The organism is Mongoliitalea daihaiensis (assembly GCF_021596945.1).
GTDB lineage: Bacteria > Bacteroidota > Bacteroidia > Cytophagales > Cyclobacteriaceae > Mongoliitalea > Mongoliitalea daihaiensis.
Window position 1 is genome coordinate 1453588 of record NZ_CP063779.1, and the last position, 230686, is coordinate 1684273.

The following is a 230686-nucleotide window of genomic DNA, read 5'->3' on the forward strand; positions in this document are numbered from 1 at the left end:
ATATGTTCCATTTTCTCCATCCTACCGGCAATAGTGCTCAGTGCTCTCCCAAATTCTCCCAAATAGTAAGCATCCTGCGCCATGTAAAACTTAAACTTTTCAACTGGAAGAGTGCCATTCTTCAACTCTTGATTGAAAGGCATTTCCACTATTTTGGTGTAGATGGGTGTTATTCGCTCCCAAGCTTTTTCACTCCATTTCATGAATAATCTGTTTTTCAGGGTTATAAAAATGATTTAACGGTCCGTTTCCTTGCCCAGTTTTAACGTCTTTGCCAGCTTCCAAGGCTCCTTGAATATAAACTCTAGCTTTTTCAACTGCGTTTTGAAGAGAATTGTCTTTTGCTAGTTCAGCTGCTATTGCAGAAGAAAGTGTACATCCTGTACCATGTAGATTATTGGTTTGGATATAGGTGCTTGTATAAACTTGCTCGGATTTCTGTTGTTGGTAAAGGATATCTTGAATCCTAGGGGTATGGAGATGTCCACCTTTGATCAAAACTGCATTACATTGCATAGAAAGGATATCCTTGCCTGCCTGATGCATTTTTTCCACCGAGTCAACCTTGTATCCTGTCAGTACTGCTGCTTCATCTAGGTTTGGAGTAATTAGCGTTGCCAATGGGAATAGCAATTCTTTGATAAGTGCTACGGTACCCTCGGCGATTAGTCGATCTCCTGAAGTAGCGACCATGACTGGGTCAAATACAATGGGAATATGTGGGTATTTTTTCAATGTTTTGGCAAGGATCTCCACAACTTCCGGTTGGTTGACCATGCCTATTTTGATGGCTTTGGGAGGAATGTCCTCCAGCACTGCCATCAATTGTGCTTCAATATGTGAAGCTGGAATGGGAAAAATATCCCTCACTCCTTGCGTATTTTGTGCCGTGGTAGCTGTGATGACCGTCATGCCATAGCATCCCAAAGCCGCAAAAGTTTTGAGGTCCGCCTGAATACCTGCGCCACCACCACTGTCGGAACCTGCAATGCTGAGAACGGCTATGTAATTTTTTACCATAATTGCTCTTTTAATCCCTCTTCGATTTTTTTTCGATAAGCTTCCGCTGCATGTGCAGGACTTGAAGCACTGCATATTCCCGAGACTACAGCTAAGGCATCGGCACCATGGCTGATGATAGTGGAGGCGTTTTCCAGGGTTACTCTGCCTATCGCAACCAATGATTTTGCAGTAGCTTTTCGTACATGAGCCAATCCATGTAAACCCCACTCGGTTTTGGTGTCTAACTTGGTAGGTGTGGCATAGATGGGGCTGATGCCATAATACCAAGCCTCTTCACAGTGTGGGTTCGTTAGATCTTCCATACTTTCCAGAGAAAGTCCCAAGATTTTATTATGGCCTAAGATTGATTTTACTTGGGCTATAGTGGCATCTTCCTGACCTATATGAAGCCCTTGTGCATCTACTATCTTCGCTACTTCGACTGAGTCGTTCACGATTAAAGGGACTTGAAATTTATCGCAAATAACCTTTAATTTTTCAGCTTTTCTTGCGAAGGCCTCTGTTGAAAGTGACTTTTCTCGGATTTGGACTATATCAACCCCACCTTTCAACGCCTCTTCTATTACCCAAAAAAAATCCTTTCCAAGGCACAATGCTTCATCTGTCACCAAATAGAGTCTATATGGAAATATGGATGTGGTCATCGATATTCCACAATCATTCGTTCCTCAACCATCTCCGCAGTTAGATTATATAAGGCATCATAAAAATAGAGCTGAAGAGTGCCTGGTCCTTCTGCTTTTTCAGATGCTATATCACCAGCAATTCCCATAAGTACCATAGCAGCTGTACTTGCTAAAAAGTAATCCTTCTCAAGGGCAATCATTGCTCCAGTTAACGCTGATGCTGTACAGCCCATTCCAGTTACTTTGGCCATCATAGGGTTACCGTTTTTGACTTGGGCAATGCGTGTTCCATCGATTATGTAATCAACTTGTCCTGAAATTACCACGACTGCACCCGTTTGTTGGGATAGCTGTATACCCGCATCTAACGCTTCATCCGAAGAGTTTGTGCTATCAACACCTTTGCTTTGAATGTTTACACTGGCCAAAGACATGATTTCAGAGGCATTTCCTCTAATGACATTGGGCTTGTAAGCGAGCAACTCAGTCAATAGCTCATTTCTATAAGGAGTAGCACCCGCGCCAACGGGGTCTAGCACCCAAGGTTTTTGAGTAGCATGGGCATGTGCTGCAGCCATTAGCATGCTTTCATACCAATACTCATCCAAGGTTCCTATGTTGATTACCAATGCTCCGACAATAGAGAGCATATCCTTTACCTCGGAGTGGGCATGGGCCATAATTGGGGAAGCTCCCGCAGCTAAAAGCGCATTTGCCGTATTGTTCATTACTACATAATTGGTAATACTCTGAACAAGTGGAGATTGGGTTTTTAAGTTGGAGATTAAGGCACTAATTTGTTGCATGATTTTTTTCTTTTAAAAGTGTATTACTGGGCAGAAACAAAAGGAGCAGGCAAAAGTCTAGACAGCAACGTGCACTTGTCTTTGGAATTAACTTTTTCCTTCGTCGGTATGATCCGTATCAGGTTCAAAGGGTTTGATCTCAGCCATAGTGGCACCCCTAAAGTTTCTTTGTGTTTTGATAACACCAATTAAAATAAAAATGGTTCAATGGATTGGTATTGGATTGTCGGCTTTTTTAGATCCTTTTGTAAAGGAATCGAGAAAGTCTACTCTTTTTTGGAGGAAATCGAACTTTTTAAAAGTTTGTTAAGTTGATTGTGTGTAGCTTATATAGCTTTTTAATTCCGTTTTAACCTAAACTCTACTAATTTATGGCATTTGAACTTCCAAAATTACCGTATGACTTCAATGCGCTTGAGCCGCATATAGATGCAAAGACAATGGAAATCCACCATGGTAAGCACCACAATGCTTATGTTACCAACTTAAACAATGCAATTGCCGGCACAGATATGGAAGGCAAATCTTTGGAAGAGTTGATGACAGTAGCTGGATCTAATGCAGCTGTAAGAAACAATGGCGGTGGTCATTTCAACCACACACTTTTTTGGGAAATTCTTTCTCCAACTGGTGGTGGTAATCCTTCTGGAGACCTAGCAGCTGCTATCGATGCGAAGTTTGGTTCTTTTGATGCTTTCAAAGAAGAATTCAATAAAGCTGCTGCAACAAGGTTCGGTTCAGGCTGGGCTTGGTTGTCTGTTGCGAATGGAGAATTGGTTGTGAGTTCTACTCCTAATCAAGATAATCCTTTAATGGATGTGGCCGATGTAAAAGGTACGCCAATTCTTGGATTGGATGTATGGGAGCACGCGTATTATTTGAACTATCAAAACAGAAGACCGGATTACGTAGGTGCTTTCTGGAATCTTGTGAATTGGGAAGAAGTAAGCAAAAGATTTACTGCTGCTAAATAATCTTCCTTAGAAAGAATTTTAAAGCCTTGGTATTCGTATCGAGGCTTTTTTTGTATCCAAAGCGTACAATATTTTTGTTCGATTGTGTACAGTTTTTATTGGTACAAGTTTAAAAAAGCTTGTTTTTGGCTCATAAGAGGCGTTTTGGTAGTTTGGCATCCGATTTTCTAATCTGTTGGTACAAGACAACAATCTAAACCAACAATTATTATGAATGCCTTTCAATCGATTTTCGCCACGCTACTCCTCTTTTTTTTAGGTTTGAGTAACCTAGCTGCCAGCGAGCTTTCTACCATTACAGGCAAAGTTATAGATGATAAAGGTCAGGCTATTCCTTTTGCCAATGTAGCTTTGGTGGACCATGCCACGGGGTCTTTACTGACCGGAAACATCACGAAGGATGATGGTACTTTTGAAATAGAGTCGGTCAATGCGGGAAGGATGATTCTGGTGATATCTTCCATAGGTTATGAAACATACAGATCTGATGTTTTTGATTTGGATCCAGGTGTTGTCAAGTCCTTCGAGACCATCCAAATAAAGGAAGAGACTGGTACATTGCAGGAAGTAACAGTAAAAGCCTCGAGGCCTGAAATTCTTATTGAAGCGGACAAGACCACTGTTAATGTAGAAGGTACAGTACTTGCCGAAGGGAATACAGCACTCGATGTGATAGGCCGTTCCCCAGGTGTCTATATTGATGAAAATAATACCATCAACTTGAATGGAAGACCGGGTGTGACTGTTATGATCAATGATAGACCTACGTACATGTCTTCCACGGATCTAGCGAATTTTTTGCGCTCTATGCCTGCGGATAATATCAAAAGCATTGAAATCATCAACAACCCATCTGCTCGTTTTGATGCAGAAGGTACTGCGGGTGTCATCAATATCCGTCTGAAAAAAAATAACATTGACGGGATGTTTGGTAATGTCAATGTGGGTGGCATGTATAATGGATTATATAGCCCCAATGCTGGCGTATCTGTCAATGTAAAAAAGGGAAAATGGACCAATAATGCCAGCTTTAATCATTCTCAATTCAATTTCGTGAATGAACTCAATATTACCCGTAACTTTCAATTGGACCAAGGAGTCTCTCGATTTGATCAGGAAAGTTTGATTACCATGCGCAATAAAAGTTACTTTTTCACAGGTGGTTCGGATTATCAGATCAATGAAAACCATAGCATAGGAGCGAGTGTACAGGCTTCGCAAAACAATGGAAGTAATTTTGGAGACTCATTTACAGCCATTGACAATCCCGGTTCGGAAGATATGTTCTTTATCCGCTCAGAAAACAATGAAAACTCACAAAACAAACGTCTTTTTGGAAATCTGCACTATGTTGGCATTTTGGATTCTTTGGGAACCAAAATTACCTCAGACATTGACTTTACCCGTATGCGTTCCAATTCGGAAGGATTATTAAGTAACTTTAATTGGATCAATGAACCAATTAATCTTTCCAGAGACTTTATCAGTACTTTGAATGACATGGATTACAGAATTATCACTGCTAAAGTTGATTTCACCAAACCCTTTGGACAAGGCAGGATATTGGAGACCGGGATTAAAGGTAGCTGGGTACAGTCGGACAATAAGTTGGCCTTGGCAAAAGCGGTAGAGGAAGAACCATTTACGCCGGACCCTAATAGCAATCAGTTTATTTATGAAGAAAATGTATTGGCAGCTTATGCCAATTACAGGAGCAAATTCTCTGAAAAAGTTTCGTTCAATGCTGGCTTGAGAGCGGAGTATTCGGATATTACAGGTACCTCTTTAACATTGGATCGAGTGGATAAGCAAAATTACCTCAGCTTATTCCCAAGCGTATCGGTTCAGCAAGCCATCAGCAAAGACTATCAAATCATTTACAATGCTAACAGAAGAATAGCAAGACCAAATTATCGACTATTGAATCCTTTTGTGTTCTACATCGATCCATTGACAACAGAACAAGGAAATCCAAACCTTCGTCCTCAGTTTGCTCATAACTTGGAAATGAATCATGTAATTAAAAATGCATATCAGTTTACCTTGAGTTATTCTTTGACCAATGATGTGTTTCAGCAAATCTTTACCCAAGATGAAGAAACAAGAACGACCACTACATTTACGAGCAACTTAGATAAGGCCCAAAACTTCAATTTCCGAACAATGATTCCTGTGGAAATAGCCAAGTGGTGGAATTCCAACCACATGTTGCAGGTGACTAATTCCCGATGGAAGTCCATGATTGGAGATGCTTTGCTAGACGTAGCACAGACCTCCCTGACCTTCCGTACCCAACATAACCTCACATTACCAGCTGGTTTTAAAGCAGAGATAGTGGGGATGTATATCAGTCCTGCGCAGTATGGACAAGCAACTATCAAAGGTTTTGCTTGGGTGGATGCAGGTATTTCCAAGAATTTCATGAAAGAAAAACTCAGTTTGACTGTCAATGGTACAGACTTGTTTGCCTCACAAATAATCCGAGCCAATGTGCAATTTGACAACATTGACACTCAATTTAGACAATACAGACATACCCAAGGCGTGAGATTTACACTTCGATACAAGTTTGCGCAAGGTGAAAATTTCAGAATCGCCAATCGTTCTGGTAGTTCAGAAGAAAGAAGTAGATTAGATTAATGTATATTTATACTCCCAGTGGACCTGAATCCAGTGGGAGTATAAAACCTAATGACTATGAAATATTTTGGTTTACTTGTAATGTGTATGGTTTTGACTGTCACATCGTATGGACAGTCGCTAGACCAAGAGAAGCTCAATAACTATTTTGATGCGTTAGTCAATGCGGAGAAAATGATGGGAGCTGTTATGATGGTACAAGATGGAGATATTCTGTACCAATATGCATTTGGATACGCCGATATGGAATCAGAAATTAAAAATGTGATAGATACAGAGTTTAGAATAGGTTCTATCAGTAAAATGTTTACTGCTGTTCTGATTTTACGTGCAATGGAAAATGGATTGCTGGATTTGGACGCGACGATTGATGCCTATTTCCCCGAGGTCGAGAATGCAGCTCAAATCAGCATTCGGCACTTATTGCAGCATAGAAGTGGGATTCGGAGTTTCACAGAAGGTGGACAGTATCTTACCTGGTATACCACTCCAAAGACCAGATCGGAATTGTACGATATCTTGGTAAATCAAGGCTCCGAATTTACGCCCAATGCACGTGCAAATTATTCCAATTCCAATTATGTATTATTGACTTGGCTACTAGAGGATATTTATGGAAAAGACTATTCCGAACTCCTTCAGGAGCAAATTACAGGTCCTTTAGGATTAAAAAGTACCAGAATTGGAGGAAAGATCGATTCGAGTGCAAAGCAAGCAAAATCCTATGTCATGCATGTGGATTGGACTTTATCCGAAGAAACAGATATGTCAGTTCCTCTCGGTGCTGGAGCAATTATCAGTAACATGAAAGATCTTACTATCTTTATTCACGCACTTTTTGATGGTCAGTTAATTCAGTCAAGTTCATTAGAAAACATGATGACTACCCAAGATAATTTTGGATTAGGAATGCTGAGGATTCCATTCCAAGAGTATGTATCCTATGGACATACAGGTGGGATTGATGGCTTTCGTTCGGTTCTTTCCTATTTTCCAGAGGAAAAGTTAGCGGTTGCTTTTGCTAGTAATGGAGCAGATTATGATACCAATTTAGCTCCGGTTGCTATGCTATCTGCTTACTTCGGGCAGGATTTTAGCATTCCGGAATTTAATCAAGAAAACCTTCCTGAGTCTGAACTGGAGCGATTGTTAGGTGATTACGCATCTGAGATATTTCCTTTGGAAATCTCACTATGTTTGGAGGGGGGAAAATTAATTGGCAGAGCTACTGGTCAGCCTTCCTTTCCACTTACCTATGAGGGAGACTACCTTTTCAGCTTTAGTCCTGCGAGTTTAACCCTTCAATTCTCACCTGATTCAGATACGATGATCTTGAAGCAGGGAGGTATGACCTTTGAATTTAACAAGAAATAAAAACCTATTTGAGGATATAAGCTAATCCAACTGTGGCTACCCAATTGTTTCTATCCAGGCCGGGCACAAAATAGCTGTCCGGTTGATTTTCTAAAAACCAGGTATAGTTGAGGGTGTTGACATAGCGTACATGTGTATTGACCAATAAGTTACCAAACCTCCAATCAGCTACCAATGCCGGCACTAAGTCCACATATTTAATTCTCCAATCTTTGGAAGCTTCAAAGCGGAAGTAGTAGAAGTCATTGTTGTAGACAATCCGTTCAAACTGAAAAGCTACCCGGTTGAAGTTTTTCACCCAACCCAATTCAATCCAGTTGACATTGGCAGCAGGCCCATAACCCAATCCAAGCACTTGCCCTTGGTGCGTATATCCGTGTCTTACATGGTCGTGAATATACCAAGTGTCCAAGTTTCGTATGCTTTCGCGAATAGTCTGCCCAGTTTGTGTCATTTCAGCACTGATTTGAAGAAAGCTATCTCCTTTCTTCAATGGCATCAGATTGGTGAAGCCTAGTGTAAACCCTCTATTTCGCTCTGGAGTGACGATGAAGTCAGCCAATCGACGGCTATTCCCATTGGTACCATACTCTCCATAAAATTCAAAATGCCCCTCTTGACTCAACCAACGAAAAAATCCTGAGCTAAACTGCTGTCTTCTATCCCGTATAGGGTTTGGCATATTGCTCAAGCCTTTCTGACCATTGAAAAAAGGAACATGGTCCCCTAGGTTTTCCATATCCTCGGAGTATACATTGTTGGTCGCAGAGTATCCTAAAAATAATCCCGGAACCCATTTAGGTTGGTAGCTTAAAATGATCCCTGAAAGATTTCTGTTGCCATTTTCCCTTTTTGGACTAAAAACGTTGGTGTTTTGAATAAATAGGTCCGAATGGGGAGGTAAATGTCCAGATGCTCTCAACTGACCGGCCAAAATCAACTGCCCCTCAAAGCTTCCTATCGGCGTTTCTTGAGGTTTGGTCGTATTAAGGGTCAGATGTGTGAATCCTGGAGCATTGTTACTTAAAATGATGGAGTTTTTTCTAGCAGGTCCCCACCATACGTTTTCTGTAGACACTCCCACGGAGAAGCCATGAGTATTGAACCGAATACTGGATTGACCAGGTAATAAACGAGCGATTGGATCTGCTCCCATACGCTCTGGCATATCAATCCTGTTCAGGTACTCATAATAATACAAAATTGTCGCTTGATGCTCAATGGGAAAACCTAAAAAGTCACGGTTTTGGGCTTGATGAAATTCAGGTTGTAATTGCAAGCTGAATTTTCCGTACTGAAAATACATCCCTGCCGAAATCACATGCTGAAATCCTCGGTTGGGAATCATTGCCCCATTGTTTAATCCAAAAGCATACTCAGAATTAAATTGTGTTCGGGTGGTAATGGGCATGGCGACCAAAATTGCCTGATTTCCATGGTCCATAAATTTTCTATTGAAAATGGATGTGTCAAAGTCCTGAAATGTACTATCCAAATCAACTCCTGTATAGCGATCAAAAGCTGAAACAGGAAAGAGCGGGCGAATGGCCATGGATGACTTGCCATCAATCTTTCCCAAAAGCTGTGCTCTTCTCATGTATTCTTCTAATACAGGCGTATTCAAAGGGACTGTTTGAGCTAGCAATAAGGGGAACTGTGCAAATCCAATGAACAAAATCAACACCCACAAGATTAAATGACGAAGATTTTTCATAGCCTTAGATGACAACCATGGTGGTTACTTTGATTCTATTAATGGACCAGCTTTCGTCACAAATTGGATTTGGGTTTTCAAATTGAAATAGTTCATCTCCAAATGTGATGGAAATACTATTCCCTGTATGAGGCGCCATCTGTACGATTCTGTAACGCGTTGTATAGTTTGGAAATGCCCCAAACAAGCAAAGCCCAGGAAGATTCGTTTGTATAGCTCCGGTCTTTGGGAAATGCTGACGTAAAAAGTTATCAGGATAGGATTGCCTTACGCAAAATGTGGATTCGCAGGGGGTATTGGAAAATGTGGTCCGGAATACTTCCGTGTCATCTACTTTCATATACCAGAAATCTGGTCCATTCCACCCATCGTCAATATTACCATCCCAACTATCGTGCGCTAATACTTCGACCTCTATTTTTACTACATTGTGTCCAGGAAGGTCATTGAGGGTTAAAATGCTTTCTTCGTTATTAAAAAAGCCCAGCAAGGTATCTCCTTGGAATATAAATAATTTGGCATTCACAATTCCTGCAAGATCCAAGGTCGAAAAATCGTTGTCATAAACGAGCTCCTGACTTTCCAATCGATCTCCATGGCAAGAGTTCAATAAAACCCCCAAGAGTATCGTAAAAAAGCTGATTTTAAAAATACTGATAATTCTAAATTTCATTGGTTGGATGTTCATATCCCGCATAAATCCTTTCCGCTCGTGTCAAATGATCGAAATCACTCACAAAGAAACGAAAATTCTTTTAATTTTAGTGTAAACTAAGGAGATGCTTAATTCATGTTCGGTTGGGTATCGGTGATTTTTATCATTAATTTGCATTCATATTTCATTTTCAAGAAACATGATCCAATTAACTTTAGTAGCAGGAGCAAGGCCAAATTTTATGAAAATAGCCCCAATCGTGCATGCTATTCAAGCCAAACAGCAAGCGGGCTTTCATATATCTTTTCGACTAATTCATACTGGTCAACATTATGATAAAAAGATGTCGGGAGATTTTTTTGAGCAATTGAATATTCCTGAACCTCATGCTAACCTTGGTGGTGGTGGAGGTACGCAAGCCGAGCAAACGGCGGCAATTATGGTAGCTTTTGAAAAAGAATTGATTGCCCATAGACCCGATTTAGTGATCGTAGTAGGTGATGTAACTTCTACTTTGTCTTGCTCTATCGCAGCCAAAAAGTTGGTAATTGACGTGGCCCATGTGGAGGGAGGGATCCGCTCCGGTGACCTTAGTATGCCAGAGGAAATTAATAGAATGGTTACTGATTCCATCACAGATCATTTTTTTACCACATCAGAAATAGCCAACAACAACCTTCGCAGGTTGGGTTTCGATGATTCATCTATTCATTTTGTGGGGAATACCATGATCGATACCTTGATCGCTAACATGCCACGATTCAAAAAGCCTGATGGTGAATTGTTTGATCAGCTTGCAGCAGGTAAATATTTCGTGATGACTATGCATAGACCTGCCAATGTGGACCAAGAAGAAAAGTTGAAGCATATGATAGATGCTATCCTGGATGGAACGGGTGATTTACCGATTGTATTTCCAGTACATCCGCGTACGGCCAAAAACCTGGAGCAGTTGGGTATTAGTTCTCCTCGCCTACATATGACAGAACCCCTTTCGTATTTGGAGTTCAACTACTTGGTGAAAAATGCCAAAGGTGTCATTACCGATTCCGGAGGTATCACAGAGGAAGCTTCGGTCATGAATATCCCTTGCATTACGCTGCGGGATAATACAGAGAGAGCTGAAACTGTGGAGCTAGGAACCAATGAGTTGGTAGGTACAAATCCTGCAAATCTCGCTCCCTATTTGAAAAAATTGATGGCGGGTGAATGGAAAAGCTACCAAGGGATCCCGCTTTGGGATGGAAAGACCTCAGAGAGAATTGTATCAAAAATAATTGACCTATACTCATGAATGCTAAAGTGATGCGTTTGGTGACCCAATTAGGGCTAATTCCTCATCCTGAAGGAGGCTTCTACAAGGAAGTATATCGCTCCGAAACAGAGCTTAGCACTGCTCATGGTAAAAGGAGTTTAAGTACCAGCATCTACTTTCTCTTAACCTCAGACAACTGCTCCAAATTTCATCAAATCCAAAGTGATGAGCTTTGGTTTTGGCATGAAGGAGATCCTATTACCATTCATACTTTAGGGGATGATGGTTACCAAACACTATCCTTAGGACCTTCCAAATTCGAGGGGCATCAACCTTTTCAACTAGTCAAAGGAGGCTTGATTTTTGGGTCAACAGTGGATACTCCGGGAGGCTTTACCTTGGTTTCTTGTGTGGTTTCCCCAGGCTTTGATTTTGCAGAATTTAAGCTCTTTTCAAAAGAAGAGCTACTCAAAGCATGGCCTCTAGAAGAAAAAATCATTTCAAGACTAACGTAATTACCTATGCCGGCACAGCTACTTCTAATCGAAGACGACGAAAGACTTTCTTCCGTAATCAAAAAAAGTTTGGAGGAGGAAGGCTATGAGGTGTTGGCTGCATTTGATGCAGAAATGGGCTTTCGCCTGTACGAAAGTCAACCATTTGACTGCGTCATTACAGATTTAATCTTGCCAAGAGGTAGTGGATTTGATCTTTGTAAAAAAATTAGGGCAACAGGCAGTGCAGTTCCCATTATTATGCTTACCGCTTTGGGGAAGACTGATGAGAAACTGGAGGGATTTGATGCAGGTGCAGATGATTACTTAGTAAAGCCTTTTGATTTGCGGGAATTGGTGGCACGTATTAAATCGCTTTTGAAGCGTACTACTTATGAGAGAGTAACTCAATCCACCGAATTAGTCTACTCTGAACTTGCCCTTGATTTTCATAAAAAAAAGGCTTTTCGGAAAGGAGAAGAATTAGCCTTGACGCCAAAGGAGTACAATTTATTGGAGTATTTTTTGAAGCATCCGGAGCGAGTCATTTCCAGGGAAGAAATTGCCAAAGAAGTCTGGAATCTGAATTTCGATACCGGCACGAATATCATTGATGTGTATATCAACTATCTTCGAAAGAAAGTGGATAAGCCCTTTGATTTCCAGCTTATTCATACCCGCCCAGGTATGGGCTTTATTCTGCAACAACTATGAATTTAAAAACTAGGATAACTTTTTGGTTTACCGCACTGACAGTGCTTATTCTAGTGGTCTTTATGGCCATCATTTATTTTTCTGCCTACCAAAACCGCCTGTCGGAATTTTATGAAATACTTGAAAAGGAAGCGATCACGAAAGCCAATCTTTTGTTGGATACTTCCTTAGATGCGGAGACCTTACAGACCATTTACCGCAAAAACAGGGAAATTCTTTACGAAGTGGAGGTAGCTATATACGATTCGCAGGAAAATCTAATTTACCACGATGCAGTAGACATTGATTTTGTAAAAGAAACTCCTGAGATGTTTGAGGCTATCAGACAAAGTAGGCAGCTCAGATTTTTACAAGACAACTGGCAAGTATTAGGTTTTGAATATGAGTTGGATGGACAAAAATACCTCATCACTTCCGCTGCCTATGATTATTATGGATACAATAAGCTACAAAATGTACGGGATACGATGATCATTTCGCTTTTACTTGGCTTGGTATTGTTGGTATTACTAGGGTTTTATTTTTCCAAGCGGATATTAAGGCCTGTATCTGATATGATAGTAGAAGCGGAAATGATTTCTGCCTCTAACCTTCATCTGAGGTTGAAGGAATCCAATACCCAGGACGAATTGAATCAGTTGTCGCAGACTTTTAATAAACTACTGGAGCGGTTAGAGAAGTCTTTTGATTCACAGCGACAGTTTGTTTCGTATGTGGCACATGAGGTACGCACTCCATTGGCTGCGATGATTACAGAATTGGAGTGGGTATTGCAAAAAGAACGGGATGTATCCGAATATCAGACTACCATTGAAAACATCTTGCAGGATAGTCATAAGTTGAGTAAGCTGACGAGCGATTTGTTGGATTTTGCCAAAGCTAATTATGATCGCTCTGAAGTAAAGTTTAAAGAAACAAGAATTGATGAAGTATTGCTGGAAGCCAGTCAACAAGTACAGCAAGAAAATCCTGATTTTAAAATTGAGATAGAATTTGGGGAAAGCTTCGAAGAGCAAGAAGTCAGTGTAGAAGGGAATGAATACCTGCTTGTTCTAGCATTGAAAAATCTTATCCATAATGCCTGCAAATTTTCTAAAGAAAAATCCTGCCAAGTGGGCGTAGATGTCAGTGGTTCGCTCATTCAATTGAAAATAAGCGATCAAGGTATAGGCATTCCATCGAGAGAACTTAGTAAGATTTTTGATCCATTTTTTAGAGGGAGTAATAAGAGTTTTTCAAAAGGATCAGGAATAGGATTGACCCTAGTCAAAAAAATTGTAGACCTTCACGATGGCACTATAGATGTCCATTCAGAGCTTGGGAAAGGCACTCATTTCCTTCTCAATTTAAGGGGTAATTAGCATTCTAATGGAATTCTAATATTTCTTTAATACCTCTTTAACAGTCTTAGGAGAGGCTTTGCCGTACTTTTGTAAAAATAATAAACGGTATATCATGGACCTAATTCCACATATTACGAACATTTTATTTTGATTTTTATCTCTACATCCCTGCTGGAGGTATCAATCATTTGCTCCAGTATTCACCTAAGTAAAACTAACCAACATGAAAAAAATCATTACCTTTTTGCTTCTAGCAATTAGCTTCCGTGCGAACGCCCAAACAGAAATGACCACGCAGCAAATGCTCTTACATAAAAATTCCGACCGTTTGGCGATTTTGGATACCATTTCCCTTCCATTTGAGATTTCAAAAGAAAAAAGACTGTCTAAAGAAGACATTCTGAACAAAAAAGAGGGGTTTTTTGTCACAGGATTGCCAAGATTTGAGTTTGACCCTATTCGTGGCTTTGGAGTTGGTGGAAATGTTTTTTTCTTCCAAAACAAGACCAAAGATGATCCTTTCTTCTATTATACACCTTATCGTTATAGTTTAAACTCTGAGCTATTTGTTTTTGAAAATGGGCGAATAAAAGCGTCCTTAAATTTAGATGTCCCGTATGTATTCAACTCTAAGTGGAGGTTAAGAGTAGATGCAGTATTTTGGGAAGATCCAAATGCGCAGTATTGGGGAATTGGTAGAGAGTCTTTAAACAGGTTAACATTTGCGGATAAGTCTGGAGGTACTGACGGTTCACTTAGGAGGTTTAACCGAGTGAATGATTACGAAGATAATTTGAGAATTGCTGTTCCTGCCGCTAATGGAGGCTTTTTGACAGATACGCACTTCAATCAGTTTATTCAGCGTGAGAAATTATTCAATTTCTTGGGTGAGCGGGTAGAGATGGGTGGTAAACTCAGAATTATGTTTGGCTATGAGATGTTGTTTACAGCCTTTGAGGATTATACTGGAAAAATTGCTGAGGAGGCTTTTTTACCCAATGGGACCGCTGTGGAGGCAGTTCAAAGACCTACGCTGGCCAATATTCAAAAAAATGATGGGACATGGGATCGGTTTAATTTGGCCGGATTTTCAGATCGTATGCAATTCACGAGTATGCTAGCTGCTGCCTTGATTTATGATACCCGTGACTTGGAACCTGATCCAAGCAAAGGGGTTTTCTTACAATATTCTCATGAATACTCAGCGCCTTGGTTAGGCTCGGATTTCAACTTCAACAAGTTTATGATTCAAGGGCAGTTTATCCATACATTCCATCGTTGGAAGAATGATAGAAACCGATTAACCTTCGCTGGTTTAGCTGCCTTTGGCCACATCTTTGGTCCAAAGATCAACTTTATTGAAATGTGGGATTTATCTTCTCAGGCCGAAGCGGGAGGCATTCTTGTATTAGGTGGAGGTCGATCGCTAAGAGGGTTTAGAGAAGCACGTTTCTTAGCACCAACTGTGGGCTTGGTAAACCTAGAGATGAGAGCACGCTTACATGATTTCAATGCATTCAATCAACACTTTGCTTTAGGAATTACCCCATTCTATGATTTTGGTACCGTATGGGAAGGAATTCGGGATGTTTCTTTGACAGAGTTTAGAGGTGCCCCAGGAATCGGTGGGCGAATCGCTTGGAACCAATCCACCATTCTTCGGTTGGATTATGCCCAAAGTAGAGAAGGAGGTCAGTTCTTCTTTGGATTTGGTCATATCTTCTAAGATTTACACATTTAATGAGACAAGCATGCAGTTGATTTTTTCGGGTGGAGGCAATTACAGCCCTGATCAGCTCAAAAGCAGGTCTGAGATGTTGGATCAGTTGGAGTCTCAGTTGGCCTTGATCAGTAAAGATTTATTGTATTTTATGAATTTTCTGCAAGCTCGAAATTAGAAAATTCTAGACTTGCGAGATGGAGGATTCTTGTAAAATCCTGCTAAGTTTTGAACTGAAAAACTTAACACAGCTTTCTTTTCCCTTCGTTTTTTAATGGTTAACTTGGGTCTCAATAAACCCAGTTTTTATGGAGTCCAACGATTTGGATTTTATTCAAGCACAACTTAAACAAATTGAAGAGTTGATGCATCAGGCTACCGCCGAACGTGAATCTTTAATTCAGCAAATACACCCTTCTCAATTTTATGCCGGTAAGAACTTACTTCATTATCTTGTTTTGAGAAGTATTGATATCCGGGAGTTACAGATCTTGCTTCATATTTATGGGCTTTCTTCTATTGCTAGTTCGGAAAGTCACGTACTAAGACAGGTGCAATCCATTCAAGAGCGACTTGGTAGAGTGTATGATGATATTGATGCGGTCTCTTTTTCCTTGAGTAATGTACTGATCAAGCAAAAGAGCAATAAACTCTTTGGAAAAAAGAAGGAGTCGGACATTCCCGCATTAATGGTCACCTTTGACAGTCACTTTGCCGATGATTATGCTTTACTGAAAAATTTGTTGAAGGGAGGCATGGGGATCGCTCGCATCAATTGTGCACATGATGACAAACGGGTGTGGTCAAGTATGATTCAGCATATTAAAAAGGCGAGTGAAGAAACTGGCCTAGACTGCAAAATTTACATGGATTTAGCAGGACCTAAGATTCGCACAAGACTTTTGGGTAAAGGAAAGGATAAAGGCAAAGTGAAGGTGAAGGAAGGGCAACTGATTTGGATGGCGGAGTCTATGGAGGGTATTCCTAAGGGAGAGGTAGTCATCAGCCCCAATGAAGCAGGTATAGTAGAAAAAATTCGGGTAGGTGATCGGGTGTATTTAGACGATGGAGTCATTCGATGCTTGACCGAAAAAGTCAAGAAAGGAAAAGTTGGATTGCGCATTACCCGAGTATCCAATCCAAAATCGCAGATAAAAAATGAAAAAGGAATCAATTTCCCAGATACTATTTTGGATATAGATTCTTTGACAGATTTTGACCGCTCTTGTCTGCCTTTTATTGCTACCAACGCAGATTTGATCGGATATTCTTTTGTTCGTAAGCCCTCAGATATTCAAGAATTACGTGTAGAATTTTTGCGAATTGGAGTAACTATCCCAGGCTTGATTATAAAAATTGAGACCCCCGAAGCAGTGAGACATTTGCCTGATTTGCTATTTGAAGGGATGCGGGAACCTGAATTTGGAGTGATGATTGCTCGTGGGGACTTAGCGGTGGAAATCGGTTTTGAGCGTATGGCAGAGATTCAGGAAGAAATTCTTTGGATTTGCGAAGCAGCGCATGTGCCTGTCGTTTGGGCTACCCAAGTATTGGAGACACTCAATAAGTCAGGCATCGCTACTCGCTCCGAAATTTCGGATGCTGCATTGAGTGCAGGTGCAGAGTGTGTGATGCTCAACAAAGGGGCCCATACCATCAAGGTGCTGACTACCTTGAAAGATATTTTGAAAAGAACTTCCTCCCATCGTGCCAAAAAACGCTTTACCTTTAGATCATTAAAGATTGCTGAACGGTTTTTTGAGGCTAAATAAAAGATGCAACTACTGAAAGAACGCTATGCTCAACTTATCAAACAAAAGGCAAAGGACTTAGGGTTTGATTATTGCGGGATTGCAAAAGCAGAATTTCTAGAGGAAGAAGCTCCCAAACTAGAAACATGGTTAAACAAACAGTATCATGGTCAAATGACCTATATGGCTAATCATTTTGACAAAAGGCTAGATCCTCGTTTGCTTGTAGAAGGAGCTCAAACAGTGGTAAGCCTTGTATATAATTATTATCCGGAGGAACGACTTCCAGAGGGAGATGAGGATCTAAAGATTGCCAAGTATGCTTATGGAAAGGATTACCACTTTGTTATCAAGGAGAAGTTAAAGTCCCTCTTAGAAGAGCTCAGAGCTGAAATAGGGGAGTTTGGTGGACGTGCTTTTGTGGATTCAGCCCCTGTAATGGAGCGCCAATGGGCTCAAAAATCAGGGATTGGCTGGTTAGGGAAAAACAGCTTATTGCTTACAAGAAACATGGGTAGCTTCTTCTTTCTGGCGGAGCTCATTATTGACCTTGAAGTCAGTGCAGACCCACCTATGATTAAGGACTATTGCGGAACTTGTACTCGCTGCATCGATGCATGTCCCACAGATGCGATTGTAGGGGATGGAGTGATCGATGCATCTCGTTGTATTTCCTATTTTACAATTGAACTTAAAGATGCTCTCCCACAGGAATTTAAGGGAAAATTTTCTAATTGGGTCTTTGGCTGTGATATCTGCCAAGATGTATGTCCGTGGAACCGCTTCTCAAAACCCCATCAAGAGGAAAGTTTTTTGCCAACTGATGCGTTAAAATCTATGGATAAAAATGCCTGGCTTGAAATAACTGAGGAAACTTTCAAAAAAGTATTTCCAAAATCAGCTGTCAAAAGAACCAAGCTTTCTGGGTTGAAACGAAACATTGATTTCAATAAGGATTAAGGATTTTTTTGCTAAATGGCATAATCAGTATCAAACGGCGGTAAAAAAGCCTAAATTTGATTCAGATAAGCCAACTATGAAAATTAAAGAAGTCATCGACACGAAGGATGAAGCCTTATTTTTGAAGGTGCATGTTCTTCTCAATCAATCCAATCCAAAATGGATACAGCCGTTGGATAAAGATATTTTGGATGTTTTTAACAGGAATAAAAACAAACAACTTAAAGGAGGCGAAGCCAAGCGATGGATACTTTTTGACACAGAAGATCAATTGATTGGGAGAATTGCAGCTTTTGACAATCCAAAATACAAGAATAAAGGAGATACAATACCTGTTGGCGGGGTTGGTTTTTTTGATTGTATAGATAATCAGCAAGCAGCAAATGTTTTATTTGACACTGCCAAACGTTGGTTAGAAGAAAAGAATTATCAAGCGATGGATGGCCCCATCAATCTGGGAGACAGAGACAAGTGGTGGGGTTTATTGGTACAAGGGTTTGAGGCCCCAATCTATGCTATGAATTATAATCCTCCCTACTACCAAAAACTGTGGGAGTCTTATGGTTTTGATGTGTTTTACAATCAGATCTGTTGGGGTTTGAGTGTATCTTCTTCTGCCCACCAATTATCAGATAAATTTTACAAGGCACATCAGAAATTTTCCTCCAATCCTGATTTTGAGGTTAAGCATCTCAAAAAGAAAAGTTTGAGTGCTTTTGCTGAGGATTTAGCGACTGTTTACAATGCTGCTTGGGCACAGCATGAGGGGAACAAAGAGATTAAACCGGCGCATGCCTTAAAGCTGCTGCAATCCATGAAGCCTGTATTGGACGAAAAATTGATTTGGTTTGCTTACCACCAAGGCAAGCCAAAAGCCATGTGGATCAATCTTCCAGATGTGAATTATTTCATCAAGGATCTGAAGGGAAAGTTCGGGCTATTTGAAAAACTTCAGTTTGTTTTAAAAAAGTTGTTTGGTAAAAATGAAAAATTTGTGGGTCTTGTATTTGGTGTAGTGCCAGAATTTCAGGGTTCAGGGATTGATTATTATATGATTGTGGAGGCGGAGAATCAAATCAAGCCAAGTCGATCTTACAAGCATTTGGAATTGTACTGGCAGGGAGACTTTAATCCCAAAATGCTGAATATCTCCAAAAACCTAGGGGCGAAAGAAATTCGGAAGTTTATCACTTATCGAAATTTATTTGATAAAAATGCGATTTTTGAGCGGCATCCTATTCTTTAAAAATTGTTAAAAAAACAAAGGGCCGATTAGGCCCTTTGTCATGCATATGCTATGAAATATTTGTTGAGAACTGGCTCATATCTACCGGAAAAATTCCTATAGCACCAATCCCTAAATTCCTCCATTTCAGTCGCCATGAGTAAGTTTAAGGCTTTTTTTAGCTCTTTTTCAAAAAGCCTTTTATCAAAGCTTACTTTTGTCAAAATTGTTTTTACGTACTCTAGCATAGTTCAAAGAAGTTTGGATTTACTACTCGTATTAATCTTTCAAACGTTACATCAAATGGTTTGTTGCGTTTGAAATATAAACTTAATTTGCAAACTCATAGGAGTCCAAGTATATATGCCTCAGTTATTCATTCGTTGTTTACTAATTGTTTGTAGTTTAATTGTTTCACTGACTGTTCAGGCGCAGGAGGTAGTCATTGAATTGGGTGCTGATGAAATTGCCTTGAATGAGACATTTAGTATCAAGGTTACGATCGCCAATGATCGAATCCGATCCTATGATGAATTTCCCGATATCATGGGCTTTTCCAAACAAGGGCTTTCGCAGTCTTCTTCTATGAATGTAGTCAATGGACAAGTGAGTAGCACCAATAGTATTATCCAATATTATAAACCCACCCGAAAGGGAGAATTCACTCTTCCTAGATTTTCTGTAAAGATCAATGGAACGGACTATAGTGCCGATGGGAAAAAACTCAAAGTCATAGATCCACGTCCTGCGCAGAGACAATCCAATGTATTTGACTCTTTTGATAATTTATTTGGTGGAGGGACTCGTGAGGAACCAGAATTCATAGAGATTGAAGATGATGCCTTTTTTGCTTCCACAGTTGATAAAACGGAAGTATTTGTGGGAGAAGGAGTCAATATCAGTTTAGCATTTTATATGTCGGAGACCAATCAAGCACCTTTCCAATTTTATGAGCCGGGCAGACAATTGGATGAAATTTTAAAAAAATTAAAACCCACCAATGCATGGGAGGAAAATTTTAATATCACAAACATTCAACCCGAAAGAGTTACTTTCAATGGTAAAAACTGGACTAAGTATAAAGTATACGAGGCTACTTTTTTTCCTTTCTCTCCGGGTGAAGTATCCATTCCTTCCATAGCTTGGGAAATGATCAAATACAGAGTCGCAAAAAACCCGACTTTTTTTGGCAGTAATCGCTTAGAGGACTTTAAAACTTTCTATTCTTCAGCAAAAACTATTCAAGTGAAAGCACTTCCGCCACATCCTCTACGGGAAGAAGTAAGTGTAGGTGTGTTTCAGCTTCGGGAAAATATTTCCTCCTTGGAAGTGGGAACAGGGGAAGGATTTACTTATAATTTTTCTGTGACAGGGGAAGGTAATATTAATTCTGTATCTCCACCGAAGACCAAGCAAATTCATAAGTTAAATACCTATGACCCGAATGTACGTCAGCAGATTAATAGGGGTATGAGTAAGGTGACAGGAATCAAAGAGTTTGGCTACTATTTGACAATCAATGAACCAGGTGAAGTTGCATTGTCCAATCATTTCGAGTGGATTTATTTCAATCCTGTCTTAGCAAAGTATGATACGCTGCGACCAAAAGCAGTAATTCAGGTGACAGGAGAGTCAAAAATCAATCAAGCTATTTCCAATCAACGTTTGGGGGGAATTTATGATTTAATCTCAATTGAGAGTAATAATCTTTTTTACGATCGATATAAGTATTATTTTTCCATCTCGATCAATATTTTATTGCTCGCGTCGGTCATTTTGTTGGCCTTTTTGATAGTAAAGAAGAGATAATGGGGAATAGTTTCGGAAAAATATTTAAGATAAGCACTTTTGGTGAATCGCATGGATTAGGACTTGGTGTAGTAATCGAAGGATGTCCTGCGGGGGTGGAAATTGACGAGGAGTTTATTGTCCGTGAAATGCAGCGAAGAAAGCCTGGCCAATCAAAAATCACCACACAGCGCAAGGAGGAAGATGAGTTTAAAATCCTTTCGGGTGTATTTGAAGGGAAATCTACAGGAACACCTATCGGAATGGTCATCATGAATACTGACCAAAAGAGTAAAGATTATGGGCATATCGCTGATAAATTCAGACCTTCCCATGCGGATTTTACTTACTTTGAGAAATATGGTATTCGTGATTACAGGGGAGGCGGAAGAAGTAGTGCCCGTGAGACTGCTGCGCGTGTTGCAGCCGGTTCCATTGCGAAACTGCTATTGAAGCACTTTGGAATAGGTATTCATGCCTACGTCAGTCAGGTAGGTGAGTTAGTTCTTGAGAAGTCGTACCTTGAAATGGATCTTGCTCAGGCGGAAGAAAATATTGTCAGATGCCCTGACCCAATGATGGCAGAGCAGATGATATCTCTGATTGATGAAGTTAGAAAAAGTAGGGATACCATTGGAGGGGTTGTGAGTTGTGTTGCAAAGGGAGTGCCTGCAGGCTTGGGTGAACCTGTCTTTGACCGATTGCATGCTGAGCTAGGAAAAGCAATGTTGAGCATCAATGCAGTGAAGGGATTTGAATATGGGAGTGGATTTGATGGAGTGAAAATGAGGGGGTCTGAACATAACGATGCTTTTTATCAAGACGGTGATCGGGTTCGGACTCGAACGAATCACTCCGGAGGAATTCAAGGTGGGATTTCCAATGGTGAAGATATTTATTTCAATGTAGCCTTTAAACCCGTTGCTACCATCATGATGGATCAGGAGTCTGTCAACGAAGGGGGGGAATCTGTCATGGTTTCAGGGAAAGGGAGACATGATCCTTGTGTAGTGCCCCGTGCAGTCCCCATAGTGGAAGCTATGACAGCACTAGTATTAGCCGATTATCTGCTAATAAGCAGAACCAATAAACTCTAATTGAAAATCTGTTCGTATGTTTAAGAAAATACCTTTACACACTCAAATTATTTTAGGATTGGTCCTAGGCTTAATTTTTGGCCTTGTCATTATATATACGGGGATTTCACCACAATTTACGGTAGATTTTATCAAGCCTGTCGGGACAATTTTTATCAATTCCTTGAAAATGATTGCGGTACCATTGGTGCTTGCATCCTTGATTGTAGGGGTGGCAAATCTTGGGGATATTTCTAAATTATCCCGAATTGGAGGTAAAACTATTCTAGCGTATTTGATTACTACCGTGATAGCGATTACACTTGGGTTGTTATTGGTGAATATTTTTCAGCCAGGAGATCAATTACCCCAAGAAACGAGGGATAATTTAATGGCTCAATTTGATTCTCAGGCTGGGTCTAAAGCGGACAAAGCAGCGGAAATTAGAAATGCAGGTCCTTTGCAACCAATAGTAGATATTGTACCTGAAAATTTGATTGCAGCAGCAGCCGATAATGGAAGCATGTTACAAGTGGTATTTTTTGCGATCATTGCAGGAATCGCCTTGCTACAGATCCCTAAAGATAAAGCGAAGACCTTTACTGACTTCTTTGATGCCTTAAATGATGTGATCATTAAGATTGTGGAATATATCATGATGATCGCGCCTTATGGTGTATTTGCATTGATGGCTTCGCTCATTGTAGAAATAGCAGGAGATAATCCAGATTCGGCAGTAGAACTCTTACTCGCCCTATTAAAATACACAATCATTGTATTGAGTGGTCTGGCATTGATCATCTTTGTTGTCTACGGCACCTTGCTGAAGGCTTTCACAAGAATCAAATTCTTTGATTTTTTAAAAGCGATGAGACCTGCGATGTTGTTGGGTTTCTCTACTTCTTCAAGTTCTGCAACGCTTCCTGTGACCATGAAAATTGTGGAGGAAGAAGTGGGTGTTTCTGAGGAGGTGAGCAGCTTTGTCTTGCCATTGGGAGCGACGATTAATATGAATGGTACTAGTTTGTATCAAGCAGTTGCTGCTGTATTTATAGCCCAGGCCTTGGGAATGGACTTGACGATTTCCCAGCAGTTGACAATTGTCTTGACAGCAACCTTGGCAGCTATTGGTTCTGCAGGTGTACCGGGTGCAGGTTTGATTATGTTGATCATCGTGTTGGAAGCCATTGGTGTACCTGGTGCAGGGGTGGCGTTGATTATTGCTCCAGATAGAATATTGGATATGTTCCGTACGGTGGTGAATATCACGGGGGATGCTACGGTCTGTGTGGCAGTAGCTTCTACAGAAGGAGAATTACCGGATGGCCTGATCAGAGCTTCCAATCCGTTTACGCCGAGTGCGGAGGAACTGAATGTAAAGGATGAGTAGTGAACAGTGAGCAGTTGAGAGTGAATAGTTGAGAGTGAATAGTGAGCAGTTGACAGGGTGGAGCATTGAGAGATCAGACCTGGCAGGTTTTTGAAACCTGCCAGGTCTAGTATTTTTCGTGGATGGTCTTTATCACTACTGGCCCAATGGCCCCGATTCTCGGGATAGTGTCTTGGAAAAAGTAAACGGTGAGTTTGCACTCATCATGACAGTCTACAACCTCAAAAGAACCATTAACATCCTCGGAATACCTGAGCTCTTACAACTAATCCAAAACTGGAAACCCGACTACAAAAGGGTTTCTTTGGTCTTAAAATCAAGCCTTTTTGGTCTATTCAAGGCCCTATTGGCCTTTAAAACTTTAATCTATAAAACTAACGAATTAAACTTAAAATTGACTCAGGTTCAAGATTACCTCTCTACGAACCCCCTATACTCCTCAGAAATGCGGTTTTTTCAAAAAACTGAAAGTTTTTTCACAGCCTGACGTGATTCAGCTTGGAGACGGCGGGCCTGTCTGCCGCCAGGCCATAGCCGTCAGGTTAAGAGGTTAATTATATGTTCAAGAGCCAATTTTCCTTTCTTTTTTTCAAGATAAATTGCTTTTGGAGCATAATCGATCAATTTTTTAATCAAAAGTCGGAGCTGGTTTTGGTTTTTAACTGCTTTTATTAGAAAGTTTTGGATGTTTTGTATCAGTCTAAAGTATTTCCAAATACTGCATAGTATCTTATATTTACCATACATCTGCTCTTGTAAACAGTTGAATATCTTTAGATTAAGGATTACCCAAATTAGCTTTCCGTAAAGCTGACATTCAAACCTATGAATTTTTTTACTGTTAAACTCATTTATCGTAACCAAAGATTTCCAAGTCTTGAAAATGAGTTCTATTTGCCATCTCATAGCGTAAACTTTTCTTATTTCATTGGTTTTTAGTACCTCAGACGGAACATTGGTAACCATAATATTGAGTCTGGCCTTGATTTTAAACTTTTCAGAAACATTATGTCCTGTTGACCTTGCTTGTTTGGTTGTTTTTTTTAGTCTTTTTTGATAGGTTTCTTCATTGGCAAGTGAAAGAACCAAACGCGCAGGAACACGCTCCTTTTTACCTAAGTATACAGAGACTTCAATATAGTCAAGATGATTTTTTTTGAGTTTGTGAAGGTGATTTTTTAAGTCTACAGGTTCCTCTGAATCCAAATCAAGATAGCAATTCACCTGTGGCCCCAAACGGTTGATAAAATAGGCTCCCGCAGAATGGACCTTTGTCATAAACTTCAGGGTAGAATATCCCAGATCTCTTAAAAAAAGATCTTTTCACATATATCATGAGTAAATTCCGCTGAGTCTGACTGATCGTTCAATACCCCAGAGGTCAGTCTCAGATCCATACTTTGACCGCTAATGAAATCGTATTCATATTGGATACTTATCATTGATGATGATTGGCTAAGGGCTCCGCCATATCCCTTATATTTTTCCGAAAAAGGGTCAGGGAGAGAAAACTTGGTTGAATCCTTGATCCTGATTCTTTTAAAATGGGATGTAAGGAGTTCTCTATTGCCCTGATATCTAATCTTTTGAAACAAAAGTATGTCAAGACATCTTTTTAAAAATGATACTGCTTGAGCTGTAAATCGATCGTGTAAGGATTGCTTTGTAATATTGATACCGAACTGCTCAAACAGAAAGGAGGCCATATCCAATAAGCTGAAAAATTTTCCCCGTTGATACGAAAACATCAAACTAAGCAGGAACCCGAAACCGTCAAGTTTAGACTTCCTGATACAGAAACGAGTTTCAGAGGCGATTGAGTTAATGGTTTTTGGATTAAAGAAACTATGAAATTTTTCCCTTAAAATCTGATCTTTTTCAAGTAAATTTCCTTGATTTTCTTCCCTTTACTGTAAAAATATTGTTATATTTATAGAAGAAAAAGGCGGATAACGACCAAGTTGAGCCGCCTTTTTCAAAATAACTAAAAACTTATACAAATATGAGCAAAAGGACGAAAGATCCCAAGGGGGATCTACGTTTTGTTTGTAAATCAGCTCAGACTTCTGATTTCAGGCCCATTAGCCTGACGGCTATGGCCGCCAGGCAGGCATTCGGAGACGTTCCCTTCGAGTCTACTACTAGCTTATTAAAGATACTAAACTTTCTATTTACTCTGAACCGCCCGCCTGTCTGCCGACAAAGGCAGGCTGTATCCAAGGTGATGTTGTGGCATCGTTTTTTTCAAGTGGATAATGGATTTATTCTTAATTGACCACCAACAGCTTTTAATACTTTCATTATTGTTTCAAATTGGGGCTTCGATCCTGTTGATAGGGCTTTATACAAACTTGGCCTACTCATCCCTGTTTCTTCCGCTATTTTGGACATCCCAATTGCTTTTGCGATGTGCCCAAGCGCAACAACTACATCATCATTATCCCCTTCCTCCAAAACAGAATTTAAATACTCAGCAATCATTTCCTTACTGTCCAAATAGTCCGCTATATCAAATTTTGATGTTTCCATTTTTTACTTTTTTATCCTTTTCCAAATTTCCTTTGCTCTTTCGATGTCCTTTTGTTGAGTTGATTTTTCTCCACCTACTAGAAGAATAATGATTTTCCCTTCTCTTTCCTTTAAGTAGATTCTATATCCTTTAGCATAGTCTATCCTCAATTCATGAATCCCTTCACCTACGGGTTTACAGTCCCCGAAATGTTCATCAATTTCAAGTTTTTGGATCCTGAACAAAATTTTCGCTTTTGCTCTTAAATCCTTCAATTTTCTCAACTATTTGTCAAATTCAGCAGTCTTTTCAATAAAGTACATCTACCTATCTGTCTTCATTTGGATACGAAATTACATGTTTTTTCTAGATTTAAAAAGTTACTTCGAATATACTTGGGGTCTTTTAAAATGTGCCACAACGATTCTCTTCACGCCATTATGGCGCAAAGCATTCCAATTCGTAGTGATAGACGCCATAGTGGCGGCTATTTCCGAATTATCTAACTACCCACTCCCATTCTAATCATGTTCACAAGCTGCTTTAAACAAGTGAGGTGTAACAGCTTTGTTGGATAGCTTTTTAAATATATGGAATTCCTATCTGTTTTTTTCGTCTTTTCGATCTATTTTGGATTCCTGACAAGGGGAAAGCTTGATCTCGTGATTTTTGGCTCCTCTCTATTATCCATTTAACTTAAACGCCCCATTTATTTCTATATCAGCATTTCTTTTAAAGAATATTTGATACATCCACCTCTTGTAAATAAAGGCATTGTTGGACTTTGGAGTAGAGTTCATCTTTATCAACAGGCTTGGTCATATAGTCATCCATACCCACTGCTTTTACTTTTTCCTTTGCTTTGTCTGTGGCATCAGCTGTGACAGCAATAATGGGAATTTGTTGGTTTTTAGAACCTGCCTCTCCGTTTCTGATAGCAACTGTGGCTTCATATCCATCCATTTCAGGCATCTGAAGATCCATCAGAATCAAATCTACATGTGCAGCTTGTAATTTTTCAAGTGCCTCGATTCCGTTATTGGCAATATCAAACGTCGTGTTTTGCCATTTTCTTAAAATAGCCTTCATAACTACCTGATTCACGGGGTTATCCTCCACTATCAAAATATGCTTGCCCTGAAGGTCATAGGTTCCAGAAATGCTGCTTGTTGCTTGTGCAGCTTTCTTTTCAGGGAGTTTAAAGTTTAACTGCATCACCACTTTTGTACCTTTTCCTTTGGTGCTAGTGATATTGATAGTACCTTGATACAGCTCAATTAAAGCTTTTACGATACATAGCCCTAAGCCAAAGCCTCCAAATTTTCGTTTATCGTCGATTTGTTCCTGTATAAAGGACTCGTAGATTCTATCCAGTTTTTCCTGCTCGATTCCTACTCCTGTATCTGTAATGGTAATCGTTAAATCCACTGTATTCCTTGGACTAAGGTCAGATTGTATGCTTAACTTGACATCACCCTTTTGCGTGAATTTGATAGCATTGTTTAGAATGTTGAGTAAAATCTGTCGGATACGTGCTTTGTCTCCTAAAATGTAGGCTGGTAATTGGTTGATTTCCTCATAAATGAAATTGAGGTTTTTATCCTTGGCTTTGTTAGCGGTGATTGTGCGTAACTCTTGGATGATTTTTTCTACTTTGACAGGGCGTTCTTCCAGTTTGAGTTCCTTTTTCTCAATATTGGAATAGTCCAAGATATCATTTATGGCCGATAACAATTCCAAGGAAGAATATTGAATGATTTCCAAATCGGATTTGACTTTAGGATCTTGTGTTGTTTCTTGAATGGATTTGGAAAGCCCAATTACGGCATTTAATGGAGTTCTGAGTTCGTGGCTGATATTTGAAAGAAAAAAGGATTTGATTTCATTAGATTCTTGGGAACGTTGAAGAGCTATTTCCTGCATTTGTTCTTTTTCTGATTTCAGAATCCGGATTCTGTTAGCCATGGACAAAGAGAGAAAGATGATTTCAAGTCCAGTTCCAAATTTTGATGCATTTTCAGTAATAAATGAGTTTGGAATAAGACTGAAATTGTTGAGTATAAAAATGAAAAAGCCACTAAAAAAGAAAAACAAACCGATGCCAAAGAATAAATCAGGAGCTGCCCCTCTTCGTAGAGAAGTAACTAGCGTTCCTATGATGAGAAATAGTAGCAATACTCCAAGTAAATTGACAAGAGGGTAATAAAATTCAATTGCACTGTGAATAAAAAGAATTGCCCCAATAAGGGCCAAAATGCAGATGTGGAGGGAATTGTAAACCTTTTCCAATAAAGGGCTAAAGTTTTTTACTTTCATAAATACCTGTACATACCTTCCAAATGCTAAAGCCGAAAAAGCAGCTGCAAGCAGCACAGCATTTCTAGACAACCAACCGGCACTTGGTGTGAGGTATTGAAAAAAGTAACCATCCAAAGAAAGGTGTAACAATGCGATCGAAGACACATAAATGAAGTATAAGAGAAAGCTTTTTTCCTTGATTCCAAAGTAGAAAAACAAGTAAATCGCACCTGCAAGCACTAAAATTCCATAAAAAATCCCGAATGCTAATTGGTCTTTGTAAGAGGTCAAAATCATGGAGTTGGCACTGTGTAAATTTAGTGGTAAGTTGATTACCTCACCATCACTTTGGTATTGAACATAAAATTCATAGCTGCTATCAGCTTTAAGCTCGATGGGAAAAATCATTTTCCGGTGGGCAAGTGGCTTGGAATCAAAGGGGAGTAAGTCACCGGTGATTTGTGAAACGATTGTTCCTGAGGCATCGATTTGATAAAGTTCAATGATATCAGTAATTGGTCTTCCTGTTTCGAAAAATAAGCTCAAATCCCGATTACTGTTATTAGTTAGGCTAAATTTCAGCCAATAGTTATCCTTGGTGAATCCCAGATTGGTATTAGGACCGGCAATAGGTTCAAAAGTATAGGTTGCTTTTTTTTCCAAGAACTGTTGCAGGCTAAGTATTTCAGAACCTACATTGGTTATGGATGCTGCTTCATAGATTGAAATTGGTTTGTGGAAGTTGTCAGTTTCCACCAAAAATTGTGCTTGAAGATTTGAGGTAGCTACTATCAAACATACAAGAGTGACTAAATTATTCATGAACAGCTGATTTTTCATAATTAACGGCAGTGGTGATAAGTCCAACCAAATACGAGAGCTAGTTGTTTTTTGGATTTTATCGAGGGTAAAAAATGAATGTTGTACCTAAAACCTACAATAGAAAGGCACACGAATGGCACGAAGGCTTCTTTCTGCACGTACAAATCTAAAATCTAAAATCATAAATAAAAAAAGTCCACAGATGACACAGATTTGCACAGATTAAGGAGTTGGGAGAAATTTTGGGAATAATTTAGATTATCTGATAAGCTTGATTTTTAATTTCCTCGCGTGGCTCGGGGGATTTGGTTTCATCCTTTACAATAATTCATCATTCGGAGTTGGACGTTTATCCTTCGACATTTTTTTTCTCGCCACGGGCGCCACGGTTGCTCGCCACGTCCGCAAAGGGAAATTACCTCTTACAATCAAATCTAAAACCTGCCTTCTAATCCTGATAGCTATCGGGACCAAAATAAAAAAGTCCACGAATGACACGAATTACACGAAGGCTTCTTTCTGCACGTACAAATCTAAAATCTTAAATCTAAAATCATAAATAAAAAAAGTCCACAGATGACACAGATTTGCACAGATTAAGGAGTTGGGAGAAATTTTGGGAATAATTTAGATTATCTGATAAGCTTGATTTTTAATTTCCTCGCGTGGCTCGGGGGATTTGGTTTCATCCTTTACAATAATTCATCATTCGGAGTTGGACGTTTATCCTTCGACATTTTTTTTCTCGCCACGGGCGCCACGGTTGCTCGCCACGTCCGCAAAGGGAAATTACCTCTTACAATCAAATCTAAAACCTGCCTTCTAATCCTGATAGCTATCGGGACCAAAATAAAAAAGTCCACGAATGACACGAATTACACGAAGGCTTCTTTCTGCACGTACAAATCTAAAATCTTAAATCTAAAATCATAAATAAAAAAAAGTCCACAGATGGCACAGATTTGCACAGATTAAAATGTTAGGTGAAACTTGTGGGATAGTTTAGATTATCTGATAAGCTTGATTTTTAATTTCCTCGCGTGGCTCGGGGGATTTGGTTTCATCCTTTACAATAATTCATCATTCGGAGTTGGACGTTTATCCTTCGACATTTTTTTCTCGCCACGGGCGCCACGGTTGCTCGCCACGTCCGCAAAGGGAAATTACCTCTTACAATCAAATCTAAAACCTGCCTTCTAATCCTGATAGCTATCGGGACCAAAATAAAAAAGTCCACGAATGACACGAAGGCTTCTTTCTGCACGTACAAATCTAAAATCTTAAATCTAAAATCATAAATAAAAAAAAGTCCACAGATGGCACAGATTTGCACAGATTAAAATGTTAGGTGAAACTTGTGGGATAGTTTAGATTATCTGATAAGCTTGATTTTTAATTTCCTCGCGTGGCTCGGGGGATTTGGTTTCATCCTTTACAATACTTCATCATTCGGAGTTGGACGTTTATCAGTCGACATTTTTTCTCGCCACGGGCGCCACGGTTGCTCGCCACGTCCGCAAAGGGAAATTACCTCTTACAATCAAATCTAAAACCTTCCTGGCGGAAGGCAGGTCTGCCTTCTGAAATCTAAAATCTAAATCTCTTACCCAAACAAGGTTCCCGTCTGTCCGCCGAAATCAGGTTTGATTTTTAGATGTTTGTAGGCTTGTTCGGTGGCCATTCTTCCACGGGCTGTTCGCTTGAGGTAGCCTTCCTGGATCAGGAAGGGTTCGTAGACTTCCTCGATGGTTTCGGCTTCTTCTCCGCATGCAGTAGCGATGGTACTCAAGCCCACAGGTCCTCCCTTGAATTTTTCGATGATGGTCAAGAGTATGCGGTTGTCCATTTCGTCCAAGCCATTTTCATCCACATCTAAGGCATCCAAGGCCATTTTGGCGATGTCTATGCTGATTTTGCCGTTACCTTTGACTTCGGCAAAGTCACGAGTTCTTCTTAAAAGCATGTTAGCAATACGGGGTGTGCCTCGACTCCTTCGGGCAATTTCATAGGCAGCCACATCATCGATTGGTGTTCCCAAAATCCCCGCCGAACGGCCCACGATATCGGTCAGTAATTTGGCATCGTAGTATTCCAAGCGTGAATTGATCCCAAATCGCGCCCGTAAAGGCGAGGTCAATAGGCCTGAACGAGTAGTGGCACCAATCAATGTAAATGGGTTCAGGGAAATCTGAACCGAGCGGGCATTTGGCCCCGAATCCAACATGATGTCGATGCGATAGTCTTCCATAGCAGAATACAGATATTCTTCCACGATGGGATTGAGTCTGTGGATTTCATCGATAAATAGTACATCACCTGACTCTAAATTGGTGAGTAGGCCTGCTAAATCCGATGGCTTATCCAATACAGGCCCAGAGGTGATCTTGATGCCAGCATCCAATTCATTGGCAATGATGTTGCTCAGGGTTGTTTTACCCAAGCCAGGAGGGCCGTGCAAAAGTACATGGTCAAGAGGCTCATTCCGTTTCTTTGCCGCTGAGACAAATATTTTTAAGTTTTCTACGATCTTAAACTGTCCCGTAAAGTCATCAAAACTCAATGGCCTCAAGGCTTTTTCGTATTCTTTTTCCTGCGTATTCAGGTTGCTTTTATCTCCGCTTAGGTAATCTTCTCTCATATTGCGCTATTGAGTTAAACAAAGATACAAAATTAACGTGAGTGTAGATGGCTTTCATTTGAAGCAACTGGAAAGGAGTTTTGTTGCATTTGTAAGGCGGCTAAGAAATTAAATTGGAAAATAAGCTTTAACTTTCGGAAAAATCACCTCAGTTATGAATAACAACGCCCAAAAGAATATCATCTATTCGATTATTCTCTTGCTTTTAGTCGTTATCGTCTACTTATACAGGCAAAATAAAGAAGGTTCGGAAGATCTTGTTGCATCTACTACAGATGCTGTTGGCAGAATGGTCATTGTTGGACAGACTATGGGGACCAATTACCGGGTGGTTTATTTGGATCCTGAAGGCAGAAATCTGAAGTCGGCAGTGGATTCATTGTTAATCGTGTTTAATCAATCCTTATCTACCTATATTTCAGATTCAGAGATTAGCCGCTTTAATCAGTCGGATTCATTGGTTTTTGAGCTGCCATTTTTTTTACCTGTATTACAGTCCAGTAAGGAAGTCTTTGAAATGACCGAGGGTGCATTTGATCCAACTGTTGGCCCGGTGGTGAATTTATGGGGTTTTGGTCCAGGGGGACCGCAATTGAAGGATTCTGTGAATATTACCAGCATTCTTCCAAAGATAGGCTTCGAAAAAATCACCTTCGATCAACAGCAGGCGCGTAAACTTGTTTCCGGTATGTACTTGGACTTTTCGGCTATTGCCAAGGGCTACGGAGTAGATGTAGTGGCGGATTATCTGGAGTCCAAGGGAATCGATAACTTCTTGGTGGAGATTGGTGGGGAATTGGTTGCCCGTGGATTGAATGATAAGGGGGAGTTGTGGAAAGTGGGAATCAACAATCCCGAAGAAATGGGAAGTCCAAATGATCTATACTCTGTGGTGGCTTTGGAAAATAAAGGGATGGCCACATCCGGAAATTATAGGAACTATTATGAGGTAGATGGGCTAAAAATTTCCCATACCATTGATCCAAAAACAGGAAGACCTGTACGCCATGGATTATTAAGTGCAACTGTATTGGCAGATGATTGCATGACTGCTGATGCTATCGCAACAGCTATGATGGTTATGGGTACAGAAAAAGCAATTGCCTTACAAGAATCCTTGAAAAGTTTTGAAATCTTTCTGATTTTCAATGACGAGTCAGGGGAGTTAACTTCATTTGCAAGCGAGGGCCTCAAGCCATATTTGTCATTTATTCATGAGTAACTGTGTTTCGTTGGTAGCCACTTCGGGTGGATTGATGAAGGATTGGTTTTCTTCTCCCTATTTTCAGATTTTATACAAAAACAGAGATACTTCTGAAGCCCAATATTTTATTGATAGGCTTGATGATTACTTTCTATTTCAGGAAGGAAAAAAAGTAATGGACTTGGCTTGTGGAAGGGGGAGACATAGCGTTTCCCTTCATCAGAAAGGATTAGACGTTACCGGTGTAGATTTCTCTCCATTGAGTATTTCGCAAGCAAAGGAGTTTGAAAAACCAGGTCTTCGCTTTGTAGAAGCTGATATGCGGACTTATCTAGAGGAGGAAAGCTTTGATTATGTCTTCAATATGTTTACAAGCTTTGGTTTTTTTGGAGATAACCTGCAAAATCAACTGGTGATTGATTGTGTCTACAAAAACCTGAAAGCCGGAGGGTTATTTTTGTTAGACTACCTCAATTCGGACTTTATCTTGGATAATTTTGTTCCACAGGAGCTCAAAATTGTGGATGGTATCAGTTTTCACATCAACAGATCTGTGAAACAAGGACATATTATCAAGGATATTTACTTTGAAGATCAGGGAAGACGCTTCCATTATCAAGAGTCTGTACAATTGATTACTCGGGAGATGTTCGAATACTTCTTTGAAAAAGCAGGTTTTGTGTTGAAAGATGTATTCGGAGATTATTCATTAAGACCTTATGTCAAACACCTCAGTGAGCGTATTATATTTATTGTAGAAAAACCTGATCTTCATGCTAATTAATTTTCTTTTGCTTTTTCTCACGGCGATGGTAGCCGGTGGTTTGGCCTATTTTATTCCCAACTGGGAAGAACGCTACTTCAAATTGGTTTTAGTTTTTGCAGGCTCCTATCTCTTTGCTATTACGGTATTACATATTTTACCAGATCTATTTGTAGAAGCACCCAATCCCAGTTGGATGGGTTTTTATATTTTATTGGGTTTTTTGTTACAACAGGTTTTAGCCCTTTTTTCTACAGGTGTCGAGCATGGACACATTCATCATCCAAGTCAAGCCCACGGACATGGCATTGAGATGGGGGTTTGGACTTTAATGATTGGCCTATTTGTCCATGCCTTTCTCGAAGGTACACTTCTGTCGCATGAGGGTGTATTGACAGAGGCCCTGCATGACCACAGTCATCACGACCATGCGCATGACCATGGTCATCATCACCATCATGGGCATAACAACTTACTTCTGGGAATTTTGCTACATAAAGGTCCCGAAGCATTTGCACTAGTGGCAGTGTTGACCACGGCTATGAAAAAGCGCTGGGTATTTGTGTTATTGACGATTTTTGCCCTGGCGTCTCCCGCAGGGATGTTGCTGAGTAACTTTCTGTATGAAGCAGATATATTGGGTAGAAATGGGTTGAATATTTTCTATGGTGTAGTAGCTGGTGGCTTTTTGCATATTTCTACGACCATCTTCTTTGAAAGCAGTCCAGACCATAAGTTCTATTTAAATAAGGTTTTGGTGAGTATTTTAGCATTCACTTTGGCTGTAATTCTCGAATTGTTTTTGTAGATTTAAATTCCGATTTACGACAGGTTATCCATATTTTATTTTGATTTCTTTTTTTGAAATCTAGCGAAAATCTATATCTTGCTAATAAGTTATAGTTTCGCTAATTTAGTATATCAAACCCAAAATATTCCCATGGAAAAGCCTACATGTCCAAAGTGCGAACAAGAGAAAATTGTTAAAAGTGGCGTTGTTGGAGGAAGACAGCGTTTTAAATGTAAAAAATGTGGCTATCATTTTACTGTAAATAAGCTTGGTAAGGCTATTGACAAGTATTATGTTGTCAAGGCTTTGCAGCTATATATCGAAGGAATCTCTTATCGTGAAATCGAAAGAATATTAGGTGTCAGTCATGTCTCGGTCATGAACTGGGTCAAGCAATACAAAATCAAAGCCCCCGAAAGCTACGATTACAGGCCTACCTATCGTGTGCTCAATCATACCGAGTTGGTCAAATTTATGGCTCAGAAGGAGAATTTGACCGATACGGGTATGCTTATCACGGAATTAGGAGATAAGTTTATGATTATCAAGTGGGAGCGCTTCAAAAATCGCTAATCCGAATTATATTTTGTTCGCTATAGTAAATTTACAAATATCTATCATCATTTTTTATTTTGGGTAGCATCTTGTCAACTTAGACTTGTTGGTCGGGCCCGACTGCAATCAGTCAACATCAACAAAACCCAAAATACAATGCAAACCTCTATCAAATGGTTGATGAGTGCATTCATTGGGATCATCTTTTTCCAATCAGCTGTTGCGCAAGATTCACTTGCCAACTTCAGAGCCGCCAAAGATGACATCACTGATCACTCGTATAAGCCACTCACGCTTAATCTAACGAACGACGGTTCCAAGTACATCCGATTCATCGTATGGAATCAGATGTGGGCACGTGTCACAGAGAATAATCCAGGCACTTTAGGTGTGGACGGTACCCCACGCAGGACTACCGCGGATATTGGTATCCGAAGGGCTCGTTTCCTAGCTTATGCCCAAATTTCCCCCAGATTTATGGTCCTTACCCATTGGGGTATCAATAATCAAACATTTACAAATGGAGGCGTTCCCGGTGGAGGTGCCACAGGTAATCCAGGAAATATTCCTGTAACTGTTAATCCAGAAACAGGAGTAGGCGCTGCAGCAGGAATGTCTGCTAAAAAGCCTCAACTATTCTTCCATGATATATGGACAGAGTTCAAAGTTTCCAATGAACTCTATGTTGGGATGGGGCTTCATTACTGGAATGGGATTTCCAGAATGACAAGCCACAGTACCCTAAATTTCTTAGCAGTAGATGCGCCGATTTTCAACTGGCCTTTGATAGAGCTTACAGACCAATTTGCACGTCAATTTGGGTTTTATGCCAAAGGACAGGTAGGTAAATGGGATTACCGAGCGGCATTGAATAAGCCATTTTCTGTAGGTGGAGGTGGGAGATACGATGCAAACACTCAACGCCCCATTGCTGCCAATGTCATCAATGACAACTGGGCTACCCAAGGATACTTGGCCTATCAGTTTTTGGAAACGGAGAACAACAAACTTCCTTTTTTTGTAGGAACTTATCTAGGCACCAAGTCTGTCTTCAATGTTGGTGCTGGATGGCATCACCATAAAGGAGCTACTAATTCTAGGAATTCAAGTGGAGCCGTCGAAACACACGATATGTTGCTGTTGGGTTTTGATACCTTCTTGGATCTCCCCCTCAATAAAGCAAAAGGTATCGCATTGACTAACTACAATGTGTTTTACAATTATGACTTTGGGCCTAACTACATACGGAATGTAGGAATTATGAATGTAGGCTTTGGTGCTGGTACTACACAGAATGGGCCTGGCAATGCTCAACCTACTATTGGTACAGGACAAATATTTTATTCTCAGACAGGCTTATTGCTTCCGCAGAGTTTATTAAATGGTAAAGGGCGCTTGCAGCCTTTTGGAGCGCTTACCCATAAGAACTTTGAGTTTTTTGAAGAAAGCTCTTGGCAATATGACCTCGGTATTAATTACTTACTGAATGGTCATCACGCAAAAATCACTTTACAATACGGTCATCGTCCACTCTTTGAAAATTTCAGAAGAGCTGGAGGGGCTGGAGAATTTATCTTACAAACCCACATCTTTCTATAATACTCCATACTATGTCAGACAACAAACAAAAAATGCAGGCCTACTGGAAGAAGAATCTACGGACACTTCTTATCCTATTGGTCATTTGGTTCACCGTATCCTTTGGTTTCGGAATTCTCTTGGTTGATCAACTCAACACCATCAGGTTGGGAGGTTTTAAATTAGGCTTTTGGTTTGCTCAGCAGGGCTCCATCTATGCGTTCGTGGTATTGATTTTTGTCTATGTCTATAGAATGAATCAATTGGATAAAGAATTTGACGTAAACGAAGAATAACCCCAAAATCAACCAAACAAATGGATATTTTAACTTGGACATATATATTGGTAGGCGCATCATTTGCCCTCTATATAGGAATTGCTATCTACACGAGAGCAGGTTCCACAAAAGAATTTTACACGGCAGGTGGAGGCGTTTCTCCTCTGGCAAACGGGATGGCAACAGCCGCTGACTGGATGTCTGCCGCATCTTTTATTTCTATGGCAGGGATCATTGCATTCTCTGGCTATGATGGATCAGTTTATTTGATGGGATGGACAGGAGGCTATGTGTTATTGGCACTCTTACTCGCCCCCTATCTTCGGAAGTTTGGGAAATTTACCGTTCCTGATTTTGTAGGCGATCGCTATTATTCTAATAAAGCACGTGTAGTAGCCGTGATTTGTGCTCTTTTCATTTCTTTCACTTACGTAGCAGGACAAATGAGGGGTGTTGGGATTGTATTTTCTAGATACTTGGAAGTAGACATCAACACAGGTGTAATCATTGGGATGTGTATTGTATTCTTCTACGCTGTATTGGGCGGGATGAAAGGAATCACCTATACGCAGGTAGCACAATATTGTGTGTTGATTTTTGCCTATATGGTCCCTGCAATTTTTATATCCATGCAATTGACAGGTAATCCAATACCTCAGTTAGGTTTGGGTGGTGTTGTTGCTGACGGTACTCCATTGTTGGATAAATTGGATGGTGTATTGACTGACTTGGGATTTGCAGCCTATACTTCGGGTAGAAAAGGGATGATTGATATTTTCGCGATTACCCTAGCCTTGATGGTAGGTACAGCGGGGCTCCCACACGTAATTGTACGCTTCTTTACAGTACCTCGCGTAAAAGATGCGCGTTTATCAGCAGGTTATGCGTTGGTTTTTATTGCGATCCTTTACACAACGGCTCCCGCAGTAGCTGCTTTTGGTATCTACAATGCGATCGAAACAGTTGCAGATAAGCCAGTGGACCAATTACCAGCTTGGGTAGGGAATTGGCAAAAAACGAATCTGATTTCTGTAGATGACAAAAATGGAGACGGAATTGTACAGTATTCTGCTGATCCAGCAATTAATGAATTGAAAATTGATAAAGACATCATGGTGTTAGCAAGTTCTGAAATTGCTAATCTTCCAAACTGGGTGATCGGTCTGGTTGCCGCCGGTGGAATGGCAGCGGCTTTATCTACAGCTGCAGGGTTATTGTTGGTGATTTCTACATCTGTTTCAAGAGATTTGTTCAGGACATTCAAGCCTGATATGACTGAGAAAAGAGAATTGTTGATTGCGAGAATCTCTGCAGCTGGTGCAGTTGGTTTGGCAGGATACTTTGGTGTGAATCCTCCAGGCTTCGTAGCGGAGGTAGTTGCCTTTGCTTTTGGTTTGGCAGCAGCATCTTTCTTCCCAGTTATAATTATGGGGATTTTCTCGAGCCGTATGAATAAAGAAGGAGCCATTGCGGGGATGATTTCTGGCTTGGTATTTACGATAGTCTATATTAGTTACTTCAAGTTTATCAGCCCTGAATTGAATAATGTAGATAACTGGTGGTTTGGTATATCTCCAGAAGGGATAGGCTCTGTAGGGATGTTGGTCAATTTCGTAGTAACCTACACAGTCTCTAAAATGACCCCTGCCCCACCTCAAAAAGTTCAGGATATGATCCAAGAAATCAGAATTCCGAGAGGCGCTGGGGCTGCTCAAGAGCATTAATAACTTACTGAATTTTCCTGACTTTGTCGCTTTCATATGAGAGTTGTAAAGGCTGAGATAATTTAAACAATAACCTTTGTGCCTTCGCGTCTTTGTGGCCAATCAGCCATAAGGATGCCAAGGCACAAAGAATTTAAAAAAAACATGAACTATCGGATGAACAGTCAAGGTATCTTTTCTTTAATCTGATATCAAAAAATTGTATCTTAACGATTTGAGAAGAAGTCATGAAATCATCAAATAAAGTACAGTTGCTGTGGAGCGTGTTTGTCTTAGGGATTTTTTTGTTGAATTATCCCGTGATGAAGCTCTATAATATCCAATCCACTATTGGAGGGGTGCCGCTTTTGTACGCGATGGTTTTTGGGATTTGGTTGTTTTTGATTGTGTTGACCTACATCGTAATACGCAAGTCCAAAAAGGAAGAAAAGAGTGCTTAGTAATGGAATAATCATAGCGTTTACCTTTGGGTATTTGGCATTACTGTTTGCCATTGCCTGGTTTTCGGAACGATCTTCTGAAAAAGGGGAAAGTTATGCCTCCAATCCGTATGTGTATGCACTTTCTTTAGCGGTATATTGTACTGCATGGACCTATTATGGTTCTGTGGGATATGCAGCAACTAATGGATTGGAATTCTTGACCATTTATATTGGTCCTAGTTTGATAGCTCCTCTATGGTGGCTTGTGATGCGAAAGATGATTCGGGTCAGTAAGGTGCAGCGTATTTCCTCTATTGCAGATTTTATTTCTTCTCGCTATGGTAAAAGCGTCAGTTTAGGTGGAATTGTCACCGTTTTCTGTCTTTTAGGAATTTTACCCTATATCTCCATTCAGATCAAAGCTATCGCCTCCTCTTTCGAAATATTGACAACCGGTGATTTTCAGATGAGTGGCAATCTCCTTCCTTTTTATTCAGATGCCGCCTTTTACTTATCCTTAGGTTTGGCGTTGTTTACCATTCTTTTTGGCACACGAGATGTAGAAGCAACAGCTCGCCATGATGGTTTGGTGACAGCGATCGCTTTTGAATCTATTTTCAAGTTAGTAGCTTTTTTGGTTGTTGGGGTATTTGTTACCTTCATCGTGTACGATGGTTTTCAGGACATTTTTACCCAAGCTTCTATTAGAGGCTTTGATCACCTTTTTGTGTTTGGGGATGAAATTGCATCCACCGATTGGTTTTGGATGGGGATTTTGTCTATGATGGCTATCCTGTTTTTACCTAGACAGTTTCAAGTCTCTGTCGTAGAAAATCACGATGAAAACCATTTGGATAAAGCCATGTGGCTTTTTCCGTTGTATCTATTGATTATCAATGTTTTTGTTTTGCCAATAGCTCTTGGTGGTTTGGTCCATTTTGAAGGAGAGGCAGTCGATGCAGATACCTTTGTTCTCGCCCTGCCGATTACCTACAATCAAGATTGGTTGGCACTTGGGGTGTATTTGGGTGGCTTTTCTGCTGCTACAGGAATGATCATCGTCTCTACGATTGCATTAAGTAATATGGTCAGTAATAACCTAGTGCTACCAGTGATATTGTCCAATGACAAGCTTAAAAAGAAGTTTCAATTGCGTTTGGGGGAAACCGTCATTTGGATTCGTCGGGTGACCATAATTTTAATCATCATCCTGGCTTATGCATATTACAAAGAAGTTGCAGGAAAATTTTCTATTGTCTCTATCGGCCTCATATCTTTTGTGGCCATTGCCCAACTTACACCTGCCATAATTGGTGGTTTGTTCTGGAAAAAAGGATCAAAGATTGGCGCAACAGTTGGAATTATTGCAGGATTTGGAGTTTGGTTTTTTACGTTAGTGACACCAACTATCGTAACCGCAGGGTATTTACCAGAGACGTTTCTTTCCGAGGGGCTTATGGGCATCGCTGCATTGAAGCCGTCTTCCTTGTTTGGAATGGAAGGCATGTCCCCAATCAGTCATGGGTTATTCTTTAGTTTGACTATCAATACATTTGCTTATGTCTTTCTTTCTTTGTTGTTGACTCAGTCCTCCAAGGAACACAATCAGGCGGTAGTTTTTGTAGATATTTTTAAATACAGTACGACTCTTGATAGCTCCATTATCTGGAAAGGTCAGGCATATCTACCGGATTTAAAGGCCTTATTGGTGAATTTTCTAGGTCAAGTGAAAACCGATGAAGCGCTTCAAGAGTTTGAGGCGATGACAGGAAGCTCGCTTGAAGTTAAAGGAGCGGTTAATTCGGAGTTGGTGAATTATTCAGAACGTTTGTTATCCGGTGTGATAGGAACAGCATCTGCACGAATTATGGTAGCCTCTGTAGTGAAGGAAGAAGAGATTAGTATGGAAGAGGTGTTAGGGATTTTGAGAGAAACCCAGGAATTGAAATTTTTAAATTTAGAGTTGAAGCAAAAAAGTAAGGAGCTTACCAAGGCTTCCACTAAACTGCAGAAACTTAATGAAACATTACGCTTGAATGATATGCTAAAGGATGAGTTTATTTCCACAGTTACTCATGAGATGAAAACTCCCCTGACCTCTATCCGGGCTTTTTCTGAAATCTTGTTGGATGAAGATCTTCCAGAAGAAGATCGAAAAAAATTCCTCGATATTATCATTCAAGAAACGAGCCGAATGACACGTTTGATTGATCAGGTGTTGGATTTGGAGCGATTCGATTCTGGTAGACAAAAATTAAATCTAGAATCCACCGACATCAAGATTCTTTTGCTGCAGGCCTGCGAAAGTATGTTTCAAGTATTTAAGGAAAAAAAGATTGCATTTACAATGGATTTGCCATTTGATGCTTTGGAATTAGCTGTAGACGAAGACCGGGTTAAGCAAGTGGTGCTTAATTTACTTTCGAATGCCAGCAAGTTTGCCAATAGCCTCACTGAAATTCGTGCGGTTGTGACAGATAACTACTTACAAGTGGAAGTCTATGACGATGGAAAAGGAGTACCGGCTGAGGAAGTGCCCTATATCTTCGATAAATTTTTCCAAGCGAAAAATCAAACCTCAAAAAAGCCGATTGGAAGTGGGCTTGGATTAGCTATTTCTAAAAAAATAATAGAATATCATGGAGGAATAATCGGTGTTGAAAGAAAAGATGGACTTACCTGTTTTAGTTTTTCATTGCCATTATTCCAAGAAAAAAATGTTGAACCCGAAACCCAAAAAATGTATGAGTAATATACTGATTGTAGATGATGAGCCAAATATCCTGCTTTCCCTTGAATTTCTCTTCAAAAAAGAAGGCTACAGGGTATTTATTGCTCGGGATGGTGATGAGGCTTTGGGGATTATTGAAGATAGGATGCCAGCTTTACTCATCTTAGATATCATGATGCCTAAGGTAGATGGATACGAAGTCTGTAGACATGTGAAGTCTTTGTATCCAGAGATGAAAGTAATCTTTTTGACTGCTAAGAGTAAGCAACAAGATATACAAAAAGGTCTCAACCTTGGTGCAGATCTGTACCTGACTAAACCTTTCTCTACCAAGGATTTGGTATTGAAAGTCAAATCTTTACTGAATTAGAAATCAATTTCAATAACCAAAAATACAAACATTATGAGTGATAGAATCCACACGCTGAGCGGTTACTTTTATGAGTATCAAAAGTCAGTTACAGAGCCAGAAAACTTTTGGGCAAGGATTGCAGACTCCTTTCATTGGAAAAAAAGATGGGATAAAGTATTGAAGTGGAATTTTGATGAACCCAAAGTCCAGTGGTTTGTCAATGCAAAACTCAATATCACCGAGAATATTTTTGAGAAAAATCTGTTTGCCTTCGGTGACCGTACAGCGATTATCTGGGAACCAAGTGATCCGACAGAAGCAAGTAGAAATATCAGCTATCAAGAACTTTATGAGCTGGTTTGTCAATTTGCCAATGTTTTGCTTTCCAAAGGTGTTCAAAAAGGAGACCGTGTAATCATTTATATGCCGATGGTACCGGAAGCAGCGGTAGCCATGTTGGCTTGTGCGCGCATAGGAGCCATTCACTCCATTGTCTTTGCAGGTTTTTCTGCTTCCGCATTGGCTGACCGGATCAATGATTGTCAGGCAAAAGTAGTGTTAACTACAGATGGAAACTTCCGGGGTAATAAAAAAATCGCTGTAAAAGCCTTGGTGGATGAAGCTTTGGAGAAATCATCAGTGGAATCAGTCATTGTTTATAAGCGGACTGGGCAAGAGGTGGTGATGAAGGAAGGAAGGGATTTTTGGTGGCATGATGTGACTGAAGGGGTATCTTCTGCCAATAAAGCCGAAACCATGGACGCAGAAGATCCACTTTTTATCTTGTACACATCAGGTTCTACAGGTAAACCCAAAGGGGTTGTACATTCCACTGCAGGTTACATGGTGTATACTAAATACTCGTTTGAAAATGTATTTCAGTACTCCCCTGGAGATGTCTATTGGTGTACTGCAGATATTGGCTGGATTACAGGTCACTCCTACATTGTATATGGACCATTATTGGCGGGTGCTACTACACTGATGTTTGAGGGCGTACCGACGTATCCGGATGCAGGTAGGTTTTGGGCAGTTATTGATAAGCATCAAGTAAATCAGTTTTACACAGCACCGACGGCTATCAGAGCACTGCAAGCCTATGGTACAGAGCCATTGGAGCCTTACAAGTTGGATTCCTTGAAAGTTCTAGGTTCGGTAGGAGAGCCTATCAACGAGGAAGCTTGGAAATGGTATTACACACACGTGGGCAAGTCACGTTGTCCGATTGTAGATACTTGGTGGCAAACCGAAACCGGAGGTATCCTCGTGTCTCCGATCGCTGGAATAACACCGACCAAACCAGCTTTTGCTACATTACCACTTCCAGGAATTCAGCTGGCAATTGTAGACCCAGAAGGGAATGAGTTAACAGGAAATTCCGTTGAAGGTAATCTCTGTGTCAAGTTTCCTTGGCCTTCCATGATCCGTACGACTTGGGGTGATCACGAGCGATGCAAGCAAACGTATTTCTCTACATATAAAGGCATGTATTTTACTGGTGATGGAGTCAAGAGGGACCACGACGGCTATTATAGAATTCTAGGCCGTGTAGATGATGTCATCAACGTGTCTGGTCATAGAATGGGTACTGCGGAAGTCGAAAATGCCATCAACGAACATCCATTGGTCATTGAATCAGCGGTAGTGGGTTACCCACACGAAATCAAAGGTCAAGGAATCTATGCTTATGTCATTTGCGACACCTCTCATCGAACAGAAGAAAACCTGATCAATGAAATCAAGGATATGGTGGCAAAAATCATCGGTCCAATCGCCAAGCCAGATAAGTTACAGATCGTACCAGGTCTACCAAAAACCCGCTCAGGTAAAATCATGCGTAGAATCCTACGAAAAGTAGCCGAAGGCGATACCAGTAATCTAGGCGATACATCGACCCTTTTGGATCCCGAAGTAGTCAATCAGATTATTGCTGGGAAAAAGTGATGGATAGAAGCGAGAAACGAGAAGCGAGAAACGAGATATTAGAAACAAGAATCAAGACACAAGAATCAAGACACAAGAATCGAGACAGTCTTAGGAACTAATTGAAGTTTGAGAGTTAAGTAAATAGTCCCGTAGGGATGGTCCACATATTAGCCGTGGTAAACCCACGGAAAAGTAGATATGTACGCTTTAAAAGTGCCATAGGTACGACCGACAGGATTTATTGCCTTGATTTATAGGTTCAGAAGTTGATGAGAGTAACTTGATTTAGGATTCAATGTATCGAGCAGGTGGAACTTTTCCAAAGTTGAAAACTTTGGAAAAGTTTTTTATCCTTTTGGAAACTGTACCAAGTAGGGATTCAGGTAGTAAGAAACGTAAACAGTAAGCTTACTACCCACGAAACCGTTGACAGTCGACCGTGGACTTTGGAGGACTAATCACTGAACTGTACCAAGTACTATGAACCAAGTACCAAGTAGGGATTCTCTTGAAAGAAGCGAGATGCTAGACATGAGACTATAGACTCGAGGCGTGTAGGGAATAAGCGATTTTCCTACATAAAATAGAATGACTGTTCATTGTTAAATTGGAGAGCTGTTCGAGATTTGTAATCTCGAACTAGAGATAATGAGGATTTTTAATCCTCTAGGGGAATTGATGTATTAAGGGAGAATAAAATTTCAAATGATGAATATCAAATGCCGAATGATGAACTTTCAACTAATGTCAACTATTGATTTAGATATTATAAAAGAATAATCGTATTTCTACCATAATCGAGCCGTGGACAGTAGACAGTCGACCGTTGACCTTACAATACTGGCTTCGACTTTGCTCAGCCACCAAAAACTTAATCAACTTATTACTAAATTCACCCAACTGTTCACTTCTCACTATTAACTGTTCACTATCAATGAGCAACGTCATCGCCAATCGTGTTAAAGAATTTCTCAAGCGATTTCCCCCGTTTTCGTTTTTAACGGAGGAGGCTTTGGGAGAAGTGTCACAGGGGGTGGTAATTCGGTATTTTGGGAAAGATGAGTTGTTATTTTCCAAAGGAGATCCGGCACAACCCTATTTCTTTGTTTTAAAGGAGGGGTCTATTTCATTGGTAGATTATATTGAGCAGGAGGAAAAAATTGTGGAGGTATGTGATGAGGGAGATGTATTTGGTGTATTAGCGCTGTTGGGCAAAAGGCCTTATCGCTTGACAGCTAAAACATTGGAGGATTCCTTACTTTATGCGATTCCTGTAGCAAGTTTTGATAAGATTCTCACTGAAAATAGCCGGGTAGCCTTGTATTTTGCAGCAGGCTTTGCTTCAGGGCAAGTGGTGGTGCGTACTGATCTTTCCCAATCTCAAAGAGCACGCACTGAATTTTCAGAAATTTCCAAAGATAATGGTTTACTGATTTTTACAGGTCAGTCAGACTTGAATTTCTCAAAAGATGTACTGACGTGTGGCCCAGAGTTAACCATTCAACAGGCTGCTAAAAAAATGGCGGATACTGGAGTAGGGTCAATTGTTATCGTCAATGAGACCAATCATCCCTTGGGAATTATCACCGATAAAGATCTCCGCAATCGCCTAGTGGCACAAGGGAAAAGTTTCGAAACTCCTGTTACGGAGTTAATGACGTCCCCTGTATTGACTAAAAAGAAAGATGCACTCTTTTCGGAGTTGTATCTTACGATGATTAAATTCCGATTACATCATTTGATTTTTACAGAAGATGGGACTGACCAGAGCCCTGTTGTGGGAATTTTATCTGACCATGATATTCTTTTATCACAAGGAAATAGTCCTGCCGTGCTGATTCATGCCTTGATGAATACATGGGAGATTTCCGAGATGGGTAAATTGAGAGACCGAGCGGAGAAGTTACTTTTCTACTACCTCGAAAATGAGGTCTCGATGGACTTTGTGGCCAACATCATTACAGAGATCAATGACATCATCATCCAACGGATTATCCAATTGACCCAACGTAAACTTGCGGATGAATATCCGGGTATGGAGCAAGTGAAATTTTGTTTTCTTTCCTTAGGCAGTGAAGGAAGGGAAGAACAATTGCTGCGAACAGACTTGGATAATGCCATTGTATTTGAAGATGTTGTACAAGAAAAATTAGAGCGTACTCAAGCCTATTTCTTGCGCTTGGGCGAAGAGGTTGTAGAAGGCTTGCTTTGCTGTGGTTTTCAGGCTTGCCCTGCCGATATGATGGCCAATAATATCCGATGGTGTCAGCCGCTTGCCCAATGGAAACAATATTTTTCCGATTGGATACTTACTCCAAGCCAAAAGGCTGTTTTGCATGCCACGATTTTTTTTGATTTTCGACCCATCTATGGCACTAAATCCTTGGCTGAGGAGATGAGTCAACATATTTACGAAGAGATTGGAGAGAAGAAAATCTTCCTCAATTTCCTAGCAAAAAACGCACTACTTAACCCTCCTCCCTTAGGATTTTTCCGCAACTTCATTGTGGAAAAATCTGGAGAGCAAAAAGATAAATTTGATATCAAGCTACGAGCGATGATGCCATTGACAGACATTGCACGTTTATTGGTGTTGAGCCATCGAGTGATTGGAGTGAATAATACCTACAAGCGATTCGAAAAGTTGATAGAGTTAGAGCCGAATCACACGGAATTGATGCAAGAGGCGGGGAAAGCCTATGAGATTTTGATGCGAATGCGGGCCATTGAAGGTCTGAAAAATAACAGTTCAGGCCGATACATCAGCCCAGAAGCTTTGGGAAAATTGCAGCGTCAATTGTTGAAAAACACCTTTTCTCCCATCGATGAATTGCAAAAGATGATTAAGGTTCGGTTTCAAACAGACTTTTTTGCAGGCTAGGTATGGGAATATTTGATTTTTTGTTTTCTTCTCCCCATAAAAAAGCTGAGTTTATAGCAGCGTATGAGGCGGGTTTTGGTCAAAAAATCCCTGCGTCAAGAGGGCTGAGCTTTTTGCCTTTTGTAGTTTTGGATACAGAAACTACGGGATTGGAGCCTAAAACAGATTATATCCTTTCCTTTGGCGCGGTGAAGCTGAGGGGCTTTCAAATAAACATGCAAGAAAGCTTGGAGTGGTATTTACGCACACCCGCCCGAAGCAGAGAGGCGATTGAGGTGCATGAAATTTTGCAGCCGGGGGAGCTGATAGATTTACAAGCCTTTGGAGAGCAATTTTTAACATACATTGGAAACAGTATTTTAGTCGGGCATCATGTGGGCTTTGACTTGGAGATGTTGACTAAAGCCTTGAAACCATTTGGATTTCGCAAGTTTTTGAATCCAGTGTTGGATACACATAGTTTGGCAGTAAGGCTTGAAAAAGGTCCACACTATGATAGCAGCATGGGCAAGCCTGGGGAGTATTCCTTGGATAGCCTCTGCGAACGGTATCAGATTACTCTCGACGATCGACATACGGCTGCTGGTGACGCCTATTTGACAGCGCAATTATTGATGAAGCTGCTGAAATTGGCAGAGAAGAAGGGGATTAGAAGTTATGGGGAGTTGATCCGATAAGGGGTTTTCTCACGGAAGGCGCGGAATACGCAGAAATTTACAGAAAATGTAAATGTTACAGGAAAGGCAAACGCTGTGACTGCATAAACTATGTACCTTATTGCAAGTCATGTAAAAATTTTGTTCCTATCCTACACACAGCCTGTTGGCCTGTGGAAGGCCTGTTAAAATAAGGGGGAATATTCATCGATAATCGTCTATTTGATACATTTTTGTAAAATTAGACAGATCGTAATCTGTTTATTTTGTTATTTTTATCAAAATAAGCGATTTTATGCCTGGGTTTAATCTTATTCCTACAGAGAAAATTATTGAGCGCTTTCGATATGAAAATCCATGGTGGCTTACCAGGCAATTATCAGAGATTTACAAAATAATGGCGAAACGCCTTTATTTTGATTTATTTTTTCCATTTGTGAAGGAAAAATCTATCAGAAGGGCTTTGGTTTTGATGGGGCCTAGACGTGTTGGTAAGACGGTGATGTTATTTCATAGTATTCAGCAGTTATTGGAAGAGAATATCCATCCACATAAGTTTTTTTTATTGGCATCGATAATCCAATTTATGTTCATTTGTACCAGCATCCCTTTATACCTTTAACATTGGAGATATTACTTTAAAGATGAGGCATGTTAGTTGAAATAAGTGCTTATTTAGATTTCTCTCGGTTATATCTTCATATTCAACAATAAGGATATCTATGAAAATTTCCGCATTTCTTATCCTTCTCATCCTCACCTCATGTGTTGGTACACGGGAATACCGGGTACAGAGCTATCAGGTGATGCCGTTTAAGGTGGTGGATACTTCGGAGCGAGTATTTGTGGAGTTTCCGAGGGAGCTGACGGAGAAGGAACTAATGACCATCAGACCCATTGTTCTGGGCAAATTAGAAGAACGGGATTTTCAAGAGGTACTGTGCAGCAGGTATGATCGAGCTAGATTAACGATGGCAGGGATTCATGACTTTTCGACCCAACGGAATTATCAGCGCCTCTTTACTGATGCCGGTATCCGCTATCTGTTGCGAGTTCAAACCTGGGATCGGAGGCATTATGACTGGGAGTTTCCTGTGATGCAGTATGCTTACAATGCTGAGGAAGATAAAACATACATTGTGCGAGGAGATCTAGGGCTAGAAAAGCAGTATTGGTTGACTCTTAAATACAGTCTTTATGACTCCAAACTGGATAAGGAAGTCGCCGAACTCATCACTACTGCATCTCACCCCCGTGGACGTTTCCACAAAAAAGCTATAGAAAAAGACATCCAACAACTACTAGCCCTCTTTGATAATCAATTGAAGTAAATAAATGAAGTTCACGCTCCGAGCGCCAGGGATTTATTTCAACTTTATTTCCACCTTATTTCCCTCTCCACTCCTATAAATCTCTCCACCCCATCCAATATCCAAGTATTCTAATATCAACTAATATCCTCTATTACTTCAATCGCACCTCCATAATCCCATCCGCTCGTATAAAAAGTTTTATATCCTCAGGAGTTACATATATTCCTTCAATCGCTACATCGGGATTTCGAACCCGAAAATTGGCAAAATCAGTTTCAAAGTACCCTAATTGCTGCATTTCTTTTCTTGTATCCCTCAAAAAACCTGAGAGGGGATAAGAGGACATCTTGTTGACTTGCTTGAGAATGCTAGACTTTTTGGAGTTGATGGCGAGCTTTGCAGGCAGATTGGAAGTTTTAACATCAAATTGTGCACTTTCGAGGCCTAAACTTTCGGTTTCTTCATCAAAAACAGGTTGGCCGGCAAATAGAAACTGTCCTTTAATTTCATTTTTCCCTTTTCGGATGGCTTTGAAGTCCATGGTGAGCAGAATTTTTTCTCCGTATTGCTGGGTTTTGAGGTTGGATGGAATGACAACCGTATTTTTATCTGTACGGATTTCTTTGCCGCTCATAGCTTGATTCAAATAGATATCTAATTCTTTGTAAGGTAACGCTAGTGGGAGCAAAAGATCGAGGGTATTAGAAGTGTCATCATTGTAATAAATGTTTGGTAAAGGGACTTTTGGTGTAGTTGGTTTTTGACCGATGACTGAGTACATGTTTCCTTCAATTCCTAGGTAAAGGGTCATTTTTTGATCCATGGTGATCTCTTCTTTGACACGAATTTTGGATGGGACACCATAAAAGTGGACCATCATTCCCTCTTGTTCGACACTGTAGGGTTTGGCAAAAGCATCCCAAGTTTCTTGGGCCATGCTCTTAAAATCAAAGCGAGTCAAACCAGCGGCTGAGAGTTGATTATCTAAGACTTTTTGTAGTTGGGACTTTACTACCCTGTCTAAGTCAATCTCAAAACCGAGAAAATTATATTTCATAGATTTTCCCCAACTTTCAATCTGAAGATTTTTTACTTGGATATCCCAGTTTCTGCCGATTTCAGGAACGAAACTTATCTCAGGAATAAGATTTTCATTGAATGGAAAGTTGGTAGAAAGATTTTGACCAAAAACTTTCCGTTCGATCTGGAAATCTCCTTTCAGGTTCATGGGGGCTTTGACCTTCAGCGTATTATTCGGTCCAGCTGTCAGTTTGATTTTTCCGGTTCGTTTGACATCTAAATCTGCTTTCATACCATTTCCAATAGGTAAACCCTTGTCAGCAAATAGTTGATTGCTCCAGTCTTTGTTGAGATTGTCCTCTAGGTAAGAAAGTGGAAAAACGATGGGGATATTAATATATGAGGTGGTAGCAGGAAGTTCTGTTGTTTCCATCTGATGTGCTTTATGCGGCTTGATGGAAGTACATGAAATGGAAAGTAAGAGCAGAATCAAAAACCAAGATGGCTGGGAATGCATAGATGAGTAGTTAAGTAAGCGCTGTTTTAGGGAACGTAAAAGCCTCTATAAAGATATAGTCATTACATGAATAGTACCAAAAATCGTGCAAATTGATATGTGGGGTTACGGGAACTTATTTAAAGGTAAAAACATTTGTTTTGAGTAATATCTGCAACCTATGAATTGGAATAGATTAGAGTCAATCGATCAGTTAGTGGAGATCAAAGAAAAAAGTCTAGAGAAGCCTGTTTTGATTTTTAAGCATAGTACCCGATGCTCGATTAGTAGCATGGTTTGGGATCGCTTGAAGCGCAATTGGAAAACAGAAGATTTTGATCGAGTAGATCCTTTCTTTTTAGATTTGATTGCTCATAGAGACATTTCTAACTCGATTTCTAAAGAATTTGATGTGTATCATGAGTCTCCTCAAATCATTTTAATCAAAGATGGTAAAGCCACCTATGACACTTCTCATATGGGGATTAATTACAACGATATCATGAAGCGCTTGTAGATTCTTTATGGAATTTCCGCATTCTGGAGTAATTTTGAGCATGATGCAATGGGAAAAATTACTGGCAGCTGGAAGATTTGATCCTGAAAACAGGGCTATCCCCTCTAATGAACGCTTTCGTACAGAGTTTGAACGCGATTATGATCGAATTATTTTTTCAGCACCTTTTCGTAATCTTCAAGATAAAACACAAGTATTTCCTTTACCAGAGCATGATTTTGTTCATACGCGATTAACACATAGCCTAGAAGTGTCTAGTGTTGGCAGGTCTTTAGGTAAATCAGTAGGAGAATATTTACTTGGAAAGTATGCGTCGCTTCAATCAGTGGGGATTTCCCCTTCGGATGTGGGCGCTATTGTGGCCGCTGCAGCTTTGACTCATGATATTGGCAATCCTCCCTTTGGACATGCAGGAGAAGATGCCATCTCTGATTTCTTCAAATTTCATCCTTATGGACAGGTTTGGCAAAGACATGTGAAGTCTTTGGAGTGGGAGGATTTGTGCAAGTTTGAGGGAAACGCACAAGGCTTCCGGATGTTAGTTTCTAAGGAGAATGGATTGAAGCTTTCGTTGGCTACCTTGGCAGCCTTTACCAAGTACCCAAGACCTTCTCAATTGTTTGAGCAGAGCAAAACTCGAAGATCTCAAAAGAAATATGGATTTTTTGCCGATCAGATGGGTGATTATGCGTATTTGGCAGAAAAGCTAGGTCTGAAACAAGTGAATTCCGAATGTTGGTTGAGACATCCGCTGGCTTTTTTGGTGGAAGCTGCTGATGACATTTGCTATAGTATCATTGACCTTGAGGATGGGTGCACCTTGGGACTAGTGAGTTGGGAGGAAGGGATAAGGCTACTTTCCGGAATCTTACAAGAGAAGTATCAACCTGAAAAACTTCAAAAGTACAACAAGGAGTCCCAGCAGTTAGCGGTATTACGGGCAATGGCGATTAGCAGATTGGTGGAGGAAGTGGTGCAAGCTTTTATTCAGCAAGAAGAGGCGATGCTAGAAGGTGAGTTTGATCAGGCTTTGACAGATATCATACCTTCTGCAGAAGCTTTAGCAAAAATCGTAAAAATTTCTGTCAGCCAAATTTATCGCTCTAAACCTGTCTTAGAAAAAGAAGCAGCAGGATTTCAAGTGATAGAGGGTCTCTTAGAGGTATTTTCTACGGCCATCAATCATAAGTTTTATCAGACAGAGCTTTTTTCAGGAAAAGATAGGAGTATCCTTCGGTTATTGCCCAAGGAGCTATCAAGTGCTGACTGGGAAAATCACACACATACCTATGCTTTGTTACGTTCGTTGATAGACTTCATCTCTGGCATGACAGATAAGCATGCCTTAGCATTGTATAGAAGAGTGAAGGGAATTGCCTTACCGGGTGCCTGATAATTATAGGCGCATTTCATTGGCTTTGTTGACAAGCTCAGCTACCGAAGATACACCTAGCTTTGCGTGAATCTTTTTGCGGTGAGTTTCTACTGTATGCTGAGAGAGGGCTAGATCATCAGCAATTTCACGATTGGTTTTGCCATCTCGGATTTTTTTGATGATTTGTAATTCACGTTTAGAAAGTCTAAACTTATCGCTGAAAAAATCAGGAAAAGTACTATTTTCAATTTCATTTAAGATTTTGCGATAGTCGGCAATGTAACTTCCTTCATATACCTCTCGAATGGTATAAATAAGTTCATCAGTATCAGAATCCTTGAGCATGTAAGCACTAGCGCCGGCCTTAATGCATTTATCGAAAATCAATGGATCATCGTACATAGAAAGCACAATCACTTTGATTTTTGTACTGACCTCCTTGATGGCTTTGATCACCCCAATTCCATCGAGACCTGGCATGTTCATATCAGTAAGAGCAATGTCTATTGATTTTTGTTGTGCGAATGTGGCTAACTCATTACCAGTAAAAAAAATTCCTTTTATTTTAAAATCCTCCTCCTCCTCCAACAAGGACTTAATACCTTTCGCAAAAAGTTTGTGGTCATCAGCTATCGCTATACGGATCATTGAGAGTAAAGTGAGGTAAATATGTCTGAATATAGGCTATATACCGAATTTAGGCAAAAAAAGTTCAATAGAAGTGCCATTTCCTACGCTACTGGTAATTCTCAAAGTACCTCCGATGGTTTCCATACGTTTTTTCAGATTGATTAGTCCTGAACCATCCCCTCTCACCTGTATATCAAAACCTACTCCATCATCTCGCAGATGAATGCAGGTATGCTGATCCTGCTCATGGATAGTTATAGAGATATGGTTAGGACGGGCATGCTTGATGGCATTATTGATGCACTCTTGAATGATACGGATCAGGATCAATTTCTCATCCTTGTTCAACATCAGTTCTGGAACACGTGATTCAAATGAGGTCGTACAAAACTCCGCATGTGTAAGCTTATCCAATTCCTTTTGGATGAAAGTTTCCAAGGAATATCCTTCCAGCCATTCTAGGTTCAATATTTTAGATAGTCCCCGTACTTCCCGGATGATATCATTGATCATAAACTTTCCGTTGGCTACTTTTTCAGGTTTAGCACTGGAAAGGTTCATTTTTGCCAAGGATAGTAGTTGACCGATGTTGTCATGGAGTTCCCGTCCTACAAAACTTAGGGTTTCCTCCCTGATTTCTTTCTCCACATTCAACATGGTTTTTTCATACTCGGTTTGTATGGCTTTCAGTTTTTCTTGGTTTTTGATCTGTTTTTGACGGTGATACAAAAGCATTAAAACTATAAAAGAAACCATCAAGAGCATCAAAAAGATACCCATGAGAATGATGACGAATAATCCTGATCCTTCATTTTCCATGATAAGTCACTTTCATTCCCTTGACTTTAGTTAGACACTTAGTTTTTTTGAATATTTGAAATCAGCTGGAATATCCAATGAGCTTTCTTTTTTTAGCAAAGCCAAGTAATACAATAGCCCAAAGCTCAAATACATCGTACCACCGATTATTTTTATTACAAAGCTTAGAAATCGGTATGAAGACTGCTCTAAAGTTATCACATAAAGAAAGAAAGAAAAAAATAGTAAAGAAGCACTATAGAACAGCAATATCAAAGAGACTATCCAAAAGTCAGGAACTTTCCAAAGTTGCTGGTCCATATAGGTTTCATTTGTTACTAGATTATAAAAGAATGTCAAGCATCCTAATATGATTAAGATACCGGCAAACGTATAGTTATAATTGTGAAATTGTGTGATTGGAGATATAGATAAACTGGTAATTATACCCCATGCACCAAAAGCTATGGCCGTATAACGGAGTATTCTTTTGCTAAACTTATCATTGATAAGTATGGATAAATAAAACAGGATCAAGACTGTCTCTACGTACACAAATCCGATATTATACACCCAATGATTCCTAATTCCTTGCATTCCAAGATGTTTGCCATACACCTCTGTCATAGAAATGACCAGCAAAATGAAAAATATAATTACATGGCTTTTTTTATAGGACTTAAGGTTTAAAAAAAAGCAAGGGACGCTCAATAGCAGTCCTAATACAATCATTATATTATACCAGTTGACAACATGCATACGTTATGGATTACATTCTGGTGGACAAAGCTGGCCTCCATTCTTTAATGGCTCTTCTAAATCAGTGGCTGATTTCAAATCCTTAGCTGTTGAGCTTTCTACATCAATAATTCCCTTTTCCGTTTTATTGGCTGCGGCAATTGCGAGAGACATTCTACCGAGATAGTCTTCTCTCTTAGGTAATCCTTCTGGCAATAGGTTTACCGTGTTTTTATCGTATTGGCCAAAGTACATCTTCAAGCCTCCTGTTTTAGGATCTGTCATATCCAAAAGCGATTGAAGGAGTTCTCTATCAAAAAACACCCAATCCGATTGCTTTTCAATTTCCCGACCGTTTTTATCGATTCCTTTGATACATTTTTGTACGGAATTGGCATAAGCTTTTCGAAAAGCTTCTAATTGTTCTTTTGTCATAACAATAACTTTAGGGACCTAATAAAATATGAATGATGCTTTAAATCAATGAGTTCGACTTTTGCGGTCTACTACAAATCAAAGGAATAAAAAAAGCAAATCCAAATACTAAATACATGGTACCAGCAAGCAATCTGTTAAAACCAAAAATTACTTTGCTATGGGTAGTAATAAATTCAGGATGGAATTGATACGCTCCAAATACCACGATTGCTACACTGTAAAACAGGGTAATTAATAGCCCAATCCAAAAATGAGGGACTAGTACTAGCTGGATATTTTCAAAAACTTGCTGTTTAACCAACTGATTAAGCAGACGAATAGCCAAAAATAGAATAAAAATCACATAGGGCAGAAAAGCAAAAAACTGAAAGGTAGTTTGAATATCCTGGAAGAAAACTGAAACAAGTACTCCCCATGCAATCAGTACACTCGTCATTTGGAGAATGGATTTTTTTATGGTTGGAGGTTTTGCCAAAAAGTAAAAATAAGCAATCAACAACAATGACTCTAAATGGACGAAACCGATATTATAATAGAAGGAATTGTTGATTTTTTGTCTCCCGGTATTAAAGCCTATGGTCTCGAGTACGAGTACCATGCTCAGCGTAGCCAATAGAATCCAATTGGGTGTGCTCAATTTTCTTTTTTTCAAAAAAAAGTAAATAACACATCCCAGCAAACCAATTGCTATAGAATTTAAATACCAGTTGCTCAACATTACATAATTTTTTTTGCAAGGTAAGACCTAAATTAAAGCCGTAAAATACCTTGATCAGGGTATTTTGTCTAAAATGTACAAAAAAAGGTCGGCAATCCTGAAAACTATCGACCTTTTATGAATGTTTTGATTGACTTAGGTCCTTAACCTTGGCATTTGAAAAAGTGAACCAAGTAAAAAAATCTAATTTACCCCCAAATAGTACCATCGTACTCTTCCCACCTTTGGCTATCATTCAAAGATTGGTATTTAGTTCACTCAAGAGATAGCCTCTTGCAAGAAGAACAACAAAAAATTACAAAATTCCCACATCTACCCCTCATGGTTTGGTTTTTGTTAATTGAAAATTAAAAGCTTGAATCAGTTAAACGCAAATTTACCGGATTCGGAAAACAAGCTTAATATCGTACCTTCACTGAATATTTTTAGCAACACCACCTTTTTATGCTGATGTGCTAAAGGCTATCCTTTCTAATTCAATAAACAGCATGGGACAAAAAGGGGAAATAAAAAAAGGTAAAACATCTATTACAGAGGAGTCTGAGAGAGAGTTGTTTCTGATAGTCGCCATTGGCGCATCTGCCGGTGGACTAGAAGCTATTTCTGAACTGCTGAAATATTTGGATCCAGATACAGGGATGGCGTTTATTTTTGTCCAGCATCTCAGCCCTGACCATAAGAGTATGCTTACTCCTTTATTGGCTAAAATCACCTCCATGGATGTCAAAGAAGTGGAAGACAGGGTACTGATCAAGCCCAATAATTTCTACATCATTCCCCCTGACAAGGAAATATCAGTTGAAAAAGGCCATATCATACTATCCCCAAGGCCAGAAAGCCCAAAGGTAAATTTACCAATAGATATCCTTTTTTCTTCACTTGCCAAGACACATAAGGTTCATGTAATCGGGATCATTCTTAGCGGAAGTGCAACTGACGGAACGATTGGCCTAAAGTCAATTAAGCAAGAAGGAGGCTTGACCTTTGCGCAAGACCAATCGGCTAAATTTATTAGTATGCCACAATCTGCCATATCTACGGGTATAGTAGACTTTATTCTATCTCCAAAAGAAATTGCTTTTGAATTGAATAGAATCAGTAAGCTTCCTACGGTGAGAGTTTCAGGTCCATTGAATGGAGAGGAAGATGATATTGAAGACGATAACCCCGATTTCATAGCTATCCTGCATAGTCTTCAAAAATTTGCAGGTGTAGATTTTTCGGTTTACAAGTCGCGTACGATCAAGCGGAGGATTTTGAGAAGAATGATGCTTTGTAAATCATATGATCTCAACACATACAGACAACTGATTGGGGAGAGCAATGAAGAAATGAAAATTCTCTATCAGGACCTCTTGATCAATGTGACTAGTTTTTTCAGAGATCCTGATACCTATAAGTATTTGAAGGAATCCCTCCTCCCTAGGCTTCTTCAGACAAAAAATGAAAAGGACAAATTAAGGGTGTGGGTGCCTGCTTGTTCCTCAGGTGAAGAGGCACTATCGATTGCTATGATGATCCTGGAAGTTCAGCAGAAGACAGGAAATCATGTGCCTATACAGATTTTTGCTACAGACCTTAGCGAGAAAGAAATCAGGAAGGCAAGAACTGGCCTTTATACATCAAATGAATTGCAGTCTGTTTCCCCCAAACGTCTTCACCGTTTTTTTACCAAAAGCGACAGCAATTACAGGATATCCAAAACCATCAAGGATATTTGTGTTTTTGCTCCCCATAATCTGCTTAAAGATCCTCCTTTTTCAAGAATTGATTTCATTAGCTGTAGAAATCTTCTGATCTATCTCAGTAGTCCAGCCCAAAAGAGGGTATTGGCAACCTTTCATTATGCTTTGAATCAGAATGGCTTCCTAATGCTGGGAAAAGCAGAAACCATAAGTTCTTCCACTGATCTGTTTTCAGAAGTAAACAAAAAACATAAAGTCTATTCCAGAAAAAGTAGTGCCACTTCTAGTATTTTACCACAACCCACGTCAAGAGTGCCAAAAGATTTCAGCCACCGTATTCAGAAAGAAGATGGAAACGATTCCAAATCCGGAATTCCAAAAACACCTATTGTACATACCAAAAGGAACTTAGATCAAATAATTGATGCAGTTCTTCTTGCAGATTATTTGCCTGCATGTGTGGTTATCAATCATCAGATGGAAATACTTCAATTTAGGGGCAACACAGATGTATACTTTAGCCATGTTTCCGGGAAAGCTTCCTTGAATATCCTGAAAATGGTAAGAAAGGAAATAGCGTTTGGCTTAAGGAGTCTGATATCCAAATCCATCAAGGCCAAGAAGAGTATCCGAAAAACAGGTATTGAAGTTAATTTCCATAATGAAATTTATGTCATTAGTATTGAAGTGGCCCCTCTTCTTGTTGAATTGGAAGAAGAATTGATGATAGTTGTTTTTTCCCAACATGATCAGGCTTCAGGTCTTCATCGGCTAAAGGCTACAGATGATATGCAGGATACTCAATTAATGCTAAAGGAAAATAGAATAAGACAGCTCGAAGAAGAATTGGCATCTTCCCAGGAAGATGCCCTTGACCTTGCTCAAGAACAGGAGAGGTATATTGCGGAACTGCAGAGTGCTAATGAAGAAGTGGTGTCAAGTAATGAAGAGTTGCAGACTGTAAATGAAGAATTGGAAACATCTAAGGAAGAATTAGAATCTTCTAACGAAGAACTGATTACAACTAATCAAGAGCTGCAGACCAGAAATGAACTGCTTAATGAGTCCTACGGGTATTCGAATGCCATTATTTCAACATTACATGAGCCCATGATTGTCCTAGATAAATTTTTCCGAATAAGGACAGTCAACCAATCCTTTTTGAGAATCTTCCAACTCAATGAGCAACAGACAGAAGGGAAGCATTTATTTGATCTTGAAAACGGTCATTGGAATATTCCAAGTTTGAGGGAGTTGCTCGAACAGATTATTCCAAAGAATCCCTCTTTTAGCAATTTCAAAATTACGCATTCTTTTCCCCGGATAGGGGAAAGGGAATTTTTTTTAAATGCTAGCAGTATTATTCAAAAAAGTCATGGGGAAGAACTAATCCTGCTTTCATTTAACGATGTAACAGATGCTGAGAGAATCCAGAAAAATAGACTGGAAGGGTTTACGAAGGATATTGAAGAAAGTAGAATCTATAATCTAAAGCTTGAAAAAGCTGTGAAAGAGAGAACCAACCAGCTAAATCAATCTAATAAAATCCTTGCCGAGAAGAATATTGAACTTGAAAAAATGAACAAGGAACTTGAGGCTTTTGCCTATGTCTCCAGTCATGATTTAAAAGAACCGCTCCGAAAGATCCAAACTTTTGCCGACAGGATTCTGGATAGTGAAATAGAAAATTTATCACCAAAAGGACAAATGTATTTTCTTCATATGCAAAAATCTTCGAATAGGATGCAAATGCTTATCGAGGATTTATTGAGTTTTACCAGTCTTAACTCTGCAGAAAGAAAATTTGAAGCGACCAATTTGGAAGAGATTATCAAAGATGTGCAGATAGAAATGAAAGAAGATCTGGATAAGAATCAAGCTCAAATAAAGCTCCATGATTTATGTGAGGTAAATGTTATTCCATTTCAGTTCCGGCAGTTGATACATAATATGATCAGCAATTCCTTAAAATTTGCCAAGCCAACAATTCCTGTGAAAATCAATATTTCCTGCAAGCTTGTAACCCATGATAAAATTAAAATTTTGGAAAATTTACAACATAAATTATATCACCATATTTGTTTTTCAGATAATGGGATAGGTTTTGATCAGGAGTACAGTAAAAGGATTTTTGAAGTTTTTGAAAAGCTCCACAGTAAAGATGAATATGCTGGAACAGGAATAGGTTTGGCCATTGTGAAAAAGATTGTGGAAAACCACCATGGTTTTATTAAAGCAACAAGCGAATCAAATAAAGGAACTATCTTTGATATATACCTCCCAGCAAAAAAATGAAAAGCAATCCTTTAAAAATTGTACTTGCAGATGATGATGAAGCGGATAGGCTTTTGTTTATCGAGGCTTTTGATGAATTGAAAAGCGGAAACTCCGTTCAGACAGTCAATGATGGAGTCGAGCTTATGGAACTGTTACGGCAAACAGTTATTGAAAACTTGCCAGACATATTGTTCTTAGATATTAATATGCCCAAAAAGAACGGATTGGATTGTTTAAAAGAAATCCGTGCTGATCAAAAATTCAAAGAAGTCTCTGTAGCTATTTTTACGACATCTTCTTCCCAAAGAGATATGGAGGAGACCTTTCTTTTAGGAGCAAATGTCTATATCAACAAGCCCAATAACTTTCAACAGTTAAAAAAACTACTTGAAAAAGCTTTGTCTTATTCAAACGTATACCAAGATCCACCTTTCAATAAGGATAATTTTATTTTAAATGTAGAATAATTTTTGGTAATCATGGAAAATCAAAAAATTCATATCAAATACATGGTCAGCCTCCGATGTATTATGGTGGTCAAAGAAGAACTCAAAAAATTAGGTGTCAAATACTGTATAGTCAGTTTAGGGGAAGTTGAAATCCTGGGAAAGATTACCAAACAACAAAAAGATGATTTGAGTATTAATCTAAAAAAGATAGGTCTTGAGCTCCTTGATGATAAAAAGAGCATTTTGATAAATAAAGTTAAAAATGAGATCGTTATCATGATTCATCATTCAGAATCATTGCCTAAAATTAATTTTTCTGACTTTCTCAGTGAAAAGCTCGGGTATGATTACACTTATCTTTCCAATATTTTTACAGAAGTGCAGGGAATAACCATACAGCAGTTCATTATTTATAACAAAATTGAAAAAGTGAAAGAATTATTGGTTTATGATGAGCTCAACCTTACAGAAATTTCATATCTAGTGGGTTATAGCAGTGTTGCCCATCTTTCCAATCAATTCAAAAAAGTTACAGGATTAACGCCTTCTTTCTTTAAACATATCAAACAACAGCGTCAAAAATCTTTAAAAAACATTTGATTTATATAACTTTCTTACAAAAATATACAATAGTTACTGTACTGAAATAGCTGATCTTTGTAAAACCAAAATGAGGGATTTCCTAATTAGGGACTTACTTGAATGATTTGCCGAAGTCATTTGATTCAATTTTTTGGCTAAGTACAGTTTGAACTTAAATAATTCCGCATGACATTTTACAGGGTATAATTTGTCATGCGGGGCTTTTTTTCTAAACCACCATAAAAATCTACCGATTTTATACAAAGAAATTTTTTATAGCATCAATATCACGTTGTAGGATTTTTTAAAATACTTATTCGAGAGACACTAAATTAATTTTCCTCTGATACGATCTCTTGCGGGTCTAATTCTGCCTTAAACCATGCTATTTCAATCAACCAAATCTCTAATTATCATCCGCTAGTACAGTTAAATATATAATTTTATGATTATTTTATGTAATAAAAAATAATTAGATAGCGCTACATTTGCATAAAATATAAATATTATGAAAAAAATTATGATTGGATTACTCGTAGCTACGGCCTTTGCTTTTCAAAGCTGTGATGATTATCCAGATGGTCCTTTAGTAAGTCTAAAATCAAAAACAGAAAGAGTGGCCAATGACTGGAAAATAGGAGAAGCATTAGATGAAGGTACCAATATTACTTCTGAATATGAAAAATACGAATTGAGTCTGACAAAAGATGGGGAGGCGATTCTAACAGCAAACTACAATTTCCTTGGAATCAATTATGAATTCACTACTTCAGGAACATGGGAGTTTTTAAGCAATGAAACAAAATTATCCTTTGATTTTGAAAATGATGATGCGGATGGCATTTATGAAATTTTGAGATTGAAAGAAGATGAATTGTGGTTGAAAGAAGATGCAGGAACAATTGAGTTACACTTCATGCCCCGATAAGCCTTATCAAATAGGCATAAATAAAGAATCATGAAAACTGAAAAACTATATAGATCTGGTCAAGTAGTAAGCACTATTTTGATGGTTATAGGAGCTGGGGCTATTGTAGGCTTTTTTGCAACTAAAAGAAATCGAATAAAAACCCAGAAGAAAGCCAATGAAATTGGTGGCTTCATTGTAGACAAGGTAAATGCCGAGAAGAAAAGACTGGGAAACAAGGTGATGGAATTGATGGAGAAACCAATAGGAATAGGTTTTGACTTGAAGGAATCATTGTCTAAGCATGATAAAAAAACAAAATAGATAAGATCAAATGAAAAAAAATAAAGGCAAGTCCGAGAAAATCTTGTTCAACTTGCGTATAAATTAGCGCTAGATAAGTTGATCAAAAGAATCCTTAAAATCTTGGCTAGTGTCAATGATAATCCAAACCATGATTCAAAAACCTGGTATGGATCAAGACTGACACTAGTCAGGAAATAAGATTAAACTACAAAAAGCTGAATTGACTATTTTTTGTACTCCCAATGGAAATATCGTCTGAAATAAGATCATTTTTTTAAATTAAAGTAGCTATCGGGACTAAAATAAAAAAAATCCAAGAATGGCACTAATTACACGAAGGCACCCTTCCGCCCTAATAAATCTAAATCCTACCTTCTAATAACTGATTGCGTGGAATAAGAGATGCTAGGAATGAAACTTTCTCTAAGTTTTTAAAAAGATCATAACTATTTATTAATCAGGAAAATATATCTGTAATTTTTATAATTTATTCAAAATATGGTGTAATTATTTGGAGGTATAAATGCTGAATTTTGTATCAGTTAATTCTTCGCAAAAAATACTAAACCATGAAAAAAATCCAAAAGAAAAATCCGAAGCATAATCAAAGTGTTTTGTCCCAGTTAAATGACAATCCAGATCAAAGTGAGAAAGCTAAAAAAGGACTTCCTAACAAGAAAAAGGGAATCCTTGCAAAATTAAATGATGATCCTGACCAAAAGAAGTAATTGTTTATACTTCCATAATTTTCATTTCGAAGGTAAATATGTATTGTTTTTCAAGGCTTAATTATTTGAAGTAACAAAAGCAGTAAAAATTTGAATTCTGATTTTATGGAAATCACCCTTACAAATTCTTTCACTTCAACCAAAAAAAAGAAATGTTTCATCACGTAAAAGAATTACAATACAACGCTAGGGTTTCAAAACCTGATGTTCGTTTCGCGAAATTATTGCTCGAACAATTTGGAGGACCTAATGGAGAACTTAAAGCAGCAATGCAATATTTTGTTCAGGGGTTTGGCTGCAGAAAAGCTTTTCCAGACAAATATGATATGCTAATGGATATTGCAACTGAGGAATTCAGTCATCTTGAAATAGTCGGTGCCACTATTCAAATGTTGCTCACCGGAGTAAATGGAGAACTGAAAAATGCAGCAGATGAATCTGATTTGACAAAGATGTTGGATGGTCAGGCGGCCAAGGAAAGTTATATCCATGAAGCTATGGTCAACCCACATTTCTTTATAGTAAGTGGCGGAACGCCAACCCTTACGGATAGTGTAGGTAATCCCTGGAGTGCCAGCTATATTATGGGAATGGGAGACCTGACAGCGGATTTACGTCTGGATCTGGGTGCTGAGATTAGTGCTAAAATGGTCTATGAAAACCTGATGAAATTCACTGATGATGTTTATGTCAAAGAAACATTGCGTTTTTTAATGACCAGAGAAGTAGCCCATTATCAGATGTTCCAAGCTGCTTTAGATACTATTGAACCAAACTTTCCTCCTGGAATTTTGGCAAGTGATCCCAAATTCAGCAACAAGTATTTCAACATGTCCAAAGGGGAAGATTACAGAGGACCTTGGAATGAGGGGAAAAGCCCCTTGATGGGAGAAGAGTGGCACAATGTAGAGGATCCAATTCAGCATGTCAGAGATTCCAACGGCTTGCTTGATGAAAAAGCAGTTAGTACAGACCGAACTGAAAAGTCCGTCCAATCTGCCAATAAAGCACTAAGCATCAAAAGGAAAGAGAAAATAGACAAAGCCACAGCCCCTGTCAATGGATTTATGAGTTGGTCAGTCTATGAGAATAAAGAAAAGTCAAAAGATCAAGAAAGGTCAAGTGTCTTATGATATTTTGATGTTAAAGAAAACAATAAATAGTCTAAACCAATGAACTACAACACAAATGGGAAATTTACGAAATGAGAATCAAGGTCTTGATAAAGATAGAGGGACTTCTGAAAAAAGAGTATTGACAGGTATGTTTAGGGACCGTGAAAGTACAGAAAGGGCTTATAATACCCTTCACGAAAAGGGATATTCAAAAGAGGAAATCAATTTAATTATGTCTAAGGAAACCCGTGAAAAAGACTATGGTGATACATCAACGGAAGAGACTGAAATAGGAACCAAGGCTACAGAACATGCTGGTAAGGGGTCTGCCATAGGAGGTACAGTAGGTGCAATTGTCGGTGTAATTGCTGCCATTGGTACAAGTGTGGTGATTCCTGGACTGGGAATCCTAATAGCTGGCCCATTAGCCGCAGGCTTGGTTGGAGCAGGAGCCGGTGGTGTCGCCGGTGGCGTTATCGGTGCCTTGGTAGGCTCAGGAATCCCTGAAACCAGAGCGAAATTATATGAATCAGGGATCAAAGAAGGCAATGTCGTCATTACGGTAACCCCAAAAAATGAGGATGATGCCAAATACTTAGAAAACAACTGGAAAACTAACCAAGGTAAAGAAATTCACTGGTAAAACTCCCACATGCAAGGGGAATTTAAACTACCCTTTCATTTATTATGAAAACTAAACCAATTATACTATGAAAAATCTAATGAAATTTAAATCAGTCCTATTGTCAACTTTGGTAGTAGGAAGTGTATTCTTTACTTCAACTTCCTGCACTGAAAATAAGGTAAACGATTCAAGGGATGTTGCCGAAAAAGAAAATATGGCCAATCAACCAAAAGATTACAGAACAGGGAATAACATAAATTCAGAAAACAGACCTGTTATGGTTATCAGTAATGATGATGACACCCAGTTTTTGATGGATGCGGCAGAAATGCAACATGAAAATATTAGTTTAGGTAAACTAGCCCAACAAAAAGGTAGTTCTGACCATGTCAGAGCGTTGGGGAAGATGATGGTGGAAGAGAATTCTAAATCGCTTACCGAGCTTAGTACATTGGCCCAGTCAAAATCAATCGCCATTCCAAGCTCAGCTACAGAAAACTCAAATGATTTCTATAAAAAACTTAATGAAAAAAACGGGAATGATTTTAGTAAAACTTATAGCAAAAGAATGGTAGATCAACACGAAGATGCTATTGATTTATATGAAAAAGCTGTAAAAGATACAGAAGATGCTCAAGTCAAAGCTTTTGCAACAAATAAACTTGTATCTCTAAGAACTCAACTCAAAAAAGCTGAGGATTGTAGAGAGAAAAGTAATAATGAACAATAATAATTTGTTATAGGAGTATCTTAGAAAATTTCTTCGGAATTAGGAAGTAGAGCTTAAACTAAGCTCTACTTCTTTTTTTTGGAAACTTTAGACTTTGATTCAAAGTCAATTTCAGTGGGTAAAAGTATAATGTAGTCTTCTGTTTTGTAGATTTTAGCTCAGGAATTTCAGTACGGGCACACTGATCCCATGAAGTTTTTTTGGTGTTTTTACGCGGATTGTGGTGGACAGCAATTCTTGGGTGCCATGCCATCAAGATCAATAAACCTGATCGGCCCCAAGGATTCCCGATATCGCTTTACTCATCGGGATAGGCTGTAATGGGTTTCTTGAACTACTATCGGACCAGTAATCTGTATAAAAAGTATCGTACCAGACATTCTCTGATGTCTCATGGACCACGAAAGCCTCAATGTATCCATACTTCTCTACAAATATATCTTTTTTCAGCCCTTCATGCTTGTTCCGGCCTTTTTATGATAATAGAATTTTACCACTATCATACTGGTTAATATCCCTATCATACAGGGTATAGGTCATATAAGCTTCGGGATCTGGTTTTTTTATTCAAATCAGAAAGAACCAGCATAATAGCATTAGCCAGTAACAATTGATTAGGACCACTCCCAGCATGCTGCTGCCCTAGTTCATTCAGCTTTTACTATTCAGAATCTGAAATGGGGAGGAGGAGTCTTATTGAATAAAAAAATGAAATATTGCTGAATAAGTATCATGACTTCTCAAAGCTCTGAAAAACTGTAATAAGATATCAAGAAAAAGGCTACCTGATCAATCAGGTAGCCTTTTATTTTACTTTGCATGAAATAGTTAAGTCTGCTTATTTAACAGTTTGGTAGCCCGAATCAGGGTATTTTAAACTGTTTTTTTAGCAGGACTTGATTCAGCAGATGCAGTCGCTTCGGCTGCCATCTCACGTTTCATCAAATCCACCACTACAGGAGTAGCAATGTAGATAGAGGAGTAAGTACCTACCAATACACCAATTAATAGTGCAAATGAGAATCCTCTCAATACTTCACCACCGAAAATCAAGAGTACCAATACCACCACTAGCGTAGTCAAAGAGGTAATCAATGTTCTCGCCATGGTTTGGTTGATTGCATCATTAAACATTTTCACCAATTTGGAAGTACCTCTGTTCTCAATGTTTTCCCGGATTCTGTCAAATACAATCACCGTATCGTTGATGGAGTAACCTACTACGGTCAACATAGCCGCAATGAATACCTGATCGATTTCAAAGGTTGCACCTAAAGCAGATGCTATGGCAAATGCCGCAATCACGAAGAATACGTCATGCACCAAGGCGATGATTGATCCAAGAGAGAACTGCCACTTACGGAATCTTAATAAGATGTATAAGAAGATTGCCACCAAAGCAAAGAACATAGCTTCAGCCGATGATTTTTTGATGTCATCCGCTACGGTAGCACCTACCTTGGAAGAACCAGTAATTGCAAATTGATTATCTGCCATTCTTGTCACATCCGTAACAAATGAATAACCTGTTACAGCAGCTAATCCTTCAATAACACGCTTTTCAACTTCTGCATTGGAAGCATCATCGTCTTCATTGATCAAATAGGAAGTAGTGACTTTCATGATGTTGTTTGCACCATATGATTTTACTTCTACAGATCCGTCAAACTGATCATCCAAACCAACTTTCAAGTCGGAAGAAACAATGGGGCTTGAGAATTCTACGATATACGAGCGCCCACCTGTAAAGTCAACCCCAAACTTCAATCCATTGATTGAGGCCAAAGCTAAACCTACAATGATGATACCTGTAGAAATCAGGTAAGCGACCTTTCTCTTACTCAAAAAGTCAATATTCAAATTGCTTAATCGGTCACCTGCCAATGGTGTAACAAAAGAAACATTACTCTTATCTCCTTTTTTGGTCATCCAGAATACTATCACGCGTGTGATAAATACGGCAGAGAAAAAGGAAGATGCTATACCAATCATCAATACGATGGCAAATCCCTTTACAGGGCCCTGACCTAAGGCATATAAGATTGCACCTGTCAAGAAGGTTGTCACGTTGGAGTCTAAGATTGCTGAGAATGCTTTATTGTACCCCTCATTGATTGCTGCTAATAGGCCAGCCCCGTTTCTTAATTCCTCTTTAATACGTTCAAAAATCAATACGTTGGCATCAATCGACATACCGATGGTCAATACAATACCTGCTATACCTGGCAAAGTCAAGGCTGCACCAAGCTGAGCAAGGATACCCAAAATAAAGAAGATGTTGAATACCAATGCTGCGATGGCAACCAAGCCACCTTTGGCATAGTAAGCCACCATGAAAAGGACTACCAATACTAGACCTGCTATCATGGAAACTACCCCTTGCTTTTGAGCTTCTTTACCCAAAGTAGGACCAATGATGGCTTCTTCTACGATTTTGGTCGGAGCAGGAAGGGAACCTGACTTCAAGATATTAGCTAAATCCTTGGCTTCTTCTAACGTAAAGTTACCGGTGATTTCGGACTGTCCGGAAGGGATTTCACTTTGTACTGTTGGAGCTGTATATACATAATCATCCAATACTACGGCGATTCTTTTTCCAATACTTTCAGAAGTTACTTTTCTCCATCTTCTAGCGCCGTCTGAATTCATCTGCATGCTTACAGCTGGTCTGGATGTCTGATCCAAGGTCTGTCTTGCATCCGTAATAACATCTCCATCCATCAAAGCTTGATCGCTGCTTCGGTTGTAGCTGATTGCAAATAACTCCAATAGCTCCATTCCATCCGCCACTTGTGGCTTTACTGACCATAAAAATTTAACATTTCTTGGAAGCAATGTTTTCACATCTTCTCTCGCCAAAAGCCTGTTGATGGTCACTGTATCTCTCATTTCATATACCAATCCCTGATTGGATTTGGTTAAGCTGAAAATTGGAGATACTTGAGTCGATAAATCATCTACGTCTTCACCTGCTAATTGTCTTTCTAGATCTGTTTTTTCCTCTTCGTCTATTTCACTTTCAGTAGCAGGGCTTTCCGCTGCTTTTTGCTGTTGCGCCTCAGCTACGAGGAAGCTGTTGACTGCTTCTAGCTCTGGGAGGAATTCGTTTAGTTCAGCAACTTGCCAGAATTGTAGTTTTGCTACACCCTGTAAAAGGTTTCTTACACGTTCAGCGTTGCTTACACCTGGTAATTCAATTTGGATTCTACCAGTCCCTTGAATTCGTTGGATATTTGGCTGAGAAGTACCAAATCTATCAACTCGCGTCCTCAAGATGTTGAATGACCGTTCAATGGCATTTTCGATTTCAGTATCAATGATCGATAAGATATCTGAATCACTGCTTTCCAGAGAAACTCTTCCTCTGTTAGCGGCCGTTGCAAAAATAGAGCTGAGTTTCTGATTTCCAGCTTTTTGATTCCAAGCACTGTAAAATAAATTAACAAATTTATCATTGCTTGTTTTAGATGCTTCTGTAGCTTGATCCAATGCGGCGTTGAAATTTGGATCTTTACTGCTTCCGGAAAGACCTCTGACAATCTCTACGGGAGAAACTTCCAAAGTCACGTGCATCCCGCCCTGAAGGTCAAGCCCTAGACCAAGTTCGGTTTCTTTGATTTCTTTGTAGGTGAATTTGGCACCTAGAAAGTTGTAAACAGGCTCTCTGTAAATAGAGTCAAGATAGGCCTGTTGCCTTGCAAAGTCCACATTTCCTTGGGAGTCTGTGGCATATGCTACAGCTTTTTGCTGTATGTTGTTGGATACAAATGTGAATGACAGGTAATACAGACACAGTGCTGTAATGACTACCGTCAAAAACACAATAACACCTTGGTTACGCATAACTATAGTTTGATTTTAAATTGTTTCGAATGGAATGTAACTAGAGAATAACTGCCTTATTCAGGCAGAAAAATAGAAGGCAGCACCTTTAAGGTGCATTCGTAGAAATTATTTGTTCTAAAAGTATTTCCCAAAAATGGAAGTTTTGAGCGGTAGTAGATACTATCGTGGAAATTTTTGATTTTTCCGCATAAACGAATTCAAAGATGACATGAAATACATGTTGACTTATAGCCACTACAAATGGAACAACGGCATCTACGGTTACAGCTACAAACTTATGATCGTTGGTAGCATCTGACTCAGTTTGTGAATAATCTACCGGAGTATCAACTGTTTGATTTTGTGGTAGGTATTCCAAGACAGAAGTTAGCAGACAGAAAAATAACACCAAGAGGAAGGAAAGCCTCTGCTTGATGGTATACATATTTTTTCTGTTTTGCTTCATGGTCGGCAAATATATGAATATTTGTAAAAAGCTATGCTTCTTCAATTGAAAAATGTCAGAATTGAAGCCTTTTTCTTTGTTTTTCTTGCTAAATCCTTGATTATTTGACTTTTGAACGCATGTAAGCCCGGATTACATCCAATGCTCTATCAAAGTTTCTGTTGTTTGGGACAATTAAATCAGCATCGTTTTTGAATGGATCAATGAATTTTTCGTACGTAGGCATCACGTGATTTTCATAGCGATAAAGTACATCGTCTAAGTCATAGCCGCGCTCTACTTTGTCTCGCACAATTCTTCGCTTGAGTTTGATGTATTCTTTGGCATCGATAAAAATTTTCAAATCTAAAAGTTTAGCCAATTCAGGATAATACAGGACAAAAATGCCTTCCACCACTACTACTGGTGCAGGTGCAAACTCTAACATTTTCGGTTTTTTATTAGGATTGTTAAAGGTGTACTCTTGTCTGAACACTGTTTCTCCATTTCCCAATTTCTGTATGTCTATGGCATACTGTTCAAAGTCAATAGATTGAGGTGTATCGAAATTGTGAACGCCCTTGTCATCAATAGGCTGAAGGTGCCGAGGTTTATAATAATTGTCTTGGGAAATCAGGCAAACTTCTCCAGGTTCGAAAGAATGTAAAAGTTTATCTAAGAAAAGAGTTTTTCCGGATGCGCTACCGCCCGTAATGCCGACAATGAATGGTTTCTTCATGGGGTACAAAAGTAAGCATTATTTTAAAAATTCAATCAAGGACTTTACTGCCTTTCCCCGGTGACTGATGGTGTTCTTCTCTTGCATACTGATTTCAGCAAATGTTTTAGTATACCCCCATGGCCTAAAAACAGGGTCATACCCAAAACCTCCGGTCCCTGTTCGTTCGGAAATTATTTCACCATCGGCAATTCCTTCAAAACTGTGTTCTTTGCCTTTCAAGATCAAGGCGATGACTGTACGAAATCGTGCGCGACGATTTGATTGACCGTTAAGTTTCTCTAATAAAAGGCTGACATTCCGCTCGTCGCTCCTAGGTTCACCTGCAAATCTTCCAGAATAGACGCCCGGAGCCCCATCAAGTGCCTCTACTTCCAACCCTGTGTCATCTGCAAAGCAATCTACTCCGTATTTTTCAAATACATAACGTGCTTTTTGAAAGGCATTGTGATCGAGTGTATCTCCAGTTTCGGGTAATTCCTCCATACAGCCGATATCTTCCAAACTGACGATATCGAATGAATCCCCAAGAGCAGCTTTTACTTCTTGAATTTTTTTTGTGTTGTTAGTAGCGAAACAAATTTTCATAAACTAAGGGGACTTCTGGGTGGGAAGAAAATGTGACGATTTCTGACTCTAGAGTGCAAATTTAGCTTTTTGTATTCGAACTAGCCCCGCCTGATGGATTATTCTTTGTAATTTAGCTTTCTGTTTCTATGCTGGAAACAGTGAAAATCGATTAATCACTAAGGAATATTACATACATGTCTCAAAAAGGCGATAAAAAACTATTTCTGCTAGATGCGATGGCGTTGATCTACAGAGCTCATTTTGCATTCAGCAAAAATCCCCGAATCAACTCTAAAGGATTAAATACAGGAATTATGCTAGGATTTACCAATACTTTATTGGAGGTCCTTGAAAAAGAAAAGCCTACACATATTGCAGTAGCTTTTGATACCTCAGCTCCTACATTCAGGCATATTCAGTTTGAGGCCTACAAAGCCAATCGTCAGGAACAGCCAGAAGATATTTCTATTGGAATTCCATGGGTAAAGGAGTTGGTCAACGCCTTCAATATTCCTGTATTGGAGTTGGATGGCTTTGAGGCCGATGACATCATTGGGACGATAGCCAAAAAAGCAGAGCGCACAAGTTTTGAGGTGTATATGATGACTCCGGATAAGGATTACGGGCAGTTGGTAGAGGAACATATTTTTTTATACAAGCCAGCTTTCATGGGCAATGGGGTAGATATTATGGGGCCTAAGGAAGTCTGCGCCAAATGGGATATCGAAAATGTAGATCAAGTACGGGATATTCTGGGTCTTATGGGGGATGCTGTGGATAATATTCCAGGCATTCCGGGTATTGGAGAGAAAACAGCGGTCAAATTCCTTAAAGAATACGGTACTATTGAGGGCTTATTAGCCAATACCGATAAACTCAAAGGTAAGCAAAAGGAAAATGTAGAAAATTTTGCGCAGCAAGGGCTGTTATCCAAAGAACTTGCAACCATCAATATAGAGGTTCCTGTTGAATTCAATGAGGAAGAGCTTCGGTACGATGGGCCCCATGAGGAAAAATTGAAAGCACTTTTTGCTGAATTAGAATTCCGCACATTAACTCAGCGGGTCTTTGGTGAAAAGATCAAAAAACCACAAGTAAAAGTCAGTGAACAATTGGGATTGTTTACGGGAACTGTGGAAGAGGAAAAAGCTGAGGAAAGTTCAGAGGAAGATGTTGCAGTTGCAGCTCCTCTGTTTTTTGACAACATTCTCACCAAGGCGCACGATTACCATAAAATCGAGGGGAAGGAAGCAATTCAGGAATTGGTCAGCTTTTTGGCATTGCAGGAAGAATTTTGTTTTGATACAGAAACTACCTCTCTTAATCCCAATGAAGCAACATTGGTGGGTTTATCGTTTGCCTATGTGGTAGGGGAGGCATTTTATGTGCCAGTACCCGAAGCTCAGGATGAGGCAAAAGCAATTTTGGACATGTTTATTCCTGTATTTGAAAGCGCAGAGATTACGAAGATTGGCCAAAATGTCAAATATGATTTATTGGTATTGAAAAATTATGGCGTTGAAGTCAAAGGAAGGCTGTATGACACCATGCTTGCCCATTACCTCATCGAGCCGGAGGGAAAGCATTCCATGGATTGGATGGCGCAGCAATATTTGAACTATCGACCAGTTTCAATTGAGTCTTTGATTGGGAAAAAGGGTAAAAATCAAGGAAATATGCGGGATGTTGAAGTGGACGAAGTAGTGGCATATGCCTCCGAAGACGCTGACATTACCTTACAATTAAAAGCAAAGCTTGACCCAACCATTCGAGCCAATGGGTTGGAAAAGCTGTTGCATGAAGTTGAAAACCCATTGATCCAGGTCTTGACGGATATGGAGTTTGAAGGAGTGAAAATCGACACCAAAAGCTTGTCAGAGTTGTCAGAAACCTTGGATGAAGAAAGTAAGGCGATTGAAAAGCGTGTTTTTGAGTTGGCTGGCGTAACTTTCAATCTAGCCTCTCCCAAGCAATTGGGAGATGTATTGTTTGAGAAATTAAAGCTAGACCCCAAAGCGAAAAAAACAAAAACAGGGCAGTATGCAACAGGGGAAGAAGTATTGAGTAAGTTGGCCGCTGATCATGAGATTGCACGTGCTATTTTGGAATATCGGCAGATGGTCAAACTAAAGTCAACCTATGTAGACGCCTTACCCAATTTGATCAATCCAAAAACGGGTCGAGTACATACTACTTACAATCAATTTGTGGCGGCAACGGGAAGGTTGTCATCTACGAATCCTAACTTACAGAATATTCCTATCCGTACTGATCGAGGTAGGGAAATCCGAAAGGCTTTTGTGCCAAGGGATGAAAATCATGTGCTGATGGCAGCTGATTATTCACAAATCGAATTGAGAATCATGGCGGAGTTTTCTAAAGATGAGTCCATGCTCGAAGCCTTCAAGAATGGGAGAGACATTCACGCAGCTACTGCGGCAAAAATCTTTCAAGTTACCTTGGATGAAGTTACTTCTGATATGCGAAGGAAAGCAAAAACAGCAAATTTTGGAATCATCTATGGGATCTCAGCTTTTGGATTATCTCAGCGCTTGGGTATTCCCCGAGGGGAGGCTAAGGAAATCATAGACGCGTATTTTAAGGAATTTCCTGCAGTGAAGTCCTACATGGATGCATGTATAGAAAAGGCCCGTAAAGATGAGTATGTAGAGACTATCTTGGGTCGTCGCCGTTATTTGAGGGATATCAATAGTCGTAATATGACGATGCGGGGATTCGCTGAGCGAAATGCCATTAATGCTCCAATCCAAGGCTCTGCAGCAGACATGATTAAAGTCGCCATGATTCATGTACATCAATGGATGAAAAAAGAAGGGTTAAAATCAAAAATGATTTTACAGGTACATGATGAATTAGTATTTGATGCACACAAGGATGAGTTGGAGATTTTACAGCGAGAAATTCCACGGCTAATGGCAGATGCCGTCAAGCTTGAAGTACCGGTGGTGGTAGAGACAGGTGTAGGTAAAGATTGGTTAGAAGCTCACTGATATTCAAATGGCAAAAGTAAAGACGAGCTATTTCTGTCAAAATTGTGGGGCCAACAGTGCAAAATGGTTAGGGAAATGTCCTTCTTGTGGAGAGTGGAATACCTATGTGGAGGAGCTGGTCCAAAAAGAGGAACAAGGGTTGGGTACCTGGAAAGCAGGCTTGTCCAAGGAGAGAAAAGCAGCGAAACCTCGGTTGTTGCATGAAGTAAATTTTGAGGAGCAACCAAGAGTTGTCACAGGAGATGCCGAACTCAACAGGGTGCTGGGAGGAGGCATTGTTCCCGGTTCACTGATCTTGATAGGAGGAGAGCCTGGTATTGGTAAATCAACCTTATTGCTACAAATAGCTTTAGAGCTATCTAAGTTAAAGGTTCTGTATGTGTCCGGTGAAGAAAGTGAGCAACAAATAAAAATGCGGGCTGATCGGATGGCTTTTCAATCTGCCAATTGCTATGTATTAGCAGAAACGAATACGCAACAAATCTTTACCCAAGTGGAGGTGTTGAAGCCTGACTTGTTGATTATTGACTCCATACAGACCTTGCATAGTCAATTGGTGGAATCTGCAGCAGGATCGGTTTCTCAGGTGCGGGAATGTACTGCGGAGCTGATGAAATTTGCGAAGGAAACGGGAACCCCTGTATTTTTGATTGGTCATATTACCAAAGAAGGCACGATTGCTGGACCAAAAGTCCTAGAGCATATGGTGGATACGGTATTACAATTTGAAGGGGACCGGCATTTGACCTACCGGATATTGAGAACTTCCAAAAACAGATTTGGATCTACTCATGAGTTGGGGATATATGAAATGCGGGCAGATGGCTTACGACAAGTAGCGAATCCCTCGGAAATACTACTAACACAGCGGGAAGAAATCCTGAATGGAGTTTCTATTGGAGCTATGATGGAGGGGAATAGGCCTTTGATTATCGAAATACAATCACTTGTCAGTCCAGCTACATATGGGACACCTCAACGAAGCAGTACCGGGTTCGACTCCAAGCGCTTAAACATGCTCTTGGCTGTATTGGAAAAAAGGGGAGGTATGAGACTTGGGCAGCAGGATGTTTTTTTGAATGTGGCGGGGGGATTGAAGGTCGATGATCCGGCTTTGGACTTGGCAGTTTGTGCATCCTTAATTTCTTCCTATGAAGATACGGCAATTCCTAATAGTCTGTGTTTTGCCGGAGAAGTTGGATTAGGCGGTGAAATCAGAGCGGTTCATAAAATTGAAAGTAGGATTTCTGAGGCAGAAAAGTTGGGCTTCAAAACCATCATGGTTTCAAAATATGGATTAAAAGGGATCGATTTATCGAAGTTTTGGATAACTATTATACCGATCGTCAAATTGGATGATATGTATAAAAATCTATTCTTAGTATCGTAGAATATTTAGAAATCAACCAGGGATTATATTTCTTAGCTAAATAATCTCTATATTAGATATCGAAAACACTTTTACCTATGAAATTGGATCAAGCTTGGCAAAAAATCATTCTTATAGATGATGACTTTGTGTATAATTTGATGAATGAAAAGTTTTTGAAACTGATCGGTTTTCCGGGGGAAATTATTCCGTTTACGGATGCCAATGAGGCTTTGAAATTTATCCAGCAACCCTCGCAATTGGAGGAATATAAGCAAACTCAAAGGCCATCTTTAATTTTGTTAGATTTAAATATGCCCAAATTAAACGGTTGGGGCTTTTTAGATATTTTTCAAAACTTCGATACGGATATCAAAATAGCATTTAAAGTTGTAGTCTTAACAAGTTCTATTGATCCATTGGATATGGATAAGGCCGCAAGTTATCCTTCGGTAGAATATTTTGAAGTGAAGCCTCTAAAACTAGAGACTATCTACAAATTAATTAATCGTTTAGAGCCTAAGATCAAAGATTTATTATAGTCTGCATTTTGATAACTAAATAAAATTTTTTCTAACATTTTTCAAGAATTGTAATTTTTTATTATCAATAATCAGTAATTGAAAGCATTTTATTGCCATCAGTATAAAATTGATCATCGAAGGTGGATTATGCCTTAATTTGCGGCGTTAGTCCTAGCTTATGAGATTGTTAATTCCCCTTTTCTTGAGTATATGGGTGTGCTTTAATCACAGCTATGCCCAGACTCTTGCCCCTTTGATTGCGGAGAAAATTTCTGATCCCATACAAATAGATGGCATCTTGGATGAAGAGGTTTGGGAAAGTTCTGAGTGGGCGGAAGATTTTTTTCAGTTTTTTCCGTCAGACACCTCGCGTGCAGCTGCCCAAACTAAGATCAGGATTGTTTACGATGATAAATTCTTGTATGTAGCTGCGATCATGTACAATACGGGCCCTCGGGAAAAATATGTAAGTACTTCCCTTCGTCGGGATTTTCGAGGAGAACAAAATGATGGTATCAGCTTTGTTTTTGATACGTTCAACGATAATACCAATGCTTTTCAGTTTGGAGTCAACCCTTATGGAGTTCAGCGGGAGTCATTAATTGCCAATGGTGGAGCACAAGGCTCAGATTTGAACCTTGCTTGGGATAATAAATGGTATTCAGCAGCTAAGATCCATGAGGATTACTGGGTTGTAGAAGCTGCTATCCCATTTTCAACGCTTCGTTTCAATGATGGTGCGATCAATTGGAACGTGAATTTTTACAGAATTGATAGCGAGTATGCAGAAAGAAGTACTTGGACGCCTATACCCCGAAATTTCTCGATCATCTCATTGGCTTTTTCCAGAAAATTGATTTTTATCGAACCATTGAAAAAAGAGGGAGCGAATATTTCTTTTATACCTTATATAGCAGCAGGGACTGATAAAAATTATCTAGAAGGAACAGGGAATCCATTGAAGCCTGCCGTAGGAGCGGATGCAAAAGTTGCTGTCGGACCTGCTTTGAATTTGGATTTGACGTTCAATCCTGACTTTTCCCAAGTGGAGGTGGATGAACAGGTGACAAACTTAGATCGATTTGAGATTTTCTTTCCCGAACGGAGACAGTTTTTTTTGGAGAATGCGGATTTATTTGCGGACTTTGGAACGCAAAATGTCCGTCCTTTCTTTTCCAGAAGGATTGGGGTAGATCGGGATGAGCGAACAGGCCAAAATGTTCAAAATCAGATTCTTTTTGGAGCTCGATTGAGTGGGAAATTAAATGATGATTGGAGAATTGGTGCTATGAATATGCAGACTGCCTCCGATGATGAACGAGGTATCGCAGGTAAAAACTTCAGTGTTGCTGCCATCCAAAAAAAGATTTTTTCACGATCAAATATTGGCGCTATTTTTATTAATCGTGAGACGGTGGGGCTAGGACAGGAATTTTCACTGTTTGATCCAAGTCAATCCAATCGTTTGGCGGGACTGGATTACAACCTAGCGTCCAAAGATAATCGTTGGAATGGAAAGTTTTTTTACCATAAAACATTTCAGGCTGAGCAATTGGATAAGACCTATGCTGCACATGCTCAAGTCAGTTACAATGATTTGAATTGGAGTTTTGGATTGGGTTTTTCGGATATTGCAGAAAACTTTAATCCCGAAGTTGGTTTTACTCCCCGCAGAGATTATAAGAGAAGTTTAGGTGCAATAGGGTATCAGTTTTTCCCAGTATCCAATCTTATCAATAGGCACGGTCCAGCTTTTGAAACGGAAGTCTTATGGAATGAGAATCTCGGAGTCACTGATGAGTTTCATTCCCTCCAATATAGGGTTCAATTCCAGTCTCTTTCTACAATTACACTTTCTGTCAATAATCGATTTACCTATTTATTTGCACCTTTTGACCCCACGCGTACGGGTGGCAAAGAGTTGGAGTCTGGCACATCCTACAGGAATAATTTTTTTGGTCTGAGGTATTTCAGTAATCCTAGGAATGTACTTTCTGTAATTGGGCGATTAGAGGTAGGAGAGTATTTCACGGGAGACATCAAAACCTTAGCGGGGACCATGAATTGGCGATTGGGTTACCTAGCCAATATCTCGATGAATTTCAGTTACAATAACATCCGATTACCAGAACCCCAAAATAGCGCTAATCTATTTTTGATTGGTCCAAGGATCGACTTGACATTTACTAAGGATTTGTTTTGGACGACTTTTGTGCAATACAATAATCAAATAGACAACCTGAATATTAATACCCGCCTGCAATGGAGGTATGCCCCTGTTTCTGATTTCTTTTTGGTATACACAGACAACTATTTCCCCTCTACATTTACATCCAAGCAACGTGCATTGGTAATGAAGTTAAATTACTGGTTTAACATGTAATCTATTTTAATTGACTTTTGGAATACTCAATAAAAAAATAGACTAATGGGCTAAATAATACGAATGGGAAAAAGAGCAGCATCCAATTTGGAACACCTGAACCAAAGTTAGAGCCCGTATGGAAAGAGAAGTATTCGATCATGAGGAATATGATGATCACATTTAACTTAACCCATCTCCATAACCTTCTATTGACAGCAATCAGTGCTCTCTTTTTTTCAGAGGAAGCAGCCACCAAATGATCAATATCTCTGTTGTAATAGTTAAACCAGCTGATGCTTATATAAAATATGGTAGCAACCAAAGGAACAGCATAGGTCATTTTACTGGCCCAATATTCATTCGGCATCTCGAAAAAATCAAAATTATCTGGGACCTGTTCCAGGCCAAGCTGTTGGAAGTATACTGTTTCTAACCACAACCAAACTAAGGCAACTATCCCCATAATTTCAAATAGCTTATCAGCAAATGATAAGGGTATATGTGCAATCTGCTCAGGGTTTTTCATTGTTGGGACTTGAATAATCTATTGAAACAGCAAATCTAGCCCCTAATTATAATAAATCGTATACCTTCATTATAAAAACTCAGAAATTCAAAATTTTATTTGTAAACCGCCCTATTTTTCTGGCTTATTTCATTATCTCTATAGTTATTTTTTCTCCTTGAGTAGCAACACTGTTTTTGATTGGAAAATCATCTCCATTTACCAAAAGTTGCTTCCATTCACCAAAAGGTATATGAAAAACGATTTCCCAATCCTTTTCAACTTGGTCAATTTGGATAATTAGGCTCCGTCCAGTTTTTTTGTATGCTACCGAGAGCTCATTTGTCCCCACTAACACTCGCTCTATGCTAACATTATTCCAGTCTGTTGGCAGCTCAGGTTTGAGATGAATAATTTTTTTGTGTGCTTCAGGCTGTATTCCAAAAAATTGGGTAACAATGGGAACTCCATAACTATACAAATTCCAAGCTTGACTCATCATGCCATAGTCAGGGGAAACTTCATAAATTGATCCCGGTAAAGCAAAGCTAAATGATCGCGTCATTCGATTCATATAATCCAAGGCTCGATCGGGTCTATGATAGTTATTTTCGGCAATGATGGATACACCTGTCGGCAAGGTCATGACTGCTCCCGTGTATGAGAAGACTTTGCTTCCAACAAAAGAGCCATCTTCGTAAGCAGCAGCATCATCGCGGTCTATTCCTGTGACAAAGACCCCGAAAGGATTGACAAATCTAGTCGCTTTATCCAAGGCTATGATGGCTTTATCAGGATCTGCAATACCCATCTCCATAGGTGTGTTGACTACCCAGTTGTGGAAAATTACAAAGCCTTGTTTTTTGTCTTTAGGATAGGCTGATATTCTTTTTTTGGTTTGCATCAACTCTTCGATTGCCCATGGTTTATTTAGGGTGTCTGCTCGAATAATTGCAGCATCGATCAGGTGAAGAGCCTCTTCCGTCGTTCCTATAAAATCCGCAAATCCATTAAAATCTTCTACCCAAAACTCTCTATTTATTTTTTCTTTGAGTGTATCAGCGAGCGTTTGATAAGCTGCCATGTCTGCTTGATAACCGAGCTCTGCTGCCATGGCCGCTGCATCTGCAAAAGCCTGTTGGGTGTACACTGCCACATCAATCATTTCAGATTCTAGGCCATGGATTTCCATCATGCCGTAACCGTCAGGAAAAAGATTACCATCCTGATCATTTTCCTCCATCAACCAAGTTAATCCTTTTTTGATCGTTGGATAATAGGTGGCGAGAAACTCTCGGTCACCAGTCCATCGGTATACCCACCATATCAATGAGGCAAATTGTGGTGTTTCATTAATATTACCAGGGTTGAAAACTGCCCCGTTTGTACTCACTTCATGAATGATTCTGCCGTTACCATTGATTTCTGATAATTGATGAATCAATTCAATGGTCGCATATACTAGATCCTTCCTGCCGGTAGCAATTGCTCCTTTAAGCGTATATTCGTTATCTACGCCAAACCACCAAGGATAGTCAGGCATTCCAGCACCTAGTCCTCTCCCGATTTCAGGCACCTCCCGTACGAGCCATTCGGTATTAAATTTCACCCACGTAAACGCCTCTTCGATAGTTTTGTCAGGAATAGAAATCTTGGCCAATGATGCAATTTCTTGGTAGTGTTTTTTCTTTTCTAATAAATATTTTTCTGCATGTTGCATTAAGTCATCAAAGGTGCGCTCTGTTTCTTTTTGTGAAGTATAAGAACCTGCCACAACAAATCGAAGGGTTTGTTGTGTCCCCTTTTTTAACTCAAGGTTGTATGAAAGCATACCAGTAGTTCCAGACCCTTTTGGTTGGTAACCACAAGGGTCTTGGATACCCGCTTGATGATCGGTGATTGTATGATCAGCACCAAATAAGACATACCAATCATTTCCCTGATCTTTACCTAGCCAAGATCCCCGTTTGTTGTCAAAAATTAACTCATCTTCATTATCAATCATACCTGTTCGCTCTCCCAGCCAAACTGGCTGTAAGTCTGTATGGCCTGTAAAATTAAATAGGAAGGATTGTGTGTCTTCGCTGTTATTTTGAAACGAAAATTCGATCACTACTCCTTCTTTTCCATCTGGTACAAATTGAAAACGCTCCACGGAAATACCGGGAACGGCAACTCGAAAGAGATGTTTGTTAGCAATAGGATAATTGATAAATTGGTCTGCTTGATTCAGACAGTAGGTAGCTCCTTCGGTAGTAATGGATGCACTGAATCCATCCATCAATTTGATTGGATGATTCCATATACCGCCCATTTCACCTTCCACATGCCAACCTAAATCAGGGAAAGTTCCATCCTGATGCCCTACTAAATAAACGCGATCTCCTGCTGCAAAAAAAGGTGTGGATAAAAACTCAGTCTTACCATCTTGACTCAGCCAATCTTGTACGTGAGAACTTAGCGCTTTTTTTTCGGAGGTTTGACAGCTACTCAAACAAATACAACCTAAAAAGAAAAACGATATGTACAGACTGGTTTTCATATGATAAGAAATTGATGAGTGCTTGTTCAAAAAACAGATTAATCGTTTAAATTATTCCCAACCCCATGCTGGACCTGGACTTTCTACTTCTTTACTTAAATCAAATTTTACAGAAAAAAAGCGATCTGAACCCATTCGTCGAAGATTGTATGTAAAGGAGGTATCATCGACGGTGATCCACCATACATTGGTAGCAGCATATGGTATTAAGTCAGTTGTTTCTTGGTCGGCAGGGAAAAACTGAATATTTTCCATCCCCGTATTAGACGTGAGTCCTCCGTATTGGGTTACCTTATCTTCGGAACCGTCTTCATGTCGATGATCATGTTTTAATTTTAAGCGATCATTTTCTTTGGTTATCACCCATGTTCTGGATTTGTCATCTCCCACAAAAAATGGAATGTGGACATAATCTTCTCCGCAAGCGACTACATGCATAACGAGTCTTTTCCCTGCAAATGGATCATTGGGGCCCACAGGTGTAACGAGCTCGCCTTCATAGGATTTACCACAGTGTTTTCGTAGATGATCAAGAAATTTTTCATTGGCTGGCGCTTCTTGTGCAAGTAGGGTGGAAGTAAGAAATAAAAGGAATACGAATAAGATTCTCATGGATTTTTTGTAGTTGATTTATGAAATTGTTGTACTTGTTTGCTCAATCTATGAAGGTACATAATATTTCGAAAATCCTTCAAACACTTTGGTTAAATAAGCTGTTAGAAAATCAAATGAATAAAAATAGAGTTGTAGTTTGGTTTAGAAATGATTTAAGGGTGCATGATAATGCATCCTTATTTTCCGCTGTAACCAAATATGAAGAAGTGATACCTGTGTACTGTTTTGATGAGAGACAGTTTACTACAACCCGGCTGGACCTTCCCAAGACAGGCCCACATCGAGCGAGGTTTCTTTGGGAGTCTATTAATAATTTAAAAGAAAAGTTACGGGGTCTTGGTTCAAATTTGCTGGTGCTGATAGGAAAACCAGAAGAGTTGGTGGTAGACATTGCTATAAAATATGAAGCAAGTGCTATCTTTTTTTCTGAGGAAGTAACCGAAGAAGAAAAAAAAGTAGAAGAAGCCTTAGAGCATCATGCTTGGTCAAAGGGGATTAAAACAGAAGCCTTTTGGCAAAGTACGCTCTTTCATTTGCAAGATTTGCCTTTCCCAGTCAATCAGACTCCTGAGGTGTTTACGCAATTTAGAAAAGAGTGCGAAAAGTTTTCGAGAATTCAAAAGGTGTTTGCCACACCTAAACAAATCAATAGTCCTTCTTTTCAGGAAGAGGAAAGTGTAGAGATTGATCTAAAAATGCTAGGTTTGAAGGAGCCTGAGATTTCGCCGAACGGTGTGTTGAGATTCGAAGGTGGTGAATCGGCGGCTCTTGGGCGACTTCAGACCTACTTTTGGGAACAAGACCTCCTAAAGGTTTACAAAGAAACCAGAAATGGTCTCCTAGGTGCTGATTATAGTAGCAAATTTTCGCCATGGTTGACCTTAGGGTGTATTTCTCCCAAGTATATTTATTGGGAGGTTTTACGATATGAAAAGGAACGTAAGAAAAATCAATCAACCTATTGGTTGATTTTTGAATTGATATGGAGGGATTACTTCCGGTTTATTTGTAAGAAGCATGGGAACAAGGTTTTTCAATTAAAGGGCCTGAAAAATGTAGCGGAAAAGTGGAATAGGAATGAATCCATGTTTTGGAAATGGGCTGAAGGGCAAACCGGAATCCCTTTTGTTGATGCTAACATGAGGGAACTGAATCAAACCGGGTTTATGTCCAATCGTGGCAGGCAAAATGTTGCCTCATTTTTAGTCAATGACTTAGGTATCGATTGGCGTTGGGGTGCCTCCTATTTTGAATCTGTTCTGATCGACTACGATGTTTGCAGCAATTGGGGTAATTGGATGTACGTGGCAGGGGTTGGAAATGATCCACGTGAAAATCGGTATTTTAACATCCTCAAGCAAGCCCAAAACTACGATAAAAAGGGAGACTATATTCGGCACTGGATTCCAGAACTAGCCGATATTAAAGGCTTTGATATACATCAGCCACATACACTTAGCCCTTCTGTGTTAAGAAGCTGCAATGTAAGTCTGGGTGGTAATTATCCTCATCCCATAGTCAAGATGAAAGCGTTTAGTTATTGATATTAGGATAAGTTTTTTAAAAAACTCTGTATAATTTCCAAGCATGTATCCTCCTCTTCAAACATACCCATGTGTCCTGCATTTGGAAGCTCATGGTAGTAGAAAGCATAGGGTTTATGCTGACGGCTTTGCTCAATATGCACTGCTTGGTCATGTAGGCCCGCAATCATAAGTTTCGGATTTGGAAAATTCTGCCATATCTCCATGCGGTTTTTTCTATCCCGCATTGCGAGGATAAATGCAAGCACACTTGCTTGGTTGCTCAACTTTCCAAAGCTGATAAGTCTTTGTATTTCTTGATGTTTTCTTGATCGATTTTCTTCAGAGAAAAGGGGTGGAACGAATGAGTCAATAAACTTTTCGACCCCAAATTTCTGAATAAACCGATACGTCTTGTTTCGAGAATGGATTTTTTCTTCAGTATCAGCGAATGCAGTAGAGTGAAACAGTCCAATTGCTCGAATGTGTATCCCCATCAGTTCAGCCAATGCCAACGTTACATACCCACCCAATGAATGTCCGATAATGACAGGATTGACCATATCCACCTCTTCCATCCAATCGCAGATGGCCACGGCAATTGATTCTAGGCTAGTAGTATGCGGAAGTAGCGGACTTTGACCAAAACCGGGCAAATCTATCGTATAGACGGTATAGTATTGGGCTAGGGTGGGCACCCAATGATCCCACATATCCAAAGATTCACAAAATCCATGAATTAAAAGTAAGTGGGGACCTTGTCCAGTTTTTTTAAAGTTGATCATGATATCAATGAAAAAGTCCTGAACGAATTCAGGACTTGGAAACTTTCTTCAAGGGTATTCAATTTATTCCACCGTAACTGACTTTGCCAAGTTTCTTGGTTGGTCCACATTACATCCTCTCATGACTGCGATATGGTAAGAAAGCTGTTGAAGAGGAACAACTGCAATCAGAGGTACAAATGCCTCTTCGGTTTCAGGAATTTCAATCACATGGTCTGCCATATGTTTGACAGTATCGTCTCCTTCTGTCACTACAGCAATGATTTTTCCTTTGCGCGCTTTTACTTCTTGTATATTGCTGACTACTTTTTCGTAAGAAGAGTCTTTGGTAGCAATGAATACTACGGGCATCTCTTCATCAATTAAAGCAATGGGACCATGTTTCATTTCAGCAGCTGGATAACCTTCTGCATGGATATAGGAAATTTCCTTCAACTTTAATGCACCTTCCAAAGCCACTGGGAAGTTATATCCTCGACCTAAATACAGAAAGTTTCTAGCATCTTTATACTCTGCCGCAATTACTTGGATTTTATCGTTTAGTTTTAGAGCTCTTTCCACCTTGGATGGAATAGTTTCCAACTCACTTAACAGCTGCATGTATCTGCTTTCGGAAAGCGTTCCTCTTTGATAGCCTAATTTTAATGCCATCATCGTCAAGACAGAAATTTGTGCTGTGAACGCCTTCGTTGAGGCAACACCAATTTCAGGACCTGCATGGGTATAGGACCCTGCATGAGTTGCACGGGCAATGGATGAACCTACTACATTGCAAACACCAAAGATGGTAGCTCCTTTGGACTTAGCAAGTTCGATGGCGGCTAATGTATCTGCTGTTTCTCCTGATTGAGAAATTGCGATTATAAAATCTTCTGAGTTGACAACAGGATTTCTGTACCTAAATTCAGATGCGTATTCTACTTCCACAGGAATACGTGCAAATTCTTCGAAAAGGTATTCAGCCACCAAACCAGCGTGCCAAGAAGTTCCACAAGCCGTAATGATGATTCTTTTGGCGTTTTGGAATTTATTCATGTAGTCTCTAAGACCACCTAATACCAATCGCCCATTTTTAGCATCTAACCTACCCCTCATACAATCTGCTATCGAACGTGGTTGCTCGTTGATTTCCTTTAGCATGAAATGCTCGTAACCACCCTTTTCAATTGCCTCCAATTCTAATTCGAGTTGATTGATATATGGATTGGTTTCTACATTTTCAATAGTTTTGATTTGAAGCTGATTGTTGCAGATGACTGCAATCTCATAGTCATCCAGGTACACTACTTGATTGGTGTATTCAATGATAGGAGTTGCGTCGGAGGCTAGGAAGTATTCATCTTGGCCTACACCAATGACAAGAGGTGACCCTTTCCTTGCGGCAATGAGCGTATCCGGTTGTTCTTTATTTATGATTACAATGGCATATGCGCCCACCACTTTGTGTAAAGCCAAGCGAACCGCTTCTTCCAAGCTGCAATAATTATTGACATAAATGTCTTCAATGAATTTGATGAAAACTTCTGAATCTGTATCTGAATGAAAAATATAACCTTTATTCAGAAGGTCTTTCTTCAACACATCATAGTTTTCGATAATGCCATTGTGTATCATGGCAAATTTTTCATTCGAAGAATAATGAGGGTGAGCATTTACATCATTAGGTTCTCCATGGGTAGCCCATCGGGTATGGCCAATCCCAATCTTAGAACTCAAGTCTGAATGATCTTGCAGATGGTTTTCTAATTCAGAAACCTTCCCCTTTTTTTTGTACACACTCAGACCGTCCTTGGTAAGTAATGCAACCCCAGCACTATCATACCCTCTGTATTCTAGTCTTTTTAATCCTTTGATAATAATTGGCAGCGCTTCTTGCTGTCCAACATAAGCTACAATTCCGCACATAATTAAAAATTTTAATCTCCAAAAGTAAGATTTTTCAATTTAATGTTTATTCAAATCTCTTTTTTTTTCACTTCCACAAAAAAAGTAAGTGAAATAAAGGGGCTTCATGCAAAAACGCGGGTTAAAGTACCCGCGTCCTTGAATAGAAGATTTTTAATTTAATAGTATTTTTATCCCATACATTCTCCTTCATTGAGAAGGTAAAATCATCACTGCCCGTTTGTCCTGGATAGAGCAGTAAATCCCTTCGTTGAATTCTTCTCCTATAAATAGCATTGACATGTGCCGTTAATGATTGATTCAACAAGTTTGTTTCACGATCATGAAATAATAAAGATGGGACATCTGACGCAGGCTCACCTGTCTCGGGATCAAACTGCGGTCTATTGTCAGGTGATACAAATAATTGCCTTCCATCAGACCTTCTCAATATCCTATTGGTCTCATTCGTGAAGTACATGATATTCCTATCAAAGGGTCTATGCGTAGGCCTATTTTCTTCCATAGGCCCCATTTCTAAAATGACCCGGTTAAACGTAACATTATCTAAGGTGTCTAGGAATCTAGCTAAAGCTTCGGTTTCTAGTTTTACGACGATATTGGACATCCCTTTCATTCCAACTCTATTGCCCACGTCGTAAGCTACATGGGATTGGGTGACAGATTCAGTAGCGGAACCCGCTGAATTCACTTTGTACTGAGAGAAATGTCTTGCTACATTGAAATTCAATCCAGTTGCAACGGGGTAGATTCGTGAGATAGTGTCACCTTCATTCCTATAAAAGAAAATCATTCCTGTACTGCTTCCTGGTCTGATTGTAAATGCAGCTTGTTCACTTTTATCACCAGTGAAGGCTAAGCCTGGGAGGAAATTCCGAAAGGTAAATATGTCTGTGAAATTTTGTCCTGATTTGATTTCCTCAAATAGATTTCTCACAAACTCATTGTCCACTTTGATATTTACCAAAGTGTCTTGATTGTTTTGGAAATTAAAGCTTGCACTTACAATTGGCTCTTCTTCGTATTCTAATCCATCAAAACTGTAATAAATACGGTCTTGAATTTGCTCTTTGAGTTTGTGTACCCGGATTGTTTTAGGGCTTGTCAGTTGATCTGCTAAAACAAAACGTACATTAAAGTTAAACCTGACAGAATCTAATACGGCATTAGCACTTGGGAAATTGATATCTCTGTCAAAAAAGAGGCGGCTGTAGCCCACGCCTTCACTTTCTCCAAAGAAATCTCCCGAATCATGTCCAAATACCAGGTGTCCATTGTTAGTGGTAGAAACTGAGTCTAACCTGACAACTTTAGCAGACAGAGACACTTCCTGGTAATTGACTCCTATCTGATTGGTATTTGGGTCAAGATCAAGCCCTATACTCGAAGGGTCTGAACAAGATGCCGCTATAATGGAAAGTAGAAAGAGACCTGTAATTGCCTTAATTGGCCAAATCTGTGTAGATATTGTAGTAACTTTCAAAAAGTTCTTCTTCTTCGCTGTTAATTTCACACTGTTTGTCTTTTGAGTGCTCTTCAATTAGTTGGTTTAAATTTTCGGAGATATCCTCGCCTTTGATGACTACGTCTGCGTATGCCATGCCTATTTTGATGAAACCTTCGAAATCTTTTGACTTTAATGGCGCTAAGATATTGTCATCAATATCCACCATTTTTACTTTGTCAAATAGATCATCGCCAAATTTATGGGTAAATCCGTTATTATAAATAGCGAATACCGATTTTGTTTCTTTAAATAAAGGTTCGTTTTTGTAGGTGGTCTTTAAGTACATTGGTATCAAGCTTGTCATCCAGTCGTTGCAATGTACAATATCTGGAGCCCAGCCTAATTTTTTCACTGTCTCTATCACCCCCTTGCAAAAGAAGATAGCTCGCTCATCATTATCTTCATAGAATTTTTCCTGCTTATCATGGAAAACGCTTTTTCTTTGAAAATAGTCTTCATTGTCAATGAAATAAACTTGAAGCTTTGCATTTGGTATGGATGCAACCTTGATGATCAAAGGCTTTTCTTCTTCTCCTACTGCAATGTTAATTCCAGAAAGTCGTACAACCTCATGTAATCTGTTTTTTCTTTCGTTAATTAATCCAAATCTTGGAACAAGAATACGGATTTCCATTCCTTTTTCCTGCATTGCTTGGGGTAAAGCTCTTACGAAATTGGCAACTTCTGATGTTTGTAGGAATGGGTTGATTTCACTTGCTACGTAGAGAATACGAAGTTTAGACATACCTTGTTTTTTTGTGTAGGGAAATAATAATTCACAAAGATACAAAAAAAAACTAGCAAAACCATTGTTATTCTGAGGAATAAACTAGTTTTGCCTCTATTTTACATTTGAAAAACACAATCAGTGAAAGTTGCACCTACCATCGAGGAATTAAGAACAAATCTTAAATCTCACCATGCTGATAATCAACTTATAGGATTTGTGCCGACCATGGGAGCTTTACACGAAGGGCACTTGGCTTTGGTTGATAAAGCTAAAGAATCCTCTGATACAACGGTGGTTTCAATCTTTATAAATCCGCTTCAATTTAACAATGCACAGGATTTTTCCACGTATCCTCAGACATTGGAAAGTGATCTTGAGTTATTGGAGAAGAGAGGGGTAGATGTGGTTTTTTTGCCATCTAAAGAGGAACTCTATCCCATGCAACCATCCTTGAGTATCAATTTTGGACCGTTGGAACGTACCCTTGAAGGTGAGTTTAGGCCGGGCCATTTCAGTGGTGTAGGTATTATTGTTTCTAAGTTGTTAAATATTGTTAAGCCACATGTTGCGTACTTTGGACAGAAGGATTTGCAGCAAGTAGCTGTGATTCAAACACTGGTAAGAGATTTGTCTATAGATGTTAAAATCCAAGTAGTTCCTACCGTGAGGGAATCAGATGGGTTGGCTATGTCTTCCCGTAATCTCCGATTAACTACGCAAGAGCGAAAGGCGGCAAGGTTACTTTACCAAGTATTAAATTTTTGTAAGATTGAACTATTGGCGGGGAGAGATTGGTTAACCACCCGACAAGAAGCATTGCAAATGATTCGTCATGAATCATTGGCATCTATGGAATACTTGGAATTGGTGTCTACTTATTCACTTCAAAAGCAAGAAAAATTTGAACCCGAGCAGGCCTTATCACTGGTCATTGCTTGTTTTATTGGGGAAGTGCGATTGATAGATAACCTTCCAGTAAATTTGTAATATTGCGGCAAAATTAAAGTTATGCAAATCCAGATTTTAAAATCCAAAATTCACCGAGTTAAAATTACCCAAGCAGAGTTGCATTATGTAGGAAGCATTACCGTCGATGAGGACTTGATGGATGCTGCCAATATGATCGAACATGAGAAAGTTCAGATTGTCAATATCAACAATGGTGAGCGATTGGAGACCTATCTCATCAAAGGAGAGCGAGGTTCTGGTATGATTTGTTTGAATGGCCCTGCTGCGCGTAAAGCTCAGGTTGGTGATGTGGTGATCATCATTTCTTACTGTTCCATGGATTTTGAACATGCAAAAACATACCAGCCGAAAGTCATCTTTCCTGATGACCATAATAAATTGATTTAAGTTGAAGTTAACAGGTAAGCAGGTTTTACAGGTAGTCCTTTCCCTTGCTTTAGCAGGATGGATATTTTGGTTTTTGTACAAAGATATTTCTTGGACTAGCTTGACTGCTATGTTTTTGGAGTCATCTTTTTTTTGGCTCACGATTTCTTTGATTATTTCAGTCGTAGGGTTTTGGTTGCGTGCCTGGAGATGGGCATTATTAATTGATGCTGATGCTCAGATACAGACCAAAACTGTTCGAGCTTTTGTAGCCTTGATGGTGGGTTACTTGGCCAATTTGGTAGTTCCACGTGCAGGAGAGATCGCCCGCTGTGGTGTGTTGGTCAAAACAGAAGGGAAGCAATTGGGAGGGTTGATTGGCACAGTAGTTTTGGAGCGTACGATTGATTTATTGTTTATGCTTGGGACAATTTTGCTGGCTTTTATAGTCGAGCGCCAACTTTTTTTAAGCCTGTTTGGTGAATTGGTGTCCTTAGACGCTTTAGTAGAAAAAATTTCGGGAGCACTTCCGCTGGTGATTGGAGGCTTTAGCATTGCGCTGTTGTTTCTTTTTCTTGCTTTAAAAAAATACCAAGACCACTCGGTGTTTAAAAAAATCCGACATTTCTTACGGGATATGGTGAGAGGAATCATTAGTCTGCGAAAAGTAAAGAATCAATGGGGCTTCTGGGGTAGTTCGACGCTCATCTGGGTGAGTTATTATTTTACGATGCTTACCGTAGCTTGGGCAATACCCGCTACTGCCAGTCTGTCATTGAGCTCAGTATTATTAGTCATGGTTATGGGCAGTATTGGCATGATAGCTCCTGTTCAGGGAGGTATTGGCACCTTTCATGCGCTTGTGGCCTACATTTTGATTGCATTTGGATTGGAAGAAGCTGATGGTAAAATATTTGCGGCCATTATCCATGGCGTGCAAATGCTTTTGGTAATTTTCTTAGGATTATTCAGTTTAGGATATTTCTTAAAAATTACTGCTCAGAAAGCATCCAAAACTTCTTAACTTCGTTAAAAAATTAGCTATCAAATTTAAAACTATGATTATTTTAATTTTCATCGTCTTTGCTGCACTAGGATTCATAGTCAGCAACAGGTTGAAGAGTAAATTCAAGAAGTACTCTCAGATATCTCTGAAAGCGAATCTTTCAGGCAAAGAGATTGCTGAATTGATGTTGGCTGACAGTGGCATCTACAATGTTCAGGTATTAAGTGTAGAAGGTCAGTTGACAGACCATTACAATCCTATGAACAAAACGGTCAACTTGAGTCCGGATGTGTATTATGGAAGAAGTGCAGCTGCCGCAGCGGTAGCAGCCCACGAATGCGGTCACGCTATTCAGCATGCGCGTTCATATCCATGGCTAAACTTCCGATCAGCCATGGTGCCTATGCAGAATGCAAGTGCTAAAATCCTAAATATTGTACTTATCGCATCTTTATTTGGTGGTTTTGCTTTAGGGTTACCTTATGAATTTGTTGGCTACATTGTGGTAGGATCCTATGGAATAATGACACTCTTTACCCTTGTAACACTGCCAGTAGAATTTGACGCAAGTGCACGTGCCTTAGCTTGGGTTAAGGAACGAAATGTAGTCACGCCAGATGAATATGCCATGTCAAAAGACGCTTTGAAGTGGGCAGCAATGACCTATGTGGTTGCAGCTATGGCCGCTTTGGTTACTTTAGCTTATTATATCATGGTTTTCTTTGGCAACAGAGACTAACAAGAAACTGAAAAAGCACATTTGAGTTTACAAATAAGGGTCAATTAATTGTCCCTTATTTTTTTTGGTGCTAAATTCGAGTCCTAATAAGTTAAACCCAAATACTCAATCGTTTATATGCATTTTGAATACACAGAGGAGCACCTAGCGGTGCGGGACGCGGCGAGAGATTTTGCCCAAACAGAGTTGTTGCCAGAGGTAATTGAAAGAGATACCGAAGCTAGATTTCCCTATGAGCAGATCAAAAAAATGGGAGAACTGGGCTTCATGGGTATGATGGTGGATCCGAAGTACAATGGGGGTGGTATGGATACCATTTCTTATGTATTGGCAATGGAAGAAATTTCCAAAATTGATGCCTCTGCTTCTGTATCTATGTCTGTCAATAACTCTTTGGTTTGTTGGGGGCTTGAAAAATATGGAACTGAAGCACAGAAAGAAAAATACTTGAAGCCACTGGCAGCTGGAGAAATCATCGGAGCTTTTTGCTTATCCGAGCCAGAAGCTGGTTCAGATGCAACTTCCCAAAAAACGAATGCGGAGCTCAATGGTGATCATTACATTCTGAATGGCACCAAAAATTGGATTACCAATGGGAATACAGCGTCTGTTTATTTGGTAATTGCCCAGACGGATATAGAAAAAGGTCATAAAGGTATTTCCGCATTTATAGTAGAAAAGGGATGGGATGGCTTTTTGGTAGGAAAAAAGGAAGATAAATTAGGGATCAGAGGATCTGATACGCATTCTTTGATGTTTACAGATGTCAAAGTACCAGTAGAGAATAGAATTGGAGAAGAAGGCTTTGGCTTTACTTTTGCGATGGAAACTCTCAATGGAGGTAGAATTGGAATTGCTGCACAAGCCTTAGGCATCGCCTCAGGCGCTTACGAGCTTGCCTTGGCTTATTCTAAAGAGCGTAAAGCATTCGGAAAGACCATCAGCCAACACCAAGCTATTCAGTTTAAATTGGCAGATATGGCTACTCAGATTGAGGCTGCAAGATTGTTGGTTTTAAAATCGGCTTGGTTGAAAGATAATGGACAGGACTATGCACATGCCAGTGCCATGGCTAAGCTTTATGCTTCCGAAGTTGCTATGAATGTTACCGTAGAAGCAGTTCAGGTTCATGGTGGATATGGCTATGTGAAAGAATACCATGTAGAGCGTTTGATGCGAGATGCTAAAATCACCCAGATTTACGAGGGTACTAGTGAAATTCAAAAAATAGTTATATCTAGAGGCATTTTGAGATAACTGCTCGAAAATAGGATAGAAAGGCATAAAATTTAATTTTTATGCCTTTTTTTGTGCTTTTTTGAATTATTATTTACTTTTTCGATTTAAATTTAGAAAAATATTTTAGTTTTACACTGCAAACCGCTACACTACACATCATGGAATATTACAATAAAGTCATTGAATCAGTAGGAGTTCGTTTTTTGAAGGGTACGAATTATAAGATTGAGAAATCTGTTGCCGTATCAGATTATATTGAAACCGAAAACTCCATTATACTTCTGCATCAAGGTTCTCTCAAGTTTTCAGACGAGCAAGAGCTTGTCAACGAAGGGGAAATATTGTTTATACCTGCAGGAAGAGCGACACCGATAACCTTTGGTTCGGGCAACAAAAAGTCTGAAATGGACAATGAAGGCTTTCTGGATCAAAAAAGAAAGTTTTTGCAAACCATCAGTTTTAAAGAAATAAAATCATTAGAGGAAGATTGCATCTCAATTGTCAACTTTGAAGCTAAGGTTTTTGATGTCGTTAATTTCTTTAATTCCTTAGGAATCCCTCCATTTGTGATTCGATTCAATGATAGACTGGCGACCATTGTAGAGGACATAGTAAAAGAGTCTGAGCAAAGTACACCGGGAAAAGAGCGAGTTCTTAAAATTCATTCTGAATTGTTGGTGATAGAAATTGTCAGACATATCCTCAAAAACAGATTGTTTATGGAGGAGCTTTCTACCAACAGTACTTATTTCAAAGATCCACGCTTGATCGATTTGTTTAATTACATCAAGAAAAATATTGGTGGTGATTTGTCCAATAAAGTATTGGCCAAAGTTGCGAATGTATCCGAAGATTATGTGGGGCAATATTTCAAAATGCTTACCGGTATCAATCCTCAAGATTATATTGAGTATCAGCGTATGGAAGCCGCCGTTGAATTACTTCGTACATCTAAGAAAAGTATTCGTGACATTGGAAAAGAGGTAGGATATAAAGACACCGCGTATTTCTGTAGAAGGTTTAAGATGATGTATGGCTTACCTGCCGGAAAAATGAGAAGGAGAGAATCCCTTATCAATGTGCAAAGTTAATTGCTTCTTCACCTAGTAGATATAAAAAAAGCCCAGCTAAATGCTAGGCTTTTTTTTATGATAGCTAATGATCATCTGTTTTGCAATGCATTGCAGCGATCATAGCTTGGATCTATATCAATAAAGACTTCCTCTTTGGCTGATAGAAACCATCTGCTCAGAATGTCTTCTTCCTTCTTTCTTCGGGTAGCAGCTTTCAATTTTTCGTAATCATCCTTCAAGTTTGCTCTGTGTGCGGGGTATCGTTGCTTGTAGAAAAGAATCCGAACCTGTGGCCCTTCACGCTCATCCTCAAATCGAATTGGTTTGGTGATGGCTCCCACCTTCATGGTATCTAAAGTAAAATAAAGAATAGGATCTTCCAGTGTACGAAGAGTAAGTCTGTTGGATTGAGTTGCAGGGTCTGTAAAGAATCCGCCATTGTCAGAGGTACCACGGTCATTGGAATGATCTTTTGCAGCTTTAGCAAACTCTACTTTTCCTTCCATGATTTCAGTTCTCAAGCTATCGAGAAAACGTTCTGCTTTGAGCATATCCTCTTCACTAGGTTGTGGTTTGATCAAAATATGGCGAGAATTATAGGTGTTCCCTCTTCTTTCCAACAGCTGAATCATATGTATCCCAAAAATCGTTTCTACTGGGTCGCTGATTTCTCCAGGTCTAAGGCCAAGAGCTGTGGCTTCAAATTCAGGTGCCAATTCTCCTCTTCTGAAGAAGCCTAGTTCCCCGCCTTGAATTGCCGACATGGGGTCTTCAGAGTATTCTCTAGCTAAGGTTTGAAAATCGGATAATCCATCGCCAATCATTCGTTTAAAATTGAGCATTTTTTTACGCACATCTTCTTTTGCTTTGTCATTCACAATTGGTTTGCGTACAATTTGCCCAACAGTTACTTCTGCCGAGAAAAAAGGAAGTGAATCTCTCGGAATATCGTTGAAAAATTTCCGTACTTCAGCTGGAGACACGGTCAGTTCGGAAGTGATTTTTTGCTGCATCTTTCCGATGACTTTTTGTTCGCGCAGAGCAGATTCGATCTCACTTTTCATTTGATCTGCCGTCTTTCCATAGGCCTCGATCAGGATGTTTTCATCTCCTCCAAACTGCTGCATCATCATCGAGAATCGTTGATCTGCTTCAAACATTACCTCAGCATCGGAAACTATCACAGAATCAAGTTCGGCTTTGGCCACCATCAATTTGTTTATCAACAATGATTCAAATACCTCACAGCGAGTGGGGGCTTCAAATCCCTGTTGGCTTTGAGCAGCGATTGCCTCAATATATGCTTGCTGCACCTCGGATTCAAGCAAAATATAATTGTTTACTTTGGCTACAATTTTATCAATGATTTGACCCGTAGGTGCTGTGTTCTGGGAAGGCTTCGTTGCCTCTTGACTGTTTGCAAAGCCAATTATCCCAATGAAAAATAGCCCACTAAAGGTTAGTCCTAATCTATTCATAAATACTGAATTCTTTGTTTTCTAATGCGCGCGTAAATATATCTTTATGCAATTGTTCTCGTAAATTGTTGACTCGCTTGTTCAGAAGTATTGTCATAATTTCTTCTTTCACAAATTCCATCGGTGGAACTTCATTTTGCAATTTGTATTCCAAAATGTCAAAATAATAGAAATAATTTGTGTCCTCTGCTTTTATAAACGAGCTACTTTTTAATAATTGAGTTTTTGTTAGTTCCTTCTCCAGAGGAGTGTTGGCAGTCAATTCTTCAAATCGTACCCAAGTCCCATTTTCCAAGTAATAGTTACTTGCAAACTTTAAGCTAAGTTCTTGAAGACGATCATATTCTTTTTGCCTGATTGCCCGCTCAAATGTTGCCCGTTGAGGATGAGTCTTTTCTAATTTGATAAAGTTTCCTCGAACAATTGTTTCTTTTAATGTAAAGTTACCCTTATTAAGATCGTAATAGTCAATTATTTCCTGTTCTGTAATTTCTTGGTCAATCTGACGGTTGATATAATTTTTTTCAAACTCATGTATCATCAAGGATTCTCGGTATTCCTTGATTCTTTGATTGAATTCAGGTGTATTGAAATTAATTTCCTTAGATGCCTCTGTGATCATCAGCTGCTGCCGAACCCATGACTGAACGTATCTTGAAACGATGGCAGCACTATCCTCTGCTGACATTCGCGTGTTGATGAGGAAACTTACTTCAGAGTTCATCAACGAGTTGTTGCCAACCGTTGCTAGCACTCGATCCTCTGTTTCCACCATGCCAGATTTGACTCGAAATAAGTCGCAGGCAGAAACAAATGAAAGTACCAAAACTAAAGACACACTAATCTTGAACGATTTTTTCGTAAATCTTATTTTTTTCATTCTCGTCAATGCTGAAATTAAATTTTTCCTTCAAATTGGCTATCAGCATGTTGTCTAAATATTCCTGATAATCTTGGATGACTTTCCCCCTAGTTTCAGTCAGTAGTTTGGGCGATGCAGGTATTTTTGACCCTACAATTACAAATTGAGTTTGACCGTTTTGAGTGATTTCATGAAATGCTTTTTCAAGCGCTAAATTTTTGAGTAAAGGATGATTCCTCCATTCGTAAACACCTTCCTCCATCGTAAACAACAGCGGATCATTTAACAAGAATGTATTTTCCAAACGATCAGATAAGTCGCTTTTATATACTTTATCACTTAAGAATCTTCTGACTGAAGCAGTAGACTCTTTCTTCGCCATGGTTACAATGACGGCGTTTATACGTTCTTCCCATACATAACGCTGCTGATTTTCCTGGAAGAAATTTTGAAGCCCTACACTGTCTTCCAATGCTTTTTGCCAAACTTGGTCATTCATCAGTGAAAAGAGCAAAATCCCATCTCGGTATTCCCTTAGGAGCATTCTGTATTCCTCGTTATTTTGCTCCAAGTCTTCCTCTTCTGTTTTGTCAAGCGTGTAGGTAATGAAGCTATTCAGTTGACTTTCAAAGGTTGATTGCGGCCTGCCAGTAATGACCTGATTCTCTCTGTCAGCTAAGTAAGCTATAAAGTCTCTGGTTGTATATGTTTTGGTTTGAATACTAAAAAGCTCTTGATCCATAAGCTCAGCTTTTTCTAAGCTTATGATTGCTTCTTTCATGTTTTTGTCTTTTGCGATAGCTTTTACTGTATCAGTAGCGCTTTCATTTTCGACAAATCCATAACGGGACTTTTGCATGGCTGCAACTTGGGATCCTATCAAACTTGATCGTGAATCTCTCAGGATTCTGGATTTGATCATAGGTTCCATTTCCTCATACGGGGCAATAGGTTTACGCTCTTCCAAACGGATAATGTGGTATCCATAGGGGGTTTTCACTGGAGGAGAAATTTCACCTTCTTCCTGTAAGGCAAAAGCTACTGCTTCAAATTCAGGGATAACTGAACCTAAACTAATCCAAGGCAATTTGCCTCCTGTGTTTTTGGTACCCATATCTTCTGAAAATTGCCTACAGACCTGTTCCCACTCACTTTCCGGTTTTTGGAGTTCATGATAAATTTCTCCTACTTTTCTCAACGCTCTTTCTTCCGACACAGGATCACCCATAGGAGATCGCACCAAAATATGAGATACTCTAACCTCTCCTGGATTTGGCTTTCGATCCTCCAATTTGATGATATGATAGCCGAAGTCGGTGAGAACCGGTTCAGATATTTCATTTATTTTCAAATTGTAGGCGGCGTCCTCAAACTGATAGACCATTTGCAGGGCTGTAAAATAACCAAGGCTCCCTGCATTAGTTTGAGCAGATGGGTCTTCTGAGTATTCTTTGGCTAAGGCACTGAAGTCTGCCCCATTGTCAGCATCTGATTTCAATTTTTGAGCCATTCTAAATACAGCAATAGAGTCTTCTTTGGAAGCTCCGCTGGGGAATTGCACAAGGATGTGGCTGGCTTTGACCACTTCTTGCATGCGGTTATATGCTTTTAATAATTCACCTTCCTGAAGAGAATTTTTGATAAGGTATGGCTTGATGAGGTCTTGTTTAAACATTTCAAACTCTCGTTCAAACTCCTCATTTTTGTCCAAGCCTTGTGCCTCAGCTTCTTTGACTTTTAACTTATAATTGAGAAATAACTCCAGATTTTGTTCAAACTCTTCTGGAGTCAGCATATTATCTTTATCCTCAAACTGCTTATTTTTTGAAAATAAGTACAAAAATTCATCTGAATCGATCTCTTCCCCTTCAATAACGAAGAGTGGGGTAGGTTTGTCAATAGATGTTTCTGGCTGGATCAAACCAGTTTTTGGGCTACACCCGAAAAATAGAATCAATATTCCGATTAATAAATTCCTTTTATTCATAATTGAATTCAATGCATAGAATAGAATGCAATGTTACGAATTTATATCAATACTTGTGGGAATGTAGCTTGAATTAGCGCCTGAATTAACAATTATTTGGAATTCAAAAGTTTAAAAAGTCTGCAGGTGTTTTTCCTACCATTGGTCTCAAACTCAATTTTATCCATGAATTTTTTGACGAGCATAATGCCTAGCCCGCCTTTTCTTTTGGTAGTAATCAGCTGATCGATTTCAGGCTCTTCGTAATCCAAAATATTGAATCCTGCTCCTTGATCGTGGATTTCAACTTTCAATAGTCCATTTTCAATAAGCGTATTCACCTGAATGTATTCCGTTGAATTACAGGCATGTGAATGAATAATTAGGTTTGCAGTCACTTCTTCTACAGCTAGTAAAACCTGATGTCTCTCAAGTTCATTCAAACTTGTGCTTATCAAGAAATCCTCTAAAAATTGTCTTAGAAGTGATAACTGACTTGTGTCGCAATATAATTTTAAACTCTGACTCATTCTACTAGTGCCAAGACATCTTCTTTAGTCGGACGAATTCTTATCAACTTATCTAGTCCCAATATTTCAAAGACTTGAAATACTTTGGGCGCAAGACCAAATATATAAATCTGTATTCCTTTTTCTTGAAATTCATCTAAATAGGACATAAATACTCCTAATCCTGCTGATGAAATATAATCCAACGCGCTACCATCTACCAATATAACGGAGCAATCTTGTAAAAGGATAGACTGGATTGCGCCATCTAGGTCCACCGAGTTACTGGCATCTATCTCCCCCCGTAATATGAGAAGATGAATTTGCTGCTCTAACTGAATATCAATTTTTAACATGCTCTATCTAACGAGATTATTTCCTTTAAGTTAAAGAAATTTTATGATCATTAATGAATAATCATCATCAAGGGTTTGATTTGTGCCAATAAAATCAAAAACACGCTGAATGATAAGCTTTTGTATCTCTTCTGGGGCCTTTTCGTGGTGGTCCTCGATGAGATCTCTGAGCCGTTCGTAACCGAATTCTTCCCGCTGATCATTACTTGCTTCTACCAGTCCATCCGTAAACAAAACAATCATATCTTTTGGGTTGAAATTGATGGTTTTTTCGTGTACATAGTCTTCATACACGTTTGTGCGGATGATCCCGAGGCCCATTCCATCGATGGTCAAATAATCACATCTTTTTAATTTGGCATCGTAGTAGAGGGTAGGACAATGACCTGCTCTGCTAAACTTAATGGTTTTTTTCAGGGTGTTGATAATCAAGTAGGTTGCTGTAATGAACAGCTGACGTTCCAAGCAAGAGCTGAGCGCTTTATTTGCTTTGATCATAAACTCCCTTGGGTTTGGGTCCATTTGGACCAAACTTTGGAAAACGCCTTTCATTTGGGACATATTAAAGGCAGCTGAAGTACCCTTGCCAGATACATCTCCAATGATTACGGCAAATTCATGTTCTTTCAATTGATGGGTTTCGTAGTAATCTCCCCCCACTTCATCTGCTGCCTCTGAAAATCCACAAATTTCAAAATATTCATCGTGATGTAGCGTATCTGGGAGTAGACTTCTTTGAACTCTTTGAGCGATTTTCAACTCTTCTTTGTAGCGTTCATTTTTGATTGCTTCGTTGAGAAGACGATGATTTTCTACTGAGATACAGGCCTGTCCTACAAAAGTGCTGATGATATTCAACATTTCTTTATTGAAGCCTTCTTTGACTTCTTTGAGCAGGAAGATTCTCCCAAAGGTTTGATGATTGGTCACCAATGGGAGCATGAGTGCCGAGGAAAAACCATTTTGACTTATCCTTCCTGAATAGACTTTGTATTCGTTTTTGGGATTATCCCATTTAAATTCTTCAAAGGGATGGGTGGTTTCAACGTATGTTTGGACTTTAGCCCGTTCTATTTCTTTGATACTTCTCCTATGTACGACTTGCAAACCTAGGTTACTATCAAGGATTTCAATCCAACCGGCATCCGCATAGGAAGCACTCATGCAAGAATCAATTAAGATATCCAATACCTGGTTTTCGCTTTGTCCTGGTTTAATGGATTGACTCAAGCGTTGAAAGTTGATAGCTTCGGTGAGTTTTTGCTCAAATACCGAGGATGTGGGCAAATTGAATAGCGTGACAAGTAAACTGAAAAGGGAATAAATAAATACAAAGCTGAAAAGTGCGATTAAGAAAAGGTTATCCGTCAGATTGACAAACATCAAGTCGCTGTCGCTGTAGGCCAATAGTTGGAAAAATAAATAGATGCTACAGATTAAGATGATCACTAAAAATAAGATGGACTTCCACTTTTCCTTGAAGGTCAGATAAGGTATCCATTTGAGATTGACCGATAAAGAAATAGAGAAGATAAACATGAATACCATCCCAAATAAGAAACTGTAATCAAGGGAGTTGTTATTGAAAAACACAAAAAACATGCTGATGAGTAGGATGATTTCAAAGGCCTGCCATTGCTGTACAATCCGCTTGGTTTTTTGGTAAAGAATTAATTTCCGCCACAGAATCATGGTGGAAATCAAAAAAATGGTGATCAATGCAAAATTCACATGATAAAAAAAGTTTCTTAGTAAGGGGTCTACAGCCAGTCTTCCATCTCCGAGGAGGAAATAAAGTCCTCGGATGATTAAGGATACAGTCAGTGCCAAAAGACCTGTTGAGGCACCTCTCCAGATCAACTCTAAAAACTCTGAATTTTTATTGGTATTGATGGTATAATCGTAAAAAATATACACAGTGATGAAAAAAAGAATTTCGAGGGCATAAGAATATGCCGGGCTAATACCCGTTCCGAGCTGATTGAGTTCTCCAAAAATCCGGGTAATGTCCACAAATAAAAGTGCCAGCCAAATTAATACAGCGCTAATCAAGCTTAGTTTTCCCGTATGTATTTTAGGCATTTTTATCATACATTGGCAATGTTGACACAATAATACTCATTAAACTTTAAAAGGTATGTTTCGTTGATTGGATTGATTCAAAAATGATGAATAAATTTGTCACATGAAAAAACTACAAATTATCAAACTCTCTCTGCTTTGCTTTTTCTTCGTGGGATGTACTGCCAGTGATTTAAATAAAGTTTTGCAAGGTCTTGGGACTGGAGGGCCATTAACCCAGCAAGAAGTTTCTTCCGGATTGAAGGAAGCATTGGTACAAGGGATTACCAATGGAGCTACTATGGCATCAAGGCAAGATGGTTTTTGGGGGAATGAATTGATCAGGATTATGCTTCCAGAAGATGCAAGAAGAGTTGAAAACACCTTGAGACAGATTGGATTGGGTGCTGAGGTGGATCGTGCGCTTTTGTCTATCAATCGAGGTGCAGAAAATGCAGCAAGACAAGCGGTCCCGATTTTTGCCAATGCTATCAGGCAATTGACGATACAGGATGCTTTTGCTTTATTAAGTGGGCAACAGGATGCAGCTACACAATTTCTAAAAAGGACTACTGAAGCTCAATTGGTAGAGCTTTTTCAACCAGAAATTCAAAAGTCCTTGAATGAAGTTGGAGCTACTAGGTTTTACTCTGATTTAGCAAATGCTTATAATGCTATCCCTTTAACCAATAGAAGGGTTAATCCCGACTTGAATGCGTACGTTACTCAGCAGGCAATCGACGGGTTGTTTACCTTAGTAGCACAGGAGGAAGCGAAAATTAGGCAGGATCCTATGCAGCGGACCACCGCCTTGATGAGAAGAGTGTTTGGGTCACAGGATTAAAGTATAACTACTTCATCAATAAGCTCTTTGCCAAATCTTTCATGAATCAGCTGAACCAATTTGCTTTGGTTCATTCGCAATTCTTGTTTGACTGGTCCTGAGCTTATTGATGCAAATAGCTTCTTTTCTTTGATAAAAACAGAGGTAGTCCTGCTTGCGACAGTTTTTCCCATGATCTCAGGCCAAGCTTGAATCAACGCTTTTTCATCGTATCGGTCTTTGAGTTTATAGACACGAAGTAAGTCTTCAAATGCATCACTCATAGGTGTTGCTTCTTTTTTCCTTGCTGAAAAATCTCTGTATTTGTCTGTACTCATATCTCAAAGGTAATCGATAAACAGCGCACTCGCGATGCTATCTGCAATAAATTTTCCTTTCTGACTCAACAGAAGAGAGGGGCCCTTGATGATAATCATCCCCTCATTGCTCAGTTGATTGAGCATATTCTTTTTTTCTTCAAAAAGGTCCACCCCATATTCCCTTTTAATTTTTTGTGTATCTGTGCCCCAGGAGGTCCTCAGCGAGGTTAAAATGTATTCATTAAGAATATCAATAGGTTCAAGTTGCTCTTCTTGCTTGGGGAAAAGACCTGCCTGAGCAGAACGGATATAGCTATTGTTGTTGGCAATCGTAGACCAGCGACTCTTGCCATCAAAAGAATGAGCACTTGGACCAATTCCTAAATAGGGAGTCCCTTTCCAATAATTGCTATTGTGAATAGCCTCCTTCCCAGGGATTGCAAAATTGGAAATTTCATATTGCTCGTATCCAGCTCTGCTAGTTTCTAGCATCAGGTGCTTCATTTGTTCGTGGATAAAGTTTTCATCGGCCTCTTCGAATTTTCCAGTTTGAGTCCACTTTCCCAATGCGGTCTTGGGCTCCACAGTCAAGCAATAACTGCTGATATGTGCTGGATTAATTGTTAAGGCAGTTTCTAGGTCTTTTTTCCAAATACTATGATCTGCATGCGGGAATCCATACATGAGATCGATGGATAATTTTTCAAAGCCTGCATCTTGGCTTTTTTTCACCGCGAGCATGGATTCCTGAGCCGAGTGCGCCCGGTTATAAAATTTTAAAACCTGATCATTAAAGCTTTGAATACCAATACTTAAGCGATCAAAATTTAGGTGCTTTAATTGTCTCAGCTTCTCCACTGCTATATCATCAGGATTCGCCTCTAAGGTACACTCTTCCAAGGCTACTGAGTAGTGTTTATAAATTGCATTGAGGATACGCTCGATGGAGAGAGCATCCAAAAGTGACGGAGTACCTCCGCCAAAGTAAATAGTTTTGATGATCGGATCACCCTGTAAAGACTCCTTTCTAAATTCGATTTCTGCAATTAAAGCATCTATCATCGGTTGAATGGTCCGATGATTGGTACTGAAATGGAAATCGCAGTAATGACATGCTTGTTTGCAAAATGGAATATGGATATAGATACCAGACAAAATGCTTATTTTTAAACCCTCCTTCAAAGGTACTTGAATTTCAAGATTGTGTTTAAAAAAATAATTAGCTGTTTCTGTATTTATTGGATAATTCATTCTTCCTCCCTTCTGGCACAGGAAGATTTTTTACTGAGCTATCAAGTCAGTGGAGCATTTTCAAAGTCTGAGCAATTGGCGTTTAGAGACTCTTTAGAACGAGCATCCTTTATCAAATCATTGATGGGGGACTTATATGCAGAAGGCTACTTTGAGTTTAGGGTTCAAAAAACTTATGAAAAACGTCTACTGTCCTTACAAATTGAATCAGGCCCTGTTTTTAATGGTATTTCTTTGGATATAAGACCTGTGATGGAAGTTTTGCCGATGGCATTAGGGAAGAGTTTGGGATCTACTGTCTCCAAATCCCTGTCCTTACAAGCTTTTCAGGACTTGCGTTTATCTATACTAGGGGTGGCAGAAGATACTGGATATCCATTCGCCAGTTTACAGCTTGATAGTTTGGTCCGTACCAATCAGGATATAAGTGCACAATTGATTCTTGACACTGGCCCTAAGATTACTTTTGATACGATTCGGGTAGTGGGAGATTCAAAGATGAAACCAAGTTATCTTCATAAGCTATTAGATATTAGGGTAGGGGAAAGTTTTTCTCAACGGAAGGTCACTAATGCCATTGCCATTTTACAAGCCATACCCTATGTGCGTATCTCTGGGGCTCCTGAATTAAGCTTTCAAAATTCTGAAGCCACCCTGTATTTACCGCTTCAAGACCGGAATTTAAATTCATTGGACGGAATTATAGGAGTACTGCCGAATGAGTTGGAGGGCGGAAGATTATTGTTGACAGGTCAGTTTGATGTAAAATTGTTTAATATAGGTGGTAGAGGTAGGGACATTTCTTTGCAGTGGCAGCGGTTCAATCAATTTTCCCAACTACTGGATTTGCAAGCTCAGGAGTCGCACGTGCTTGGTTCCAAACTTAATTTAACTGTGGGTTTTTCCTTGCTAAAAGAGGATACTACCTTTTTAAACCGTGCATTTAAGGCTGGGTTTTCGATTCAACTGAATCCAGATAGTCAATTGCGGTTTTTCTCCCAAAGGCAGGCAAGTGATTTGCTTGCAACAGCTGGACTTGCCGAACTTACGTCATTGCCTGAAGTCGGAGACTTTCGATTTAATAGTTATGGATTAGGTCATCGCTTGATAAAGGTTGATGATCGTTTTGATCCCAAAAGAGGCTGGAGCACGGATCTTTCGTTTACGATTGGTAATAAAGTGATTATTCAAAATACGGCTATTCCTGTCGATCTGTATGACAATATTGATTTGAGAACCCTGCAGTATCAGTTACAAGGTCAGGCTAATCACTATCTCAAATTGGGTGATAAACTTACTTTTTTCCAGCGATTGGCTTTTGGGACCATTGAGAACCCTAATTTATTTCTGAATGATTTGTTTCGATTGGGGGGACTTCAATCCTTTAGAGGGTTTAATGAAAACTTTTTCTTTGCCAATGATTACATTTACTTAAATCTTGAGCCTAGATTTTATTTTGATAGGTATTCGTATTTTATGATTTTTGCTGATGTCGGTAGATTTAGTAATCAAGTCCAAAAGAGTCCCGTAGAGTATCCTTTTGCTGCTGGTCTTGGTTTTCGTTTGGAAACTCAGTCAGGATTCTTCAATTTTGTATATGCCTTAGGGGGTAGCAACACGCAGGATTTTGCATTCAATCAATCAAAGATTCATTTCGGATATACAGGTAGATTTTAAATAATGGGTAAGTATTGGTTGATTATCAGTTTTATTTTTTTGGCTTACGGAGAGCTACATGCCCAAATTTTGGAAAATTATTCGGGGATGTTTGATCATCAGTCCAAAAAATCATGGAATTATAAAAGTGATCAAGTAAGCACAACCTTGGATGTTAGTAGTTTCCCTTCTAGTATGCTTAGATTTTATGTGCCGGAGAAGAACACTGTATTTCTTGATAATAAAATTTGGTTTTATTCTGAGAAGGATACTACAGTTCTGATTTCACTGGAGGAATTGCACGAACGCTTTGATTTTCAGGGGCAGTCGACAGTTTCTCTTGTGGTATATGGACAAGGAGTATCTTTGAATGCCGTAACTTTAGAGAAAGGATATTTCCAATCCTTAGTCATGGATGTCCAAGGTGTCAGCGAAGCAGATGATAGCAGAAGGAACAGATCATCTTTTAAGGATTTTTATTTTCTAGGAATTTGTATTTTACTTTCGCTTTTTGCGATCGTTAAGATTGTGTTTCCTGTTGAGTTAAATTTCATGCTATCTCCCAAGGCTATTTTTTCAGTTGGAGATAACATGGATTGGAATCCTAAGTTTTTTTCTCTGGATGTGCTGTTTTTTTTGTTTTTGATTGGCTTGGGAATGGTGCAGTCGATCATGTTTTTTGTTTATTATTTCGATTCCATACACGCTAATTTGATTAATCCTTTCAGTTTAAATGACTTGTTTTTCAAGTGGATTATCGGTGCAGTCATTTTTGTTGGACTTTCAGTAGTTAAGTACCTTTATCTAAGTTTCATGACTTATGTCTTCAATTTCAGAAAATTTGAGGTCATGCATTTCTTTTACTTATTGCGAATCATTTCACTTTTAGTCGTTGTGTTGATCATCGTTCAAACCTTGGTTTTGACTAATGATATGATTACTGCCCAAAATTGGCATGCCCTAGCTAAAAATGGAGTATTTACTATCTACCTGATCGCTACAGTATTTCTGTACGTGTTAATGACAAATCAATTGGATTTTAAATTTTACCATTTAATTGCTTACCTTTGCACCGCAGAATTATTACCATTCTTAATAGTGTCTAAATACATGATGTGGTAAGATTCTTTGTTCATCAATCTAAGTTAGTAGCGTAAACCATGACTAAGTCCACCAAAGACAGATTTAATCCGGTAAGAAGTATTTTAGTTTCGCAGCCTAAGCCTGTGGACGATAAATCCCCCTATTTTCAGCTAGCCGAGAAGTATAAATTAAAGATTGATTTCCGACCTTTCATACAAGTCGAGCCAGTTCCTGTGAAGGAATTCCGAAAGCAAAAGATTGATATTTTGAAGCATACTGCGATTATATTTACTAGCAGAAATGCGATTGATCATTTTTTTACTATTTGTAAGGAATTGAAGATAGAAATGCCTGCTGACATGAAGTATTTTTGTATTTCAGAGCAAACCGCACACTACCTTCAGAAGTATATCGTCATTAGAAAAAGAAAATTATTTGTAGGTCAAAAGACTGCATCTGATTTATTTGATTATTTCAAAAAGCATAAATCAGAAAAGTATTTATTTCCGTGTTCTGATATTCGCAAGGAAGATATCCCTGACTACTTAATTAAAATGAATATTGCTTTCACTGAAGCAGTTATTTATCATACAGTAGCTTCAGACCTTTCTGATTTAGCAAATATCAAATATGATGTTTTGGCTTTCTTTAGTCCTTCGGGGATTAAATCGCTCAAGCATAACTTCCCTGATTTTGAGCAAGGGTTTACTAGAATTGCTGCTTTTGGACCTACTACCTCGAAGGAGGTTCTTGATCAAGGGCTGATTCTAGACATAGAAGCACCTATGCCTAATGCTCCTAGTATGACGGGAGCTTTGGAACTTTACATTAAAAAGGCAAATAATTTGTGATCTTTTTAATCTTTTGTGGTCTTTTTCAGTTTAAATGTTTAGAATAGTAGATTGTTAGATGTTTTAAACTTGCATGAGACTACAAAAGCCAACGATTGAAAGATTCTCCCTGTGCATTTTTGTACTTGCCTTCATGTCTGTGCTCTCTTTAAAAGCGCAGCAGGACGCTCAGTTCACGCAATATATGTATAACGGGCTCTTTTTCAATCCTGCATTTGCAGGAAAGGAGTCTGGCTATAGATTTACAGCTTTGCACCGTTCCCAGTGGTTAAATTACACCGGGTTAAACGGCCCAGCACCATTAACTCAGCTAATTACTGCATCAGGGAAAGTTGATAATTTGAATTTGGGATATGGATTGACTTTCGTCAATGATAACATTGGAGCCACTAGTAATCAAGAAGTCAATTTATCTTTAGGTTATCATAAAAAACTTCGTCGTGGTATTTTATCTCTCGGTCTCTCGGGAGGATTGTTTTCAAGTACCCTCAAGTATGACCAATTTGACTTTGTAATAGATGAATCGATCATTCCCACTGCTGGAGATGAAACTCAGATGAATTTTAATGTAGGTTTTGGAGCTATTTATGATCGTGGAAACTATTACATAGGTCTGAGCAGTAGACACCTGAATGAACCAGGTTTTGATTTTGGGGATGGAGCTATCAATAATCAATTAAGAAATCATTCGTATATTAATTTTGGATATCGAATCAAAACATTTGCTTTGTGGTCATTTGAGCCGAGTTTTTTGATTAAAACAGTTTCTTTCAATAATTTTTCTTACGATGTAGGCGTTATAGCCACACACAACAATAAAATCAGTGGAGGTATAACGTTTAGAGGCGAAGAATCGGTATCATTATTGCTTGGCTACAGTGTCCTTAGTGACAACTCATTGAGGATAGGTTATGCATTTGATTTAGTAGTAAGTAATGTGGTTGCAAAAGCACCCACTAGTCATGAGTTTATGTTGACATATAATCTTCAACCTTTGGTTAGAGAATATCAGAGAGCCATACAGCGGACACCAAGATTTAGATTTTAAAATTTCTAATAAAATTTATGCTGAAATTTGTTGATTTCACGTAATTTCTTTAAACTTTGACCCTGTAAACTAGCTATTTTCAGTAGTTAATTTACGTAACTTAATAAATGTTGATTATGTACAGTAATATGAAATCAAGGGGAATCTCCATCTTAGCAGGCGTAGTGATAGCTGTTTCACTACAAGGTTGTGGACTTTTTGGAAAGAAAGGTTCTGCTAGTGAAAGAGACAACAGGAGAGGAGAGGTAACTGGGGTTCCGAAGCGCTCCGGATGGCAACAAAGTCTACCCATAGACATGGTTGCCATTAAGGCTGGGACTTTTTGGATGGGGCAAGCGGATGAAGATATCGCTTACACCCAATCTGCTTTCAACAAGCAGATCACGATTTCAGAATTTTACTTGGATAAATATGAAGTGTCCAATAACAAGTACCGTCAATTTGTAGATGCTGTCAGAGAAGGTGTCTATGCTTTTGGTACGCCAACCACACTCAAAGATGCTCCGAGTTTTAACCTAAATGAAGTACTCCCAGATACGACTGTCTGGAATACGAGCTTCACATATCATTATGGAGATCCTTTGATGGAGTTTTACTTTGATCATCCTGCATTTGACAATTACCCAGTAGTGGGTGTTAGTTGGGAGCAGGCACAAATGTATGCAAAGTGGAGAACCTACCATTTGAATGCGAATGATAAGTCAGATTTTGATTTCCCTTATTTTAGACTTCCTTCCGAAGCAGAGTGGGAATATGCTGCCAAAGGTGGAAAAGAAATTGCCAAGTATCCTTGGGGTGGTCCATACTTAAAAAACAAGAGAGGTTGTTTGATGGCAAACTTTAAGCCTGGAAGAGGTAATTATATCGATGACGGCTTTGCCTACACGGCACCAGTTGACGTATTTGCTCCCAATGGATTTGGCCTTTACAATATGTCAGGAAATGTAGCTGAGTGGGTATTGGATGCCTACAATCCAGTAGCAAGTTCTTTGACTTGGGATTTAGATCCAGTTTACAAAAATGATAATGAACCAAGGAAAATTGTGAGGGGTGGGTCTTGGAAAGATTTAGCACACTATTTGGAAACAAGCACTCGAACCTATGAGTACCAAGATGTGAAGACAGCACATATTGGATTCAGAACTGCTATGACCTTCTTAGGAAGATCAGGCTCCATGGATGTTAATAACAATAGAAGAAGAAGAAGATAAAAACTCATATCACAACTCACGATTAAAAAAATGGCAAAACAAAAATCCTTCAAGCATAAGTTTTACGGTGATATCATGCCCATGATATATGGTATCGGTGCATCCGTTGTAATTTTAGGAGCGATGTTCAAAATTTTGGACTGGCAGGGCGCAAACATCATGATTGGAGTCGGTCTTACCACCGAGGCTCTCATATTTTTGCTATCTGCTTTTGAGCCTAAAAATGAAGAAGTAGACTGGTCGAAAGTATATCCCGAATTAGCTTCAGATGCTCCAGCAGTAAAAAGGTCTACAGGTGTAGCGAATTCAAATGACGGTCTCACACAAAAATTTGATGATCTTTTAGCCAATGCAAAAATAGGCCCTGAATTGTTTGATAGTCTTGGAAAGGGAATCAATAACCTTGCTGAGTCTGCTCAAAAGATGAGCACTATTTCCAATGCTGCTGTTGCTACCAATGAGTATGCGGAAAATGTAAAAACGGCTTCTAAGACGTTGGTAGATATCAATGCATCGTATGGAAAGACAGCTGCTGCTTTAACAGAACTATCTTCTGCTTCCGCTGATGCAAAAGCGTATCATACACAGGTGGTGGAAGTGACAAAGAATTTGACTTCACTCAATAATGTCTATGAAATGGAATTATTGGATGCACAAAGTCATTTGAAAACACTCAACAAGTTTTATTCTAATGTGGCCTCAGCTATGGAAGGTTTGTCAGAAGCTGGAAAAGAAACAGAGGCTTTCAAAAATGAATTAGCCAAATTAAATCAAAACGTAAGTTCATTGAATAAAATCTATGGTGGCATGTTGACTGCCATGAAAGGTTAATATGATGTTTATTTATCTATAATCTTTTAGACAAAAAAAATGGCAGGAGGTAAAGAAACACCTAGACAACGGATGATTGGAATGATGTACCTTGTATTGACCGCGTTGCTGGCACTACAAGTAAGTACTCAGATTCTCCAAAAATTCGTCCTATTGAATGATGGTCTCGAGAGAACATCTAAGAATTTTATTCAGAAAAATGAATTTATGGTATCATCCATAGCATCTACTGTTGAGCAACAAGGCAATAATGAAAAAGACATTCCTAAAGTCGCTGCGGCGCAGGAGGTAAGAAAATTAACAGCTGAAACATTTTCCTATCTAGAGGAATTGAAACAATTGCTCCTTGAACAATCCAATGCAAAGGATGATAATGGGCAGTTTAAGAATTCCGCTCTGAAAAACGTAGATGTGCCCGGAAATATCTTTAATAATCAAGGTAAAGGGGATGAATTAAAATTGCGATTAAATACTTTTCCTCAAGATCTTAATAAGATATTGAATGGATTAGGGCTTGAAAGTTCTTTTGGAGATATTGCCAAAGACGCAAAGGATATTGAAATCTTCAAAAATGACAGAGAAGTAAGAGATAAAAGCTTTGTGTTTTTGAATTTTGTTAAATCTCCAGTAGGAGCTGTAATGGCATTGATTTCTCAATATCAAAATGAAGTTTTGAATTTAGAGTCTGAGGCCCTTTCGATGATTACTTCAGCAATTGGTACATTTTATTTTAAGTCAGATGTATTTGAAGCTAAAGTGGCTGCTAACTCCAACGTAGTTGCCGCAGGCACTAAATTTGAAGGTAGCATGTTTATTGCTTCCGCATCATCTTCAGCTTCACCGAAAATGACAATCGGAGGTAGAGATATACCTGTTGTGAATGGTTTTGGAGAAATCAGTTTTACTGTACCTCCAGCAGGCAATTATGATGATCGCGGGTTATCTCGTCAAACATTGAAAGGTGAAATTACAGTCAATATAGCTGGTAAGGACTCTACGCTTCAAGTTGACTATGAGTATTTCATAGCTCAGCCAGTCGTGAGAGTTACTTCCGATGTGGTTAATCAGCTTTACGCAGATTGTGCCAACGACCTGTTTATTGATGTACCAGCTCTGGGTAATTCTTATGCACCGCAATTTTCAGTAAGCAATGGTACTGCGATCAATGGCAGTAGACCAGGTCAAGTAACCATTATCCCTGGTAATTCTGGGAAAGTAGTAATCGGTGTTAGTTCTGGGGGCAATAAAATTGATGATGTTACTTATGACATCAAGCCTGTTCCAGCTCCTACAATTCGACTGTTTGACGGGAGAGGTCAAATAGATATGAGTGTTGGTTATCCAGCACCAGGTCCATCTACGTTTATTGTGAGAGCAGTACCAGAGTCTAACTTTGCAAGGACGATGGCTAGAGACTCTAACTTTGAGGTAACTGGAGGAGAAGTGACATTACTTAGAAATGAGGTGCCTAGAGAAAAAGTAGCAATTACCTCTGAGAATGTTGCAATACGTAATTTATTGGCTTCAGCTAGAAGTGGTGATGCCTTGGTCGTTAGAGTGACAGAAGTTACTCGTACCAATTTCCGAGGCAATAGAATAAGATCCAATCAAAGCGAAGTAGTCCGTTTGGAAATAAGATAATAGACAAGCGAGCACGTCTATTGAAAAAAATACAGTTATGAAAAGAACAAGTAAAATTATCGCACTCTTCACATTGACAATGGTCTTTGTGTTAGAAGGATTCGCACAGACGGCAACGAGTGTGCAGCCTTCACGGTATGGGGACAGAAGCTTCAAGATGGACACTGTCTTCTCCATTAAACCAATGAGGGAAGACGATAAGATGTTCACAATTGACGTTTGGAGAAGGATTGACCTGCGTGAAAAGTATAATATTCCATTGTACGGGACAGGTGATGCCAAAAATGATGGTATTGTTTCCAATATCTATAAAGCTATAGTTGAGGAAAATGCATTTGAAGTGTATGCTGATGAGGCATTTACAAGGCCAATGTCTATTTCTGAATTCCAATCAGAGTTTTGGTTAAATGCTTTAGGAGATTCAATCTTTGTTAAACAGCTATATTATCTGGATTTTAAAGAAGATTTTATCATTGACAAGCATCATTCACAAGCCAAATTCGACATCAAATACTTCGAATTGGTCATGCCTTCCCTAACGAATGCTAATGCAGGTCAGAAGTCTATTGGATTCATCAAATTCAAAGATTTTTACAATCACTTCAAGGATCATCCGGATGCAAAATGGTTTAACTTCCAAAACACATCTAAAAATTTAACCTACGATCAGGTGTTTGATGTGAGGTTGTTTAGATCTGTTGTTAGAAAATATACCAACCAAGGAGATGAATTGTTAATCGATTTGGTAGATCCTAATAATCCAAATGCAGAACTTCAGGCATTCTTAGATGCCTTGGAATTTGAATACAAACTTCTAGAGTACGAAAACGGGCTTTGGGAATGGTAATAAAAAAAGCGGGTTAATAGCCCGCTTTTTTTACTTGCATTGCTTCATAGACAAGAGAAGCTTTACTTTTGCCAATCACCTCTTCCAATTCTTCCAAACTTACAGTTTCAAGCTGTTTAAGTGATTTAAATTTCTTTAAAAGTTTTTCTGCTATAGTTTTCCCAATTCCTGGGATATCTGTTAAGGAAGTATTAAACGCTTTCTTGCTTCTGACATCGCGATGGAACGTAATAGCAAATCTGTGTGCTTCATCTCTCACTCGTTGAAGTAAGCGCAGGGATTCGGATTTTTTATCTATATGCAAGGGATACTGATCTTCTGGAAAATAGATTTCTTCTAATCTTTTTGCAATCCCAATGATAGGAATTTTCCCATACAATCCGAGTTCTTTCAATGCTTCTACGGAAGAGGATAGTTGACCTTTCCCTCCGTCAATGACGATTAGTTTGGGAAGAGGCAATCCTTCTTCCAACACACGTTTATATCTACGACCTACTACTTCAGTCATGGAGGCAAAATCATTGGGTCCTTCCACTGTTTTGATATGGTAATGACGATAATCTTTAGTGGATGGTTTTCCATTTTTGAAATACACCATGGAAGCGACAGGGTTGGTCCCTTGGATATTAGAGTTATCAAAGCATTCGATATGGTCCGGTAGTTCTTTTAGGGACAAATCTGCTTGCAACTGTTTGAGTACCCGGTTCTTTTTATCTACCACCTCACCGGAAGTCAATAACTTTTCTTTTTTATAAAATTTTGTGTTTTTAAGTGACAAGTCCACTAGCTTTTTCTTGTCACCAATCTTGGGAGTATGTATGTTTAGCCCATCATAAGTTTCTTCTAGAGTAATATTAGTTAGAATTTCTGGTGAATCGGAATTAAACTGATCTCTGAGTCTGACAATTGCTGTCAGTAATAGATCAGTGTCTGATTCATCGAGTTTTTTCCTAAGTTCTACTGTTTTGGTAATGATGATTGAGCCATTTTTTACTTTGAGGTAATTGACATAGGCTAGTTTCTCGTCGGTTTCCAATGTAAACACATCACAATCAGCAATCGAGGGATTGACGACAAGAGATTTAGCCTGATATCTTTCTAATGAATCGAGCTTCTCCTTGAAGTATTGAGCCTTTTCAAATGCTAGATTTTCAGCAGCTTCCTGCATGCGTTTTCTGAAAAAGCCTTTGGCTAGGCCCATATTTCCTTTAAGAATATGCTTTGCATGCTCCAAGTCTTCCATGTATTCACTTTCTTTTTGGAGGCCTTCGCAAGGTCCCAAGCAATTTCCAATATGGTATTCCAAACATACTTTGTATTTCTGTTCCCCGATTTTGTAAGGGCTCAAATCTAACTTACAGGTCCGTATGGTGAATAAACTTCTGATGAGTTCTAAGACATTATTCATTGCCTTGACACTTGCAAATGGGCCGAAGTAAGTCCCTCTGTGTGGAATCAGTTTTCTTGTAGGGAAGATTCTTGGATAATTTTCCTTGGTGATTAAAAGATAAGGGTAGGTTTTATCATCCTTTAAAAGAATGTTATACTTTGGCTGACTTTTTTTGATCAGGTTATTTTCTAATAACAGTGCATCAAACTCCGTATTGACTATGGTGATTTCAATCCGTTGGATTTCCCGCACCATGCGTTTGGTTTTGTGGTTGATCCCCTGTGCTTTTGAAAAATAAGAGGCCACTCTTTTCTTCAAACTTTTGGCTTTTCCTACATAGATAAGATCCTGCTCTACATTGTAATATTTATACACACCTGGTAAGTCAGGCAATTGCAAATAATCCGATACAGCGTATGAAAATGCTTCCATAGATAAAGAAAAGAGGTCAGTACTTTCAACCGACCTCTCTTGGAATAGTTTTAGAAGTCAGATTTTCTTGGATCAAAATCGAAATCGCTGAATTTATTACTGTCCATTTCGTAGCGGTCGCAGTCAATTTCTATGCTCAATGGTCGTTCGGGTCTTCGGAATGGTCCTTTCGTATAACCTAAAGTTGGATCAGCATACACTTTTGCCATGTATTTTACCCAGATTGGTCGGGCTGTTTGTCCACCTTGTCCACTTGTCCAGCTTCTGAAGTGAATCGCTCGATCATCTCCACCGACCCAAGCACCGGATACCAAATCTTTGCTTACACCTATATACCAACCGTCGGAGGCATTTTGTGTAGTACCTGTTTTACCCCCCAATTCGTTGCCTTCATCTCTTAAGGTCCATGGCACACCTTGGGATGTTCCTCTGGATTCTTCAAAACCTCCTCGCAACATGTAGAGCATCAAATAGGCATGTTCTTCGCTCATTGCTGCTCGTTTTTTCGGCGTAAATTGTTGGATTAAATTTCCATTTTTATCCTCAATTCTGTCAATATAGAATGGAGTAATATGTTCTCCTTGGTTTACAAAGGTTCCAAAGGCACCTACCATTTCGTAGATGGATACATCAGATGTACCCAAAGCCAATGCTGGAACTTCTTCCAAATCTGAAGTGATGCCGATTCTCTTGGCAGTTTCTACCACGATTTTTGGACTCAATTTTTTCATCATAAATGCAGTGATCGAGTTGATGGACTGGGCCATTGCTTTTCGAATCGTCATGCTTTCATAGGAAAATTTATTATCTGCATTTTTTGGTACCCATGCAGGCTGTCCTGGGATATTGATTTCCACAGGTTGATCAATTACCTGATAGCATGGGCTGTAGCCGTTCTCAATAGCTGCGGCATAAACAAATGCCTTAAAAGTTGATCCGGGCTGCCTTTTTCCTTGCTTTACGTGATCAAACTTGAAGTACTTGTGATTAAGGCCTCCCACCCAAGCTTTAATGTGGCCGCTTTCTGCTTCTAGGGAAACAAATCCACCCCTTAGGAATTTCTTGTAGTAACGTAGCGAATCCATGGTACTAAATAAGGTGTCTATTTCTCCATGTTCCCAAGAAAACACACGCATACGCTTTTTTTCGTTGAGTTTGATTTGAAGAGAATCGCTATTGGCTCCGTACCTAGTGACAAGGTTTCTATAAACGTCGATTCGCTTAACTGCATTGTCTAGGAAATTAGGAATTACTTGTCCATTATTATCTATCCAAGGGTCACGATTACCCATTTCCCGCTCAAATTTTTTCTGTAATTCCCTCATGTGTTCATCCAAGGATTCTTCTGCATAGCGTTGCATTCTGCTATCTATCGTTGCATAAATTTTCAATCCATCTCCAAAGAGGTCATAAGGGGTCCCATCAGGCTTGAGGGTTTCTCTGGCCCACTTGATCAAGTCTGCTTTTATCACTTCACGGAAGTGGGTAGCCAATCCCTGATTTTGATTCGATACCTTATAGTCTAATTCAATAGGAAGCTGTACCAATGAATCTCTTTCAACCCTACTAATAAACCCGTATTTTTCCATTTGAAATAACACAGTGTTTCGTCTACGTAAGGAGTTATCTGGGTTGAAAACTGGACTGTAATAGGTGGGGGCTTTAAATAAGCCTACTAAAACTGCTGATTCCTGAATTTCTAATTCGTTTGGGTTTTTATTGAAGAAGGTGTTTGCGGCTGTCTTGATGCCATAAGCGTTGCTTCCAAATTCAGAAGTATTGAGGTAAAGCGTCAAAATTTCATCCTTGGTGTAGGAGCGTTCAAGTTTTGCTGCCACAATCCACTCTTTCACTTTGATGATGAGCATTCTCAAGCCAGGCACTCTACTCAGTACACCTTGCGATTCCAAGTTTCTCGTCTTGAATAAGTTTTTAGCAGTTTGTTGAGAAAGTGTACTGCCTCCTCCGGCCCCTTGTCTTAAGATAAGCGATTTAAACAGCACCCTTCCCATACTTTGAAAGTCTATACCAGAGTGATTTTCAAATCTAACATCCTCCGTTGCAATCAGCGCATTGACCAAATTAGGTGCTAACTCGTTATAAGTTACTGGACTTCTATTTTCCCGAAAATAATTCCCCAATAGGACGCCATCAGCCGAATAAAGAGAGGAAGCAAGTTCAGATTGAGGGTTTTCTAAGGTTTTGAAATCCGGTAATGGTCCAAATAGCCCGAGGAAATTGCCGCTCACAGCCCAAATGAATAAAATGAACCCTACAACCCCCAAAACAAAAGATGCCCAAAGGAATTTTATTATTTTTTGTGTCATGTATGAAGTACTAATCTTTATCAATAGTTTCTTCGGAAGAACCGTCTGTATTCTTCCAAATCTTTTCTTTTGTTTAACTCTTGGAAATTCCCGATTGAAATAACAAAACTAGCTTGCTTTTCTTCCGGGTCGAGAGATCCAGATTCGAAAATCTCTAGAAATTTATCTCGATAGGCAGCTGCTCTTTCGGCATTACTGAATGGACTGACAATGAAAATCACTTGTTCACGTGACATATTCATATTACCAGTTCTCAATCTTGCATTGCTAAATTGTGAAGAATGGAATGTCTCCAAGTCTCCTAGCAAGGCCTTTGCCTCTCTCGCACGTTCTTGGCTCAAAGCGAGGACAAATATATGTGTTTGACTGGCACTTTCTTTATATGGGCTATCATCTTCATCCAAATCTTCAGCCTGTTCTAGCTCATCTGCATCAGAATCCTCCGAATCTTTGGTTGTGTCTTCCTGATTTTCAGCGACCAAGTCTTCTTCTTCGCCCTTCACTACCCTTAGCATATTTCTTGCCAGTTCTTTTAGCTCTGGATTTTCAGTTTGTAAGGTGTAGATTTCCAAACGGTATTTATAGAGATCAATGCTATCAATTTTTCCGGAAATCATAATGTCCAAAAGTAAGAGCCTGTCTGTATTCTTGGTTAATGGATACAGCTCCATAGTTCTCCGAATGACACCTCGGGCCTCTTCATAGGCTTTGTTTTCATATAATTCATAGGCATTTCTATACATCTTGGAGGACTCCACCAGGGCGGCTCCTCCTGTCAGGGCATCGGGATTATTCACGGCAAATGTAAATGGGGAGTACGCAAACTCCCTATTTAGTCGCTCACTGTACAGAGAGGTGTTTCCCCCTAATTCTTTATTGGCTAAGAAAAGTATATAGTATGCTTCTGGTTTTTTGATGGTGTTAGGGTAAACAGTAATTAAAATCTCTAGATTTTCTCTGCTCATTTCATATTCTTTAAAATCAAAAAAGAGCAACTTCCCTAGCTCGAAATACGAAATTTCTAAACCAGCCCTTAATGTCTCCAGTTGTGCTTCATCTTTGGGGATTTGCGCCAATAAGGAGGCTTTGTCTGGAATTTGGGAAAGGAGATCACTGCTTTCCTCTTGAGTTTCTTGATCACCTAGATCATTATCCTCAACAGTGTCGGTTGTAACTGTTGAACTAGAGGATTGGAAACTTTGTACATTTCTCCTCCAATTGTCATTTAAGTTGCGGTTTCCCCAAACGCGCACAAACTCAATGGCGCCCTGTTGCAAGGCGACACTATTGTCAAAATAAAAGCGTTCACCTGAGCCTCTTCCACTAAATGCTAAAAGGTTATCAAATAAGTTGGAGCTTTTGGGTTTAGCTTTTTCTTCTGCTTCGCGTAAAAGTCGTTGCTCTTCTTTAGCAATAAACTCATCAGCAAGTCTTTCTTGATCTTCTGGAGAAAGCTGTGCCACCCTTAACAAGCTATCGTTTTTAAGGATGGTTTCATAGTGAAGTACATAATTGTCCAAGCGGACTTTTTCTCGTTGGAGTTGTTTAAAAGATGCATCTACAGGTCTAAAATTGGCCAATGCACTGTCCATGTAATATTTTGTTGCTCGAAAATCCCGATCAATGTCAAAGCTGATTTCTGCAAGCTTTTGGTAGATATAGCCCTTTTGAACGGGATTCTTGCTGTCTTCTTTAGCTGCCCGCACCAATAGCTCTTTTGCCGTATCGACTTCGTCTTGTTTGAGCTCAAAAATTGCTTTTTCGTACAGGATGACATCCTTGAGGTCCCTATTTTTACTGTCTTTATACAAATCATCAAAATAAGAACGTACTCGAATCAAGTCCTTACTTTTATTGAGTTCTGCCACTTGTTGGGCATATAATTGTGCAAAGAAGCTTCGCTCATAGGGCGGATTTCCTTTTTGGGCTTCTTGGTAATAGCTATAGGCTAAGGCATCTAGGTCCTCCCGCTGATACAATTGGGCCAGAATAAAATTAATCCTCGATTTTTCCTTTCGATCTTTGCTATACCCCAGTGCTTTGTCCAAAGCACCGATTTTGCCATTAACATCCTCTCTTCGGTCATAGTAATAGGCTAAGGTTTTGTATAGCAAAAATCTATTTTCCCGATTGATGCCACTTTCTTTGGATAAAAAATCGATTACATAAGCTGCGTCGTCAAAATTTTCTAAATCAATAAACTGACGCATCAGTTGAATCAAAGAGCGGTGTCGGATATGTTTTTTCTTACTATTGACGTTTAAGTAGCGAAAGGTATTGGAAGCATCGTCAAATTGTGCTTCGTAATAATCCGCGATTCCGAGTAGGAGATAGTTTTCATCTACCCATTTGGAAATTCGATGCCAATCAATCGCTCGGGAAGAAAAATAACGAACATCTTTCAAGAGTTCTTTGTTTTCATCGATAAGTGCACTGTCGACCGGATAAAAAATAGGGAGTACTTGGCTAAAGTCTTCATTGTGTGACTCAGCAATTTTTTGCTCAAGTTCCTCTATCATTAATTTGGAATAAAAATAAGCATTATACCTAGAGGTCGTATTATGGTACGTCCTATTGATAAATGTATCCTTGGTTGATGAACATCCGGATGCAAAAAGCAGGATAAATACAATGACGCGTAGTTGGATATGATTCATTTTGAGCTTTAGGGCAGCAAGCTTCCAAATTACTGCTTTTGATCTAAATAATTTAACGCTCGACTGAAATATAATATTTTCAAACAAAAAAAATAACCAAATTTGAGCATGAAGCGCTTCGACATCAAAAAACTCATACGGCTTAAGTATCTTTTCGTCATTCGTAAAGAGCAGGATTTTTCAGTGCTGTCGTCCTTTAGTTTGTCTGCATCGCGCTTATTGGTATTAGCAGGATTTGTCTTTTTGCTTATTTTTGGTTTATCCATTTTAAGTACGAAGACTATATTCAAGCGCTGGTTTGATGCTTCTTCAACCCAAATGGCCAATACTGAACAAATTCTTAAGTTGTCAGATCAATTGGACTCTTTACTTTTGGAGGTCAAAAAAAAGGAGCAGTTTGTCGAAAACATTCAATTGGTCATCAGTGGGGACTTGATTGAAACAGATCAAGAATCAACATCTATAGATCCACAAGCAAGCAAATCAGAGGTCATCCTAAATCAACGCTGGAGTGAAGGTGCCCAAAAGATTATTGGTGAATTTCAATCCACATCAACAGAGACTTTGACAGCTGTCCGGACAGGGTCTGAGACCTCAGCAATCGGGGCTGTCTTTTTTTTCAGTCCTATCAAAGGTTTTGTGTCGGCCCCTTTTGACCCGACCATAGATCACTTTGGAGTGGATGTGATTTCCAAGGAAAATGAGCCTGTTCTGGCCATTGCAGATGGGACGGTCATCCTGAGTACTTGGACTATCCAAACTGGTTATGTCATAGGAATACAGCATCGAGGAGAATTTCTTTCTTTTTACAAGCACAATTCTGTACTTTTGAAAGAAGTAGGTGATGTGGTCCGCGGCGGAGACATCATTTCTATAGTAGGCAATACAGGCGATCTTTCCTCAGGTGCGCATTTGCATTTTGAGATTTGGCATAAAGGTTTAGCCATTAATCCCCAAGAATTTATAACCTTCGATTAAACATGTTCGGAAAGTCAGAAGAAAAATCAATTAAAGAAATCGTAAATAGCAGTAACGTAATCTCCAAAGAAACGAATATCACGGGCAACATTACTGCCCAAGGAAATATCCGAATTGAGGGCACGATTGAGGGTAGAATAGACTCAAAGAGTAAAATTGTAATCGGTGATTCTGCTTTAATTAAAGGAGATCTCAAGTCGGTGGAAGCGGAAATAGCGGGAAAAGTCAACGGCTCTGTTACTTGTGAAGATTTACTGTATCTTAAAAGTACAGCGATCATTGAAGGCGATATATTTACAGCCAAAATTGTGATAGAAAATGGGGCTCAATTTAATGGGAAATGTCAGATGAAGACTTCAGGAATGAAAGTCTCCAAGCAGGATGTAAAAAATGAGCAAAAAATCCAAGAATCAACAGCGGGATAACTTGCAGAAAATCCTGAGATATTCAGGATTATCCTTTCAACTCTTTGCTGTCATCGCTATAGGAACTTGGTTTGGCTGGTACCTAGACCAACAAAGTACCATCACTTTCCCTGTATGGTTATTGGTATTTGTTTTGCTTTCTACGGTAGTGGCTTTCTATCATTTATACGTATCTGTTAAAAACGATGAAGGTGAAGACAATCCTTAGAAAAAGCCATATCTTTGCGGCAGAATAAAGAAATTATGCAAGCAGTTAAATCCCTTACGATCCGCTTACTTATTTTTTCACTAATCCTTGGCGGATTTGTTTATTTACTTCAGGAATTCATCAAACCAACTTGGGTGCATGAAATTGTGTGGACAATGATTTCTTTTTTCTTAATCCTCACTTGGCTAACAAGTGCATTTACGCATTATTTAATTAGTATCAACGAGGAGAATTCAATCAATATCATGTTAGGAGCTTTGGGGATCCGATTTCTTGGGAGTCTGGGTTTTATCGGAATAATGCTATTTTTGGGCGTTGAAAATATAATTTTGTTTGTCGCTAATTTCTTTGTGATTTATTTGTTTTACTTATTATTTGATATGTACGGGTTAATAGCTAATTTGCGCCCGATTTCAAGGTAGTTCCAAAAAAATTCTATTAATGTTACGCAGGTTCCTTTGTTTAAGCGTTTTACTATCAGTGATTTGGCTGATACATCCAGTTACAGCGATGGCCGGAGGTGATGACAGTGATAAGACAGGCTTTATCATGCACCACATCAAGGATTCATATGAGTGGCACTTTGCGACTTTTGGAGACACTCATGTAACTCTTCCATTACCAGTGATTATTTACTCTTCTGACAGAGGCCTCGAGTTTTTCTCTTCGACTAATTTTCAAGATCCAGTTACCCATAAATTTGGCGAAGCTTACGCGTACAATGGTTACTACATCGATGAGCATGAGCATTTATTTAGTGTAGATGGAAGAAGCTTCCTCGATCTTTCAATAACCAAGAACGTAGCAATGATGTTTTTGGTTTTAATTGTGATGATTTCTTTTGTAATGTCAGCAGCTTCAAATTATAAAAAGAATGGCGTTGCTGCTCCCAAAGGTGCTGCTGCACTCCTTGAGCCAATTGTGATTTTTGTAAGAGATGAGATTGCTTATAAAGCTATCGGCCCAAAATATAGAAAGTTTCTTCCGTACCTATTGACGTTATTCTTCTTTATCTGGATTGGTAACTTAATGGGCTTAATGCCTGGTGCAGCTAACTTGACAGGTAATATTGCCGTGACGATGACATTGGCTGTGTTGACATTTATAGTAGTCAATGTTAATGGAAATAAAGACTACTGGAAACACGTATTTATGACTCCGGGTGTACCAGTTCCATTATTGTTGGTAATCGTTCCTGTAGAAATTATCGGATTATTTACTAAGCCATTTGCTTTGATGGTCCGTCTCTTTGTTGCGATTACAGCTGGTCACATTGTAATCTTGGCCTTTATTGCTTTGGTATTCATTTTCGAATCTTTAGCGATTGGGGTTGTAAGTACCTTGATGGTAACATTCTTGAATGTAATCGAATTGTTAGTTGCAACAATTCAGGCATATGTATTTACCTTGTTTTCTGCCATGTACATCGGTGGTGCGGTAGCAGAACACGATGATCATCATTAATTAGAAATTTCTTTGTTCAATTTATAAATCACAAACACGTATGTTAACTTCAATCTTGTTGTCTGCTGGATTAGCACTTATGGGTGCTGGAATCGGTGCTGGAATCGTTGCAATTGGTGCAGGTCTTGGTATCGGTAGAATCGGTGGTCAGGCTATGGAATCTATTGCTCGTCAGCCAGAAGCTGCCGGTAAAGTTCAGACTGCCATGCTAATCATCGCGGCTCTTATTGAGGTGGTATCCCTGTTCGCAGTAGTAGTGTGTCTACTTATTGCTTTGAACGCAGGTGGTCTTACCTTCTAAGAACAAAAGAAAAGGGGTCAGCGCTAGGCTGATCCCTCCTTTTAATTGAACAAAAAACATTGTATCTAAACACTAGAAATACATGGATCTTATACTACCTGGCTCTGGCTTAATTATCTGGCAACTAATAGGATTTCTTGCCCTGCTGTTTTTATTGACAAAATTTGCTTGGAAACCTATACTCGCAGCGCTCGATGAGCGTGAAAAATCCATTGAAGACGCATTAAAGTCTGCTGAGATTGCTCGCAACGAAATGGCAAATTTGAAGGCTGAGAATGAAAAAATCCTTCATGAAGCCAAAATTCAGCGGGATGAAATGCTTCACATGGCTACTGAATCCGCCAAACAAATTGTAGAAGAAGCTAAAGAGAAGGCTCAAAAGGAAGGCGCCATTATGATCGAAAATGCCAAGCAGGCTATTTTGACTGAGAAAAAAGCTGCCGTAGAAGAAGTAAAAGTGTTGGTGGCTACGCTGTCTTTAGATGTAGCTGAAAAATTGATCAAGAAAAACTATGCTACAGATGCGGCACAAAAGGCCCTTGTAGAAGAGTTTGTTAAAGATCTTAAGGTAAATTGATATGTCAGATATTAAGGTAGCATCTAGATATGCAAAAGCACTAATTGAGCTAGCGATCGAAAAAGAGCAGCTAGAAGAGGTGTTTGCGGATATCCAAGAGATTCTGTCAGTAGCTGAATCCAATCGTGAGTTTCAATTGTTGCTGCAGAGTCCAATTGTAAACTTAGAAAAGAAAAAGAATGTCATACATGCCCTGTTTGCAAATCACGCAAATAGGATCACTATTAGTTTTTATGATATTGTAGTTCGTAAAAATAGGGCCAATGTATTGTTGAGTGTTGCTAAAGAATTTGTCAAGCAATACAATGCGTACAAAGGAATACAAGTGGGGTACGTGACCACGACCATACCTTTGACAGACGAGTTGAGAAAATCATTTGAGTCCATCGTTTCCGAGATTTCGGGTTTGAAAAACATACAGTTAGTAGAAAAAGTAAATCCTGAGCTGATTGGTGGTTTTGTGTTGAAAGTAAATGACAAATTGCTGGATGACTCTGTCAGCGGTAAGTTGAGAACCTTGAGAACCAAGTTGAATCAACGTTACTTTGTCAAATCATATTAATCTTTAGTTAACAAAAAATTCAAAATATAATGGCACAAGTTAGACCTGATGAGGTTTCAGCGATTTTGAGAGAGCAGCTCTCCAATGTCAAAACTGAGGCTGAACTTGAAGAAGTGGGTACCGTACTCCAGGTAGGTGACGGTGTTGCCCGTATCTATGGACTTTCCAAAGCTCAGGCAGGTGAATTGCTTGAGTTTGATAATGGCTTGAGAGCAATGGTTCTTAACCTTGAGGAAGACAATGTAGGAGCTGTACTTTTTGGAGATTCCAAACTCGTGAGAGAAGGTGACAACGTCAAAAGAACTAAGCAAATTGCTTCCATCAAAGTAGGTGAAGGTATGCTTGGTCGTGTAGTTAATACCTTGGGTAATCCAATTGATGGTAAAGGCCCAATTCAGGGAGAATTGTATGAAATGCCTTTGGAAAGAAAAGCTCCTGGTGTAATTTACAGACAGCCAGTAACTGAGCCTCTTCAAACAGGTATCAAAGCGATTGACTCTATGATTCCAATCGGTAGAGGTCAGCGTGAATTGATTATCGGTGACCGTCAGACAGGTAAGACTGCTGTGGCTATTGATACTATCTTGAATCAAAAAGAATATTACGAAAAAGGTGAGCCCGTATTCTGTATTTATGTAGCGATTGGTCAAAAAGCCTCTATAGTAGCAGGTATTGTTTCTGCCTTGGAAAAAGGTGGTGCCCTTCCTTATTCAGTAGTAGTTTCGGCTGCTGCATCAGATCCAGCACCTATGCAATTCTTTGCGCCATTTACAGGTGCTTGTATCGGTGAATTTTTCCGTGATACTGGACGTCCTGCCTTGGTTATCTATGATGATCTTTCTAAGCAAGCAGTTGCTTACCGTGAAGTTTCCTTGTTGTTGAGAAGACCTCCAGGACGTGAAGCATATCCAGGTGATGTATTCTACTTGCACTCTAGACTATTGGAAAGAGCCGCTAAAATCAATGCATCGGATGCTATTGCAAGCCAGATGAATGATTTGCCTGAATCCTTGAGACCTTTGGTAAAAGGTGGTGGTTCTTTGACAGCTCTTCCAATTATCGAAACACAAGCAGGTGACGTTTCGGCGTATATCCCAACCAACGTAATTTCGATTACGGATGGTCAGATTTTCTTGGAGACCAACTTGTTTAACTCTGGTATTCGTCCAGCGATCAACGTGGGTATCTCTGTATCTCGAGTAGGAGGTAATGCGCAGATCAAATCCATGAAAAAGGTAGCTGGTACATTGAAATTGGATCAAGCTCAGTTCCGTGAATTGGAAGCGTTTTCAAAGTTTGGTTCTGATTTGGATGCATCCACCAAAAGAACTATCGAAAGAGGTAGAAGAAACCAAGAGATCTTGAAGCAACCTCAGTACTCTCCAGTAGCTGTAGAATTGCAAGTAGCGATCATCTATGTATCTACCAAAGGATATATCGATAATGTACCGGTAGAAAGTGCACGTCAGTTTGAAAAAGAATTCTACAACCTTTTGAAGAGTAATCATCATGAGGCATTGGAATTGATCTTGAAAAATAAGATTGATGAGGCTGGTAAAATCCTAGAAGCTGCAGCGAAGGATTTGTCTACAAAATTTGCTAAAAAATAAATTTTCTTAAGGGAGGCTTCATCGCCTCCCCTAAATTCTATCTTTTCTGACAAGAGCACCCTATGGCTAACTTAAAGGAAGTAAAACAACGGATAACTTCAGTAACCTCTACCCAGCAAATCACCAAAGCTATGAAAATGGTGGCGGCTGCCAAGTTGAGGAGAGCTCAGGATAGAATCCTAAAAATGCGACCATATTCCCAAAAATTGACGACCATTCTCAATGATGTGGTCGCCGCTATGGGAGGTGAATTGCAAATTGCCTACGCAGAACAAAGACCTGTAGAGCGCGTTTTGATTGTGCCTATGACCTCGGACAAAGGCCTTTGCGGTGCGTTCAATACCAACGTACTGAAGAGTACTACCAACACGATTCATACGAAATATTCAAATGCTCAGGTGACTATTCTACCTTTAGGTAAAAAATCTTTCGAGTTTTTCTCTAAAAGAGGCTTTCACGTCATCGGTGATTACTACGAAGTATTCATGGATTTAAGCTATGATAAAGTTCGAGACATTGCTACCTATGCGATGGATTCATTCATTTCAGGTGAGTACGACAAAGTCGTTTTGGTATATAACCACTTTAGAAACGTAGCTACACAGGAAATCCAGGTAGAGCAGTTTCTTCCCATGGAAGGTGCCTCTCTTGAATCAAAAGGTTCCATGTCCATAGATTATATCCTAGAGCCAACCAAGGAATATGTGATCGAAGAACTTGTGCCAGTTGCTTTAAAAACACAATTCTATAAGGCGGTATTGGATAGTAATGCCTCTGAACACGGTGCTCGAATGACATCGATGGATAAAGCCACTGAAAATGCTGGGGAGTTACTCAAAGAATTGAAATTGATGTATAACAGAACCCGTCAAGCGGCCATTACCAACGAGATTTTGGAGATCGTTGCAGGTGCAAATGCCTTGGAAGGAAGTTGATCATATACAAACAATACAACCCAAACAAAAGACCACTTTCGAGTGGTTTTTTGTTTTTTGAGCTCTTACTTTTACTTCATGAAACAAACGCTTTGGTTTCGTATATGGTCTTTTACCAATGTGCTATCTCTAGACGTTGTTCTTGGTGCAATGGGAGGGATGTATTTTTTTCAGCGTTTATTTGAAGTCATTGTAGGAATAGAGTTTTACATATTATTGGGTATTGCCGTATGGTCGATTTACACTACAGACCATCTTTTGGATGCTTCCAACAGGTCCAATGCCGCGCTCTCTTTGAGACATGAGTTTCATCGAAAATATAGAAAAGTAATCGTCTTGGGATTAATCTTTGCGCTGCCTTCTGCACTCTTGCTGGTTATTTTGAGTCCTTCCGTATATCCCATACTTATACCCGCCCTATTTTTAGCTGCTGGGATTGCCGTTTGGTATGTATTGCTTTATTTCAAAAGAAAGAAAGTCAGTTTCCTCAAAGAATTGATGACGGCTTTCTTTTACATAGTTGGAATTGCATTTGCGCCATTACTTTTATCAAATGAATTTCCAGAGCCCATGCAGCTATTGCTTGCATTTCTCTACTTTTTACTCGCACTTATCAATTTGTTGATTTTGAGCTATTTTGACCGAAGGTATGATCAGCTACATGCGTTTGCCTCCATTAGTGGCTCATTGGACAGCCGAATGCATGAGAGACTTTGTTTCAACATGCTTAATTTTACCATAGGTGTATTGCTGATATCCCTAGTGCTTGCGTTTTCGTATTTTAAAATTTATCTAGGGATTTTATTGTTGATAGCAGTGGTCCATTATACGCAACTAAAAAATGGAAAATCTCATGGAGATGCCAGAAGAGTCATGGAAGTATCTTTTTCACTGCCTTGGTTGCTGTTATTATTTTGATGCTTTATCTATAATGGCATGGATCATTTCATCGAAATAAGCCCCATTTTGAGGGCCATACCAATTCATGTCTCGTACTTCATATTTTGGTAAATCGTAATATTCATCCGGTGTTATGTATCCTATATAGCCTCCATTAAAACTTGTCATGATCAAGTTAAGTTTCTTTGACTTGGCGTAATCCTCCCATGCCTTCATAAAAACACCGGAAATTTCCCCACTTGAACTGATAAACAAGGTGTTCCCAAGTTTGACCACGTCAAAATGAGGATTGGTCGGGCCAAAAAGTGAATTAAATATCCAAGGTCGAAGGCGAATATGTTGACTGATGCGGTAATGAGCCTTTCTGAGTTCTATGGGAACCAACGCTGTTGAAATACTTGGATCTTTATTGGTACTGAAGGCATGCATGCTTCCGCTGATTTGGCGGCTTAACTCAGCTGCATAGATTTGGACTGAAGTGGTATCTTGGCCATCTGCTATTGGTTTGTGAGAACCCACCATTCCAGCGGCGAATAAAGCGAAATCATATTGTTTTCCTTCCAACTCTTTGGTTAACACTGAAGGGTAGTCGCCGGATAAGCCCATAAATTTCCGATCTACGATGGTAGGGTGAGCACTATACGTAAGAAGTGTGGCATTCAAGCCGTCTTTTCTACGGATGATTAGTTGCCGTGCATAAGGATCTATGCTGTCTCCTTCAATCAGACGGTTGGCCACTAATCCAAGTGTTTTGGATTTTTGGAAGAATAGATCTGCCGTATCCAGGGAAGCTAGCGATTCGTGAATTGCATCTATGGTTTTTGTTTGCACATCCTGTACAAAATTCTCATGGTAGCCGCCAAAGGCTAACTTTCCCATTATACCTGGAATATGCCCACCCAAGCCTGCATGGGTATGAGTGGCCGTGAAAAAAGTATAGTCAATGGGTAGTTGGGCATCAGCAATTCCGTTGAGAATTGTTTCCTGAAAAGAGGGGTGAATGATCATGAACTCATAGTTCAGGAATAAGACTGTCCGTATTCCGTTACTTATCAGGAGTGCTTTGACGAAGCTGCTATCTTGTACAAACTCGTAGGGGCCTCGAGGCTTGTACCCCAGTAAATCTAGCGGTTTTGAAGGAGTGATGTTTGACTGTCCCCATGAAGCTAGCCAAACCTTCCCTTTACTTTCCGGCATATCCATCACCGCAATTTGCTGAAGGGTATTTCGATAATAGTCAGATTCTTTGTAGTCACTTCTGTCCACTCGGGTAATGAGTAAGGAAGTGGTGAAAAATAAGGTCCCCAAAATCCAAGCAGAAATTTTAAATGTTCGCTTAATTTTTGGGGACATGGTGTTTGAGGTTAAAGATCTGCCTAAGTTAAAGGCTTCTTTTGGATCAACCAATCAATCTGAGGATTTTCTAAAATCAAATCTCTAATTGCCTTCGGTACATTTGTATGGTGTTTTCAAGCCCATAGTACAAGGCATCGCAAATCAGGGCATGCCCGATTGAAACCTCATCAAGAAAAGGAATGCATTCCTTCAAGTACCTCAAGTTATGTAGATCCAAATCATGGCCGGCATTCAAGCCTAATCCTAGTTCTTGAGCAATATGTGCCACTTCTACATAAGGTTTGACTGCCAAGGCACGGTCATTATGGAATTGGACTGCATAAGGCTCAGTGTATAACTCCACCCGGTCTGTACCTGTCAATTTAGCGGGTTCAAAGTATTTTGCTTCAGGATTGATGAAGATAGATACCCGGGTGCCGTAGCTTTTGAGTTCAGCTACAATATCTATTAGTAAGCTTTGATGGGTAATCGTATCCCAGCCATTATTGGATGTTAGTACATGAGGAGGGTCGGGAACTAGGGTAGCCTGTGCAGGTTTGATTGTCCGAATAATTTCCATAAAACGCTCATCTGGGTAGCCTTCGATGTTGAATTCAGTCGTCACCACTGGGGCTAGATCCAACACATCCTGATAGCGAATATGTCGTTCATCGGGCCTAGGATGAACCGTAATTCCTTCCGCACCGAATCGTTCTGCATCTTTAGCTACTTGCACTATATTGGGGTTATTGGCCCCTCTCGCATTTCGAATGGTCGCTATTTTGTTAATATTTACACTTAGCTTAGTCATTTCGTGAATAATCAGATATTTTTGTGTTACAAATTTACACCTATAATACAAACAACAAGACAATGAGTTTAAAGGCGAGTGTAGAAAGTGAGATAAAAAAGGCGATGTTGGCCAAAGATAAAGATAGATTGAGAGCCCTAAGAGCTATCAAGTCTTTGATTTTATTGGAAGAAACCAAGGCGGGTGCAGGGGATGGTCTTTCGGAGGATGATGAAATGAAGCTATTGACCAAAGCAGCAAAGCAGCGCAAGGATTCAGCAGATATCTATAAAGAGCAAAATAGAGAAGATTTGTACGTGGTCGAAATGGCTGAATTGGAAATTATTTCTGAATTTCTCCCGAAGCAACTGACAGCAGAAGAATTGGAAGCTGAATTGAAATCCATCATTGCATCGGTGGGAGCGGAAGGCCCGAAGGATATGGGTAAAGTTATGGGTGTAGCCACCAAATCATTGGCAGGAAAGGCTGACGGTAAAGCGATTTCTCAGAAAGTCAAAGAATTATTGAGCTAAACGCTTGGCTACATTGGATATCATAGTATGCTGTTTGCTAGGTATTGGCGCTTTTACTGGCTATAAGCAAGGCTTTTTCATAAGCATCTTGTCAATTGTGGCCTTTATTTTTGCTTTGGTTGTGGCTTTTCAGCTGATGGGCTGGGGAGCCACAGTCTTGGCTCAGCGGGTAGAAAATCTATCATTCATGCTGCCCTTCGTGGCTTTCATCCTAATTTTTTTAGGAGTAATCCTCCTGATCAGGGGATTGGGTTTTTTGATCAAAAAGACAATCGACTTGACCTTACTAGGTTCCTTTGATAGCATAGCGGGCGCTGTACTCGGATTGATCAAAAGCGCTTTTATCATCAGCTTATTTATTTGGGTTACAGTTTCCTTTGAATTTGGCTTTCTACTAGAATGGCAGGAAAATTCAGCCTTGTATGCTTACATAGAACCATTGGCTCCTGTATTTATTCGCTGGATTGACCAGTATGTGCCCTTCATACAGGAAACCATCACACTTATACAAGAACTAGTAAAATCAGCCACAGATGGTATTATTAATTGATAATTTCGATTCGTTTTCCCATATGTTGGCAGATTATTTCTTACGCTTCGGCGTAGAGATCAAGATTTACCGCAATGATGTGTCTTTAGAGGAGTTGAAGCAGCATAGATGGGAGGCATTGATTTTATCACCTGGTCCAGAGACTCCCGACAAGGCAGGCAATTTGATGGGGATTTTGGAATATTATCATGATCAATTGCCAGTTTTAGGTATTTGCTTGGGCCATCAGGCTATAGGACAGTTTTTTGGTGCTAGTTTAATAAAGGGGCAAATGCCCATTCATGGTAAAGTTCATACAGTGTATAAGAAAAATGAACATCCGATCTTATTGGACTTACCAGATCAGTTTGAAGTGACGCGCTATCATTCCTTGGAATTGATTAATTTACCGTCCTGTCTGAAACCCCTGTTGCTAACAAAATCTGGAGTGCTTATGGGGCTTGCACATCAATCCCTGCCGATTATAGGGATTCAGTATCATCCGGAAGCTGTTTTGACAGAATATGGGGAAGAAATTATTGAAAATTTCTTGGAACTAACGGGTCTTTTTACAGCCGAAAAAGTTTGCCTTTAAGCCAAAGATTCTAAAAAAAACAGTTAAAATGAACAAGGAGTGGCTTGACTTCGTTTTTATATTCGATAGCAATCCATATATTTAGGTCATGCAGGCATTTGAATACATCAATAATCTTATTCCACCTTTGAAAGTAACCGATCAAACGGGGAAGGCTTTGCTATGGATGGAAGAGATTCGAACCAATAGCCTGCCTGTAATACAGGGTAAATTTTTTAAAGGACTGATTTCAGATGAGCAGATTTACAATTTAAATCAGCCAGAATTAACTTTCGAATCGCTTGAGTTGGAAAATCAGGGCTGCTTCGTTTATTTGGACAAGCATATTTACGATGTGATCCGTACTGCTGCTGAGTTTCATACGAACATGGTAGCTGTTTTGGATAAAACAAATGAATACCTTGGTGTGATCACCATGGAGGATGCGATTACTGCCTTTGCAGATAGTTTGAGTATTCAATCAAATGGTGCTGTTATTGTCTTATCCATGTTGATGACAGACTATAGTATGTCCGAAATTTCAAGGATTATAGAGTCTGAAAATGCAAAAATCCTGAGTAGTTTCATTGCGAGTGATCCTTTAGATGATAACAAAATTAAATTAACATTAAAACTGGACAAAACAGAACTTAGGCATGTAAAAGCGACCTTGGAGCGATTTGGTTACCATGTCTTAGATCATTATCAGGAAGAGGCAGGGGTTAGTGAAGATCAAGATCGTATTGATAACTTATTCCGGTTTTTGGATATTTAAACTTTTCTTTCATGAAAATTCTCCTTCACGGGATTGGGTTTACCAAGGAGTTTCTTCCTTATGTAGAGCAGTTGATCGTGACCTTACAAAGTCACCAATTCACGGTGTACTTTACCGAAAGCTTTTCCAAGTCTTTAAAAAAGCATGCAGTAAAACAGGCTCCCAATACTATCGTAGTTAGTTCTTCAGAGTTAAGTGGAATTGATTTTGCTGTTTCTGTTGGAGGTGATGGCACTCTACTGGACACGGTAAGTTTGATAGGGGCTTTGGAAATCCCCATAATTGGAATCAATACAGGAAGATTAGGTTTTTTAGCTACAGTCGCCAAAGAGAATTTGGAACAAGCTATTCAAGATTTAGCACTAGGTCACTACACCATTGAAAGCAGAACCTTGGTATGCATTGAGTCCAATCGGCCTTTACTCAATGGGTTGAATTTTGGATTAAATGAATTCACCATCCATAAGCGCGACACTTCCTCCATGATTACTGTCCATACATACATCAATGGGCAATACCTCAACAGCTATTGGGCGGACGGGCTGATTGTGGCGACACCGACAGGCTCCACAGGGTATTCCTTAAGTTGCGGAGGACCTTTGATTACACCTGGTGCTAAGAACTTTGTCATCACCCCAGTGAGTCCTCACAACTTAAACGTCAGACCAATTATTGTACCGGATGATTCTGAAATTACCTTTACTATTGAGGGTAGATCGGAGAAGTTTTTGGTTTCATTAGATTCTAGATCTACTGCTGTAGATGCGAGTTATCAACTAAAGCTTAGAAAAGCGCATTTTTCCGCCAAATTAGTCAAGTTTCATTCCTATGGCTATTTTGATACGCTTAGGCAAAAGTTAAATTGGGGTTTTGATATGCGTAATTGAAAAAACTTTCCTTTTTCTTTTGGGAGAAGACCGAGAGAAAATAGTAAATTCGGTCGCTTAATTAAGTTTTCTTAACACCTGTTCTTAACAAAAATTAACCCTGTAAGCAATAGAAAGGGTTTTTATATCGTTGAGTACTTCATAAATTGCACTGTCTTGAACGTAAAAGCTTTTCTTACGCTAGTTGTTTCTGGCTTCTTATCCTTCTGTATGTGGTTAAACCCGCATGCGACACAAGCTCAACAATATGATTTGGGGGGTGGGCTAGGTGTAGCAGCCTATTCCGGGGAGATGGTCAGAAGATTAGATCAGGGAAGAGTGGGACTTCAAGGGACGTTTATTGGCAGACGAAATTTTGACAATGTATGGTCGCTCAGGGGAGGGCTTTCTTTCGCACGCATCAGTGGGGCAGATAGTATTACCCGCTTAGATCCAGCGGCAGTATACAGGGATGCATATTTTAAGGGAAATGTGTGGGAAGCTACTGTGGTCATGGAGTACCATTTCTTGGATTTTATGCATCCACAGGCACAGTTTAACTTCTCTCCCTATGGCTTCTTCGGACTGGGGTTTGCTTATTATGCAGGTGAGGGGCGTTCTTTTGCTTTGGAAGCACCTGAGCGGTATAATACATCGACACCAATTATTCCCTTTGGCTTGGGAATAAAGTATCGGTTGAACGACCGCTGGATTTTAGCAGCTGAACTGGGATTTAGGGCTAGCTTTACGGATCGTTTGGATAAAATAGAAGCGAATCAGCTGGTTATCCCTCGCTTCGAAAACCCCAATATTCCCGATCCACAGGTGTTTGGATACAATGCTGCAAATTACAGCGATAAAGATTGGTATTATTTTTTAGGACTCACGATAAGCTATAGTTTTAGTTCTGTTAAGTGTTATGCCTATTAATTAATTACCCAATCACGTAGATTATTGAAAAAGAAATAGCATTTTTGTACCTCCAAAAGACAAAATGCGATTTCAGCATCAGGAATGAAGGAACAGATAGATAGGCATAATATCCCTCAACATATAGCAATCATCATGGACGGTAATGGGCGTTGGGCTCAGAAAAAAGGCGCCATGAGGATTTTTGGACATAGAAATGCGCTGACAGCCGTTAGAGAAAGTATTGAATCCTGTGTTGAACTGGATGTGAAGTACTTAACTCTTTACGCATTCTCAACTGAAAATTGGTCTAGGCCACAGGAAGAGGTCAATGCTTTGATGGAAATCTTGATCAATTCCATTACAGATGAAGTACCAACAATGATGAAAAACAACATCATTTTATCTTCCATCGGAAATATAGAATCACTTCCTGAAAGCGCACAGAGAAAACTTCACGAAGCATATGAACTTACCAAGTCCAATACTGGTCTAACGGTGTTTTTGGCTTTGAGTTACAGTGGTCGATGGGAAATACAACAAGCAGTCCAATCAATTGTCAAAAAAGTAGTCAATCAAGAAATAAACGTAGAAGAGATTACACAAGAGCTCATTTCTGTGCATCTTACCACGGGTAAGGTCCCGGATCCGGAGTTGTTGATTCGAACAAGTGGAGAATTACGCATAAGTAATTTTCTTTTATGGCAGCTGGCTTATACGGAACTGTATTTTACAGAGACCTTATGGCCTGACTTCCGAAAAGAGCATTTATGGGAAGCCATTTTGGATTACCAAAAAAGAGAAAGAAGATTCGGTAAAACCGGAGCTCAGATAAAAGGAAAAGGTTGATGAAAAAGATTACACTAGTTATTTTTCTACTGTTAGTGGTAGGGGTAGCACAAGCTCAAGTGAGGCTTGGACAGAGTCGCTATACCCCCTCACGCCCTGTGGATATTTTAGAATTAAATTATTCGAAGCCTCAAAAATTCAGGATAGCAGAGATCAAAGCAGTTGGATTGACTACCTTGGATGAGACGGCGATTATTTCCTTAGCAGGTCTGAGGGTGGATGATGTGATTTCGGTTCCGGGTGAGGCAACATCCAATGCCTTAAAAAAATTATGGGGGCAGGGGATTATCGGAGATGTAAAGTTGCTGGTAACCAAAATTGAAGGAGATGATATTTTTTTATTGTTAGAGCTAAGTGAGCGCCCTCGATTCAGCCGAGTTGAATTTACTGGTGTTACCAAAACCCAGGAGTCAGAATTAAAGGATAAAATTAAAATTAGGGGAAGAGTGGTTCGAGATGATGTCTTGAGTACTTCCCAGCGAAATATCCGTCAGTATTTTGTGGATAAAGGATTTTTAAATACAGATGTTAAGGTCATTCAAGAGCGAGATACCACCTTACCTAATTCTGTTAAATTGAAATTTGATGTAGACACCAAATCTAAGGTTAAAATTAATCAAGTCAATGTCTATGGGAATGAAGAAGTCAGTGATAAAAAGATCAAAGGCAAGCTGAAAAACACCAAAGAACATGCCCGTATGCATTTGGTAAGGGATTTTTGGTCAAGAATTACCAATACTACGCCGGCGTCCGCCAAGGATGCGATCGTTTATCGGAATATAGTTTCTGACGAAGAAGTAAAATCTTACTTCAACAAAACGATGAAATTGAACTTTTTCAACTCCTCCAAATACGTAGCTAAAGAATTTAAAGAAGATAAAGACAAATTAATTGCCTTTTATAACTCCCGAGGGTATAGGGATGCCACCATTCTGGCAGACTCTACTTACCGTTTTTCAGAAAACACGATCAATGTTGACATTTCTCTAGAAGAAGGTGCTAAGTACTACTACCGAAACATTAATTTCGTTGGAAATTACCTGCATACTGATCAGGAATTATTGTCTAGATTAGGGATCGAAAAAGGGGATGTATACAACAAAGAAAAGTTGGACAAACGACTCAATTATGATCCTCAAAAAGGGGATGATGTGAGTTCCTTGTATCAAGATAATGGATATTTGTTTTTCCAGATCGATCCAGTAGAGGTGATGGTGGAAGCGGATTCCATAGATATTGAGATGAGGGTGTTTGAAGGTCCTCAGGTAACCGTAAATTCCGTAACCATTCAAGGGAATGAGCGTACTTCCGATCACGTGGTGATGCGTGAAATCCGGATTCTTCCAGGTCAGAAATTCAACAGAAGTGCCTTGGTACGTACCATCCGTGAATTGTCCCAATTAGGATACTTTGATCCAGAGAATATTGAACCAGATATGCGTCCAAACTTTGAGGACGCTACGGTGGATATTATCTTCAAATTGGAAGAGCGTCCCAATGACCAAATCGAGCTTTCCGGTGGTTGGGGTGGTTTCTTTGGATTTGTGGGAACTGTGGGGTTGGTATTTAATAACTTCTCCTTACGAAATATTGGTAATTTTGAGAAATGGAGACCACTTCCTGTAGGAGATGGACAACGACTTTCTTTACGAGTACAGGCAAATGGGCGACAGTTTCAAAACTATTCAATTTCCTTAACGGAACCTTGGTTTGGTGGGAAAAAGCCAAATGCATTAAGTTTCAGTTTTAATCATTCTGTACAGCGACAAGTTGATTTCTTCAATCAGCAAAATCCAGGGCAAGAGGTTGGCTTTTTCAAAATTACGGGAGCTACATTAGGGCTATCCAAACGTGTTACTTGGCCTGATGATTACTTTATGTTTAGTACGGCCTTGCAGTTCCAAATATATGATTTCTTAAATTTTGGTAATTTCTTTGGGCTGAGCTATAATACAGGTAAAGCAAATAGTTTGGCTCTAAATACGACTATAGCTAGGAATAATATCGATAACCCGATTTACCCAAGATTTGGTTCTAATATTTCTTTGGTAACATCTGTAACTCCCCCATACTCTTCGCTCAATCCAAATATTGATCGAGAATCTCCAGATGAGGAGCGATTTAGATGGTTGGAGTATCATAAATGGATGTTTGATGCGACCTTTTACACGCCTGTTTTTGGATCTAACAAGTTTGTAATATCTGGTCGTACACACATGGGCTTCTTGGGTTCATACGGCGACAGAATTGGTATTATTCCTTTGGAACGATTTGTGATGGGGGGAGATGGTATGAACTTCAATAACTTTGCATTGGGTCAAGAGATCATCGGTCTCCGTGGATATGAAAATCAAACTATCACACCAGGTAGGGATAATAGAGGTCAAGGGGGTGCTTTTGGTGGTATTGTATACAACAAACACGTAATGGAACTTCGTTTCTTAGTATCTCCCAACCCTTCAGCTACCATCTTCTTACTTGGTTTTGCTGAGGCTGGTAATAACTGGGGAGACTATGCAGATTTTAATCCTTTCAACCTTAAAAAGTCTGCGGGATTTGGTGCTAGGATATTTATGCCTGCTTTTGGTCTACTTGGACTGGATTGGGGATATGGATTTGATCCAATTCCTGGAGCAATTACGCCATCTGGACCGCAATTCCACTTCACGATTGGTCAGCAATTTAGATAATCATGAAAAGCTCAGTTAAATTCTTATTTTTGTGCTTATTCAGCATACTGCTTACGCAAGTGAGCTATGCGCAAAAATTTGGCTATGTTGATACTGAGTTTTTGCTCAATAAACATCCAGATTATAAGCTGATTCAGAATGAGTTAGAATCTTTAAGATCTGAGTGGACAAAACAGGCACAATCTTTGGAACAGGGGATCAAAGAAATGTATGCCAGTCTCAAAGCGGAGGAAGTTCTCTTGACTGAGGATATGTATCAAGATCGGATGCTGGCAATTCGGGAAAAAGAAAAAGAATCCCAAGCATTCAATAATCGAATATTTGGATTGAGCGGGCAATATTATCAAAAGCAGTTAGAATTGATGCAGCCATTGCAGTCCAAAATATTTGATGCGATTGATCGTGTATGTAAGCGATATAGTTTGGCAGTGTTGTTTGACAAAGCTTCTGGGCCCTTACAGATGATATACACAGACCCGAGACATGATTACTCTGAGTTTGTATTGGAAGAATTAGGAATTAAAAATTAATTAAATAGAAACAAAAATGATGAAAGTTAAAGTTATCCTTTCCGCAATCGCTTTGTTTTGCGTAGGATTTGTAGCTCAGGCTCAGCAGGACCTAAAGATTGGCTATACCAATGTAGAGTTACTGATTGATTTAATGCCAGAAATGGAACAGATTGGTGCTGATTTGCAAGATTATCAGGCACAGTTGCAGACCAATATTCAGACTAAAATCGCTGACTTTCAAAGAAAAGTCCAAGCTTTTCAGCAAGCAGCTCCTACCATGGCTGAAGATGCGATGAATCAGCGTAGAGCAGAACTACAGAGACAAGAGCAGGAATTGCAGAAATTTGAGCAAGATGCTCAGGTATCTTACCAAAGAAAATTGCAGGAATTGCTAGAGCCAGTACAGCAGAAAGTGTTCAACGCTATCAATGCAGTGGCTGCCGAAAACAATTACACACATATTTTCTCTGAAACAGCTGGCAATGCACCTGTATTGTTGTACACAAGAGACGAAGACCAATTTACTGAATTGGTTATTGCCAAATTGGGTATCACCCTACCTGAGAGACCTCAGCAGTAAGACTTACCGATGTTAAAGAAAAAAGACGCTTTTGGAAAAGCGTCTTTTTTTGTTTGTGGGTGGGGTAACCATTAAGGAATTAAGAAGGGGTGAATTTTGTGGTGCATTGCTTTTACCTAAAGAAAAGTATACGTTTATCCCTCATACCAAAAATCCAAAGGATTAGGGATTTTAAACTGATATCCTAAGCTGACAATCTTTGCTGCTGAAATTTCTTTCCAAGGTTCCTGGACCTGTGCATAAGATGCTGGTGGAAGAAAACCTAGGTCGGCTGCATTTTTTTCGTATACTTCTTTGCGAAGGGGATGGATTGGACATACGCCGTTGATAAGCTCATTCCAGATACTTTGCTCCAGAATAAAAGCAGCTAGACCAACTGCATCTTCCCGATGGATATAATTGACAGGGCTGTCCCCTTGTACCTGTTCTTTTCCTGAAAAATACCTGCCTGGAATCCTGTTGACACCCAATAGACCTCCAAATCGGATGATGGTCAAGTCACATTGCTTATCGTCTAGCAAAAGCTGCTCTGCCTGGTAAAGGCTTAAATTCCCGGTATTGGTGGAATTGAGTGGGTCTGACTCCTGCCAAACCTGGTTGGTATCAGGATAAACTGATGTAGCCGATACGTACACTACCTGTTTGATGCCATACTGATCGATCAAAGCCCGAAGGTATTTTATCTGCTCGGGATGAAAGGTAGCCGGTAACTGCCTCGTCCGTGGAGGGATGTTGATAAAAAGAATATCGGTTTGAAACAGCTCGTTGAAGCCTTCCCCTGTAGGGTGAGGATTCAGGTTGAATAGATAAGTGGTAAGCCCCTCTTGCCTAAGTTTATCAACTTTTTCTTTGCTGGTGGCACTTCCTTTGACAGAATAGCCAATGCTTTGGAGATATTTACCTAGTGGAAGGCCAAGCCAACCAAAGCCAATGATCGAAACTCTTTGCATTGTAATTTATATTTTGCTCATTGAAAAGGACCTTCATAAAAAAAGGGGAATTTCCCCCTTCTCTTATTTATCTTTCTTAGGCATGGTACCTAGTAGGAAATCCCATAGGGGTGAACTGACACCAAAAGCGACATCTGGATCCTTGTAATGGTGTACGGCATGATTGACCCAAAGAATTTTCAGAAAATTTTTAGGAGGCTGATAGGCATGTACTGCATAGTGTACTCCCAAATATGCTGCATAACCTACTAAAAAACCTGGAAGGAAATACAATGCATAGTCTCCCATCATGAATGTAAATGCACCATAAAAGATCAAAGCATATGCGGCACTGATGAAAGGAGGCATGGCCAATCTATCTTTATCTTTTGGATAATCATGGTGCACTCCGTGGACCGTATACTGCAACTTATCTTTGGATGGCGTATCGGGTTCCATATGAAAAAAATGTTTGTGCATCACATATTCGACCAAGGTAAATGCAATCAATCCAAGGAGGAAAATCAAGATTCCCAAACCTAAAGAAATGCTTGTACTTGATACTGCATAATAGAAGGAAACTGCCGAAATCACTAAAAACATAGTAATAGGAATGCTAATGTGAGTTCTGGATAATTTTTCCAGTACAGGGTTCCTAAACATCTGTGCTGACCCGTTATTATCCGGACGGTCCAATCTTCCAATCTTTTTTAAGGTAGCCATGGTAACTAGTTTTATTGTATTCTCAGTTGGTTAAATAAGAACAACTCCGTTGGTTAGTTATTTTTTGCACAAAATTAAACTACAATTTCAGAAACTTGTTCAAAAACTGAGCCTAAGTTTCTTATGCTATGAGTTTTGCAAGAATAAATCTTTTGATTTTTCTATGGTTTGCTCATAGAATGAAACGTATTTAGGTAGGATGTTGGTTACATCAAATTCTTTGGCTCGTAGCAAGGCATGATGCTTGAATCGCGGTAGATTTTCATCTGCCAAAATCTCTTTTGCTTTTTCAGTCATCCCATGTATATCTCCCACATTGCAAACAAAGCCTGTTACTCCATCTACATTCAACTCAGGAATTCCTCCTGCATTGGAGGTTAAGATCGGGACTTCGCAGGCCAAGGCTTCCAATGCTGCCAATCCAAAGCTTTCTTTTTCGGAAGGCATCAGAAACAGATCGGCTACTGACAATACTTCTTCGACAGCTTCCAATTTCCCTAAGAATCGGATATCATCACAGGTCCCTAAGTCCCTGCAAAGTCGTTCCATTCGGTCCCTTTCTGGGCCATCGCCGACCAATAAGAGCTTGACAGGCATTTGTTTTCTCAATTCAAAGAATACCATAATGACGTCTTCCACCCGCTTGACTTTTCTGAAGTTGGATGTGTGAACGATTAATTTTTCTCCATGAGGACAGATTGCCCGTTTGAAATGCTCTTTCTTTTGCTTTTTAAAGCGGTTGAGATCAATAAAATTTGGGATAACTTCAATATGATTTTTCACAGGGAAGAGTTCGTAGGTAGCTTTTCTCAAGTCCTCAGATACTGCTGTCACGCCGTCAGATTGATTGATACTAAAGGTGACTACCGGTTCATAGCTTGGGTCTTTGCCTACGAGTGTTATATCTGTACCATGCAAAGTTGTCACTACTGGAATATTGATGCCCTCTGTTTTTAAAATTTGTTTTGCCATGTAGGCAGCTGATGCATGTGGGATTGCATAATGAACATGCAAGAGATCTAAGTGCTCATATTTGACCACATTGACCATCTTACTAGCCAATGCCAGTTCGTAGGGTGCATGCTCAAATAGAGGATAGCTTTTGATATCTACTTCATGGTAAAAAAGATTTTCACTGAAAAAATCCAATCGGGTAGGCTGACTGTAGGTAATGAAGTGTATTTCATGTCCTTCTTTGGCCAATGCCTTACCCAACTCTGTTGCAACCACACCACTGCCTCCAAAAGTAGGGTAGCAGACTATTCCGATTTTCATAGAATACATTCAATTTATTTATGACAACTATATAAACATCTTATTATGGTCTTTTTGTTCATTTCTTCAGAGATTTATAAATGATATCGTGAATTTCTGTACGAATACCATCTTTCAACAAGATGTTGTTATTGGCATCTGGATGAACTCTGTTGGAAAGAAATACATAAATCAAGTCATTTTCTGGATCTGCCCATACACAAGTTCCTGTAAATCCGGTGTGACCAAAGCTTGATTTTGGTGCCAATACACCTGCACTACCTCCTTTGCCTTTTTCAGGATCCGGCTTATCCCATCCCCAACCGCGCCTGCTTTGGTTGGATTGTCTTTTGGTGAACTCCTTAATTGTATGTTCATCGAGCAAGGTCAACCCACCGTAGGTTCCTCCGTTCAGCATGAGTTGCATCATGACTGCCAAGTCATTGGCCTTTCCAAAAAGACCGGCATGGCCTGCAACTCCTCCATACATGGCAGCACCAGGGTCGTGGACATAGCCTTGAATCAAGCGCTTGCGGAAAGCCACATCATCTTCTGTGGGAGCGATCCAATCCTGTGGATATTTTTGAGTAGGATTAAATGTCAGGGTGTGTAGTCCCAAAGGATCATAGAAATTTTGAGTTAAAAAATCATCCAAAGGCTGATTCGTAACATTTTCTACCAATGCCTGTAAAAGGTACATCGTCAAATCAGAGTACACATAGCTATACTTCCGGCGGCCTGGGTCAAGTTTCCTTAAGTTAGATTTTACGGTCCACACCCAAAGACTATCCCGAAGAGTAGTGATGCCAAACATATTGTTTGAAACAGGTAGGGAATATTGCGGTGTGGGCTGCTCGCTGTAATATTCGTTTTTCCAAGTTTTGCCATCGACAGTTTTGGCTTGATGAGGGATGTAGGCAACCAAACCTGCTTCATGGGCCAAGATATCTTTTAGAATCAAGCCACCCTTGTTGGTGTTTTTTAAAGATGGAACATATTTCGATATCGGGTCGTCCATATCGATCATATTTCTGCTGGCCAAAAACATGACGGCCTGAGTAGTTGCCAATACCTTTGTAATGGAAGCAAGATCATATACCGTTTCAGTACTGACAGGTCTAGATTTTTGGTAGTCATAGTGCCCATAGGCTTTTTCAAAAACCACCTGACCATTTTTAGCTACTAAGACCACGCCCCCAGGGAAGGCTTTTTTTGAAATACTCAGTTCCATTACTTGATCAATTTCTCGCAGCTTTGCACTGTTTAATCCAACACTTTCCGGTTTTGAATAAGAGAGACGGTCTAGTCCTTTCATAAATCCTCCAGAACCCATTCGGATTTCGTTACTTACAGAAATCGGCAGAATACCGTAAGCACTTCTTCCACCAAAAATGATTTCTGGAGCTAGTTTTTGGGTAAATTCATTGTTTTCAAATGCAATGAGGTGATGGTGGAAATCCTGCATTTGCTTGGCAGCATAGGCATTTCCAAAAAGGACTGTTACCACATTTTTTCGTTGGCTTAGTTTACGGATAAATGCCATATCCGATGGCTGAATTCCAAACTCCCTTGATGGACTATTGGTGACACCAAAAATCCCAACTACGACAGTGTTGAAATTATCTAATTTTTTTTCAAGTGCCTGCTGATTGGCAGCGTCTGCTCCTTTTTTTATGTGAAAATGTTCAAAAGAAGCATATTTGTCCAGTTGCTTTTGGAAAAGCAATGCATCCTCTCCCAAACTGATGGAAGCAAAGGAATGCAAATCCAGATTTTTGATGGGAAGAAAGTTTCCTTTATTGGAGGTGACTGTAATTGCCTCTGCATGTAAATTCTCAGCTATCAATTCAGTCATCGGTTGGTTCAGCTTATCCACCAAAGTATTGGTGTCAATAACTGAAGTCTTATTTAACCCTGCCCAATATTTGGCTTTTAAGACTTTGCGCACACGCTCATCTATTTCTTCTTGGCTGATTTTACCTTCTTCGACCGCTTGTAAGATGAGGGTTTTTGCTTTAGATACATCTTGAGAGTATAGCAGGATATCGTTTCCAGCTAGTAGGGCAAGGAGATCCACTTCTCCAGGTTTATGAAAACTAGCTACCCCTTTCATATTCAAGGCATCGGTAAAGACGAGCCCATTGAAGTTCATCTGAGTTTTGAGCAAGTCGGTTACTACGTATTTGGAAAGGGTGGTGGCTTTGTTGCGTTCAGAGTCCAGACTTGGAATATGCAGGTGAGCAACCATTACACTCATCAAGTCATTATCAATCAGTTGCCGGTAAGGATATAAATCTATGTCCTTTATTCTGTTTTCCGAATGTCGGATGACTGGTAAGGTGTAGTGAGAGTCTGACTCGGTATCCCCATGACCCGGGAAATGTTTGGCATTGGCGATAACCCCGTTTTCTTGCAGCCCTTTCATGTAGGCAAGTGATTTTTTTGCGACCAAGCGTTTTTCCTCACCAAAAGCCCTATAACCGATGACAGGATTATTGGGATTTGAATTTACATCCACCACGGGAGCGAAGTTGATGTGCATGCCAAGCAATTTGAATTGGCGTGCCATCTCTGCTCCCATACTGTAGATCAGTTTTTCATCCGAAACCGCACCGAGTGTCATCGCTTTAGGGAAACTCAAAACAGAGTCTAAGCGCATGCTGATTCCCCATTCGGCATCCATAGCAACAAATAAAGGAACTTTTGAAATGGATTGATAGTAGTTGGTCAGATTGGCTTGACGTACAGGTCCCCCCTGAAAGAAAATCAATCCACCCAATTGCTGCTCTCGGATGAGCTTGGTGATTTCCTGCTTGTGTCGCTCATCTTTGTTGGAATAAGCTGCGACCATAAACAATTGCCCCAAGCGCTCTTCGAAGGTCATCGATTGAAAAACGGAGTCAACCCAACTGAGTTGTTGGCGCTGATTTTTAGCAGCTAAGGGGTCGCGGTCTTCCCTGACACGATCTCCGTGACTTTTTTCCCAACCTAGGACTGCGTCGGATTGGAAAATGACTAGCAAGGCGAATAGGATTACCCAAACTTTACCTCTCATCCACGTATTTAATTTTTATTGCTTAGATTTTAAAATAACTTTGTATGAATATACGTCGTTTTGTACAAACATACACGGAAAAAACGTAAACAATGGTTGGTTATTGGATAATTGCCGAGAGTTTTATTTTTTCCACTTTCATCTGATTAAAACCGAGTAAGTATGAAATTTCCTTCTATTTTCAGGACAGCCCAGCCCATGCGGTTTGACATCAAACCCCGCTACTATGACCCCGTAAAAGAAGAGATCGATCAGCGTACTGCGCAAATCAAACGGGAGCTTCAGGCAGAAGGGGCATTGCCGATTGAAGATGAGGACGAAGAGAACCTCAAAAGGAATTATGGGTCATCACTTCGCGGAGCCTTTTCCTCAGGTTCACAGTTGAAAGGGCGAAAGACCACCTCTCTTCATAGTGCAGGATTGATCCGATTGGTCATTTTTGTACTCTTGATCGGAGGGATGTTTGGTTATATTTATTACGGTCCTGAAATCTTTTATTCACTTTTGTATGCAGTAGTAGGGATTGGGATGTTTACTATTTTGTTGAAAATTAGAAGAAAACGCAGCCAATGAGTGATATAATTCATCTGTTGCCAGATGCCATAGCCAATCAGATTGCTGCTGGAGAAGTTGTGCAAAGACCGGCTTCTGCCCTAAAAGAATTGATGGAAAATGCAATCGATGCAGGTGCAACCTCGGTGAAAGTCTTGGTGAAAGATGCGGGAAAAACGTTGATTCAAGTAATGGATGATGGAAAGGGTATGTCCCTGACAGATGCACGAATGTCTTTTGAACGGCATGCTACCTCCAAAATCCGAACTTCAGAGGACTTATTTGCTATCCGAACATTTGGATTTAGAGGAGAAGCCTTGGCATCTATTGCGGCAGTAGCCCAAGTGGAGATGAAGACTAAGCAACGAGGAGCCGAACTAGGTACCTTGATTCAAGTCGAAGGTTCGGATGTGAAAAAACAGGAACCCGTAGCTACAACAGAAGGAACTAGTATTGCCGTCAAAAACCTCTTTTTCAACGTTCCTGCGCGACGAAATTTTTTAAAATCAAATCCGGTAGAAATGCGCCACTTGGTGGATGAGTTTCAACGGGTGGCACTTTCATATCCGGAAGTTGCATTTTCTTTTTACCAAAATGATATGGAGTTTTTCAACCTAACTAGTGGAAAGCTTAGTCATAGGATCGTAGGCATTTTCGGAAAAAATTATCAAGGAAATCTAGTCACCTGCACAGAGGATACCCCTCATCTAAAGGTCAAAGGATACATTGGGAAACCCGAATCTGCCAAGAAGAGTAGGGGAGAGCAATTCTTTTTTGTCAACAATCGTTACATTCGAAATAATTACTTACATCATGCCGTGGTCAATGCTTACGAGGGCTTGATTCCAGCGGACGCTCATCCATTTTATGTTCTTTTTTTGGAAATTGATCCTACCCACATCGACATCAATGTACATCCTACCAAGACAGAAATTAAGTTTGACGATGAGCGGACGGTCTATGCAGTGATCCGATCTGCTATCAAACAAGCTTTGGGAGCGCACCATGTAATGCCTGGGCTGGATTTCTCTTTGGATGTAAATTTTACTGAAAATTGGAAAAAAGGTGACAGCGGCAGTCAGGCAGTTCATCAAGAACACCGTTATACAGGACAAGATGAGCGAGGAGATACTGCATATAAGCAATATCAATCCCCCACATTCAAGCGGCCTTCTGTTTCAGGTTGGGAAAAGCTTTTTGAGGGCGGGGAACTGCTAAATCAAGCATCAAAAGTATCCTCATCCACAGATGCTCAAGATGATATAGACGTGCTTACGTTCCCATCCAAGGCCAATGAGGAGCCTTCCAAAAGTCCATTGGTGTTTCCCGACCCTCAGGAAATGGGGACAGGAGCTGTTTTTCAGGTTGATGGTAATTTTATTGTTGCGCAGATGTCTTCAGGTTTAGTGATCATTGATCAGCAGACCGCGCATGAACGCGTCCTTTATGAGCGCTATCAGCGACAACTCACGAAAGCCGCTGGAGCATCACAACGCTGTTTATTTCCACAACACGTACAATTAAACCCCGCGGATTTTGTTCTTGTGATGGATATCAAACAAGAACTCCATCAACTTGGATTTTTAATCGAAGAATTCGGAAAGGATACCATTTTGATTCAAGGCATCCCCGCAGATACTCCCATGAAAAATGAAAAGGCTTTATTTGAAGGACTTTTGGAGCAATTCAAGCACTTTAAATCAGAGCTATCGTTAGATACCCGTGAAAATCTCGCTCGTTCTTTGGCGAGAAGGTCTTCTATCAGAAGAGGGACGAAGTTGAATGCCGCAGAAATGGAATCCATGGTAGGTCAATTATTTGCCTGTCAAAATCCGAATTATGGACTATCAGGGAACAAAACCTTTGTTAAATTAGATTTACATAAGATACAAGCCTTTTTTACTAAGTAAGCTATGTTCAGAAACTTAACTCCGGTCGTAAAAAACCTACTATTAATTACAGTGCTGATTTATTTTGTGTCCGCTATGATCATGCCCCAATTGAAAGCTATTGGTGCGCTTTATTACATTCATAGCAGTAAGTTTTTGCCCTTTCAGTTTTTGACATATATGTTTCTCCATGCGGATGGCTGGCACTTATTTTCCAATATGTTTGGGCTCTTTATTTTCGGGCCATTACTAGAGCAATATTTGGGGCCAAAAAAAATTCTTACGCTTTGGTTAGTCTGTGGTGTGGGCTCTGGTTTACTGTATTCAGGGTACACAGCATATAAAATGCATGCTTTTGATCAAAAAATTGAAGCTTTTGAAAATGACCCCACACCCGAACGCTTTAATGATTTTGTGAAGGATAATAGGCATTTGTTTAGGCCGGGAGTATTCGATTTTGTAGATAACTTTAGTAAAAACCCTGACAATAAAGAGTTGAAGCAACGTGCGCGCGAAAACATGAGTCAGGTTAGAAATATTCAGGCAAATATCCCTATGGTTGGAGCTTCGGGTGCCCTTTTTGGTGTATTAATTGCTTTTGCAATGTTATTTCCAAACACTCAGCTCTTTTTGTTGTTTCCACCTATACCCGTAAAGGCCAAGTATTTAGTCTTAGTCTATGGTTTATACACTATCTACAACGTCATTAATAATAATCCGTTAGATAATGTAGCACATTTTGCGCACTTAAGTGGATTGGTTGTTGGTGCTATTTTGGTAACTTACTGGAGAAAAAAACGAGACAGTTTCTATTGATATGATGTACGGAGGATTTTGGAATAATTTGAAAAATGCTTTCAAAGAAAGTAATAATAGCCTATATAAAATTATTGCGATTAATTTGATGGTGTTTGCCTTCATGCTAGTGTTGCGTGTAGTGCTAACTTTGGGAGGCTTGGGTGATGTTTACCAATCATTGCGCTCGGTAATGATGGTTCCTGCATCATTAGGGAATCTTATAGTTCAGCCTTGGTCACTATTGACCTATATGTTTTTTCATGAAGGGGTTTTTCACATTCTTTTCAATATGCTGTTTTTGTATTGGTTTGGTCTTTTGGTGCATGAATATTTAGGAAGCCGAAAGCTTGCCAATCTTTACATTCTTGGTGGACTGACGGGCGCGTTGTTATACATTGTGATGTACAATTTGTCCCCATACTTTGTCAACACCGTAGATGTGGCCAGAATGCTTGGTGCTAGTGCCGGTGTGTATGCTATCGTCGTTGGTGCAGCTACCTTAGCGCCCAATACAACCTTTCAACTTTTATTACTCGGTCCTGTAAAAATAAAATACATTGCCATCTTTTATGTATTGATTGCATTTGCCAACTCCATTGGTTCCAATGCGGGTGGGGAGTTATCCCATTTAGGAGGAGCTCTCTTAGGATTTTTGTATATCAATCAGTTGAAAAAAGGAAAAGATTGGGGTATTCCAATTCAGGCCATTGGATTGTTTTTTGAAAATTTACTCAAAAAGAGGCCTAAAGTGAGGGTCTCTTACAGAAATCAAAAAGCACCTACGTCTGCGTCCAGCAGTAAGGCAACGCCAAAGTATGAGAGCTTTAGTGCCAATTCTGGCAAAACTACGAGTTCACGCGGAGGAAATTACGAAACCACTCAAGAAGAAATTGATGCAATTTTGGATAAAATTGCCGACAAGGGCTATGAAGCACTTAGCAAAGATGAGAAGCGTAAACTTTTTGAATTTTCTAAGAAATAATCTATTAGTACATTCCAAAAACCAATCCTACGCGTAACACTGGTTGACGGGTATTCTGACTTTGCACTTTAAATTCGGTATTGAGTCCTATACCTTCCAACAATTTGATCATTGCTCCTACACCAAAATTACCTCCAGGTCTGCTTTGAGATAGGCCAGGTGTTCCAGGTTGTAAGTTGATCCAATAATTGTTGTATCCTCCCATCAAGTATAGCTGGGAAACCCCTTCTGAAAGATAGTAGCGCACGTCCATGTTGAAATTCATCGTTCTTCCTACTCTTGGGAACCAATAGGTGAAATTGGGCGCTAAAGCAAATTTGTCTGCAAAGAAATATTCAAGGCCGGCATTGGCTCCAATATCTTGTATTTGTAATTTGTATTCACTGCCCAATTGAACCCGGAAATCTCCTTGTTCCTGCGCTTGTGCGAGTGTGATAAAACTAAAAAGAAAGCAAGCAAGTAAAAGCTTTTTCATGGTTTCAGTGTTTCGAATGAAAGTATACAAAAAAACACAAACACCCAAGATGTTTGTGTTTTTTGATCTTCAAAACTACATTTAACCTCCAATTTCCTGTTCCAAATAGGAAATTCTACCGAATTTGTCTATTCCTTGAATGATAACTTTAAATTTTTCTACGTAGTCATTGTTGAAAAACTCTACGGTGGCTTCGTTGCCCGTCCAAGTCAATTTTGGACTCCAGTATAAAGTTGATCTAAAATCTGGTCTTGGGTCATTTTCTTTATCGTATTTTGGGATATAAAATTCACGTGCAGTTGTATAGCCAGGATATTGGAGATTGAAAACGCCATCACCCACATCTACCAAACCGCTGCCTCGCTTGGTATACACTGCTAGAGCACCACCAGCGCCTGAGGCTCCAAATATAGCAAGGGAAGCACCATCCTTGAATACTTCAATAGAAGCAACATTACTAGGAGCAATCGTGCTAATCACATCGGCATCTACTGGTACATTATCCAAGAGAAAGATAGGAGAAAGTGGATTGAGAGAACCAGTACCTCTAATGGTAATGTTAGGTGTGCCTCCCACAGGGTTTGGAACAATTCTTACACCGGCAAGCCTCCCCTGAAGTAATTGCCAGATATCATAATACCCTTCATAGCCCGGTATATCTTGAGGCTTCACACTTACATCTCCTTTTCCAAAAACTCTTGTGATGTTATCGTCTTCTGGTTTGATTTTTTGGGCACTTACGACAAACTCACCGATATCAAGCGTGCTCATACCATCAAAGGCGGCACTTACCTGTCTTCTTTTCTCAGCATTGGCTAAGTAGTCACGCATGATTGGATTAATTTCAAATGTTTCATATAATGGATTGAAACCTTTCCATTGCTCATATTTTGCTACTGGCTTATCCAATTCTAGGTTGACAAATTCTTTTAATCTTCTATCCTGAACAGTCAAAACCAATTGACTGGTGTCTTGAAAGTCCATATCATCAATAATAAACCGACCGTTGTCAGTAAATTCTGCCATTACGAATTCCTCTGATTTTCCTTTTAGAAATGCAGTAACAGAGCCTCCACTGATGCCCCGTCTTCCCTTTTCTTTTGCTAATACGGTACCTGTAATATTGATTCCTTGTTCGATGAAGTGCTCATTGCCGAATTCACCAGCTAATACTTTTTCCCAGTCAAATCTTCTCCAACCATGAGTCAGCAGAATCAAATCGATGGCTTCCATGTTTTCACCCTTGGAAAATAAATCTTTTGGGTTGTGAATAGCACCTTTGAGCTCAGACTCTAATTTGAGATAGGAAATGATGTTGCTTGCAAATGAACCAGGGGATTCATTAGCGTCCGTAATTGCCATTGAATAAAATCCTCCTTCAAAACTCTCACCGTCCATACGAACCTTCCAGGAGTTTTTTCCCCTTGCTGTAAGGTTAACGTTTCCAGGGTCGAGTGATAGGTTAAGCTTGTTGTCTTGCGGAATAAATATCAATCGCTCTGCTAGTGGGGTGCCAGAAGGCTCGAATACAGTCACTTGGTTAATTCCTGGGGCTAATTGTGCTTTTTGTATTCTAGCTCCGGAGACACCTGCGCTTAGGTTGATCTTTTGCATATGACCTACTCGGCCACGGGCATGTACGACGAGTAACCCCTCTCCACTTGCTGAGAAAGCATTGAAATTTGAAGCTTGAATCAAGACATTTACGACACCCTCTTTCAGGTTATCGACTGTTAAGTTGACTCCACTATCAAGGACTTTTGGTAAAGATTTGAGGACAATTTCATTATCCTTATTGAACTGTACGTTATATGATTCCCCTACTTGTGGGGTAAAAGAAAATGATCCTAAGCCGCTTTCATTCGTAGAGAATTCTAATGTTTCATCACTTAGAGCGATTGAACCCTTCACCTGAATGGGGTCTCCTGTAGGGCTGACGGCACGAACAGCTACTCTATTCGGGAATCCAGCGATTAAATCTCCTCCTTCTGGTAAAAATTGAATGTCAGCTACTGAAAGTGGAGTTGGGAGAATGAATTTGCGAGAAATGCTATACTCTTCATTTTCTTGTTGGATGAGCACTAAAGCTGTTAGCTTTTCCAAATCTTGCTGCTGCAAAGTAAAGTTCAAATTGTGCTTACCATTTTGATCAGTTGTAAACTTTCCCGATTGTAGCGTTTTCCCTTGTTGTACTAATTCAAAGATTAATTCTTCATTACTGATGCTCTGAAGGGATCTGTTAAGTGCTGAAATGTCTACCTGGTAAGTTACACTAGTTCCCGTTTGCATAAAGTTGAAAACAGCATTAGGCTGAAATTTCAGGTTATAAGGTTCAAGAACTTGTATGCTTGTTTGAAATACGGCTTCTTCTCCGAATCCTTTCATCCAATAACTGTAGGCTTTCAAATGATAAGTTCCTTCACTTGCATAAATATCGAGGCGAAAGCTACCTTCACCATGACCATCTTTGATTCGTACATTACTCTGCTGCAATAAATTGCCCTCATTATCCAACAGATCTACATATACTACTTTGCTTAAGGGAGAAGGGATATCCGGACTTCCTGCGGTTAAAAATACAGAAAACCAAATATAGTCCCCCGCTGCATAATTGCTTCTATCTATATGAACGAAGACTTTTTCTTCTGGAAAGTCATTGGTATAACTTTCTGTTTGATTGAGAATTCGTTCAGTAAGTTCGGCGAGTTCATTTTTATTTTGATACGCCGAAAAAATAAGGAGTAAGAGAAATATTACAGGGAAAAGATACGTAAATCTACTTTTCATAATAAATAATCGTTGGTTTGAATTGGTTCGGGACAAATTTTTACTATCTGTGTTAACGGAAGTCGGTATCTCAGGTTTACTTTTAAAAAACATTTTTTCGACAAATAACTAATTTGGCTCCAAGTTACCTATAAAATACTTAGGAAGGGTTGTGGAATACGTAAAATTATGTTAAAAATTTAGTTTTCAAGTAATTTTTCATCCACGAGGTTTGCTTGTAGCTTTCATCACTGTTGATTCATTCAACTGATAGTATCTTTGCATAAATTAGCATGCGATGGCGAAGAAAAAATTCAAAGATGTAGTTAATCAATCCGATGAGCTCGTATTGGTTGATTTTTATGCAGATTGGTGTGCTCCTTGTCAGACGATGAACCCCGTATTGGATCAGGTGGTGTCGGAGTTGGGAGGCAAAGTCAAACTTTTTAAACTCAATGTGGATCGTAATCCTCAGGTAAGTTTACAATTTGGAGTACGTTCGATTCCGCATTACATCTTGTTTAAGCGGGGAAAAATCTTGTGGAGGAAAGGGGGCTACATGACCAAGCGGGATTTATTACAGGAAATGAAGGCTTTTGTTTCGTAGCATCATTTTTTTATAGAGAAAGTTCCAAAGACAGGCTCCATATCACTGGATAAGCCTTCCAAAATGACATCAAATGAATCACTTCCCTGATTTAGCGGGAATGAAATAGTGATTTTACCATCTTCCAGTGTATTGAGGTTTGGGTTCCAATACAGCGTAGATCTGAAGTCTTGAGTAAAAGGAGTACCTTCTTTAAACTCTCCTGAGGGGATATAAAATTCCCTCTCAACCAGATAGCCTTTGGTAAACAGCAGGTCATTTCCTTGTCCCTGTCTTGGGTCTTCCAGCAGGTCAGCTCCTGGATTGCCAGTTTTAGTCAGAATATTGATATAAGCAGAGCCGCCTATCAAAGCTCTATTGGCCAAGTTTGTGATCACATCGATTCTTTCTACCTCGATCATATTTAGGTTCATGACCATCAAAACATCGGTAGGTTGCCCATCTATAAAAATTGGGTTACTCTGATTTTGAGCTCTTCCGGATGCATTTCCTGTTATGGTCCCCCCTCTTATCAATACTGTAGGAGGATGTTGAAAACTAAATACATCTCCTATAACTTGAACTGAAGGTACCCTGCCTCTGAGGAAGTGAATGGCATTGGCATATCCAAAATCTTCTCTGGTGACAGGGACACTGTAGTCAGGTTTGCCTTGGTATAGAAGTGTTCGAGAATCATTTGGCTTGGTTAAACTACTGGCTTCCACAGTGATTTCTTGGAGCAATACTTCTTGCCCAAGGACAAACTGTTCCATCATATTTCTAGCTTCTCCGACTTTAACTATATATTCAAAATCCAACTCCTTCAAATGCCCAACAGGAATTCCGGAAATCACTTTCTCCGGTCTTTCTTTTTCCACTTTATCATCTAACTTGATCAGGTTATTTTTTTTGGGAGATTTGCTATTTCCATCAGCTGACAAATATGCCTGTACAAAAACGGATACTGAATCGTAAAAATCTAATTCTGAAAATAAAAATCGTCCATCCTTATCTGTTTCTCCCTCCATTACTTGAGGAAAATCAAAATAACTATTGACCATCATCGTGAGTTGATGCGGTTCTTTAATCGGATTACCTCCAAGTTGCTTGACTTGCCCGCTAAGTTTTAGACCTTTTTCAAACTCAATTGACTTATTTCTTTCGTCTGCAAGCCTTTTCCAGCTGAATTTTCTCCAGCCTTGCGTTAGCAGGAGGTCATCAAGGTCCTTTTCTGCCGTTTCATTTTTCAGGTCAAAGTAATAGTATGGATTTTCAACCAGCCCGTTCAATTCGGAGCCGAGCTTGAAATGTGACAAAATATTTGTTGCATGCGGAACTAGAGCCACCTGTTTGGTATCCGTAATGGAAACCGAAAAATTTCCCGCTACAGGCACCCCAAACTCATCCATCACGTCTATATCCATGTTCACCATTTCTTTTGGATTGTAGGAAACTTTATCGGTATGGAATTCCACCAGTGCTTGTGCGTAAGGATGTAGGTAAATCAGACGTTCTGCCACCGGAAGGCCAGTTTCTTCCTTCAGGGTAATCTGTGTAATGCCAGGAGGGAAATCGTCTTTTTCGAAACGGATTGTTGCAGTTCCATTCTCAAGTTTGATACTTTCACTCCAGAAAAACTTCCCTCCGGAAATTCCCACCAACAACATATTCTTGTCCGTTGATGAGTTACTATTTACTTCAATAATGCCCTGTAGCTCATCTGAACGTACATCCACATGCAAAACCTCGCCTTTTGCTTTTGCCTTGGGTACTTGAATAGGTTTCCATTTGCTTTGAATTGACTTGACATGAGCAGTATACCTAGCATCCTTTTCAGGGATAAACTCGAAAGAACCCATTCCTAATGGGTTGGATTCAAACCTCAATACCGTGTCTTTTTCATTTTTGAGCAGGTACCCGTAAAACGCCTCTCCGAGTCCTTTATCACCTGTTGCTTTAAACCCTACTTTACTGTTTATCCCTTCCACTAAGTCCCCTCCTTCGGGGAATAAACTGACATTTAGGGTTCCATCCAGCTCTGTCCGTGGAATAAATACATCTTTGATGTCTCCTATCCAAATATCTTTGGCAAAGAGATATTGTTCTCCCGCTAACGCACTTCTTGAGGAAAAAGCGATCAGGCTGTAATTTCCGGGGTTGAGCTCCCTTGGTAAAACAAGGTCTCCCCAACCCAAACCTTGCTCTAACTTGATTGTTGCCTGCACAACAGGCTCTCTTTTCACGTTGCTATACAAGTTAACATATAAGGGAACGGTGGGTGTGGCTTGAAGAATTTCCATTCCTTTTTCCAAAACCCCATAAGCCTTGATCCAGATGGTGTCGTTAAGAAGGTAATGTGATTTGTCCGTGTGTAGATAGACCTTTTCAAATGGGTTGGACTGTTTATGTTGAGTTAATTTTTCCTGTAATTTTTCCGCCAAATCCTGCGCCTGTACACCAAGTGACGTTAGCAGAAGTCCAAATGAGAGTAAGTTACGCAGCATATCAAATTTGTGTTTTCAAGGATTTAATGAATAATTAAATGGCATCAGATCACCTACCTTTTCCCAAGCCATGTACCCTTCAATCATCAGGTCAAAGGGATGAAAGTAGCTACCGTTTTCGAATAGTCTTACAGCATTTCCCAACATCCTGATGGAGGACCTTTGCGGGCTGTTTGATATATTGGTTTCCACAGCCACTCGACCGGTTAATATTTGAGTATCTTTATTAATTAACCTTTTTATGAAAGCCATTTCTTCCATCTCTTCCTTGTAAATCAAGTAAAAAGGCTTATCGTACGTAAGAAATGTTAGTCCGTTTTTGGAAACTTCTACTAGGCCTTCACCAGTCAGCCTCGTTTCAGTGACTTGCTCGATTTCCTTGGGTAAATCTTTTCTTCTGATAATATTTTTTAAGCTGTCCCTGACTAAGGGGTTTAGACTTTTTATTAAAGTTTCCTGAGCTAATTCTGCCAATTCCTCACTAATCACCTCGAGGTTGGGAATACGGTCAATTGTATACATTTCATAACCTTCCTCTTCCACTATTCCCAAGTACAATGACCTGATAAAATGGGCGATACTGCCATTGTATGCCCTTTCTCTGTTTTTATGTAGACTCCTTTCTCTTCGGCGAGGGACATCTGCTTCAATAAAATATGGATATCCAGCAAACCTTGATATTCCACTTTCCAAATCTAGCTCAAAGCCTTCAAGCACATATTGAATGGTGTATCCCAAGTTTGGATTTTCAATCAATACCGTTTCCCTAGCCCTTGCTTTGAGCTTGCCTTTTTCTGATTCTGCATCCAAGACCAAAACCTCTGGATTGAGAATTTTGCAACGCTCAGCATTGATGCTTTGTCCTAGAAAATGCACTTTGAATACATCCAGGTTTCTGTACCATGTTCGATCTCTTTTGATGGTGACTTCAGTCTCTTTCAGATCTATGGGTTCGGGTAATATCCTAAACTCGTAACTTTGCATGAGAAATTGTGTGCTGAAATCATACTTAAATGTCTGGTATCCCATAAAGCTGATGACGAGTTCATGATCACCGGGAGGGATATTGATGGAAAAATGTCCCTCGCTGTCTGATATATCTCCAAATGTAGAGTAGTTGATGAAAACTGTGGCAAACTCCACCGGTTCCAAAGTTTCGGCATCAAGTACCTTTCCCTGAATCACATACTGGGAATAGGCCTTTGGGGAAAGGAGCAAAAATACTGAAAGGATGAAAAAGAAAATGCTTTTGTTTTTTCCCATTTTAAATAGATTAGAATAAGGCCCAAGCGCATAAACTTGCGATTTACAAAGTGTAAAGCTATTTAGTTAGCTGTGCTTACCTGTAAGATTTACGGCCTTAAAATCTAGTCAATTAACCTGCGTTTTGCAACAGGTATTTAAAATTGATAAAAAAATATGTGAAAAATCAGCAGATATGGTGACTTTGAATAGTGTGAAATTTATATAAATTGGCTATTCTTCCTCTGATAAGAGCTCATATTTATAGTGATTGGGTAGCGTTCACCAAAGGAATGTAGCTGATACCTCATTGATGTTTGGGAATAAAAAAGGGTGAACCAAGTAGATTCGTATTCGTAAAAAAAGCCCGAGAACTAGCGCTCTCAGGCTTTTAAAAATAGTAAATGGCTTTATTTTAGCCCGTGTTCATTACTTCTTCCAGCTAGCTTTACCGCCTTTGGCAGAATCAACTGTGATGCTGTAGTTGCTGTTACCGCTCACGATCCAGCGAACTTTTACAGCACCCATACCAGGGATATTGGCTACTGAGATTTTTTCAGGATTGACTTTTTGCTCGGCAAGTTTATTGAAATCCTCGTTTTCTACCACAAAACCTGCTACAACTTTTGCTCCTGAAATACTGATATAATCTGGACGCTGGATTTTGTATTTCAAATCTTGAGATGAGTGTGTTGGGATCATGCGCTCATTGTAGATGGTTGCTGTTATTTCTTTCAAACCTCCTCCTAAATCTTTTTCTTTCACATCAGAAACAGAAAGTTTTGGTGTGTGATAGGCGTGAAGAATGGTAAAGGCAGCATTTCTATGGGCATCTGTTTCCATCAAGAATCCTGGGTGAAGTCTCCCGAAGTTTTTCTTAAATCCTCCCACTTCAATTTCTCCATATTGAGGATGATTGTATGCTTCCCAATTGACAAATGCATCTCCGAAAAGTAAATAGTCATCGGCCTTGAACTGCTCATCCTGATTGTTTCTCCCTGCATTTGTATGGAAATACAAGTAGGAAGTCATCAATTCATTGGAGTAGGTGAAAATACCTCTGCCTCCATAGAACCAATCCAGCTGTCCTCCAAATACGGAATATAAATCTTTGTACACGACGAGGTAACGGTACCCAGGCATAAATTCTTCTCCTTTTTTGGCAATTGCATCGTATACACGGATATCGCTGGCATTGTAGGTTCCTAAGTCTTCTTCCGCACCCGGTCCTCTCAAAATCATCCCTCCATAGTTATGGTAGGATTGTGCTGCTGCAATATTGGGGTGCTTCATCACGAAATCTACGACTGCTCTATTTTCTGGTACTGAGAATGGGTAACGCAAAGCACCTGATTGTATGTAGTCAGGCTGCCAGTTCCAGCCCCAATCTCTGTTAGGATCGTAGTAACCGATCCCATCATCATTGATTACACCGTCCCCATCACGGTCAATACCTTCATAGCCCAGCATTTCGTATTCTCCTTGCTGATCAGGTCCAACCATGACAAGTTTGCGAGGATCCATTTTGTCTTTGACAAATCTACCAGTTGGTGACTTACGGATCATCATAGTGATGTGCCCATCTCCGTTCAAATCATCAAAAGGATCTTCTCCAAATTCACCATCACGGTCGTTGTCAAAAATCATCATTCCTGAACGAGGGGAGTTTTGATTGTTGGCTTCTTTGATGAAGTAATCGTGTGCATCCGGGTTGATGGTCGGAGCAATGTAGAAGGTTTTATCTTTCAATAATTGGGTGATGTAATCCAAGTCTCCATACATCTCTGCTAAATACCAAGCGGTGTAAAGTGTAAATTCCGTTCCTTGAATTTCATTGGAGTGGATGTTTCCATCGATCCACATGGCTGGCTTGTCTTCTGCTTTGCCAGTGCTGAAATCAGTAATGGTTAAGACCCAAATATCATTGCCTTGATAGGATTTGCCAATACTGTTCAATTTGACAATGTTTGGATGTTTCTTGGCCATGTCTTTCATGATCTCTTCCAGTGCCAAGTTGGTGTGGTATCTGTTCCAGGATACAGGAACTTTCGGATTGTGTGGGGTTCCTAATGCGCGGAAATATCTTCCTTCAGCTACCTGGGCAGTGGATTCCTGTATGCCTGTGAAGCACAATGCAGCTCCAATCAGGCCTGTATATACTATATTTTTTAATTTCATGGCTTGATGGATTAAAGTTTCACGTTTAACGTAGCAAATCCTGTATGTGCTGCACCTGCTTTGATGTCAACACTTCCCGAACCTTTTACTACCCAAGTCAACGTGGTCTTGTCAAAAGCGTCGATTTTATTGATTAGCTTGATTTTATCACCTGCGATTAAATCTTTGGCGTCACGGTTGATATCTACTCTCACTCTTCTCAACCATCTGGAGCGAACACCCATATCAGAATGCGTCGGCAGTGGAGAGTTGTTGAATAAATCTACAGTGATGCGCGTAAGGCCATTGCTGAGTTTTTCGGTTTGAAGGTTGTGGAACTCCAACTTAGGACTCATTTCAGCTAATTTTAAGATAAACTCGTTATGCTCTTTTGCAATGTCGGCAACTTTTTCAAAAGGAGGATTGTACATGACAAATGGCTTGATACCTCCTACTTCTACTTTCTGCCCAGGAAGGTCTGGATGCGTAACTGCTTGCCAATCTACAAATGCATCAACGCCTTCACTATCTGCCCAAGCAAGGAAGTTTGCTTCTGCATTTGGATTAGATTTTCCGTCAGCATCCTTGAATTCAGGCACCCACCAGCCTGGAGTAGAGAAGCTTAGTCGTCCAAAGTGGAAATAAGCCCACTGGAAAAAGTCTCCATCTGTACCTTGATTCGTTTGATTGTATGCTTTTGGGGACACCGTTTTGTTGTAGATACCTGAAACCATGCTGTTGATGGCGACATCTTTTTCCAACATGGAAGTGACAATTCTTTTGCGTGCTTCTGCCGCATTGAACTTTAAGGGAGAGGATAAGTTATTTGCAGGAGAGAAAGTGAAAATTGCAAAAATATTCCATTGATCGAACAAGTAATCCAACATGGCTCTTCCTTCTTTTTGAGAAACAGCAAATTCGCCTGCTAGAGGAGTAAATATCGGAAACTTGTAAGTCAAGGAGCGGTTGAAGGCAATTCCTTCTTCCAAATCCTCACCAAACATTCCATCTTTGTCATTGTCACGGGATTCGCTCATCAGCATGTGTGTACCCCTTTCCCCTTTACTTCGGTCAGCTTTGACCATGACGCGGGGATCTTTTTCATGTACGTAGTAATCACCTAGGGGGCTTTCTACACGCATCATGGTGATCATTCCATCTTTGTTCAGATCAACGTATCCATCTTCTGATACTTGACCATCTCTATCCTGATCCACTTTGGCGGCATTTCCTCTCCGTTCATACTTTAAGGATGCATGGTATTGCTCGTAGGCATCTGGAGACATGTTGGGAAATACATAAAATGTATTTTTGTCAAGTGCTGCATTGTTGTCTTTAACCAATGATTCAGCAAATTGTAAAGCGAGTTCCACACTCAGTACATGAAATCCTTCCACGCCACCAACTACTGCGATAGCGGGTTTATTATCCAAATCACCTTTACCGACTTTGAGTACCCAAATATCTTTTCCACCCTCTGTTTTGGTGAGAGAGCTGAGTTTGGCAGTACTGCCGCTGCCAGAGATGGCTTGTAGCCGCTGGGTAAGTTGGCTCAGTGTTGGGTAGTCACCCTGCGCCAAGGATTCGGATTGGACAGCAAAAAGCAATCCAGCTCCGGCAACCCATGATAGTAGGTTTTTCTTCATAAATTTTGAGGTTATATTCTGATTGTCGAAATGCCGAAGAGGCTATTCGACCTCTATGTTACAAAAAAAAGCTCGTGTACGAAATTTCCCTTCGAGTAGCCTGAATAAAGCTTTGCTAAGTGGTTAAAGTGATGGATAAATGGATTTGAGAATTTTCCGTTCTTATAACATTTTTATTTTTCTTACTCAAAAGCAAATAAAAGTGGTATTTTACCAGTTGAAATTTCCGTGTTATGTTTAAAAAGATCGCCCTAGCTATAGCTTTCTCCCCACGTTTTGCATCGTTGATAGCAGAAGCCAAGCGCTTATCTGAAGTTTTTGATGCAGAGTTGATTTTGATTCATGTGGGAGAAAAAGAAGATGCTCAAGTACAAACCTTACATGATGCTTTGGACAAGCTTCAGGTTTTGGATAAAGTGAAGATCTATTGGGAACAGGGAAAGCCGGCCAACAAAATCATGCAGGTATGTGAGGAGCAGGGAGTAGATTTGTTGGTAGCTGGAGCGTTGAAACAAGAAGGCTTATTACAATATTACATAGGTTCGATTGCAAGAAAAATCATTCGGAGATCGAAATGCTCCGTATTGATGCTGATAGAACCATTAGAAAACCCGACGCCATTTGATAAAGTAGTCATTAACGGAACGCAACAAGAGCAGACTCCGAGGGTGATTGCTCAGGGCTTGGATTGGTGTAAAAAAGATCAAGCCAGACAAGTTTTTATTGTAAATGAAATAAAAATGTATGGCATGCAGATGGCTGCTGCTGGAGAGGGGGGAGAGTCTGAGATTGCAAACACCCGAAGAAAGCTGGTCTCGGAAGAGGTGGAGTATGTGGAACAAATTCTAAAAGGATTGGATAAAGGCAATCTAAGAGTCAATGTGAAGATTACCTGCGGAAAGTGGGCAGTCGAATTGGCTAAATTTGCCAGCGATATAAAAGCTGATTTGTTGATTGTAGGAGATGAGGGAAAGCTTGGGTTTTTAGACAGGCTTTTTCCGCATGATTTGGAGGACATTCTCAGTGACCTTCCGTGTAATTTATTGATCGTAAAAAAGTAAGCGCTTCATGGAACATTTATCGCATCAAGATGTAGTCAATCTATTTCTGATGCTAGCGGCCATGTTGCTGCTGGCGAGGATATTTGCTGAGATTGCACAAAAATTTAAGCAACCCGCTGTGGTGGGTGAGCTGTTAGCGGGCATTTTATTAGGGCCTACTATCTTAGGGACATTCTTTCCGGAGTTATTTCAGGATCTATTTTTGAGTAATCCCAATGCCAATTTGGCTTTGGATGGTTTTGTGCAGATTGCCGTTGTCTTGCTGCTATTTATTGCAGGCTTGGAAGTGGAGTTGCATCTAGTATGGTCCCAGGGAAAATCTGCGCTCAGTATAAGTTTATTAGGCTTAATTGTGCCATTTATTCTTGGATTTGTATTTCCTTATTATTTCCCGGAGTTTTTTGGGTTGGTAGAAGGTGATCGATTATTGTTTTCATTGTTTATGGGAACTGCCATGTCCATTACAGCGCTGCCTGTCGTTGTACGGATTCTGATGGATTTGGATTTATTTAAGACCAAGATGGGGATGTTGATTGTAGCTTCTGCCATGGTCAATGATATTATCGGTTGGTTGATTTTTTCTGTGATTTTATCCTTTATGGGAAAAGCAGGAAACTTGTCGTTGATGCAGACGATAGGAATCACCCTGCTGTTTACTTTCTTTATGTTGACCATCGGGAAGTTTATCATCAATAAAGCCCTGCCTTGGATCAATAAAAAATTGGCTTGGCCTGGTGGGGTATTATCCCTTTCCATGGCATTTTGTTTTATGGCAGCGGCCTTTACTGAATGGCTTGGAATCCATGCGATTTTTGGTGCATTCTTGTTAGGAGTAGCTTTAGGTGACTCCGAACATATGTCTGAGCGTGCCAAAGAAATTGTTCATCAATTCATCAACAACATCTTTGCACCGCTTTTTTTCGTATCTATCGGTCTTAAGATTAATTTCTTCACCAATTTTGATTTGTTACTGACGCTGGCAATTCTAGTGATTTCATTTGCTGGTAAAATTGTGGGCAGTGGTTTTGGGGCCTACAAAGGAGGTTTCAATGTCAAAGAGTCTTTGGCGGTGGGATTTGGGATGAACGCTCGTGGAGCCATGGAAATTATTTTAGGATTGATTGCGTTGGAAAATGGATTGATCGGGGAAAAGCTCTTTGTAGCTTTGGTCATCATGGCGATTGTAACGAGTATGAGCAGTGGCCCTTTGATGAAATGGTCGCTGAAAGCGGCAAAAGAAGAGCGCGAAGCTGCTTCCTAGCTCCATCAATCGTTCATACAAAGATTCAATTAGAAATTTGTAACCAAAGGCAGTACTTTTGGTTTTTAATGGAAAAATAGACATTACAATACGTAAAAATGAGTAAGAATAAGGCAAAAATTGGTGTATTGCTGGTGAATTTGGGAACTCCCGACAGCACTGCTGTAGGTGATGTGAGAAAATACTTGAGAGAGTTTCTCATGGACGGACGGGTGATTGATTTTCCATTTATCCCTCGCTGGATGTTGGTGAATTTGATCATCGCCCCTTTTCGATCCTTCAAATCTGCGGCTGAATATAGAAAAGTGTGGGAAGAAAGGGGATCCCCTTTGATGTTTCATACTGTAGATCTGCGCGACAAGCTGACTGAAAAATTGGATTCCGATAAGTACATAGTAGAAATGGCCATGCGTTATCAAACTCCCAGTATTGAGGAAGGATTGAATAAACTTAACAAGGCCAATGTCAGAAAGATCATTGTTATTTCATTATTCCCCCAGTACGCATCTGCTACCAATGGCTCTGTCGTAGATAAAGTAATGGAAATTGCCCGTACTTGGCAGATTATTCCTAATATCTCTTTTGTCAATAATTTTGTGGAGCATCCTTTATTCTTGGAAGCTTGGGCTGAATTGGGTAGAGAGTGGATGGCTAAGCAGGAGTATGACAAATACCTGTTCTCCTATCACGGACTTCCTGCAAGACAGATAAAGAAAGGCTCGGTAGATAACTATTGTCAATTGAGTGATAAATGCTGTGGGAATTATACCAAGAAGAATCAATTTTGCTATAGAGGGCAGTGTTTTTATACCACCCGTCTGATTGCAGAAAAGTTGGGTATTCCTATGGAAAAAACCATCACTTGCTTCCAGTCAAGGCTTGGAAAGGATACTTGGATTCAGCCTTACACGGAGGATGTAATCGAGGAATTAGCAAAAGACGGCATCAAAAAGGTGTTGGTGTTCTCTCCGGCTTTCGTGGCAGATTGTTTGGAAACTACGGTGGAAGTTGGACAGGAATACAAAGAAGAATTCATCGAATTAGGTGGTGAACAATGGGATTTAGTACCAAGCTTAAATTCCAATGATACTTGGGTGGAGTGTGTGAAGGAGTTGGTGGAGGAGAATAGTTGATTTTGGAGATATTGATAGATATTATTTGATATTGAGTTTCTCCTGTGGATTGAAATAAGGATTGAAATAATAATTAGTCTAGCTAATTCCAACTTGCGTCAGCAAAATATCTGTAAATCAGTATAATCTGTGGATAGAAAAGATATTGATTGATATTGGATATTAATTGATATTGAAATTTCGCTTCGACTTAAAATAAAGTTGAAATAGGGGTGGTGGGTTAAGGAGGAAGTTTCGTTTCCAGGAAATGTAACCGCCAAGGTCTCGGAGGTTTGAGCAGAGGGCGCAGAGAGGCGCTTTGGAAAATTTGAGAGTGATATTGGTATTCCTTGTGGATTGAAATAAGGTGGAAATAAGGGTTGAAATAATAATTAGTCGAGCCAATTCCAACTTGCGTCAGCAAAATATCTGTAAATCAGTATAATCTGTGGATAGAAAAGATATTGATTGATATTGGATATTAATTGATATTGAAATTTCGCTTCGACTTAAAATAAAGTTGAAATAGGTGTGGTGGGTTGAGAAAGACGATTCGTTCCTAAGAAATAGTAACTGCAAAGGTCTCAAAGTTTTGAGCAAAGGTCGCTGATAGAGAGAAAAATAATCTTTGGGTTCTTTGCGTTGCCTTTGCATCTTTGCGGTTTAGAACAAAAAAGGTGGAAATAAAAAAGTTGGCCCAGAGTAATGGGTTTTTGTTTTTTGGGATTTTGTTGGTTGCTTTTAATTTGCGGCCTTCGATCACGGCTGTAGGTCCTTTGATTCCAATGATTCGGGAGGATTTGGGTTTGAGCAATGGCTGGGCTGGTTTTCTGACCACTTTACCTTTGTTGACATTTGCTACCTTTTCCTTGTTTTCGGCAGCTATAGGTAAGCGCTTGGGGAATTCACAGGCTATTTTTTGGGCCTTGGTCCTCATTTTGGCAGGTACAATTCTACGTGTTCAGGGAGGTTCTTGGCTCCTGTTTGTAGGAACTGGCATCACAGGGGTAGGGATTGTCATTTGTAATGTGCTACTGATACCATTAATTAAAAACCGCTTGCCCCACAAAATCGGTGTTGCCACGGCCTCCTATACTACTGGGATGACTTTATTTGCGGCGATTGCATCGGGGATTTCGGCTCCTTTGGCGTTGGACTTCGATTGGGGCTGGCGAGGTTCTTTGTTGTTTTGGGCTGTGTTACTGCTTATCGGAATTTTGGTTTGGGCTCCTCAGGCAGCTGTGAAGGTTCAGGGAAAGCAACAACAATCAGACATTCCCAAAGTCAATGTATGGAAATCTCGTTTGGCTTGGCAAGTGAGTTTGTTTATGGGTGTGCAATCTTTGTTGTTTTTCACCATTGTTGCCTGGTTGCCGGATATGATGATTGATCGGGGATTGAGTCCTGTGCAGGCGGGGGTATTGATTTCGGTGATGCAGTTAGTGGGGTTGTTGGGTTCGTTTTTAGCACCAATTATCGCTGTTAAATTCAAAGATCAGGTGGGGATGGTGTTGGTATTAGGAGGGATGTATGTGATTGGATTCATGACCTTGTTTAGTGGAAGTCTTTGGATCAATTACGCTGGGCTTACTTTGGTAGGAATTGGCTTAGGCTCCAGTATTTCGTTAGCTTATACCTTGATTGGTCTGAGAACTGATGCCGAACAAACCACTGCCTCTCTTTCAGGCATGTCTCAATCGACGGGATATTATCTCGCCGCATTGGGTCCTTTACTATTTGGGATTGCTTTTGATATCTGGCAGGATTGGAATTTGTTGATTTATTTGCTGCTAGTTTGTAGCTTATTGTTTACCTATTTTGGGTGGAAATCTGGGGTAGCGAAAAAAATTTAGTAAATGGTGTTTTACCATTAAGGTATTAAGAGAATGAAGGTTTTTCTTCATGTTCCTTAACTTCTTAATGGTTTCTCTTTTCCGGACAAATTTCCTTTACTGTTTTTTACCATTAAGGTATTAAGGGAATGAAGGTTTGCCCTTAATGTTCCTTAACTCCTTAATGGTTCGTTTTTCCTTCAAAAATCTCGGTCTATGGTTTTGTTGCCATTAAGGTATTAAGGTTTTTCTTCATGATTCTTAACTCCTTAATGGTTTCTCTTTTCCGGACAAATTTCCTTTACTGTTTTTTACCATTAAGGTATTAAGGGAATGAAGGTTTGCCCTTAATGTTCCTTAACTCCTTAATGGTTCGTTTTTCCTTCAAAAATCTCGGTCTATGGTTTTGTTGCCATTAAGGTATTAAGGTTTTTCTTCATGATTCTTAACTTCTTAATGGTTTCTCTTTTCCGGACAAATTTCCTTCACTGTTTTTTACCATTAAGGTATTAAGGGAATGAAGGTTTGCCCTTAATGTTCCTTAACTCCTTAATGGTTTCTCTTTTTCGAGGAAATCTTATTCCATGGTTTTTCTAACAAAAAAAGCCCCGCTATTGCGAGGCTTGTTGTTATTGGTGGGCTAGGACCACTTTTTCTTTAAACTTCTTCAATTGTCTCCGGAGTGCTTCGACGGCCTCATCCGTAGCAGCTTCGAAGGAGTCCGCTTGTTGCTTGGCAAAGAGAATTTTGCCGGGCACATTGAGTTTGATTTCTACAATTTTATTTTCATTCTTTTCGTTTTTGTCAAGTCTCATAAAAACTTCACCATCGACAATGCGGTCGTAAAACGTATCCAATTTATCCGCTTTTTTCTGGATAAAGTCGATCAGCTTTTGGTCTGCGTCGAAATGGATGGAATGCATTTGAAGTTTCATAACATTACTGGTTTAAAGTTAAACGTATATTAAGCTTTCGGATGTGCTTGGTTATACACAGCCTTGAGTTTTTCCATAGAATTATGCGTATACACTTGCGTCGCGGCGAGGTTGGCATGTCCCAAAAGGTCTTTTACTGCATTGAGATCTGCCCCTTTGTTAAGCAAGTGGGTGGCAAAGGTATGTCTCAACAAATGCGGACTTCGCTTGGTCGTTTGAGCAAAGAGATCTAAATAATGTCTGACAATTCGATATATCATCATAGGGTATGCTTGCTCCTTCTCTTTAGTAACGATAAAATAGTCACTTTCTTTTGTATTCGGAAATGTTTCTTCAAATACTTTTTTGTATGAAATTATATTTTCCTGAAGCCTCGAAATGATGGGAATTATTCTTTCTTTTTTGCGTTTTCCGAATACCTTGACTTGCTGCTGGGCTAGGTCTATATCTTTCCATTGGAGCTGAGTAAGTTCTGAAAGACGTACTCCTGTCAAATACAAAAAATCCATGACCATGCGGTCTCGCTGTCCCTCAAAGTCGATAGGGTAATTGATTTCTTCTAGGATTTTATCGATGGCCTCCTCTTGGACAAATTCAGGTAGTCGCTTGGGCGTTTTCAGCGCTTTGATTTTATAGGTTGGGTCTTTGGAGATTTCACCTGAGCGGAGGAGAAACTTATAAAATGAGCGGAGGGTGGCTATTTTTCTATTGATAGATGTTGGACTCAACTTGGTATCCACTAAATCAATCACCCAAGCTCGGATTTCGGCATGTTCGGCCAAGCTGATATCCTCCTTTTCAAAGGATGTCTTACAAAACTCCGCAAACTGCTCCAAATCCTTACGATAAGCTAAAACCGTATGCGCACTCGCCCGCTTTTCGTATTCCAAGTAATTGATAAATGATTCTACCATAGGAAAATGAAGGTAAGTAAAGGAGTGGGGATTTCAAAAAATAGTAATAAACTAATTGTTTATTTCTAATTTTTAATTGTTTAGTAAATATTCCTTAGTATTGTCTGGGATTATTAAATAAAATATTCATCTTTAAAAAATTATTTAGTTAAAAAAAATATGAAATATAAAAACGCTATGCTATTAATTTTTTCTTTCTTTTTTATTTTTTCTAGTTATGGACAAAATGAATCAAATATGTGGGAAGTGGGAATTGATGCTTTATCTCTTTTTTCCAAAAATCAACTGCCATCTTATTCTGTTTTTGGTAGGTATAGGATTAACCCTGGTGCAGATAAGGGGAGTTTTATCAGAGCTAGGGTAGGTTATCAAATCGATGATTTTGAAAATAATAGTCCAAATGGACCTTCTGTTTTTTTTCAAGCTAATGAAGCTGTTAATACGATAATATTACTTGGTTATCAACGAGAAATTATAAGTAGGCCAAGGAATTCAATGTATATTGGAGGGGATTTTTTATTTTCAAAAGAAAAAGGTTTCAGAGAAACTCTTCTTAGAAGTGATGCCGTAGAAGGTGGGTTAGATAGTGGCACCTTGGATAAAACGGTAACTTCTATAAATTTTAATAGCTTTATTGGGTTTAGTTATAACCTATTCCCTCATTTGAAACTTTCTTTTGAATCAGGGTTTTTTCTGGGGAAAACTCAAATGGAAGAATTGTATAATTTAACAACTCCTCGAGGGGATAGGATAGCTTATGGGTCTGTTTCATCTGAGAAGTTTGAATTTGGGGTTTTACCATTTTATCAAGTGTTTTTGACTTTAAACTTTTAATTATGAAAATCTTATATTTCTTTTCGCTATTGTTTTTGATTTTAATTTCTTTTTTTTTCCAAACACCAAAGGTTACATTTTCTCCATTTGGTTCATCACCTTTTTGGTATGGAGAGCAAACATCATTTAGTTTGGGTTATACAGTTGATGATGTTAATATAATTACACCCACTTGCAGTTTAAGAATTGCAAGTGTTATTGGTAACGAAGGCGCCTCGGCCATAATTAATCCAACACTTGATGCGGTGTTAGTAACTTGGGGAAATCAAAAAACACGTAATGAAAGTCTCGCTAAAGTTAAAATCACGTTAGGTTAATGTAATAATGCTGGCTTCAACACCAGTTTTGAATCTTCAAATTCGTATCATGTAATGTCAATAACAGCAGAAATTCCTTCTAGAATAAACAACTCTGATCTTCAATCGATACCTATTTGTCAGACTTCAGCAGTTGCATTTAGTGTATCACCTATGGCAATTCCAAATGGAGTAGGTAGAGCTGCATCTGGATATGAATGGACTATACCTGCTGGCTGGAAGTATGCTGATGGTTCAACATCCAATGGATCTGCGCGATTGTTTACATCAGCAAGCGCTTTCAATCAAAGTTTTTTTCCAAATTGTGGAAATATTAATGAGAGTGTTAAAGTTAGAGCTTGGACAGATACAGAAGGAAGAGGTATTCCACATTTTAGTCTTCCAAGAACAATTCTTATAAATAGGACACCTGCCCTAGCAATTTCAACTCCGAATGATATAAAATGTGGAGTACCTTTTTTAGCTTCTGTACAAGATTTGCCTTGTGCTGTTTCGGATAGTTATATATGGACTTTGCCGTCTGGATGGACGATGACAGGAACTGGTAGAACAAGGATGATTATACCTTCTGGTTCTACATTACAAACAATATCAGTAAATATATCCTTAAGTTCAGGATGTACAATTGCAACGTCCAAATCAATTTCACCACAAAATGCTGGAACTATTTTAGGTCCTCCAAATGAATCTGTTTGTACAAGTGGTAGTACATTTTCGTTGAATGATGCTCCAGTAAATTCTCTAATTTCATGGACTGTTATCCCATCCAATCGAGTTATTTCCTCTTCAGGGAATGGATCTTCAGCATTTTTGTTGCCAAGTTCAAATCCCGGAATTGCAACGCTGAGATTTACTGTATCCGGTGCATGTAATTATGTAGTCACAAAACAAATATATGTAGGACCTATCCAAACAGAAAATATTTTTAATTCTGCATTTACAGCTTCGGCAGGAGGGTATCCATATGTCTGTCCTAATGGAGTATATGTGACACACATTAGTCCCTTTAATTCAACATATCAATATGAAGTACTGGTGACTAATGGTTATTCCACACATTATGGTACAAATCCAAATACTTTTGTCATAAATGTATCTAATTATACTCCTTCTCAATTTGTTGATGCTTCAGTTTCAATTAGGGTAAACAATGGCTGCGGTTGGAGCGAATGGGAAACTACGAACTTATATTCGGATCAATTTGCTTGCCCTCCAGGGAGTGGCTGTAATCCAGAAAACGGTGATTTATGTCTTTTACTATATCCAAACCCATCTTCAGAAGAAGTCTCTATTTCACTTTTAGGGGTTGAACAGCATGAGAAAAAAACCGGAAAAGAAGTTATTGAAGGGCAATTATTTCTATATGATAAAAATGGTGTTCTCAGAAGATCTGAAACTATATCTAAGAAGCGAACTATGAATATTCAAGATCTTCCTTCGGGGATTTATGTTATGCATTACCGAAATGGAAAATACGTCACTAAAACTCAATTAAAAATTGAGAAATAAATTTACTGAAATTGAATTCTAAATTATGGGTTATATATTTTCAAGCGTCTTTGCTAAATCATTAATTTTCTTGCTATTATTAATTTTAGCGAGTTCTGAGCATCTTTGCGCTCAGGATATCGGCAGGATTCCGAGGTGGGAGATTGGTTTAGATGCCCTTTCTCTGATTGATAAAAATGAGCTTCCCGCCTATTCCATTTTCGGAAGAATGGTATTAAATCCTCAAACTACCAAAAAGACTAGTCTAAGACTGAGATTGGGAGTAGAAGGATATACCAACTTGGACTCTGCATTTAGTGGAAATAGGGTGGGTCTTGATTATCGTACCAATTCTTTTTATATCTCCACAGGTATACAAAAAGAGCTCTTGAACCTTGGAAATTGTTCAGTTTATGTTGGTGGAGATTTTGGTTTTTATAGAAAAGCAAATTTAAAAGATCATACTGGCGAATTTGGTTGGAATGTGATTGGGTATGACAATTATCGAGAAATAAATCTAAGATTTGCAGGTATTTTAGGTTACACCCATCAGCTTGGAAATAACTTCGCTATTTCAGTTGAAAGTAGTTTGCAAACAAACTATTCCAATCAAAAGCAGGATACAGACTATGTTTCTGCGTTTAGTGAGGATGTTTTAATTGTCACCGTAGAAAATAGGACCATTACAATTTGGAGATCAGGTTTTACACCCTTTTACCAAGTGTTGTTCAGCTATAGGTTTTAGATTATCCATGTATAGGTGGGGACTGATGTCAGCGAAAATTGCCTAATAAAGTAAACGGATTGATTTTGATGAAGGATTTCATAAAGTTTTCAATATTTTCTTATCCGTATGGAGTTTTTATCGACAACTGTAAAGCAATTAGAAAAATCAATACCTCTAGTTATAAGGTCAAATAAAATTTCGCCAATAGAAATAGGGCTAAAATTTCATAAAGCTTTCGCTCTGATTTCATAGACCAGCCCATCCTTCACAAGGTCATTCAAATAAGAATAAACAGCAAGTAGATCTTCTTTTGTCAATAAAGGGTAAGATTGTAAAATCATTTCTTCTGACCAGCCATTAGCTAGTCTATCCAAAATAAACTCGATTGAAATGCGCGTACCTTTGATAATAGGTTTGCCCATTAGCACATTTTTGTCAGAAACAATCCGTTCTTTCCAATTCATACATCAAATATACTAAATGCCTTGAATAGTAGATTGATAAATTATTTCATTGTCAATAACCATGAGAGCGTTATTAAAATCTGTTGACCATTGCCCTCAATCAAATCCGATTGAGGGCAATTTTTTTAAAAGCTCTCCTACTCAGTACTTCAGCTCCTCGTCTTTGGTCCAGATACCCCAATAGGCACCTACATCACCTTCTGCACCGACTTTCCACGACTCATCAAAGGAAGAGAAGTAGTGCATGTCTATGTTGTCCAATTTAGACTAGGGTTGCCTTTTGATGAAGGATTTCATAAATATTTCAATGACAGGTACAGCTCGATTCAATTGAGTTCAAGTGTTGCTGTCATAAGAACCTCGCAAACTGCTCCAGATCCTTACGATAAGCTAAAACTGTATGCGAACTCGCCCGTTTTTCGTATTCCAAGTAATTGATAAATGATTCTACCATACAGAAATGAAGGTAAGTAAAGGAGTGGGGATTTCAAAAATTTGTGTCTCACTAGTATACTTGAGATTTCCTATATTAATTCGATTTAGGCAATTTATTGGATTAGACCCAAGTGAATTTTGAGAGTATCTTCTAGCATTTCCTCTATAATTATAGATAAAAATACCCAAAATTGGGTATTGTTTGGATTTAAATCACGAAATATATTTGCAAAAAATTCAAATAATACTATTATGAAAAAACGTTTATCTATCTATCTATCCTATTTTTAGGATTAGTGGCTATTAGCTCCTGTCAGGATGCTGGACAGGAAGATTTGTTAGCTCAAGAGCTGTTGGAACTCAATCAAAAGAAGGAGCTAAGTGAGTACGAAAGCAAGTTAAAAGAGCTGAGTTTGTTTATGGGAGAAGTCTTCAAAGATCGGGAGGCAAGAAAGGAATTGTTTGAATTGGCAAAAGCTGATGAGTACATAGATGATATTGATTACAGCCTTAAGGCTTTGCTCCAAACCAATGAAAATCCGGTATCTAAAAAGAGGTCAGCGATTGCTCAGGCTTTTTACAGTCATTTAGAGAATTTTCGTGTTTTAGAGATGGATTTAGATAAACATGATTTAATCAATTTTATAAACTCTCATAATATAACTATTCTTGCTCCGTATTTAGTGGGCTATTTTAATCCTGAACAACTGACTGAGTTGACAGTGTCATGGTGGACCGAAGAGATGGAGATTAAAGGATATGCAAATGACCCGGATTGGAAGGGAGAGACCCCAGGATATAGAATAAAATTAGATGAAGAAGACAGGATAATTTTATTTCCAAAAGATTCCAGTGACCATCGAAATCCTGAACTTGTTATGACAAATGATGACTATGCTATGACAAATCCGACCATCGTAATTGGGGAATTTTTAGAAATTGATGATTCAAATAAAAGTCATAATAGTAATTATTTAACAGAGCGAATATCTTCAATCGGTAACCTCCCACATTTAATTGGTGTAAATTGTACAAATGTCTTACCTACTGATGTTGTTAGATGGACCATGCCTGAGTTTAGAATTACAGGGAATACTAGAGGATGGCCTCACCCTAATAGGATAACGATGTGGGTAGTTTCTGCAACAAATCCAGGTACTAATCCTTTTATAAATGAAAAGAAAATAAAAAGAGGTGATTTTGATTGGAAGTCCGATTTTATTCCAAATAATGGGACTTTGGTGTCAGGCTGGGAATCCATTAATTTGAATCAACAAATGATTATTGGAGTCAAAAGACCATCAAATAGAATTAGATCCACAGTTGTAGTTTCTACAGTTAATTCAAACGGAATAATCTCTAATTCTTCTACTATCAATATTGAAAAAAATATGACATATCTTGTGACTAGTCAATCTTGGTTGAGGTGCTCCGAATTGAATGGAAACTATATGGCAAATAATGGAAATGGTTTCAGAGGACCTCTTGCGATTTGGGCTTATGGTGTAAATAGAAGAGAATTTGAAGTTCAGTTTACGTTGGCACATCAAATCATTAGAAATTAAATGAAATTGTTATTCTTGTTGGTTGGAATTTTATGGTCAACTAATGGCTTTTCACAAAGAAAATCTGAATGGTATTTTCAAACAAATACAAATCTGTTATACGATTTTGGCTTTCAAACTGGTGTAACTCCAGGAGTCGGTATGTATTTTGGATATAGTCCAGATTTAAATTTATTCTCTGAATTAAAACCAAGAATCAGTGTTGGGTTTGAAAGTACACCTGCAGCTTGGTTCTCAAAAGCACCAAACCATTTCTGGTATAATCAGAATATCAGGGTTAATTTGTCTTTGGATCGAAAAATTCAATCATTTTCAAATCGAACTATTTGGATTGGTTTGGGGACATCAATTTTCGTAGGAGAAATGATTACAGGAAGAGGAAGATTATTTGATCAAGCTGGCCAATTATTAGAAATCTCCCAACAAACATCAATTGAAGGAGCATTTTCAATTCAAGCAAGTTTTAGGTATAAGAATCCGAATATTTCTTCAAAAATGAATTTCGGGCATTCGATAGATTGGGTAGTTGCGCATAGAAGTTTGATTCAAAGTTTCTCTTTGTTTTGGCTTCTTTCTGAAAAATAAGAGTTATGAAAAAAAATTTTGCTGGAATTTAAACCAAAATTGCCCTCAATCAAATCCGATTGAGGGCAATTTTTTTAAAAGCTCTCCCACTCTCAGTACTTCAGCTCCTCGTCTTTGGTCCAGATGCCCCAGTAGGCCCCCACATCACCTTCTGCACCGACTTTCCACGACTCATCAAAGGAAGAGAAGTAGTGCATGTCTATGTTGTCCACTTTGGACCAGGTTTGCATATTGATAAAGTACCTCATAAAGTTTTCATCGGAAGGGACAGCTCCATACAGGGGAGTGCCTTGGCTTGGCCATCCTGTTTCGGTGATGATTACCTTTTTGCCTTTGCCAGCTCTTAGCGCTCTCTGATACATATCTTTGATATACACCAAGGAGTACTCCTGCATGCAGCCTTCCCAGTATGGGTAGCAATTGGCCAAAATCACATCGCAAGCGTTAGTAATGCGAGGTTTCAGTTCAAACTCATAATAGGCATCTACATAGCCTACAGGCACTTTCGGAATGGCTTGTTTCACATGCTCAATAAAGCCTAGCAACTCATCTTCGGTCAGGTCTTTGCGGTACAATACCTCATTGCCGACAGCTGCGATATCTACATAACCCTCCTTAGCCAACTTAATTAATCCGGCCACTTCTGCTTGGTTGATAGCATCATCTTTCCCCAGCCAAGCACCCACCAGTGTTTTCATCCCGAGTTCTTTGGCGATGATAGGAATCAATTCATTTCCCTCCGTACAAGAAAATGAGCGCACCCATTTCGTGTAAGGGCGAATGATTTCCAGTCTTCGGCGAACTTGCTCTTCCGTCAGTTGATCACCCGGTTGTTGACCTTCTACATAAGGGCTAAAGCATAATCCGTGCATTCCAGACTCCAGTACTTCATTGTAAAGTGCTGCAAGTTCTTCTTTGGATAGTCCTTCAAAATTACGTCCCGTCAGCGCCAGGACTTTGTCAGCATTAAATGACATAGTAATCAATATTTTAGTTGTTCGTGTTTATTCCATAAACCCCAAGATTGGCCTACATCTCCTTCCTGTCTTACCTTCCATGATTCATCGAAAGAGGAGAAGTAGAAGAGTTCCACCTGGGATTCCTTAGCCCAACGCTGGGCATTGATAAAGTAGTGTACAGCATTTTCTGCCGATGGTTCGGCTGCGTGCAGGGCTGTGCCTTTATCCGGCCAGCCTGTTTCGGTGATGATCACTTTCTTTCCGTTGGATGCATTTTTTACCAATTCATACATATTGCTTAAATGGCTACTCGCATTGGAAATATGAATTCCTTCCCAAAACGGATAACAGTTAACCAAAATCACATCGCAGGCCTCCATGAGTTGAGGATGGGAAAGGAATTGATTGTAGGTATCTACATAAGCGACTGGTACATGGGGGATTTCCTTTTTCACCTGATGGATATAGGCTATGAGTTCTGCTAAGGTCAGGTCACCTCTCATCAGTACTTCATTGCCAATCACAGCAATATCCACCAAGCCTTCTTTAGCGAGTGCCACCAAAGAGTTGATTTCCCGTAGATTCATCTCCTTATTCGCATCAACCCAAGCTCCAGTCATGGTTTTTAAACCAAACTTTCGAGCAGCTTTAGGAATCAGTTCGTTGCCACCGGTGCAAGAAAAAGAACGTATCCACTCCGTATGTGGAGCGATGATTTCCATTCTTCGGTAAATCTGTTCTTCGCTCAATGGGTCGCCAATTTGTTGTCCTTCTAAGTATGGGCTGAAACAGATACCATGGAGACCACTTCCTAAGATTCCATTGAAAAGGCTTTTCACTTCCGCAGGTGAATGTGCAGTTAGGTCTATATCTGTTTTCAAGGCTTCCCGTTGTGCGACTACCAAGGATGTTTGGGATTGGTAAAGTGGGATGGTTACTTCAGTTTTTCCTGTTTTTCTGGCATTCAATTCCGCACGGATCTGATTGGCCCGCTCCTCATCTACATCGTAATCATGCATAAGGTACATGGCTGCCAACGTTCCAAGCATGGGTAATCCAGAGAAGAAGATCCGTAAGCCATCCACAGCCCCTTCTGGCTGAACAGCTGCATTGCCATCAAATCCTACCACTGTCAAAATCACCCCGCTCAAGCCACCAGCAATGGCGAAACCAAACTTCACCATGTACCAATAGATTGCACCAAACACGCCTTCTCTTCGCACTCCGTAATTCAATTCGTCCAAGTCAATGACATCCGCAGTCATGGACATCATCAGCACAAAAAGGCTTCCGATACCGAAGGAGTGGAATGGTAGGGAGAAAATAAACATCCAAGGTTTTCCGGGTACAAAAAGAAACCATAAAGAAGCATAGCCTATCAAGGCAATTCCCTGAGATACCATGAAAGCGTTTTTCTTTCCGATTTTTCTGGACATAGCTGCTACAATCGGGATCACAATAAAGGTGGTCACCAATGCGCCTACACTGCCAAAAATCGGAGTCCAATAGCCAGCTGCACCGGCATCTCCATTAAATAAATGCCATACGACAATGAAAAATACAAAACCTGCTACGGTATTGAATGCATTGAAGATAAAGAAGGTGGAAATACAAAGTTTTCGGAATGGTCTCGAAGCAAAAGCTTCCTTGAAACCTTTGATGATCTGTGCAACACTATCACCTATGGCATTAAATGTAAGGGGTGAGAAATTCTCGTTTTTCGTTGATTTACTCGGGATGAATATCGCTGGAATCATCGCGCAAACAGAAAAGATTACAGCTACCCAAATGGATAATTGACGGGTAGCGGCTTCTGGACTTGGAAACCAGCTAGGATCGTACATGATCACCCAAAACCAGGGGGCGATTACCCATGCCCATTGTCCTATCCATTGGGCAATCGCCATGATCTGAGTGCGCTCATGGAAGTCTTCACTCATCTCGTAGCCCATAGCGACATATGGCACACTGAAAATGGTCAAGCCTATGTAAAAGCCGAATGAACCTAGTAAGAAATAGGTGAAATTATAGCTTACACTATTTTCTCCGTATAGTTGCCACATTCCTGTGAAAGCAACTCCCATGATGATGGCTCCAAGAAATACATATTGACGCCTTCTACCCCAAACGGACTTTGTGTTGTCAGAGATGAAGCCCATGATAGGGTCAGTTACAGCGTCAAGTACCCGTGGGAGGAAATAGACTACCCCCCACATCCATCCGGGGAATCCCAGATTTTGTACCAGCACGACCATAAATATTCCTAGTGAAGCGGGAAACATTTGGTTGGCAAGCATGCCCATCCCGAAGGCAATCTTTTGCCCCATAGGGACTGTACGAGCGGTTGTTGACATAATTTTGGGTTGTGTGGTTAATTGTAATGGTATGTCAGTGGTTAAAGTGTATGTTATTTCGCTGGCGGAGCCATCACTGTCTGAAGTATTTTTTCTTTGTCCCCTCCAAAGGTTTTGATAATTGGATTGCCATCTCTGGTAAGCCCATCAAAAACACCTTGATCTACCAAATCCCATAAAGCGTATTTAGCTTCTCCTTTTTCAGTGAATAATCCAAAATGGTTTTCTGAACCGATTGGATTGGTGGCGTCTTTCCAAGGTTCATTGAATCCTTCAAAATAGAAGCAGGAAATACCTGCCGCATCGGTCCATTCACGCATCAGTTGGTGAAATTTAGCCTGCTTGTACTCATCGGTAGCTCTAGAGCCTTCCGGTCCATATAATCCATCTGAAGTAGATGCCCAACCGGTTTCACCAATGTGAACAGGCTTATTTACGCCAATGCTTTTCATGTAATTGGTCACCGAATCGTACTGTGCTTTGGCAAATTCAATGGAGCGGATCATGGCTCTGTCAACTTTTTCGATTTCAGTCAATTTAGAATCCTCCACAGGAACTCTCCAGAAATCTGGATTGTAGTGGGAGTTATGGTAAGGATAGGTATGCATGGAAATAAAGTCCACGGAGCGAATCAATTCATTCAGGTCTTCTATATGATATTCCGGGCCACCACCACCCCAAGAGGAGAAGTCATCGGAACTCGTGATCCACAAATCTTTTGGAAGTTTTCCTTCTGCTTTTAAAGCCTGGGTATGTTTCACCCACTTGAGGATGACATCTGGTTGCACATAATAGCTAGTTGCCCATTTGACCATTGCTTCATTACCAATGGCAAGGATTTTAACGATATCGGGATATTGATTGACAAGCGCTACGGCACGGTTGATTTCTTCTTCATTTTGTTCACTTTCAATATTATGGTCAGGCTCCATACCAGTCCATGCATTTTTGCAGTCAATCCATGCGCCTAACATCAGGTACATTTCAAAGGAAGGGTCTTCTGCTTTGATTTCGGAGATGGCTTTGAGCAAATTGGATGCGTGTGCAAATTGTACGTTGTAGGTCCGAAGGAGTCGGATACCCATCGCATGTAAAATTCTCACATCTTCTTTCAATTGTGCTACTGTGGGTTGAATCTCTCGTGATTTCTCTCTATACCCTTCGTACGAAATAGCCCTGTAGGCCGGATTACCTAAAATATCTTGTGCTGTCACTTCTTTTATAGATTTATCTGATTGTTCTGTTGATTGATTACTACTGCATGAAAAGCCTGCTGCTAATGATACCCATATGCAAAGGGACTTAATGAAGTTAGATTTCATGGGATTATTGTTTAGGTGTTACCGATAAGTTAATCCAAAACCAATGGGGAAAAGAGGCGTGATGGATGTGTCCCAATAATTTGGACCATATTTCCCATCGAAATCCGCTATTGATTTGGGCCAAGAATGAGGAAGTTTTCCTTTGAAGTCAAATTGCCCAAAGAGTACTTCCGCAATTCCATCGCCTTCCGAACCTGGCAACCAAGCTGCTACAAATGCATCGCTTAGATTGATTTGATCCGTAACTACCAATGGTCTCCCCGAAATCATCACGACTACCGTTGGAATTCCTTTGGCGGCATATGTTTGGATGTATTGCTGATGATCTTCTGTCAATGTAAGTTGGAACAAATTCATTTCTCCTCCAATATCTCCGAAAAACTCTGCATAAGGTTTTTCTCCCACGACAACGATTGCCACATCTGCATCTTCCACAGTTGCTGAACCATCCATATCGTAAATGACTTCTTGTCCAGCTAACCGTTGTATTCCCTCCAAAATAGTTGTAGCCCCCGCATAGTTTTCTTCTGTTCCCTGCCAGTTTACCGTCCAACCTCCTGATTGAAGGCCGGAATTATGGGCAAACGCTCCCACTACCACAATTTTTGATGATTTTTTGAGTGGGAGGATATTGTTTTCATTTTTCAATAACACCAAAGATTCTCTAACGGCTTGCTTGGCCACAGCCCGGTGTTCTGGAATTCCGATTTTCTGTATTAAACTTTTGTCTGGGAAGGGGTTGTCAAAAACGCCGAATCTAAATTTTTGTCGGAGAATTCTTCGGACTGCATCATCGATGCGCTCCTCGGGTATTTCTCCCTCCAACACACCCTTTTTCACGCCTTCCTGAAACATGTCCAAATCCCCATCCACAGCCATAACCACATCGACTCCTGCATTGATGATGGCATTTTGTCCAAAGCGGGAATAGGCTTTCCAGTCAGAAACCAAAATTCCTTGGAAGCCAAGTGTCTCTTTCAACAATCCTGTGAGCAATTCTTTATGCGCATGCATGGGGACTTCGTGCAAGGTATTGAATGATGCCATGATGGAGGCAATACCAGCTTCAATCGCTCCTTGGTAGGGGGGTAGCAGTCTTTTCATGACTTCTTCCTCACTTAACGTTGTATTTCCGCCTTCCACGCCATAATCCGTGGAACCATCACCTATGAAATGCTTGGCTGTAGCCATTACACCCGAATTTCCATTGGGTCCTTGGTGACCTTTCACGGATGCTTTGGTGAGTTGGGTGGTGATATCCGTACTTTCAGAAAATGCCTCATACACACGTCCCCATTTTTCATTGAATGGAATGGCTACGCATGGAGAAAATACCCAATTAAAACCAGTTGCTTTGGATTCGATTGCGGTGATAGTGGCGGCTTTTTCGACTAGCTCTGCGTTATTTGCAGCTCCCAAACCAATATTGTGGGGGAAAATAGTAGCTCCTTCATACGTGTTTTGTCCATGCACAGCATCTACTCCAAATATCAAGGGAATCCCCAAACGGGTGGATAATGCCTGTCTTTGAAACGCATTGAATTTATCCTGCCAAGCAGCTGCATCTACTCCGGGAAGTGGTCCTTGCGTATGAATTACCGAGCCGATAAACTTTGTTTGTATATCTTCTACACTGACATCATCAAAATGACGCACTTGAGTCATCTGACCGATTTTTTCATCCAGAGTCATTTGGGCAAGCAAGGCTTCTATTTTTTCTTCTACTGCCATAGTTTTAATTGAATCTAACCGGTGTATTCATGTATCAGGACCTTCGGATATAGCTTTCGCTTTGGCGGCATGGAGATCTATTTTTTTAAATTTGCTTTGAAGATCCTGTAAATTTAGCTCTGATGCGTAAGGATTGATTTCATGGACTTGCTGAAGTACGTAGTATGCTGCTCTAGGATAAAGGGGATAATGCCCATCTTGGGTGGTAGCTCCTTTGGCACAGATACCAAACCATTCCTCGTTCATGTTATTTTGGCCCTCCATGTAATCATGAAAATAGCCTCCGTTGGACCAAGTGGATTCTGTATTGTGTTTGGAGAGGTCTTTGGTTTGTCCTACTTTCCACCAACCATCGCTGAATTGAAAGGTAAACCCTCCTAAAGAATTTCCGGCTTTGCCCAGTCCTGCGGCATTTTCGTACATTTCTTTCCAGTTGGCCAGCAAATACATGGCCTGAGATTCTTGATCTTCCTCGTTGTTGATGGCGTGGTAAGCATCTGCTCCCAATTCTGTCAATAGCACCGGCTTGTTTAATTCATTCAATACCCTGTCATAGGTGTCGCCAAAAGAAAGCCCTCGGTAGATATTGATACCAAAAATGTCAATGTCCTTACACTCCTCTGCAATGATTTCTAAAAACAACAAGTCTCCATTACAAATCGCAACCGGGTGATTGGTGGAGATTTTTTTCATTTCCAAGGTAGCCTCGTTGAATAAACGATACATGGCTCTTGCTCGCTTGGTAGATTCCTTATCCTGAACAGGAATATCCTCTGTTTCAGCTCCTCCCCAAAAAAGTCCGTAATTGTTTTCGTTCCCCAATAAGTATAACAATAAACCCGGGGTACTTTTATAATCCTGAGTCATTTTGCGTACTTCATCCAAAAGAATCTTTTGAACTCTGGGGTCGGCATATTCTGTGTTTGCCATCCAAGTTCCATCTACTTCTACTCCATATCTCCCAAAGGAATGATTGAGCATGGTGTAAATCCCATAATTTTCATAGATGTAGGTAATCCACTTGGCAGGTATGCCTGTGTACACTCGAATGGCATTGACGCCCATTGCTTGCAATAGTGACATTTCATCATCCAAGGCTTTTTGGATGAATGCATCAGATTTTTTCCAAAGATTGTAATTGTAATTGGTGCCGATGGGGAAGTAATCCCAGTTCATACCATTGACCATAAAATCCTTGCCATCGACTTGCAGCCGCATGCCGGAGTCATCGTGGATGACGGTAACTTGGTTATTTGGAGCACTTGCACATGCCAGTAAAAAAAGCATGCAAAATGCCAAGGGGTTTAGGTACTTCATAAACAGAAAATATAAAAACATGCAACTTCCTCATGAAGCAGCAGATAATAATTTCTACAATTAGCATGTAATTACTCGAATAAGGTCAAAAAATCAAAGTGTAGGAATACATCAATTCTTTCTTTTGACTACTACAAAACTTCAAAAAATGCTTTATAGTGCCATTTTTTTAAGTTATTAGGCTTAATTCTGATTCTACAAGTGGTTTTGTGTAGTTTTAATTTTTACCATGAAAAATGAAGATTTGAATTTCGAATTTCATGGTAAATAGTTTAAGTTACATATTCTCCAAAGGGTCCGAAAAAAATACTAGTCATTGAATGCGAGTCTCTTCTTTTTTCTTCCTTTAAAACAATTGATTATATTTCGGTAAATCTTTTCACTATGAAAACATACGCAATAACAGCCGTTTTGACAGAAGAAAAAGTAGCTTCTGATGTTAAGGAGTCGACTCGATTGATTCCTATCTATGTTTACGCATCTGTGTTTGCTTCTCTCTGTATTGTCATTGGATTGATATGGGATATATCTTGGCATATGAGTGTGGGAAGAGATGGCTTATTTTCACCTCCCCATATTGCGATTTACGTAGGAGCATTGATTGCAGGAGTGTTTTCAGGAATCAAGGTATTGAAAACAAGTTTTTGGAGTAGTACAGAAGAAAAATCTCAAGCGATCAGGTTCTGGGGGATTTTTCATGGGTCCTTGGGTGCCATGTTTTGTATTTGGGGAGCATTTGCTATGCTGACCTCTGCTCCTTTTGATGATTGGTGGCACAATACATATGGCTTGGATGTACAGATTCTTTCTCCCCCACATGTGTTGTTGGGTTTGGGCATGATTATGATTCAATTTGGTGCGATGATATCTGTGACAGCCCTGCAAAACAGGTTGAAAGATGCAGTGACAGCTAAGGCTGGTCTTCATTTACAATGGATGTTTGCGTTGACAGCAGGGATTTTATTAACCATGGTGTATGTTTTAGTTTCCCAATACTTTTGGACTTTCCGAATGCATGGAGTCTTGATGTATCAAATAGCAGCATTAGCATTTCCCTTATTTATGGTTTCTGTGACTTATGCAGCCCCCTATCCATGGGCATGTACCAAGATGGCAGCATCCTATACTTTTATCATGGCAGCGATGGTTTGGATCTTGCCATTTTTTCCCGCTGAGCCTTTATTGAGTCCTATTTACAACTTCATTACGCATATGCAGCCCTATCATTTTCCTGTTCTGTTGATAGTGCCTGCCATCGGAATAGATTTGGTACTTATGAGATCCAAAAAAATGAATAAATGGTTGCTAGCGGGTTTGTTGGCTGTAGTTTTCTTACTTCTTTTTGTTCCAGCCCAGTGGTATTTTGCTGAATTCCTACAGACAGAAGCTGCTCGAGGTTGGTTTTTTGGAAGGTCATCCTGGGCTTACATGACTCCACCGGATTCTTTCATACGTTACAATTTCCATCCTGAATACGTAGATACGGGTTGGTCTTTGGTAAAAGGGCTTTTGATTGCTTTACCGATTGCAGCTATTTCGTCAAGAGTTGGCTTGTCATGGGGAAACTGGATGAAACAGGTGAAAAGATGATTCGGAATAAATTTATAGGCTTATTTGGAATCCTTGCTTTTGCTTACCTAAGCATGGGCCATGTTGGAAGTCCTGGTGTCATCTTTGAAGGGATGATGGGTGATTATCGCGTGTTGGCTAATGTGGCCCCTCCTGATGTGATCCCAGGTATTGCCATCGTTTCTGTCATTTTACCTGATAATCCAACGGATATACAGCTGGAAGCGAGGCCAGTATATTGGAGTGCTGGACTACAAGGCACACCTACAGCGGATCCTTTAAAGCCTGTTTTGGACGAACCTGGAAAGTACGAAGGGGAATTGTGGTTTATGCAGATGGGGGCCTCGAGTGTTCAGCTTATTTTAACCAAAGGTGCTGAAAAGTATGAGGTGGTGGTTCCTATCATGGCAATGCCAACTGCCCAAAAGGACATGCCTCAGGAACTGGGAATGGTATTGACTGGACTGGGGGTATTTCTAGTCATTTTACTAGTGACGATTTTTGCCTCAGCAATGGGCGATAGTATTCGTCAGCCAGGGGAAGCAAGAAATCAAAAAGGGCAACGTAAACGAGTAATTGGAACAGCAGTTGGTGCGGTAGTGGTAGGCTTACTTTTATGGGGAGGCAAGGCTTGGTGGGATGCGGAAGCTCGCTTGTATAATGAAAGGCTGTACCAACCATTTAGTGGAACAAGTTCTTGGGTGGAAAAGGCGGATGGAAATTACCTACACCTAAAAGTGGATTCTACCGAGTTAAAATACGGTGCTATTACCAGGCAACTGAGTTATATGGTGCCTGACCATGGGAAGTTGATGCACTTGTTTTTGATTCGAAAAAACGATTTGGACGTATTTGCACACTTACATCCTAAGAGAATAGATTCCTTGAATTATGAGGTACAACTGCCTCCATTACCTGCAGGAGCATATCATGTGTTTGCAGATATCACCCGCTATACAGGCTTTGCAGAGACGATAGTGTCTGACTTGATCATCCCTGAAACCAGCAATTTTCAATTAGCCAGTAATCGGATAGTACAATTAGGAAGGGATGACACCTACACCTATTCCAATCCAGTTGGCAACAAGCCGTTATTATTGGATGGAGATATTATGGTATGTGGTAAACCGGGGATAAAAACGGATTTACCGGGAGGCTATTCTGCTATTTGGGAGACAGAGACGGGTAAATTTGAGGCAGGGCGTTTGTATAGCTTAGATTTTGCCCTCTTTGATGCCGATGGTCAAGCAGCACAGCTGGAATCCTATCTAGGAATGATGGGGCATGCAGTTGTGTTGAAACACGATGGGTCGGTTTTTATTCATTTACACCCCACAGGTACCTATTCTATGGGTTCCCAGCAAATGCTCTTGGAGCGATTCGAAACTGGGAAGACAGGCTTCAGTAATTTGCCGGGTAAATTGACTTTTATGGATAGTGTAGATCGAGTGCTTGCTTATTTGGATGCTTTGCCTGATACTGCACGAGACAGTCTTTTAATGGGGGATATGGTCCACACCACGTATGTGGATGATCCAGCGCATGAAGCTCACAGCATGGTCAGATTTCCCTATGCTTTTCCCCAACCGGGAGATTATCGTATTTGGATACAGGTAAAAATCAATGGGGAAATCGTCAATGGGGCCTTTGACGTGGAGGTGATATGAGCAGGTTAGTTTACATGAAATCTTACAAAACCCAGTTCATCGTTGATGTTTACTCTAAGCCACAACTTCCCATCCTTTATAAAATAATCTGAAAAATCCGGTGCTGTATGAGTATTATCAAGGATTTTGACCTCTGCTAAGAGCTTAAAATTCTTATCGTACTTCAACAGATAGGCATCCCATCGTGCAGGGTTATCTTCATGTGCAGGTTTGGTCTTATGATAGGCTATTCTATAAAATTCATTGGATGTAGGGTCATGAACAAGCCTGTTGAATTTGAGTTCTTCATCCAATACACTTACTTGGTTTCGAAATTCATCCCAAGAATCTGTTTCTAGTCTATAGGTCTTGCTTTTAGTTCCTTTGACTTGGCCTTCTTCTACATGGACGCTTGATAGTTGCTTTGATTCAGGATCATAGCTGAATATTTTGTTGTTGGCCTGATTGAATATATACGCCAACGTATTCCAATAAAGCATTCCTACAGGTTGAATAATCGATCGGGTATTTCTGCCTTCTTTAAAAATGACGCTGTAGTCGTTGATTTCCAAAAGCTCATCATTATTAATGATATCAACGGTTTCGTTTTCAAAATCCAAGAAAGCGAGGTGAAGCAAATCACTGTTAAGAGCGGTGACTGCGGATAATAGTTGATTAGGCCTGTCCAACAAAGTAAACGTATTTTGAAACATATATCCTTCTCCAAGGGCTTCCTTGCCTAATGCTGAATTTCTAAGATTTACTGAAGAAGCTTTTGTCAAATGTGTGGTTAGTAATTCTATCCTGTTGAAATTATAGAATACAAAGATGCTATCGTTCCAGAAGTCAAACCAATTGACCATGCCCACCCCATCAGGGCCTTCTTTTTCTACTTTCAGTTTTTTCTCTAATTTCAGTTGATTTAGGTCAATTACCTCTAGCTCGCCACTTGCATTGATGTAATGATATAGCTTGGAGTAGTCCTGAGAAAATCCACTAAGAAACATATTGGAAGCAGCCATTAGTATCTCATCACCTGAGTCAACTAGCACGGTGTCGATGGTAACTTTTGAAATGCTTTCTTGGCTACCCGTAGATTGACGCTCACAGGAAGCTAATAAGAGGGCAGATAAAATTAGGATTGATATACGTTTATTCACAAGGCTCTTAGTTGATTTTCATTTTTACAAAACCTAGCTCATCATCTATATTTATATAAATCCAAATGACACCATCTTTCACGAAGGCATAGGTTGGGGCAACTGTCAGATCGGTCAATGTTTCTCCGATTAGAGTCAAGTTTTCGTCAAATATGCTGAGATAAACTGCTGATATGGGCCTATTCTCTGGCATTTTGAAAAGTGGGCCATCATAAACCCCCGTGGGACTGGTTTCAAAAGAAAACCTGTAAAACCGACTGTTTTGAGCATCCCAAATGGGTGCCATGAAGTTGATTTCAGCGTGAATTTGCTCTGACACCTCTCTAAAGCGCTGTTCAGAATCCACTTCGGACGGGTAGCCACCCTTTTTTCCTTTGGCAGTGAGTTTGGGGCTGTAGTCTATTTGATAAGCACTGTCTGACTGGGTGTCGATGACAAATAAGTTAGCATATGCGGAATTGGATAAGATTAATGTACTCTCAGCTCTACTTACGGTTTTCACAGAAGGCATCACACCATTCATATTTTCCATTTTCAAGGTCAAAGGATAGTCTTGGAGCAATTCTTTTCCAGGGAGTTTGATTTCTTTGATGTGTTTTTGTTCAAAATCAACTTTAGTAAAAACTTCCTCTTCTCTCATCATACTGCCTAACATGCCCCAAAGAATGTTGCCATCATGCGAAGCCAAGGATTTTCTGTAAAAATTGGTACCATCTTCTAGATCATCAAAATTCTCCTTTGTGAAGGTATAGCTGCGAAGCTTGTTGCCCTGCAAATCAAATAGACCTATTTCTGAGAAATTGGCCAAAAAGATATGTTCCTTGTCCAATATACCCATCCATGTTACAAAAGAACCAGTCCCGTTTGGACCTTCTTGTTCGAATGGTATTTTCTTTTCCAGAACCAGTTGATTCAAATCTATAACATCCAAACTGGAAGACTGTGGGTCAAAAAGATAAAGTTTAGAGCCGTCTTCAGTAAGAGCACTGTTCCAAAGTCCTGTTCGTAGATTGATAATATCTTCTCCAGGGTCGACCATTACCGTATCCATGGTAATGGTGATTTGATTAAAATCTATTTTGGATTCCGTCGAAGGATTGCAGGCAAGGGAAAGTGAAAGGAGCAAGAAAAGTGCGGGAGTATATTTCATAAAGCCTCAGGTTTGAGACTAAAAAGTTAATGAAATAATTGAGAAACAAAAAATTGTTTTAGGAATGTGGTTTACCTTAAATTTTTTAAATTTTAATGTCAGGTGGATGTTCCTACATTACTTTTAAGGTCGAAAAACACATCTGAACTTAAAAAATCAAAAATTTAATGTGAGAATATAGGGGTAATTTTTTTGCGCTTAAGTACTATCAGGCTAGTGGAGATAATTACGCGCAGAGGAAAATCAGATAATTTTACTAGTACGATAGGTAAATTATCGGATAATTTTACTAGCGTAATAGGTAAATTATCGGATAATTTTACTAATATTGGTGTTTGGACATTAAATCTCAATGATTAGGAAGTTATTTAACAAGCTTGTACAGCATCTTTCAAAGAAAGAATTCACGATACTGACCGGTGCCAGGCAGACGGGTAAAACTACACTTTTGAATGATTTGCGAAAACATTGTAAGCAAAACGGCATACCCGAAATATTTATAAATTTAGAGAATAAAATGCTCTTGGCAGAATTGGATGCCAATCCTCTCAACCTTTTGGCTTATCTCCCAAATCAGGAAGTTAAAACCATTGTTTTTCTCGATGAAATTCAATACCTATCTGACCCGTCCAATTTTCTAAAACTTTTGTTTGATGAATACAATCATTTAGTAAAGATAGTAGCTAGTGGCAGTAGTGCTTTTTATATTGACTCAACATTCAATGATTCATTAGCTGGTAGAAAGCGGATTTTTAATCTATTCACCTGTGATTTTGAAGAGTATTTGCACTTAAATGGGAAAGGTGAACTCTGGGAGGAAGTTGCTCGGATTAAAAGTCAGCATCATGCGAAGAGTCTAAGATTACATGAGTTGCAACTGGAATGGGAAGGGTTTATGCTTTATGGAGGATACCCTGCCGTCATTTCTGAAAAATCAATTCCTGAAAAAATTGAAATGCTCAAAGAAATAAGGGATTCTTTTGTTAAAAGAGATATCATTGAATCAGGAGTTCAGAATGAAATTGTATTCTCCTGTTTTGTGCGGGCACACTTTAGTTCAAAATTAAGTCATTGAAATTTAATGGATTATTTCGATTGATTTTGTGTTTTTGGGTGTCTCGGATTATTTTTAGTTTATGTTTGTGAGACGTAAAAGGAATTCTAGCGGTAGCTTTAGTGTACAGATTATCCAAAAAGTAGGCAGAATCAATAAAGTTGTCAAGTCATTAGGCAGTTCTTTTGATGAATCAGAGCTTGTTCTCCTTGAAAGGCAGGCCTTACTTGAAATTGAGAAAATGAAGGGTCAGGCTTCCCTGTTTTCCAATGATAGGGATACCAACCTAAAATCTGTGCTTTCCAATGTAAGTAATAGCGAAATAGAGCTTATTGGTCCTGATAATATTCTTGGAAAGGTTTATGAGTCAATAGGGTATCACACTATCGGATTAGATGAGCTTTTCAGAGACCTGATCATGTCTAGGCTTGTTTATCCTGGATCCAAGCTGAAAACCATCGATTATCTTGCCAGGTTCAAGAACAAGGAAATCAGCGTTTATTCCATCTATCGGTATATGGATAAGATCCATAGAAATTATAAAGATAGGATTGAAGCGTTGACATTTAAACACTTCAAGGATATTTTAGGGGGGAATATCGGCCTTATTTTTTACGATATGACTACGTTATACTTCGAGGTGCCAGATGAAGATGATTTACGGAAAATAGGCTATTCAAAAGACGGCAAGCATCAGCATCCCCAGATCAAATTAGGGTTGCTAGTAGGACCTGATGGCTACCCCTTGGGGTATGATATTTTGAAGGAAGCACTTATGAAGGGCATACACTTATTCCTGTATTGAAGAATATTGAAAAGAAGTTTTCTATTGACAAACCTATTGTGATTGCTGATGCAGGTTTACTGTCATCGACCAATATCGATGCACTCATCAGCAATGGGTACAAGTTTGTCCTAGGAGGTAAAATCAAGAATGAAAGTGCTGAAATCAAAAATAAAATCCAACAACTGGAGGTTACCGAAGACAAACCAAGGGAAGTGAAAAAGGATGGTTATAGGCTTATTGTGAGCTTTTCAGAAAAACGGAGGAAGAAGGATTCTCATAATCGGGAAAAGGGCCTTAAAAGCTTGAAAAAAAGGTTAAAAACGGGAAACTAGATAAAAATAGCATCAATAACAGAGGGTATAACAAATACCTCAAGTTGGAATCAGAAATAAAAGTAGCTATCGATTACACTAAATATGAAATGGATGCTAGATGGGACGGTTTGAAGGGCTATCTGACAAACACGTCTATGAAGCCAGTTGAAGTCATTGCAGCATATGGAAACCTGTGGCATATCGAGAAAGCTTTCCGAATAAGTAAAACTGATATCAGAATAAGACCTATTTATCACCGTATACCAAGAAGAATAGAAACACACATCTGTATCTGTTTTGTGTCTTATGCAGTTTTCAAGGAGCTAGAAAGAATGTTAAAAATATCTAAAGCGGGTTTTTCTGCAACAAGAGCAATAGAGCTGACAAAAAACATGTATCAGATAAAAGTTTTCCTTCCAGATTCAAAAACTTATACAACTATACCGCTTAAACCAACCGAGGAACAGCAAGAACTTATCTCAGTTATTATGAAAATTTAGCGTGGGTGTCCCATCGCACAAAACAGGAAAGAGATATCATTGAATCAGGAGTTCAGAATGAAATTGTATTCTATCGGCTCTTTCAATTGTTGGCTTCTCAGACAGGTCAGTTGGTTAACATTAATGAATTGAGCAATACCTTACAGTCCAGAAATGAGACTATTCAAAATTATATTGGGGTGATGGAAAAGTGTTTTCATATTTCCCTGATTCGGCCTTTTTATGCCAATCTGAGAAAGGAACTGGTTAAAATGCCAAAGGGATATTTACTAGATGCAGGATTACGAAATTCCCTACTCAATAACTTTACGCCAATCCAACAACGCTTGGATAAGGGGGAAATCTGGGAACAAGCCGTCTTCCGTTTGTTGGTGGATAAGTTTGGGCTGGATGGAATCCGATTTTGGCGAACAGCTGATGGGAAGGAGATTGACTTTGTTCTACCGGATGAACATCCACCAATAGCGATAGAAGCTAAGTTTGATGAACGAATGGCTAAACATAAAAAATATCAATTATTTATGGATACCTATGCTGATTTTCAATTTCAGTTTGCCTGTATGCATCCATGGTCCGAAAACTTTTTTAGAAAGTATTTTTGAACGGGTACTTCTAGCCTTCCGTTTGTGATGAATTTACCATTAAGGGATTAAGGAAATTAAGGAGGATCTTAATGAACCTTAATCCCTTCATGGTTTTACTCATTCTTCATCTCTGTCTCCTTTGGAAACTATTTGACATGTTTTAAGAATAATTTTATTCTTCACATGCCCCTAATATTTCGCCGATCCTGTCTACCAAAGGTAGGAGGCATATATCAACATTATTTCGCGCAAGCATATTTCACATTCATCCTTCATCCCTCCTCCTTCATCCTTTTGCTCTCTTACTGTCCTACCAAAAACACCGCATTCGCCATCAACAGCTTGCCATTTTCCCAGAAGGAACGGAACATAGGGTTATCCACCATGTATACGACTTGCCCTCTGCCCATATTTTCCACACCATATACCATGGATTGAGCCATTTTTGGTTTGATTTTGTGACCAATATACCCAAATCTGTAGGCATCTAAGTTCGGGATAATTCCCACGTTGACTCCATTATTCAAGTAGGCATAACGGGAACCATTGTTTTTAAGCGTGTAGAAATTTTCACCCAAACCGAAACCTAAAGGGTGTGTTTGGTCTATGCGTAATTGATAGATAGCGCCGGCAGCAGTGGTGGAGATGCCCATGCGCTCTCGTTCCTGATAAGGTTCCAAGCGTTCAACAGTCTGAATGGCTTTTGCTTCCTTCTCAGCGGTTTTTTTCTCTTCGTCGGTATCGTATTGGCTGAGTGAGAAACCAGCTTTGTCGGCAAAAGCGCTGACAGCGTTTTCTATGGCGATAATTTTTCCACCTGCACGAACCCAGTCCATGACTTTCTTAAGGTTATTTTCAGACAAATAGGAACCCCAGCTCGAAGGCATGATGAGTACATTGTACGAAGACAGGTCGAATCTGCCCAAATTATCGGCTTCCAAAATGCTCAGTGGATAGTCTAACTCCTGCTCAAAGAAGTACCAGATTTCACCGAAATTCAAGGAAGAAATCCCTGTGCCGCCTAGCAAAGCAACTTTAGGCTGTACAATTGGTCGTACATCTGAAGATCCAAAGTCCTTGCCCTTGTCTACATAGGCAGAGTTGGTAGCGGTCAAGTTGATTTGGAATTGATTGGCCAAGTCCACTACTTTTTGATCGTAATCGGCTAGGTATTGATTGCCGTTGCGGTGGATAATCAAGGTGCCTGCCGCATAGGATTGACCTCCAATCTCAAATGGATATTCTGCAAAACGTACACGGATACCTTCATTGATCAAGGCTGCCAAAAACTTCGCATGCACAGTCGCATGCCATGGAGCAAGATATGCCAATGGTTTGCCGTTTACTGAATTGGGATTGAATGTTGGTTTTTCGAATTTTTTAGCCGCATCTAAGCGGGTTTCCATGGCATAGGCTTGTACACCATAGGCATATGGCAAAGCCCAGCTAGTGATGTCATAGGTGATGCTATCTTTTAAAACAGCTTCTGGTTCGAAGAGAATCTGCGTTAGTACTGATTTTGGCTGATAAGCATTCACCACAATGTCTTTTTCTGATGTAGAGAATGTTGCGGATTTCCCACTGTTATAATCCAAACCTCTCAGACCAGTTCGGTTACCTGCAAAGCCGTACTGAATGCCATTTTTATCCAATAACTTGAGTAAAGCATTGACGCGCTCAGGATTTTGGTCGCCCTTGATAACAAAACTTTTGTATTTGGCTCTTGGGTTGCTGCTGTTGGATTTGAAATACTTGGCAAACTCATCTGCCAGTTTTTGTGCGTTTTTGGAAGCTACTTCCACAGCCGAAATACCTGCTACATGTGTATGGGCAATGCGCTCGGTAAGAGTAACGGTGTCTCCCAAGGCATTCAACATGCCTAGTCCTGCACGACCCGATCCGCCTTTTTCAATGGTCATACCGATAGCACCATTGTAAGTCGGCCAAGTATCTCCATAGGCAGGATAAAGCAAGTCAAAACGTTCTTTAGTAAAGTAAAACCAGCCATTTTCGTCAAATTTAGAAGCAGTATGCTGACCGTAAATTGTCTGGAATTCGAATTGGAATGGGCTGATTTGCTCATGTAGGGGCTGAGCAGCAGGAGCAAAGTAGAAAGGCTCGTTGATCCCTTGCTCGTGAAAATCTACAAATAGATGAGGCATCCACTGATGATATAATTGGATGCGTTGCTCTGTTTCTTTTTGTGTTTGCCAAGCCCAGTCTCTATTCAAGTCCATCAAGTAGTGATTAGGTCTACCACCTGGCCAAGGCTCGAAGTGCTCCATGGATTGTGGGTCTGGTTGTAGGCGTTTGTTTTGTTTTTGGTTATACCAAACCGTGTAGCGATCCTTTCCATCAGGATTGGCGCAAGGATCTAGGATCAATACCTGATTTTTCAACCATTCCTTAGCCTCTGCATTGGCAGGATTGGCCACTTGCCAGAATGTTTTCATGGCAGCTTCTGTAGCCACCGCCTCATTTCCGTGTACATTGTACTGCATCCAGTTCATGGCCACCGCTGTGGAAGGTGTTCCCTCAAGCATGCCTGTACGGCGCAGGTTGTCTAAGCGGATATTTTCCAAGTTGGACATATTCTCTGGGCTGGAGATAATTGCTACAAACAAGGGTCTGTGTTCGTACGTTTCTCCATAATGCACCAATTGCACATTTGGAAGAGTGGAAGCTAGGTGCTCAAAATAAGCCACCACTCGATGATGAGGAGTGAATCGTTCTCCTAAAGCATAACCAAGGAATTCTTCCGGGCTTTTTTGCGCCATCACCTGTATGCTGATGAGTAGTACTAACAGAAGGGTATATAGTTTCTTCATAGATGAAATATTTGAATCGGTAAGATAAGGCTATTTGGAGAAGGGGGCAAAATGATTTTTGAGGATGGGGGAAATTGGGGGTGGATATCGGATATTGGTTGATATTTTTGGAGGTAAAGAAAATTTTCTCACGAAGAGACTGAAGCTGAGGGGAAAAATTGGTATTTTTTTTACTTAAACTCCCCAAAAAACTCCTCTAGATTTAGCTCAAAGCCTTGGATTACTGAAGACTGCGCGATGTCTCCGGTGGTCATTAAGCGGGAAGCTTGGAATTTTCTATTGACCAAGGAATAAATCAAGAGGGTTTGACTGTCAGGGATTACCAACCAGTACTCTTTTACACCCGATTCTTCATACACTTCATATTTGTGACGAAGTTCTACTTGATTGTTGCTAGGAGATAAAACTTCCACAACCAAATCCGGGGCTCCTAAACATCCTCTTTCATCTAATTTCCATAAATCACATACGACGCAGATATCTGGTTGGACGACTGTAAAAATTTTATCGTCATTTTTAGAGTTCACAGGAAGCCTGACGTCAAATGGAGCTATATATGTTTGGCATTTTTTGCCTTTCAAAAACATATTTAGCTCTGTGTGAAGATTTCCAGTTAACCATTGATGGATCCTTTTAGGAGCGGCCGCTTTCTTGAAAACTTTTCCTTTGATCAATTCAACCATTTCCTCCATTTCCCAAGTCAGGTAATCGGCATATGTGTAATGCCCATAGCTTAGATCGGGTTCTTTTAGCAATGATTTTTCGATATCCTTTTCCATAGTTAAATTTAATCAAAATTGTTCACATCGAAAATCTTAACATGAAGGTTTTCCAACTGGCTAATAGACAGTTATTCATCATATGATAATTATCCCAAACCCGCCAATTCATAAAAAATCTCTGGACTTATGACTTTAAACGCTGACTCCGGATAGGTTTCCTGAAATATCTTAGAGAATTTAACTAAATACCTGAAGTCAACTTCATAAATTTAGCTAAAAATTTGAAACAAGATTTATGAATTTAGCTAAAAATATGAATTTTAATTAGGTGTTAAATCTTCAAATTAACGCTACTTTTTGAATGAATATACAAACAAAATGGGATTATCGTCAGCTCCTATAGCGTATTGCTCAGCGAATTCGGAGTACAGGTTTTGACCTGGCCTGAAGGTTTTTTCAAACTCTTCCAACTCCTTTGGAAAAGCTGCCCAAACGTATGCGTCAGGGCCGCGAAAATAGCGATGCAAACCTATGATGTCTGGTGTTAATCGGTCCATGTCGTTTTGAATGGCCTCTATAATTTTAACCGTATTGTCTTCTTTTGTCCAAAGGGCCAATTTTGATTCTCTGCCTTTGTTAATAGAAAGTAGCGAAATCCTTTTTCCGTCAATTAATCCATCACCTAATGCATATTGATCTTGTCTCCAAAATTCTCTAGTGAAATCTATGGCTTGATAAACTCGTTGGGGATCCGGTTTAAACTCGTCTTTGGAAAAGGAGAACACATACTGACGTTTGATAACATCCTCTTGAATTTCAAGAATTCGGTTGGAATTGCGTTCATTAAAAAAAAGACTGGAGCCACCATAGGTTGGATATAAATAAGCATTTTTCATACCATTGATAATTTTTGCATCCCCTTTAAAAAAAGTGTTAATTCTCAATACTGTTTGCATTCCTACTGTTGTTTTAAAAAGTCTATCCTCGAAATCCTCTCCGTTTTCGCTGTAAAAATAGAAATGCCCTCTATGATAAATCCAATCATAGGTAGCTAACCAATCTGTGTATCTGATTTCATGTAAAAAATTCCCATCATAGTCATAAAACATGCATTTGCCTTGTCTACCGTCAAAAATGACTAGTTGATTGTCATTCTCAAGAACTTGTGCTGAAGTAGGTTTAAACAACTCCCCAGGTCCAAGACCTTTACTTTCTATTCGTTTCACTAATTTTCCTGATCCGTCAAAAATAAAAAGTGACTTTGTTTTGTTTTCATCTACAATGAAGATCCTGTTTTCTGCAAATAGGACTTGATCGATGTCCCCAACCAATAGTTCATGAGTGGATTCCAAAGGAATAATTTCAAGGGATTCGAATATATCTGAATAGGTTAACTTGATGGACTCATCTACATCTATGACTATTTCATGATCTGAGGATATAGTATCAGCTTGATGCTTACAGGAAAGAGGAATTGATAATAATACAATTGATAAGTATATATTTGAAAGTCTTTTTTTCATTTTTAAAAATATTTATGATTTCCTAAATGATACAATTCCTTTTTTAAAAAGGAATTGTATTTGTTCAGAAAATTTTTTTTGAAAATTATCCTAAACAAGAAGGTTCAGGTGCTAGGCTCAATCCTGGACAGCACTGATGCGAAAGGGTATCCATGCATGTTTCATAGGTTTTTGAAGAATTTGAATTAAAACAAAACTTCGTAACTACATCATATGATGAGTATAAATTTCTTGATTAGGGCATGCTTCATAAACTTGTTCTTGAGCTAATAGGGTTCCGAAACTTAATTTTGATGGGTAATTAAAATTAACTAGGTTAATTGACATCAATGCAACGAAAACAAACATTGTGGCATAAAGCGATTTTAGATTCATAATTGTATTGGTTTTAATGAATTATAATTACGTTGGCATATATATATAAATTAAAAAGCAAGTTATAGATAGTGTTTTTTTTCAATGTGAATTGATAGGGTTAAATTCATTGCGTTTTAAATAGGTATAAATCGAATTTAGAAAAGAAATTAAATTTCAATTAACAAATAAATAAATTAACTTAACAACTGATACTTTTGGTCCAACAAATGGGGAGTATTATATTTTTACACTTAAAAAATAATCATCATAACTCATTGGTACAGATATTAAAAGGGGGGATTTTTTTCTAAAAGCAAGATGTATTTTTGATATACAAAAACTCCTTTCGGGCGTTTTATGCATACCAAAAATATCTTTCCTCCTTTAGGATGTCAAATTTCTCCAAAGTCGAAATTTTACTGCCAGATCATCACCAAAGCTTTACTGAACCGCCAAATACCGTTTCAATTTTAAGTACAACATTGGGTCCTGACCCCGTAAACATTCGGCTATCATAGTAATAAAAGAAAGTTACTAGACTTTTTTTAAAACAAAATCCATATGATTACGTGTGAATAATACTATGGAATTAGGCATAATATAAATATTTAGTAATTAATACTTATCGTATCGAAAACTTATGAATCGCATATTTTCTGGTTTTATATCTGCTGTCTTCTTTGCTATCACTAATTGCAATATCAAAGAGGAGCCTGTTTTAGGATTGTTCAATATTGAGGGGATTTCTCCGGTACATGCTATTCCAGGAGAGGAAATAAGGATTTTGGGAGAAGGATTTGGGACAGATGTTCAAAGCTACATATGCAAATTAGGAAACAGAAATATTGAAGTGAAAATTGCAGAAGATTCACTACTTGTCCTTCAAATTCCAAAAGATATCATTATTGGAAATTATATATTATCACTAAACAGAGAGGGATTTAGAGAATATTCTAGGCTTTATGAAATTAAAAGCAAACCTGCTCCCCAAGTTTCCAGGATTACGCCATTTGATCCGGAACCTGGAGAAACAATAACTATTTATGGGAAAAACTTTGGTTTAAAAGATAGCGATAACGGAATTTTTTTCACAGATGCTAACCAACATCCTATTTTATTTACAGAAAAAGAAAGTCCTATTGCCCCTTATACCCCCCTGCTATTTTCAAATACAGATTCTATTCAGGTTACTGTTCCAGAAAGAGCTTACGGTAATTTGCTTTTAATTTCTATAGACCCAACTGGGGAAGGAATTGAAAGGTTTAATATCACAATTAGGTACAGATGAATTAATTATTTATATACTAACCTAAATTATTATGTTAACAGTTACATGAAGTGCTATAAATGTAGCACCAAATAATTGTCAACCACGAGTAATAACCGCCAGTGTTTCTGGCGGTTCTGGGAATTACCAGTATTTTTGGAGTTCAAATCCGCCCTCTTCTACTAATTTGGGAAATGGGAATTCAATTAATGTATCTCCAGGTACCCTAACAACATATTCCTGTGCTGTAATTGATGTAACCGGTAACGTGTTTGGGACTGCATCCATTCCAATTGCTCCTATTCTTCAAGGTGCGTTTGATGTTTTTATTCCTAATGCCTTCACTCCAAATAATGATGGAATCAATGATACATGGATTGTTGTGACAAGTGCTCGTGGCACCGGGCCTATAAATGCATACCGTTACGAGTTAAATATTGTAAACCGATGGGGTGCTTCTGTTTTTTCTAGAAATGAAACTATAAGCACCGGAACAACTGGAATTATTGGGGGATAAATATCTTGGAATGGTAGGGTTAATGGAACAGGGGCATTGGTGCCTACAGGAACTTATAATTATTCCTTAAGATTAATAAACTGCAATTTTAATCAGCTTTTTAATGGGACAATTCAAGTTATTTACTAATTAAATTCTACGGGAAAGAAGATTTATTTTCCGTAGAATTTGATTTTTTTCCGTCTTTTACTCAAATAAATAAGAAAAAAGTTTTCCTTTTTCTATAAAAATTATTTTGTCGGGCGCTCCTGCTCCTGCGTGGCTGTTCCGCACGCGCTACCGCCATTTGTGTGCATTCAGTAAAGAAATATTTTTTCCCCTTACAGCTTTTTTAATTGCCAAGGCTTTGATCAGCTACTGCTAAATCATAAGATGTCTGTAGTCTTACCCAAAGCTTTGCTGAACCGCCAAATACAGTCTCAATTATAGGTGCTACATTGGGTGTAACACCTGCTTTACCGTTCAATATATTGGACAATGTTGGACGGGTCAAATCCAAGAGTTCAGCAGCTTTTCCGATAGTCAAATTCCTACCTTCAACAATTTCCATTTTAAGTATTTCCCCAGGATGGGAAAGTTTCATTTTTCTTTTCATATTAATGAGTATCCATTTTTCAAATTGCCCTCTCGAATTTTTTCAGTTTTGGCTTATTTCGGTTATATTCTTTCAAAGCCATAGCCATATCATACTTGTTCTGCATTCGAGTCCACATGTCCGCATTGCCCCCAAATACTTCTTGTATTCTGAGTGCAATATTCGGAGAAATACCGCTTTTCTCATTTACGATTTTAGATACCGTAAGCCTGGACACCTGTAGAAGATCTGCGACCTCTCCAATCTTAAGCTTATTGGGTTTAATAATTTGTTCCAGGAAGGTTCTCCCTGGGTGAATGTAGGTTGATAAATGCCTTTCCATTTGTTTCTTGTTTAGTGATAGTCTTCTAAATCCAAATCGTATGCTGATCCAGTTTCATTGTCAAAATTGAAAGTAATGCGCCAGTTTCCTGAAACTTCCAAAGACCAGTCTCCCTTTCTATTTCCTTTTAAGGGATGTGGCCTTAATTCAGGGAAAGGGTAAAGGTCATCTGGAACCTTATCGATACTATCGATGATATCCATTATCGTTTCAATCTTCCTTACCATTGTTGATGGGAGTTTACTTTTATCGCCCTTGACCCAATAGTTTTTTAAGGCTTTGTGTTTAATACTTTTAATCATAGGGCTATTGTATAGTGTAAATATACAGTATTCAAAAATTAAATACAAGTCTTTTATTGCTATCATGTTAACGGCTGATCAGGGCTGGCCACGGACCGACTTACTAACAAAATGCTATCACAAAGTTCAGCTGCAGAAGATCCTGGACAAAATAAATGCTATCAAAAATTGGTACTCGAGTTGATTGGCCACAAAAAAACCGCTATCATTTTATCGGTTCAACTCATCTTTTATTTTTAAATCACTAGTGTCCGACTAAAGTCGGCCATTAGTGATTCTATATATGTTATACCCTCAGGTGTATTGTTGATTTGCTTACTTTCTCCCTTTGTTTATAGAGATTGGTTCAGAAAGTATTGGTTAATAGTTGTAATAATAGCTGCAATATTTGCTCTCCCTTTCTATATTGCATTTGGGTAAATTGCCAAGGAGTATAGCGTTATCTGTATAATGGTGGAAGTCTTTTGATTGATGATATGAATTTGGGCATGTATTCGACTCCCAACAGGTTGTATGATCCAACGATCGGCAGATTCCAGGGAATGGATAAACTTTCCGATATGTTCACATCCGTGAGTCCGATGATATTTGGATTTAATAATCCTTTGAAATTCAAAGACCCTACAGGACTTTCTGGCGATTGTGATGGATGTGTGGAACTTCAAGAAGTAGTAGTACGTGGAACAAGACTTCCTGAAACTGTCCCTAATTATTCTGCTCTGCTGAACCAATTAACCAAAAGAAGCAATCCAGTATTTAGGAACTTAGGTCATATGGTACAGAAGTATGGACTAGGTCAGGCCAATCAAATGATTCATAGAGGGAGCATACTTCATTACAGTCCAGGCGAAGCCCTACAATCCAGAAATTCGGGCTATCTGGATGGAATCCGTGCCATGGTGTCTTTTGGAATCACTGGAAGCATAGTGGCAGCGGCTGCTAATCCGATGTTGATAGAGACTTTGGCTCCGATAATGGCAAGCAAGACAGGAATAGATATGACAGTAGAAGCCACATGGCAGGCGGGTAACAGTCTTCTTTTTAATGGGAATTTATCCCAATGGATTTTGCGGATATTGGCTTTGCGGCATTTAGTAAATTTGGTTTTGTAGGTATGGCGTTGTTTGATTATACAGCTTCTGGGGAATATAGATATGTAGGTGGACCAAATAAAACACTAGGACAGGGTGCTGTTGATTTATCAATAGGAGGCTTTAATAGCACCCTTACTGGAGCTATGAAATCAGCAAACGTGGAAAAGAGTGTAATTCACCTTTTCAACAATGTTAACAATCCATTAAGAATGACTGTCGGTACAGGAATTAAAGAAGGAATAAAAGATGAGTGATAAGAAGGAGTTGTTTTTAGTTATATTAGTAGGCTTTATTGGTGTAATACTTTGGAATATCTATTATAATTCCTATGAGAAGATATATACAATAGGGACTGTGACTGGTACCCAAACTGGGAAATCATCGGGAACCTCAGTAGTATATGAATTTAATTATAATGGAAGAAAATATTCAGGATTAACTGGTAAGGGTTATTATTCAGCAAAAAAAGGAGATAAATTTATTGTTGAATTTGGAAAGAAAAAACAATCTATTTCTTCAATCCTTTTATATTATCCCGTTCCCGATTCATTGGAAATAGGAGTTCCTGAATCAGGTTGGACAGAAATTCCTAAAGAAATAAAAAAGCATAGATTGAAAATAAAGGGAGATTTTGGATTAAGGGAATACTTTCACAAGGATTAAATCACAATGAGATAGCAAAATAGCCCATTTAGAAATACAGTAGGTACTGGCATAAAGGAGGGAGTGAAAGATGAGTGATAAACAAAAGCTTTTTTTAGGGTTTTTCTTGGGGTTAATGGCTTTTATGATTTGGAACTTGTATTATGATTCTTACGACAAGTTGTATACAGTAGGTATAGTTGAAAAAAAACAAACAGGATTGAAATCGGGTACTTTGGCTAAATTCAGCTATCCATATCAAGGCCGTAAATATGAAGGCGGAACAGGTATTGGGGACTATAAAATAAGGATAGGTGATAGATATATTGTCGAATTTGCAAAAGATAAAGTGGATTTGTCCAAAGCTTTATTTTATTATCCCATACCAGATTCTGTTAGGGTTGAAATCCCTTTGGATGGGTGGAAGGAAGTTCCTCCCGAACTTAAACTTTATCGGAGGAAGAGGACGGAACTATTCGGATTGTATGATATTGTCTTCAAAAACTAAAGTGGATTTATTCCCATCAAGGTAGGAATCTACATTATAATCAGGCAATGGCCGCACAAAACACAGAATTTCTTGACGGCATCCGGGCAATGATGAAATATGGAGTTACGGGAAGCATGCTGGTTGCTGCTGCAAGTCCGATGTTGATAGAGACTTTGGCTCCGATAATGGCAAGCAAGACAGGAGTAGATATGACAATAGAAGCCACATGGCAGGCAGGAAACAGCCTTCTTTTCAATGGGAACTTTTCACAAATGGATTTGGCGGATATTGGGTTTGCGGGATTGTTTGGGAAATCAGGATATGTTGCCATGGCCATGTTTGACTATACTCCGCAGAATGGTCTTACAACTATAGGATTTGGGAAAAGCGAGGCGAAATTTGCTACTGATATGTTGATAGGTCGGTTTAATCGGTGGCATTTAAACAAAATGGATAATGCAGGCATTGATCAGTCAGTTATTAAATTTTTTAACAATATCAATAGTCCGTTACGAAATACTATAGGAACAGGAATCAAACAAGCACTAAAAAATGAAGGAGAAAAATAAAATACTACTATCCATTTTACTTGGTTTTGTTGGTTTTTTTCTATGGAACCTTTATTATGATTCGTATGAAAAGTTATACACTGTTGGAGAAGTCATAGGGAAAAGTTCTGGATTAAAGTCGGGGACATCTGTTCAATTTCAATTTATGCACAATGGAAAACGAATAGAAGGGTCAAGTTGGCAAGGTTCTTACGCCTCAAAAAAAGGAACTAGATTTATTGTTGAATTTGGTAAAGAAAAGGTTTCTGTTTCATCAATTCTTCTTTATTATCCTATCCCTAATTCTTTAGAAATAGAAATTCCAATAAGTGGGTGGCTTGAAATCCCTGATGAAATTAAAAAGCAAAGGTTAAAAAGAAAGGAGATTTTTGGCTTAATGGAACATTTCCATAAAGACTGATCAGTCCTTTATTAGTAGAAAAAGCATGTTTTATTTAAAGTGTGTCAGGTTGAATGATACCAGTAGCTGCCTCAGCTTATGCTTCTTTGCTAAGCTGTCTTTCCAAAAGAAGCAACCCGGTGAATAGGAGCGTAGGTCATACGCCAACGTGCTAAAATATTCGTAAAATGTCACTGAAATCGAGTCTATTCTCTCGTTTCTCGCCTCTAAAAATAGGATCTTCAGTTCTTCGGAAAATCGAGTCTATTCTCTCGTTTCTCGCTTCTTAAAGTCTAAAAAAAGTGGAACTTGAGGGATTCGAACCCACGACCTCTGCCCTGTCAAGGCAGCGCTCTAAACCAACTGAGCTAAAGTTCCTTTACTGCCCCTAAATACGGTAAAGCGGAGAACATTTGCAAAAACTTTTTGACTAGGGTTTTTGACCTTTGGTGTAATTCAGGAGTAAATGAATAGGAATGAGGAAGTAAAGTCAGCTGGAATTTTTTATTTTTCTGAAAAACCACACAATCATGAAACTTAACCGAAGATCATTTGTCAAATGGGTATCCCTCACTCCGGCATTAGCCTTGCCTGCTTTTGCCTGCTCCACTTCTGTAAATCAGGATTTACCTCCACCATCCAGTGTCATTCAACCCTTGAATTTGGCGATTCAGCCTATCAGCAGAGAGGAGCGCTTGTCCAGAATAGCCAAGGCTCAGCAGTTGATGCAAGAGCAAAAAATCGATGCACTTTTCCTAGAACCAGGAACTAGCATGAAGTACTTCTTGGATTTTGATTTCTTCCTTTCCGAGCGCATGGTTGCTGCGGTTATTCCTGCAAAAGGGGATATTTCCTATATCTGTCCAGGTTTTGAGCGGGATAAAGTGGAGGAGTTGGTGAAGTTTGGGAATCAGGTCTTGACATGGGAGGAACATGAAAGTCCCTATGCGCTGACCGCAAAATTGTTAAAGGATTTAGGTACCCCCAATCAAAAAATTGCCATGGAGGAACGCTGCCGCTTTTTCCTGTATGAAGGGATCAAAAACGAAACAGCCCGACTCAATTTTGTCAATGGGGATGGAGTGACGGCAGGCTGTCGCATGTACAAGTCCCCAGCGGAAATTGCCTTGATGCAAGCTGCAAATACCGCTACTATTGAAGCCTACAAAATCTTGTTTGATTCTTTGGAAGAGGGGATGAATCAATATGACTTCCGGGATATTGCAGCAGATGCCCATAAGAAATTAGGCTTTAACGGTTCCATCGGGGCTAATTTTGGAGAGTGGTCAGCCTTCCCTCATGGCAGTAGCAAAACGCAGGTGCTCAAACCGGGAGCTATTATCCTTGCTGATGGTGGTTGTACAGTGGAGGGCTATAAATCCGATATCAGCAGAACCATTGTTTTTGGAGAGCACAATGACAGACAGAAGGAAGTGTGGGGCGTAGTAAAAGAAGCACAGACAGCGGCTTTTGAATTGGCCAAACAACCTGGTACGACCTGCGAGCAACTAGATGCAGCAGCACGAGCGGTTATCGATAGCGCAGGCTTCGGTCCGGATTACCGATATTTTTCCCATCGCTTAGGCCATGGAATTGGTATGGATGGGCATGAGTGGACCAATTTGGTGAGGGGAAATGATACTCCTCTTCAGGCAGGGATGTGTTTTAGCAATGAACCAGGTATCTATATCGTCGGGGAGTTTGGCGTACGCTTGGAAGATTGCTTTTATATGACCGAAAATGGGCCACAATATTTTACTCAGCCAAGTCCAGCCATCGATCAAGCATTTGCATAGAAAGGTTATTAAAATTTCCCCACGAAGGCTCTGAGGTACAAAATAAGAAATCTCTTGGTGCCTTAGTGCATTCGTGGGAAGCTTCTTTATGCAAACCTTCATTGTAAATTGACTACCTTTGCATAAAAGTCAGTCAACGTATGAATTTTTCCGATCTCGGTTTATCCCCATCTCTAGTACAAGCCATCAATCAAGCCAATTATGAAGCCCCATATCCTATACAGGTAGAGGCAATTCCGGCTATTCTTCAAAAGCGGGATTTGTTGGGGTTGGCACAAACTGGTTCAGGGAAAACAGCTTCTTACATACTTCCGATTTTGGAGGACTTGCAAGGGATCGAAAATCATCGGACACGGTCTATCCCGATATTGGTGATTGTCCCCACTCGGGAGCTTGCTGCGCAGGTAGAAGAGGTTGTTCGATTTTTTGGAAAACATCTGCCCCGTAAAGTAAAAAGTATGGCAGTCTTCGGAGGGGTTTCCATCAATCCTCAGATGATGAATTTGAATGGAACGGATATCTTGGTGGCGACTCCGGGGCGTTTGTTGGATCTGCTTGCTAAAAATGCCATTACCCTTGATCGCTTACGAACCTTGGTTTTGGATGAAGCAGATAAGGTATTGAGTCTGGGGTTCAAATTAGAGTTGGATGAAATCCTTGCTCGCCTGCCTAAGAAGCGTCAAAACATCTTGTTTTCAGCCACGATGGATGAGACAGTCGAAGGTTTGATCGGGAAGTTGTTAAAAAATCCTTTGAAGATTGAGATACAAGCAGAAGAGGTCACGCCGGATTTGATTAATCAGACGGCTTATTTGATCACGCAAGAGAAAAAAGGCCCCCTATTAAGACATTTGATTTCAGAAGGTAATTGGCAACAAGTGTTGGTTTTTGCTTCATCGATTCGTACTGCCGATAACTTGACCACCAAACTCAACAAACATGGCATCCAAGCCATGGCATTTCATGGGGATAAGAGTCAGGGGGCACGTATGGAAGCCCTGAAACAGTTCAAGGGAGGGAAAGTTCGGGTACTTGTAGCCACTGACTTGGCGGCACGAGGAATTGACATTCAGGCCTTGCCTTATGTGGTCAATTTTGAATTACCCCGCTCACCCAAAGATTATATCCACAGGATTGGTAGAACCGGTAGGGCAGGCATGCAGGGAGAGGCGATTTCACTGATTACCGAAGAAGATCAGCATCACTGGAAAGTCATCCAAAAAAAGATGAAGCGTTGGGTGGAGATGGTGGATGCTTTAAATATTGATTTTTGAGAATCAGATTTAATAATGCACTCAGTTTTGGTAGTTGATTAAACTTAAGATGAAGATAGGCTGAAATAGCTGTGGAACCATCTACTATTTTAAAATCTCAAACCTTTCATGAATCAACTCCTTATAAGATGCTTTAAAATCATCTGAAAGGAAACTGATATCGATTCTTTCAAACCAGGAGGATTTTGATTTCATCATGTTGTCAAACAAATATTCTTGCTGTTTGGCTAATATTCCCGCTCCATCAAATGCTTTTATAAAATCAGCTTTTTTTATTCGATTCTTTTTCCCGTTAAGGGTTAATGCCAACTGTTCGGGATCGGCAGGGTTTACAATAGCTGTATTCACTAAATCATAGGCTGGACTCAATACCGGGCCCAAATCAGGTTGATAAATCAAGGAGAAGTTCTTAAGATGCATATCTGCATTACCCGTCAAGAAGCTAAACAATACCTGTTCATAGAAATTGATTAGATCTAATCCAGGGGTTTTGGAATATAACTTGATGATTTTGGCGATTTGTTCATAGGAAGCCCTGTATTTATCCTCCGTTAGCCGTTGAGAAAGCTGGCACATATCTTCCATATGAATCTTCGATTTTTTCAATCGATCTATTCTTTTGGTGATATAAGCTAGATTGCCTGATTTTAACCGGATAAGTGCATGAGGAACCACTTTTATTTTAGCAAGCTCAGCCAAATGCATGGTTAAATCTTCTACTACTGGAAGTTGTGGATAATGTAAAGAAGCAGGTTTCAAAATATACCCTCCCCATAAGCCAACGATAGTAAACTTCTTAGGTGTATTTCTCTCAGACGAAATGTGTAAAGATAGTTTAGCTTGCACTCCAGTCAGACCTGTTTGATTTGCAATGGTAATTTTTGCTAAATCATTTAGCTGTGATTCTGAATAAGGTAATTCTGGCGCTTGAGAAAATCCGAATATCTTTTTGCTACACTTGACATGGTAGTCTTTTTCGGTATCTAATAAAGACTGATAACAATATAGACACTTATTTTCCATATACTATTTACTAAGTGGTTCGATGCTGACTGCGCCAATCGTATCCTTACAGCAAAGTAATAATAGTCCCATTCGGTCACGTGGATCGAGTTTCCAATTGTTTACTGCTATATCCAATAACCAACCTTCCGGAATCAATCCGTCAAAAAATGGGATCATCGTCAATGAATGAAAACTTGTCTCTTGAAGTGGTAAAGTCAAACTTATGGGTTGTACCCCCTCTATACTAAGATAAGTAGGATCATAGGTGAAATGATAGCCTATTTCATCTTGTACATAGATTCCTGCAAAGTATCCATGCATCCATACCTTAGCACTTCTATTACTCATTTGGTGTTTTTTGAATAGGACCTAGTTTATGACCGAACATCGAAAGAACTTGATTCACTTTGTCCATTCGTAATGTTTCTTTTCCTTGTTCTAACTCCCTAAGAAACCTCAGGCCTACACCCGTTTTCTGAGCTAGTTCAATTTGTGTTAATTGTACAGCCTGTCGTTTTTCTTTCACAAACTTCGCTAAATCCATAGATTATACCTTATAGGGTGTAAATTTAGCGATTATTTTATTTTTATACCATATCGGGTATAAAAGTTATTGAAAAAACATCTCTATACCCTTTAGGGTATAATTCAAAATTAATTCCTATTTTAAGATACTATCGTGTGCTCTTTAATTCTCCCAGCTTTTGTAAAACATTTAAGGGCACTAATTCCTGTAAATCACTTGTGGCTGTGGCTCGACTTGTTGGATTGATAGAAAGATAATTTTTCAAACTTATAACTCAAAAACACACAAAATTCTGAGTCATAAAACTTGAAATATGACTCATTTTGGTTTTTGATCAGATTGCTAGCTACTATTTTAATCCTCCATGCGGATCCGTATAAATGCCACCTCATCTTGGATATTTTCAAACATCCAGATTTCACCATCTTTGACAAAGTGGAAGTTAGGTCTCTTGCGTAATACGGGTACTTCCATTTCCCACAAGAGTTCAAAATTCTTGTTCATAGCAACCAAATACACCTTATAGCTCTCCTCTGAAGAAGGAATAGCTTGATAGGCAAATCTATAGAAACGTTCAAGGGTAGCATCCCATACAGGGTGTGAAAAATTTATAGATTCTTGGGACTTTTTAAAATCATTTTCAAAAGCCTTTTGGCTATCGTATTGTGGGGAAAGTTTAAAGGAATTTTGGGAAGGGATCAACTGGTGGGATATGCTTTTCTTCTCAAAAGCTCCTTCATGATACACCATCAGGTCGGAGGTTACATTGGTGCTGGCAAGCATCCTTCCGTGAACTGCTTTTACGGTAACCCAATAAGACTTTACTGGCATGTCATAAGAGGCACTTGTCATAGTAGATTCAAATTGAGCTACATCAAACCATTGACCCATTTGATAGGTGTCCATCTTTTCTTCATCTATATTCCAAACGCCTAATTGAGTTTCATTTTGTCCGCCATCTGTAGACCACATGGTGAAATGTCCTCCAAGCATCAAGGGTGATTCGTTCAATACTTCTCCTTGATTCATCGAAACAGGCTTTCCCCAGATTTTTTCAAGTCCTTCAAAAGGGATATTCCGGATTTTTTCTGCTTTCAGATTGAATAGGCCATAGTTGAAGTCCCTGCTTCCTAGAAAAAAAAGTGATCTTCCTATTCGATTAAAATCATAAACAAGGGTTCCTACACCATTAGGGCCTTCTTTTTCAAATAAAATTCGTTCGGATAGGGTATATGTTTCCAGGTCAAAGACCTCAAGTGCGGGAGTTTTGAAATCAAAATTATATAAATAGCGACCATCCTCTGATAGGTCTGATACACCTAGCCCATTGAAGGTAAAAAAAATCACATCCTCCCCACTTTCCATGTAGACGGTGTCCAAGAAAATGTTAGGAGTATTAGCTGTTAGTATGTTTTCTGTGGATTTAGTTGCACATGCAGCTAGACAAAGGATTAGAAAAAGAGGAAAAGTCAGGTTTCGCATGAATTAAAGTTTATTTGTTCATAAGATCAAAAATACACTAAATAAATAATTGTTGGTGATTTCAATACGGATCTTTGCAGAGTTTCACAAAACTTACGTTCTTTGCATCAAGTGATAGGGGTGCCTTAATACAGCGGGCTGAGATCATACCCTTTGACCTGAACCCGGTAATGCGGGCGTAGGAATTATTCATTTAACCGAATCAATCGATGAGTTTCGAGACAAAAGTTGATGTCCGTTGACAGCTTTTGTTCCAGTTCATTTATTGAATTCACAACTTAGTACCTCATGAAAAAATTTATCCTAGCGTTGGATTGGACTGCCAATACCAACCACAGTGGCTTCTTTGTAGCAGCACAACAGGGATTTTATGCCCAAGAAGGTCTGGACGTGCACTTGCGGTCTACCTCGGAGGACAATTATGCACGTACACCAGCGAGTTTGCTGGCAGCTAAGGAAGTGCATTTGGCCATGGCACCTTCAGAAAGTGTGATCGCCTACCGTGCTAATCCCGAAAAACCCGCTTTGATGGCTATTGCTGCAGTTTTGCAACGTGATGCCAGTGCCATCGTGTGTCTGAAATCTTCGGGTTTGGATCGTATCAGTCAATTAGACGGCAAGGAATATGCGAGTTATAATGCCCGCTTTGAAGATCATATCGTTGCAGAAATGATCAAGACTGATGGCGGAAAAGGAGAGCATATCAAGATTGTCCCTGAAAAACTGGGTATTTGGAATACCCTTTTGGAAGGAAAGGCTGCCGCTACTTGGGTTTTTATGCCTTGGGAAGGTGTGATGGCTAACAAAAAGCAAGTGGAATTAAACGCATTTTATCTCAAGGATTACAAGATACCCTATGGATATTCCCCTGTTTTACTGGCCCACCCTGAGCTTTTAGCCGAAGATCCAGAGACTTACAAAAAATTCCTTCGAGCAAGTAAGAAAGGTTTTCAGCTACTTAAAGAAAACCCTCAATTGGCAGTAGATGCACTTTACAAGCAGGAGGATCTTGCGGAATTAGCCGACAAAGATTTCTTGATCAATAGCCAAGTAGCCATTAATCCCTACTATTTTGATGAAGCGGGAGATTGGGGGCTGATGCAGGAAGAACGCTGGACCGAATTTATTCACTGGTTGAAAAGTAAGGAACTGATAACAGCAGAAGAACTTACAAACCTTATGAAAGAACCGATATTTACCAATTTCTATTTATCTAACTAATTCAGACAAAAGGGGTGCTTTTCTCTAAAAGAAAGGCTGAGAACAGACCCGTATGACCTGATGCCGATAATGCGGCCGTAGGAACTGTACAGGAAAGAAGCCCCTGCTTCTAAAACCTAACAATTTTGTCATCCATGAAAAAACTACTCATGATTTGCCTTTGGGCCCTTGTATCGAGCGCCCAAGCCCAATTTTCCATTTCAGGAAAAGTTATCAATGAACAAAAAGAGCCTCTCCCTGGGGCAAACGTGTTCATTTCATCCCTCGAACTGGGTGCTGTGGTCTCTACCGATGGGACCTTCCAACTGCCAAGTGTGCCGAAAGGCTCTCTGATACTCGAGGTAAGTTTTATAGGCTACCAAACACAGCGAAAGACTATCGAATTAAGTGAAAACCTCCAACTCAATTTCACCTTGGTAGAAAGTACCATACTATCCGAAGCAGTCATGGTAAGAGCAATCCGGGCTGATAAGTTGGCCCCAATCACCCAAAAAACAATTGAAAATCAGGAGCTGAATGAGGTTTTTAATGGTCAGGACGGAGCCTTTGTACTGGAAACCCTCGCCCCAAGTATTCAAGCTAACTCAGAATCGGGCACACGCTTCACCAATTACGGTACCATGCGTATGCGTGGAATCGATCAGCGGAGGATTAACATCACCCTCAATGGTGTTCCACTGAACGACATGATTGATCAAGGGGTCTTTTTCAGCAATTTCACCGATTTTACCAATAGTGTGGAATCTATCCAAGTGCAAAGGGGGGTAGGCACGAGTACCAATGGTACAGCCTCTTATGCCGGTAGCATCAGTTATGAATCTGTGCGTTTAAATGTAGATGCTCCAGAGACCACAGTGTCTTTGCTCGGGGGAAGTTTCAATACATGGCAGGGAAGCGCTGAAGTGAAAACAGGACTTTTGCCAAACAAAATGGCTTTTTATTCCCGGGTAAGTATGACTACTTCGGATGGATTTAGGGATCATAGCGGGACAGATTCCTATTCCTTTTTCTTCAGTGGGGGTTATTTTGGCGATAAGGACATCATCCGATTTACAGGATTCAATGGACGTACTAAAAATCAACTCAGCTATGTTCCAGTACCGATCTCTCTAGCGAGAGAAAACCCCCGAACGAACTTGAATTTTAGAGATGATCGGGATGATTTTGGGCAGTCTTTTGCACAGGTGGAGCATATTCGTACAGTTTCGAAAAACACGACATTGACCAGCAGTATCTATTACGGTGGGGCAGGAGGAGATTTTCCCTTTGGCTTTGTGGATGGGGAGCAGTTTGTACAAATAAACTATCCGCTATTCAATAACCATTACGGGGTGATGAGCAATCTGCAACATTCCAATGAAGCTTGGGATTTGAGTGCTGGGGTGCATGCATATACATTTCGCAGAAAAAACATCGAACAACTTGTCCCCAATTTTGCCAGCCCCTACTATGAAGATCGCTCCGTAAAAGATGAGTTTTCTGCTTTTGCCAAAGCAGCCTACACCTTTCATGATTGGGTGTTTTTTGGGGATGTACAAGCGAGATTTGTCAACCTCCAATTCACACCTGATACGCAGTTTTTAGGAGAAAACAGGACTATTCCTTTGTATAACTGGCAGTTTTTGAATCCTAAAGTCGGCTTGACCTATCAGCTAAGTGCCTTACAAAATGTCTATGGTTCTTTTGGCCGCACAGGAAGAGAACCTAACCGCTCAGATTTTCTAGGGGGCGTACAAATCAATGCCGGGAACATTGATTTTCTCCAAAATCAAAACAACGTAAGAGCTGAATTTGTAAACAATTATGAATTTGGGTACCGCATTGCCAGCGAGCGGACCAATGCGCAGGTGAATTTCTTCTACATGGATTTTGAAAACGAAATCGCACCTATTGGAGCGTTTGTGGATCAGTTTTTCCTCCAATTGTTTGCCAATCAGGAGGACAGTTATCGCAGAGGAGTCGAGCTTGATTGGTCGACCAAGCTATCGGATAGATTCCGGTTTTTGGGTAATGCAACTTATATGCGAAGCATTATCAGCCGTTTTCAACCGGAAGGAAGTTCAGAAGTATTTACCAATATACGGACGCCATTCAGTCCAGAGGTATTTCTGAATGCACGCCTTCAATATAGTCCTTTGAAGCGCTTGCAAGTAGAGTTACATTCCAGATATGTGGGAGATTCATTTACGGAACTCACTAATAATGCTGACTTTGTTCTCCCGGCATATTGGGTGAACAATCTGAGAGTGTCGACCAAACTAGGTAAGCATTACACGTTTGAAGTGGAGGTCAACAACCTTTTCAATGAGTTGTACTTCACGGATGGTGCTCCTGTTGGAAATGAACTTGCCGTCTTTGCTCAAGCTCCAAGGCATTTCTTTGGGCGCTTTACCGCTAAGTTTTAAATAAAAAGGCTGATGTCAGGCAATCCTGTAGTAAACCGGATTGTTTGGCATTGGCTTATTTCATCCATTCCATTGCATGGCTTAAAGGGAAGAATTACCTCATGCAATTCTGTTCAAATTTTTAATTTTTCAATCAAAAACTATAGCTCTTGGTAACTGATCGTTTGATTTCAATTACTAGAAACCAGTTCAGCAGTTTTTACCTCTTCGCTAGCTTTTCCTTCCTTCGAGAGTATCCAAAAGGTAGTTGCCATGGAGCTTGTGAGATAAATCCCTACCAGAAAAGCTGCTCCTGGAAGAATTTCCTCCAAGCCAAACCAACCACCGTTCCAATAAATCAGGGCTATCCCCATGGCAAAGCGCAATAGTTCTGCTGGGATCGCAATCCTAGATTTGTCCATCAAACTGGTATAGGCAAAAATCGACACCATCATGAAGGTAGCATAAAGCATGACTTCCACATACTGGAAGCTTACAAAGGCGATCAATACATGGAATACCATGGCAAAACTAATCACCAATTGAACCCATGACCAGATTTGTAGGGTTTTTGAGGGTTTACTATCGTATTTTACCTGCTCAAATGCATTTTTCCAATACGCCCAAGGATATTTTTCTGCTACATCTGCAGGTCTCCAACCGGTTGGCATAAACCAAATCCGCAATTTATCCCAGTAGCTTTTTGTCCTCCAAGCATCTTGGACCAAGGCCCACAGATGCACATAATTGATGATCAGTGGATTCCAAGTATTTACTGGTTTTTTTACCCCATAGACAGGAGGTTCTTCTTCCAATTCTTCTTGAAATGTCCCAAAGAGTTTATCCCAAATGATGAAAATCTGAGCTAAGTTTTTATCTAAATATCTATCATTGATCGCATGATGTACCCGATGGTGACTGGGAGTTACTAAGATATATTCCAGAAACCCCATTTTATTGATCAGACGGGTATGATACCAAAATTGTGCAAATAAATGGATGGGAGCTATGATAGCGACTACTTCCGCAGGTACACCGATAAAGGCCATAGGGATATACAGGAAGAAATAAATTCCAAAAATTGCCGATATTGACTGACGCAAGGCACAACTGAGGTTAAACTCTTCACTGCTATGATGGACAATATGCCGATTCCAAAAGGCGTTGACTGTATGGTCAAATCGATGTGTCCAATAACCCGCAAAGTCAATTCCTATAAACGCAATAAGATAGACCCACCAGGTGCTCTCAATCTGGAATATGGCTACTTTATCGACCATCCAACCGTATGAAACGATCACTACTGACAAGCCCATTAAATTTTTGAGGGTATTAGTCATTCCAGAACTCAGACTGGAAATAGTGTCCATTCCTGTATTGACTTGCTTTTTCATCTTGCGGGCTGCAAATTCCTCGATGATAATTAGGATCAGGAAAAAAGGTACAGCAAATGACAATGCTTTGGCGTAAAGTTCCATTGGGTTTATTTTTTCAAGCTATCTGCTTGTAAGTTACTACTGTTTGTGATTGACTGCAAATAAAAAATAAAATAGAGGGGGTAAAAAATAAGTCTTAATTATTCCCCTCTATCATTGTTTTAAAAACTTAATCTAAAAAAGTTGCTTAATCACCCGAGACAAACTTACGGAAGTTCAAGACATAAAAAAATACCCTGATCAGGGTATTTTTTGGGTAAAATTCAACTTTTTTCTTCTAATCTTCCTTTCCAGTACCTTTAAAGTGGTCCTCTTTATCCGCAAATAGTACATTAAAAGTAGTCAATGAACCATAGGAACGGGTGATATATTGTTGCAATTGGATGCGATCTTCGTCATCTAACTTGGGATGATTGTTGATATTTTGTTCTAAAACTCTCAATCGTTCCCTTACCATGACGATCTTATGAAAAAATGTTTTGATGGGGATTTCTTTATTGCTCATTTCAGGATTGAATGGGTTGAGGGTTACTGTACCATTAATCCATTTTTGAGCCATGGTAAGCTTTGATACTTCTTCTTTGGGCTGATTTTTTTTAATTACATTTTCAACTGCTGTTTCGATATCACGAAGCGAAATGGGCTGAAATTCCGCTTCCTTCTTCTCAATCAGTTCAAAGTTCGGGAAGTCCCTTGCGATCGTCTTTACTTCTGCTATATAATTGAAATAGATTTTATAGTAAGAGGCATCTGCTTCTACCACGACCCCTTTTCCAAATTTTGGATGTCTTATTTGACTTCCAATTCCTAGATCCATTGCTGACATAGTATATGTATTTAAAAGGTTTTACTGTTTTTTTGGTTTATAAATTCGTTGGGCAGACTTGAGGACAACATCCTTATCTAGGATCATGGGTTTGAGCTTCTGCCTAGCAAAAAGTCCCATTTGATCTGCATAGTGGGGATTATCTTGTTGATTAGAAGCTCCGTATACATTGATCGTTTCCACTATGGGAAGTCCTTCCCCAAAACGAACCATCATGATGTAAGATTCTCCTTGTTCTCCTTTTCGGGTTTTTTCATTCAAAGGTTCCGATCGCATGGCGGCTATTACATCTGGCAAGCCAAAAAGAGGCATTTCTTGTTCTCCTCTTACTAATTTTTGATACTCTCCCAAGGTTACTGGAAATTGTTCGAATGCGGTTAGAAAAAAAGTTTGAGCAGATTCAATGGCCAAAATAGCTTCTTCCTCTGAAAGGGTGCGCTTGGGGTCAAGTGTAAGTTCTGTAGTTCGGTCTCTCAAAAAGTAATAGATATAGGCAAAATAGGCTGCCCCCACACTGTTGGCATCCGCAGATCGATCCCATGCTTGAAGTGCTTGAATACTTTTGGCAATAGCTGGGTATTTATTTGCATCGAGTTTGAACAAAGGGTTGACATTGAGTTCGTATAAGAGACTATCTGGCAAGGTTTTGTCAAACTTGATGGCTTTGAAGGTTTCGTAAGACATAGCCTCTTGGTTTAGTAATAGGCCAGCAAGTCTAATGGATCGATTATTTTCAGTTAGAAGATAGCCCATTTGCGGCTCATAATTTGTTGGATCGAGCTGAGATGTTGGGTCTGTGGCTTTGAATGGGCTATGATTGGTGTTAAAGAGATAGCCAGAAGTAGGATTGATTTGTTGTGGTAAAGCGCTGAACGGGTAGTAACTATCCCAAAGTTTGCTTTTACTGTCTCCTAAGATGGTTTTACTATAGTCATGTTGAGGGTTGCGAACCGGGAGGAGTGCATTGCTAACATAAAAAATGGTATCGTACTTATCTGCATATACAGTGTTAAAGCCCGGCAGTGCCATTTGATTCATAGCTGTGCTAAATTCATGGAAGTTTTTAGCTTTATTCATGTGATACCATTGTTCGGGAGCTGTAATAATTTCGAGTGATCCAGTTTTGATACTGAATGTTCCTTGATCCGTGACCAACGTTGGGCCAAAAATACTTTTCCAGACTTTTTTGGGAATAGGGACGGTGATGAAATCCCACAGGCGTACTTTTAACCATACTCTTTTTTCTTCTAAGACCAGGTATTCTCCATCTACTTCATAGTGTAGCTTTTTACTTGGATGCATTTTTAGCTGGAACACATCTAATTTATCCGGGTAGTTGACCGTATGTGCCCATCCTAGGTGCTCGTTGATTCCATGAAAGATGGTAAGACCGCCGGGGAAAAGACCGCCCAAGGCATTCCATCCTTCCTCTGAACACAGATGTGCTTCATACCAAGCCACGGGACCTGTTAAGGGTTGGTGTGAATTAATCGCTAAAAATGCCTCGCCTGAATCAGTCAATGCTGGATGGATAGCAATAGCATTGGATCCTGCTGATGGATCTTTTACCTCGGGGATTTCTAGGGTCCCATTCACTATTTTTTTGACCGCTTCATCTGCTCCTGACATTTGGGCAAGGGAGAGAATATATGCAGAAATGATGTCTGTCTCCGAGACGGGGAAAGCAGCAGGAAGTAAAATTCGCTCAGGATAAGCTAATGCAAAGTCATTCATTGCTGCCAAGTAAGCTTTGACCAATGCTTTGAATGGAGGAGAAAAATCAGTTTCATACTTGTTGGCGGCAATCTCTCTGGTTTCTAACAGGTGTACGAAATAATCTACCGCAGCACCGTTTTCACCAAAGACTCTTCCCACCATCGCTTTTCCTGCCAAAAGTGTTTGCTGAATAGTTTCAAAGTCATCTTCTGCATGAGACCAGGCTAGTCCATATACCACATCAGCGTCTGACTTCCCAAAGATATGGGGTACTCCATAGAAGTCTCGAGCAATCTGAATGTTGCTGATATCGTACCCGGAATATTCGTAAGAGAGCTGACCACAAGAATAAAGTGATCCAATAAGCACAAGCAAAATTGAATAAGCGGAAAGTCGGTGCATTCGTAGCATTCGTAAAAGTTTTCGTTTAATTTGAGAAAAATAAGCAAAGAGACGTAAAAGTTGGTTACCGTATGGAAAAAACTTTCAATTTTGAAATGAAACCCAAAACAAGTGCTTTTGATAGGCTCCGGTTGTTGTTTGAAGAGCAAGTGACTGTTTTGACCATAGCAGAGAATCTATGGATTTTTTCTAAAGAAAATTTCAAAGAGCAAATGGAGCAAATGAATTTTCATGCAGCGTTTGTAATCGAGGATGGGAAGTATTTCAAATATGATAGTGGGGACAAGGACTTGTCAGCAGTAGAAGAAAAAGATTGGATGGACCTGAATACTCCTTTACTAACGGCTTTTAGAATGATTCTACTGCAAAGGAGATATTTTATCAAAAATGAGGAAGGGGAGCCTGCGTACATTGTTACGCGTACAGATTTGGACAAAATCGCTATGCGCATTGGCTTATTTGGGTTGATTAGTTTGTTTGAAACACATATGAAAGACCTCATTCGAAAGCATATATCCAATTGGGAAGATGCCATTTCGGAAAAGAGGTTGGGTCAAGCTAGGAGTTTGTATGAGTGGAAAAAAGCCCGAAAAGAGGAAATTGATTTGGTGCAATGCTTACAATTTGGGGATCTGGGGACTGTTTTTAGTAAACAGCAACGATTCAGAGTCTTTTTTCCTGATTACAGTAGAGACCGTTGGGTAGATATGCTCAATGCACTTGGGAAATTACGGGATGCTTTGGCGCATTCTCAGGCTCATTTGGGGTTTTCATGGGAAGAAATAGATGAGATGATTATTTTCATCCGAGGGATTATTGATCGAGAGGAGATAAGTTTCAATAGTTAAAGTAAAGAAAAACAGGAGTTTATTGTCTCTTCTTCATTTATTGTAATAGAAATTACACTAATTTTGATTACGATATCGAGTATTAAAACCTCCCCACCTCAAAAGCTTTTAAATCCATCGAGCTAAGTTCACCTTGATGTAAATCACTCAAAATCTTACCAGTAGCAGGAGCCATACTGATACCCATCATCCCGTGTCCAGTACCAAACCAAGCATTTTCATAGCCAGGTGCCTGCCCGATGTAAGGAACTCCATCAGGAGAACAAGGACGTAGACCCTTCCAGATTTGTTCCTTTTCAGGGAATTTTGCTTGAAAAGAAGGATAAAACCTATTGATGGACTCAAAAATACCTTTGACACGATTGATATTGATACGCTCATCAGTGCCCGCGATTTCCATTGTGCCTCCAAAGCGAACCTGTTGTCCATAAGGACTCACGGCAACTTTCATTTCTGTCAAAATAGAGGCTTGCTTGATCTCAGGAGTATTTTCTTGTATGAAACTGTAGCCCTTTCCACCCATCATCGGTAAGTTGAAACCCAGCATTTGAGCCAAGGAAGCGGACCATGCACCCGCGCAGAACATAAATTTTTCTCCATGGATCGCTCCTTGGGGGGTAATAACAGCACTGATATTTCCAGCCTTTTGCTCAAAGCCCAACACTTCTTGATTGTTGTAGAAGACGACTCCTTTAGATTGCAAGTATTGTTTGAGGAATTGATATAAGACAGCAGGGGATAAATGTGCATCGCCTGGGAAAAGAACAGCTCCTCTTGCTTTTACCTCTAGGTTTGGTTCTACTGTAGAAATGTCTTTTGGGCTTAAAATTTCAGCTTCCAATCCATGTTTTCTGGCCAAATGCGCAAATTCAATTTCCTCTTTTTCTACTTCCGCTGTTTGATAGAGCATCATCAGACCTTTTTCTTCCAATTGTAAGTCAGCAGAACTTGCATGTTCCAATCGAAAATCTTGATACAGGGATTTACTAAGTAAACTGATGTTTTTCAAGAAAGGAATGGAGCGCTCCACATGGCTTGCATTAGCAGATCGATAAAAAAGCCAGGACCATTCCAAAAGTTTGCGGTCTAGTTTTGGATGGATGTAAAAGGGGCTTTTAGAAGAAAACATCCAGGCTATTCCTTTGCTGATCATTCCTGGAGCAGCCAAAGGAATGATATGGCTCGGCACAATCATACCTGCATTACCTGTGGAGGTGGTATCGAGCATATCACCCTTGTCAATGATAATGGACGGGATTCCTGATTTTTCTAAGTAATAAGCTGTGAATAAACCGATTATTCCTCCTCCGATAATGATGGTTGGCTTCATGGATGTGTCTTAAATTGGGTATGAAAAGTACATAATTTTTGGAAAATCTATCGCTAAAATTGATAAGTGATGGTGTGTATTCTATTGGAGGATAAAAAAGGACATAAAAAAAGCCGTGAAATAGAATTTCACAGCTTTAGTCAATTAACAATAAACCCAAAATAACCTGCTATGGAAGAAGGAAACGATCCTTCGATTTACCTGCCATCATTCCACAGTATCTTTCTTTTGATGATACAAAGATAATGCTGAATCCAATATTTTGGAAATATTGAAAAATAATAGCTGAAAATTTACAGTATTTTTATTTTTTGGCAATTTATTTTAACGGATTGCACCTGTAATCGATTGCGAAAACTTGAATTTTGAAAACTTGATAATGGTATTTTGGTTTCCTGTTGGATGCTTTATTCGTTATACTGTACATATTGCTCCCATTTTTCCAAAACTGTCTGAAAATCTGAGGGTAATGGGCTTTCGAAATGTAGTTTTTCCTTGGTAATCGGGTGGATAAATCCAAGAGACATGGCATGAAGTGCTTGTCTTGGGAGGGCATCAAAGCAATTCTGAACGAAGGATTTGTATTTTGAAAATTGTGTTCCCTTCAGGATTTTGTCTCCTCCGTACATGGCATCATTAAATAAGGGATGACCCAAGTAGCGCATGTGTGCACGGATCTGATGGGTTCGCCCAGTTTCTAAATTACACTGCAATAAGGAAACATACCTTAAGCGTTGCAACACTTTCCAGTGGGTAATGGCATTTTTCCCTTGACTTCCATCTGGGAATGCGTCCATTACTTTTCGGTCTTTGGCGCTTCGGCCTACATGCGCATTTATTGTTCCTTCATCCCCATCCGGTTCACCCCATACCAATGCTAAGTAGGTTCGCTCGATGGTGTGGTGAAAAAACTGATGGGCCAAATCTGTCATAGCTATTTCCGACTTGGCAATGACTAATAAGCCCGATGTATCTTTATCGATTCTATGCACCAATCCTGGTCTACCAGAATTGCCCGGCAATGTCGGAAGTTGATTGAAATGATACACCAAAGCATTGACTAAGGTCCCGGTCCAATTGCCCTGTGCAGGGTGTGCCACCATGCCTGCTGGCTTATTGACTACCAGCAAATGCTCATCTTCAAATAAAATATCAAGTGCGATATTCTCTGGAATGACAGTAGTATCTCTCGGAGGTTTCTCAAAAAGCACCTTGATTTCATCCAAAGGTTTGATTTTGTAATTGGCTTTGGTTGGTTTGCCGTTGACTATAATGTTTTCATTGTCAATAGCTGTCTGCACTTTATTTCGTGTGGCATTGGCAACCCGCTCGGTTAAGAACTTATCTATGCGTATGGCCTGTTGGCCCTTATCTACTACAAAGGTATAGTGTTCGAATAGCTCTAACTCTTCTTCTTCTTGGTTTTCTCCGTCAAAAATTTCTTCCATCTTGCAAAAATAGGGGCATTTCCGAAGATTTTGGATATTTGTATCAAATTACCGCATATGTTAATCCCACAAGCAGTCCCTTATACTCCTATTCAACATCCATTTTTACTCCAAAAGGGCGTCCAACTTACGGTCAAACGCTTGGACTTGGTGCATGGAGAGGTCTCCGGGAATAAGTTTTTCAAATTGCAATACAATCTTCAAGAAGCAATTGCTCAAGGTTATCCCCGTATCTTAACGTTTGGAGGTGCTTATTCTAATCATATTCATGCCACTGCAGCAGCTTGTCATTTGATGGGGTTAGAAAGTATTGGCATCATCAGAGGAGAACAATCAAGCCCGCTAAATCCAACACTTCGTTTTGCCCAAGAAAAAGGGATGCAGCTGCATTACTGGGATAGAAGTAAGTATCGGAACAAACGGCAGCCTGAACTCCTGCAAGAACTTCAAGATACATTTGGGAAGGTTTACATTGTTCCAGAAGGTGGTACGAATGCATTGGCCATTCAGGGGACAGCAGAGATTTTGGGTTCTGAGGATACGCAATACTCGCATATTTTCACAGCTATTGGTACGGGTGGGACATTTGCCGGATTGGCAGCAAGCTTGGAAAGCCATCAAACTTTATTCGGGGTATCGGCATTAAAGGGTGATTTCATGGTGAAGGAAATACAGGATTTACTTCAAAAGCATGATGTTTTGGTCAAAGGGACGTATCAGGTCTTAGTCGATTATCATTTTGGTGGCTATGCCAAGTGGACGCATGAATTGCTAGAATTGATCCGAGCATTTAATAGGACCTATCAACATCCTTTGGATCCCATTTATACAGGAAAAATGATGGCAGCTATTTTGGGCGAAGTTGAAAAAGGCCATATTCCAGCTGGTTCTCATGTCCTTGCCATTCATACAGGCGGATTACAAGGTGTCAAGGGTTTTGAAGAGAGCACAGGGGAGTCTTTGGGCTAATGGAGATGTTATTTTTGCCTATACTTTATGTGCATGAATATAGCCTCTATTTCTTCTGAATGCTTTTTTATATCCGCATATAGACTAGGATTTTTTTATGATTCCTATCGCTTGCAAAAACAGGATGTTTGTAGTAGATCATTTCAAGATTTTAAAGAAAAGTCTTATCTCAAATTAGCAGACAAGCAAGCTTACCCCTCATTCAACACAAAAAAATCCTCCCCTTCTTGCGGCTGAATTTTGAGGACGTTAGCCAATACTAGGCGAATCAAGGTTTTGGATGCCATAAAACGGGGGAGTTTGGCTAAATGCTGAAATTCCCGAAGGGTGATTTTCTCCTGGGCTGCCAGCGCTTTCATCAAGAGCGTTTCCTTTTCACCATAAGTAAAGACAGTGTCCTTAGGGGTTTTTCCACGCTTGATGATTTCCCACACCTCTCGACTTGCCTGTATACTTCGGTCTTGGACTCGAACATAGGCTTTTTTTCGTTCCCCATCTTTGAGGTAATGGGGTCTGTTGGTAGAAATCGGAATCGAAAAAACCGCAATGCCTTTTTTGGGATTCAATTTGTGGATTTCTACTTCGTAGGTTAATTCGGGGAAAATATATTCCCGAATGGCTTTTTCCATCACAAAAACTTCTTCTTCAATAAAGCGTTGACCACTGACCGTACCATCGTCATCCACGCCTATCAGCAGATATCCCCCTTCCGTATTTGCCAAGGCAATAATTTCCCGGACAATCTTTTCGGGAAAAGCTGCCTTTTTTTTGAATTCGGTTCGGATTCCCTCACCCTGTTGGGCGAGTTTGTAAAGTTCCTGTAAGGTCATGAAAGGATGGCTTTGTATGGCCTGTAAATCAATTATACGGCTCTTTCGAGTGTGGCTAACCTATTTTTGAGTCCTTGCCACTCATCTCTTAAACGGGCTGCCTCCATAAAGTTCAACTCCTTAGCGGCTTTCTCCATTTGTTTTTGTGTTTGTGCAATGAGTTTTTCCAATTTCTCTTTGCTCAAGTACTGTACAACTGGATCTGCGGCGACTAGAGCATCGATTGCTGCTTGGTCTTCATAAACCTTCGCATTTTTCTTGCTATCCGCAACTTTTGTTTGACCCAAGATTTTGTCTTTGGATTTACGTACGGTGGTAGGCGTGATGCCATGCTCTGCATTGTAGGCGGTCTGAATTCCTCTTCTCCGTTTGGTTTCATCGATAGCCATTTGCATGGAGTCAGTAGTTTTATCAGCATACATGATGACGCGGCCATTTTCATTTCTCGCAGCTCGGCCGATTGTCTGCACCAAGCTCCGCTCATTCCGAAGGAAACCTTCTTTATCTGCATCGAGGATAGCTACTAAGGACACTTCTGGTAAATCTAGTCCTTCTCGTAGGAGATTCACCCCCACAAGCACGTCAAAAACACCCAATCTCAATTCCCTCAAAATTTCCACCCGGTCCAAAGGCTTTACTTCGGAGTGAATGTAACGCGACTTTACTCCGGCCCGCTCCAAGAATTTTTGTAATTCCTCCGCCATCCGTTTAGTCAAGGTAGTCACCAGTACTCGATCACCTTCTTTGACGGTTTGGTCGATTTCTTCCAACAAATCGTCAATTTGATTCCCACTTGGCCGCACTTCAATGATAGGGTCCAACAGTCCTGTAGGTCGGATGATTTGCTCCACCACAATTCCCTCGGTTTTAGCTAACTCGTAATCGGCTGGAGTGGCACTGACATAGATGACCTGATTTGTTAGACTCTCAAATTCATCGAAATTGAGTGGGCGGTTATCCATTGCAGATGGAAGACGAAATCCATAATCCACCAAGTTGACCTTTCTTGCGCGGTCCCCTCCCCACATGCCCCGTACTTGAGGTAAGGTCACGTGACTTTCATCCACTACCAGCAAGTAGTCATCCGGAAAATAATCCAACAAGCAGAAGGGTCGAGTGCCTGCCTCTCTACGGTCAAAATACCGAGAATAGTTTTCTACCCCTGAACAGTAGCCTAATTCCCGAATCATTTCCAAATCAAACTCGGTTCGCTCTTTCAAGCGTTTTGCTTCGATAAATTTCAGGTCTCGCTCAAAAAATGCTATTTGAGCTACCAAATCATCCTGAATTTCTTTAATTGCCTGATCGATGGTGTCTCGGCCCGTCACAAACAGGTTGGCAGGGAAGATAGAGATGATTTTTTCATCGGAAATCTTTTTCCCTGTGGAGGGTTCTATTCGTTGTATCGCCTCTATTTCATCTCCCCAAAAAAAGATGCGGTAAGCAAAATCTGCATAAGCCACAAAGATATCTACCGTATCTCCTTTTACCCGGAAAGTACCATGCGTGAGCTCTTGGTTGGTTCGACTGTATAAAATATCTACAAGCTTGAAGAGTAACTGATTTCGCGGAATCCGATCACCTTCTTGGAGACGAATGACATTTTTCCCAAACTCTTCTGGATTTCCAATACCATAAATGCAGGAGACGGAGGCGACAACTATTACGTCTCTTCGCCCAGAAAGCAAAGCAGATGTAGCGCTGAGCCGTAACTTTTCTATTTCCTCATTGATGGAAAGGTCTTTTTCTATGTAGGTTCCTGATGTAGGTATAAACGCCTCAGGCTGGTAATAATCGTAGTATGAAATAAAATACTCTACGGCATTTTCCGGGAAAAACTGTTTGAATTCCCCATATAGCTGAGCGGCCAAGGTCTTGTTATGACACAAAACCAAGGTTGGGCGCTGTGTTTCCTGAATCAGGTTGGCAACGGTAAAGGTTTTTCCCGATCCGGTCACCCCCAACAAAACTTGGGCAGGATCTCCGTTGGTCACTCCCTCAGTAAGTTGGCGTATAGCTTCGGGTTGATCCCCGGTAGGTTTATATTCGGATTGAAGTTTAAAATCCATAAGTATATGATGGTTCTGGTATAACAGTCAATACCCCCATCAAAGTTTGATGGAAACTCAAATTTATCTCAGGAGAGCGAATTTCTCCTGATTGTAATATAAGAAATTGCTGCGCAATAGGCTGATTAAAAGCAACGGGACGATGCTTGGATGAAAGGATTGGAACCCTAAAACCCAGCAAACCAACGCTAAATTAGTACTAATCAATAAGAAGAGCAGGTATTTTTTTACCCATGGTTTCCAGGTTGTTTTGAGCATTGCGATGGCTAAGAGCAGATGTCCAGGGAATGCCCAGAGGATGTTCCAGTTCCATTTGGTTTGGCTGTGAAAGGTAAAAAACCAAAGTAGTGTAATCACGATGCCTACAATTCCTAAAATCCCGAAGTAAGCTATGTCAAAACCTTTGTAGAGTCGTTTCTTTTTAAATCCTAGGTAGGTGATTCCCATGAAAACGATCGCCAATACCCACCAAATAATGAGTGGTTGAAAAAAATTGAGAGAAGAGGCTTGTTCTTCAAATGTTAATACTTCGTATTGGGCTTTCACCAAGGGTCGGGTAGGCCCATCGCCTACAATTTGGGCACGCGCAAATGCAGCTTCCATGTAATCCGGCAAAAACTGTTTTTCGCGTTCGGTGGCATTTACATCAATGACGGCACCCAATGCCAGATCGATCCCAAAGTCTGCCCATGGGAGTGGGTACACATATTCATCAATGAGATTTCTAAAGGTCTTTCGTTCGGGGTCATTGACATCATTCCAATCCAGTTGCTTTCCGAGGACAGTTTCAAGAACATCCCTTACCCTTGTCGCACAGTTATCATAGAAGAAGTCATAGCGGTAGAATTTATTTTCAGGTAAGCGATTGATTTCTAGAAACTGTACCATGTTGGCGGTTTGTTCTGGATTGAGATCCAGCACTTGCTCCCGTACATTGCGTTGGAAGTAATTGTATTCAAACAAAAAGCGATCGTAGGTAGTCACGCTCAGCATGTAATCCAGGGTACGGCGGGTGAAGTTGAATAAGAAAAAGGGTGCCCCAAAGTCAAAAGTTCCATAATTATAAACCAAATCCGTTCCTGCAATGCTGTCTTTCACTCGGATGGCACTATGCCCAAACGTTGTGTACACTTCTTCTCCCGGATCACAGGTTAATAAGCTTATCTGATAGTCCTGTGCTTGGAGACTAAAAATAGTCGAATAAATAAACGAATAAGTCAAGACCAATTTTTTCACAAAGGAAAAGCAAGAATTAACTTTAGTTTTCGCTTTTCTACTGGTGGAAAATGGCTGTTCAAAAGAGGACATATCACACATGGGTTGAAAGTTTCCTGCGAATTTACAGGATTCTTGGAGTTTTTTGTGTGCTTGTGACTTTTCATTTCCAATCAGTTTTTGCACAAATCCCTTTAGTGATGGGGGATTATAGAACCATTGCCTCGGGGGATTTTCATGACACATCTATATGGGAAGTATGGGATGGCTTTTCTTGGAGTCCGGCAGGTGTGAAACCTGGTTCTGGTAACTCTATCTTCATCGATCAAGGTCATGAAGTGCGCTTAGTGCAGCAAGAAGAAGTTCATCATGTTTATCTTTTCAGTGCAGCTTTACCTGGAAGAAAATTAAATCTTCAGACATTTGAATTGCATGTGTATGGGTTTTTAAGTGGGATGCAAAAGGTAGGAGGGCTTTTCGCAGTTAATTCGGTAACTAATGCAACATTGGACTGGATTTACCCCGAAACAGGGAAAATCGTATTTAAAGGGAGTTCTAGGACTGTTGTGGATAGAGCATCTTGGTCAGCCAATACGACCAATAGTAGGTATACTGTAGTTTTCGATCCTGACCCTGGGCAGACCTTGGTGGTCAATTCCGCTTTCAAAGCCAATGCCTTTATCATCCAGTCAGGCACTGTAAGGCAAACAGTCAACACTGCGGGGATTCCGGCCTGTTCTACCTTTTCTTTTAATAACCAAACGGTTTTCAATGGAACAGGCCCCTATGGAGACTTTATCATTGAGCCAGGGGCCCGATTGATATCCGATTGCTCTGCTCCGCTTGCTTCCATGATTCAACGGTCAGGCACTGTTCCTGGTTTATTGTTCGAATTGAAAGCTGGCGCATCTTTGTTTTTAACAGGGAATGACCCCTTGTTAGATGTGGCCCAAGTTCAGCTAAACGGGAATGTGTATTACAGTGCTGTTGCTGGTACTCAACGGATGCTTCGAAATTCACTGCCTGCTTCTACCTTGCCGAAAACGTATCATAACCTGTTATTAGAAAACAATGGAATTAAAATTTTTCAGGATTCTGTATTTATAGATGGTGATTTGGCTGTGTTATCAGGGCCAGTCCCCAATCATGGGAATGGATTTGTGCGTTTTTTTGGAAGTGGTGTCCAACAAATAGTGGGTGATGGGTTGGTCTTCTTTGATTTGGAGATTTCCAAGCAAGGGGGAAGTCTGCGAGTTTCAAATGATCTCAATATTCAACGATTTTTTTATATGAAAGATGGACTGTTAGATTTTCAGGGAGTCGATTTACGCATCAATGAGTCCGGTTTGGGAGCCTTGCTTTATAAAGGTGGAACTTGGTTGAACCTGCATCGAATTTTTTATAGCAATATACCTACAGTTTTGACCGCGTCCAATGCAACTTTTCCCTTGGAAGACGTCTATCAAGGAGGTATTCGTAGAATTCGCTTGGTAGGGGATTCGCCAGGTGGGGATTTGCAATTGAGCTATGTAGAGATTCCAGGTGCAAATTGGAATCCGAATTTCAGTGACTCTGATGGAACACCCATCTTATACCAATTAAATTCATATGTTGAATTTTCAGGCTTAAATCCAGGATCTTCCACAATTGAGCTCTTGATGTCTGCAGAAAATCTAGTCGTAGATCAAGTGGAAGATTTAAGAATTGTTAGCAATGGGCAGGCGGCTCCAGGGACGAATTTATTAGCGGTAGATGTTGACACACTTTGGGCACGAAGAGAGATCCCATTTTCACTCCTTGATAATCAAAGCTTCACTATTGGAAGTTATCGAGTGTTATCAGTACTGCCCCTTCAGTGGAAATCCCAAGCAGCACTTTGGAAAGATGGCATGGTGAAGATTAGGTGGGAAACATTTGATGAAGAAAATACCGCTTTTTTTATTATAAGAAAATCTGTTGGAGGAGTAGATAAATTTGAAGAAGTTGGAAGAGTGGAGGCGTTGGGTCAAGCGACAAACGCGTATGAGTTTACTTACGCTCTCCGACAGCCAGCTAGGAGAACATTTTTTCAACTTGAACAACTGGATAAGGATGGTCAAGGTAGTTTTTCAAGAGTATTCCGATTAGAAGGTGTCTCGAATTATATTCAGATGGAATCCTTTAAAAGCTACCCAAATCCATATACCCAAGGCCCGTTAATCATTGAACTCCCTAATGATTGGGCTTTAGAAAAAACCAACCTAAAAGTAATTGATGCGAAAGGATTCATACTTTTTTATGGGGCTTTAAAGGATTTTGATGCAACCCACATTCTTGGTCTTGTAGGAAGTGGGGTTTATATTTTTTCTTTGGAGGAGGAAGGAGTATCTGTAAGTTTTAAACTGGTGAAAAAATAAGTTGGAAATCCTTTAGTATTTATGAAAAAAGCCATGAAAACTGAGTAATTTGCTTCAAAAGAATGACAGAAGCTGTGATGGTCTTGCAAACTATCGGAGTGATTATCCGTTTTTTTAATCTATAGCTGCCGATTATTGAGCTGAATTATCATTCAAAAAAAAGATAAATATGCGTACACCAGAAGAAAATTTTGAATCCTTGGGATTAGTATTGCCTCCTCCTCCAAAGCCTTTGGGCGTATATAAGCCTTGTTTGATTGTCGGGAATCACCTGTATTTATCGGGACATGGAACATGGAAGGAGGATGGGTCTTTGATTATGGGGAGAATAGGAGAAGATTTAAGTATAGATGCAGGTAAAATCGCTGCAAGGCAGGTGGGTTTGGCTATGCTTTCCACTATCAAAGCTCATCTGGGGTCTCTCAATAAGGTGAAAAGAGTCATTAAAGTCTTCGGAATGGTGAATTGTACTGCTGGTTTTGAAAGACATCCCTATGTCATCAATGGTTGCAGTGAGCTTTTTGCATCAATTTGGGGAGACGACTATGGTATCGGTGTAAGAAGTGCAGTTGGCATGGGGTCTTTACCTGATAATATTCCGGTAGAAATAGAAGCCATGTTTGAAATAGAAGGATAAAATGATGGGATCATTTTAAACATAAACGGGAACCATTCTAGTCGAATAGTTCCCGTTTCATAACCTGGTAAACCTTAATTTGCCAAACTACGTCAAGCTACAGTTCATAAGTCCCATCGGTTACCCGATTATTGAAATTGTTTGTTCTGGTTGAAAGCGGTCCATCAGATGGACGCAAGGCTTATTATTTCAAAGCGTTCACAGATTTCAGAATTTCAGCATTACCTGTTGGAATGTTTTCCTAAGAAATTTTTCCTTCTTTGTCTAATCCAGATTGTCAAAGCAATTTGAGTTTAAAACTCCCTATTATCTCTTACTTGATGTTATCAAATTTCGATAACAAATAGATAAGAACCTAAAATTTTTTATCTTATTTTTCAACAATTTTCCCACATATATTTTGAGTTTTTGCACAAGTTATAAACAAAGTTTGTCTTTATAGCTTAAAATCCAAACTTCATTAGGTTGATTTACAACTTTGCTCCAATATGTGGTTACGTTTGGTCATCTAGAGTTGTTCCGCCAATGCATAATTCTTGTTTAAGGACTGCATCAAATGTTCTAAGTATTCCTGATCTATGCTATCAAAATCGTCTAATTGATCGCTGTCAACATCTAACACGCACCAAACGTCCTCTCCTAGAAGTCCTGGGACTACTATTTCTGACTTAGATGCGCTGCTGCAAGCGATATGTCCTGGAAAGGCATCCACATCAGGAATAAGCTGAGTTCTTTTTTCTTTCCAAGCTGTTCCACAAACGCCTTTTCCATAGGCAATACGCGTACAGGCAAGTGGTCCTTGAAATGGACCTAGGACCAGTTGATCATTTTTTACCAAGTAAAAGCCTACCCAAAAAAAGCCAAATGCTTCTTTCAAAACAGCGGAAACATTTGCCAAATTGGCATAAAGGTCCGTTTCATCTGCTATTAGGGCATTTATTTGAGGTAAAACTGCCTGATAGATTTCAGTTTTACTCGCATTTTTGGGAAGATAAATTGACTCTGCCATATGTTTAATGATTGTGATAAATCGAAAGTTTGTCTCCCATAACATCAAGTTCTCGAGTGATGGTTCCTGAAATTTTTGGGGCTGGAATTCCATCTCCAAAGGTACAAGTACTACTAAACACCCTGGCCTCGTCCCAAAGATTATGAGAGATAAATGCCTGCAATACTTCACTGCCCCCCTCTACAAGAACAGAGCTTATTTTTCGCTGTTGGAGAATTTGCAGAATGTGTGTAAGATTTTTGTTGTCCTCAATCTTTACCAAAGAAAGGTTTCCATCGTCTTTTTGGATATCCCTGTTAAAAATGATGGTAGGAATAGATCTGTCTAACACCTGAAAGGGATGCTGCCAATCAAGTGAGGAGGCGAGGATAACTCGGACAGGGTCTTTGCCTGACCAGTCTCGAACATTCAAGGAAGGGTTGTCAAATAGCACAGTGTTTTTTCCTACCAATATAGCGTCTTCCTCGGCGCGCCACTGATGCACCAACTGTCTGCTGTAGACATTGCTAATCCATTTAGAGTCGTTGTTTTTCCTAGCAATGTATCCGTCGGATGTTTGGGCCCATTTGAGAACGATGTACGGGCGCTCCTTTTCCATCGTGGTGAAAAATCGTTTGTTTTGCTCACGAACTTCTTTTTCCAAGACACCATTTAGAACTTCAATGCCTGCGTCTTTCATGCGCTGAATACTTTTTCCGCCAACCAAAGGGTTACTGTCAATAGCTCCAATTACCACGCGCTGGACCTGATGCTTGATGAGTAAATCTGCACAAGGAGGTGTTTTTCCCCAGTGTGCACAAGGTTCTAAAGTGACATATACAGTTGAGGTCTTTAGTAAATCAAAGTCATCAACCTGATTAATAGCGTTGGGTTCTGCATGTGGCCCTCCATAAATCTCATGGAAACCTTCTCCAATCACTTTTCCTTGGTGGACTATGACACAGCCCACCATTGGATTGGGACTTACATGCCCTCTTCCAAGTTCCGCTAATTCAAGCGCTCTGTGCATGTACAAGAGATCGTTGTCCATGTTTAATTTCTTGGTTGCAGATTGATGTTGCCAGCCTGGGTGACTGTTTGAGGAGTAACAACGATGTTAAGCAAACTATCTCTTCTAAAGGTATCGCCAAATGGGAGAATTCCAATGGTGTAGCTGCCCGTTAAGCCCCTCAGTTGAAATTGTCCATTATCTCTGTTAGAAATAGTACTTGTTATGGTATCCCTATTTTGAATCGCGTACAGGACTGCTTGAGCACCTGCTGGGCGAATGACTCCCGATACAGTGCCTGTGTTGCTGCTTGAAAAAGCTCGAAGGACAGGGTTAAGTATAAACTCCTCACTTGCTTGTCCCGAAATTGATTGTTGTATATCAAAATCTATGAATAAATCATGCGAAATACCTGCAGTTAAAATAAAATTTGTCTGAATGCTTGGTTCTTGAGAAATAGGAGACTCCAAACGCAAAGGAATGGAAGCCCCAGCTTTTCTGACGAGGTTATTGCTGCCTAAGATTAACTTCATCTCAATAAGTTGCCCCACATTAACTTCATCTCTGCCTATAAGGAATTGCTCTCCACCAATGAGTGCGGTTACGTTTACTTGTCTATTGGATGACAGGTTAGGAAGAAAATAGGTCAATACACTTTCACCAGTCCTGCCTCCGGAAACACTTACTTCTACTCCTAGGATTTCAATGATTGCTGCATCAAAGTCTCCAGGAGCATCTACCATAAAAACATTAATCAATGCTTGATTCCGGTTGCCTTCATTGCTACAGGCTGTAAGCAACCAAATAAACCCAATAATAACAAACTTTTTCACGTGGTAAAGTTATGAAAGATTAGGCGATTAATCCTGTATTTCCGATTTTTCAATCATTGGACGAATTGCGTAACCTTAATTGCTAAATATTTAATAAAATTGCTTAATAAATAAATATACTGTAAAAATAAGTATTTTTTATTGAAAAAATTTTAAAATATGATTCACTTTGTTAACTTTGATTCATCAACAACGACAAAAGGTCAAAGTTGAGTTATCTTGTAGGATGTTGAAATTGGCAGACAAGCCCTCCTGTCTCGAGGGTGGGGAGTACAGCATAAAGCAAACATGGAGCTCGTGTTTTGCCTAACTGCTCCGTGGAGGTTCGAGTCCTTCTCCTACAGCTAAAGGTTATGATAAGTAAATAGGGGGCATAAGGTTCCCGCAAGTATTATACTGTAGGATGTTGAAATTGGCAGACAAGCCCTCCTGTCTCGGGGGTGGGGAGCACAGCATAAAGCAAACATGGAGCTCGTGTTTTGCCTAACTGCTCCGTGGAGGTTCGAGTCCTTCTCCTACAGCTAAAGGTTATGATAAGTAAATAGGGGGCATAAGGTTCCCGCAAGTATTATACTGTAGGATGTTGAAATTGGCAGACAAGCCCTCCTGTCTCGGGGGTGGGGAGTACAGCATAAAGCAAACATGGAGCTCGTGTTTTGCCTAACTGCCCCGTGGAGGTTCGAGTCCTTCTCCTACAGCTGGTTATTTTGGGTTTATTGTTAATTGACTAAAGCTGTGAGATTTTATTTCACGGCTTTTTTATTTTTACAAATCGGTAGATTTTACTTTGGAGGCAAGTAAGGCTGGACGGTAGGACGCAACGAAAGTAATAAGGATTACCGAAATACTGGTCCACAAAAAGTCTGTCCAAATGATTTTTACAGGATAGTTTTCAATGATAGATGATTCTATGCCCATGGATACTAGTCCTACAGTATCTTGAAGCCA

199 protein-coding genes, 1 tRNA gene, 3 pseudogenes and 3 riboswitches (2 of these 206 running past the window's edge) are annotated in these 230686 nt (G+C 39.7%); of the genes and pseudogenes, 117 read left to right on the plus strand and 86 right to left on the minus strand.

Annotated elements, in window-relative coordinates; translation table 11 throughout:
- The 4 genes in view from tenA to thiM are tightly spaced (each overlapping or abutting the next) and all read right to left on the minus strand, a layout consistent with a single transcriptional unit that may run on beyond the window.
- Positions 1-203: the 5' end (the start) of a thiaminase II gene (tenA, locus tag IPZ59_RS06100; RefSeq protein WP_236138991.1), read on the minus strand. 454 nt of this gene lie to the left of the window's left edge; the window shows 203 of its 657 coding nt (coding positions 1-203); it begins with the start codon at positions 201-203; its stop codon lies beyond the left edge, outside the window.
- Entirely contained in the window at positions 190-1020 is an 831-nt protein-coding gene (gene thiD / locus IPZ59_RS06105) for a bifunctional hydroxymethylpyrimidine kinase/phosphomethylpyrimidine kinase (RefSeq protein ID WP_236138992.1), read from the minus strand. The genes tenA and thiD overlap by 14 nt, the downstream gene beginning before the upstream one ends.
- A complete protein-coding gene (gene thiE / locus IPZ59_RS06110; RefSeq protein ID WP_236138993.1) occupies positions 1014-1667 on the minus strand; it encodes a thiamine phosphate synthase in 654 nt (217 codons plus the stop codon). The genes thiD and thiE overlap by 7 nt, the downstream gene beginning before the upstream one ends.
- Positions 1664-2455, minus strand: coding sequence for a hydroxyethylthiazole kinase (gene thiM, locus IPZ59_RS06115; protein ID WP_236138994.1), 792 nt, complete (start codon positions 2453-2455; stop codon positions 1664-1666). Before thiM ends, thiE begins: the two co-directional genes overlap by 4 nt.
- A 78-nt stretch (positions 2456-2533) precedes the next feature.
- Positions 2534-2624: riboswitch (TPP riboswitch) on the minus strand.
- Between the two features lie 202 nt (positions 2625-2826).
- Here thiM and IPZ59_RS06120 point away from each other — a divergent pair.
- The 3 genes from IPZ59_RS06120 to IPZ59_RS06130 all read left to right on the plus strand — a co-directional run bounded on the left by IPZ59_RS06120 (position 2827) and on the right by IPZ59_RS06130 (position 7443).
- Positions 2827-3429, plus strand: coding sequence for a superoxide dismutase (locus tag IPZ59_RS06120; RefSeq protein WP_236138995.1), 603 nt, complete (start codon positions 2827-2829; stop codon positions 3427-3429).
- A 210-nt stretch (positions 3430-3639) separates the two neighbouring features.
- Entirely contained in the window at positions 3640-6069 is a 2430-nt protein-coding gene (locus tag IPZ59_RS06125; RefSeq protein WP_236138996.1) for a TonB-dependent receptor, read from the plus strand.
- Positions 6070-6126: 57 nt separating this feature from the next.
- The gene (locus IPZ59_RS06130; protein WP_236138997.1) at positions 6127-7443 is read left to right on the plus strand and encodes a serine hydrolase domain-containing protein; all 1317 of its coding nucleotides are present in this window, start codon (positions 6127-6129) and stop codon (positions 7441-7443) included.
- 4 nt (positions 7444-7447) lie between these two features.
- Here the strand turns inward: IPZ59_RS06130 and IPZ59_RS06135 are convergent, their stop codons facing one another.
- On the minus strand, positions 7448-9157 hold the full coding sequence (locus IPZ59_RS06135; RefSeq protein WP_236138998.1) for a capsule assembly Wzi family protein: 1710 nt from the start codon (positions 9155-9157) through the stop codon (positions 7448-7450).
- Between the two features lie 4 nt (positions 9158-9161).
- On the minus strand, positions 9162-9830 hold the full coding sequence (locus IPZ59_RS06140) for a hypothetical protein (RefSeq protein ID WP_236138999.1): 669 nt from the start codon (positions 9828-9830) through the stop codon (positions 9162-9164).
- Positions 9831-10011: 181 nt separating this feature from the next.
- Here IPZ59_RS06140 and wecB point away from each other — a divergent pair, with 181 nt between their 5' ends.
- The 9 genes from wecB to IPZ59_RS06185 all read left to right on the plus strand — a co-directional run bounded on the left by wecB (position 10012) and on the right by IPZ59_RS06185 (position 19295).
- Complete coding sequence (gene wecB / locus IPZ59_RS06145; protein WP_236139000.1) at positions 10012-11106, plus strand: non-hydrolyzing UDP-N-acetylglucosamine 2-epimerase; 1095 nt, start codon at positions 10012-10014, stop codon at positions 11104-11106.
- Positions 11103-11582 carry a cupin domain-containing protein gene (locus IPZ59_RS06150; protein ID WP_236139001.1) on the plus strand — a complete coding sequence of 160 codons (480 nt, stop codon included), beginning with the start codon at positions 11103-11105 and terminating at the stop codon, positions 11580-11582. Before wecB ends, IPZ59_RS06150 begins: the two co-directional genes overlap by 4 nt.
- Positions 11583-11588: 6 nt before the next feature.
- Positions 11589-12275 carry a response regulator transcription factor gene (locus IPZ59_RS06155; RefSeq protein ID WP_236139002.1) on the plus strand — a complete coding sequence of 229 codons (687 nt, stop codon included), beginning with the start codon at positions 11589-11591 and terminating at the stop codon, positions 12273-12275.
- Positions 12272-13636 carry a HAMP domain-containing sensor histidine kinase gene (locus IPZ59_RS06160; RefSeq protein ID WP_236139003.1) on the plus strand — a complete coding sequence of 455 codons (1365 nt, stop codon included), beginning with the start codon at positions 12272-12274 and terminating at the stop codon, positions 13634-13636. Before IPZ59_RS06155 ends, IPZ59_RS06160 begins: the two co-directional genes overlap by 4 nt.
- Positions 13637-13841: 205 nt before the next feature.
- Positions 13842-15344, plus strand: coding sequence for an Omp85 family outer membrane protein (gene omp85, locus IPZ59_RS06165; protein WP_236139004.1), 1503 nt, complete (start codon positions 13842-13844; stop codon positions 15342-15344).
- A 25-nt stretch (positions 15345-15369) separates the two neighbouring features.
- Positions 15370-15516 (plus strand): hypothetical protein, encoded by a 147-nt coding sequence (locus IPZ59_RS06170; protein WP_236139005.1) that lies wholly within the window; start codon positions 15370-15372, stop codon positions 15514-15516.
- A 130-nt stretch (positions 15517-15646) separates the two neighbouring features.
- Positions 15647-17110 (plus strand): pyruvate kinase, encoded by a 1464-nt coding sequence (locus IPZ59_RS06175; protein WP_236139006.1) that lies wholly within the window; start codon positions 15647-15649, stop codon positions 17108-17110.
- Positions 17111-17113: 3 nt separating this feature from the next.
- Positions 17114-18049 carry a tRNA epoxyqueuosine(34) reductase QueG gene (gene queG, locus IPZ59_RS06180; RefSeq protein WP_236139007.1) on the plus strand — a complete coding sequence of 312 codons (936 nt, stop codon included), beginning with the start codon at positions 17114-17116 and terminating at the stop codon, positions 18047-18049.
- Between the two features lie 76 nt (positions 18050-18125).
- Positions 18126-19295 (plus strand): hypothetical protein, encoded by a 1170-nt coding sequence (locus IPZ59_RS06185; RefSeq protein ID WP_236139008.1) that lies wholly within the window; start codon positions 18126-18128, stop codon positions 19293-19295.
- Between the two features lie 38 nt (positions 19296-19333).
- On the opposite strand, the gene IPZ59_RS06190 is transcribed toward IPZ59_RS06185, so the two are convergent.
- The gene (locus IPZ59_RS06190) at positions 19334-19522 is read right to left on the minus strand and encodes a hypothetical protein (RefSeq protein ID WP_236139009.1); all 189 of its coding nucleotides are present in this window, start codon (positions 19520-19522) and stop codon (positions 19334-19336) included.
- Positions 19523-19637: 115 nt separating this feature from the next.
- Here IPZ59_RS06190 and IPZ59_RS06195 point away from each other — a divergent pair, with 115 nt between their 5' ends.
- From IPZ59_RS06195 to IPZ59_RS06205, 3 genes are read left to right on the plus strand one after another with little or no spacing between them, the layout of a single operon-like run.
- Positions 19638-21083 carry a BatD family protein gene (locus IPZ59_RS06195; RefSeq protein ID WP_236139010.1) on the plus strand — a complete coding sequence of 482 codons (1446 nt, stop codon included), beginning with the start codon at positions 19638-19640 and terminating at the stop codon, positions 21081-21083.
- A complete protein-coding gene (aroC, locus tag IPZ59_RS06200) occupies positions 21083-22159 on the plus strand; it encodes a chorismate synthase (RefSeq protein ID WP_236139011.1) in 1077 nt (358 codons plus the stop codon). Before IPZ59_RS06195 ends, aroC begins: the two co-directional genes overlap by 1 nt.
- A 16-nt stretch (positions 22160-22175) precedes the next feature.
- Positions 22176-23528 (plus strand): dicarboxylate/amino acid:cation symporter, encoded by a 1353-nt coding sequence (locus IPZ59_RS06205; RefSeq protein WP_236139012.1) that lies wholly within the window; start codon positions 22176-22178, stop codon positions 23526-23528.
- Positions 23529-24065: 537 nt separating this feature from the next.
- Here IPZ59_RS06205 and IPZ59_RS06210 read toward each other — a convergent pair.
- From IPZ59_RS06210 to ruvB, 5 genes and pseudogenes are all read right to left on the minus strand, one after another.
- Positions 24066-24836 (minus strand): annotated as a pseudogene (locus tag IPZ59_RS06210) (transposase); the annotation flags it as partial.
- 936 nt (positions 24837-25772) lie between these two features.
- A complete protein-coding gene (locus IPZ59_RS06215) occupies positions 25773-26057 on the minus strand; it encodes an addiction module antidote protein (RefSeq protein ID WP_010609860.1) in 285 nt (94 codons plus the stop codon).
- A 3-nt stretch (positions 26058-26060) separates the two neighbouring features.
- Entirely contained in the window at positions 26061-26321 is a 261-nt protein-coding gene (locus tag IPZ59_RS06220; RefSeq protein ID WP_317208041.1) for a type II toxin-antitoxin system RelE/ParE family toxin, read from the minus strand.
- 448 nt (positions 26322-26769) lie between these two features.
- On the minus strand, positions 26770-29157 hold the full coding sequence (locus IPZ59_RS06225) for a hybrid sensor histidine kinase/response regulator (RefSeq protein ID WP_236139015.1): 2388 nt from the start codon (positions 29155-29157) through the stop codon (positions 26770-26772).
- Positions 29158-30760: 1603 nt separating this feature from the next.
- Complete coding sequence (ruvB, locus tag IPZ59_RS06230; protein WP_236139016.1) at positions 30761-31795, minus strand: Holliday junction branch migration DNA helicase RuvB; 1035 nt, start codon at positions 31793-31795, stop codon at positions 30761-30763.
- Between the two features lie 154 nt (positions 31796-31949).
- Between ruvB and IPZ59_RS06235 the strand changes: the two genes are divergently transcribed.
- The 15 genes from IPZ59_RS06235 to IPZ59_RS06305 all read left to right on the plus strand — a co-directional run bounded on the left by IPZ59_RS06235 (position 31950) and on the right by IPZ59_RS06305 (position 48986).
- The gene (locus IPZ59_RS06235) at positions 31950-33017 is read left to right on the plus strand and encodes an FAD:protein FMN transferase (protein ID WP_236139017.1); all 1068 of its coding nucleotides are present in this window, start codon (positions 31950-31952) and stop codon (positions 33015-33017) included.
- Complete coding sequence (locus IPZ59_RS06240) at positions 33010-33783, plus strand: class I SAM-dependent methyltransferase (protein WP_236139018.1); 774 nt, start codon at positions 33010-33012, stop codon at positions 33781-33783. Before IPZ59_RS06235 ends, IPZ59_RS06240 begins: the two co-directional genes overlap by 8 nt.
- A complete protein-coding gene (locus tag IPZ59_RS06245; protein ID WP_236139019.1) occupies positions 33773-34570 on the plus strand; it encodes a ZIP family metal transporter in 798 nt (265 codons plus the stop codon). Before IPZ59_RS06240 ends, IPZ59_RS06245 begins: the two co-directional genes overlap by 11 nt.
- A gap of 132 nt (positions 34571-34702) precedes the next feature.
- The gene (locus tag IPZ59_RS06250) at positions 34703-35125 is read left to right on the plus strand and encodes an IS1/IS1595 family N-terminal zinc-binding domain-containing protein (protein WP_236139020.1); all 423 of its coding nucleotides are present in this window, start codon (positions 34703-34705) and stop codon (positions 35123-35125) included.
- A 138-nt stretch (positions 35126-35263) separates the two neighbouring features.
- A complete protein-coding gene (locus IPZ59_RS06255; RefSeq protein WP_236139021.1) occupies positions 35264-36706 on the plus strand; it encodes a porin in 1443 nt (480 codons plus the stop codon).
- An 11-nt stretch (positions 36707-36717) separates the two neighbouring features.
- Entirely contained in the window at positions 36718-36981 is a 264-nt protein-coding gene (locus tag IPZ59_RS06260) for a DUF4212 domain-containing protein (protein ID WP_236139022.1), read from the plus strand.
- Positions 36982-37001: 20 nt separating this feature from the next.
- Positions 37002-38687, plus strand: coding sequence for a sodium:solute symporter family protein (locus IPZ59_RS06265; RefSeq protein ID WP_236139023.1), 1686 nt, complete (start codon positions 37002-37004; stop codon positions 38685-38687).
- Positions 38688-38914: 227 nt separating this feature from the next.
- Positions 38915-39127, plus strand: coding sequence for a hypothetical protein (locus IPZ59_RS06270; protein WP_236139024.1), 213 nt, complete (start codon positions 38915-38917; stop codon positions 39125-39127).
- A gap of 34 nt (positions 39128-39161) precedes the next feature.
- Positions 39162-41861 carry a sensor histidine kinase gene (locus tag IPZ59_RS06275; protein ID WP_317208042.1) on the plus strand — a complete coding sequence of 900 codons (2700 nt, stop codon included), beginning with the start codon at positions 39162-39164 and terminating at the stop codon, positions 41859-41861.
- Positions 41854-42210, plus strand: coding sequence for a response regulator transcription factor (locus tag IPZ59_RS06280; protein WP_236139026.1), 357 nt, complete (start codon positions 41854-41856; stop codon positions 42208-42210). Before IPZ59_RS06275 ends, IPZ59_RS06280 begins: the two co-directional genes overlap by 8 nt.
- A gap of 33 nt (positions 42211-42243) precedes the next feature.
- Positions 42244-44136, plus strand: a complete 1893-nt coding sequence (gene acs, locus IPZ59_RS06285; protein ID WP_236139027.1) for an acetate--CoA ligase — start codon at positions 42244-42246, stop codon at positions 44134-44136.
- 916 nt (positions 44137-45052) lie between these two features.
- Positions 45053-46999, plus strand: coding sequence for a DUF294 nucleotidyltransferase-like domain-containing protein (locus IPZ59_RS06290; protein WP_236139028.1), 1947 nt, complete (start codon positions 45053-45055; stop codon positions 46997-46999).
- 2 nt (positions 47000-47001) lie between these two features.
- Positions 47002-47676, plus strand: a complete 675-nt coding sequence (locus IPZ59_RS06295) for a 3'-5' exonuclease (RefSeq protein WP_236139029.1) — start codon at positions 47002-47004, stop codon at positions 47674-47676.
- 274 nt (positions 47677-47950) lie between these two features.
- A complete protein-coding gene (locus IPZ59_RS06300) occupies positions 47951-48277 on the plus strand; it encodes a hypothetical protein (protein WP_236139030.1) in 327 nt (108 codons plus the stop codon).
- A 100-nt stretch (positions 48278-48377) separates the two neighbouring features.
- Positions 48378-48986 carry a hypothetical protein gene (locus IPZ59_RS06305; RefSeq protein WP_236139031.1) on the plus strand — a complete coding sequence of 203 codons (609 nt, stop codon included), beginning with the start codon at positions 48378-48380 and terminating at the stop codon, positions 48984-48986.
- Between the two features lie 133 nt (positions 48987-49119).
- Here the strand turns inward: IPZ59_RS06305 and IPZ59_RS06310 are convergent, their stop codons facing one another.
- Positions 49120-50505, minus strand: coding sequence for a DUF4403 family protein (locus IPZ59_RS06310; protein ID WP_236139032.1), 1386 nt, complete (start codon positions 50503-50505; stop codon positions 49120-49122).
- Positions 50506-50665: 160 nt separating this feature from the next.
- Between IPZ59_RS06310 and ytxJ the strand changes: the two genes are divergently transcribed.
- The gene (gene ytxJ / locus IPZ59_RS06315) at positions 50666-51001 is read left to right on the plus strand and encodes a bacillithiol system redox-active protein YtxJ (protein WP_236139033.1); all 336 of its coding nucleotides are present in this window, start codon (positions 50666-50668) and stop codon (positions 50999-51001) included.
- Positions 51002-51008: 7 nt separating this feature from the next.
- Positions 51009-52394 carry a dGTP triphosphohydrolase gene (dgt, locus tag IPZ59_RS06320; RefSeq protein WP_236139034.1) on the plus strand — a complete coding sequence of 462 codons (1386 nt, stop codon included), beginning with the start codon at positions 51009-51011 and terminating at the stop codon, positions 52392-52394.
- A gap of 3 nt (positions 52395-52397) precedes the next feature.
- Here dgt and IPZ59_RS06325 read toward each other — a convergent pair whose 3' ends face one another.
- From IPZ59_RS06325 to IPZ59_RS06345, 5 genes are all read right to left on the minus strand, one after another.
- Positions 52398-53024: a response regulator gene (locus IPZ59_RS06325; protein WP_236139035.1), complete on the minus strand. Its 627-nt coding sequence runs from the start codon at positions 53022-53024 to the stop codon at positions 52398-52400.
- A 36-nt stretch (positions 53025-53060) separates the two neighbouring features.
- Entirely contained in the window at positions 53061-53825 is a 765-nt protein-coding gene (locus IPZ59_RS06330; protein ID WP_236139036.1) for a sensor histidine kinase, read from the minus strand.
- A 30-nt stretch (positions 53826-53855) separates the two neighbouring features.
- Positions 53856-54401, minus strand: coding sequence for a hypothetical protein (locus IPZ59_RS06335; RefSeq protein WP_236139037.1), 546 nt, complete (start codon positions 54399-54401; stop codon positions 53856-53858).
- Between the two features lie 165 nt (positions 54402-54566).
- Positions 54567-54977, minus strand: a complete 411-nt coding sequence (locus tag IPZ59_RS06340; RefSeq protein ID WP_236139038.1) for a hypothetical protein — start codon at positions 54975-54977, stop codon at positions 54567-54569.
- Between the two features lie 40 nt (positions 54978-55017).
- Complete coding sequence (locus IPZ59_RS06345) at positions 55018-55632, minus strand: hypothetical protein (protein WP_236139039.1); 615 nt, start codon at positions 55630-55632, stop codon at positions 55018-55020.
- 554 nt (positions 55633-56186) lie between these two features.
- On the opposite strand from IPZ59_RS06345, the gene IPZ59_RS06350 reads away from it, so the two are divergent.
- From IPZ59_RS06350 to IPZ59_RS06390, 9 genes are all read left to right on the plus strand, one after another.
- Positions 56187-59678: a CheR family methyltransferase gene (locus IPZ59_RS06350; protein WP_236139040.1), complete on the plus strand. Its 3492-nt coding sequence runs from the start codon at positions 56187-56189 to the stop codon at positions 59676-59678.
- Positions 59675-60127: a response regulator gene (locus IPZ59_RS06355; protein WP_236139041.1), complete on the plus strand. Its 453-nt coding sequence runs from the start codon at positions 59675-59677 to the stop codon at positions 60125-60127. The genes IPZ59_RS06350 and IPZ59_RS06355 overlap by 4 nt, the downstream gene beginning before the upstream one ends.
- A 12-nt stretch (positions 60128-60139) precedes the next feature.
- On the plus strand, positions 60140-60709 hold the full coding sequence (locus IPZ59_RS06360; protein ID WP_236139042.1) for a helix-turn-helix domain-containing protein: 570 nt from the start codon (positions 60140-60142) through the stop codon (positions 60707-60709).
- 490 nt (positions 60710-61199) lie between these two features.
- Positions 61200-61619: a hypothetical protein gene (locus tag IPZ59_RS06365; RefSeq protein WP_236139043.1), complete on the plus strand. Its 420-nt coding sequence runs from the start codon at positions 61200-61202 to the stop codon at positions 61617-61619.
- A 30-nt stretch (positions 61620-61649) separates the two neighbouring features.
- Positions 61650-61922: a hypothetical protein gene (locus IPZ59_RS06370; RefSeq protein ID WP_236139044.1), complete on the plus strand. Its 273-nt coding sequence runs from the start codon at positions 61650-61652 to the stop codon at positions 61920-61922.
- 551 nt (positions 61923-62473) lie between these two features.
- Positions 62474-62632: a hypothetical protein gene (locus IPZ59_RS06375; RefSeq protein WP_236139045.1), complete on the plus strand. Its 159-nt coding sequence runs from the start codon at positions 62474-62476 to the stop codon at positions 62630-62632.
- Between the two features lie 152 nt (positions 62633-62784).
- Positions 62785-63765 carry a manganese catalase family protein gene (locus IPZ59_RS06380; protein ID WP_236139046.1) on the plus strand — a complete coding sequence of 327 codons (981 nt, stop codon included), beginning with the start codon at positions 62785-62787 and terminating at the stop codon, positions 63763-63765.
- A 55-nt stretch (positions 63766-63820) separates the two neighbouring features.
- Entirely contained in the window at positions 63821-64390 is a 570-nt protein-coding gene (locus IPZ59_RS06385; protein WP_236139047.1) for a hypothetical protein, read from the plus strand.
- Positions 64391-64457: 67 nt separating this feature from the next.
- Positions 64458-65102 carry a DUF4142 domain-containing protein gene (locus tag IPZ59_RS06390; RefSeq protein ID WP_236139048.1) on the plus strand — a complete coding sequence of 215 codons (645 nt, stop codon included), beginning with the start codon at positions 64458-64460 and terminating at the stop codon, positions 65100-65102.
- 873 nt (positions 65103-65975) lie between these two features.
- Here the strand turns inward: IPZ59_RS06390 and secDF are convergent.
- The 4 genes from secDF to IPZ59_RS06410 form a co-directional block, all read right to left on the minus strand.
- Positions 65976-68945: a protein translocase subunit SecDF gene (gene secDF, locus IPZ59_RS06395; protein WP_236139049.1), complete on the minus strand. Its 2970-nt coding sequence runs from the start codon at positions 68943-68945 to the stop codon at positions 65976-65978.
- A gap of 88 nt (positions 68946-69033) precedes the next feature.
- Positions 69034-69393: a hypothetical protein gene (locus IPZ59_RS06400; RefSeq protein WP_236139050.1), complete on the minus strand. Its 360-nt coding sequence runs from the start codon at positions 69391-69393 to the stop codon at positions 69034-69036.
- A 100-nt stretch (positions 69394-69493) separates the two neighbouring features.
- The gene (gene udk / locus IPZ59_RS06405; RefSeq protein ID WP_236139051.1) at positions 69494-70111 is read right to left on the minus strand and encodes a uridine kinase; all 618 of its coding nucleotides are present in this window, start codon (positions 70109-70111) and stop codon (positions 69494-69496) included.
- Between the two features lie 18 nt (positions 70112-70129).
- Positions 70130-70699, minus strand: coding sequence for a non-canonical purine NTP diphosphatase (locus IPZ59_RS06410; protein ID WP_236139052.1), 570 nt, complete (start codon positions 70697-70699; stop codon positions 70130-70132).
- Positions 70700-70875: 176 nt separating this feature from the next.
- Here IPZ59_RS06410 and polA point away from each other — a divergent pair, with 176 nt between their 5' ends.
- The 4 genes from polA (at position 70876) to IPZ59_RS06430 (ending at position 77968) form a co-directional block, all read left to right on the plus strand.
- Positions 70876-73692 carry a DNA polymerase I gene (gene polA / locus IPZ59_RS06415; protein ID WP_236139053.1) on the plus strand — a complete coding sequence of 939 codons (2817 nt, stop codon included), beginning with the start codon at positions 70876-70878 and terminating at the stop codon, positions 73690-73692.
- Positions 73693-73699: 7 nt separating this feature from the next.
- Positions 73700-75082, plus strand: a complete 1383-nt coding sequence (radA, locus tag IPZ59_RS06420; RefSeq protein ID WP_236139054.1) for a DNA repair protein RadA — start codon at positions 73700-73702, stop codon at positions 75080-75082.
- Positions 75083-75159: 77 nt separating this feature from the next.
- Entirely contained in the window at positions 75160-75603 is a 444-nt protein-coding gene (locus IPZ59_RS06425; protein WP_236139055.1) for a response regulator, read from the plus strand.
- Between the two features lie 160 nt (positions 75604-75763).
- Positions 75764-77968 carry a DUF5916 domain-containing protein gene (locus IPZ59_RS06430; protein WP_236139056.1) on the plus strand — a complete coding sequence of 735 codons (2205 nt, stop codon included), beginning with the start codon at positions 75764-75766 and terminating at the stop codon, positions 77966-77968.
- A 1-nt stretch (position 77969) separates the two neighbouring features.
- Here IPZ59_RS06430 and IPZ59_RS06435 read toward each other — a convergent pair whose 3' ends face one another.
- The 3 genes from IPZ59_RS06435 to IPZ59_RS06445 all read right to left on the minus strand — a co-directional run bounded on the left by IPZ59_RS06435 (position 77970) and on the right by IPZ59_RS06445 (position 81609).
- Positions 77970-78476: a hypothetical protein gene (locus tag IPZ59_RS06435; protein ID WP_236139057.1), complete on the minus strand. Its 507-nt coding sequence runs from the start codon at positions 78474-78476 to the stop codon at positions 77970-77972.
- 124 nt (positions 78477-78600) lie between these two features.
- Positions 78601-80997 (minus strand): alpha-L-rhamnosidase-related protein, encoded by a 2397-nt coding sequence (locus tag IPZ59_RS06440; RefSeq protein ID WP_236139058.1) that lies wholly within the window; start codon positions 80995-80997, stop codon positions 78601-78603.
- Between the two features lie 51 nt (positions 80998-81048).
- Complete coding sequence (locus tag IPZ59_RS06445) at positions 81049-81609, minus strand: hypothetical protein (RefSeq protein WP_236139059.1); 561 nt, start codon at positions 81607-81609, stop codon at positions 81049-81051.
- Between the two features lie 116 nt (positions 81610-81725).
- Between IPZ59_RS06445 and IPZ59_RS06450 the strand changes: the two genes are divergently transcribed.
- Positions 81726-83156 carry a DASH family cryptochrome gene (locus IPZ59_RS06450; RefSeq protein WP_236139060.1) on the plus strand — a complete coding sequence of 477 codons (1431 nt, stop codon included), beginning with the start codon at positions 81726-81728 and terminating at the stop codon, positions 83154-83156.
- Between the two features lie 2 nt (positions 83157-83158).
- Here the strand turns inward: IPZ59_RS06450 and IPZ59_RS06455 are convergent, their stop codons facing one another.
- The 4 genes from IPZ59_RS06455 to IPZ59_RS06470 form a co-directional block, all read right to left on the minus strand.
- Positions 83159-83920 carry an alpha/beta fold hydrolase gene (locus IPZ59_RS06455; protein ID WP_262912261.1) on the minus strand — a complete coding sequence of 254 codons (762 nt, stop codon included), beginning with the start codon at positions 83918-83920 and terminating at the stop codon, positions 83159-83161.
- Positions 83921-83983: 63 nt separating this feature from the next.
- Complete coding sequence (gene glmS / locus IPZ59_RS06460) at positions 83984-85825, minus strand: glutamine--fructose-6-phosphate transaminase (isomerizing) (RefSeq protein WP_236139062.1); 1842 nt, start codon at positions 85823-85825, stop codon at positions 83984-83986.
- Between the two features lie 121 nt (positions 85826-85946).
- Positions 85947-87338 (minus strand): DUF4270 family protein, encoded by a 1392-nt coding sequence (locus IPZ59_RS06465; protein ID WP_236139063.1) that lies wholly within the window; start codon positions 87336-87338, stop codon positions 85947-85949.
- Positions 87268-88077: a glycogen/starch synthase gene (locus IPZ59_RS06470; protein ID WP_236139064.1), complete on the minus strand. Its 810-nt coding sequence runs from the start codon at positions 88075-88077 to the stop codon at positions 87268-87270. The genes IPZ59_RS06465 and IPZ59_RS06470 overlap by 71 nt, the downstream gene beginning before the upstream one ends.
- Before the next feature lie 123 nt (positions 88078-88200).
- Between IPZ59_RS06470 and panC the strand changes: the two genes are divergently transcribed.
- The 6 genes from panC (at position 88201) to IPZ59_RS06500 (ending at position 93472) form a co-directional block, all read left to right on the plus strand.
- Entirely contained in the window at positions 88201-89049 is an 849-nt protein-coding gene (gene panC / locus IPZ59_RS06475) for a pantoate--beta-alanine ligase (protein WP_236139065.1), read from the plus strand.
- Between the two features lie 21 nt (positions 89050-89070).
- On the plus strand, positions 89071-89418 hold the full coding sequence (gene panD / locus IPZ59_RS06480; protein ID WP_236139066.1) for an aspartate 1-decarboxylase: 348 nt from the start codon (positions 89071-89073) through the stop codon (positions 89416-89418).
- A gap of 1 nt (position 89419) precedes the next feature.
- A complete protein-coding gene (locus IPZ59_RS06485; protein ID WP_236139067.1) occupies positions 89420-90421 on the plus strand; it encodes a lysylphosphatidylglycerol synthase transmembrane domain-containing protein in 1002 nt (333 codons plus the stop codon).
- Positions 90422-90455: 34 nt separating this feature from the next.
- Complete coding sequence (locus IPZ59_RS06490; protein WP_236139068.1) at positions 90456-91142, plus strand: zinc metallopeptidase; 687 nt, start codon at positions 90456-90458, stop codon at positions 91140-91142.
- Between the two features lie 117 nt (positions 91143-91259).
- Positions 91260-92399, plus strand: a complete 1140-nt coding sequence (locus IPZ59_RS06495; RefSeq protein WP_236139069.1) for an acyl-CoA dehydrogenase — start codon at positions 91260-91262, stop codon at positions 92397-92399.
- A 140-nt stretch (positions 92400-92539) separates the two neighbouring features.
- Positions 92540-93472 (plus strand): helix-turn-helix domain-containing protein, encoded by a 933-nt coding sequence (locus tag IPZ59_RS06500; RefSeq protein ID WP_236139070.1) that lies wholly within the window; start codon positions 92540-92542, stop codon positions 93470-93472.
- A 71-nt stretch (positions 93473-93543) separates the two neighbouring features.
- On the opposite strand, the gene IPZ59_RS06505 is transcribed toward IPZ59_RS06500, so the two are convergent.
- The 6 genes from IPZ59_RS06505 to IPZ59_RS06530 form a co-directional block, all read right to left on the minus strand.
- Positions 93544-94932: a peptidylprolyl isomerase gene (locus IPZ59_RS06505; protein WP_236139071.1), complete on the minus strand. Its 1389-nt coding sequence runs from the start codon at positions 94930-94932 to the stop codon at positions 93544-93546.
- Positions 94925-95812: a peptidyl-prolyl cis-trans isomerase gene (locus IPZ59_RS06510; RefSeq protein ID WP_236139847.1), complete on the minus strand. Its 888-nt coding sequence runs from the start codon at positions 95810-95812 to the stop codon at positions 94925-94927. Before IPZ59_RS06510 ends, IPZ59_RS06505 begins: the two co-directional genes overlap by 8 nt.
- Complete coding sequence (locus IPZ59_RS06515; protein WP_236139072.1) at positions 95772-97781, minus strand: peptidylprolyl isomerase; 2010 nt, start codon at positions 97779-97781, stop codon at positions 95772-95774. The genes IPZ59_RS06510 and IPZ59_RS06515 overlap by 41 nt, the downstream gene beginning before the upstream one ends.
- A 92-nt stretch (positions 97782-97873) precedes the next feature.
- Complete coding sequence (locus IPZ59_RS06520; RefSeq protein ID WP_262912262.1) at positions 97874-98290, minus strand: ATP-binding protein; 417 nt, start codon at positions 98288-98290, stop codon at positions 97874-97876.
- The gene (locus IPZ59_RS06525; protein WP_236139074.1) at positions 98287-98625 is read right to left on the minus strand and encodes an STAS domain-containing protein; all 339 of its coding nucleotides are present in this window, start codon (positions 98623-98625) and stop codon (positions 98287-98289) included. Before IPZ59_RS06525 ends, IPZ59_RS06520 begins: the two co-directional genes overlap by 4 nt.
- A 30-nt stretch (positions 98626-98655) precedes the next feature.
- Complete coding sequence (locus IPZ59_RS06530) at positions 98656-100716, minus strand: SpoIIE family protein phosphatase (RefSeq protein ID WP_236139075.1); 2061 nt, start codon at positions 100714-100716, stop codon at positions 98656-98658.
- 94 nt (positions 100717-100810) lie between these two features.
- Here IPZ59_RS06530 and IPZ59_RS06535 point away from each other — a divergent pair, with 94 nt between their 5' ends.
- Entirely contained in the window at positions 100811-101530 is a 720-nt protein-coding gene (locus IPZ59_RS06535; protein WP_236139076.1) for a DUF4197 domain-containing protein, read from the plus strand.
- Here IPZ59_RS06535 and IPZ59_RS06540 read toward each other — a convergent pair.
- Together IPZ59_RS06540 and hemW are read right to left on the minus strand one after the other, a co-directional pair.
- Entirely contained in the window at positions 101527-101847 is a 321-nt protein-coding gene (locus IPZ59_RS06540; protein WP_236139077.1) for a DUF721 domain-containing protein, read from the minus strand. The two genes, IPZ59_RS06535 and IPZ59_RS06540, sit on opposite strands and share 4 nt — an antisense overlap.
- 3 nt (positions 101848-101850) lie before the next feature.
- Positions 101851-102984 (minus strand): radical SAM family heme chaperone HemW, encoded by a 1134-nt coding sequence (hemW, locus tag IPZ59_RS06545; RefSeq protein WP_236139078.1) that lies wholly within the window; start codon positions 102982-102984, stop codon positions 101851-101853.
- A gap of 48 nt (positions 102985-103032) precedes the next feature.
- Here hemW and IPZ59_RS06550 point away from each other — a divergent pair, with 48 nt between their 5' ends.
- The 8 genes from IPZ59_RS06550 (at position 103033) to porN (ending at position 112248) form a co-directional block, all read left to right on the plus strand.
- Entirely contained in the window at positions 103033-104757 is a 1725-nt protein-coding gene (locus tag IPZ59_RS06550; protein WP_236139079.1) for a BamA/TamA family outer membrane protein, read from the plus strand.
- Between the two features lie 3 nt (positions 104758-104760).
- Complete coding sequence (locus IPZ59_RS06555; RefSeq protein WP_236139080.1) at positions 104761-105858, plus strand: DUF4271 domain-containing protein; 1098 nt, start codon at positions 104761-104763, stop codon at positions 105856-105858.
- Between the two features lie 38 nt (positions 105859-105896).
- The gene (locus IPZ59_RS06560) at positions 105897-106670 is read left to right on the plus strand and encodes a uroporphyrinogen-III synthase (RefSeq protein ID WP_236139081.1); all 774 of its coding nucleotides are present in this window, start codon (positions 105897-105899) and stop codon (positions 106668-106670) included.
- A gap of 73 nt (positions 106671-106743) precedes the next feature.
- On the plus strand, positions 106744-107718 hold the full coding sequence (locus IPZ59_RS06565) for a PorP/SprF family type IX secretion system membrane protein (protein ID WP_262912263.1): 975 nt from the start codon (positions 106744-106746) through the stop codon (positions 107716-107718).
- A 116-nt stretch (positions 107719-107834) separates the two neighbouring features.
- Positions 107835-108929 (plus strand): T9SS ring complex lipoprotein PorK/GldK, encoded by a 1095-nt coding sequence (porK, locus tag IPZ59_RS06570; protein WP_236139082.1) that lies wholly within the window; start codon positions 107835-107837, stop codon positions 108927-108929.
- Positions 108930-108959: 30 nt separating this feature from the next.
- Positions 108960-109760: a type IX secretion system motor protein PorL/GldL gene (porL, locus tag IPZ59_RS06575; RefSeq protein ID WP_236139083.1), complete on the plus strand. Its 801-nt coding sequence runs from the start codon at positions 108960-108962 to the stop codon at positions 109758-109760.
- A gap of 39 nt (positions 109761-109799) precedes the next feature.
- The gene (gene porM, locus IPZ59_RS06580; protein WP_236139084.1) at positions 109800-111401 is read left to right on the plus strand and encodes a type IX secretion system motor protein PorM/GldM; all 1602 of its coding nucleotides are present in this window, start codon (positions 109800-109802) and stop codon (positions 111399-111401) included.
- Positions 111402-111438: 37 nt separating this feature from the next.
- Positions 111439-112248 carry a type IX secretion system ring subunit PorN/GldN gene (gene porN, locus IPZ59_RS06585; protein ID WP_236139085.1) on the plus strand — a complete coding sequence of 270 codons (810 nt, stop codon included), beginning with the start codon at positions 111439-111441 and terminating at the stop codon, positions 112246-112248.
- A 13-nt stretch (positions 112249-112261) separates the two neighbouring features.
- On the opposite strand, the gene uvrC is transcribed toward porN, so the two are convergent.
- From uvrC to porW, 3 genes are read right to left on the minus strand one after another with little or no spacing between them, the layout of a single operon-like run.
- A complete protein-coding gene (uvrC, locus tag IPZ59_RS06590) occupies positions 112262-114070 on the minus strand; it encodes an excinuclease ABC subunit UvrC (RefSeq protein ID WP_236139086.1) in 1809 nt (602 codons plus the stop codon).
- 50 nt (positions 114071-114120) lie between these two features.
- On the minus strand, positions 114121-116397 hold the full coding sequence (locus IPZ59_RS06595; RefSeq protein ID WP_236139087.1) for a penicillin-binding protein 1A: 2277 nt from the start codon (positions 116395-116397) through the stop codon (positions 114121-114123).
- Between the two features lie 20 nt (positions 116398-116417).
- Positions 116418-119054, minus strand: a complete 2637-nt coding sequence (porW, locus tag IPZ59_RS06600; RefSeq protein WP_236139088.1) for a type IX secretion system periplasmic lipoprotein PorW/SprE — start codon at positions 119052-119054, stop codon at positions 116418-116420.
- Between the two features lie 108 nt (positions 119055-119162).
- Here porW and IPZ59_RS06605 point away from each other — a divergent pair, with 108 nt between their 5' ends.
- From IPZ59_RS06605 to IPZ59_RS06650, 10 genes are all read left to right on the plus strand, one after another.
- The gene (locus IPZ59_RS06605) at positions 119163-120032 is read left to right on the plus strand and encodes a M23 family metallopeptidase (RefSeq protein ID WP_236139089.1); all 870 of its coding nucleotides are present in this window, start codon (positions 119163-119165) and stop codon (positions 120030-120032) included.
- Positions 120033-120034: 2 nt separating this feature from the next.
- Positions 120035-120457 (plus strand): bactofilin family protein, encoded by a 423-nt coding sequence (locus tag IPZ59_RS06610; protein WP_236139090.1) that lies wholly within the window; start codon positions 120035-120037, stop codon positions 120455-120457.
- The gene (locus IPZ59_RS06615; RefSeq protein WP_236139091.1) at positions 120423-120665 is read left to right on the plus strand and encodes an AtpZ/AtpI family protein; all 243 of its coding nucleotides are present in this window, start codon (positions 120423-120425) and stop codon (positions 120663-120665) included. Before IPZ59_RS06610 ends, IPZ59_RS06615 begins: the two co-directional genes overlap by 35 nt.
- A gap of 441 nt (positions 120666-121106) precedes the next feature.
- A complete protein-coding gene (gene atpB, locus IPZ59_RS06620; RefSeq protein WP_236139092.1) occupies positions 121107-122129 on the plus strand; it encodes a F0F1 ATP synthase subunit A in 1023 nt (340 codons plus the stop codon).
- 40 nt (positions 122130-122169) lie between these two features.
- Positions 122170-122430, plus strand: a complete 261-nt coding sequence (gene atpE / locus IPZ59_RS06625; RefSeq protein ID WP_026955099.1) for an ATP synthase F0 subunit C — start codon at positions 122170-122172, stop codon at positions 122428-122430.
- Positions 122431-122512: 82 nt separating this feature from the next.
- A complete protein-coding gene (gene atpF, locus IPZ59_RS06630) occupies positions 122513-123007 on the plus strand; it encodes a F0F1 ATP synthase subunit B (RefSeq protein WP_236139093.1) in 495 nt (164 codons plus the stop codon).
- A 1-nt stretch (position 123008) separates the two neighbouring features.
- On the plus strand, positions 123009-123569 hold the full coding sequence (gene atpH, locus IPZ59_RS06635; protein ID WP_236139094.1) for an ATP synthase F1 subunit delta: 561 nt from the start codon (positions 123009-123011) through the stop codon (positions 123567-123569).
- 29 nt (positions 123570-123598) lie between these two features.
- A complete protein-coding gene (atpA, locus tag IPZ59_RS06640) occupies positions 123599-125179 on the plus strand; it encodes a F0F1 ATP synthase subunit alpha (protein WP_236139095.1) in 1581 nt (526 codons plus the stop codon).
- A gap of 62 nt (positions 125180-125241) precedes the next feature.
- Positions 125242-126114 (plus strand): ATP synthase F1 subunit gamma, encoded by an 873-nt coding sequence (atpG, locus tag IPZ59_RS06645; RefSeq protein WP_236139096.1) that lies wholly within the window; start codon positions 125242-125244, stop codon positions 126112-126114.
- A gap of 78 nt (positions 126115-126192) precedes the next feature.
- Entirely contained in the window at positions 126193-127032 is an 840-nt protein-coding gene (locus IPZ59_RS06650; RefSeq protein WP_236139097.1) for a hypothetical protein, read from the plus strand.
- Here IPZ59_RS06650 and IPZ59_RS06655 read toward each other — a convergent pair.
- The gene (locus IPZ59_RS06655; RefSeq protein WP_236139098.1) at positions 127024-128367 is read right to left on the minus strand and encodes an alkaline ceramidase; all 1344 of its coding nucleotides are present in this window, start codon (positions 128365-128367) and stop codon (positions 127024-127026) included. The two genes, IPZ59_RS06650 and IPZ59_RS06655, sit on opposite strands and share 9 nt — an antisense overlap.
- A gap of 76 nt (positions 128368-128443) precedes the next feature.
- Positions 128444-129160, minus strand: a complete 717-nt coding sequence (locus IPZ59_RS06660; RefSeq protein ID WP_236139099.1) for a pyridoxine 5'-phosphate synthase — start codon at positions 129158-129160, stop codon at positions 128444-128446.
- 62 nt (positions 129161-129222) lie between these two features.
- On the opposite strand from IPZ59_RS06660, the gene IPZ59_RS06665 reads away from it, so the two are divergent.
- The 10 genes from IPZ59_RS06665 to IPZ59_RS06710 all read left to right on the plus strand — a co-directional run bounded on the left by IPZ59_RS06665 (position 129223) and on the right by IPZ59_RS06710 (position 137956).
- Positions 129223-129672 (plus strand): GatB/YqeY domain-containing protein, encoded by a 450-nt coding sequence (locus IPZ59_RS06665; protein ID WP_236139100.1) that lies wholly within the window; start codon positions 129223-129225, stop codon positions 129670-129672.
- 4 nt (positions 129673-129676) lie between these two features.
- Positions 129677-130222 (plus strand): CvpA family protein, encoded by a 546-nt coding sequence (locus tag IPZ59_RS06670; protein ID WP_236139101.1) that lies wholly within the window; start codon positions 129677-129679, stop codon positions 130220-130222.
- Positions 130206-130796: an anthranilate synthase component II gene (locus IPZ59_RS06675; RefSeq protein ID WP_236139102.1), complete on the plus strand. Its 591-nt coding sequence runs from the start codon at positions 130206-130208 to the stop codon at positions 130794-130796. The genes IPZ59_RS06670 and IPZ59_RS06675 overlap by 17 nt, the downstream gene beginning before the upstream one ends.
- A gap of 88 nt (positions 130797-130884) precedes the next feature.
- On the plus strand, positions 130885-131550 hold the full coding sequence (locus tag IPZ59_RS06680) for a CBS domain-containing protein (RefSeq protein WP_236139103.1): 666 nt from the start codon (positions 130885-130887) through the stop codon (positions 131548-131550).
- Between the two features lie 11 nt (positions 131551-131561).
- Complete coding sequence (locus tag IPZ59_RS06685) at positions 131562-132437, plus strand: NAD kinase (RefSeq protein WP_236139104.1); 876 nt, start codon at positions 131562-131564, stop codon at positions 132435-132437.
- 156 nt (positions 132438-132593) lie between these two features.
- A complete protein-coding gene (gene porG, locus IPZ59_RS06690) occupies positions 132594-133346 on the plus strand; it encodes a type IX secretion system protein PorG (RefSeq protein WP_236139105.1) in 753 nt (250 codons plus the stop codon).
- An 84-nt stretch (positions 133347-133430) separates the two neighbouring features.
- Entirely contained in the window at positions 133431-134174 is a 744-nt protein-coding gene (locus IPZ59_RS06695; RefSeq protein WP_236139106.1) for an isoprenyl transferase, read from the plus strand.
- Positions 134174-136864: a BamA/OMP85 family outer membrane protein gene (locus tag IPZ59_RS06700; protein ID WP_236139107.1), complete on the plus strand. Its 2691-nt coding sequence runs from the start codon at positions 134174-134176 to the stop codon at positions 136862-136864. The genes IPZ59_RS06695 and IPZ59_RS06700 overlap by 1 nt, the downstream gene beginning before the upstream one ends.
- A gap of 2 nt (positions 136865-136866) precedes the next feature.
- Positions 136867-137394, plus strand: coding sequence for an OmpH family outer membrane protein (locus IPZ59_RS06705; protein ID WP_236139108.1), 528 nt, complete (start codon positions 136867-136869; stop codon positions 137392-137394).
- A 16-nt stretch (positions 137395-137410) separates the two neighbouring features.
- Positions 137411-137956, plus strand: coding sequence for an OmpH family outer membrane protein (locus IPZ59_RS06710; RefSeq protein ID WP_236139109.1), 546 nt, complete (start codon positions 137411-137413; stop codon positions 137954-137956).
- 134 nt (positions 137957-138090) lie between these two features.
- On the opposite strand, the gene IPZ59_RS06715 is transcribed toward IPZ59_RS06710, so the two are convergent.
- From IPZ59_RS06715 to IPZ59_RS06730, 4 genes are all read right to left on the minus strand, one after another.
- Positions 138091-138906, minus strand: a complete 816-nt coding sequence (locus tag IPZ59_RS06715; protein ID WP_236139110.1) for a Rossmann-fold NAD(P)-binding domain-containing protein — start codon at positions 138904-138906, stop codon at positions 138091-138093.
- Between the two features lie 63 nt (positions 138907-138969).
- Positions 138970-139608, minus strand: coding sequence for a sterol desaturase family protein (locus IPZ59_RS06720; RefSeq protein ID WP_236139111.1), 639 nt, complete (start codon positions 139606-139608; stop codon positions 138970-138972).
- Positions 139609-139734: 126 nt separating this feature from the next.
- The gene (gene bshA, locus IPZ59_RS06725) at positions 139735-140883 is read right to left on the minus strand and encodes an N-acetyl-alpha-D-glucosaminyl L-malate synthase BshA (protein ID WP_236139112.1); all 1149 of its coding nucleotides are present in this window, start codon (positions 140881-140883) and stop codon (positions 139735-139737) included.
- 58 nt (positions 140884-140941) lie between these two features.
- Complete coding sequence (locus IPZ59_RS06730) at positions 140942-143917, minus strand: glycoside hydrolase family 3 N-terminal domain-containing protein (RefSeq protein ID WP_236139113.1); 2976 nt, start codon at positions 143915-143917, stop codon at positions 140942-140944.
- Positions 143918-144079: 162 nt separating this feature from the next.
- On the opposite strand from IPZ59_RS06730, the gene IPZ59_RS06735 reads away from it, so the two are divergent.
- The 4 genes from IPZ59_RS06735 to IPZ59_RS06750 are packed head-to-tail and all read left to right on the plus strand — an operon-like array spanning position 144080 to position 148138.
- A complete protein-coding gene (locus IPZ59_RS06735) occupies positions 144080-144490 on the plus strand; it encodes a hypothetical protein (RefSeq protein WP_236139114.1) in 411 nt (136 codons plus the stop codon).
- Positions 144487-146379 carry a DNA mismatch repair endonuclease MutL gene (gene mutL / locus IPZ59_RS06740; protein WP_236139115.1) on the plus strand — a complete coding sequence of 631 codons (1893 nt, stop codon included), beginning with the start codon at positions 144487-144489 and terminating at the stop codon, positions 146377-146379. The genes IPZ59_RS06735 and mutL overlap by 4 nt, the downstream gene beginning before the upstream one ends.
- Before the next feature lie 3 nt (positions 146380-146382).
- Entirely contained in the window at positions 146383-147174 is a 792-nt protein-coding gene (locus tag IPZ59_RS06745) for a rhomboid family intramembrane serine protease (RefSeq protein WP_236139116.1), read from the plus strand.
- Positions 147175-147178: 4 nt separating this feature from the next.
- Positions 147179-148138, plus strand: coding sequence for a rhomboid family protein (locus IPZ59_RS06750; RefSeq protein WP_236139778.1), 960 nt, complete (start codon positions 147179-147181; stop codon positions 148136-148138).
- 4 nt (positions 148139-148142) lie between these two features.
- On the opposite strand, the gene IPZ59_RS06755 is transcribed toward IPZ59_RS06750, so the two are convergent.
- Positions 148143-148613 carry a hypothetical protein gene (locus IPZ59_RS06755; RefSeq protein WP_236139117.1) on the minus strand — a complete coding sequence of 157 codons (471 nt, stop codon included), beginning with the start codon at positions 148611-148613 and terminating at the stop codon, positions 148143-148145.
- Between the two features lie 81 nt (positions 148614-148694).
- Entirely contained in the window at positions 148695-151400 is a 2706-nt protein-coding gene (locus IPZ59_RS06760) for a TonB-dependent receptor plug domain-containing protein (RefSeq protein ID WP_236139118.1), read from the minus strand.
- A 277-nt stretch (positions 151401-151677) separates the two neighbouring features.
- On the opposite strand from IPZ59_RS06760, the gene trxA reads away from it, so the two are divergent.
- Positions 151678-151986: a thioredoxin gene (gene trxA / locus IPZ59_RS06765; RefSeq protein WP_236139119.1), complete on the plus strand. Its 309-nt coding sequence runs from the start codon at positions 151678-151680 to the stop codon at positions 151984-151986.
- Between the two features lie 2 nt (positions 151987-151988).
- Here trxA and IPZ59_RS06770 read toward each other — a convergent pair whose 3' ends face one another.
- The 4 genes from IPZ59_RS06770 to IPZ59_RS06785 form a co-directional block, all read right to left on the minus strand.
- The gene (locus IPZ59_RS06770) at positions 151989-154469 is read right to left on the minus strand and encodes a Plug domain-containing protein (protein ID WP_236139120.1); all 2481 of its coding nucleotides are present in this window, start codon (positions 154467-154469) and stop codon (positions 151989-151991) included.
- A gap of 15 nt (positions 154470-154484) precedes the next feature.
- A complete protein-coding gene (locus IPZ59_RS06775) occupies positions 154485-155732 on the minus strand; it encodes a carboxypeptidase-like regulatory domain-containing protein (RefSeq protein ID WP_236139121.1) in 1248 nt (415 codons plus the stop codon).
- Positions 155733-156140: 408 nt separating this feature from the next.
- Positions 156141-157889 (minus strand): M14 family metallopeptidase, encoded by a 1749-nt coding sequence (locus tag IPZ59_RS06780; protein WP_236139122.1) that lies wholly within the window; start codon positions 157887-157889, stop codon positions 156141-156143.
- Positions 157890-157900: 11 nt separating this feature from the next.
- Positions 157901-159514, minus strand: a complete 1614-nt coding sequence (locus IPZ59_RS06785) for a M14 family metallopeptidase (protein WP_236139123.1) — start codon at positions 159512-159514, stop codon at positions 157901-157903.
- A gap of 233 nt (positions 159515-159747) precedes the next feature.
- Between IPZ59_RS06785 and IPZ59_RS06790 the strand changes: the two genes are divergently transcribed.
- From IPZ59_RS06790 to IPZ59_RS06805, 4 genes are all read left to right on the plus strand, one after another.
- The gene (locus tag IPZ59_RS06790; RefSeq protein WP_236139124.1) at positions 159748-160575 is read left to right on the plus strand and encodes a universal stress protein; all 828 of its coding nucleotides are present in this window, start codon (positions 159748-159750) and stop codon (positions 160573-160575) included.
- A 7-nt stretch (positions 160576-160582) separates the two neighbouring features.
- On the plus strand, positions 160583-161836 hold the full coding sequence (locus IPZ59_RS06795; RefSeq protein ID WP_236139125.1) for a cation:proton antiporter: 1254 nt from the start codon (positions 160583-160585) through the stop codon (positions 161834-161836).
- 98 nt (positions 161837-161934) lie between these two features.
- Positions 161935-162969 (plus strand): ferrochelatase, encoded by a 1035-nt coding sequence (gene hemH / locus IPZ59_RS06800; RefSeq protein WP_236139126.1) that lies wholly within the window; start codon positions 161935-161937, stop codon positions 162967-162969.
- Positions 162970-163625: 656 nt separating this feature from the next.
- Entirely contained in the window at positions 163626-164801 is a 1176-nt protein-coding gene (locus IPZ59_RS06805) for a CynX/NimT family MFS transporter (protein WP_236139127.1), read from the plus strand.
- A gap of 608 nt (positions 164802-165409) precedes the next feature.
- On the opposite strand, the gene hpf is transcribed toward IPZ59_RS06805, so the two are convergent.
- Positions 165410-165715 carry a ribosome hibernation-promoting factor, HPF/YfiA family gene (gene hpf, locus IPZ59_RS06810; protein ID WP_189579264.1) on the minus strand — a complete coding sequence of 102 codons (306 nt, stop codon included), beginning with the start codon at positions 165713-165715 and terminating at the stop codon, positions 165410-165412.
- A 29-nt stretch (positions 165716-165744) separates the two neighbouring features.
- Positions 165745-166629 carry a tyrosine-type recombinase/integrase gene (locus IPZ59_RS06815; RefSeq protein WP_189579263.1) on the minus strand — a complete coding sequence of 295 codons (885 nt, stop codon included), beginning with the start codon at positions 166627-166629 and terminating at the stop codon, positions 165745-165747.
- A gap of 159 nt (positions 166630-166788) precedes the next feature.
- Here IPZ59_RS06815 and IPZ59_RS06820 point away from each other — a divergent pair, with 159 nt between their 5' ends.
- The 4 genes from IPZ59_RS06820 (at position 166789) to IPZ59_RS06835 (ending at position 170013) form a co-directional block, all read left to right on the plus strand.
- Positions 166789-167463, plus strand: coding sequence for a hypothetical protein (locus IPZ59_RS06820; RefSeq protein WP_236139128.1), 675 nt, complete (start codon positions 166789-166791; stop codon positions 167461-167463).
- 2 nt (positions 167464-167465) lie between these two features.
- On the plus strand, positions 167466-167780 hold the full coding sequence (locus IPZ59_RS06825; protein ID WP_236139129.1) for a hypothetical protein: 315 nt from the start codon (positions 167466-167468) through the stop codon (positions 167778-167780).
- A gap of 54 nt (positions 167781-167834) precedes the next feature.
- Positions 167835-169289, plus strand: coding sequence for a T9SS type A sorting domain-containing protein (locus tag IPZ59_RS06830; RefSeq protein ID WP_236139130.1), 1455 nt, complete (start codon positions 167835-167837; stop codon positions 169287-169289).
- 70 nt (positions 169290-169359) lie between these two features.
- Positions 169360-170013 carry a hypothetical protein gene (locus tag IPZ59_RS06835; RefSeq protein WP_236139131.1) on the plus strand — a complete coding sequence of 218 codons (654 nt, stop codon included), beginning with the start codon at positions 169360-169362 and terminating at the stop codon, positions 170011-170013.
- A 206-nt stretch (positions 170014-170219) separates the two neighbouring features.
- On the opposite strand, the gene IPZ59_RS06840 is transcribed toward IPZ59_RS06835, so the two are convergent.
- Entirely contained in the window at positions 170220-170459 is a 240-nt protein-coding gene (locus IPZ59_RS06840) for a DUF433 domain-containing protein (RefSeq protein WP_236139132.1), read from the minus strand.
- A gap of 355 nt (positions 170460-170814) precedes the next feature.
- Positions 170815-170913: pseudogene (locus IPZ59_RS06845) on the minus strand (site-specific integrase); the annotation flags it as partial.
- A gap of 334 nt (positions 170914-171247) precedes the next feature.
- On the opposite strand from IPZ59_RS06845, the gene IPZ59_RS06850 reads away from it, so the two are divergent.
- Positions 171248-172459 carry a hypothetical protein gene (locus tag IPZ59_RS06850; protein WP_236139133.1) on the plus strand — a complete coding sequence of 404 codons (1212 nt, stop codon included), beginning with the start codon at positions 171248-171250 and terminating at the stop codon, positions 172457-172459.
- Positions 172460-173044, plus strand: a complete 585-nt coding sequence (locus IPZ59_RS06855; protein ID WP_236139134.1) for a hypothetical protein — start codon at positions 172460-172462, stop codon at positions 173042-173044.
- Positions 173045-173136: 92 nt separating this feature from the next.
- Here the strand turns inward: IPZ59_RS06855 and IPZ59_RS06860 are convergent, their stop codons facing one another.
- From IPZ59_RS06860 to IPZ59_RS06880, 5 genes are read right to left on the minus strand one after another with little or no spacing between them, the layout of a single operon-like run.
- Positions 173137-174021, minus strand: coding sequence for a glycoside hydrolase family 17 protein (locus IPZ59_RS06860; protein ID WP_236139135.1), 885 nt, complete (start codon positions 174019-174021; stop codon positions 173137-173139).
- Positions 174022-174026: 5 nt separating this feature from the next.
- Positions 174027-176357 carry an MFS transporter gene (locus tag IPZ59_RS06865; RefSeq protein WP_236139136.1) on the minus strand — a complete coding sequence of 777 codons (2331 nt, stop codon included), beginning with the start codon at positions 176355-176357 and terminating at the stop codon, positions 174027-174029.
- A gap of 53 nt (positions 176358-176410) precedes the next feature.
- Positions 176411-177679, minus strand: a complete 1269-nt coding sequence (locus tag IPZ59_RS06870; RefSeq protein WP_236139137.1) for a glycosyl hydrolase family 17 protein — start codon at positions 177677-177679, stop codon at positions 176411-176413.
- 18 nt (positions 177680-177697) lie between these two features.
- Positions 177698-179410: a glycoside hydrolase family 3 protein gene (locus tag IPZ59_RS06875; RefSeq protein WP_236139138.1), complete on the minus strand. Its 1713-nt coding sequence runs from the start codon at positions 179408-179410 to the stop codon at positions 177698-177700.
- Positions 179411-179437: 27 nt separating this feature from the next.
- Entirely contained in the window at positions 179438-180697 is a 1260-nt protein-coding gene (locus IPZ59_RS06880) for a glycoside hydrolase family 2 TIM barrel-domain containing protein (protein ID WP_236139139.1), read from the minus strand.
- A 414-nt stretch (positions 180698-181111) separates the two neighbouring features.
- Between IPZ59_RS06880 and IPZ59_RS06885 the strand changes: the two genes are divergently transcribed.
- On the plus strand, positions 181112-182317 hold the full coding sequence (locus IPZ59_RS06885; protein ID WP_236139140.1) for a hypothetical protein: 1206 nt from the start codon (positions 181112-181114) through the stop codon (positions 182315-182317).
- The gene (locus IPZ59_RS06890) at positions 182284-183963 is read left to right on the plus strand and encodes a hypothetical protein (RefSeq protein ID WP_236139141.1); all 1680 of its coding nucleotides are present in this window, start codon (positions 182284-182286) and stop codon (positions 183961-183963) included. The genes IPZ59_RS06885 and IPZ59_RS06890 overlap by 34 nt, the downstream gene beginning before the upstream one ends.
- A gap of 5 nt (positions 183964-183968) precedes the next feature.
- Here the strand turns inward: IPZ59_RS06890 and IPZ59_RS06895 are convergent, their stop codons facing one another.
- Together IPZ59_RS06895 and IPZ59_RS06900 are read right to left on the minus strand one after the other, a co-directional pair.
- Positions 183969-185102 (minus strand): DUF4221 family protein, encoded by a 1134-nt coding sequence (locus IPZ59_RS06895; protein WP_236139142.1) that lies wholly within the window; start codon positions 185100-185102, stop codon positions 183969-183971.
- A gap of 7 nt (positions 185103-185109) precedes the next feature.
- Positions 185110-186252: a DUF4221 family protein gene (locus IPZ59_RS06900; protein ID WP_236139143.1), complete on the minus strand. Its 1143-nt coding sequence runs from the start codon at positions 186250-186252 to the stop codon at positions 185110-185112.
- A gap of 352 nt (positions 186253-186604) precedes the next feature.
- Here IPZ59_RS06900 and IPZ59_RS06905 point away from each other — a divergent pair, with 352 nt between their 5' ends.
- The 3 genes and pseudogenes from IPZ59_RS06905 (at position 186605) to IPZ59_RS06925 (ending at position 189509) form a co-directional block, all read left to right on the plus strand.
- Positions 186605-187327, plus strand: coding sequence for an ATP-binding protein (locus IPZ59_RS06905; RefSeq protein WP_236139144.1), 723 nt, complete (start codon positions 186605-186607; stop codon positions 187325-187327).
- 61 nt (positions 187328-187388) lie between these two features.
- Positions 187389-188907: pseudogene (locus IPZ59_RS20375) on the plus strand (IS1634 family transposase).
- Positions 188908-188912: 5 nt separating this feature from the next.
- On the plus strand, positions 188913-189509 hold the full coding sequence (locus tag IPZ59_RS06925; protein ID WP_236139145.1) for an ATP-binding protein: 597 nt from the start codon (positions 188913-188915) through the stop codon (positions 189507-189509).
- A 284-nt stretch (positions 189510-189793) separates the two neighbouring features.
- Here the strand turns inward: IPZ59_RS06925 and IPZ59_RS06930 are convergent, their stop codons facing one another.
- From IPZ59_RS06930 to IPZ59_RS06940, 3 genes are all read right to left on the minus strand, one after another.
- A complete protein-coding gene (locus IPZ59_RS06930) occupies positions 189794-192319 on the minus strand; it encodes a M14 family metallopeptidase (RefSeq protein ID WP_236139146.1) in 2526 nt (841 codons plus the stop codon).
- Positions 192320-192489: 170 nt separating this feature from the next.
- A complete protein-coding gene (locus IPZ59_RS06935) occupies positions 192490-193098 on the minus strand; it encodes a Uma2 family endonuclease (RefSeq protein WP_236139147.1) in 609 nt (202 codons plus the stop codon).
- A gap of 293 nt (positions 193099-193391) precedes the next feature.
- Positions 193392-194564, minus strand: a complete 1173-nt coding sequence (locus IPZ59_RS06940) for a 6-bladed beta-propeller (RefSeq protein WP_236139148.1) — start codon at positions 194562-194564, stop codon at positions 193392-193394.
- Positions 194565-195561: 997 nt separating this feature from the next.
- Between IPZ59_RS06940 and IPZ59_RS06945 the strand changes: the two genes are divergently transcribed.
- Both IPZ59_RS06945 and IPZ59_RS06950 read left to right on the plus strand, forming a co-directional pair.
- The gene (locus IPZ59_RS06945) at positions 195562-196209 is read left to right on the plus strand and encodes an IPT/TIG domain-containing protein (RefSeq protein WP_236139149.1); all 648 of its coding nucleotides are present in this window, start codon (positions 195562-195564) and stop codon (positions 196207-196209) included.
- Between the two features lie 166 nt (positions 196210-196375).
- A complete protein-coding gene (locus tag IPZ59_RS06950; protein WP_236139150.1) occupies positions 196376-196705 on the plus strand; it encodes a T9SS type B sorting domain-containing protein in 330 nt (109 codons plus the stop codon).
- Between the two features lie 331 nt (positions 196706-197036).
- On the opposite strand, the gene IPZ59_RS06955 is transcribed toward IPZ59_RS06950, so the two are convergent.
- From IPZ59_RS06955 to IPZ59_RS06965, 3 genes are read right to left on the minus strand one after another with little or no spacing between them, the layout of a single operon-like run.
- Positions 197037-197300: a HigA family addiction module antitoxin gene (locus IPZ59_RS06955; protein WP_236139151.1), complete on the minus strand. Its 264-nt coding sequence runs from the start codon at positions 197298-197300 to the stop codon at positions 197037-197039.
- A gap of 19 nt (positions 197301-197319) precedes the next feature.
- Positions 197320-197622, minus strand: a complete 303-nt coding sequence (locus IPZ59_RS06960) for a HigA family addiction module antitoxin (RefSeq protein WP_236139152.1) — start codon at positions 197620-197622, stop codon at positions 197320-197322.
- An 11-nt stretch (positions 197623-197633) separates the two neighbouring features.
- Positions 197634-197990 carry a type II toxin-antitoxin system RelE/ParE family toxin gene (locus IPZ59_RS06965; RefSeq protein WP_317208043.1) on the minus strand — a complete coding sequence of 119 codons (357 nt, stop codon included), beginning with the start codon at positions 197988-197990 and terminating at the stop codon, positions 197634-197636.
- 410 nt (positions 197991-198400) lie between these two features.
- Between IPZ59_RS06965 and IPZ59_RS06970 the strand changes: the two genes are divergently transcribed.
- From IPZ59_RS06970 to IPZ59_RS06995, 6 genes are all read left to right on the plus strand, one after another.
- Positions 198401-199036: a hypothetical protein gene (locus IPZ59_RS06970; protein WP_236139153.1), complete on the plus strand. Its 636-nt coding sequence runs from the start codon at positions 198401-198403 to the stop codon at positions 199034-199036.
- A complete protein-coding gene (locus IPZ59_RS06975; protein ID WP_236139154.1) occupies positions 198985-199272 on the plus strand; it encodes a hypothetical protein in 288 nt (95 codons plus the stop codon). The genes IPZ59_RS06970 and IPZ59_RS06975 overlap by 52 nt, the downstream gene beginning before the upstream one ends.
- On the plus strand, positions 199265-199681 hold the full coding sequence (locus IPZ59_RS06980) for a hypothetical protein (protein ID WP_236139155.1): 417 nt from the start codon (positions 199265-199267) through the stop codon (positions 199679-199681). The genes IPZ59_RS06975 and IPZ59_RS06980 overlap by 8 nt, the downstream gene beginning before the upstream one ends.
- Before the next feature lie 70 nt (positions 199682-199751).
- Positions 199752-200168: a hypothetical protein gene (locus IPZ59_RS06985; RefSeq protein WP_236139156.1), complete on the plus strand. Its 417-nt coding sequence runs from the start codon at positions 199752-199754 to the stop codon at positions 200166-200168.
- A 47-nt stretch (positions 200169-200215) separates the two neighbouring features.
- Positions 200216-200719 carry a hypothetical protein gene (locus tag IPZ59_RS06990; protein WP_236139157.1) on the plus strand — a complete coding sequence of 168 codons (504 nt, stop codon included), beginning with the start codon at positions 200216-200218 and terminating at the stop codon, positions 200717-200719.
- On the plus strand, positions 200703-201119 hold the full coding sequence (locus IPZ59_RS06995) for a hypothetical protein (RefSeq protein WP_236139158.1): 417 nt from the start codon (positions 200703-200705) through the stop codon (positions 201117-201119). Before IPZ59_RS06990 ends, IPZ59_RS06995 begins: the two co-directional genes overlap by 17 nt.
- Before the next feature lie 282 nt (positions 201120-201401).
- Here IPZ59_RS06995 and IPZ59_RS07000 read toward each other — a convergent pair.
- A tRNA-Val gene (locus tag IPZ59_RS07000) sits at positions 201402-201476 on the minus strand.
- A gap of 152 nt (positions 201477-201628) precedes the next feature.
- On the opposite strand from IPZ59_RS07000, the gene IPZ59_RS07005 reads away from it, so the two are divergent.
- The gene (locus tag IPZ59_RS07005; RefSeq protein ID WP_236139159.1) at positions 201629-202894 is read left to right on the plus strand and encodes a M24 family metallopeptidase; all 1266 of its coding nucleotides are present in this window, start codon (positions 201629-201631) and stop codon (positions 202892-202894) included.
- A 140-nt stretch (positions 202895-203034) separates the two neighbouring features.
- Positions 203035-204168, plus strand: coding sequence for a DEAD/DEAH box helicase (locus IPZ59_RS07010; RefSeq protein WP_189579250.1), 1134 nt, complete (start codon positions 203035-203037; stop codon positions 204166-204168).
- A gap of 84 nt (positions 204169-204252) precedes the next feature.
- Here the strand turns inward: IPZ59_RS07010 and IPZ59_RS07015 are convergent, their stop codons facing one another.
- The 4 genes from IPZ59_RS07015 to IPZ59_RS07030 form a co-directional block, all read right to left on the minus strand.
- The gene (locus IPZ59_RS07015; protein WP_236139160.1) at positions 204253-205191 is read right to left on the minus strand and encodes a HipA domain-containing protein; all 939 of its coding nucleotides are present in this window, start codon (positions 205189-205191) and stop codon (positions 204253-204255) included.
- A gap of 3 nt (positions 205192-205194) precedes the next feature.
- Entirely contained in the window at positions 205195-205521 is a 327-nt protein-coding gene (locus IPZ59_RS07020) for a HipA N-terminal domain-containing protein (protein WP_236139161.1), read from the minus strand.
- Positions 205514-205717 (minus strand): type II toxin-antitoxin system Y4mF family antitoxin, encoded by a 204-nt coding sequence (locus tag IPZ59_RS07025; protein WP_189579248.1) that lies wholly within the window; start codon positions 205715-205717, stop codon positions 205514-205516. Before IPZ59_RS07025 ends, IPZ59_RS07020 begins: the two co-directional genes overlap by 8 nt.
- 336 nt (positions 205718-206053) lie before the next feature.
- The gene (locus IPZ59_RS07030; protein ID WP_236139162.1) at positions 206054-207181 is read right to left on the minus strand and encodes a DUF4221 family protein; all 1128 of its coding nucleotides are present in this window, start codon (positions 207179-207181) and stop codon (positions 206054-206056) included.
- A gap of 106 nt (positions 207182-207287) precedes the next feature.
- Positions 207288-207382, plus strand: a riboswitch (TPP riboswitch).
- An 87-nt stretch (positions 207383-207469) separates the two neighbouring features.
- On the opposite strand from IPZ59_RS07030, the gene IPZ59_RS07035 reads away from it, so the two are divergent.
- Complete coding sequence (locus IPZ59_RS07035; protein WP_236139163.1) at positions 207470-208402, plus strand: ABC transporter substrate-binding protein; 933 nt, start codon at positions 207470-207472, stop codon at positions 208400-208402.
- A riboswitch (TPP riboswitch) is annotated at positions 208403-208502 on the plus strand. It abuts the gene before it with no gap.
- Between the two features lie 34 nt (positions 208503-208536).
- Entirely contained in the window at positions 208537-210807 is a 2271-nt protein-coding gene (locus IPZ59_RS07040) for a TonB-dependent receptor (protein ID WP_236139164.1), read from the plus strand.
- Positions 210808-210977: 170 nt separating this feature from the next.
- Here IPZ59_RS07040 and IPZ59_RS07045 read toward each other — a convergent pair whose 3' ends face one another.
- From IPZ59_RS07045 to IPZ59_RS07055, 3 genes are all read right to left on the minus strand, one after another.
- Positions 210978-212264: a sterol desaturase family protein gene (locus tag IPZ59_RS07045; protein ID WP_236139165.1), complete on the minus strand. Its 1287-nt coding sequence runs from the start codon at positions 212262-212264 to the stop codon at positions 210978-210980.
- A 235-nt stretch (positions 212265-212499) separates the two neighbouring features.
- A complete protein-coding gene (locus IPZ59_RS07050) occupies positions 212500-213048 on the minus strand; it encodes a hypothetical protein (protein ID WP_236139166.1) in 549 nt (182 codons plus the stop codon).
- 21 nt (positions 213049-213069) lie between these two features.
- The gene (locus IPZ59_RS07055; RefSeq protein WP_236139167.1) at positions 213070-215175 is read right to left on the minus strand and encodes a penicillin acylase family protein; all 2106 of its coding nucleotides are present in this window, start codon (positions 215173-215175) and stop codon (positions 213070-213072) included.
- Positions 215176-215237: 62 nt separating this feature from the next.
- Between IPZ59_RS07055 and IPZ59_RS07060 the strand changes: the two genes are divergently transcribed.
- Entirely contained in the window at positions 215238-216014 is a 777-nt protein-coding gene (locus tag IPZ59_RS07060) for a hypothetical protein (RefSeq protein WP_236139168.1), read from the plus strand.
- Between the two features lie 82 nt (positions 216015-216096).
- Here IPZ59_RS07060 and IPZ59_RS07065 read toward each other — a convergent pair whose 3' ends face one another.
- Together IPZ59_RS07065 and IPZ59_RS07070 are read right to left on the minus strand one after the other, a co-directional pair.
- Positions 216097-217344, minus strand: a complete 1248-nt coding sequence (locus IPZ59_RS07065) for an NAD(P)/FAD-dependent oxidoreductase (RefSeq protein WP_236139169.1) — start codon at positions 217342-217344, stop codon at positions 216097-216099.
- Between the two features lie 407 nt (positions 217345-217751).
- Complete coding sequence (locus IPZ59_RS07070) at positions 217752-218792, minus strand: RluA family pseudouridine synthase (RefSeq protein ID WP_236139170.1); 1041 nt, start codon at positions 218790-218792, stop codon at positions 217752-217754.
- Between the two features lie 57 nt (positions 218793-218849).
- Between IPZ59_RS07070 and IPZ59_RS07075 the strand changes: the two genes are divergently transcribed.
- Entirely contained in the window at positions 218850-219761 is a 912-nt protein-coding gene (locus IPZ59_RS07075) for a 1-aminocyclopropane-1-carboxylate deaminase/D-cysteine desulfhydrase (RefSeq protein ID WP_236139171.1), read from the plus strand.
- A gap of 191 nt (positions 219762-219952) precedes the next feature.
- On the opposite strand, the gene IPZ59_RS07080 is transcribed toward IPZ59_RS07075, so the two are convergent.
- The 3 genes from IPZ59_RS07080 to IPZ59_RS07090 form a co-directional block, all read right to left on the minus strand.
- Entirely contained in the window at positions 219953-220591 is a 639-nt protein-coding gene (locus IPZ59_RS07080; protein WP_236139172.1) for an AlbA family DNA-binding domain-containing protein, read from the minus strand.
- A gap of 32 nt (positions 220592-220623) precedes the next feature.
- A complete protein-coding gene (uvrB, locus tag IPZ59_RS07085) occupies positions 220624-222660 on the minus strand; it encodes an excinuclease ABC subunit UvrB (RefSeq protein ID WP_317208044.1) in 2037 nt (678 codons plus the stop codon).
- Positions 222661-222723: 63 nt separating this feature from the next.
- Positions 222724-224061, minus strand: coding sequence for an Lnb N-terminal periplasmic domain-containing protein (locus IPZ59_RS07090; RefSeq protein WP_236139173.1), 1338 nt, complete (start codon positions 224059-224061; stop codon positions 222724-222726).
- A 14-nt stretch (positions 224062-224075) separates the two neighbouring features.
- Between IPZ59_RS07090 and IPZ59_RS07095 the strand changes: the two genes are divergently transcribed.
- Both IPZ59_RS07095 and IPZ59_RS07100 read left to right on the plus strand, forming a co-directional pair.
- Positions 224076-226271 carry a T9SS type A sorting domain-containing protein gene (locus tag IPZ59_RS07095; protein ID WP_236139174.1) on the plus strand — a complete coding sequence of 732 codons (2196 nt, stop codon included), beginning with the start codon at positions 224076-224078 and terminating at the stop codon, positions 226269-226271.
- A gap of 169 nt (positions 226272-226440) precedes the next feature.
- A complete protein-coding gene (locus tag IPZ59_RS07100) occupies positions 226441-226908 on the plus strand; it encodes a RidA family protein (RefSeq protein ID WP_236139175.1) in 468 nt (155 codons plus the stop codon).
- A 508-nt stretch (positions 226909-227416) separates the two neighbouring features.
- Here IPZ59_RS07100 and IPZ59_RS07105 read toward each other — a convergent pair.
- The 4 genes from IPZ59_RS07105 to IPZ59_RS07120 all read right to left on the minus strand — a co-directional run.
- Complete coding sequence (locus IPZ59_RS07105) at positions 227417-227917, minus strand: GAF domain-containing protein (protein WP_236139176.1); 501 nt, start codon at positions 227915-227917, stop codon at positions 227417-227419.
- A 4-nt stretch (positions 227918-227921) separates the two neighbouring features.
- Positions 227922-228947 carry a bifunctional diaminohydroxyphosphoribosylaminopyrimidine deaminase/5-amino-6-(5-phosphoribosylamino)uracil reductase RibD gene (gene ribD, locus IPZ59_RS07110; RefSeq protein ID WP_236139177.1) on the minus strand — a complete coding sequence of 342 codons (1026 nt, stop codon included), beginning with the start codon at positions 228945-228947 and terminating at the stop codon, positions 227922-227924.
- Positions 228948-228949: 2 nt separating this feature from the next.
- Positions 228950-229738 carry a DUF4382 domain-containing protein gene (locus tag IPZ59_RS07115; protein WP_236139178.1) on the minus strand — a complete coding sequence of 263 codons (789 nt, stop codon included), beginning with the start codon at positions 229736-229738 and terminating at the stop codon, positions 228950-228952.
- 765 nt (positions 229739-230503) lie between these two features.
- Positions 230504-230686, minus strand: the 3' portion of a protein-coding gene (locus IPZ59_RS07120; protein ID WP_236139179.1) for an FtsX-like permease family protein. 1041 nt of this gene lie beyond the right edge of the window; only the last 183 of its 1224 coding nucleotides appear in the window; its start codon lies beyond the right edge, outside the window; the stop codon is at positions 230504-230506.

Bases quoted from the DNA above. Each gene is read 5' to 3' on its own strand.
- IPZ59_RS06595 (WP_236139087.1), bottom strand. From the start codon at position 116,397: ATGACACAAAAAATAATAAAATTCCTTTGGGCATCTTTTGTTTTGGGG.
- IPZ59_RS06875 (WP_236139138.1), bottom strand. From the start codon at position 179,410: ATGGCAGTAGAAGAAAAAATAGAAGCCTTGCTTGCCCAAATGACTCTG.
- IPZ59_RS06160 (WP_236139003.1), top strand. From the start codon at position 12,272: ATGAATTTAAAAACTAGGATAACTTTTTGGTTTACCGCACTGACAGTG.
- IPZ59_RS06445 (WP_236139059.1), bottom strand. From the start codon at position 81,609: ATGAGAATCTTATTCGTATTCCTTTTATTTCTTACTTCCACCCTACTT.
- IPZ59_RS06375 (WP_236139045.1), top strand. From the start codon at position 62,474: ATGAAAAAAATCCAAAAGAAAAATCCGAAGCATAATCAAAGTGTTTTG.
- thiD (WP_236138992.1), bottom strand. From the start codon at position 1,020: ATGGTAAAAAATTACATAGCCGTTCTCAGCATTGCAGGTTCCGACAGT.
- IPZ59_RS06430 (WP_236139056.1), top strand. From the start codon at position 75,764: ATGAGATTGTTAATTCCCCTTTTCTTGAGTATATGGGTGTGCTTTAAT.
- IPZ59_RS06335 (WP_236139037.1), bottom strand. From the start codon at position 54,401: ATGCAAGGAATTAGGAATCATTGGGTGTATAATATCGGATTTGTGTAC.
- IPZ59_RS06450 (WP_236139060.1), top strand. From the start codon at position 81,726: ATGAATAAAAATAGAGTTGTAGTTTGGTTTAGAAATGATTTAAGGGTG.
- IPZ59_RS06385 (WP_236139047.1), top strand. From the start codon at position 63,821: ATGGGAAATTTACGAAATGAGAATCAAGGTCTTGATAAAGATAGAGGG.
- IPZ59_RS06470 (WP_236139064.1), bottom strand. From the start codon at position 88,077: ATGTCTAAACTTCGTATTCTCTACGTAGCAAGTGAAATCAACCCATTC.
- IPZ59_RS07055 (WP_236139167.1), bottom strand. From the start codon at position 215,175: ATGCTACGAATGCACCGACTTTCCGCTTATTCAATTTTGCTTGTGCTT.
- porW (WP_236139088.1), bottom strand. From the start codon at position 119,054: ATGAATCATATCCAACTACGCGTCATTGTATTTATCCTGCTTTTTGCA.
- porL (WP_236139083.1), top strand. From the start codon at position 108,960: ATGGCAAAACAAAAATCCTTCAAGCATAAGTTTTACGGTGATATCATG.
- porK (WP_236139082.1), top strand. From the start codon at position 107,835: ATGTACAGTAATATGAAATCAAGGGGAATCTCCATCTTAGCAGGCGTA.
- IPZ59_RS06300 (WP_236139030.1), top strand. From the start codon at position 47,951: ATGCCTGGGTTTAATCTTATTCCTACAGAGAAAATTATTGAGCGCTTT.
- IPZ59_RS06680 (WP_236139103.1), top strand. From the start codon at position 130,885: ATGCAGGCATTTGAATACATCAATAATCTTATTCCACCTTTGAAAGTA.
- thiE (WP_236138993.1), bottom strand. From the start codon at position 1,667: ATGACCACATCCATATTTCCATATAGACTCTATTTGGTGACAGATGAA.
- IPZ59_RS07050 (WP_236139166.1), bottom strand. From the start codon at position 213,048: ATGTCAGCAATGGATCTAGGAATTGGAAGTCAAATAAGACATCCAAAA.
- IPZ59_RS06560 (WP_236139081.1), top strand. From the start codon at position 105,897: ATGACTAAGTCCACCAAAGACAGATTTAATCCGGTAAGAAGTATTTTA.
- IPZ59_RS06965 (WP_317208043.1), bottom strand. From the start codon at position 197,990: ATGATAGCAATAAAAGACTTGTATTTAATTTTTGAATACTGTATATTT.
- IPZ59_RS06905 (WP_236139144.1), top strand. From the start codon at position 186,605: ATGATTAGGAAGTTATTTAACAAGCTTGTACAGCATCTTTCAAAGAAA.
- IPZ59_RS06355 (WP_236139041.1), top strand. From the start codon at position 59,675: ATGAAAAGCAATCCTTTAAAAATTGTACTTGCAGATGATGATGAAGCG.
- IPZ59_RS06510 (WP_236139847.1), bottom strand. From the start codon at position 95,812: ATGAAAAAAATAAGATTTACGAAAAAATCGTTCAAGATTAGTGTGTCT.
- IPZ59_RS07035 (WP_236139163.1), top strand. From the start codon at position 207,470: ATGAAAAAATTTATCCTAGCGTTGGATTGGACTGCCAATACCAACCAC.
- IPZ59_RS06135 (WP_236138998.1), bottom strand. From the start codon at position 9,157: ATGAAAAATCTTCGTCATTTAATCTTGTGGGTGTTGATTTTGTTCATT.
- IPZ59_RS06535 (WP_236139076.1), top strand. From the start codon at position 100,811: ATGAAAAAACTACAAATTATCAAACTCTCTCTGCTTTGCTTTTTCTTC.
- udk (WP_236139051.1), bottom strand. From the start codon at position 70,111: ATGAAGAAACCATTCATTGTCGGCATTACGGGCGGTAGCGCATCCGGA.
- thiM (WP_236138994.1), bottom strand. From the start codon at position 2,455: ATGCAACAAATTAGTGCCTTAATCTCCAACTTAAAAACCCAATCTCCA.
- IPZ59_RS06675 (WP_236139102.1), top strand. From the start codon at position 130,206: ATGGTATTATTAATTGATAATTTCGATTCGTTTTCCCATATGTTGGCA.
- IPZ59_RS07080 (WP_236139172.1), bottom strand. From the start codon at position 220,591: ATGACCTTACAGGAACTTTACAAACTCGCCCAACAGGGTGAGGGAATC.
- IPZ59_RS06955 (WP_236139151.1), bottom strand. From the start codon at position 197,300: ATGAAAAGAAAAATGAAACTTTCCCATCCTGGGGAAATACTTAAAATG.
- atpH (WP_236139094.1), top strand. From the start codon at position 123,009: ATGTCAGATATTAAGGTAGCATCTAGATATGCAAAAGCACTAATTGAG.
- IPZ59_RS06265 (WP_236139023.1), top strand. From the start codon at position 37,002: ATGGATATTTTAACTTGGACATATATATTGGTAGGCGCATCATTTGCC.
- secDF (WP_236139049.1), bottom strand. From the start codon at position 68,945: ATGCGTAACCAAGGTGTTATTGTGTTTTTGACGGTAGTCATTACAGCA.
- IPZ59_RS06830 (WP_236139130.1), top strand. From the start codon at position 167,835: ATGTCAATAACAGCAGAAATTCCTTCTAGAATAAACAACTCTGATCTT.
- IPZ59_RS06860 (WP_236139135.1), bottom strand. From the start codon at position 174,021: ATGTCATTTAATGCTGACAAAGTCCTGGCGCTGACGGGACGTAATTTT.
- IPZ59_RS07100 (WP_236139175.1), top strand. From the start codon at position 226,441: ATGCGTACACCAGAAGAAAATTTTGAATCCTTGGGATTAGTATTGCCT.
- IPZ59_RS06250 (WP_236139020.1), top strand. From the start codon at position 34,703: ATGGAAAAGCCTACATGTCCAAAGTGCGAACAAGAGAAAATTGTTAAA.
- IPZ59_RS06280 (WP_236139026.1), top strand. From the start codon at position 41,854: ATGAGTAATATACTGATTGTAGATGATGAGCCAAATATCCTGCTTTCC.
- IPZ59_RS06745 (WP_236139116.1), top strand. From the start codon at position 146,383: ATGTTCAGAAACTTAACTCCGGTCGTAAAAAACCTACTATTAATTACA.
- IPZ59_RS06390 (WP_236139048.1), top strand. From the start codon at position 64,458: ATGAAAAATCTAATGAAATTTAAATCAGTCCTATTGTCAACTTTGGTA.
- IPZ59_RS06360 (WP_236139042.1), top strand. From the start codon at position 60,140: ATGGAAAATCAAAAAATTCATATCAAATACATGGTCAGCCTCCGATGT.
- IPZ59_RS07005 (WP_236139159.1), top strand. From the start codon at position 201,629: ATGAAACTTAACCGAAGATCATTTGTCAAATGGGTATCCCTCACTCCG.
- IPZ59_RS06930 (WP_236139146.1), bottom strand. From the start codon at position 192,319: ATGAAGAAACTATATACCCTTCTGTTAGTACTACTCATCAGCATACAG.
- IPZ59_RS06205 (WP_236139012.1), top strand. From the start codon at position 22,176: ATGTTTAAGAAAATACCTTTACACACTCAAATTATTTTAGGATTGGTC.
- IPZ59_RS06735 (WP_236139114.1), top strand. From the start codon at position 144,080: ATGAAATTTCCTTCTATTTTCAGGACAGCCCAGCCCATGCGGTTTGAC.
- IPZ59_RS06260 (WP_236139022.1), top strand. From the start codon at position 36,718: ATGTCAGACAACAAACAAAAAATGCAGGCCTACTGGAAGAAGAATCTA.
- IPZ59_RS06245 (WP_236139019.1), top strand. From the start codon at position 33,773: ATGCTAATTAATTTTCTTTTGCTTTTTCTCACGGCGATGGTAGCCGGT.
- porN (WP_236139085.1), top strand. From the start codon at position 111,439: ATGAAAAGAACAAGTAAAATTATCGCACTCTTCACATTGACAATGGTC.
- dgt (WP_236139034.1), top strand. From the start codon at position 51,009: ATGGAATTTCCGCATTCTGGAGTAATTTTGAGCATGATGCAATGGGAA.
- IPZ59_RS06370 (WP_236139044.1), top strand. From the start codon at position 61,650: ATGAAAACTGAAAAACTATATAGATCTGGTCAAGTAGTAAGCACTATT.
- IPZ59_RS06975 (WP_236139154.1), top strand. From the start codon at position 198,985: ATGGATTTTGCGGATATTGGCTTTGCGGCATTTAGTAAATTTGGTTTT.
- IPZ59_RS06365 (WP_236139043.1), top strand. From the start codon at position 61,200: ATGAAAAAAATTATGATTGGATTACTCGTAGCTACGGCCTTTGCTTTT.
- IPZ59_RS06755 (WP_236139117.1), bottom strand. From the start codon at position 148,613: ATGAAAAAGCTTTTACTTGCTTGCTTTCTTTTTAGTTTTATCACACTC.
- IPZ59_RS06655 (WP_236139098.1), bottom strand. From the start codon at position 128,367: ATGTCCCCAAAAATTAAGCGAACATTTAAAATTTCTGCTTGGATTTTG.
- IPZ59_RS06225 (WP_236139015.1), bottom strand. From the start codon at position 29,157: ATGAATAATTTAGTCACTCTTGTATGTTTGATAGTAGCTACCTCAAAT.
- IPZ59_RS06305 (WP_236139031.1), top strand. From the start codon at position 48,378: ATGAAAATTTCCGCATTTCTTATCCTTCTCATCCTCACCTCATGTGTT.
- IPZ59_RS06770 (WP_236139120.1), bottom strand. From the start codon at position 154,469: ATGCTGCGTAACTTACTCTCATTTGGACTTCTGCTAACGTCACTTGGT.
- IPZ59_RS06825 (WP_236139129.1), top strand. From the start codon at position 167,466: ATGAAAATCTTATATTTCTTTTCGCTATTGTTTTTGATTTTAATTTCT.
- IPZ59_RS06155 (WP_236139002.1), top strand. From the start codon at position 11,589: ATGCCGGCACAGCTACTTCTAATCGAAGACGACGAAAGACTTTCTTCC.
- IPZ59_RS06495 (WP_236139069.1), top strand. From the start codon at position 91,260: ATGCATTTTGAATACACAGAGGAGCACCTAGCGGTGCGGGACGCGGCG.
- IPZ59_RS06185 (WP_236139008.1), top strand. From the start codon at position 18,126: ATGAAAATTAAAGAAGTCATCGACACGAAGGATGAAGCCTTATTTTTG.
- IPZ59_RS06715 (WP_236139110.1), bottom strand. From the start codon at position 138,906: ATGCAAAGAGTTTCGATCATTGGCTTTGGTTGGCTTGGCCTTCCACTA.
- IPZ59_RS06555 (WP_236139080.1), top strand. From the start codon at position 104,761: ATGGGTAAGTATTGGTTGATTATCAGTTTTATTTTTTTGGCTTACGGA.
- IPZ59_RS06985 (WP_236139156.1), top strand. From the start codon at position 199,752: ATGAGTGATAAACAAAAGCTTTTTTTAGGGTTTTTCTTGGGGTTAATG.
- IPZ59_RS06330 (WP_236139036.1), bottom strand. From the start codon at position 53,825: ATGGAAAATGAAGGATCAGGATTATTCGTCATCATTCTCATGGGTATC.
- ytxJ (WP_236139033.1), top strand. From the start codon at position 50,666: ATGAATTGGAATAGATTAGAGTCAATCGATCAGTTAGTGGAGATCAAA.
- IPZ59_RS06290 (WP_236139028.1), top strand. From the start codon at position 45,053: ATGAGCAACGTCATCGCCAATCGTGTTAAAGAATTTCTCAAGCGATTT.
- IPZ59_RS06970 (WP_236139153.1), top strand. From the start codon at position 198,401: ATGAATTTGGGCATGTATTCGACTCCCAACAGGTTGTATGATCCAACG.
- IPZ59_RS06310 (WP_236139032.1), bottom strand. From the start codon at position 50,505: ATGCATTCCCAGCCATCTTGGTTTTTGATTCTGCTCTTACTTTCCATT.
- uvrC (WP_236139086.1), bottom strand. From the start codon at position 114,070: ATGGAAGCATTTTCATACGCTGTATCGGATTATTTGCAATTGCCTGAC.
- IPZ59_RS07075 (WP_236139171.1), top strand. From the start codon at position 218,850: ATGTTAATCCCACAAGCAGTCCCTTATACTCCTATTCAACATCCATTT.
- IPZ59_RS06540 (WP_236139077.1), bottom strand. From the start codon at position 101,847: ATGAGTACAGACAAATACAGAGATTTTTCAGCAAGGAAAAAAGAAGCA.
- IPZ59_RS06325 (WP_236139035.1), bottom strand. From the start codon at position 53,024: ATGATCCGTATAGCGATAGCTGATGACCACAAACTTTTTGCGAAAGGT.
- IPZ59_RS06505 (WP_236139071.1), bottom strand. From the start codon at position 94,932: ATGAATAGATTAGGACTAACCTTTAGTGGGCTATTTTTCATTGGGATA.
- IPZ59_RS07095 (WP_236139174.1), top strand. From the start codon at position 224,076: ATGGGGGATTATAGAACCATTGCCTCGGGGGATTTTCATGACACATCT.
- IPZ59_RS06120 (WP_236138995.1), top strand. From the start codon at position 2,827: ATGGCATTTGAACTTCCAAAATTACCGTATGACTTCAATGCGCTTGAG.
- omp85 (WP_236139004.1), top strand. From the start codon at position 13,842: ATGAAAAAAATCATTACCTTTTTGCTTCTAGCAATTAGCTTCCGTGCG.
- atpB (WP_236139092.1), top strand. From the start codon at position 121,107: ATGTTACGCAGGTTCCTTTGTTTAAGCGTTTTACTATCAGTGATTTGG.
- atpE (WP_026955099.1), top strand. From the start codon at position 122,170: ATGTTAACTTCAATCTTGTTGTCTGCTGGATTAGCACTTATGGGTGCT.
- ribD (WP_236139177.1), bottom strand. From the start codon at position 228,947: ATGGACAACGATCTCTTGTACATGCACAGAGCGCTTGAATTAGCGGAA.
- IPZ59_RS06500 (WP_236139070.1), top strand. From the start codon at position 92,540: ATGGAATATTACAATAAAGTCATTGAATCAGTAGGAGTTCGTTTTTTG.
- IPZ59_RS06425 (WP_236139055.1), top strand. From the start codon at position 75,160: ATGAAATTGGATCAAGCTTGGCAAAAAATCATTCTTATAGATGATGAC.
- IPZ59_RS06435 (WP_236139057.1), bottom strand. From the start codon at position 78,476: ATGAAAAACCCTGAGCAGATTGCACATATACCCTTATCATTTGCTGAT.
- IPZ59_RS06660 (WP_236139099.1), bottom strand. From the start codon at position 129,160: ATGACTAAGCTAAGTGTAAATATTAACAAAATAGCGACCATTCGAAAT.
- atpF (WP_236139093.1), top strand. From the start codon at position 122,513: ATGGATCTTATACTACCTGGCTCTGGCTTAATTATCTGGCAACTAATA.
- IPZ59_RS06455 (WP_262912261.1), bottom strand. From the start codon at position 83,920: ATGATCAACTTTAAAAAAACTGGACAAGGTCCCCACTTACTTTTAATT.
- IPZ59_RS06730 (WP_236139113.1), bottom strand. From the start codon at position 143,917: ATGAGAGGTAAAGTTTGGGTAATCCTATTCGCCTTGCTAGTCATTTTC.
- hemH (WP_236139126.1), top strand. From the start codon at position 161,935: ATGAGTAAGAATAAGGCAAAAATTGGTGTATTGCTGGTGAATTTGGGA.
- IPZ59_RS07030 (WP_236139162.1), bottom strand. From the start codon at position 207,181: ATGCGAAACCTGACTTTTCCTCTTTTTCTAATCCTTTGTCTAGCTGCA.
- IPZ59_RS07105 (WP_236139176.1), bottom strand. From the start codon at position 227,917: ATGGCAGAGTCAATTTATCTTCCCAAAAATGCGAGTAAAACTGAAATC.
- IPZ59_RS07015 (WP_236139160.1), bottom strand. From the start codon at position 205,191: ATGGAAAATAAGTGTCTATATTGTTATCAGTCTTTATTAGATACCGAA.
- IPZ59_RS06960 (WP_236139152.1), bottom strand. From the start codon at position 197,622: ATGGAAAGGCATTTATCAACCTACATTCACCCAGGGAGAACCTTCCTG.
- aroC (WP_236139011.1), top strand. From the start codon at position 21,083: ATGGGGAATAGTTTCGGAAAAATATTTAAGATAAGCACTTTTGGTGAA.
- uvrB (WP_317208044.1), bottom strand. From the start codon at position 222,660: ATGGATTTTAAACTTCAATCCGAATATAAACCTACCGGGGATCAACCC.
- IPZ59_RS06440 (WP_236139058.1), bottom strand. From the start codon at position 80,997: ATGAAAACCAGTCTGTACATATCGTTTTTCTTTTTAGGTTGTATTTGT.
- IPZ59_RS06130 (WP_236138997.1), top strand. From the start codon at position 6,127: ATGAAATATTTTGGTTTACTTGTAATGTGTATGGTTTTGACTGTCACA.
- radA (WP_236139054.1), top strand. From the start codon at position 73,700: ATGGCAAAAGTAAAGACGAGCTATTTCTGTCAAAATTGTGGGGCCAAC.
- IPZ59_RS07020 (WP_236139161.1), bottom strand. From the start codon at position 205,521: ATGAGTAATAGAAGTGCTAAGGTATGGATGCATGGATACTTTGCAGGA.
- IPZ59_RS06990 (WP_236139157.1), top strand. From the start codon at position 200,216: ATGGCCGCACAAAACACAGAATTTCTTGACGGCATCCGGGCAATGATG.
- IPZ59_RS06935 (WP_236139147.1), bottom strand. From the start codon at position 193,098: ATGGAAAAGGATATCGAAAAATCATTGCTAAAAGAACCCGATCTAAGC.
- IPZ59_RS06840 (WP_236139132.1), bottom strand. From the start codon at position 170,459: ATGAATTGGAAAGAACGGATTGTTTCTGACAAAAATGTGCTAATGGGC.
- IPZ59_RS06175 (WP_236139006.1), top strand. From the start codon at position 15,647: ATGGAGTCCAACGATTTGGATTTTATTCAAGCACAACTTAAACAAATT.
- IPZ59_RS06215 (WP_010609860.1), bottom strand. From the start codon at position 26,057: ATGGAAACATCAAAATTTGATATAGCGGACTATTTGGACAGTAAGGAA.
- IPZ59_RS06695 (WP_236139106.1), top strand. From the start codon at position 133,431: ATGAAGGAACAGATAGATAGGCATAATATCCCTCAACATATAGCAATC.
- IPZ59_RS06525 (WP_236139074.1), bottom strand. From the start codon at position 98,625: ATGTTAAAAATTGATATTCAGTTAGAGCAGCAAATTCATCTTCTCATA.
- IPZ59_RS06815 (WP_189579263.1), bottom strand. From the start codon at position 166,629: ATGGTAGAATCATTTATCAATTACTTGGAATACGAAAAGCGGGCGAGT.
- IPZ59_RS06170 (WP_236139005.1), top strand. From the start codon at position 15,370: ATGCAGTTGATTTTTTCGGGTGGAGGCAATTACAGCCCTGATCAGCTC.
- IPZ59_RS06700 (WP_236139107.1), top strand. From the start codon at position 134,174: ATGAAAAAGATTACACTAGTTATTTTTCTACTGTTAGTGGTAGGGGTA.
- acs (WP_236139027.1), top strand. From the start codon at position 42,244: ATGAGTGATAGAATCCACACGCTGAGCGGTTACTTTTATGAGTATCAA.
- IPZ59_RS06515 (WP_236139072.1), bottom strand. From the start codon at position 97,781: ATGAATAAAAGGAATTTATTAATCGGAATATTGATTCTATTTTTCGGG.
- IPZ59_RS06565 (WP_262912263.1), top strand. From the start codon at position 106,744: ATGAGACTACAAAAGCCAACGATTGAAAGATTCTCCCTGTGCATTTTT.
- IPZ59_RS06665 (WP_236139100.1), top strand. From the start codon at position 129,223: ATGAGTTTAAAGGCGAGTGTAGAAAGTGAGATAAAAAAGGCGATGTTG.
- IPZ59_RS07045 (WP_236139165.1), bottom strand. From the start codon at position 212,264: ATGGAACTTTACGCCAAAGCATTGTCATTTGCTGTACCTTTTTTCCTG.
- IPZ59_RS06380 (WP_236139046.1), top strand. From the start codon at position 62,785: ATGTTTCATCACGTAAAAGAATTACAATACAACGCTAGGGTTTCAAAA.
- IPZ59_RS06900 (WP_236139143.1), bottom strand. From the start codon at position 186,252: ATGAAATATACTCCCGCACTTTTCTTGCTCCTTTCACTTTCCCTTGCC.
- IPZ59_RS06785 (WP_236139123.1), bottom strand. From the start codon at position 159,514: ATGAAGAAAAACCTACTATCATGGGTTGCCGGAGCTGGATTGCTTTTT.
- IPZ59_RS06650 (WP_236139097.1), top strand. From the start codon at position 126,193: ATGAAACAAACGCTTTGGTTTCGTATATGGTCTTTTACCAATGTGCTA.
- IPZ59_RS06995 (WP_236139158.1), top strand. From the start codon at position 200,703: ATGAAGGAGAAAAATAAAATACTACTATCCATTTTACTTGGTTTTGTT.
- IPZ59_RS07060 (WP_236139168.1), top strand. From the start codon at position 215,238: ATGGAAAAAACTTTCAATTTTGAAATGAAACCCAAAACAAGTGCTTTT.
- IPZ59_RS06760 (WP_236139118.1), bottom strand. From the start codon at position 151,400: ATGAAAAGTAGATTTACGTATCTTTTCCCTGTAATATTTCTCTTACTC.
- IPZ59_RS06615 (WP_236139091.1), top strand. From the start codon at position 120,423: ATGAGCAAAAAATCCAAGAATCAACAGCGGGATAACTTGCAGAAAATC.
- IPZ59_RS06940 (WP_236139148.1), bottom strand. From the start codon at position 194,564: ATGAAAAAAAGACTTTCAAATATATACTTATCAATTGTATTATTATCA.
- IPZ59_RS06980 (WP_236139155.1), top strand. From the start codon at position 199,265: ATGAGTGATAAGAAGGAGTTGTTTTTAGTTATATTAGTAGGCTTTATT.
- panD (WP_236139066.1), top strand. From the start codon at position 89,071: ATGCAAATCCAGATTTTAAAATCCAAAATTCACCGAGTTAAAATTACC.
- IPZ59_RS06945 (WP_236139149.1), top strand. From the start codon at position 195,562: ATGAATCGCATATTTTCTGGTTTTATATCTGCTGTCTTCTTTGCTATC.
- IPZ59_RS06890 (WP_236139141.1), top strand. From the start codon at position 182,284: ATGGGGAAACTGGATGAAACAGGTGAAAAGATGATTCGGAATAAATTT.
- atpA (WP_236139095.1), top strand. From the start codon at position 123,599: ATGGCACAAGTTAGACCTGATGAGGTTTCAGCGATTTTGAGAGAGCAG.
- IPZ59_RS06520 (WP_262912262.1), bottom strand. From the start codon at position 98,290: ATGAGTCAGAGTTTAAAATTATATTGCGACACAAGTCAGTTATCACTT.
- IPZ59_RS06340 (WP_236139038.1), bottom strand. From the start codon at position 54,977: ATGACAAAAGAACAATTAGAAGCTTTTCGAAAAGCTTATGCCAATTCC.
- queG (WP_236139007.1), top strand. From the start codon at position 17,114: ATGCAACTACTGAAAGAACGCTATGCTCAACTTATCAAACAAAAGGCA.
- glmS (WP_236139062.1), bottom strand. From the start codon at position 85,825: ATGTGCGGAATTGTAGCTTATGTTGGACAGCAAGAAGCGCTGCCAATT.
- polA (WP_236139053.1), top strand. From the start codon at position 70,876: ATGTCTCAAAAAGGCGATAAAAAACTATTTCTGCTAGATGCGATGGCG.
- IPZ59_RS06295 (WP_236139029.1), top strand. From the start codon at position 47,002: ATGGGAATATTTGATTTTTTGTTTTCTTCTCCCCATAAAAAAGCTGAG.
- bshA (WP_236139112.1), bottom strand. From the start codon at position 140,883: ATGAAAATCGGAATAGTCTGCTACCCTACTTTTGGAGGCAGTGGTGTG.
- IPZ59_RS06150 (WP_236139001.1), top strand. From the start codon at position 11,103: ATGAATGCTAAAGTGATGCGTTTGGTGACCCAATTAGGGCTAATTCCT.
- ruvB (WP_236139016.1), bottom strand. From the start codon at position 31,795: ATGAGAGAAGATTACCTAAGCGGAGATAAAAGCAACCTGAATACGCAG.
- porM (WP_236139084.1), top strand. From the start codon at position 109,800: ATGGCAGGAGGTAAAGAAACACCTAGACAACGGATGATTGGAATGATG.
- IPZ59_RS07065 (WP_236139169.1), bottom strand. From the start codon at position 217,344: ATGAAGCCAACCATCATTATCGGAGGAGGAATAATCGGTTTATTCACA.
- IPZ59_RS06240 (WP_236139018.1), top strand. From the start codon at position 33,010: ATGAGTAACTGTGTTTCGTTGGTAGCCACTTCGGGTGGATTGATGAAG.
- IPZ59_RS06750 (WP_236139778.1), top strand. From the start codon at position 147,179: ATGTACGGAGGATTTTGGAATAATTTGAAAAATGCTTTCAAAGAAAGT.
- IPZ59_RS06775 (WP_236139121.1), bottom strand. From the start codon at position 155,732: ATGGGAAAAAACAAAAGCATTTTCTTTTTCATCCTTTCAGTATTTTTG.
- IPZ59_RS06195 (WP_236139010.1), top strand. From the start codon at position 19,638: ATGCCTCAGTTATTCATTCGTTGTTTACTAATTGTTTGTAGTTTAATT.
- IPZ59_RS06235 (WP_236139017.1), top strand. From the start codon at position 31,950: ATGAATAACAACGCCCAAAAGAATATCATCTATTCGATTATTCTCTTG.
- IPZ59_RS06350 (WP_236139040.1), top strand. From the start codon at position 56,187: ATGGGACAAAAAGGGGAAATAAAAAAAGGTAAAACATCTATTACAGAG.
- IPZ59_RS06685 (WP_236139104.1), top strand. From the start codon at position 131,562: ATGAAAATTCTCCTTCACGGGATTGGGTTTACCAAGGAGTTTCTTCCT.
- IPZ59_RS06710 (WP_236139109.1), top strand. From the start codon at position 137,411: ATGATGAAAGTTAAAGTTATCCTTTCCGCAATCGCTTTGTTTTGCGTA.
- IPZ59_RS07040 (WP_236139164.1), top strand. From the start codon at position 208,537: ATGAAAAAACTACTCATGATTTGCCTTTGGGCCCTTGTATCGAGCGCC.
- IPZ59_RS06400 (WP_236139050.1), bottom strand. From the start codon at position 69,393: ATGAAGCAAAACAGAAAAAATATGTATACCATCAAGCAGAGGCTTTCC.
- IPZ59_RS07010 (WP_189579250.1), top strand. From the start codon at position 203,035: ATGAATTTTTCCGATCTCGGTTTATCCCCATCTCTAGTACAAGCCATC.
- mutL (WP_236139115.1), top strand. From the start codon at position 144,487: ATGAGTGATATAATTCATCTGTTGCCAGATGCCATAGCCAATCAGATT.
- IPZ59_RS06820 (WP_236139128.1), top strand. From the start codon at position 166,789: ATGAAATATAAAAACGCTATGCTATTAATTTTTTCTTTCTTTTTTATT.
- IPZ59_RS07070 (WP_236139170.1), bottom strand. From the start codon at position 218,792: ATGGAAGAAATTTTTGACGGAGAAAACCAAGAAGAAGAAGAGTTAGAG.
- IPZ59_RS07025 (WP_189579248.1), bottom strand. From the start codon at position 205,717: ATGGATTTAGCGAAGTTTGTGAAAGAAAAACGACAGGCTGTACAATTA.
- atpG (WP_236139096.1), top strand. From the start codon at position 125,242: ATGGCTAACTTAAAGGAAGTAAAACAACGGATAACTTCAGTAACCTCT.
- IPZ59_RS06870 (WP_236139137.1), bottom strand. From the start codon at position 177,679: ATGAAATCTAACTTCATTAAGTCCCTTTGCATATGGGTATCATTAGCA.
- IPZ59_RS06190 (WP_236139009.1), bottom strand. From the start codon at position 19,522: ATGCTAGAGTACGTAAAAACAATTTTGACAAAAGTAAGCTTTGATAAA.
- IPZ59_RS06880 (WP_236139139.1), bottom strand. From the start codon at position 180,697: ATGCTTTTTTTACTGGCATGTGCAAGTGCTCCAAATAACCAAGTTACC.
- IPZ59_RS06885 (WP_236139140.1), top strand. From the start codon at position 181,112: ATGAAAACATACGCAATAACAGCCGTTTTGACAGAAGAAAAAGTAGCT.
- IPZ59_RS06795 (WP_236139125.1), top strand. From the start codon at position 160,583: ATGGAACATTTATCGCATCAAGATGTAGTCAATCTATTTCTGATGCTA.
- IPZ59_RS06255 (WP_236139021.1), top strand. From the start codon at position 35,264: ATGCAAACCTCTATCAAATGGTTGATGAGTGCATTCATTGGGATCATC.
- wecB (WP_236139000.1), top strand. From the start codon at position 10,012: ATGATCCAATTAACTTTAGTAGCAGGAGCAAGGCCAAATTTTATGAAA.
- IPZ59_RS06605 (WP_236139089.1), top strand. From the start codon at position 119,163: ATGAAGCGCTTCGACATCAAAAAACTCATACGGCTTAAGTATCTTTTC.
- IPZ59_RS06720 (WP_236139111.1), bottom strand. From the start codon at position 139,608: ATGGCTACCTTAAAAAAGATTGGAAGATTGGACCGTCCGGATAATAAC.
- IPZ59_RS06410 (WP_236139052.1), bottom strand. From the start codon at position 70,699: ATGAAAATTTGTTTCGCTACTAACAACACAAAAAAAATTCAAGAAGTA.
- IPZ59_RS06125 (WP_236138996.1), top strand. From the start codon at position 3,640: ATGAATGCCTTTCAATCGATTTTCGCCACGCTACTCCTCTTTTTTTTA.
- IPZ59_RS06865 (WP_236139136.1), bottom strand. From the start codon at position 176,357: ATGTCAACAACCGCTCGTACAGTCCCTATGGGGCAAAAGATTGCCTTC.
- IPZ59_RS06790 (WP_236139124.1), top strand. From the start codon at position 159,748: ATGTTTAAAAAGATCGCCCTAGCTATAGCTTTCTCCCCACGTTTTGCA.
- IPZ59_RS06610 (WP_236139090.1), top strand. From the start codon at position 120,035: ATGTTCGGAAAGTCAGAAGAAAAATCAATTAAAGAAATCGTAAATAGC.
- IPZ59_RS06140 (WP_236138999.1), bottom strand. From the start codon at position 9,830: ATGAAATTTAGAATTATCAGTATTTTTAAAATCAGCTTTTTTACGATA.
- IPZ59_RS06490 (WP_236139068.1), top strand. From the start codon at position 90,456: ATGATTATTTTAATTTTCATCGTCTTTGCTGCACTAGGATTCATAGTC.
- IPZ59_RS06780 (WP_236139122.1), bottom strand. From the start codon at position 157,889: ATGAAATTAAAAAATATAGTATATACAGGCCTGATTGGAGCTGCATTG.
- IPZ59_RS06855 (WP_236139134.1), top strand. From the start codon at position 172,460: ATGAAATTGTTATTCTTGTTGGTTGGAATTTTATGGTCAACTAATGGC.
- hpf (WP_189579264.1), bottom strand. From the start codon at position 165,715: ATGAAACTTCAAATGCATTCCATCCATTTCGACGCAGACCAAAAGCTG.
- IPZ59_RS06270 (WP_236139024.1), top strand. From the start codon at position 38,915: ATGAAATCATCAAATAAAGTACAGTTGCTGTGGAGCGTGTTTGTCTTA.
- IPZ59_RS06530 (WP_236139075.1), bottom strand. From the start codon at position 100,716: ATGATAAAAATGCCTAAAATACATACGGGAAAACTAAGCTTGATTAGC.
- IPZ59_RS06705 (WP_236139108.1), top strand. From the start codon at position 136,867: ATGAAAAGCTCAGTTAAATTCTTATTTTTGTGCTTATTCAGCATACTG.
- trxA (WP_236139119.1), top strand. From the start codon at position 151,678: ATGGCGAAGAAAAAATTCAAAGATGTAGTTAATCAATCCGATGAGCTC.